Source organism: Streptomyces sp. DF42, assembly GCF_058267695.1.
In genome coordinates this window covers 1,024,573-1,252,295 of the sequence record NZ_CM177859.1, presented here as the reverse complement: position 1 = coordinate 1,252,295, position 227,723 = coordinate 1,024,573, and the positions used below count along the sequence as shown (strand labels likewise).

199 protein-coding genes, 9 pseudogenes and 1 riboswitch (2 of these 209 only partly in view) are annotated in these 227,723 nt (G+C 71.0%); of the genes and pseudogenes, 115 read left to right on the top strand and 93 right to left on the bottom strand.

Going from position 1 to position 227,723, the window contains the following annotated elements:
- The 5 genes from ACYUED_RS05770 to ACYUED_RS05750 all read left to right on the top strand — a co-directional run.
- Positions 1-1,783 carry the 3' portion of a bifunctional acetate--CoA ligase family protein/GNAT family N-acetyltransferase gene (locus tag ACYUED_RS05770; RefSeq protein WP_491291237.1) on the top strand. 911 nt of this gene lie to the left of the window's left edge, so the window shows 1,783 of its 2,694 coding nt (coding positions 912-2,694); the start codon falls outside the window, past its left edge; the stop codon is at positions 1,781-1,783.
- 12 nt (positions 1,784-1,795) lie between these two features.
- Entirely contained in the window at positions 1,796-2,527 is a 732-nt protein-coding gene (locus tag ACYUED_RS05765; RefSeq protein ID WP_491291236.1) for a CBS domain-containing protein, read from the top strand.
- Between the two features lie 16 nt (positions 2,528-2,543).
- A complete protein-coding gene (locus ACYUED_RS05760; RefSeq protein WP_491291235.1) occupies positions 2,544-3,053 on the top strand; it encodes a flavodoxin domain-containing protein in 510 nt (169 codons plus the stop codon).
- 38 nt (positions 3,054-3,091) lie between these two features.
- The gene (locus tag ACYUED_RS05755) at positions 3,092-3,295 is read left to right on the top strand and encodes a hypothetical protein (protein ID WP_491291234.1); all 204 of its coding nucleotides are present in this window, start codon (positions 3,092-3,094) and stop codon (positions 3,293-3,295) included.
- A 366-nt stretch (positions 3,296-3,661) separates the two neighbouring features.
- Positions 3,662-3,784 carry a hypothetical protein gene (locus ACYUED_RS05750; protein WP_491291233.1) on the top strand — a complete coding sequence of 41 codons (123 nt, stop codon included), beginning with the start codon at positions 3,662-3,664 and terminating at the stop codon, positions 3,782-3,784.
- 59 nt (positions 3,785-3,843) lie between these two features.
- Here the strand turns inward: ACYUED_RS05750 and hypE are convergent, their stop codons facing one another.
- From hypE to ACYUED_RS05690, 12 genes are all read right to left on the bottom strand, one after another.
- Complete coding sequence (gene hypE, locus ACYUED_RS05745; protein WP_491291232.1) at positions 3,844-4,878, bottom strand: hydrogenase expression/formation protein HypE; 1,035 nt, start codon at positions 4,876-4,878, stop codon at positions 3,844-3,846.
- Positions 4,875-5,978, bottom strand: coding sequence for a hydrogenase formation protein HypD (gene hypD, locus ACYUED_RS05740; protein ID WP_491291231.1), 1,104 nt, complete (start codon positions 5,976-5,978; stop codon positions 4,875-4,877). Before hypD ends, hypE begins: the two co-directional genes overlap by 4 nt.
- A 16-nt stretch (positions 5,979-5,994) precedes the next feature.
- Entirely contained in the window at positions 5,995-6,615 is a 621-nt protein-coding gene (locus ACYUED_RS05735; protein ID WP_491291230.1) for a CBS domain-containing protein, read from the bottom strand.
- Positions 6,608-7,969: a Ni/Fe hydrogenase subunit alpha gene (locus ACYUED_RS05730; RefSeq protein WP_491291229.1), complete on the bottom strand. Its 1,362-nt coding sequence runs from the start codon at positions 7,967-7,969 to the stop codon at positions 6,608-6,610. The genes ACYUED_RS05735 and ACYUED_RS05730 overlap by 8 nt, the downstream gene beginning before the upstream one ends.
- Positions 7,966-8,736, bottom strand: coding sequence for an NADH-quinone oxidoreductase subunit B family protein (locus ACYUED_RS05725; protein WP_491291228.1), 771 nt, complete (start codon positions 8,734-8,736; stop codon positions 7,966-7,968). The genes ACYUED_RS05730 and ACYUED_RS05725 overlap by 4 nt, the downstream gene beginning before the upstream one ends.
- A gap of 1 nt (position 8,737) precedes the next feature.
- Positions 8,738-9,544, bottom strand: a complete 807-nt coding sequence (locus ACYUED_RS05720; protein ID WP_491291227.1) for an FAD/NAD(P)-binding protein — start codon at positions 9,542-9,544, stop codon at positions 8,738-8,740.
- On the bottom strand, positions 9,541-10,005 hold the full coding sequence (locus tag ACYUED_RS05715; RefSeq protein ID WP_491291226.1) for a Crp/Fnr family transcriptional regulator: 465 nt from the start codon (positions 10,003-10,005) through the stop codon (positions 9,541-9,543). The genes ACYUED_RS05720 and ACYUED_RS05715 overlap by 4 nt, the downstream gene beginning before the upstream one ends.
- Positions 10,005-11,135 carry a 4Fe-4S dicluster domain-containing protein gene (locus ACYUED_RS05710; protein WP_491291225.1) on the bottom strand — a complete coding sequence of 377 codons (1,131 nt, stop codon included), beginning with the start codon at positions 11,133-11,135 and terminating at the stop codon, positions 10,005-10,007. Before ACYUED_RS05710 ends, ACYUED_RS05715 begins: the two co-directional genes overlap by 1 nt.
- A 221-nt stretch (positions 11,136-11,356) precedes the next feature.
- On the bottom strand, positions 11,357-11,614 hold the full coding sequence (locus tag ACYUED_RS05705; protein WP_491291224.1) for a HypC/HybG/HupF family hydrogenase formation chaperone: 258 nt from the start codon (positions 11,612-11,614) through the stop codon (positions 11,357-11,359).
- 6 nt (positions 11,615-11,620) lie between these two features.
- Positions 11,621-13,909 carry a carbamoyltransferase HypF gene (gene hypF / locus ACYUED_RS05700; protein WP_491291223.1) on the bottom strand — a complete coding sequence of 763 codons (2,289 nt, stop codon included), beginning with the start codon at positions 13,907-13,909 and terminating at the stop codon, positions 11,621-11,623.
- A complete protein-coding gene (locus tag ACYUED_RS05695) occupies positions 13,906-14,412 on the bottom strand; it encodes a hydrogenase maturation protease (RefSeq protein WP_491291222.1) in 507 nt (168 codons plus the stop codon). Before ACYUED_RS05695 ends, hypF begins: the two co-directional genes overlap by 4 nt.
- Positions 14,413-14,488: 76 nt before the next feature.
- Positions 14,489-15,319: a universal stress protein gene (locus ACYUED_RS05690; protein WP_491291221.1), complete on the bottom strand. Its 831-nt coding sequence runs from the start codon at positions 15,317-15,319 to the stop codon at positions 14,489-14,491.
- Between the two features lie 167 nt (positions 15,320-15,486).
- On the opposite strand from ACYUED_RS05690, the gene ACYUED_RS05685 reads away from it, so the two are divergent.
- The 4 genes from ACYUED_RS05685 to ACYUED_RS05670 all read left to right on the top strand — a co-directional run bounded on the left by ACYUED_RS05685 (position 15,487) and on the right by ACYUED_RS05670 (position 23,811).
- Positions 15,487-16,389, top strand: a complete 903-nt coding sequence (locus ACYUED_RS05685) for a universal stress protein (RefSeq protein WP_491291220.1) — start codon at positions 15,487-15,489, stop codon at positions 16,387-16,389.
- Positions 16,390-16,398: 9 nt separating this feature from the next.
- Entirely contained in the window at positions 16,399-19,101 is a 2,703-nt protein-coding gene (gene ppdK, locus ACYUED_RS05680) for a pyruvate, phosphate dikinase (protein WP_491291219.1), read from the top strand.
- 241 nt (positions 19,102-19,342) lie between these two features.
- The gene (locus ACYUED_RS05675; protein ID WP_491291218.1) at positions 19,343-20,506 is read left to right on the top strand and encodes an exonuclease SbcCD subunit D; all 1,164 of its coding nucleotides are present in this window, start codon (positions 19,343-19,345) and stop codon (positions 20,504-20,506) included.
- Positions 20,503-23,811, top strand: coding sequence for an AAA family ATPase (locus ACYUED_RS05670; RefSeq protein ID WP_491291217.1), 3,309 nt, complete (start codon positions 20,503-20,505; stop codon positions 23,809-23,811). Before ACYUED_RS05675 ends, ACYUED_RS05670 begins: the two co-directional genes overlap by 4 nt.
- Position 23,812: 1 nt before the next feature.
- Here ACYUED_RS05670 and ACYUED_RS05665 read toward each other — a convergent pair whose 3' ends face one another.
- A complete protein-coding gene (locus ACYUED_RS05665; RefSeq protein WP_266530816.1) occupies positions 23,813-24,259 on the bottom strand; it encodes an Lrp/AsnC family transcriptional regulator in 447 nt (148 codons plus the stop codon).
- A gap of 94 nt (positions 24,260-24,353) precedes the next feature.
- On the opposite strand from ACYUED_RS05665, the gene ACYUED_RS05660 reads away from it, so the two are divergent.
- On the top strand, positions 24,354-24,830 hold the full coding sequence (locus ACYUED_RS05660) for a rhodanese-like domain-containing protein (protein ID WP_491291216.1): 477 nt from the start codon (positions 24,354-24,356) through the stop codon (positions 24,828-24,830).
- A 161-nt stretch (positions 24,831-24,991) separates the two neighbouring features.
- A pseudogene (locus tag ACYUED_RS05655) lies at positions 24,992-25,498 on the top strand (immunity 21 family protein); the annotation flags it as partial.
- A gap of 276 nt (positions 25,499-25,774) precedes the next feature.
- On the opposite strand, the gene ACYUED_RS05650 reads toward ACYUED_RS05655, so the two are convergent.
- Together ACYUED_RS05650 and ACYUED_RS05645 are read right to left on the bottom strand one after the other, a co-directional pair.
- A complete protein-coding gene (locus tag ACYUED_RS05650) occupies positions 25,775-27,466 on the bottom strand; it encodes a DUF885 domain-containing protein (protein ID WP_491291215.1) in 1,692 nt (563 codons plus the stop codon).
- A gap of 33 nt (positions 27,467-27,499) precedes the next feature.
- Complete coding sequence (locus tag ACYUED_RS05645; protein ID WP_491291214.1) at positions 27,500-27,991, bottom strand: Lrp/AsnC family transcriptional regulator; 492 nt, start codon at positions 27,989-27,991, stop codon at positions 27,500-27,502.
- A 59-nt stretch (positions 27,992-28,050) separates the two neighbouring features.
- Between ACYUED_RS05645 and ACYUED_RS05640 the strand changes: the two genes are divergently transcribed.
- Positions 28,051-29,241 (top strand): trans-sulfuration enzyme family protein, encoded by a 1,191-nt coding sequence (locus tag ACYUED_RS05640; protein WP_491291213.1) that lies wholly within the window; start codon positions 28,051-28,053, stop codon positions 29,239-29,241.
- Between the two features lie 3 nt (positions 29,242-29,244).
- Here the strand turns inward: ACYUED_RS05640 and ACYUED_RS05635 are convergent, their stop codons facing one another.
- The 3 genes from ACYUED_RS05635 to pdxR form a co-directional block, all read right to left on the bottom strand.
- Entirely contained in the window at positions 29,245-30,552 is a 1,308-nt protein-coding gene (locus ACYUED_RS05635; protein ID WP_491291212.1) for a GNAT family N-acetyltransferase, read from the bottom strand.
- 194 nt (positions 30,553-30,746) lie between these two features.
- The gene (locus ACYUED_RS05630; RefSeq protein WP_491291211.1) at positions 30,747-32,330 is read right to left on the bottom strand and encodes an alkaline phosphatase D family protein; all 1,584 of its coding nucleotides are present in this window, start codon (positions 32,328-32,330) and stop codon (positions 30,747-30,749) included.
- A 186-nt stretch (positions 32,331-32,516) separates the two neighbouring features.
- Positions 32,517-33,989 carry a MocR-like pyridoxine biosynthesis transcription factor PdxR gene (gene pdxR / locus ACYUED_RS05625; protein WP_491291210.1) on the bottom strand — a complete coding sequence of 491 codons (1,473 nt, stop codon included), beginning with the start codon at positions 33,987-33,989 and terminating at the stop codon, positions 32,517-32,519.
- On the opposite strand from pdxR, the pseudogene ACYUED_RS05620 reads away from it, so the two are divergent.
- Positions 33,980-34,825 (top strand): annotated as a pseudogene (locus tag ACYUED_RS05620) (DMT family transporter); the annotation flags it as partial. The gene pdxR and the pseudogene ACYUED_RS05620 overlap by 10 nt on opposite strands.
- A 93-nt stretch (positions 34,826-34,918) precedes the next feature.
- Here ACYUED_RS05620 and ACYUED_RS05615 read toward each other — a convergent pair.
- Positions 34,919-35,749 carry an alpha/beta fold hydrolase gene (locus ACYUED_RS05615; protein WP_491291209.1) on the bottom strand — a complete coding sequence of 277 codons (831 nt, stop codon included), beginning with the start codon at positions 35,747-35,749 and terminating at the stop codon, positions 34,919-34,921.
- 111 nt (positions 35,750-35,860) lie between these two features.
- Positions 35,861-36,514 (bottom strand): NADPH-dependent F420 reductase, encoded by a 654-nt coding sequence (locus ACYUED_RS05610; protein WP_491291208.1) that lies wholly within the window; start codon positions 36,512-36,514, stop codon positions 35,861-35,863.
- Between the two features lie 120 nt (positions 36,515-36,634).
- On the opposite strand from ACYUED_RS05610, the gene ACYUED_RS05605 reads away from it, so the two are divergent.
- Positions 36,635-37,519: an RNA polymerase sigma-70 factor gene (locus tag ACYUED_RS05605; protein ID WP_491291207.1), complete on the top strand. Its 885-nt coding sequence runs from the start codon at positions 36,635-36,637 to the stop codon at positions 37,517-37,519.
- Positions 37,520-37,709: 190 nt separating this feature from the next.
- Positions 37,710-38,471 (top strand): GntR family transcriptional regulator, encoded by a 762-nt coding sequence (locus tag ACYUED_RS05600; RefSeq protein WP_491291206.1) that lies wholly within the window; start codon positions 37,710-37,712, stop codon positions 38,469-38,471.
- A gap of 70 nt (positions 38,472-38,541) precedes the next feature.
- Here the strand turns inward: ACYUED_RS05600 and ACYUED_RS05595 are convergent, their stop codons facing one another.
- The 3 genes from ACYUED_RS05595 to ACYUED_RS05585 all read right to left on the bottom strand — a co-directional run bounded on the left by ACYUED_RS05595 (position 38,542) and on the right by ACYUED_RS05585 (position 41,677).
- Complete coding sequence (locus ACYUED_RS05595) at positions 38,542-39,699, bottom strand: ROK family protein (protein WP_491291205.1); 1,158 nt, start codon at positions 39,697-39,699, stop codon at positions 38,542-38,544.
- Positions 39,700-39,842: 143 nt separating this feature from the next.
- A complete protein-coding gene (locus ACYUED_RS05590; RefSeq protein WP_491291204.1) occupies positions 39,843-40,505 on the bottom strand; it encodes a response regulator transcription factor in 663 nt (220 codons plus the stop codon).
- Positions 40,506-40,519: 14 nt separating this feature from the next.
- Positions 40,520-41,677 (bottom strand): sensor histidine kinase, encoded by a 1,158-nt coding sequence (locus tag ACYUED_RS05585; protein WP_491291203.1) that lies wholly within the window; start codon positions 41,675-41,677, stop codon positions 40,520-40,522.
- A gap of 108 nt (positions 41,678-41,785) precedes the next feature.
- Here ACYUED_RS05585 and ACYUED_RS05580 point away from each other — a divergent pair, with 108 nt between their 5' ends.
- Genes ACYUED_RS05580 through ACYUED_RS05570 form a run of 3 tightly spaced genes read left to right on the top strand, consistent with a single transcriptional unit; the run spans position 41,786 to position 43,889 of the window.
- On the top strand, positions 41,786-42,706 hold the full coding sequence (locus ACYUED_RS05580; RefSeq protein WP_491291202.1) for an ABC transporter ATP-binding protein: 921 nt from the start codon (positions 41,786-41,788) through the stop codon (positions 42,704-42,706).
- A gap of 2 nt (positions 42,707-42,708) precedes the next feature.
- Positions 42,709-43,437, top strand: coding sequence for an ABC-2 transporter permease (locus ACYUED_RS05575; RefSeq protein ID WP_491291201.1), 729 nt, complete (start codon positions 42,709-42,711; stop codon positions 43,435-43,437).
- A gap of 41 nt (positions 43,438-43,478) precedes the next feature.
- The gene (locus ACYUED_RS05570) at positions 43,479-43,889 is read left to right on the top strand and encodes a hypothetical protein (protein ID WP_491291200.1); all 411 of its coding nucleotides are present in this window, start codon (positions 43,479-43,481) and stop codon (positions 43,887-43,889) included.
- Here the strand turns inward: ACYUED_RS05570 and mug are convergent.
- The 9 genes from mug to ACYUED_RS05525 all read right to left on the bottom strand — a co-directional run bounded on the left by mug (position 43,867) and on the right by ACYUED_RS05525 (position 53,772).
- A complete protein-coding gene (gene mug, locus ACYUED_RS05565; protein ID WP_491294146.1) occupies positions 43,867-44,418 on the bottom strand; it encodes a G/U mismatch-specific DNA glycosylase in 552 nt (183 codons plus the stop codon). The genes ACYUED_RS05570 and mug overlap by 23 nt on opposite strands.
- Positions 44,415-45,857, bottom strand: coding sequence for an adenylosuccinate lyase (gene purB, locus ACYUED_RS05560; protein WP_491291199.1), 1,443 nt, complete (start codon positions 45,855-45,857; stop codon positions 44,415-44,417). The genes mug and purB overlap by 4 nt, the downstream gene beginning before the upstream one ends.
- Before the next feature lie 308 nt (positions 45,858-46,165).
- Positions 46,166-46,948: an SGNH/GDSL hydrolase family protein gene (locus ACYUED_RS05555; protein ID WP_491291198.1), complete on the bottom strand. Its 783-nt coding sequence runs from the start codon at positions 46,946-46,948 to the stop codon at positions 46,166-46,168.
- Positions 46,949-47,015: 67 nt separating this feature from the next.
- Complete coding sequence (locus ACYUED_RS05550) at positions 47,016-48,029, bottom strand: hemolysin family protein (protein WP_491291197.1); 1,014 nt, start codon at positions 48,027-48,029, stop codon at positions 47,016-47,018.
- Positions 48,026-49,381, bottom strand: a complete 1,356-nt coding sequence (locus ACYUED_RS05545; protein ID WP_491291196.1) for a hemolysin family protein — start codon at positions 49,379-49,381, stop codon at positions 48,026-48,028. The genes ACYUED_RS05550 and ACYUED_RS05545 overlap by 4 nt, the downstream gene beginning before the upstream one ends.
- A 156-nt stretch (positions 49,382-49,537) precedes the next feature.
- Complete coding sequence (locus ACYUED_RS05540) at positions 49,538-49,963, bottom strand: GNAT family N-acetyltransferase (RefSeq protein ID WP_491291195.1); 426 nt, start codon at positions 49,961-49,963, stop codon at positions 49,538-49,540.
- A gap of 56 nt (positions 49,964-50,019) precedes the next feature.
- Entirely contained in the window at positions 50,020-50,199 is a 180-nt protein-coding gene (locus ACYUED_RS05535; protein ID WP_491291194.1) for a hypothetical protein, read from the bottom strand.
- A gap of 129 nt (positions 50,200-50,328) precedes the next feature.
- Positions 50,329-52,896, bottom strand: a complete 2,568-nt coding sequence (locus ACYUED_RS05530; RefSeq protein ID WP_491291193.1) for an ABC transporter permease — start codon at positions 52,894-52,896, stop codon at positions 50,329-50,331.
- Between the two features lie 3 nt (positions 52,897-52,899).
- The gene (locus tag ACYUED_RS05525) at positions 52,900-53,772 is read right to left on the bottom strand and encodes an ABC transporter ATP-binding protein (RefSeq protein ID WP_491291192.1); all 873 of its coding nucleotides are present in this window, start codon (positions 53,770-53,772) and stop codon (positions 52,900-52,902) included.
- A gap of 198 nt (positions 53,773-53,970) precedes the next feature.
- On the opposite strand from ACYUED_RS05525, the gene ACYUED_RS05520 reads away from it, so the two are divergent.
- Entirely contained in the window at positions 53,971-54,213 is a 243-nt protein-coding gene (locus ACYUED_RS05520) for a toxin-antitoxin system HicB family antitoxin (RefSeq protein ID WP_266795275.1), read from the top strand.
- A 4-nt stretch (positions 54,214-54,217) separates the two neighbouring features.
- Positions 54,218-54,592 carry a fic family toxin-antitoxin system, toxin component gene (locus ACYUED_RS05515; protein WP_491291191.1) on the top strand — a complete coding sequence of 125 codons (375 nt, stop codon included), beginning with the start codon at positions 54,218-54,220 and terminating at the stop codon, positions 54,590-54,592.
- Between the two features lie 17 nt (positions 54,593-54,609).
- On the opposite strand, the gene ACYUED_RS05510 is transcribed toward ACYUED_RS05515, so the two are convergent.
- The gene (locus ACYUED_RS05510; RefSeq protein WP_491291190.1) at positions 54,610-55,329 is read right to left on the bottom strand and encodes a class I SAM-dependent methyltransferase; all 720 of its coding nucleotides are present in this window, start codon (positions 55,327-55,329) and stop codon (positions 54,610-54,612) included.
- A gap of 916 nt (positions 55,330-56,245) precedes the next feature.
- Here ACYUED_RS05510 and ACYUED_RS05505 point away from each other — a divergent pair.
- From ACYUED_RS05505 to ACYUED_RS05470, 8 genes are all read left to right on the top strand, one after another.
- Complete coding sequence (locus tag ACYUED_RS05505; RefSeq protein ID WP_491291189.1) at positions 56,246-57,397, top strand: PQQ-dependent sugar dehydrogenase; 1,152 nt, start codon at positions 56,246-56,248, stop codon at positions 57,395-57,397.
- A gap of 41 nt (positions 57,398-57,438) precedes the next feature.
- Complete coding sequence (gene pqqA / locus ACYUED_RS05500) at positions 57,439-57,579, top strand: pyrroloquinoline quinone precursor peptide PqqA (protein WP_266527557.1); 141 nt, start codon at positions 57,439-57,441, stop codon at positions 57,577-57,579.
- Between the two features lie 8 nt (positions 57,580-57,587).
- Positions 57,588-58,487: a pyrroloquinoline quinone biosynthesis protein PqqB gene (gene pqqB, locus ACYUED_RS05495; protein WP_491291188.1), complete on the top strand. Its 900-nt coding sequence runs from the start codon at positions 57,588-57,590 to the stop codon at positions 58,485-58,487.
- A gap of 104 nt (positions 58,488-58,591) precedes the next feature.
- On the top strand, positions 58,592-59,254 hold the full coding sequence (pqqC, locus tag ACYUED_RS05490) for a pyrroloquinoline-quinone synthase PqqC (RefSeq protein ID WP_491294145.1): 663 nt from the start codon (positions 58,592-58,594) through the stop codon (positions 59,252-59,254).
- Positions 59,251-59,520 (top strand): pyrroloquinoline quinone biosynthesis peptide chaperone PqqD, encoded by a 270-nt coding sequence (gene pqqD, locus ACYUED_RS05485; protein ID WP_491291187.1) that lies wholly within the window; start codon positions 59,251-59,253, stop codon positions 59,518-59,520. Before pqqC ends, pqqD begins: the two co-directional genes overlap by 4 nt.
- The gene (pqqE, locus tag ACYUED_RS05480) at positions 59,517-60,617 is read left to right on the top strand and encodes a pyrroloquinoline quinone biosynthesis protein PqqE (RefSeq protein WP_491291186.1); all 1,101 of its coding nucleotides are present in this window, start codon (positions 59,517-59,519) and stop codon (positions 60,615-60,617) included. Before pqqD ends, pqqE begins: the two co-directional genes overlap by 4 nt.
- A 320-nt stretch (positions 60,618-60,937) precedes the next feature.
- Positions 60,938-61,525, top strand: coding sequence for an IS607 family transposase (locus tag ACYUED_RS05475; protein ID WP_491284886.1), 588 nt, complete (start codon positions 60,938-60,940; stop codon positions 61,523-61,525).
- Positions 61,518-63,170 (top strand): nuclease/transposase family protein, encoded by a 1,653-nt coding sequence (locus ACYUED_RS05470; protein ID WP_491291185.1) that lies wholly within the window; start codon positions 61,518-61,520, stop codon positions 63,168-63,170. Before ACYUED_RS05475 ends, ACYUED_RS05470 begins: the two co-directional genes overlap by 8 nt.
- 41 nt (positions 63,171-63,211) lie before the next feature.
- Here ACYUED_RS05470 and bioD read toward each other — a convergent pair whose 3' ends face one another.
- Genes bioD through bioB form a run of 3 tightly spaced genes read right to left on the bottom strand, consistent with a single transcriptional unit; the run spans position 63,212 to position 66,394 of the window.
- On the bottom strand, positions 63,212-63,928 hold the full coding sequence (gene bioD, locus ACYUED_RS05465; RefSeq protein ID WP_491294144.1) for a dethiobiotin synthase: 717 nt from the start codon (positions 63,926-63,928) through the stop codon (positions 63,212-63,214).
- A 2-nt stretch (positions 63,929-63,930) separates the two neighbouring features.
- Positions 63,931-65,211, bottom strand: a complete 1,281-nt coding sequence (locus ACYUED_RS05460) for an adenosylmethionine--8-amino-7-oxononanoate transaminase (RefSeq protein ID WP_491291184.1) — start codon at positions 65,209-65,211, stop codon at positions 63,931-63,933.
- Positions 65,204-66,394 carry a biotin synthase BioB gene (gene bioB, locus ACYUED_RS05455; RefSeq protein ID WP_491291183.1) on the bottom strand — a complete coding sequence of 397 codons (1,191 nt, stop codon included), beginning with the start codon at positions 66,392-66,394 and terminating at the stop codon, positions 65,204-65,206. The genes ACYUED_RS05460 and bioB overlap by 8 nt, the downstream gene beginning before the upstream one ends.
- Before the next feature lie 147 nt (positions 66,395-66,541).
- On the opposite strand from bioB, the gene ACYUED_RS05450 reads away from it, so the two are divergent.
- On the top strand, positions 66,542-67,669 hold the full coding sequence (locus tag ACYUED_RS05450; protein WP_491291182.1) for an 8-amino-7-oxononanoate synthase: 1,128 nt from the start codon (positions 66,542-66,544) through the stop codon (positions 67,667-67,669).
- A 61-nt stretch (positions 67,670-67,730) separates the two neighbouring features.
- On the opposite strand, the gene ACYUED_RS05445 is transcribed toward ACYUED_RS05450, so the two are convergent.
- Both ACYUED_RS05445 and ACYUED_RS05440 read right to left on the bottom strand, forming a co-directional pair.
- A complete protein-coding gene (locus ACYUED_RS05445; RefSeq protein WP_491291181.1) occupies positions 67,731-67,958 on the bottom strand; it encodes a DUF397 domain-containing protein in 228 nt (75 codons plus the stop codon).
- Between the two features lie 9 nt (positions 67,959-67,967).
- Positions 67,968-68,828, bottom strand: a complete 861-nt coding sequence (locus tag ACYUED_RS05440; protein WP_491291180.1) for a helix-turn-helix domain-containing protein — start codon at positions 68,826-68,828, stop codon at positions 67,968-67,970.
- 213 nt (positions 68,829-69,041) lie between these two features.
- Here ACYUED_RS05440 and ACYUED_RS05435 point away from each other — a divergent pair, with 213 nt between their 5' ends.
- Positions 69,042-69,500: an ATP-binding protein gene (locus tag ACYUED_RS05435; RefSeq protein WP_491291179.1), complete on the top strand. Its 459-nt coding sequence runs from the start codon at positions 69,042-69,044 to the stop codon at positions 69,498-69,500.
- 222 nt (positions 69,501-69,722) lie between these two features.
- Here ACYUED_RS05435 and ACYUED_RS05430 read toward each other — a convergent pair whose 3' ends face one another.
- From ACYUED_RS05430 to ACYUED_RS05420, 3 genes are all read right to left on the bottom strand, one after another.
- Entirely contained in the window at positions 69,723-70,196 is a 474-nt protein-coding gene (locus ACYUED_RS05430; protein ID WP_266527525.1) for a C40 family peptidase, read from the bottom strand.
- A 3-nt stretch (positions 70,197-70,199) separates the two neighbouring features.
- Positions 70,200-70,341, bottom strand: a riboswitch (cyclic di-AMP (ydaO/yuaA leader).
- 415 nt (positions 70,342-70,756) lie between these two features.
- Positions 70,757-71,065 carry a hypothetical protein gene (locus tag ACYUED_RS05425; RefSeq protein WP_491291178.1) on the bottom strand — a complete coding sequence of 103 codons (309 nt, stop codon included), beginning with the start codon at positions 71,063-71,065 and terminating at the stop codon, positions 70,757-70,759.
- 7 nt (positions 71,066-71,072) lie between these two features.
- Positions 71,073-71,708 carry an ATP-dependent Clp protease proteolytic subunit gene (locus ACYUED_RS05420; RefSeq protein WP_491291177.1) on the bottom strand — a complete coding sequence of 212 codons (636 nt, stop codon included), beginning with the start codon at positions 71,706-71,708 and terminating at the stop codon, positions 71,073-71,075.
- A 63-nt stretch (positions 71,709-71,771) separates the two neighbouring features.
- Here ACYUED_RS05420 and ACYUED_RS05415 point away from each other — a divergent pair, with 63 nt between their 5' ends.
- Positions 71,772-72,059, top strand: coding sequence for a type II toxin-antitoxin system Phd/YefM family antitoxin (locus ACYUED_RS05415; protein WP_491291176.1), 288 nt, complete (start codon positions 71,772-71,774; stop codon positions 72,057-72,059).
- Between the two features lie 108 nt (positions 72,060-72,167).
- Here ACYUED_RS05415 and ACYUED_RS05410 read toward each other — a convergent pair whose 3' ends face one another.
- Complete coding sequence (locus tag ACYUED_RS05410) at positions 72,168-73,181, bottom strand: ABC transporter permease (protein ID WP_491291175.1); 1,014 nt, start codon at positions 73,179-73,181, stop codon at positions 72,168-72,170.
- A gap of 123 nt (positions 73,182-73,304) precedes the next feature.
- Between ACYUED_RS05410 and ACYUED_RS05405 the strand changes: the two genes are divergently transcribed.
- The 8 genes from ACYUED_RS05405 (at position 73,305) to ACYUED_RS05370 (ending at position 80,463) form a co-directional block, all read left to right on the top strand.
- The gene (locus ACYUED_RS05405) at positions 73,305-73,955 is read left to right on the top strand and encodes a TetR/AcrR family transcriptional regulator (protein ID WP_491291174.1); all 651 of its coding nucleotides are present in this window, start codon (positions 73,305-73,307) and stop codon (positions 73,953-73,955) included.
- Between the two features lie 88 nt (positions 73,956-74,043).
- Positions 74,044-74,346, top strand: a complete 303-nt coding sequence (locus ACYUED_RS05400) for an urease subunit gamma (protein WP_470812912.1) — start codon at positions 74,044-74,046, stop codon at positions 74,344-74,346.
- A gap of 9 nt (positions 74,347-74,355) precedes the next feature.
- Complete coding sequence (locus ACYUED_RS05395) at positions 74,356-74,667, top strand: urease subunit beta (protein ID WP_491291173.1); 312 nt, start codon at positions 74,356-74,358, stop codon at positions 74,665-74,667.
- Positions 74,660-76,381, top strand: a complete 1,722-nt coding sequence (locus ACYUED_RS05390) for an urease subunit alpha (protein WP_491291172.1) — start codon at positions 74,660-74,662, stop codon at positions 76,379-76,381. The genes ACYUED_RS05395 and ACYUED_RS05390 overlap by 8 nt, the downstream gene beginning before the upstream one ends.
- Positions 76,382-76,442: 61 nt before the next feature.
- Positions 76,443-77,117, top strand: a complete 675-nt coding sequence (locus ACYUED_RS05385; RefSeq protein ID WP_491291171.1) for an urease accessory protein UreF — start codon at positions 76,443-76,445, stop codon at positions 77,115-77,117.
- A gap of 173 nt (positions 77,118-77,290) precedes the next feature.
- A complete protein-coding gene (gene ureG, locus ACYUED_RS05380) occupies positions 77,291-77,974 on the top strand; it encodes an urease accessory protein UreG (RefSeq protein WP_491291170.1) in 684 nt (227 codons plus the stop codon).
- Positions 77,962-78,729 carry an urease accessory protein UreD gene (locus tag ACYUED_RS05375; RefSeq protein WP_491294142.1) on the top strand — a complete coding sequence of 256 codons (768 nt, stop codon included), beginning with the start codon at positions 77,962-77,964 and terminating at the stop codon, positions 78,727-78,729. Before ureG ends, ACYUED_RS05375 begins: the two co-directional genes overlap by 13 nt.
- A gap of 138 nt (positions 78,730-78,867) precedes the next feature.
- Complete coding sequence (locus tag ACYUED_RS05370; protein WP_491291169.1) at positions 78,868-80,463, top strand: alpha/beta hydrolase; 1,596 nt, start codon at positions 78,868-78,870, stop codon at positions 80,461-80,463.
- A gap of 70 nt (positions 80,464-80,533) precedes the next feature.
- On the opposite strand, the gene ACYUED_RS05365 is transcribed toward ACYUED_RS05370, so the two are convergent.
- From ACYUED_RS05365 to ACYUED_RS05340, 6 genes are all read right to left on the bottom strand, one after another.
- Positions 80,534-81,259, bottom strand: coding sequence for a lysophospholipid acyltransferase family protein (locus tag ACYUED_RS05365; RefSeq protein WP_491291168.1), 726 nt, complete (start codon positions 81,257-81,259; stop codon positions 80,534-80,536).
- 283 nt (positions 81,260-81,542) lie between these two features.
- Positions 81,543-82,772 (bottom strand): PP2C family protein-serine/threonine phosphatase, encoded by a 1,230-nt coding sequence (locus ACYUED_RS05360; RefSeq protein ID WP_491291167.1) that lies wholly within the window; start codon positions 82,770-82,772, stop codon positions 81,543-81,545.
- Between the two features lie 70 nt (positions 82,773-82,842).
- A complete protein-coding gene (locus ACYUED_RS05355; RefSeq protein ID WP_491291166.1) occupies positions 82,843-85,305 on the bottom strand; it encodes a SpoIIE family protein phosphatase in 2,463 nt (820 codons plus the stop codon).
- A gap of 126 nt (positions 85,306-85,431) precedes the next feature.
- Positions 85,432-86,652 (bottom strand): ornithine--oxo-acid transaminase, encoded by a 1,221-nt coding sequence (gene rocD / locus ACYUED_RS05350; protein ID WP_491291165.1) that lies wholly within the window; start codon positions 86,650-86,652, stop codon positions 85,432-85,434.
- Positions 86,649-87,461, bottom strand: a complete 813-nt coding sequence (ddaH, locus tag ACYUED_RS05345; RefSeq protein WP_491291164.1) for a dimethylargininase — start codon at positions 87,459-87,461, stop codon at positions 86,649-86,651. Before ddaH ends, rocD begins: the two co-directional genes overlap by 4 nt.
- A 154-nt stretch (positions 87,462-87,615) precedes the next feature.
- The gene (locus ACYUED_RS05340; RefSeq protein ID WP_266527478.1) at positions 87,616-88,101 is read right to left on the bottom strand and encodes an Lrp/AsnC family transcriptional regulator; all 486 of its coding nucleotides are present in this window, start codon (positions 88,099-88,101) and stop codon (positions 87,616-87,618) included.
- Between the two features lie 77 nt (positions 88,102-88,178).
- Between ACYUED_RS05340 and ACYUED_RS05335 the strand changes: the two genes are divergently transcribed.
- From ACYUED_RS05335 to ACYUED_RS05320, 4 genes are read left to right on the top strand one after another with little or no spacing between them, the layout of a single operon-like run.
- The gene (locus ACYUED_RS05335; protein ID WP_491291163.1) at positions 88,179-88,931 is read left to right on the top strand and encodes a LytR/AlgR family response regulator transcription factor; all 753 of its coding nucleotides are present in this window, start codon (positions 88,179-88,181) and stop codon (positions 88,929-88,931) included.
- A gap of 2 nt (positions 88,932-88,933) precedes the next feature.
- Positions 88,934-89,329: a hypothetical protein gene (locus ACYUED_RS05330; RefSeq protein ID WP_491291162.1), complete on the top strand. Its 396-nt coding sequence runs from the start codon at positions 88,934-88,936 to the stop codon at positions 89,327-89,329.
- 10 nt (positions 89,330-89,339) lie between these two features.
- Positions 89,340-91,052, top strand: a complete 1,713-nt coding sequence (locus ACYUED_RS05325; protein ID WP_491291161.1) for a sodium/solute symporter — start codon at positions 89,340-89,342, stop codon at positions 91,050-91,052.
- Positions 91,049-92,263 carry a sensor histidine kinase gene (locus ACYUED_RS05320; RefSeq protein ID WP_491291160.1) on the top strand — a complete coding sequence of 405 codons (1,215 nt, stop codon included), beginning with the start codon at positions 91,049-91,051 and terminating at the stop codon, positions 92,261-92,263. The genes ACYUED_RS05325 and ACYUED_RS05320 overlap by 4 nt, the downstream gene beginning before the upstream one ends.
- A 3-nt stretch (positions 92,264-92,266) precedes the next feature.
- Here the strand turns inward: ACYUED_RS05320 and ACYUED_RS05315 are convergent, their stop codons facing one another.
- The 7 genes from ACYUED_RS05315 to ACYUED_RS05285 all read right to left on the bottom strand — a co-directional run bounded on the left by ACYUED_RS05315 (position 92,267) and on the right by ACYUED_RS05285 (position 100,121).
- A complete protein-coding gene (locus ACYUED_RS05315) occupies positions 92,267-92,437 on the bottom strand; it encodes a hypothetical protein (RefSeq protein WP_491291159.1) in 171 nt (56 codons plus the stop codon).
- A 13-nt stretch (positions 92,438-92,450) separates the two neighbouring features.
- Entirely contained in the window at positions 92,451-94,301 is a 1,851-nt protein-coding gene (locus ACYUED_RS05310) for a serine/threonine-protein kinase (RefSeq protein ID WP_491291158.1), read from the bottom strand.
- Positions 94,302-94,329: 28 nt separating this feature from the next.
- Positions 94,330-95,625: a DUF6777 domain-containing protein gene (locus tag ACYUED_RS05305; protein ID WP_491291157.1), complete on the bottom strand. Its 1,296-nt coding sequence runs from the start codon at positions 95,623-95,625 to the stop codon at positions 94,330-94,332.
- A gap of 181 nt (positions 95,626-95,806) precedes the next feature.
- Complete coding sequence (locus tag ACYUED_RS05300; protein ID WP_491291156.1) at positions 95,807-96,757, bottom strand: cytochrome c oxidase assembly protein; 951 nt, start codon at positions 96,755-96,757, stop codon at positions 95,807-95,809.
- A 165-nt stretch (positions 96,758-96,922) separates the two neighbouring features.
- Entirely contained in the window at positions 96,923-97,948 is a 1,026-nt protein-coding gene (locus ACYUED_RS05295) for a 6-phosphofructokinase (protein WP_491291155.1), read from the bottom strand.
- Between the two features lie 188 nt (positions 97,949-98,136).
- Entirely contained in the window at positions 98,137-98,865 is a 729-nt protein-coding gene (locus ACYUED_RS05290) for a type 1 glutamine amidotransferase (protein WP_266795231.1), read from the bottom strand.
- Between the two features lie 17 nt (positions 98,866-98,882).
- Complete coding sequence (locus ACYUED_RS05285) at positions 98,883-100,121, bottom strand: MurT ligase domain-containing protein (protein WP_266527445.1); 1,239 nt, start codon at positions 100,119-100,121, stop codon at positions 98,883-98,885.
- A 114-nt stretch (positions 100,122-100,235) separates the two neighbouring features.
- Between ACYUED_RS05285 and def the strand changes: the two genes are divergently transcribed.
- Complete coding sequence (gene def, locus ACYUED_RS05280) at positions 100,236-100,775, top strand: peptide deformylase (protein WP_491291154.1); 540 nt, start codon at positions 100,236-100,238, stop codon at positions 100,773-100,775.
- Between the two features lie 45 nt (positions 100,776-100,820).
- On the opposite strand, the gene ACYUED_RS05275 is transcribed toward def, so the two are convergent.
- The gene (locus ACYUED_RS05275; RefSeq protein WP_491291153.1) at positions 100,821-101,465 is read right to left on the bottom strand and encodes a TetR/AcrR family transcriptional regulator; all 645 of its coding nucleotides are present in this window, start codon (positions 101,463-101,465) and stop codon (positions 100,821-100,823) included.
- Between the two features lie 172 nt (positions 101,466-101,637).
- Here ACYUED_RS05275 and ACYUED_RS05270 point away from each other — a divergent pair, with 172 nt between their 5' ends.
- Positions 101,638-102,864, top strand: a complete 1,227-nt coding sequence (locus ACYUED_RS05270; RefSeq protein WP_491291152.1) for an acyl-CoA dehydrogenase family protein — start codon at positions 101,638-101,640, stop codon at positions 102,862-102,864.
- Between the two features lie 65 nt (positions 102,865-102,929).
- Here the strand turns inward: ACYUED_RS05270 and ACYUED_RS05265 are convergent, their stop codons facing one another.
- The 3 genes and pseudogenes from ACYUED_RS05265 to ACYUED_RS05255 form a co-directional block, all read right to left on the bottom strand.
- Complete coding sequence (locus ACYUED_RS05265; RefSeq protein WP_491291151.1) at positions 102,930-103,451, bottom strand: cupin domain-containing protein; 522 nt, start codon at positions 103,449-103,451, stop codon at positions 102,930-102,932.
- Positions 103,452-103,458: 7 nt separating this feature from the next.
- Positions 103,459-104,673: a cytochrome P450 gene (locus ACYUED_RS05260; protein WP_491291150.1), complete on the bottom strand. Its 1,215-nt coding sequence runs from the start codon at positions 104,671-104,673 to the stop codon at positions 103,459-103,461.
- Positions 104,674-104,680: 7 nt separating this feature from the next.
- Positions 104,681-104,890: pseudogene (locus ACYUED_RS05255) on the bottom strand (3-oxoacyl-[acyl-carrier-protein] synthase III C-terminal domain-containing protein); the annotation flags it as partial.
- A 338-nt stretch (positions 104,891-105,228) separates the two neighbouring features.
- On the opposite strand from ACYUED_RS05255, the gene ACYUED_RS05250 reads away from it, so the two are divergent.
- Positions 105,229-105,891: a transcriptional regulator gene (locus ACYUED_RS05250; RefSeq protein ID WP_491291149.1), complete on the top strand. Its 663-nt coding sequence runs from the start codon at positions 105,229-105,231 to the stop codon at positions 105,889-105,891.
- Between the two features lie 15 nt (positions 105,892-105,906).
- Here the strand turns inward: ACYUED_RS05250 and ACYUED_RS05245 are convergent, their stop codons facing one another.
- The 5 genes from ACYUED_RS05245 to ACYUED_RS05225 all read right to left on the bottom strand — a co-directional run bounded on the left by ACYUED_RS05245 (position 105,907) and on the right by ACYUED_RS05225 (position 110,624).
- Positions 105,907-106,143, bottom strand: a complete 237-nt coding sequence (locus tag ACYUED_RS05245; protein WP_266527430.1) for a DUF6213 family protein — start codon at positions 106,141-106,143, stop codon at positions 105,907-105,909.
- Between the two features lie 25 nt (positions 106,144-106,168).
- The gene (locus tag ACYUED_RS05240) at positions 106,169-107,563 is read right to left on the bottom strand and encodes an NADP-dependent succinic semialdehyde dehydrogenase (RefSeq protein ID WP_491291148.1); all 1,395 of its coding nucleotides are present in this window, start codon (positions 107,561-107,563) and stop codon (positions 106,169-106,171) included.
- 77 nt (positions 107,564-107,640) lie between these two features.
- Positions 107,641-108,108: an NUDIX hydrolase gene (locus tag ACYUED_RS05235; RefSeq protein ID WP_491291147.1), complete on the bottom strand. Its 468-nt coding sequence runs from the start codon at positions 108,106-108,108 to the stop codon at positions 107,641-107,643.
- Entirely contained in the window at positions 108,105-109,643 is a 1,539-nt protein-coding gene (locus ACYUED_RS05230) for an ATP-dependent DNA ligase (RefSeq protein ID WP_491291146.1), read from the bottom strand. The genes ACYUED_RS05235 and ACYUED_RS05230 overlap by 4 nt, the downstream gene beginning before the upstream one ends.
- Positions 109,644-109,694: 51 nt before the next feature.
- Positions 109,695-110,624 (bottom strand): NAD(P)/FAD-dependent oxidoreductase, encoded by a 930-nt coding sequence (locus ACYUED_RS05225; RefSeq protein WP_491291145.1) that lies wholly within the window; start codon positions 110,622-110,624, stop codon positions 109,695-109,697.
- 63 nt (positions 110,625-110,687) lie between these two features.
- Here ACYUED_RS05225 and ACYUED_RS05220 point away from each other — a divergent pair, with 63 nt between their 5' ends.
- Positions 110,688-111,260 (top strand): helix-turn-helix domain-containing protein, encoded by a 573-nt coding sequence (locus tag ACYUED_RS05220; RefSeq protein ID WP_491291144.1) that lies wholly within the window; start codon positions 110,688-110,690, stop codon positions 111,258-111,260.
- A gap of 69 nt (positions 111,261-111,329) precedes the next feature.
- On the opposite strand, the gene ACYUED_RS05215 is transcribed toward ACYUED_RS05220, so the two are convergent.
- The gene (locus ACYUED_RS05215) at positions 111,330-111,674 is read right to left on the bottom strand and encodes a helix-turn-helix transcriptional regulator (RefSeq protein ID WP_491291143.1); all 345 of its coding nucleotides are present in this window, start codon (positions 111,672-111,674) and stop codon (positions 111,330-111,332) included.
- Between the two features lie 130 nt (positions 111,675-111,804).
- Between ACYUED_RS05215 and ACYUED_RS05210 the strand changes: the two genes are divergently transcribed.
- The 6 genes from ACYUED_RS05210 (at position 111,805) to ACYUED_RS05185 (ending at position 117,261) form a co-directional block, all read left to right on the top strand.
- The gene (locus tag ACYUED_RS05210) at positions 111,805-112,545 is read left to right on the top strand and encodes an STAS domain-containing protein (RefSeq protein WP_491291142.1); all 741 of its coding nucleotides are present in this window, start codon (positions 111,805-111,807) and stop codon (positions 112,543-112,545) included.
- A gap of 116 nt (positions 112,546-112,661) precedes the next feature.
- Positions 112,662-113,642 (top strand): NADPH:quinone oxidoreductase family protein, encoded by a 981-nt coding sequence (locus ACYUED_RS05205; RefSeq protein WP_491291141.1) that lies wholly within the window; start codon positions 112,662-112,664, stop codon positions 113,640-113,642.
- Positions 113,642-114,823: an acyl-CoA dehydrogenase family protein gene (locus tag ACYUED_RS05200; RefSeq protein WP_491291140.1), complete on the top strand. Its 1,182-nt coding sequence runs from the start codon at positions 113,642-113,644 to the stop codon at positions 114,821-114,823. Before ACYUED_RS05205 ends, ACYUED_RS05200 begins: the two co-directional genes overlap by 1 nt.
- Positions 114,820-115,911: an acyl-CoA dehydrogenase family protein gene (locus ACYUED_RS05195; RefSeq protein ID WP_491291139.1), complete on the top strand. Its 1,092-nt coding sequence runs from the start codon at positions 114,820-114,822 to the stop codon at positions 115,909-115,911. The genes ACYUED_RS05200 and ACYUED_RS05195 overlap by 4 nt, the downstream gene beginning before the upstream one ends.
- 181 nt (positions 115,912-116,092) lie before the next feature.
- Complete coding sequence (locus ACYUED_RS05190) at positions 116,093-116,956, top strand: phosphatidylinositol-specific phospholipase C/glycerophosphodiester phosphodiesterase family protein (protein ID WP_491291138.1); 864 nt, start codon at positions 116,093-116,095, stop codon at positions 116,954-116,956.
- A gap of 110 nt (positions 116,957-117,066) precedes the next feature.
- Positions 117,067-117,261, top strand: coding sequence for a hypothetical protein (locus ACYUED_RS05185; RefSeq protein WP_491291137.1), 195 nt, complete (start codon positions 117,067-117,069; stop codon positions 117,259-117,261).
- Between the two features lie 12 nt (positions 117,262-117,273).
- Here the strand turns inward: ACYUED_RS05185 and ACYUED_RS05180 are convergent, their stop codons facing one another.
- Together ACYUED_RS05180 and ACYUED_RS05175 are read right to left on the bottom strand one after the other, a co-directional pair.
- Positions 117,274-118,434 carry a phosphodiester glycosidase family protein gene (locus tag ACYUED_RS05180; protein ID WP_491291136.1) on the bottom strand — a complete coding sequence of 387 codons (1,161 nt, stop codon included), beginning with the start codon at positions 118,432-118,434 and terminating at the stop codon, positions 117,274-117,276.
- 192 nt (positions 118,435-118,626) lie between these two features.
- Positions 118,627-118,722, bottom strand: a pseudogene (locus ACYUED_RS05175) (DUF779 domain-containing protein); the annotation flags it as partial.
- A gap of 71 nt (positions 118,723-118,793) precedes the next feature.
- On the opposite strand from ACYUED_RS05175, the gene ACYUED_RS05170 reads away from it, so the two are divergent.
- Both ACYUED_RS05170 and ACYUED_RS05165 read left to right on the top strand, forming a co-directional pair.
- Positions 118,794-119,102, top strand: a complete 309-nt coding sequence (locus tag ACYUED_RS05170) for a hypothetical protein (RefSeq protein WP_491294860.1) — start codon at positions 118,794-118,796, stop codon at positions 119,100-119,102.
- A 5-nt stretch (positions 119,103-119,107) separates the two neighbouring features.
- Entirely contained in the window at positions 119,108-120,109 is a 1,002-nt protein-coding gene (locus ACYUED_RS05165) for a sugar kinase (RefSeq protein WP_491294141.1), read from the top strand.
- A 3-nt stretch (positions 120,110-120,112) separates the two neighbouring features.
- Here ACYUED_RS05165 and ACYUED_RS05160 read toward each other — a convergent pair whose 3' ends face one another.
- Complete coding sequence (locus tag ACYUED_RS05160) at positions 120,113-121,378, bottom strand: YhgE/Pip domain-containing protein (protein ID WP_491291135.1); 1,266 nt, start codon at positions 121,376-121,378, stop codon at positions 120,113-120,115.
- 282 nt (positions 121,379-121,660) lie between these two features.
- On the opposite strand from ACYUED_RS05160, the gene ACYUED_RS05155 reads away from it, so the two are divergent.
- From ACYUED_RS05155 to ACYUED_RS05130, 6 genes and pseudogenes are all read left to right on the top strand, one after another.
- Complete coding sequence (locus ACYUED_RS05155) at positions 121,661-123,736, top strand: xanthine dehydrogenase family protein molybdopterin-binding subunit (RefSeq protein ID WP_491294140.1); 2,076 nt, start codon at positions 121,661-121,663, stop codon at positions 123,734-123,736.
- Between the two features lie 68 nt (positions 123,737-123,804).
- On the top strand, positions 123,805-124,266 hold the full coding sequence (locus ACYUED_RS05150) for a (2Fe-2S)-binding protein (protein ID WP_491291134.1): 462 nt from the start codon (positions 123,805-123,807) through the stop codon (positions 124,264-124,266).
- An 82-nt stretch (positions 124,267-124,348) separates the two neighbouring features.
- Positions 124,349-127,723 carry a pyruvate carboxylase gene (locus ACYUED_RS05145; RefSeq protein WP_491291133.1) on the top strand — a complete coding sequence of 1,125 codons (3,375 nt, stop codon included), beginning with the start codon at positions 124,349-124,351 and terminating at the stop codon, positions 127,721-127,723.
- Between the two features lie 194 nt (positions 127,724-127,917).
- The gene (locus ACYUED_RS05140; protein WP_491291132.1) at positions 127,918-128,403 is read left to right on the top strand and encodes a hypothetical protein; all 486 of its coding nucleotides are present in this window, start codon (positions 127,918-127,920) and stop codon (positions 128,401-128,403) included.
- A 97-nt stretch (positions 128,404-128,500) separates the two neighbouring features.
- Positions 128,501-128,686 (top strand): annotated as a pseudogene (locus ACYUED_RS05135) (ISAzo13 family transposase); the annotation flags it as partial.
- A pseudogene (locus ACYUED_RS05130) lies at positions 128,683-128,958 on the top strand (VOC family protein); the annotation flags it as partial. The pseudogenes ACYUED_RS05135 and ACYUED_RS05130, both read left to right, overlap by 4 nt.
- Positions 128,959-128,978: 20 nt before the next feature.
- Here ACYUED_RS05130 and ACYUED_RS05125 read toward each other — a convergent pair.
- The 4 genes from ACYUED_RS05125 to ACYUED_RS05110 all read right to left on the bottom strand — a co-directional run bounded on the left by ACYUED_RS05125 (position 128,979) and on the right by ACYUED_RS05110 (position 133,488).
- Positions 128,979-129,950 carry an ABC transporter substrate-binding protein gene (locus tag ACYUED_RS05125; protein ID WP_491291131.1) on the bottom strand — a complete coding sequence of 324 codons (972 nt, stop codon included), beginning with the start codon at positions 129,948-129,950 and terminating at the stop codon, positions 128,979-128,981.
- A 62-nt stretch (positions 129,951-130,012) separates the two neighbouring features.
- Positions 130,013-130,816 (bottom strand): formylglycine-generating enzyme family protein, encoded by an 804-nt coding sequence (locus ACYUED_RS05120; protein WP_491294139.1) that lies wholly within the window; start codon positions 130,814-130,816, stop codon positions 130,013-130,015.
- Positions 130,817-130,899: 83 nt separating this feature from the next.
- A complete protein-coding gene (locus ACYUED_RS05115; protein WP_491291130.1) occupies positions 130,900-132,501 on the bottom strand; it encodes a sulfatase-like hydrolase/transferase in 1,602 nt (533 codons plus the stop codon).
- A gap of 60 nt (positions 132,502-132,561) precedes the next feature.
- Complete coding sequence (locus ACYUED_RS05110; protein WP_491291129.1) at positions 132,562-133,488, bottom strand: LysR family transcriptional regulator; 927 nt, start codon at positions 133,486-133,488, stop codon at positions 132,562-132,564.
- 169 nt (positions 133,489-133,657) lie between these two features.
- Between ACYUED_RS05110 and ACYUED_RS05105 the strand changes: the two genes are divergently transcribed.
- From ACYUED_RS05105 to ACYUED_RS05085, 5 genes are all read left to right on the top strand, one after another.
- Positions 133,658-134,743, top strand: coding sequence for an S-(hydroxymethyl)mycothiol dehydrogenase (locus tag ACYUED_RS05105; RefSeq protein WP_491291128.1), 1,086 nt, complete (start codon positions 133,658-133,660; stop codon positions 134,741-134,743).
- On the top strand, positions 134,743-135,375 hold the full coding sequence (locus ACYUED_RS05100) for an MBL fold metallo-hydrolase (protein ID WP_491291127.1): 633 nt from the start codon (positions 134,743-134,745) through the stop codon (positions 135,373-135,375). The genes ACYUED_RS05105 and ACYUED_RS05100 overlap by 1 nt, the downstream gene beginning before the upstream one ends.
- Positions 135,376-135,570: 195 nt before the next feature.
- Entirely contained in the window at positions 135,571-135,933 is a 363-nt protein-coding gene (locus ACYUED_RS05095; RefSeq protein ID WP_491291126.1) for a bifunctional 3-phenylpropionate/cinnamic acid dioxygenase ferredoxin subunit, read from the top strand.
- Positions 135,930-137,090 carry an NAD(P)/FAD-dependent oxidoreductase gene (locus ACYUED_RS05090; RefSeq protein ID WP_491291125.1) on the top strand — a complete coding sequence of 387 codons (1,161 nt, stop codon included), beginning with the start codon at positions 135,930-135,932 and terminating at the stop codon, positions 137,088-137,090. The genes ACYUED_RS05095 and ACYUED_RS05090 overlap by 4 nt, the downstream gene beginning before the upstream one ends.
- Positions 137,091-137,220: 130 nt before the next feature.
- Positions 137,221-138,351: an aromatic ring-hydroxylating oxygenase subunit alpha gene (locus ACYUED_RS05085; RefSeq protein ID WP_491291124.1), complete on the top strand. Its 1,131-nt coding sequence runs from the start codon at positions 137,221-137,223 to the stop codon at positions 138,349-138,351.
- A gap of 1 nt (position 138,352) precedes the next feature.
- Here the strand turns inward: ACYUED_RS05085 and ACYUED_RS05080 are convergent, their stop codons facing one another.
- A complete protein-coding gene (locus ACYUED_RS05080; RefSeq protein ID WP_491294138.1) occupies positions 138,353-139,099 on the bottom strand; it encodes an IclR family transcriptional regulator in 747 nt (248 codons plus the stop codon).
- A gap of 85 nt (positions 139,100-139,184) precedes the next feature.
- Positions 139,185-140,042: an AraC family transcriptional regulator gene (locus tag ACYUED_RS05075; protein ID WP_491291123.1), complete on the bottom strand. Its 858-nt coding sequence runs from the start codon at positions 140,040-140,042 to the stop codon at positions 139,185-139,187.
- A gap of 70 nt (positions 140,043-140,112) precedes the next feature.
- Here ACYUED_RS05075 and ACYUED_RS05070 point away from each other — a divergent pair, with 70 nt between their 5' ends.
- The 4 genes from ACYUED_RS05070 (at position 140,113) to ACYUED_RS05055 (ending at position 144,063) form a co-directional block, all read left to right on the top strand.
- Positions 140,113-140,931 (top strand): phytanoyl-CoA dioxygenase family protein, encoded by an 819-nt coding sequence (locus ACYUED_RS05070; RefSeq protein WP_491291122.1) that lies wholly within the window; start codon positions 140,113-140,115, stop codon positions 140,929-140,931.
- A complete protein-coding gene (locus ACYUED_RS05065; RefSeq protein WP_491291121.1) occupies positions 140,928-141,212 on the top strand; it encodes a hypothetical protein in 285 nt (94 codons plus the stop codon). Before ACYUED_RS05070 ends, ACYUED_RS05065 begins: the two co-directional genes overlap by 4 nt.
- Positions 141,213-141,552: 340 nt before the next feature.
- Positions 141,553-143,223, top strand: coding sequence for a choline dehydrogenase (gene betA / locus ACYUED_RS05060; RefSeq protein WP_491291120.1), 1,671 nt, complete (start codon positions 141,553-141,555; stop codon positions 143,221-143,223).
- Between the two features lie 3 nt (positions 143,224-143,226).
- Entirely contained in the window at positions 143,227-144,063 is an 837-nt protein-coding gene (locus ACYUED_RS05055) for a methylenetetrahydrofolate reductase (protein WP_491291119.1), read from the top strand.
- Positions 144,064-144,151: 88 nt separating this feature from the next.
- Here ACYUED_RS05055 and purU read toward each other — a convergent pair whose 3' ends face one another.
- Positions 144,152-145,033: a formyltetrahydrofolate deformylase gene (purU, locus tag ACYUED_RS05050; protein ID WP_266527312.1), complete on the bottom strand. Its 882-nt coding sequence runs from the start codon at positions 145,031-145,033 to the stop codon at positions 144,152-144,154.
- Between the two features lie 218 nt (positions 145,034-145,251).
- On the opposite strand from purU, the gene ACYUED_RS05045 reads away from it, so the two are divergent.
- From ACYUED_RS05045 to ACYUED_RS04980, 14 genes are all read left to right on the top strand, one after another.
- Positions 145,252-146,721 carry an aldehyde dehydrogenase family protein gene (locus tag ACYUED_RS05045; RefSeq protein WP_491291118.1) on the top strand — a complete coding sequence of 490 codons (1,470 nt, stop codon included), beginning with the start codon at positions 145,252-145,254 and terminating at the stop codon, positions 146,719-146,721.
- 20 nt (positions 146,722-146,741) lie between these two features.
- The gene (locus tag ACYUED_RS05040; RefSeq protein ID WP_491291117.1) at positions 146,742-147,827 is read left to right on the top strand and encodes a quaternary amine ABC transporter ATP-binding protein; all 1,086 of its coding nucleotides are present in this window, start codon (positions 146,742-146,744) and stop codon (positions 147,825-147,827) included.
- Positions 147,827-149,827: an ABC transporter permease gene (locus ACYUED_RS05035; protein WP_491291116.1), complete on the top strand. Its 2,001-nt coding sequence runs from the start codon at positions 147,827-147,829 to the stop codon at positions 149,825-149,827. The genes ACYUED_RS05040 and ACYUED_RS05035 overlap by 1 nt, the downstream gene beginning before the upstream one ends.
- A 13-nt stretch (positions 149,828-149,840) precedes the next feature.
- Entirely contained in the window at positions 149,841-150,803 is a 963-nt protein-coding gene (locus tag ACYUED_RS05030; RefSeq protein WP_491291115.1) for an ABC transporter substrate-binding protein, read from the top strand.
- A gap of 228 nt (positions 150,804-151,031) precedes the next feature.
- Positions 151,032-153,470, top strand: a complete 2,439-nt coding sequence (locus ACYUED_RS05025; RefSeq protein WP_491291114.1) for a GcvT family protein — start codon at positions 151,032-151,034, stop codon at positions 153,468-153,470.
- Between the two features lie 54 nt (positions 153,471-153,524).
- Positions 153,525-154,817: a serine hydroxymethyltransferase gene (glyA, locus tag ACYUED_RS05020; protein WP_491291113.1), complete on the top strand. Its 1,293-nt coding sequence runs from the start codon at positions 153,525-153,527 to the stop codon at positions 154,815-154,817.
- Positions 154,814-156,046, top strand: a complete 1,233-nt coding sequence (locus ACYUED_RS05015; protein WP_491291112.1) for a sarcosine oxidase subunit beta family protein — start codon at positions 154,814-154,816, stop codon at positions 156,044-156,046. Before glyA ends, ACYUED_RS05015 begins: the two co-directional genes overlap by 4 nt.
- A gap of 12 nt (positions 156,047-156,058) precedes the next feature.
- Positions 156,059-159,298 carry a sarcosine oxidase subunit delta family protein gene (locus ACYUED_RS05010; RefSeq protein ID WP_491291111.1) on the top strand — a complete coding sequence of 1,080 codons (3,240 nt, stop codon included), beginning with the start codon at positions 156,059-156,061 and terminating at the stop codon, positions 159,296-159,298.
- Positions 159,291-159,893 (top strand): sarcosine oxidase subunit gamma, encoded by a 603-nt coding sequence (locus ACYUED_RS05005; RefSeq protein WP_491291110.1) that lies wholly within the window; start codon positions 159,291-159,293, stop codon positions 159,891-159,893. Before ACYUED_RS05010 ends, ACYUED_RS05005 begins: the two co-directional genes overlap by 8 nt.
- A 171-nt stretch (positions 159,894-160,064) precedes the next feature.
- The gene (locus ACYUED_RS05000; protein WP_266527274.1) at positions 160,065-160,253 is read left to right on the top strand and encodes a hypothetical protein; all 189 of its coding nucleotides are present in this window, start codon (positions 160,065-160,067) and stop codon (positions 160,251-160,253) included.
- Between the two features lie 22 nt (positions 160,254-160,275).
- Positions 160,276-161,013 (top strand): hypothetical protein, encoded by a 738-nt coding sequence (locus tag ACYUED_RS04995; RefSeq protein ID WP_491291109.1) that lies wholly within the window; start codon positions 160,276-160,278, stop codon positions 161,011-161,013.
- A complete protein-coding gene (locus ACYUED_RS04990; protein WP_491291108.1) occupies positions 161,010-161,957 on the top strand; it encodes a DUF6895 family protein in 948 nt (315 codons plus the stop codon). Before ACYUED_RS04995 ends, ACYUED_RS04990 begins: the two co-directional genes overlap by 4 nt.
- Positions 161,954-162,874: a DUF6895 family protein gene (locus tag ACYUED_RS04985; RefSeq protein ID WP_491291107.1), complete on the top strand. Its 921-nt coding sequence runs from the start codon at positions 161,954-161,956 to the stop codon at positions 162,872-162,874. The genes ACYUED_RS04990 and ACYUED_RS04985 overlap by 4 nt, the downstream gene beginning before the upstream one ends.
- On the top strand, positions 162,871-163,986 hold the full coding sequence (locus ACYUED_RS04980; protein WP_491291106.1) for a serine hydrolase domain-containing protein: 1,116 nt from the start codon (positions 162,871-162,873) through the stop codon (positions 163,984-163,986). Before ACYUED_RS04985 ends, ACYUED_RS04980 begins: the two co-directional genes overlap by 4 nt.
- A gap of 106 nt (positions 163,987-164,092) precedes the next feature.
- On the opposite strand, the gene ACYUED_RS04975 is transcribed toward ACYUED_RS04980, so the two are convergent.
- Both ACYUED_RS04975 and ACYUED_RS04970 read right to left on the bottom strand, forming a co-directional pair.
- Positions 164,093-165,475 carry an alpha-lytic protease prodomain-containing protein gene (locus ACYUED_RS04975; RefSeq protein ID WP_491291105.1) on the bottom strand — a complete coding sequence of 461 codons (1,383 nt, stop codon included), beginning with the start codon at positions 165,473-165,475 and terminating at the stop codon, positions 164,093-164,095.
- A 178-nt stretch (positions 165,476-165,653) separates the two neighbouring features.
- Positions 165,654-166,886: a PP2C family protein-serine/threonine phosphatase gene (locus ACYUED_RS04970; protein ID WP_491291104.1), complete on the bottom strand. Its 1,233-nt coding sequence runs from the start codon at positions 166,884-166,886 to the stop codon at positions 165,654-165,656.
- A 160-nt stretch (positions 166,887-167,046) separates the two neighbouring features.
- On the opposite strand from ACYUED_RS04970, the gene ACYUED_RS04965 reads away from it, so the two are divergent.
- Positions 167,047-167,670, top strand: a complete 624-nt coding sequence (locus ACYUED_RS04965) for a DUF6629 family protein (protein ID WP_491291103.1) — start codon at positions 167,047-167,049, stop codon at positions 167,668-167,670.
- Positions 167,671-167,989: 319 nt separating this feature from the next.
- On the opposite strand, the gene ACYUED_RS04960 is transcribed toward ACYUED_RS04965, so the two are convergent.
- Complete coding sequence (locus ACYUED_RS04960) at positions 167,990-168,244, bottom strand: EF-hand domain-containing protein (RefSeq protein WP_491291102.1); 255 nt, start codon at positions 168,242-168,244, stop codon at positions 167,990-167,992.
- Positions 168,245-168,337: 93 nt separating this feature from the next.
- Positions 168,338-170,404: a SpoIIE family protein phosphatase gene (locus ACYUED_RS04955; RefSeq protein WP_491291101.1), complete on the bottom strand. Its 2,067-nt coding sequence runs from the start codon at positions 170,402-170,404 to the stop codon at positions 168,338-168,340.
- Between the two features lie 210 nt (positions 170,405-170,614).
- On the opposite strand from ACYUED_RS04955, the gene ACYUED_RS04950 reads away from it, so the two are divergent.
- The 3 genes from ACYUED_RS04950 to ACYUED_RS04940 all read left to right on the top strand — a co-directional run bounded on the left by ACYUED_RS04950 (position 170,615) and on the right by ACYUED_RS04940 (position 175,182).
- Positions 170,615-173,077 (top strand): SpoIIE family protein phosphatase, encoded by a 2,463-nt coding sequence (locus tag ACYUED_RS04950; RefSeq protein WP_491291100.1) that lies wholly within the window; start codon positions 170,615-170,617, stop codon positions 173,075-173,077.
- A gap of 31 nt (positions 173,078-173,108) precedes the next feature.
- Positions 173,109-173,546, top strand: coding sequence for a VOC family protein (locus tag ACYUED_RS04945; RefSeq protein ID WP_491291099.1), 438 nt, complete (start codon positions 173,109-173,111; stop codon positions 173,544-173,546).
- A gap of 91 nt (positions 173,547-173,637) precedes the next feature.
- A complete protein-coding gene (locus ACYUED_RS04940) occupies positions 173,638-175,182 on the top strand; it encodes a serine/threonine-protein kinase (protein WP_491291098.1) in 1,545 nt (514 codons plus the stop codon).
- Between the two features lie 55 nt (positions 175,183-175,237).
- Here the strand turns inward: ACYUED_RS04940 and ACYUED_RS04935 are convergent, their stop codons facing one another.
- Positions 175,238-175,759: a CGNR zinc finger domain-containing protein gene (locus ACYUED_RS04935; RefSeq protein ID WP_491291097.1), complete on the bottom strand. Its 522-nt coding sequence runs from the start codon at positions 175,757-175,759 to the stop codon at positions 175,238-175,240.
- A 26-nt stretch (positions 175,760-175,785) separates the two neighbouring features.
- Here ACYUED_RS04935 and ACYUED_RS04930 point away from each other — a divergent pair, with 26 nt between their 5' ends.
- Positions 175,786-176,283, top strand: a complete 498-nt coding sequence (locus tag ACYUED_RS04930) for a GNAT family N-acetyltransferase (RefSeq protein ID WP_491291096.1) — start codon at positions 175,786-175,788, stop codon at positions 176,281-176,283.
- 384 nt (positions 176,284-176,667) lie between these two features.
- The gene (locus ACYUED_RS04925) at positions 176,668-177,960 is read left to right on the top strand and encodes a hypothetical protein (protein WP_491291095.1); all 1,293 of its coding nucleotides are present in this window, start codon (positions 176,668-176,670) and stop codon (positions 177,958-177,960) included.
- Positions 177,961-178,142: 182 nt separating this feature from the next.
- Here the strand turns inward: ACYUED_RS04925 and ACYUED_RS04920 are convergent, their stop codons facing one another.
- The 3 genes from ACYUED_RS04920 to ACYUED_RS04910 all read right to left on the bottom strand — a co-directional run bounded on the left by ACYUED_RS04920 (position 178,143) and on the right by ACYUED_RS04910 (position 183,004).
- Positions 178,143-179,207, bottom strand: coding sequence for a phosphotransferase family protein (locus ACYUED_RS04920; protein ID WP_491291094.1), 1,065 nt, complete (start codon positions 179,205-179,207; stop codon positions 178,143-178,145).
- Positions 179,208-179,306: 99 nt separating this feature from the next.
- Positions 179,307-181,589, bottom strand: a complete 2,283-nt coding sequence (gene yicI, locus ACYUED_RS04915) for an alpha-xylosidase (protein ID WP_491291093.1) — start codon at positions 181,587-181,589, stop codon at positions 179,307-179,309.
- A complete protein-coding gene (locus ACYUED_RS04910) occupies positions 181,586-183,004 on the bottom strand; it encodes a GH1 family beta-glucosidase (protein WP_491291092.1) in 1,419 nt (472 codons plus the stop codon). The genes yicI and ACYUED_RS04910 overlap by 4 nt, the downstream gene beginning before the upstream one ends.
- Before the next feature lie 861 nt (positions 183,005-183,865).
- Here ACYUED_RS04910 and ACYUED_RS04905 point away from each other — a divergent pair.
- Positions 183,866-186,013, top strand: a complete 2,148-nt coding sequence (locus ACYUED_RS04905) for a beta-galactosidase (protein ID WP_491291091.1) — start codon at positions 183,866-183,868, stop codon at positions 186,011-186,013.
- A 635-nt stretch (positions 186,014-186,648) separates the two neighbouring features.
- On the opposite strand, the pseudogene ACYUED_RS04900 reads toward ACYUED_RS04905, so the two are convergent.
- Positions 186,649-186,974 (bottom strand): annotated as a pseudogene (locus ACYUED_RS04900) (sugar hydrolase); the annotation flags it as partial.
- A 321-nt stretch (positions 186,975-187,295) separates the two neighbouring features.
- Here ACYUED_RS04900 and ACYUED_RS04895 point away from each other — a divergent pair.
- The 5 genes and pseudogenes from ACYUED_RS04895 to ACYUED_RS04875 all read left to right on the top strand — a co-directional run bounded on the left by ACYUED_RS04895 (position 187,296) and on the right by ACYUED_RS04875 (position 192,549).
- The gene (locus ACYUED_RS04895; RefSeq protein ID WP_491291090.1) at positions 187,296-188,975 is read left to right on the top strand and encodes an extracellular solute-binding protein; all 1,680 of its coding nucleotides are present in this window, start codon (positions 187,296-187,298) and stop codon (positions 188,973-188,975) included.
- Positions 188,975-190,024 (top strand): ABC transporter permease, encoded by a 1,050-nt coding sequence (locus ACYUED_RS04890; RefSeq protein ID WP_491291089.1) that lies wholly within the window; start codon positions 188,975-188,977, stop codon positions 190,022-190,024. Before ACYUED_RS04895 ends, ACYUED_RS04890 begins: the two co-directional genes overlap by 1 nt.
- A complete protein-coding gene (locus tag ACYUED_RS04885) occupies positions 190,021-190,947 on the top strand; it encodes a carbohydrate ABC transporter permease (protein ID WP_491287752.1) in 927 nt (308 codons plus the stop codon). The genes ACYUED_RS04890 and ACYUED_RS04885 overlap by 4 nt, the downstream gene beginning before the upstream one ends.
- 227 nt (positions 190,948-191,174) lie before the next feature.
- A pseudogene (locus tag ACYUED_RS04880) lies at positions 191,175-191,490 on the top strand (1,4-beta-glucanase); the annotation flags it as partial.
- A gap of 342 nt (positions 191,491-191,832) precedes the next feature.
- Positions 191,833-192,549 (top strand): GH12 family glycosyl hydrolase domain-containing protein, encoded by a 717-nt coding sequence (locus tag ACYUED_RS04875; RefSeq protein WP_491291088.1) that lies wholly within the window; start codon positions 191,833-191,835, stop codon positions 192,547-192,549.
- Positions 192,550-192,646: 97 nt separating this feature from the next.
- Here the strand turns inward: ACYUED_RS04875 and ACYUED_RS04870 are convergent, their stop codons facing one another.
- The 6 genes and pseudogenes from ACYUED_RS04870 to ACYUED_RS04845 form a co-directional block, all read right to left on the bottom strand.
- The gene (locus ACYUED_RS04870) at positions 192,647-193,609 is read right to left on the bottom strand and encodes an expansin EXLX1 family cellulose-binding protein (protein WP_491291087.1); all 963 of its coding nucleotides are present in this window, start codon (positions 193,607-193,609) and stop codon (positions 192,647-192,649) included.
- Between the two features lie 194 nt (positions 193,610-193,803).
- Positions 193,804-194,862: pseudogene (locus ACYUED_RS04865) on the bottom strand (glycoside hydrolase family 10 protein); the annotation flags it as partial.
- Positions 194,863-194,915: 53 nt separating this feature from the next.
- Entirely contained in the window at positions 194,916-196,538 is a 1,623-nt protein-coding gene (locus tag ACYUED_RS04860; RefSeq protein WP_491291086.1) for a glycoside hydrolase family 43 protein, read from the bottom strand.
- An 877-nt stretch (positions 196,539-197,415) separates the two neighbouring features.
- Positions 197,416-199,869 carry a SpoIIE family protein phosphatase gene (locus ACYUED_RS04855; protein WP_491291085.1) on the bottom strand — a complete coding sequence of 818 codons (2,454 nt, stop codon included), beginning with the start codon at positions 199,867-199,869 and terminating at the stop codon, positions 197,416-197,418.
- A 392-nt stretch (positions 199,870-200,261) separates the two neighbouring features.
- A complete protein-coding gene (locus ACYUED_RS04850; RefSeq protein WP_491294137.1) occupies positions 200,262-201,815 on the bottom strand; it encodes an RICIN domain-containing protein in 1,554 nt (517 codons plus the stop codon).
- A gap of 123 nt (positions 201,816-201,938) precedes the next feature.
- Positions 201,939-204,170 (bottom strand): alpha-L-fucosidase, encoded by a 2,232-nt coding sequence (locus ACYUED_RS04845; RefSeq protein ID WP_491291084.1) that lies wholly within the window; start codon positions 204,168-204,170, stop codon positions 201,939-201,941.
- 424 nt (positions 204,171-204,594) lie between these two features.
- Here ACYUED_RS04845 and ACYUED_RS04840 point away from each other — a divergent pair, with 424 nt between their 5' ends.
- The 12 genes from ACYUED_RS04840 to ACYUED_RS04785 all read left to right on the top strand — a co-directional run bounded on the left by ACYUED_RS04840 (position 204,595) and on the right by ACYUED_RS04785 (position 216,341).
- Positions 204,595-205,659 carry a sugar ABC transporter substrate-binding protein gene (locus tag ACYUED_RS04840; protein WP_491291083.1) on the top strand — a complete coding sequence of 355 codons (1,065 nt, stop codon included), beginning with the start codon at positions 204,595-204,597 and terminating at the stop codon, positions 205,657-205,659.
- A 45-nt stretch (positions 205,660-205,704) separates the two neighbouring features.
- Entirely contained in the window at positions 205,705-207,267 is a 1,563-nt protein-coding gene (locus tag ACYUED_RS04835) for a sugar ABC transporter ATP-binding protein (RefSeq protein ID WP_491291082.1), read from the top strand.
- Positions 207,260-208,303 carry an ABC transporter permease gene (locus tag ACYUED_RS04830; RefSeq protein ID WP_491291081.1) on the top strand — a complete coding sequence of 348 codons (1,044 nt, stop codon included), beginning with the start codon at positions 207,260-207,262 and terminating at the stop codon, positions 208,301-208,303. The genes ACYUED_RS04835 and ACYUED_RS04830 overlap by 8 nt, the downstream gene beginning before the upstream one ends.
- Positions 208,304-208,400: 97 nt before the next feature.
- Positions 208,401-209,723: an L-fuconate dehydratase gene (locus ACYUED_RS04825; protein WP_491291080.1), complete on the top strand. Its 1,323-nt coding sequence runs from the start codon at positions 208,401-208,403 to the stop codon at positions 209,721-209,723.
- Positions 209,716-210,618: an amidohydrolase family protein gene (locus ACYUED_RS04820; RefSeq protein WP_491291079.1), complete on the top strand. Its 903-nt coding sequence runs from the start codon at positions 209,716-209,718 to the stop codon at positions 210,616-210,618. The genes ACYUED_RS04825 and ACYUED_RS04820 overlap by 8 nt, the downstream gene beginning before the upstream one ends.
- Complete coding sequence (locus tag ACYUED_RS04815) at positions 210,609-211,046, top strand: RbsD/FucU domain-containing protein (RefSeq protein WP_266527155.1); 438 nt, start codon at positions 210,609-210,611, stop codon at positions 211,044-211,046. Before ACYUED_RS04820 ends, ACYUED_RS04815 begins: the two co-directional genes overlap by 10 nt.
- Entirely contained in the window at positions 211,043-212,146 is a 1,104-nt protein-coding gene (locus tag ACYUED_RS04810; protein ID WP_491291078.1) for a zinc-dependent alcohol dehydrogenase, read from the top strand. Before ACYUED_RS04815 ends, ACYUED_RS04810 begins: the two co-directional genes overlap by 4 nt.
- Positions 212,143-212,904 carry an SDR family oxidoreductase gene (locus tag ACYUED_RS04805; protein ID WP_491291077.1) on the top strand — a complete coding sequence of 254 codons (762 nt, stop codon included), beginning with the start codon at positions 212,143-212,145 and terminating at the stop codon, positions 212,902-212,904. The genes ACYUED_RS04810 and ACYUED_RS04805 overlap by 4 nt, the downstream gene beginning before the upstream one ends.
- The gene (locus ACYUED_RS04800) at positions 212,901-213,533 is read left to right on the top strand and encodes a bifunctional 4-hydroxy-2-oxoglutarate aldolase/2-dehydro-3-deoxy-phosphogluconate aldolase (protein ID WP_491291076.1); all 633 of its coding nucleotides are present in this window, start codon (positions 212,901-212,903) and stop codon (positions 213,531-213,533) included. Before ACYUED_RS04805 ends, ACYUED_RS04800 begins: the two co-directional genes overlap by 4 nt.
- The gene (locus ACYUED_RS04795) at positions 213,530-214,567 is read left to right on the top strand and encodes a PfkB family carbohydrate kinase (RefSeq protein ID WP_491291075.1); all 1,038 of its coding nucleotides are present in this window, start codon (positions 213,530-213,532) and stop codon (positions 214,565-214,567) included. The genes ACYUED_RS04800 and ACYUED_RS04795 overlap by 4 nt, the downstream gene beginning before the upstream one ends.
- A gap of 47 nt (positions 214,568-214,614) precedes the next feature.
- Positions 214,615-215,628, top strand: coding sequence for an aldo/keto reductase (locus tag ACYUED_RS04790; RefSeq protein WP_491291074.1), 1,014 nt, complete (start codon positions 214,615-214,617; stop codon positions 215,626-215,628).
- Positions 215,619-216,341 (top strand): FadR/GntR family transcriptional regulator, encoded by a 723-nt coding sequence (locus ACYUED_RS04785; RefSeq protein WP_491291073.1) that lies wholly within the window; start codon positions 215,619-215,621, stop codon positions 216,339-216,341. Before ACYUED_RS04790 ends, ACYUED_RS04785 begins: the two co-directional genes overlap by 10 nt.
- A gap of 45 nt (positions 216,342-216,386) precedes the next feature.
- Here the strand turns inward: ACYUED_RS04785 and ACYUED_RS04780 are convergent, their stop codons facing one another.
- Positions 216,387-216,527 (bottom strand): hypothetical protein, encoded by a 141-nt coding sequence (locus tag ACYUED_RS04780; protein ID WP_491291072.1) that lies wholly within the window; start codon positions 216,525-216,527, stop codon positions 216,387-216,389.
- A gap of 588 nt (positions 216,528-217,115) precedes the next feature.
- Between ACYUED_RS04780 and trpC the strand changes: the two genes are divergently transcribed.
- Both trpC and ACYUED_RS04770 read left to right on the top strand, forming a co-directional pair.
- Entirely contained in the window at positions 217,116-217,901 is a 786-nt protein-coding gene (trpC, locus tag ACYUED_RS04775; RefSeq protein WP_491294135.1) for an indole-3-glycerol phosphate synthase TrpC, read from the top strand.
- 137 nt (positions 217,902-218,038) lie between these two features.
- A complete protein-coding gene (locus ACYUED_RS04770; protein ID WP_491291071.1) occupies positions 218,039-218,602 on the top strand; it encodes an MBL fold metallo-hydrolase in 564 nt (187 codons plus the stop codon).
- Between the two features lie 160 nt (positions 218,603-218,762).
- Here ACYUED_RS04770 and ACYUED_RS04765 read toward each other — a convergent pair whose 3' ends face one another.
- Positions 218,763-220,700 (bottom strand): alpha-L-fucosidase, encoded by a 1,938-nt coding sequence (locus ACYUED_RS04765; protein WP_491291070.1) that lies wholly within the window; start codon positions 220,698-220,700, stop codon positions 218,763-218,765.
- Between the two features lie 496 nt (positions 220,701-221,196).
- Here ACYUED_RS04765 and ACYUED_RS04760 point away from each other — a divergent pair, with 496 nt between their 5' ends.
- The 5 genes from ACYUED_RS04760 to ACYUED_RS04740 all read left to right on the top strand — a co-directional run bounded on the left by ACYUED_RS04760 (position 221,197) and on the right by ACYUED_RS04740 (position 226,447).
- A complete protein-coding gene (locus tag ACYUED_RS04760; RefSeq protein ID WP_491294134.1) occupies positions 221,197-221,463 on the top strand; it encodes a non-reducing end alpha-L-arabinofuranosidase family hydrolase in 267 nt (88 codons plus the stop codon).
- An 805-nt stretch (positions 221,464-222,268) separates the two neighbouring features.
- Positions 222,269-223,567 carry a dicarboxylate/amino acid:cation symporter gene (locus tag ACYUED_RS04755; protein ID WP_491291069.1) on the top strand — a complete coding sequence of 433 codons (1,299 nt, stop codon included), beginning with the start codon at positions 222,269-222,271 and terminating at the stop codon, positions 223,565-223,567.
- On the top strand, positions 223,564-224,277 hold the full coding sequence (gene cuyB, locus ACYUED_RS04750) for a cysteate racemase (RefSeq protein ID WP_491291068.1): 714 nt from the start codon (positions 223,564-223,566) through the stop codon (positions 224,275-224,277). The genes ACYUED_RS04755 and cuyB overlap by 4 nt, the downstream gene beginning before the upstream one ends.
- A 73-nt stretch (positions 224,278-224,350) precedes the next feature.
- A complete protein-coding gene (locus tag ACYUED_RS04745) occupies positions 224,351-225,037 on the top strand; it encodes a GntR family transcriptional regulator (protein ID WP_491291067.1) in 687 nt (228 codons plus the stop codon).
- A gap of 585 nt (positions 225,038-225,622) precedes the next feature.
- The gene (locus ACYUED_RS04740; RefSeq protein WP_491291066.1) at positions 225,623-226,447 is read left to right on the top strand and encodes a maleylpyruvate isomerase family mycothiol-dependent enzyme; all 825 of its coding nucleotides are present in this window, start codon (positions 225,623-225,625) and stop codon (positions 226,445-226,447) included.
- A gap of 440 nt (positions 226,448-226,887) precedes the next feature.
- Here ACYUED_RS04740 and ACYUED_RS04735 read toward each other — a convergent pair whose 3' ends face one another.
- Positions 226,888-227,723: the 3' portion of an AMP-binding protein gene (locus tag ACYUED_RS04735; RefSeq protein WP_491294132.1), read on the bottom strand. 2,245 nt of this gene lie beyond the right edge of the window; 836 of the gene's 3,081 nt are visible here — the last part of the coding sequence; the start codon falls outside the window, past its right edge — the gene reads right to left on this strand; it ends in the stop codon at positions 226,888-226,890.

Below are 227,723 nucleotides of genomic sequence, written 5' to 3'. Positions count from 1 at the left end.
CACGTACGGCATGCGGCTGGTCGGGCCGAACTGCCTGGGCGTGTCCAACACCGATCCGGCCCTGCGTCTGGACGCCACCTTCGCCGCCGGCCACCCCCGCCCCGGCACGGCCGGTGTCGCGGTGCAGTCCGGCGGGGTCGGCATCGCCCTGCTGGACGGGCTGTCGCGGCTGGGTATCGGCGTGTCCACGTTCGCGTCGCTGGGTGACAAGTACGACGTCAGCGGCAACGACATGCTCCAGTGGTGGGAGAGCGACCGTCGCACCGACCTCGCCCTGCTGCACCTTGAGTCGTTCGGCAACCCGCGCGCGTTCTCCCGCACCGCCCGCCGCGTGGCGCGCCGCATGCCGGTGCTCACCGTCGACGCCGGCCGCACCGACGCGGGCCGGCGCGCCGCCGCCTCGCACACCGCCGCGGCCGCGACCCGAACCATGACCCGCACTGCCCTTTTCACCCAGGCGGGCATCACCGCCACCCACTCCGTGGGCGAACTCCTCGAGGCCGCCGCGCTGCTGCACTCCCAGCCCCTGCCGACCGGGTCCCGCATCGTCATCGTCACCAACGCCGGCGGCGCCGGCGTCCTGGCCGCCGACGCATGTGCCGAAGCAGGACTCGCCCTCCCTGCGCCCACTCCGGAACTGATCGACGACCTGCTCGCTCTGCTGCCGGACGGCGCCGCCGTCGGCAACCCCGTCGATGCCACGGCGGCCGTGACGGAGGACCAGCTCGGCGAGTGCGTCGACCGGATCATGTGCCAGGGAGGCGCTGACGCCGTCCTGGTCGCCCTCGTCCCCACCGCGGTCGCCGCCGCCACCGGTGACGACCTCGTCCGGGCCGTGACCCGGGTGTCCGGACCCCGGCCGAAGCCGGTCGTCGCCGTACGGCTGGAACAGGCGACGCCCGTGGAGCTGCTGCCCATGACCGACGGAGGCACGGTCCCCTCGTACGCCGAACCCCAGGCTGCGGCAAGGGCGTTGGCCCACGCCGTGCACCGCGAGGCCTGGCTGGCCCGTCCCGCCGGCACGGTCCCCGACCTCGCCGGCACGGACCCCGCCCGGGCCCACCGCGTCGTCGACTCCTTCCTCGGGGCTCATCCCGACGGAGGCTGGCTCGAGCCACGCGCCTGCGCCGAACTCCTCGACAGCTACGGCATCCCCCAGCTGCCATGGGCCTGGGCCGACACCGAGGACGACGCCGTCCTGGCCGCCGAGCGGCTGCGCGGCGCCGACGGTCGCGTGGTGATGAAGGGGCACTGGCCGGGGCTGCTGCACAAGACCACCGAGCACGCCGTCCACCTCGACCTGCGGGGTGAATCCCAGGTGCGCGCCGCATTCCGGGACCTGGAGACCCGCTTCGCCGGCCTGCTGACGGGCGTGGTGCTGCAGCCGCTCGCCGACCGGGGCACCGAGCTGTTCGCCGGCGTGGTGCAGGACCAGGTCTTCGGACCGCTCGTGCTGTTCGGTCTCGGCGGCACCGCCACCGAGGTGCTCGCCGACCACGCCGCCCGCCTCGCCCCGCTCACCGATCACGACGTGCACGACCTGATCACGACCCCGCGCTGTGCGCCCCTGCTGTTCGGGGCGCAGGGCAACGGGCCCGTCGATCTGCCGGGCCTCGAGCAACTGCTGCTGCGGCTCTCCCGCCTGGCGGGCGACCTGCCGCAACTCGCCGAGGCCGACTTCAACCCCGTACTCGCGACACCGGGCCGGGTGGCCGTGCTGGACGCACGGGTGCGCCTGGTGCCGCGCAGGTCCCAGGATCCGTATCTTCGCCGACTGCGCTGAGGAGGGAACGTCATGAAGCACAACAAGGTCGGTTCCGTGATGGCCACGGAGGTCGTCCGTGCCGAGTACGGCACCGCGTTCAAGGAGGTGGCGCGTCGGCTCGGCGAGCACCACATCAGCGGACTGCCGGTGGTCGACGAGGACGACAAGGTCATCGGTGTCATCTCCGAGACAGACCTGATGATCCGTCAGGCGGACGTGTCCGATCCCTACGAGCCGAAGAAGCGCTTCCGGCCGGCCGGCCTGATGCCGAGCGCCAGGAAGCAGGCCGCGAAGTCGAGGGCGCGCACCGCCGGACAGCTGATGACCGAACCGCCCGTCACGGTGCACGCCGACGACACGATCATCGAGGCCGCCCGGACCATGGCCCAGCACCGCATCGAGCGGCTGCCCGTCCTTGACGAGGCGGACCGGCTCGTCGGCATCGTCACCCGCCGTGATCTGCTGCAGGTCTTCCTGCGGCCCGACGCGGACATCCGCACCGAGGTCATCGAGGAGGTCCTGGTGCGGGCGCTGTGGCTGCCGCCGCGCGGCATCGACGTCGCGGTGACCGAAGGTGTGGTCACGCTCACCGGCCTCATGGAACGCAAGAGCGAGAAGGAGATCGCCCTCTCCATGACCCGGCAGATCGACGGAGTCGTCGCCGTGGTCGACGAGCTCACCTTCCGGCTGGACGACGCCAGGATCCAGCCCCAGGAGCAGGCCCTGCACGGCGTGGCCGACGACTGGCTGCGCAGGATGTGAGAGGAGGCGGAACGTCATGCCCGGGACTGTGCTGGTCGCCTACGGGACGACGAACGGATCCACCGCGCAGATCGCCGAGGCCGTGGCCGAGGTGATGTCCAAGGAAGGGCTCACCGCCGAGGCACTCCCGGCCTCGTCCGTCGACGACGTGACGCACTACGACGCGGTCGTGGTCGGCGGCGGGCTGTACGCGGGACGCTGGCACAAGGATGCCCGCCGGTTCGTGCGCCGCAACCGCCGCCAACTCGCCGTACGCCCGCTGTGGTTCTTCAGCAGCGGACCGCTGGACCCCTCGGCGTCCGAGAGGGACATCCCGCCCGTGACCGGCGTGCGCCGCGCCATGACCCGGCTCGACGCACGGGGACATGTCACCTTCGGCGGCTGCCTGCAGGAGGGCGCCAAGGGACGCATCGCCCGGATGATCGTGCGCAACGGAAAGGGCGGCGACTTCCGCGACTTCCCCGCGATCGAGGCGTGGGCGGCGCGGGTGGCCGGCGAACTGATCGAGGAGCGGGAGAAGAGCTGACCACATCCATGGCTCAACCTCCCGGAGGGAAGAGCATCATGAACATCCGTCAGATCCCCACGGTCACGGCCGAGGCGTTGCTGTACCTCATCGCCGCGATCCTGGTGTTCTTCCGTATCGGGCCGACCGCCTCGGTGGTGGGCCTGCCGCTGGTCCTTATGGTGATCCCGGCCGTCGTCGCCCTGGTCCTGTCGGCTCGGCGCCTGGGCCGCAGTCACCCTCCACCCGCCGTCAAGGCGTAGATCGCCGGGGAGAAGGAGCACGCGAGGAGAAGGAGCAGGCAGGAGCGAGGCCGACCGGTCCGCAACGGCCGCAATGGATGATCCCGGCGCAAGGGATGACTCCGGCGTGATGTACGCGCCGGGGTCATCGTGGCGTCGGCCGGTGTCAGCGGTTCACGGTCAGCGGCACGGTGTCGACGGTCACGGGACGGCCGTCCGCCGGTGACACGACGTACGCAGTAAGCAGGCCCGGCCCTGTGCGGGCGGCCTTGTAGGGGGAGGTCACGTCGAAGGTGCCGCGGGTACGCGTGCCCGACGTCGCCCCGACAGACGTCGGCGGCGGTGCGCCCGGTCGTGCTCGGTGACCTTCGGCGGGAACCCTCGAACGTGTCGGCGCTGCCCCAGACCCGCACCGGGGTGCCGACGGCATCGCTGATCAGCGGCGACTCGACCAGGCTCGACCAGGACGGCCGGCGACGGATCCTCGAACTCGGCCGGAAGGCCGGCTGACCCGGGCCGGGCAGCCGCCCGAACCGACCCGCCCGGCCTTCAGCTCTTCGGCGGACCCTTCAGCAGATACGGGGGAGTTGCTCACCCAGCGGCATCTCCACGATGCGTCGGGCGCCCACCAGAGTCCGCAGGGTGACCCGCCCCCGCGGCCCCTGCGACAGCACTTCACCGATCCGCACCGCCTGCGCTCCCTCGGGCAGCGACCGCAGGGCGGCCAGCGTCCCCTCGGCCGCGCCGGCGTCGACGAACGCGACCAGACAGCCCTCGTTGGCGACGACCAGCGGGTCCAGGCCGAGCAGATCACAGGCTGAGGCCACCGCCTCGGGCACGGGGACGGCGCTCTCCTCGATCTCCACGGCGACGGACGAGTCACGGGCGATCTCGTTGAGGGCGGCGGCCAGCCCGCCCCGGGTCGGGTCACGCAGCACATGGACGGCCGCACCCAGCGGCGCCAGGGTGCGCACCAGCCGGTGCAGCGGCCGCGTGTCCGAGGCGATGTCGCTCTCGAATCCAAGGCCCTCACGGGTGCTCAGCACGGTCGTGCCGTGCAGTCCGATCGGCGCGGAGAGCAGCACCGCGTCCCCGGGGCGGGCCAGCGCGGCGGACGGATGCAGCGGGCCGTGCCGCTGCCCGACACCGGTGGTGTTGATGAAGAGCCTGTCGGCGGCGCCACGCCCCACGACCTTGGTGTCACCGGTGACCAGGGGCACGCCGACATCCTGCGCCGCCTTGCCCAACGAGTCCAGGACGGAGCGGAGTTCGGCCAGCGGCAGGCCCTCCTCGATGATGAGGGAGACGGAGAGCGCGAGCGGCCGGGCGCCACGCATGGCGAGGTCGTTGACCGTGCCGTGGACGGCGAGGGAACCGATGTCCCCGCCGGGGAAGAAGAGCGGACTGACCACGAAGCTGTCGGTACTGACCACCAGCTCCCGGTACCCCGGCAGCAGCGCCGCGTCCTCCAGCGGGCCCGCCGCGCCACCGAGGGCGGGCAGGATCAGCCGGTCGAGCAGCTCCGCGGTCAGGCGCCCGCCGGCGCCGTGGCCCAGCAGGACGACGTCGTCCTCGTGGTGGGGGGTGGGGCATTGGATGCTCATGCCGTGCTCCTCGTGGCGGTGCGTCCGGCCGCGTGGAAGGCGGCGCAGGTGCCCTCGGACGACACCATCGGCGCGCCCAGGGGGTGACGGGGTGTGCAACGGGTGCCGTACGCGGCGCAGTCGGTGGGCACCTTGGCTCCGGTGAGGATGGCGCCCGCGATGCACTCCGCGTCCTCGACGGGACACAACCCGTCCACGTCGAATCGGCGGGACGCGTCGAACTCGCGGTACTCCTCGGCCAGTTCGAGTCCGCTGTCGGGCAGCGTGCCGATGCCGCGCCAGGCCCGGTCGGTGACCCTGAAGACCTTGCGGACGGCGTCCTGGGCGTCGGTGTTGCCCGAGCGGCGCACGGCCCGTACGTACTGGTTCTCCACCTCGGACCGGCCCTCCTCCAGCTGCCGTACCGCCATCAGGATGCCCTCCAGCAGGTCCAGCGGTTCGAAGCCGGTGACCACGAGGGGGACCTCGTAGCGGGCGGCGATCGGCTCGTACTCGGTCCAGCCCATCACCGCGCACACGTGCCCGGCCGCCAGGAACGCCTGCACCTCGCAGTCGGGGTCGTCGAGCAGGGCCGTCATGGCGGGCGGTACGAGGACGTGGCTGACCAGCATCGAGAAGTTCGACAGGCCGAGGCGGGCCGCGTGCAGCACGGCCGTCGCGTTGGCCGGTGCGGTCGTCTCGAAGCCGACGGCGAGGAAGACCACCTCCCGGTCGGGGTGGTCGGCGGCCAGGCGTACCGCGTCCATCGGGGCGTAGACCACGCGTACGTCCGCGCCCCGAGCCCGCAGCGACAGCAGGTCGGCGTCGGTGCCGGGCACGCGCAGCATGTCGCCGAAGCTCGTGAGGATCACGCCGGGCCGGGCGGCGATGGCCATGGTCCGGTCCAGGGTCTCCAGCGGGGTCACGCAGACCGGGCAGCCGGGGCCGTGGATCATCCGCATCCCGGCGGGCAGCAGCTCGTCGATGCCCTGGCGGACCAGGGTGTGGGTCTGGCCGCCGCACACCTCCATGATCCGCCAGGGCCGCGTGGCGGTCCGCCGCAGCTCGTCCAGCAGCCGCCGGGCGAGGACGGGATCGCGGTACTCGTCCAGGTACTTCATCGGGCGTCCGGGTACGTCATCGGTGCGTGAGGTCGAGCCGGACGTCCACGACGCCCTCCACCGCCCGCACCGCCCGCGCCACCACGGGCACGAGCATCCGGTCGGGCAGCGAACCGCCCAGGGTGACCACGCCCTCGGTCACACCCACCGTCAGGGGATTCATGACCGGGAGCTGCCCCAGGACGCTGTGCCGGATGTCCTGGGCGATCTCCTCGTCGTCACGGAGGAAGACCTTGAGCAGGTCGCTGCGGCTGACCACGCCCTGCAGCAGACCCACGCCGTCCACGACGGGCAGTCGCTTGACGTGCCGGCGGGCCATGATGCGGGCGGCCTCGGCCAGCGAGGCGTCGGCGTGCACGGTCACGGCCGGGGCGCTCATCAGCTCGCCCGCGGTCACCGCGTCGGCCTTCCGCCGAGCGGCCGGATCGCCCTCCTCGGTGTCCCGGAACTCCTCCTTGGCCAGCAGGTCCGCCTCGGAGACCACTCCCACGACCCGGCCCTCGCCCGCCAGGACCGGCAGGGCGCTGACCTTCCACTGATCGAGCAGCTCGACGATCTCCTTGAAGGGCGCCTCGCTGCCGACGGCGACGACGGTGTGCGTCATCACGTGGCTCACGCTGTACGGAGTTTCAGGCATAGCAGCCTCCCGGGGTGTCTGACGAGGTACGGACGACCGTCAGGTCGAGGAAGTGGGTGGAGCACGAGATGCACGGGTCGTGGTTGCGGATCGCCCGCTCGCACAGGGCCGTCAACTCGGCGTCGTCCGGCTCGTGTTCGCCGATCGCACGCTGGGCCAGCCGCCGCAGGTCGTCCTCGATCGCGCCCTGGTTCTGTGCCGTCGGCGGCACCAGCAGGGCACTGGTCACGAGGCCGTCGGCGTCGAGCTCGTAGCGGTGGTAGAGCAGCCCACGGGGCGCCTCGGTGGCGCCGTGGCCGACCCCCGCGACCGGCGGTACCTCGGTGTACGGGCGCGCGGGCGGCTCGTAGCCGTCGATGATCCGCAGCGCCTCCGCGACGGCGTACACCGTCTCCACCGCCCGCACCAGGATCGACCGGAACGGATTGCGGCACACGGCACCCTCCCGCGGATCGCCCAGTCCCGCCTCCACGGCCGCCTGCAGCGCGACCGGCGACAGCCGTGCGCCGCCGATGGCGAAGCGGGCGAGGGAGCCGGTGAGGTGCGGCCGCCCGTCGAGCCGGGAGTGCAGCGCGGTGGAGTGCTCCACATGGGTCTCGGCGACGTGCTCGGTGAACTCCCGCACCGGGAAGGAGGCGGTGCTGCCGTCCGCGCGCAGCACCGTCGGGGTGCCGCTCTCGATGGCGTACGTGTCCGGGGCGGCCAGCGCCAGCAGGTCGGCCTCGACGCGGGCATCGGGGAACTCGAAGCCGGCCACCCAGCGCACGGTCTCCCACGCGTCGTCCAGGCCCTGCTTCAACTGCTCGGCGAGCGGCCGCAGTTCGGCCCGCGTCGGCGCTCGGTGAAAGCCGCCCAGCCGTACGTTCACGGGGTGCACGGCACGCCCGCCCAGAACCTCCATCAGGGCGTTGCCGGCCTTCTTCAGCCTGAGCCCCCGCTCGACCTCGGCATGGTGGGTGCGGGCCAGCTCGATCGCGCTCGCGCGGCCCAGGAAGTCCGGGGCGTGCAACAGGTAGATGTGCAGGACCTGGCTCTCGATCCACTCCCCGCAGTACAGCAGCCGACGCAGGTCCCGGATCACCGGGTCGACCGTCACCCCGCACGCGTCCTCGATCGCCGCGCACGCGCTCATCTGGTACGCCACCGGGCAGATCCCGCACACCCGCGCCGTGATGTCCGGCGGTTCGGTGTGCGCGCGCCCGCGCAGGAACGCCTCGAAGAAGCGCGGCGGTTCGTAGATCTCCAGCCGTGCGTCGGTGACCGTGCCGTCGTGGACGTGCAGACGCAGCGCGCCCTCGCCCTCGACCCGGGACAGCGAGCCGACGTGCAGGACACGGGATCCGCGGTGCGTCACTGGTCCAACTCCTTGTCGAAGGCGGCGGCGTTGAAGGTGTGCAGGAACCGGCCGACGGCGTCCTCGTCCATGCCGTCGCGGCGCAGCAGCGGGATCAGCGCGGGCAGGTTCACCGACCCGGACGGGCCGAAGCAGCCGAAGCAGCCCCGCTGGTACGCCGGACACAGCGCCCCGCACCCGGCGTGCGTGACCGGGCCGAGGCAGGGGGTGCCGTGGGCGACCGTCACGCAGACCGTGCCGCGCCGCTTGCACTCGAAGCACACGCTGTGGTTCGGCACGTCCGGCTTGCGGCCGGCGAGAAACGCGGAGATCACCTCGATGAGCTGCCGGCGGTCGATGGGGCAGCCGCGCAGCTCGAAGTCGACGTCCACATGAGCCGATACGGGGGTGGAGGTGGCGAGCGTGGAGATGTACTCGGGGTGTGCGTAGACCGTGCGCCGGAACTCGTCGACGTCCGCGTAGTTCCTGAGGGCCTGGATGCCGCCGGCCGTGGCGCACGCACCGATGGTCACCAGGTGACGCGAGGCGGCGCGGATGGCCCGGATCCGCTCGGCGTCCTGGGCCGTGGTGACCGAGCCCTCGACCAGGGACAGGTCGTACGGGCCGGGTGCCACCGCGCTGGACGCCTCCAGGAAGTGCGAGATGTCCACCTCGCCCGCCAGCGCCAGGAGTTCGTCCTCGCAGTCCAGCAGGGTCAGCTGACAGCCGTCGCAGGAGGCCAGCTTGAACACCGCGAGCGTGGGGGTGGTCTTCGTGGGGGCGGCCATCTCACAACTCCCTTACGGACAGCAGTGGTTCGGCGCGTTCCCAGTCCACGACCGGGCCCGCCCGACACACCAGCAGCGGGCCGAGCTGGCAGTGCCCGCAGTGCCCGGTCGCGCAGCGCATGTTGCGTTCCAGGGAGACCCGGATGCGGTCGCGCGGTACGCCGCGGTGCGCGAGTTCGCGGGCGGTGGCCCGGATCATCGGCTCGGGGCCGCAGACGAACGCCCAGGTGTGCTCGGGATCGAAGTGCGCCCGCCCCAGCAGCTGGGTGACCACGCCGACGTCCCCGCGCCAGTCCGGATCGGGCTGCTCCACCGTCACTCCGGTGTATGCCGTGGCCCAGCTCTCCATCTCCCTGCGGGCGATGAGGTCGGCCGGGGTGCGTGCCCCGATCAGGACGTTGACGTGCCCGTACGCGGCAGGCCCGGCCAGCGCGCCCAGGATCAGCGGACGCAGCGGGGCGAGACCGATACCGCCCGCCACGACCACCACGTCCCGGCCGCGCGCCCGCTCCAGTTCCCAACTCGTGCCGTAGGGCCCGCGAATGCCGAGGACGTCACCGATCCGGGCCGTGCACAGTCCGTCGGAGACCGCGCCCACCGAGCGGATCGTGTGGGCGAGACCCCCCGTGGCCTGTACGGAGCTCACGGAGACCGGGATCTCGCCGCGGCCGAAGGAGTGCACCATCGCGAACTGTCCCGGCAGGAAGTCGGGGAGTGCGGGGCCGACCGGTTCGAACCGAAGCGTGATCGTGTCCGCGGTCTCCGCTCGACGGGCGACCACGCGATGGGGGACCGGCACGGCCGTCATCGCTCGTCCTTCGTCTCGTGGATCCCGTACAGGTCGACCAGCCGGGCGCGGGCCGCGTTGAGCCGGTGGGCCAGCACCCGGCCCACCCAGTGTTCGACGGAACGCACGAACTCGGGGTCGTCGAGGCACATCAGACGCACGGCGACGGCGTCGAACTCGTAGGCCTGCAAGGGGGTCACGGCCACCGCGCCGAGCTGCCAGACGTACGGCTCGTACAGCCAGGACCAGCCGACGAGGTCGCCGACGCCGAGCGTCTCGATGATCGGCGAGCGGCGGCCGGGCACATGCATGTCGAGGGCGGCCGTGCCGTTGCGGATGATCCAGAACCGGTCGGCGTGTCCGCCCTCCTCGAAGAGCCGGCGGCCCTGTGGGAAGCCGGCTTCGCGGCCGACGCGCAGCAGCCGCTCGCGGTGCTCGGTGGGCAGGGCGTGGTTCATGCGCAGGGCCATCGAGGGGGGCATCAGTCCGACTCCGTTTCGCGTTCGGCCTCCAGTGCGGCCACTTCCTCCGTGATGTCGATGCCGGCCGGGCACCAGGCGATGCAGCGCCCGCAGCCGACACACCCGGTCGTGTCGAACTGGTCGTGCCAGGTGGAGAGCTTGTGGGTGAGCCACTGCCGGTAGCGGCTGCGGGGCGAGCGGCGCACGGGGCCGCCGTGCAGATAGGAGAAGTCAAGGTCGAAGCAGGAGTCCCAGCGCTGCCAGCGCTCGGTGTGGTCACCGGTCAGGTCGGTGACCTCCTCCGTGGTCGTGCAGAAGCAGGTCGGGCAGACCATGGTGCAGTTTCCGCAGGTCAGACAGCGCTCGGCGACGTCGTTCCAGCGCTCGGCGTCCATGCTCGCGCCCATCAGGGAGCGCAGGTCGACCGGGGGAAGCGAGCGGCCCATCCGGTCGCGGGCCGCGTCGACCGAGGCGCGTGCGGTGGTCTCCGTGGCCGTGTCGGCACTCCGGTGCGGGACCCGGTCCAGCAGCCGGGCGCCCTCCTCGCTGCCCACGCGGACCAGGAACCGGTGGCCGTCCTCGTCCACCACCTCGGTCAGTGCGAGGTCGTAGCCGGGGTCGGCCGCGGGCCCGCCGCCGGTGGAGACACAGAAGCAGGTCGCGCCGGGTTCGGTGCACTCGGCGGCGATCAGCAGCGCACCGCGACGCCGCTTCCCGTAGCCGCCGTCCTCGTACCGTCCGCCGGTCAGCACACGGTCCTGGATGGCGATGGCCCGCAGGTCGCAGGGGCGCACGCCGAGGAAGGCGTAGGCCGGGGCCTCGGGCTCGTGCGCGGTGAACGTCAGCTCACCCTCCGCGGTCCTGTCGGCACTCCACAGCCGCTCCCGCGGCGGGTGCAGGAAGTTCTTCCAGGACTGCGGGCCCGCGCTGTGCGCGAAGGCGGCACCGTCCGCGCGGGGCACCAGCCGGTATCGCCCGGCATCGAGGTCGACACCCCAGCCGTACGGCAGCTCGTCCGCCGACGCCAGCTCGGACAGCACGATCGCACCGTCGCGGGCGGTGGGCCCGACGACGGTCCGTCCGTCCGCCACGAGCACCGTGACCAGGGCACTGAGCCCGTCCCGATCGAGCACGGCCGGGGTTGCGGTCATGTCGCTCCTCCTCGTCGCCGGCTCCACCCCCACCCTCCGACCGACGGCCCGGCCGAAGACAGGGGCCAACCGGCCCAGCCGGCAAGCCGACCGGACCTCGAACGCCCTTGAGGGGGGCGGGGCTGTGTCGATATGCGGCTCCGCCGCGTGGGCGCGACCAGCCACATGCGTCCCGCGTTGTGAGGACGGCCTGCCGTTTCGGACCGGCACCCGGCGGAGCGTCATGGCAAGGGCTCGCCCAACTCGCCCTCGACGGCTCCCGCCATCGCCCGCAGAACCGAAAGAGTCCGCCGCGCCTCCACCTCGTCGACCGAGGTGATCGCAAACCCGACATGCACGATGACGTACGACCCCACGTCGGCCTCGGGCGTACAGCTGAGGCACACCTCGCGCCGCACCCCGCCGAAATCGACCGTCGCCATGCGCAGCCCCGCGTCGTCGTGGACCTCCACCACCCGCCCCGGGATGCCCAGGCACATACGCGTTCACCTCTCCTCGGCCAGCCGTGCGGCGGCGACCGCCGCCTGGCCGTAGCTGATGCCGCCGTCCCCGACCGGGACCTGACCGCCGACCAGCACCCGCAGTCCCTGCGCGTGCAGCCGGCGCTTGACCTCCGTCAGCAGCCGGCGGTTGACGAAGCAGCCGCCGCCGAGACAGACCGTGCGTGGCGCACCCTCGGCGACGGCCCGCGCGACGAGGTCCGCGGTGACGATCCCGAGCGTCAGGTGGAAGGCCGCCGCCAGCGGGGCCACCGGTTCCCCGTCCAGCCGCCGCCGCAGCAGATCGGCCAGCGTCGGCGCGGGGTCGTACACCCACAGGCCCTGGGCCCGGACCACCCGATGGGCGAGGGCGGCGGCGTGCTCGGCGCCCGCCGCCGCTTCGAGCAGGACGGCCGCCTCGCCCTCGTAACTCACCCGGTCGCAGAGCCCCAGCAGCGCGGCGACCGCGTCGAAGAGCCGCCCGGCGCTGGACGCGCGCGGGCAGTTCACGCCCTTGGCGACCATCGTGCGCACGGCGGTGACCTCGGCCGGGCCGAGCCGGTCCGTGAAGGACCGGGTGAGCCACGGATACGGGCGCGGTGAGCCCAGCGTCTCGGCGCCGAACAGATGGCCCAGGGCCGTGCGGGAAGGATGGCGTACCGCCGCGTCGCCGCCGGGCAGGGGCGCGGTCGCGAACCTGCCCACGCGACGGTAGCCGCTCAGGTCGGCGACGAGGATCTCGCCGCCCCACAAAGTGCCGTCGTCGCCCAGCCCCAGACCGTCGTAGGCGACACCGAGGAAGGGCCCGTGCACCCCGTGTTCGGCCGCGCAGGCGGCCACGTGCGCGTGATGGTGCTGCACCGGAATCCGGCGCAGAGGCTGTGCCTGGGCCCACTGCGTGGACAGGTAGCCGGGGTGCAGGTCGTGGGCCAGGACCGCCGGCTCGATCCCGGTGAGCCGCCTGAGGTGCTCGTACGACGCCAGGAACGCGTCGTGGGCCGCGAGATCGGCCAGGTCGCCGGTGTGCGGGCCGACGTGGGCGCGGCCGTCGGCGGCCAGCGTGAACGTGTGCTTGAGCTGGGCGCCGGCCCCGGCGACCGGCTCGCGCACGGGAAGCGGCAAGGGGGCGGGGGCGAGCCCGCGGGCCCGGCGGACCGTGATCCGGGTCCGTCCGGTGAACTGCACGACCGCGTCGTCGTAGCGGGACCGGATCGGCCGGTCGTGGGTGAGGAAGCCGTCCGCGACACCGTCCAGGGTGCGCCGGGCCTCGGTGTCGTCGACGGCGATCGGCTCGTCGCTGAGGTTGCCGCTGGTGACCACCAGGGGGCGGGCCAGCTCGTCGAGAAGGAGGTGGTGCAGGCCGGTGGTCGGCAGGAACAGGCCGACGCGCGCCAGACCGGGGTGCACCTCGCCGGCGAGCGGGGCCGTGCCGTGCCACCGGCGGCGGGCGAGCAGCACCACCGGGCGCTCCACAGACGTCAGCGCCTGCCACTCAGTGGCGCCGATCCGCGCCAGCCGGGCGGCCGTGTCGATGTCGCGGACCATGACGGCGAACGGCTTCGACGGACGGTGCTTGCGCCGCCGCAGCTCCGACACGGCCGCAGGATCGCCCGCGTCGCACACGAGTTGGTAGCCGCCGAGGCCCTTCAACGCGATGATCCCGCCGGCCTCGACCGCCTTGACCGCCGCCCGCAGCGCCTCCTCGCCGCGCAGCTTCTCCCAGGCCAGCCGGGGGCCGCAGGCCGGGCAGGCGACCGGTTCGGCGTGGAAGCGCCGGTCGGCCGGGTCGGCATACTCCGCCGCGCATTGCGCACACAGCGGGAAGCGGCGCATGGTCGTGCGGATCCGGTCGTAGGGCAGGTCATCGATGATCGTGGCGCGGGGCCCGCAGTCCGTGCAGTTGATGAACGGGTAGCGGTGGCGGCGGTCGCGGGGGTCGTGCAGCTCGGCCAGACAGGCGTCGCAGATCGCCGCGTCGGGCGGGATCTCGCGCGGCGCCGTGTCCGCGTCGGCGGGCGAGCTGTGCCGTACCCGGAAACCCTGGCCGTGGGCCGGCTGGGGCAGGCCGCCGGTGAGCCGTACGCGGCGCACCCGGGCGAGGGCCGGCGCGTCGGTGCGCAGGCGGGCGGCGAACTCGTCGATCGCGTGGGGCGGCCCGGCGACCTCGCCCTCCACGTGCCCGTTGACATTGGCCACCCAGCCGTCGAGGCCGAGCGCGGACGCGGTGCGGTACACGAACGGGCGGAAGCCGACGCCCTGGACGATCCCCTCCACGTGGAAGCGCCGCACGGTCATGCCGGACTCCTCGCCCCGGTCTCCCGGTGCCGGGCGATCTCGAACTCGACGGCCCTGACGAGCGGTTCCACGGCCGCCTCGACGGCGAGGGAGAGACCGGTACCGAGCGCGCTCTCGGCACCCTCCACGGCGTACACGACGAGATGATCGGGCAACACGCCCAGGACCCGGGCGAGTTCGACGGCCTCGCCGAGGCCGAGGCCATGCGAGCTGGTCGTCGGGGACTGCGCCAGGAGTCCGGCATCGAGTTCGAGACGGTGCACCCGGCCGGGTGTCCCCGGGTGCGCATGGGCGGCGTCCACGACCACCGCGAGGACGGCGCCCTCCCACAGCCCGATCAGCCGCCCGGGATCGCCGTCGCAGGTGGCCAGCACGGTGCCCGGCGGCAGGGGCCGCCGGGCGGCGCGCTCCTGCAGCCGGGTCAGCACGGCCCAGCCGACGCCGTCGTCGCGCCGGAACTCGTTGCCGACGCCTATGACGGCGATGCGTGTACGCGTCCTCATGGTCCTCACGGTGCCCCGACCCCTTCCGGCCCCACAGGGGCCGAAGGACCCCACCGCCGGGGCCGACCCTCCCGGGCTACGCGGGAACGACGGCGACCGGGCACCGGCAGTGCTCCAGCAGCTGCCCGAGCGTGGCATCCGGGGCCGGACGCCGACCGACCACCACCAGTTCGGCGCCTTCCGAGGCGTGGACGAGGGCCTCCACCGGCGTGAACAGCACGACGTCCTCCAGGACGTCGACGTCCGGGTACTTCGTGCGCCACGGGCGCAGCACGTCGGACAGCAGCTGCACCTCGTGGTCCTCCCAGGTGGCGCGGTCCTCCTCCAGGACCGGGAGGAGCGAATCGGCGGCCTGCGCGGGCAGCTTCCAGGCGTGGACGGCATGCAGCCGCGCGCCGCGCAGCCGGGCCGCCTCGAAGGCGAGGTCGAGCGCCCCGCTCACCGGGTCCCGGACGTCGACACCGACGGTCACGCCGGCGGAGGGACCCGGGGGGCCTTCATCGGCCGGCGTGCCGGGCACCAGGACCACCGGACCGGCGGATTCCGCGGCCAGGGCCGCCGCGGTCGAGCCCACGGTGATCCCGGCGTGACAGCCCTCGCCGCGCAGGCCGAGCACGATCAGCTCCGCGTCCGCGCCGGCGGCACGCAGGACCGGGGCCGGCATTCCGGTGAGTCGGGTGCCCCGGGCTCGCAGCGCCGGGTGCCGGTCGGTGAGCTCGGCCACCACGTGCTCGGCCACGGCCTCGGGACGATACGGCCACTGCTCCACCGGATCCAGGGAGGCAGGCGGCACCACGTGCACCACCCGCAGGGGCAGCCCTCGCAGCAGCGCCTCACGGGTGGCCCAGTCGGCCGCGGCACGGCTGCGTGCAGACCGGTCGACGCCGGCGATGATCACTCGTTGCATGGTGCGCCGCCTTCCGGGCCGCGGGCTTCTTCCCATCCTGGCCCCGCACCCCGTGCCTGCGCAGGGGCCGAACGGACCCGATCGGAGACCCGGCGGCCCATACCTGCCGGTAGGTCACCGGACGAAGCTGGCAGCGAGGAGCTGACCGAGCGCTGGAGGTGCGCATCATGCTTCCGCCCGTCATCGCCGGAGTCGACGGATCCGCCGAGAGCCTGGCCGCGGCCGAGTGGGCCGCCCGCGAGGCCATACGCCGAGATCGGCCGCTGCGGCTCGTGCATGCCTGGAACTGGCATCCCCGCCAGGAGACCCGCGAGATCGCCACGGCCGCTCAGCGGCACCTGGCACGGCGCTCCCTGCGGCAGGCGGGTGACCGGATCCGCCGTACCTGCCCCGGCGTCAAGCTCGATGACGACCAGGTCGAAGGTCCCGCGACCGCCGCCCTGCTGCACGCGGCCGAGCAGGCCGACCTGCTGGTGCTGGGCTCACGCGGCCTCAGCGGGTTCACCGGGTTCCTCGTCGGTTCGGTCGCGCTGGGCGTCGTGGCGCGGGCGAGCCGGCCGGTCGTCCTGGTCCGGGCCGGAGAGGAGGCCTCCGACGAGCATCTACCGGACGGCGACGGCCACGCGTCCACCCGCACCGGACACCGGGACGTGGTCCTGGGCATCGACCTCGCCGATCCCTGCGAGGACGTGATCGAGTTCGCCTTCGAGGAGGCCCGGCTGCGGGGCGCGCGCCTGAGGGTCGTGCACGCCTGGCAGCAGCCCTCTCCGGTCGGACTCGGCTCCGGAGACATCGGCCTGGTGAACGGTCCGGACCGGGCCGAGGAGTGGCTCGGCTTCCTGACCGCCGTCCTGCAGGTGTGGCGCGACAAGTACCCCGGCGTCGAGGTCCTCGAGAACGTGACCGAGGGCCGCCCGCAGTCCGTGCTGGTGCGGGCCGCATCCGGAGCGAGCCTGCTCGTCGTCGGCCGCCGCACCACCGAACGGCCCACCGGCCCGCGCACCGGCCCTGTCGCCCACGCGGCCATCCACCACGTCGGCTGCCCCGTGGCCGTCGTACCGCATGCCTGAGAGGCCCCCATGAGCAAGCCGACGAGGTACGTGTACGAGTTCGCCGCGGGCGGCCGTGACATGGCCGCCCTGCTCGGCGGCAAGGGCGCCGGACTCGCCGAGATGACGAGGATCGGGCTGCCCGTCCCGCCCGGCTTCACCCTCACGACCGACGCCTGCAAGGTCTACCTGGAGACGGGTGGGGAGCCGCCCGAACTCGGCGTCGAGGTGGCTCAGGCCCTGGCCGGCCTGGAACAGGCCATGGGCCGGACCCTCGGCGCACCCGACGACCCCCTGCTGGTGTCCGTGCGCTCGGGCGCCCGTTTCTCCATGCCCGGCATGATGGAGACCATCCTCGACATCGGGCTCAACGACCGTTCCGTCACCGGGCTCGCGAAGGCCTCCGGACAGGAGCGGTTCCCCTGGGACTCCTACCGCAGGCTCATCCAGATGTTCGGCCACACCGTGATGGGCGTGGACAGCGACCTGTTCGAGCAGGCCATCGCCGCGCACAAGGCCCGGCACGCGATCGCCGACGACCGCTTGCTCGACGCCGGTGAACTCGCCCGGATCACCGAGGAGTTCAAGGCCATCATCCGCAAGGAGACGGGCGAGGACTTCCCGCAGGACCCGGCCGACCAGCTCTCCCGCGCCATCCGCGCGGTCTTCGACTCCTGGAACACCGAGCGCGCCCGCGTCTACCGCCACCGCGAGCACATCCCGGAGGACCTCGGCACCGCCGTCAACGTTCAGGCCATGGTCTTCGGCAACCTCGGCTCCACTGTGGCATCTCAAAGCAGTGGCACCGGCGTCGCCTTCACCCGCGACCCCGCCACCGGCGAACGCGGCATGTACGGCGACTACCTGCCCGACGCGCAGGGCGAGGACGTCGTCGCCGGCGTGCGCGACGCCCTGCCACTGAGCGCGCTCAGGACCCTCGACCCGCGCGCGTACGTCGAACTCGGCGACCACCTGCGCACCCTGGAGAACCACTACCGCGACCTGTGCGACGTCGAGTTCACCGTCGAACGCGCCAAGCTGTGGATCCTGCAGACCCGCGTCGGCAAGCGCACCGCCGAGGCAGCCTTCCGTATCGCCCACGACCTGCGCGAGGAACAGATCATCTCCGCCGACGAGGCTCTGGTCCGCGTGGACGGCGCTGAACTCACCCGGCTGATGTTCCCCCGCTTCGACGTCAAGACCACTGACCGGCCTCTCGCCCACGGCGTGCCCGCCTCACCGGGCGCAGCCGTGGGAGCCGTCGTCTTCGACTCGGCCGAGGCGGTACGCCGTTCCGCGGCCGGCGAGAAGGTCGTCCTGGTACGCCGGGAGACCACCCCCGACGACCTGCCCGGCATGATCGCCGCGCAGGCCGTCCTGACCAGCCGGGGCGGCAAGACCAGCCACGCAGCGGTCGTCGCGCGCGGCATGGGCAAGGTGTGCGTGTGCGGCGCCGAGGCACTCGCCGTCGACACCGCCGAGCGCCGGTTCGCCACATCGTCGGGCGTCGTCGTACGCGAGGGCGACACCGTCTCCGTCGACGGCACCGCGGGCACCGTCCACCTCGGCGAACTCCCGCTCACCGCGTCCGACGTCGGCCGCGCCCTGGAGACCGGCACCGCGGCAGGCCCGCTCACCGAAGCGGTGCTCGGCGCACTGGCCCACGCCGACTCCGTACGCCGCCTGGAGGTGCGGGCCAACGCCGACACCCCCGAAGACGCCGCCCGCGCGCGCCGCCTGGGCGCGCAGGGCGTCGGCCTGTGCCGCACCGAGCACATGTTCCTCGGCGAGCGCAGGGCGCTGGTCGAGGCGATGATCCTGGCCCGTGACGACACCGCACGCGAACGGGCCCTGGCTGCCCTGCTGCCGCTGCAGCGCGAGGACTTCACCGGAATCCTCGGGGCGATGGACGGCCTGCCGGTGACGATCCGGCTGCTGGACCCGCCGCTGCACGAGTTCCTGCCCGACCGCACGGAACTCGCCGTCCGCCTCGCCCGGGCCACCGATCCGGACCCGCGCGACCGTGAACTCCTCGCCGCCGTCGAGCGCATGCACGAGCAGAACCCGATGCTCGGTCTGCGCGGAGTGCGCCTGGGCCTGGCCGTGCCCGGCCTGATGGCGATGCAGGTCAGGGCCGTCGCCGAAGCGGTCACCGCCCGCCTGCGGGCCGGCGGCGGCCCGCGGGCCGAGATCATGATCCCGCTGGTGGACACCGTCGAGGAACTGCGCCTGGCCCGGGCCGAGACGGAACGTGTACTCGCCGTCGTCGCGTCCGAGACCGGCACCGAACTGGACTGCCCCATCGGCACGATGATCGAACTGCCGCGCGCCGCACTCACCGCCGCACGCATCGCCGGGTCCGCCGACTTCTTCTCCTTCGGCACCAATGACCTCACCCAGACGACCTGGGGCCTGTCCCGCGACGACGCGGAGGCCTCCTTCTTCCCGCTGTACCTGGAGAAGGGCGTCTTCGAGGTCTCGCCGTTCGACTCGATCGACCAGGAGGGCGTCGGACGCCTCGTGGAGCTGGCCGTCGAGGCCGGCCGCTCGGTCAACCCGCGTCTGGAGACGGGTGTGTGCGGCGAGCACGGCGGTGATCCCGACTCCATCCACTTCTTCCACCGAGCCGGTCTGGACTACGTCTCCTGCTCGCCGTTCCGCATTCCTGCGGCCCGGCTGGAGGCGGGGCGGGCGGCGCTCATGAACACCACCGGGACCAGCGACAGCAGGTGACACGCCCAGAACGGGGAGAACAGGGCCGGTGAAGCCTCCCGGTGGCTTGGTCACGCAACCGTCCTGATCACTGCGGACGTCCACGGTCATCCGACGCCGGGTGCGGGTGGCAGACTGAGGTCCGTGACGGATCAGGTGCCGGCAGGCGCTAGCGTGGTCGGTGCCGACGGCGAGGACCGTGCTGGTTCGGTGCTGGGTCGCGGGGCGGAGTAGGGGGAAGCATGCAGGTCGGAGCGGCGCGGTGAGAATTCTGCACACCTCCGACTGGCATCTCGGCCGGGCGTTCCACCGGGTGAACATGCTCGGGGCCCAGGCCGAATTCATCGGCCACCTCGTCACGACCGTGCGCGAGCGCGGTGTGGACGCGGTGGTCGTGTCGGGGGATGTGTACGACCGTGCGGTGCCGCCCCTCGCCGCGGTCGAGCTGTACGACGACGTGCTGCACCGCCTCGCCGACCTGGGCGTGCCGACGGTGATGATCTCCGGGAACCACGACTCGGCGCGCCGACTGGGGGTAGGGGCCGGCCTCATCGGACGCGCGGGCATCCATCTGCGGACCGAACCCTCGGCGTGCGGGACACCGGTGGTGCTGTCGGACCCGCACGGGGACGTGGCCTTCTACGGCCTTCCCTATCTCGAACCTGCCCTGGTGAAGGACGAGTTCGGCGTGGAGAGGGCCGGACACGAGGCGGTGCTCGCCGCCGCCATGCACCGTGTCCGCGCCGACCTCGCCACGCGCGCGCGTGGCACCCGGTCCGTCGTCCTCGCGCACGCCTTCGTCACCGGCGGCGAAGCCAGCGACAGCGAGCGGGACATCACCGTCGGCGGGGTCGCCGCCGTGCCCGCGGGAGTCTTCGACGGGGTCGACTACGCGGCCCTCGGCCACCTGCACGGCTGCCAGACGATCACCGAGCGCGTGCACTACTCCGGCTCCCCGCTGCCGTACTCCTTCTCGGAGGCCGGCCACCGCAAGAGCATGTGGCTCGTCGACCTCGGGGCCGACGGCTTTGTCGCCGCGGAGCGCGTCGACTGCCCGGTGCCCCGCGCCCTGGCCCGGATCCGGGGCACCCTTGAGGACCTGCTGGCCGATCCGCAGCTCGCCCGCCACGAGGAGGCGTGGGTGGAGGCCACCCTCACCGACGCGGTCCGCCCGGCCGATCCGATGGCCCGGCTCATCGAGCGCTTCCCGCACACCCTCAGCCTCGTCTTCGACCCCGCGCGGGCGCCGGACGACCCCGACGTGTCGTACGCCAGGCGGCTCGCGGGCCGTAGCGACCAGGAGATCGCCGAGGACTTCGTCGCCCATGTGCGCGGCGCCGGACCCGACGCACGCGAACAGGGCGTGCTGCGGGACGCGTTCGACGCGGTGCGCGCGGACGAGGTCCTGCGGGAGGTGGCCCGATGAGGCTGCATCGGCTGGACATCACCGCGTTCGGGCCGTTCGGCGGATCCCAGAGCGTCGACTTCGGCGAACTGTCGGCGGCCGGGCTCTTCCTGCTGCACGGACCGACGGGAGCGGGCAAGACGTCCGTCCTCGACGCCGTGTGCTACGCCCTCTACGGCACGGTCCCGGGCGCACGCCAGAGCGGCCAGGGCCTGGCCCTGCGCAGCGACCACGCGGCATCAGGCACGCGCACCGGAGTGACCCTCGAACTGACCGTCGCGGGACGCCGGTTGGAGGTCACCCGGCAGCCGCCCTGGGAGCGCCCCAAGAAGCGCGGCTCGGGCACCACGCTGGAGAAGGCCCAGAGCTGGCTGCGCGAGTACGACCCGGCCGTCGGCGCCTGGAAGGATCTCAGCCGCTCGCACCAGGAGATCGGCGAGGAGATCACCCAGCTCCTCGGCATGAGCCGCGAGCAGTTCTGCCAGGTCGTCCTGCTGCCCCAGGGCGATTTCGCGCGCTTCCTGCGTGCCGACGCCGAGGCGCGCGGCAAACTGCTCGGCCGCCTCTTCGACACCCACCGCTTCGCCGAGGTCGAGAAGCGCCTCGCCGAGCGCCGGCGTGCCGCCGAGGCCCAGGTGCGCGAGGGGGACGCCGCGCTGCTCGCCGACGCGCACCGCATGCAGCAGGCGGCGGACGGCGCCCTCGAGTTGCCGGAGCTCCAGCCGGGGGAGCCGGGGCTGGCCGAGGCGGTGATCACCGCCGCCGCGGTCGCCCGCAGCACCGCTCGCGAACAGCTCACCGTCGCCCACTGCCGTCTCATGGCGGCAGAGTCCGCGCAGGCGGCTGCCGAGCGCAGCCTGGAAGACGTCCGTGAACTGGCAAGGCTGCAAAGGCGGTTCGGCGAGGCCCGGGAGCGTGCCGAGCGGCTGGAGGAGCGGTCGGCCGCGTACCGGCAGGCGCAGGAACGCATGGAGCGGGCCCGCAAGGCCGAGGCGGTGGCGCCCGCCCTGGAGCTGCGCGACTTCGCCGAGACGGAACACCGGCGCGCGGCCCGGGCGGAGACACGCGCGCGTGCGCTGCTGCGATCGGCCCTCGGCGCGGAACACGCCGTGCGCCGAGCGGAGAGCCCGGACGTGGGTGCGGCCGGGTTCGCGGGGGCCCGAGATGGTGGCCGCGAGGCGGGTGCGGCCGGGCTCGCTGGGCCAGGGGATGTCGGCTGCGACGCGGGCGCGGCCGGATCCGCCGGTGCGGGGGACGGCGACGTGGCCGCCGAGGCGTCCGGGTTCGCGCCGCCGAGAGGCGCTGTCGCCGAAACCGGTGCGAGCGGACCCACGGCGTCGCGGGACGCGCGCGATGACGCCGGCACGCGCGAGGAATCGCACACGCGCGTCGAGTTGCACGGCTGTCTCGCCGATGCCGGTGCCGCAGGACTCGCCTCCGCCGCGCGCCGCACCGCAGAGGAACTCGGCGGGCTGGAGTCCGCCCGCCGTGCCGAGCAGCGGCTGGCCGGACTGGTCCGGGAGCGCACCGACCTGGACCGGCAGGAGCGCGCCGACGAGGGCGTGCTGCAGGAGGCCGAGGCCTGGCTCGACGGCTGGGAGACGACCCGCTCCGCACTGCAGGCCCGTATCGAGACCGCGCAGGAGGCCGCGACGAGGGCCGAACAGCTCGGCGTGCAGCGCGAGCCCGCGCAGCGCAGGCTCGGCGCGGCCCGGCAGCGTGACCAGTTCGCCCGCGACACCGACCAGGCCCAGGCACGCGTCCTCGCATCCCGCGAACGCGCCACCGAGGCCCGCGCCCACTGGCTCGACCTCAAGGAACAGCGGCTGAACGGCATCGCGGCCGAGCTGGCCGCAGGGCTCACCGACGGCGAGCCCTGCGCCGTCTGCGGCGCCACAGAACACCCCGTTCCCGCGCGCAAGATCGCCGGACACGTCGACCGGGAGGCGGAGGAGCGCGCCCTCGCCGCCTTCCAGCGCGCCGACGAACAGCGCACCGAGGACGAGCGGCGCCTCGCCGTCGTACGAGAGGCGCTGGCCGCCGCCACGGCCGAGGCGGGTGACGCGCCGACAGACCGACTCGCCGAAGAGGTCGAGGAGTTGGAGCGGCTCTACGCGCGGGAACGCGGTGCCGCCTCGGAACTGCACCCGGCGAGCGAGCAGCTGCGGCAGGCGGAGCACGAGCACGAGCGACGGACAGCGGTGCGGCAGCAGGCGGCGGTCAGAGCCGCCTCGCGGGTGGGCCACCGCGAGCGGCTCGACCGCGAACGGGCGGGCCTGGAAGAGGAGTTGGTGCGGGCGCGCGGTACGGCGGACAGCGTCGCCGCCCGGGCCGCGCAGCTGGAGAAGCGGGTCGCGCTGCTCACCGACGGCGCCGACACCGCGCGGGCCGCCGAGGACACGGCGCAGCGGCTCAAGGACGCCGACGCCCGGCTCGCCGACGCCGCCTACCGGGCCGGTTTCGACACCCCGCTGGCCGCGGCCGCGGCACTCCTCGACGCCGCCGCCCACCGCGAGCTGCAACACCGCCTGGACGCCTGGCAGTCCGAGGAGGCCGCCGTGCGCGCCGTCCTCGCCGAGGCGGACACCGCGGACGCCGCCCGGCAGCCGCGCGCCGACCTCGCGTCGGCGGAACGGGCCGCGGCCGGTGCGGCCCAACGGCTGCGCGACGCGGCCTCCGCACGGGACGCGGCGGCCCGCCGCTGCACCGAACTCGACCGGCTCTCCGCCCGCTCGGCCGCGGGAATACGACGCCTGGCTCCGCTGCGCGAGGAGTACGACCGGGTGGCGCGCATGGCCTCCCTCACCGCGGGCACCTCCGCGGACAACGAGCGGAAGATGCGCCTGGAGTCGTATGTGCTGGCGGCCCGCCTGGAGCAGGTGGCCGCCGCGGCAACCGTGCGGCTCCAGCGCATGTCGTCCGGCCGTTACACCCTCGTCCACTCCGACGACCGGGCCGGACGCGGCCGCAGTGGTCTCGGGCTGCACGTCGTCGACGCCTGGACCGGACGCGAGCGGGACACGGCGACGCTGTCGGGCGGTGAGACGTTCTTCGCCTCGCTCGCGCTGGCCCTCGGCCTCGCGGACGTCGTCACCGACGAGGCCGGTGGAGTCCGCCTGGACACGCTCTTCATCGACGAGGGCTTCGGCAGCCTCGACGACCAGACCCTCGACGAGGTCCTGGACGTGCTCGACTCCCTGCGTGAGCGGGACCGCAGCGTCGGCATCGTCAGCCATGTGGCGGACCTGAGACGCCGGATCCACGCGCAACTGGAGGTTGTGAAGGGCAGATCCGGTTCCGTGCTGCGCCGGCGCGGCGCCGGCTGAGTCAGTGGCCGAGGGGGCGCCGGGGCAGCGGCGAGGAGTAGACGACGCTCGTGGTCACCGAGCCGAGCGCGCCGATCCTGCCCGACACCTCTTCCAGGTGGCGCATCGACCGGGCGGCGACCTTGATGACGAAGCAGTCGTCGCCCGTGACGTGGTGCGCCTCCAGGATCTCGGGCGTGACGGCGACCAGGTCGCGGAAGGGCTTGTAGTTCCCGTTCGGATAGCGCAGCCGCACGAACGCCAGGATCGGCAGTCCCAGCCGCTCGGGGTCCACGACGGCCGCGTACCCCTGGATGACGCCCGCCTCCTCCAGGCGGCGCACCCGTTCGGTGACCGCGCTCGGCGACATGGAGACGGCGCGGGCCAGCTCGGCGAAGCTGGCCCGGCCCTCACGCTGGAGGACGTCGAGGATGCGCCAGTCGGTGGCGTCCGGGGAAAACACGGTCATCCTGGATGGATAGCAGGGGAAGCCCCGGCCGATCAAGGGGTGCCCCGGGGATCCTCGCTTCAGATGGCCGAACGGCAGGCATAGATTCGTTGTCATGACCACTGACGTCGTGAACCCCGTCCTCCGGGTGGCTCCTGCCACACCTGCCGAGGCCGCCGTCCACTTCCGCGCGAGCCTCGTCTTCCACGCCGACGTGTCGGACGTCGCCGCCGCGCTCGCGGCCGACGGCGACCCCGGGTTCGTCGTCCTGGACTCCCGCTCCACCGAGTCCTGGGACCAGGGCCACGTCCCCGGCGCGATCCACCTGCCGACCGCGCTCATCCCCGGGCAGGCCGAACAGCTCCTCGACAAGTCCGTCCCGGTGGTCACGTACTGCTGGGGCCCCGGCTGCAACGGCGCGACCCGCGCGGCGCTCGCCCTCGCCGAACTCGGCTACCGCGTCAAGGAGATGCTCGGCGGCTTCGAGTACTGGGTGCGCGAGGGCTTCGCGTACGAGACCTGGGAGGGCCGCGAGCGCCGCGCCGCCGACCCGCTCACGGCACCGAAGGACACGGAGGACTGCGGCTGCTGAACGCCCGACGACCACCTCGGTCCCGCCCCGCGCCCGGCGCGCGCGGCGCATCGCGGACGCCCGCCACCGATCGCACTCGGCGGCCCGGTAGGCTCCAACTACGCGGCAGTCGACGGCACTTCTGGAATGGTGGGCTCCTTGTGCGTGTACCGTTCTGCGCCATGGTGCGATACGCGGAACCCGGTGTGGCGGAGTGGGTCGAGTCGGATGGCGGGCCGCTGATCGCGGTGCCGGAGACGGTTCTGCCGTTCTGGGCGGGCGCCGACGGCGAGGAGAACGCCTCCGACTACGACCGCGCCTGCGAGGTCGACGGGTACGTCGGACTGCTCCCGGTCGGCGACTCGGCCGCGCTGGTCCTGGGCGACGAACCCGCCTCCACCGCCTTCCTGCCGGAACACGGCACCTTCGTACGGTGGTGGGCGGCCGGCTCCGAGGACGAACTCCTGGCCGGTGTCCCGGCGGCCCTCGCCACGGCGGACTGGGAGCACGAGATGAGCTGGGAAGTGCCCGGCACGGTCGTGCTGTTCGACTCGGCCTGGCCCGGCAGCGAAACGGACCGCACCGACTGCCTCCGGGTCGAGCTGGAAGCGGGAAGGTACGCGGTACGCGCGGCCAACGTCCAGCCGGGGCCGGAGACTTGGCTGGGCCTCGTACAGCTGCGACGCATCGAGCAGGGACAGGCGAGTGCGGGTGAGCGGCCCCGCATGGGCACCCCGAAAGGCCACCCGATCCAGGCACCCCGGATGGGCGGCAACGCGTAGTGCGCCCAGCGACCCGGACCATCGCATGCGCCGGGTCGGAGCGTTGCCCTTCCTGGTCGTTCATGACCCGGCCCGCCTCATCGCGTGGCTCGCACGGACGAGGCGGACCGGGGCACGGCCAGGAGATCGGCTCGGAGGGCGGCTTCCGCCGCTGACCCGATCCAAGCCAAGCCTGGCCTGGCCTCAGAGCCGGGACAGCTCGTCCACCAGGTCGTCCAGGCCGAGCGAGCCCTGCGAGAGCGCCGCCATGTGCCAGGCCTTGAGGTCGAACGCGTCACCGTGCCGCTCGCGCGCCTTCTCCCGGCCCAGCAGCCAGGCCCGCTCACCGAGCTTGTAGCCGATCGCCTGGCCCGGGATGGTGAGGTAGCGGGTCAGCTCGCTCTCCACGAAATCCGCCGGACGACTGCTGTGCGCACCGAAGAACTCCAGGGCCAGCTCCGGAGTCCAGCGCTCGCCGGGGTGGAAGGGGGAGTCCGCCGGGATCTCCAGCTCCAGGTGCATGCCGATGTCGACGATGACGCGGGCGGCCCGCATCATCTGCGCGTCGAGGTAGCCGAGCCGCTGCTCCGCGTCCGTGAGGTAGCCGAGCTCGTCCATCAGCCGCTCCGCGTACAGGGCCCAGCCCTCGGCGTTGGCGCTGACCCCGCCGATGGTGGCCTGGTAGCGGGAGAGGTTACCGGCGACGTGCGCCCACTGCGCGAGCTGGAGGTGATGGCCGGGGACACCCTCGTGGTACCAGGTCGAGACGAGGTCGTAGACCGGGAAACGGGTCTGTCCCATGGTCGGCAGCCAGGTGCGGCCCGGGCGCGAGAAGTCCTCCGACGGGGGTGTGTAGTAGGGCGCCGCCGCACCACCGGGCGGGGCGATGCACGACTCCACCTTCCGTACCCGCTCGGCGAGTTCGAAGTGCGTGCCGTCCAGCTCGTCGATCGCCTGGTCCATCAGACCCTGCAGCCAGTCGCGGACCTCGTCGACGCCCTCGATGTGCTTGCCGTGCTCGTCGAGATGGGCGAGCGCCGTCCACGGGGTCTCGGCGCCGGGCAGGATCTTCTCGGCCTCCTGCTGCATCTCGCCGAGCAGACGGTGGAACTCGGACCAGCCGTACGCGTACGCCTCGTCCAGGTCGAAGTCCGTGCCGTTGAAGTAGCGCGCCCAGCGGGCGTACCGCTCGCGGCCCACCGTGTTCGACGCTCCCTCGATCGCCGGCGTGTACACCTCGCGCATCCAGTCGCGCAGCTCCACGACGGCCGCGGTCGCCGAGCGGGCCGCCTCGTCCAGCTCCGTGTGCAGCGCCTCGGGGCCCGCCGAGGCGAAGTCCTCGAACCAGCCCCGGCCCTTGCCGTCCGTGTCCGACCACTCGGTGAGCTGTTCGACGAACGTGGCCGTCGGGCGCGGAGCCGCGTGCAGCTTGCGCTCCAGGCCGAGGGCGAGGGACTCGCGGTAGCCCGCCAGCGCTGCGGGCACGGCACGCAGCCGCTCGGCGATCGCCGCCCAGTCCTCCTCGGACTGGTTCGGCGTCACGGTGAAGACCTCGCGTACCGAGTGGGCGGGCGTGGCCATGTTGCCGACGGCGCGCAACCCCTCTTCTGCCTCGTGCACGGCCAGTTCGGCGGTGAGCCGCTCGCGCAGCAGCCGGCCGCACCGGCGCTCGATGTCACTGTCCGCGCCGGGCCGCCGCTCGGCCTCGTCGAGCCGCGCCAGCGTCCGCCGCGCCAGCTCCGCGAGCGCCTCCTGGCCCGCGGGCGACAGATCGGGCAACCTGCTCGAACTCTCCTTCACACCGAGGTACGTACCGGTCACCGGGTCGAGGGCGATGAGGTCGTCGACATACGCGTCGGCGACCTCGCGGGGCAGCGGGTTCGTGGTCTGTGACATGCGGTCCATCCTCATACGAGGGGCCGCCGCACGTCACCCGTATTGAGCCGAGGGCGTAGGCGGCAGGAGCGGTCCGCAGTCCCACTGCTGGAAGATCAACCGGGTCTCGACGCGGGCCACTTCACGCTGCGAGGTGAACTCGTCCAGGACCAGCCGCTGCAGGTCCGCCATGTCCGCGACCGCGACATGGACGAGATAGTCGTCCGGCCCGGTCAGATGGAAGACGGTACGGGACTCCGGCAGCACCCGGATGCGCTCCACGAACGGCCCCACCAACTCCCGTCGATGCGGCCTGACCTGCACGGACAGCAGCGCCTCCAGACCCCGACCGAGCTTGGCCGGATCAAGCCGCAGCTGATGCCCGAGGATCACGCCGGAGCGGCGCAGCCGGGTCACGCGGTCCAGGCACGTCGAGGGCGCCACGCCGATCTGCGCGGCGAGGTCGCGGTAGGTGGTCCGGGCGTCGTTCTGCAGCAGCCGCAGCAGATGAAGATCCACCGGATCCAGTACGACAGATTCGGCCATTGGTCGAACGTAGCACGGTGTTCGAATCCCGTAACCCGGTGGTTGTTCATTCTCCGTCCATGGACTCCACGAGAGCACTGGCCACCGAAGCCGTCCATGCCGGCCGCGACGACCTCGCCCGGCAGGGACTGCACGCCCCGCCGATCGACCTGTCGACCACCTATCCCTCGTACGACAGCCGCGGCGAGGCGGCGCGCATCGACGCCTTCGCCATCACCGGCGCCGAGCCCGAGGGACCGCCCGTCTACGGGCGCCTCGGCAACCCGACGGTCGCCCGTTTCGAGACCGCGCTGGCCCGTCTGGAGGGCACCGAGTCGGCGGTGGCGTTCGCCAGCGGCATGGCCGCCCTGACCGCCGTCCTGCTGGTACGGGCGTCGATGGGCCTGCGCCACGTCGTCGCCGTACGGCCGCTGTACGGCTGCAGTGACCACCTGCTGACCGCCGGACTGCTCGGCTCCGAGGTGACCTGGACCGACCCCGCCGGGATCGCGGACGCCCTGCGCCCCGACACCGGACTGGTGATGGTCGAGTCCCCGGCCAACCCGACCCTGGCCGAGGTCGACCTGCGGGCCGTCGCCCACGCCTGCGGCTCCGTCCCGCTGCTCGCGGACAACACCTTCGCCACGCCGGTACTGCAGCGCCCCGCCGAACACGGTGCGCGGCTGGTGCTGCACAGCGCCACCAAGTACCTCGGCGGACACGGGGACGTGATGGCGGGCGTGGTGGCCTGTGACGAGGAGTTCGCCGGGCGGCTGCGGCAGGTCCGGTTCGCCACGGGCGGCGTACTGCACCCGCTCGCCGGCTATCTGCTGCTGCGCGGCCTCGCGACGCTTCCGGTGCGGGTCCGGGCCGCCTCCGCGAACGCCGCCGAACTCGCCCGCCGCCTCGCCGGCGACCCGCGGATCACCCGCGTCCACTACCCGCGCATCGGTGGCGCGATGATCGCGTTCGAGGTGGCCGGCGACCCGCACGAGGTCATCGCGGGCGTCCGCCTGGTCACCCCCGCCGTGAGCCTCGGCAGCGTCGACACCCTCATCCAGCACCCGGCCTCCATCAGCCACCGCATCGTGGGCGCGGAGGACCGCCGGGGTGCCGGGGTGAGCGACCGGCTGCTGCGGCTGTCGGTGGGCCTGGAGGACGTCGAGGACCTGTGGGCGGACTTGGACGGCGCCATGGGGCGCGTCCGCGCCCCTTCGGGGGCGCGGGGCACCGCGCGGCCGGCCACGGCGCAGCCGCTCGGTGCCCCATAGCCTTCAGGGCGCTTCGGCGTTGGTGACCCTTACGGCGCCCTCTCCAAGCGGAGTGCCCAGCCGGGCCGTGATGACCAGGGTGCCCTCCTCGATCTGGTAGTCGAGGGGGAGCCCCAGGCCACGCATCGTCGTGACCATGCCGGTGTTGGACGCCTGCGTCACGGCGTACACGCTCTCGCAGCCCGCCTCTGCCGCCATCGCCACCAGCCGCTCCAGCAGTTCGGCGCCGATGCCGCGCCGCTGCCACTTGTCCTCGATCAGCAGCGCGACCTCCGTCTCGTCCCCGTCCCACAGCAGATGGCCCAGGCCCACGACGCGGCCCGACGCGGTCTGCACCGCGAGGGTGCGGCCGAACCGTGGGCTGAGCAGGTGGTTCAGGTAACGGTCCGCGTCACCGACCGGCCCGTGGTACCGCATGCCGAGCGTCCGCGCCGAGCACCGCTCGTGCATCGCCTTCGCGGCCTCCAGGTCGCGTACGTCGGCCCGCCGCACCGTGATCTCGTTGCCCTCGGGCAGCGTCAGCACGTCCTGGCCGGCCGGCACACGCGGCCCGAGCCGGGCGTCGAGCTCCACCAGCGCCCGCGCCCGGGCGAACTCGGTCGGGGTGAACGGCAGATACGGCCGCTCCACGGTGATCTGTCCGCCTTCCGGCGCGCGCAGCCGCATCACCGTGTCCTCCAGCGCCCCTTCCACGGGCACCTGCTCCGCGCCCCGGCCGCCGCCCACCGGCGCGGCGGGCAGCTGGCGGATGGTGCACCGGCCGAGCAACTGCCGCAGTGCGAGCGGCAGTTCCGCCGCGTCCAGGGCGGTGCGGGTGGCCAGGCCCAGGACCCGGGTCGGCGCGTCCACCAGGTCGTGGGCGTCGGCCCGCTCGATCCAGGTGTCGGCGCCCCCGGCCAGCGACACCACCCGGGCGAGGTCGGAGCCCATGAGTTCACCGGGAGCCCGCAACAGGAACTCGTCCACCGTGCCCTCGGCCAGCGGATGCGTCTGCAGGCTCAGGATGTCGACCCGGCGGCCGGCGAGCGCCGTGCACAGCGCGGCCAGCGACCCCGGCTCGTCCTGCACCGTCGTCCGCATCCGCCACAGCGTGCTCTCGCCGTGCGCGGCCTCCGGCGTGGCCGGCGACCCGTCGGACGGCCCGGTCTGCTGCTTTCGCGACAGCGACCGGGCGTCGGTATCGCTCGTCGGCGGTGCGTGACCGTGGCGGCGTGTCCACCACGTCTGGAGCCCCTCCATGGCGGACCGGGCGACCGCCCGCACGGGACGGTCCTGCTTCGCACGCGTCACATCAGATATGTCTCGACTCATACAACCACTGTGAAGGAACGGTGTTGCGTGATCACGAACGCTTTGTGACCGACGGGTAAAGCGTGGTTATGCGCCTTTTGGAGGCCTTCTTGCGCTTGTGGTGCGGTAGCCGGCCCGATCGCGCTCCCGGGCACGCGAAGGCCGCGCACCGGGGGATGACGCCGGTACGCGGCCTACGGGAAAGAATACGGGAGTTACTGGCCGACGCGGCCCGGCTGCAGCGTCTGAGTGAACAGGACGGTGCCGTCGTACTCGCGCAGACGCACCGTCAGCTCGCCGCTGTCCCCGTCGATGTCGACCTCGCCGAAGAACTGGTAGCCCTCGGCGGGGGAGACGTTCGCGGTCGTCGGTGCCTTCACGTACACCCGGTCCGGGCCGAACGTGCCGTCGAGCGCGTTGGCCGGGAAGGCGCCCGCGTTGAGCGGACCGGACACGAACTCCCAGAACGGCTCGAAGTCCTTGAACGCGGCCCGCGACGGGTCGTAGTGCTGCGCCGACGTGTGGTGCACGTCGGCCGTCAGCCACACGGTGCCGGTGATCCGCCGGTGCTTGATGAACCGCAGCAGCTCGGCGATCTGCAGCTCACGGCCGAGCGGCGCGCCCGGGTCGCCCTGTGCGACGGCCTCGAAGTTCGGCTTGCCCTCGTTCGCGTCGGGCACGACCAGGCCGAGCGGCATGTCGTTGGCGATCACCTTCCACACCGCACGCGACGTGGAGAGCTCCCGCTTGAGCCACTCCAGCTGCTCGCGGCCGAGGATGCCCACAGGGTCCGTGGTCCGGTTGTCCGGCGAGTTCGCGTTGCGGTAGGTGCGCATGTCGAGCACGAACACGTCGAGCAGGGGGCCGTGGTTGACGACGCGGTAGATCCGGCCGTCCGGGCGCCTGCTGAGGGAGGAGATCGGGAAGTACTCGGAGAAGGCCTGCCGGGAGCGCAACGCCAGGTCGTCGAGCTTCGTGCCGGCCGGGTAGGGCGTGCCGGAGCCGATGACCTCGCCCGGGTACCAGTTGTTGCGGACCTCGTGGTCGTCCCACTGGATGACGTTCGGCACCTGGGCGTTGAACCGGCGCAGCGCCTGGTCCAGCAGGTTGTAGCGGAAGTTGCCCCGGTAGTCGTCGAGGGTGACGGCGACGTGGGACTTCTCCTCGGTGGTGACGCTCCGGTAGACGCTGCCGTCGGGCAGCGTGGCGGCGGCGGCGATGGGCCCGTCGGCGTAGATGTTGTCGCCGCTGCACAGGAAGAAGTCCGGGTCCACCTTCGCCATGGCGTCGAAGACGCGGTAGCCGCCGATCGACTCGTTGATGCCCCAGCCCTGTCCCGCGAGGTCCCCGGACCACACGAACCTCACGTCATGTCGCCGCCTGGCGGGCGCCGTGCGGAACGTGCCGGTCACCGGTTCGCCGGTGCGGCGCGGGTCGTCGGGGTCGGCGAGCAGGACGCGGTAGTGGATCTGCTCGCCCGACGGGAGCCCGCGCAGCCGGGTCGTACCGGTGAAGTCCGAATCCGCGCCGAGCAGAGGACCGTGCCATCTGCGCGGGTTGCGGAACGACTCGGTCGCGGACGTCTCGACGACCATCCGGGCCGGACGGTCGGAGCGCACCCACACCAGACCGGAGTCGCAGGTCACGTCTCCCGCCTGCACGCCCCAGCCCGCCTTGGGGCGCCCGGACAGGGCGAACGCCGGTGCCGCGCCGAGGGCGGTGGGCAGAGTCAGGGCCGCCGACGCGGCCAGGGAACCGCGCAACACGCTACGGCGGCCCGGGAACGGACGGTGGGACATGGATGCGCCTCCAGGGACGGGATCCGGCCAGTGTGCGATGCCAGACCTACTGGTGCGCCGCAGCGCACACGGAAACCACAGGTGAACAACTGACCGCAGGGGCACGGAGACCGGTGTGCGAGCGGTGCGAGGGCGATGCCGAAGGGCATGAGCCACTCGGCGTTCTCCGCGCAGGTCACCCAGCCGTCATATAGGCGTCGCCTCGGCCATCAGCCGTACGCCCGCGCGGATCCGCGCGGGTGAGAGATGCGCGTATCCGAGCACCAGCCGCACGCCCCGCTCCCCGTCGTGCCCGCCACGCGCGTGCGTGTAGTCCGTCAGCGGGCGTACGGCGACGCCCGCCGCCGCCACGCGCGCGCGGAAGTCCTCCTGCGGGCCGTACCGGTGCGGGAGTTCGGCGATGACGTGCAGCCCCGCCGCGATCCCGGACACCTCCGCGCCCGGGAAGTGCTCCTCCAGCGCCGCCACGAGAGTGTCGCGCCGTTCGCGGTACGCGCGCTGGCAGCGGCGCAGCTGACGGTCGTAGTCGCCGCGCTCCACGAAACGGGCGAAAAGGGCCTGGTCGAGGGTGGGATGGCCGAGGTCCATGGTCCGTTTGCGCTCCACGACCTCGTCGGCCAGCGCCTGGGGCACGAGCAGCCAGCCCAGCCGCAGACCCGGGGCGAGAGACTTGCTGACCGAGCCCGTGTAGGCCACGTGCTCCGGGTCGAGCCCCTGCAGTGCGCCCACCGGGGCGCGGTCGTAGCGGAAGTCGCCGTCGTAGTCGTCCTCCAGGACGAGCCCGTCCACGGACCGTGCCCAGTCGAGCAGGTCGGTGCGGCGGCGCGCGGAGTACCCGATCCCGGTGGGGAACTGGTGGGAGGGCGTCGTCACGACGGCCCTCACGCCCGAGTCCCGCAGCGGCCCGACGGCGATCCCCTCGTCGTCCAGGGGCACGGGTACGGTCGTGACGCCGGCCGAGGCGTAGAGCGCGTCGTGCTGAGGGCTCCCGGGATCCTCCACGCCGACGGTGCGCAACCCGCGCGCGTGGAGCGCGAATCCGAGCAGTGTCGTCGCCTGCGCCACACCGGAGACGACCACGATCCGTTCCGGGTCCGCGACGACACCCCGGCGGCGGGCCAGCAGCTCCGCCAGCACGGTACGCAGCTGCGGCAGTCCGCGCGGGTCGGGATAGCCGAGGTCCTGGTGCGGCAGTTCCGCCAGGACCGCACGCTGCGCAGCGGCCCAGGCGGCGCGCGGGAACAGCGAGAGGTCCGGCGTGCCGGGCACGAAGTCGGCGCGCGCACCGGGGGAGCGCGGGGCGAGATCACGCGCGCGCGGGGGCGCGGCCCGCACGGCACCCCCCACCCAGGTGCCGGCACCTCGCCCGCTGCGCAGATAGCCCTCCGCCGTCAACTGCTCGTACGCCTCGGTGACCAGCCCCCGCGACACCCCCAGATCGGCGGCGAGATCACGGCTCGACGGCAGTCGGGTGCCCGGCGCCAGCCTCCCCGTCCGTACCGCCTCACGCAGCGCGGCCTGCAGCGAACGTCCACGCGTGCGTGCCGGCGCGGAGGCCGCGGGCAGGAGCAGCTCCCAGGCGGGTGATCCGCCGCGACCGGGATCCGTGCCTCGTGCCGGATCGGCGCTCCCGTCCCGATTGGTCTGCGATGGCGTCATGGAAATGGACCTTAAACCGGGCCGCCGTGCTCCCTAGCGTCGCTGCCATGAACGCCACCACCCCGCATGGAGCCCTTCTCGCCGCGCTCGCCTGTGTCCTCGTCGGCGGTTCCTTCACTGCGAACAGCGTCCTGGGCCACTACCCGTACGCGGGCGGTCAGTTCCTGCGCTACGGCCTCGCCTGTCTGCTCCTCCTCCCGTCGGCCGGCGCGGGAGCGACGGCACGGCTGCGGAGGCTCGCGCCCCGTCAGTGGCTCCGCCTCGCACTCCTCGCCGCCGTCGGCATGGTCGGCTTCAACCTGGCCGTGATCGCGGCCGAGCGTTCCGCCGAGCCGGCGGTGCCCGGCGTCCTCGTCGGATGCGCACCCGTGGTCGTGGCCGTCGTGGTCCCGGCGATCGAGGGCCGAACGCCCCGGCGCACGGTCCTGTACGGGGCGTTGCTGGTCGCCTTCGGGGCCTTCACGGTCCAGGGGTGGGGACGCACCGACGGCACCGGGATCGCCTTTTCCGCCTGCGCGCTGGCCGGCGAGGTCGGCTTCGCCGTACTCGCCGTTCCCGTTCTGCGCCCCCTGGGGCCCCGGCTGCTGTCGGCCACGGTGTGCGGTGTCGCGGCCGTCGAGTCCGCGGCGGCCGGGCTGCTCATGGACGGCACGGCGTGGCTGCGGCGCCCCGACACCACCGAGGCCGCCGCGCTGCTGTGGCAGGCGGCGGTCGTCACGGTCGTCGGCTTCGTGTGCTGGTACATGGCGATGCAGCGGATCGGCGCGGAGCGCGCCACGCTGTTCTCCGGCCTCATCCCGGTCGCCGCCGCCTGCACGGCGCCACTCGTCGGAACGGGCTCCTACGGGGCCGCCCAGGCCGTCGGCAGCGCGCTGGTCGGCGCCGGTGTCGCCCTCGGATCCGGCGCGTTGGCCCGCGGGCGGGCCCCGTCAGCGGCTGCCGTCGAGGATGACGCGGGCGACCAGCGCCGGGTCGTCGTTCATCGGGCAGTGCCCGCAGCCGGGCAGCCGCACCAGCCGGGCCCGGGGGATGAGCCGCTTGGCGCGCACCCCCTGACGGCGCACGAGCAGCATGTCCCGGGTGCCCCAGGCCACCGTGACCGGGATGCCGGGGAGGTCGTCGGTGAACCGGACGGTGCTGCCGGCCGTGAGAGTCGCGTCGAACCCCGTCGCCCGGGCCAGGGCCAGCGTCTCGGCGACCACGGCCTCGGGTGAACGGCGGCCCGGCCGGGCGTAGATGGTGCTCGTGAGCAGTGTCCGGCCGGCCGCCGAGCGTGACATCTGCCGCACCAGGGGCAGCGGCAGCCGGCGGGAGATCTGCCGCATCGTGAGCAGCACCCCGAAGGCGTAGCGCCGCTCGGCCTCCGACCAGAACCCGGCCGGGGACAGGGCGGTCACCGACCGCGCGAGCTTCTCGCGGCCGAGCTCCAGGGCGAGCAGACCGCCCAGCGAATTACCCGCCACATGCGGACGCTCAAGCTCCATGGCCTCGCAGAACGCGCTGAACACGGCCGTCGTCGTGGGCAGGTCGTAGGCGAGGCCGTCCGGCAGGGCCGGGGAGGCGCCGAATCCGGGCAGGTCCACGGCGATCACGTCGCGCTCGGTCGCGAGGATGTCCACCACCGGGTCCCAGGCCTGCCGGTGATGACCGATGCCGTGCAGCAGGAGCAGCGGTTCGCCGCCGCCCACGCGCGCGTAGGACACGGTCACGGGCTGTGGGCCACGGGGAGAGGGAACCTTGAAGGAGACGGTGGCGGACATGGGGGTGCTCCTCGTCTGGGGCTCGCCGGCGGACGCCGTGTAGACAGCTTGTCAGCAATTGCTACCGACGGGTAGCCCCCGGGCGGGGGCCACCTCGCAGCCGCACCGCCCTCAATGCCCCCTGCGCACCTCGATGTTGAACTCCGCGTGCCCGAGATTCCGGAAGAGGTCCAGCCACAACGGCAGCAGCATCTCCACGCTCCGCGCCGACCGGATGCCACCCAGGTCGAGCACCCGGTGCGGCTGCCACCCGAACTCCCCGAGCAGAGCACTGACCTGCTCCTTGGCGCTCGCGTCCGCACCGCACACGAAGATCTGGTGCTCGCCCGGCACCAGCGAGGGATCCACCATCACCTTGGAGTTGACGGTGTTGAGGGTCTTCACCACGCGTGCGTTCGGGAACGCGCGCTGGATCTGCTCGCCCACGCTGTCCGACTCGACGGGCGACAGCCTCAGCTCCCCGTCCTCGAACGCCATCGGGTTGGAGACGTCGATGACGACCTTCCCGTCGAGGTTCTCCGCCCCCGCCGCCTCCAGCGCCGTGAGCGCCACCCGGCCGCCGACGGCGACCACGACCACCTCGGCGGACGAGGCCGCCTCCGCGAACGTGCCGGCCTGTGCTCCCGTGCCGGCGCCGCGCGCCCACTCCAGGGCCGTGGGGTTGTCCTTCGAGCGGGACCCCAGAGTCACCTCGTGGCCCAGCTCCGCAAGCTTTCCGCCGAGCGTACGGCCGACCTCGCCCGTGCCCAGAACCGCGTACCGCATGGCCACCTCCGCAACTTTGGCCGCCGACCCCCGGCGGCCCGCGGGCCATTCTGCTCCGGGACACCCGGGACACATCGATTTCTCCTGGACATGTCCGGGCGCGTCGCATGGGATGGTGCCGTGACCACCGACACCGAAACCGACGTCTTCGAAGACCACCGCCCCGTCCTGATGGGCGTCGCCTACCGCATGCTCGGGCGGGTGGCCGACGCGGAGGACGTCGTCCAGGAGGCGTGGCTGCGCTGGTCCGGCGCCGACCGCGCCCAGGTGCGGGAACCGCGCGGCTATCTGGTGCGCATCACCACCCGCCTCGCCATCGACCGGCTGCGCCAGGTCAAGGCGCGCAACGAGGCGTACGTCGGGCCCTGGCTGCCCGAGCCGTACGTGACCGACTTCGGGGACACCGTCCCGGACACCGCCGAGCGCGCCGTGCTCGCCGACTCCGTCTCCCTGGCCGTCCTCGTCGTCCTGGAGTCGCTGTCGCCGCTGGAGCGGGCCGTGTTCGTGCTCAGGGAGGCCTTCGGCTACCCGTACGCGGACATCGCCGCCATGCTGGAGCGCGGTGAGGCGGCGGTGCGCCAGCTGGCCGGGCGGGCCCGCAAGCACGTCGAGGAGCGCCGGCCGCGCTACGAGGTCGACCCCGGCCGGCGTCGTGAGTTGACCGAGCGGTTCCTCGCCGCCGCCGGGGAGGGCGATCTGGAAGGCCTCATGGCGCTGCTCGCGCCCGATGTGCGCCTGGTGGGCGACAGCGGAGGCAAGTCCCGGGCACCGCTGCGGGTCCTGGAGAGCGCCGACAACGTGGGCCGCTTCCTCGTCGGGGTCGCCCAGAAGGGTGTGCCGGACCTGTCCTTCCGCTTCATGGAGATCAACGGCGGCCTCGCGGTCGTCGTCCTCTCCGGAGGCAAGCCCGACAGCGTCTTCCAGGTGGACGTCTTCGAGGGGCGCATCCAGGCGGTCTACATCATGCGCAACCCGGACAAGCTGCTGTCGCTGGCCGAGATCTAGGCGGCGAGGCCGGCCCCGTACGAACGCCGTGTGAACGCTGTGCGGCAGGTGCCCCGCGCCGTGCGTACGGGATCGAGGATTGGTCTTGACCAAGGGTTTGGGCCGCCCTATGGTCGCAGATAAGTGCAACAACCTTTAATAAACAAGGGCGCTAAAACGCCGCCGGACCACGGCGATTGCGGAGGACAGGGTGGGGACCACGCAGCTGGAATCGGTGCCGGAACCGAAGTACTGGCATCTCAAGACCGTGCTCAGTGAGGCATTGGACTCCGAGTTCTCCGTGGGCGAGATCCTGCCCAACGAGCGCGACCTGGCCGCCCGCTTCGGCGTCGCCCGCGCCACGCTCCGCCAGGCACTGGAACAGCTCGAACTGGAAGGCAGGCTGCAGCGCCGCCGCGGTGTCGGCACGACCGTCGCCCCGCCGCGTGTGGGCGTCGCCGTCGGCACGGAGCAGCACGGCTGGCCGGGAGCGGCCGGGGACGTGTGGCAGGCCGTCGACTGCACGGCGGCGGCCCCGCCCGCGGCAGTCGCCGCCGCGCTGGAGGCGGGCCCGGAGGAGACCGTGTACACGGTGCGCCGCTCCCGTGTGTCCCACGGCCAGCCCGTCGCCGCGGAGCTCCTCTACATCCCGGCGTCGTCGGTGCCCGACCTCTCCGCCATAGACGCGCCGTCCGGTCCGGCACGCGCGCGTGCGGTGCTGCGCGAGCTGCAGCGGCTGGAGCTGGAGGGTCAGGACAGCTCCGTGGAACTCGGCTCCGCACGCGCGGACGACGCCAAGGAACTGGACCGGCTGCCGGGGGCGCCCGTGCTCGTCGTCACCACCCGCTTCCTCGCCGACGGCCGCACCGCGGCCCTGTCCGTCGCCACCTACAGGGCGGACACCTGCCGCCTGACCTTCGGCGACTCGGGAGGCGTGGAGATCCACCAGGGACCCGAGCGCCAGGCGTCCTGACGCGCGTACACGTCACTCGTGCTGTGCCCCGGAGCCGCTCCGGGGCACAGCACGTTTGCGTGCCCCGGTCTCAGCGCCGCGCCGTCATCGTGCCCTCGACCGCGAACAGCTGCTCCTCCACGTGGTCCAGGGCCAGCCGGAGCGCGCCGGTCGCCACCGCGGCCTCGCCGAGGAGCGACAGGGTGACCTTCGGCGGGCGCAGACAGTAGCGTGCCAACTCGCGGCGCAGGGGCTCCAGTACGCCGTCCAGGCCGGCCGCCCAGCCGCCGATGACGACGAGTTCCGGGTCGAGGGCCAGGACCAGGGCGGCCACGTCGTGGACGAGCCGCTGGATGAAGCGGTCGACGGCCGCGCGGGCCCGCTGGTCTCCCTCCCGGGCCTGCGCGAAGACCTCGGCGACGGCCTGTTCGTCGAGCGGGTGCAGCGGCTCGTCGGTGGTGGACAGCAGCGTCTCGGGGGTCACCTCGCGGCCCAGCAGATGCAGCGCGCCGATCTCGCCGGCCGCCCCGCCGTACCCACGGTGCAACTGCCCGCCGATCAGCGAACCGGCCCCCGGGCTCAGCCCGGCCAGCACCATCACGACGTCGTCGGACTCGGTGGCCGCGCCCTTCCAGTGCTCCGCGACGGCCGCGGCGTTGGCGTCGTTCTCGACGAGCACCGGGCACTTGAAGGACCGGCTGAGCCGTTCGCCCAGACGCAGCCCCGTCCACTCGGGCAGCGCGGCGCACAGCCGCACGGTGCCGTCCGCCTCGACGATCCCGGGCGTGGCGACTCCCACCGCACGCAGCGAGCCGCGTGCGACCCCGGCCCGGCGCAGCAGTTCGGCCACCGCCGTGCGCAGCCGCTCCAGGCGCTCGTCGGCGAGAGCCGTCTCGTCGACGTCCTTGGCGACCGAGCCGAGCACCCGTCCGTCGAGGTCGGCGAGGAGCGCGGCAACGCGGTGGGGCCCGATGTCCAGGCCCAGCAGATGTCCGGCCTCGGCCCGGAACCGGAAGCGCCGCGCGGGCCGCCCCTGCCGCCGTACGACGCTCTCGTCGGCGGCCTTCTCGACGACGTAACCCACCTCGATGAGGCCCTCGACGACACCTTCCACGGTCGGCCGGGACAGCCCGGTCACCCGGGTGATCTCCGTCAGTGTCGCCGCGTCCGTGGCACGCAGCGCGTGCAGCACCACCGCGGAGTTGATCCTTCGCAGCAGCGAGGGGTCCCCGCCGGTCAGCTGCCCCAACGTCCCGTCCTCCCAGCTCGTGCGCGTGTTGGCCGGATCGTACCGGGTCGCTCCGCTGGGTAGTGCCGCTTGGCAGTGCCGCGCTGTGCCGTCTTTCGTCCGCGGCGCCGTCGTGGCCCGTCGCGCAGTTCCCCGCGCCCCCATCAGCCCGGGGCCACGAAGCCGGACTCGTACGCGGCGATCACGGCCTGGGTGCGATCACGCGCGCCGAGCTTCGCCAGTACGGCGCTGACGTGCGACTTCACCGTCTCCGTGCCGACGACCAGCCGGGCGGCGATCTCCGCGTTCGACAGCCCGCGGGCCATAAGGCGCAACACCTCGGCCTCCCGCTCGGTCAGCCGGGCCCGCTCCATCGCGTCCCGGGCCGCCCGGTTGCCGTCGCCCTCGCCGTACTCGGCGGCCAGCTGCCGCACGGAGGCCGGGAACAGCAGCGACTCGCCCTCGGCGACCAGCCGCACCGCGTGCACGATCTCGGCCGGGCGGGCGCGCTTCAGCAGGAACCCGTCGGCGCCGGCCCGCAGCGCCTCGTACACGTACTCGTCGTTCTCGAACGTCGTCACCACGAGGATCTTCGGCGGCTCGTCGACCGTCCGCAGCACCGCACGCGTGGCCTCGATGCCGTCCAGCAGCGGCATCCGTACGTCCATGGCGACCACGTCGGGCCGCAGCCGGCGGACGAGCGGGATCACCGCCGCCCCGTCGGCGGCCTCCCCGACGACCTCGATGTCGGGCTGCGCCTCCAGAACGGCCCGCAGACCGGCGCGTACGAGGGGCTCGTCGTCGACGAGGAGAACGGTGACCGGCATCCGGCCAGCGTAGATCAGCTCAACGGCAGCTCCACATGTACCTGCCAGTCGCCCTCGTCCGGCCCGGTTCGCGCGCGGCCGCCCAGCAGGGCCGCGCGCTCGCGTATGCCGCGCAGCCCGCTGCCCCGGCCGGGCCCCGGTATGTCGGCGGTCAGCGGATTGCGGACCTCCAGGGTGAGGGCGGCGTCCGTGACCTTGACACGGACGCGGACGGGGACGGCTCCCGCGTGCCGCAGCACATTGGTCAGCGCTTCCTGGAGGATGCGGTAGCCCTCACGGGAGACCGGTCCGGGGATCGACTCCAGGGGACCGGACACGTCCGAGTCGACCTTCGCGCCCGACGCGCGCGCGGACTCCAGGAGACGGTCCGCCTCCACCAGCGTCGGACGGCTGCTCACCGGCCGCTCCGACTCCCGCAGCACGCCGAGGACCCGCTCCAGGTCCTCCAGCGCGGCCCGCCCGGTGTCCTCGATGGCGGCCAGGGCCCGGTCGGTGAAGGCCGGGTCGCCCGCCGCGCGGGCCGCACCCGCCTGCACCACGGCCACCGTCAGCGCGTGACCGATCGAGTCGTGCAGTTCACGGGCGATCCGGTTGCGCTCCAGAAGCTGCTCCGTGCGCTCCTCCAAGGCTGCGAGGCGTTCGGCGGCGGACGGGCCGAGGAGGCGGCGCGCGACGGCGGTGACCAGCTCACCCAGGCCGACGACGACCCCGTACAGCGCGACGAGCGGAACCGGCACCAACAGCCAGTACGCCCAGTGCGGTCGAGCCTCGCGCAGGAGCGGGACGGCAGCGCCCGGGGTGTGTCCGAGCGAGATCCGGGCCAGCTCGTAGGCCAGATCGGGCAGCCATACACAGCTCGCCGTGGCCACCGCGCCCAGGGTCATGCGCAGCTCGAGCCACAGCACGGTGCGCAGCCGGTCCCGCCAAGTCGCCGCCGGGCGCACGGAGATGCCCGAGTCCTGCTCACTCGGTGTCAGCAGCAGCCGCGCCTGCACCCCTTCGCCCAACCGCACCGCCGGGACGAACCCGACCGGCACGAGCACGGCCGCGGGCACCCACCAGGTCGCCATGTCGATGAAGAGCCACACGCTGACGATGAGCATCGGCACCCACAGGTGCAGCAGCCGCGTGTATGTCGTCCCCCGGAGCAACGGGCGCAGAAGGCGGGCCATTTCGTCATCGTGCCAGCCGCCACTGACAACCGGCTTCCCCCGCGTGGGGGAGAGGATCTCCACCCGTGGGGGAGGAGATCACCGCACCCGGGCGGCGACGCTGCTGCCATGACCAGAATCGACGTCGACAACCTCACCAAGGAGTACGGCACCCGGCGGGCCGTGGACCACCTCACCTTCACCGTCCACCCCGGCAAGGTCACCGGCTTCCTCGGCCCCAACGGCGCCGGAAAGTCCACCACCATGCGCCTCGTGCTCGGCCTCGACCGGCCGACCTCCGGCACCGCCAAGGTCGGCGGCCGCGCCTACGCCACGCTCCGCGAACCGCTGCGCCACGTCGGCGCCCTGCTCGACGCGGACGCCGCGCACGGCTCCCGTACCGGCCGGGACCAACTGCGCGTACTGGCCGCGAGCAACCGCATCCCGCGGCGCCGGGTGGACGACGTGCTGGCGCAGGCCGGGCTGTCGTCGGTGGCGCGCCGACGAGTGAAGACGTACTCCCTCGGCATGCGCCAGCGCCTCGGGATCGCCGCCGCACTGCTGGGCGACCCCGAGGTGGTCATGCTCGACGAACCCTCCAACGGCCTCGACCCCGAAGGCATCGTCTGGATCCGCGCGTTGCTGCGCCGGCTCGCGGGCGAGGGGCGCACCGTGCTGGTCTCCAGCCACCTCATGAACGAGACCGCGTCCTTCGCCGACCATCTGGTGGTCCTGGGACGTGGACGTCTGCTGGCCGACACCCCGATGCGGGAGTTCATCGACGCGCGCGTGCAGCCACGCGTGCGGATCCGGACGACCGACGCCACCGCTCTCAAGAGCGTCCTGGCACGGCACGGACACGACGCGGTGGAGCACGTGGACGGGCACTGGATCGTGGACCACGCACGCGTGGACGACATCGGGCGCCTCGTCTCCGCCGCCGGCGTGCCCGTCCTCGAACTCGCCGCGGAGGAAGGCACGTTGGAGCAGGCCTATCTGGACCTCACCGGCGCAGAGACCGAGTTCACCGCACAGCCCCAGGAGGCCTGACCATGGAATTCACGCCCGTACTCCACGCGGAGTGGCTCAAGATCCGTACCCTGCGGTCGCTCGTCGGCGGCCTCGCCGCAGTGCTGCTCGCCACCACCCTGTTCTCCACCCTCGCCGGCGCTGGCGCCGACAGCGACGGAGCGGACTTCGACCCGCTGTTCTCCGTCTTCTTCGGCGTCAACTTCGGGCAGATCGCGGCGATCGCGTTCGGAACGGCCGCGGTGTCGTCCGAGTTCCGGGGCGGCGCGCTGCGCGTCAGCCTGGCCGCGGTGCCGCGGCGCGGGCGGTGGTTCGCGGCCAAGGCGGTGGCGATCGCCGTACCCGTGCTGGTGGTCGGGCTGGTCACCGGTGCTGTGAGTCTGGCCGTCGGCAGTGCCGTCCTCGGGGTGAAGGCCGACGGGCTGAGCCGGAGCGAGGAACTGCGTGCAGTCGTCGGCTGCGGGATCTATCTGACGCTGATGGCGCTGCTCGCGGCGGGACTTACGGCTGTCCTGCGCAGTGGCGTCGCCACTCTGAGCATCCTCATCCCGTTCCTGCTCATCGTCTCCTTCGTCATCGGCGACATGTCCGGTTCCGCCGCGGACGTCCTGCCGGACCGGGCGGGCCAGGTGGCACTCCACGAGACCTGGACCGGCATGCTCGGACCGTGGACAGGGCTTGCGGTGACGGGGCTGTGGGCGGGGGGCACGCTGCTGGCCGGGGCGTGGAGCGTGCGGCGCCGGGATGCCTGACACCTCACCAATTGTCAGTGCCGGCCGGTTTACTGGACCACATGAACATCGCACGGCACATCGCCCGCATCGAAGAGCTGTGCTTCCGCCCCTTTCCGGCGGAGCAGGGGTACCACATCGCGGAGTTAGAGAGCAGTCATGGCCTCAGAGGCGGCGACAGCGCGGAGCGAGCGGTGACGGTGGACCAGTACGAGAAGGTCCGGGACGCCATCTACGAGGAACTGGCGCCGCGCTGGGGTGAAACCGCTGCCTGGAACCTGCAGACGGTCCTGCTGCGCACCGAGCGCGAGGAGATACCGGAGCCGTGGGCCGCTCTCAGCGCACGCGCGCGCGCGGCCTACGGCTGGGAGGTGGTGGGGACCGGTCGCTGGGCCGCCGTGGCCGTCGCCGACCGGGACGAGGCGGACGAAGTCCAGCTCGTCGCCGTGGTCACCGAGACAGACCCGCCCTGACCCGCAACCGCGCGAACTCCTCCGCCATCGTCTCAGCCGTCCAATGCGCGTTCAGCCCGCTCGGATTCGGCAGCACCCACACCTGCGTCTCCCCGATCGTCCGCTCCTGCGGCCCCACCTGAGCCTTGCGGTCGTCGAAGGCCGCCCGGTAGGCGGTCACCCCCGCCACGGCCAGCCAGCGCGGCCGCAGTCGTGCCACCTTCAGCGCCAGCTGCCGCCCGCCCTCGCGGTACTCCTGCGCACTCAGCTCGTCGGCCCGTGCGCTCGCCCTCGCCACCACGTTCGTGATCCCGAGCCCGTAAGACAGCAACGCGCCCTGTTCCGACGGCTTCAACAGCCTGGGCGTGAAGCCGGACAGGTGCAGCACGGGCCAGAAGCGGTTGCCCGGCCGGGCGAAGTGGTGGCCCGTCGCCGCCGTCATCAACCCCGGGTTGATGCCGCAGAACAGCACACCGAGACCGTCCGCGACCACGTCCGGTACGAGGCGGTCGCGGGCGGCCTCCAGTTCGGCCTGGGTGAAGCGGGTCAGAGGATCGCCCCCGGGGTGTACCCCGCGGCCTCCGGGTGCTGCTTCACGATCTCCTCGATGCGGCCGACGACCGCGGCGACCTGGTCGGCCGCGGCACCGGTGAAGGACAGCTTGTCGGCCATCAAAGCGTCGAGCTGGGCACGGTCGAGAGGGATGCGCTCGTCGGCGGCGAGCTTGTCGAGGAGTTCGTTGCGCTCGGCGCCCTGCTCGCGCATCGCGAGCGCGGAGGCGACGGCGTTCTCCTTGATGGCCTCGTGCGCGAGTTCACGCCCGACGCCCGCGCGCACCGCGCCCATCAGCACCTTGGTCGTGGCGAGGAAGGGAAGGTAGCGGTCCAGTTCACGCGCGACCACCGCCGGGAAGGCGCCGAACTCGTCGAGCACCGTCAGGAACGTCTCCAGCAGACCGTCCAGAGCGAAGAACGCGTCCGGGAGAGCCACTCGGCGTACCACCGAGCAGGACACGTCGCCCTCGTTCCACTGGTCGCCGGCCAGCTCGCCGGTCATCGACGCGTAGCCGCGCAGGATGACCATCAGGCCGTTGACGCGCTCACACGACCGCGTGTTCATCTTGTGCGGCATCGCGGAGGAGCCGACCTGGCCCGGCTTGAAGCCCTCGGTCACCAGCTCGTGCCCGGCCATCAGCCGGATCGTCTTGGCGAGCGAGGACGGGGCGGCTGCCAGCTGCACCAGCGCGGTCACGACCTCGTAGTCCAGCGAGCGCGGGTAGACCTGGCCGACCGAGGTGAAGGCCTGCGAGAAGCCCAGGTGCCGGGCGATCCGGTTCTCCAGGTCGGCGAGCTTGCCCGCGTCCCCGCCCAGCAGGTCCAGCATGTCCTGCGCCGTGCCGACCGGGCCCTTGATGCCGCGCAGCGGGTAGCGCCCGAGCAGCTCCTCGACCCGGCCGTATGCCACGAGCAACTCGTCGGCGGCGGTCGCGAAGCGCTTGCCCAGCGTCGTCGCCTGCGCGGCCACGTTGTGGGAGCGGCCGGCCATGACCAGCTCGCCGTACTCGCCCGCGAGCTTGCCAAGGCGTGCCAGGACGGCCACCGTGCGGTCGCGCACCAGCTCCAGCGAGAGCCGGATCTGCAGCTGCTCGACGTTCTCGGTGAGGTCGCGGGAGGTCATGCCCTTGTGCACGTGCTCGTGCCCGGCGAGATCGTTGAACTCCTCGATCCGCGCCTTCACGTCGTGCCGAGTGACCTTCTCGCGCTCGGCGACGGAGGCCAGGTCGACGGTGTCGAGGACACGCTCGTAGTCGGCGATCGCCGCGTCCGGCACCTCGATCCCGAGGTCCTTCTGGGCCCGCAGCACGGCGAGCCAGAGCTGCCGCTCCAGCTTCACCTTCTGCTCGGGCGACCAGAGCGTGGCGAGCTCGGCGGAGGCGTAGCGTCCGGCGAGGACGTTCGGGATGCGGGGCTTGGCGGGCGCAGAAGTCACGTGTACGGATTCTACTGGCGATTCGTGCAGGCCAGCGCCACAGGCGTCTTTGGCGGAACCTACGAGTCCTGCGTCACGCCAGAGGTTCGGTGGCCGGATGGTTCCAGCCCCTGTCCGTCCCGTCCCTGGGGCTGCTGCCCCGGACCCCCGCCTCGGCCCTGAACGGGCCTTGTCCTCAAACGCCGGACGGGCTGGAAACAGCCCCTCCGGCGTTCGAGGAGCGGGGGTCAGGGGGGCGGAGCCCCAGGGACGGACGGGTAGGGGCGGCGGGGGCGAAACGCCTCGAAGGGCCCCCGGTCGGCAATCTCCTACGCCGTCGGCTCCTCGTACGGGAGCAACTCGGGACGCTTCGGCGGCAGGCCGTCGCCGGAGGAGCGGCCCGTCAGCCGGCGGCCGATCCACGGCAGCAGGTGCTGCCGGGCGAAGCGGACGTCCGCAACCCGTCGCGCGGCCCAGCCCGGAGGCGTGGTCGCCGCCATGGGCGTGTGCCACTCGGCGTCCTCGGGGTCGTAACCGAGCGTCTGCCAGACCGCCTCGGCGACCCTGCGGTGCCCCTCGGCCGTCAGGTGCAGCCGGTCGACGTCCCACATGCGCGGGTCGGAGAGCGAGGCAGCCCCGTACAGGTCGACGACCACCGCGCCGTGCTGTGCGGCGAGCTCGTCGATGGTGGCGAACACCTCCTCCATGCGCGGCCGGAAGCGCTGCTGGACCGGTCCCTCGCGGCCCGGGCTGCGCATCAGCACCAGCTGTGTGCAGGACGGGGCCAGGCGCTCGACGGCCTCGGTGAGCAGATCCCGTACCCGTCCCATGTCGCACTTGGGACGCAGGGTGTCGTTGAGCCCGCCGACCAGCGTGATCACGTCGGGGCGCATGGCCGCCGCCACGTCGACCTGCTCGTCGACGATCTGTCTGATCAGCTTGCCGCGCACCGCGAGGTTCGCGTACCGGAAGCCGGGGGAGACGGCGGCCATCCGCCCGGCGAGGAGATCGGCCCAGCCCCGGTAGGAGCCGTCGGGAAGCAGGTCCGACATGCCCTCGGTGAAGGAGTCGCCGACCGCGACCAGGCTGGTGTGTGTGGGGTTCGTCTGCATGGCGGAAAAGATGGTAACCCGGTTCCATACCCATCGGTCGGTCGGCCCGGTCGTCTCGTCCGAGGGCTCACGCCCGCTGCCCGAACAGCTCCTGCAGCACGTCCTCCATGGTCACCAGTCCGGACAGCCGGCCGTCGTCGCCGAGCACGGCCGCCAGGTGGGTACGGCTGCCCCGCATCGCGGTGAGCACGTCGTCCAGCGGTGTGTTCTCCCGGACGCGTGCGATGGCCCGCATGTCCCGCACCCGGAACGGCACGTCCCTCGGAGAGGCGTCCAGCGCGTCCTTGACGTGCAGGTAGCCGACGATGCGGCGGCCCTCGTCCACCACCGGGAAACGGGAGAAGCCCGACTCGGCCGAAAGCCGCTCCAGCTCCTCCGGCGTCACGCCCACGCGCGCGTGGACGACGCTCTCCTGCGGGAGCGCCACGTCGCGCACCGGGCGCCGGCCCAGTTCCAGCGCGTCGTTCAGCCGCTCCCGCGCGCGGTCGTCGATCAGGCCCGCCTCGCCCGAGTCCCGCACGATCCGGGCGAGCTCGGCGTCCGAGAAGGTGGCCGCGACCTCGTCCTTGGTCTCCACCCGCAGCAGCTTCAGCAGGGTGTTCGCGAAGGCGTTGACCGTGAAGATCACCGGTCGCAGCGCCCGGGCCAGGGTGACCAGCGGCGGACCGAGCAGCAGCGCGCTGCGCACCGGCTCCGCCAGGGCGATGTTCTTCGGCACCATCTCGCCGAGCAGCATGTGCAGATACGTCGCCAGGGCCAGCGCGATCACGAAGGACACCGCGTGCCCGGCACCGGTCGGCACGCCCACGGCGTGGAACACCGGCTCCAGCAGATGAGCGATCGCCGGTTCCGCGACGACACCCAGCACCAGCGTGCACAGCGTGATGCCGAGCTGCGCGGCCGCCAACAGCGCGGACACGTGCTGCAGACCCCACAGCACGCTCTTCGCCCGCCGGTCGCCCTCCTCCGCATACGGTTCGATCTGCGAACGCCTGACGGAGATCAGCGCGAACTCGGCGCCGACGAAGAAGGCGTTGACGACGAGGGTCGCAAAGCCGATCAGCAGTTGCACGGCGGTCATCGGGCGTCCCCCTGCTCGTCCATCGTGTGGTCCCGGGCGTCCGCGCCGTCCAGTGGTGCGTGCATCAGCACCCGCGCGGCCCGGCGCCCCGCGGCGTCCACGACATCGAGCCGCCAGTCGGCGACCTCCACGCGGTCACCCACGGCCGGGATACGGCCCAGCTCCGCCGCGACGAGACCGGCCAGCGTCTCGTACGGTCCCTCGGGCGCCCTCAGCCCCACGCGCGCGAGCTGGTCCATCCGCGCCGAACCGTCGGCCGAGTACAGCGAGCGGCCCTCGTCGTCACTGCCCGCGGGAGCCAGATCGGGCGTCTCGTGCGGATCGTGCTCGTCCCGCACCTCGCCGACGACCTCCTCGACGATGTCCTCCAGCGTGGCCACGCCCGCCGTGCCGCCGTACTCGTCGATGACGACGGCCATGGTGCGCTTGCCGGAGAGCCGGTCGAGCAGCCGGTCGACGGTGAGGGACTCCGGGACGAGAAGCGGCTCGCGCATCACGTCGGAGACACGGGTGCGGGTGCGGCGTTCGACCGGTATCGCCAGGACGTCCTTGATGTGCGCGGTGCCCACGACCGAGTCGAGGTTGCCGCGGTAGACCGGGAACCGGGACAGCCCGGTCGCCCGGGTCGCGTTCGCCACGTCCTCGCAGGTCGCCTGCACCTCCAGGGCGATGACCTGGACGCGGGGCGTCATCACGTTCTCCGCGGTCAGGTCGGCGAGGTTCAGCGTCCGTACGAACAGCTCGGCGGTGTCCGCCTCCAGGGCGCCCTCCCTGGCGGAGTGCCGGGCCAGCGCCGCCAGCTCCTTGGGGCCGCGCGCGGAGGCCAACTCCTCGGTGGGCTCCAGGCCGAAGCGTCGCACCACACGGTTCGCGGTGTTGTTGAGGTGGCTGATGAAGGGGCGGAAGGCCGCGCTGAACAGGCGCTGCGCGTTGCCCACCCGCTTGGCGACGGCCAGCGGCGAGGAGATCGCCCAGTTCTTGGGCACCAGCTCGCCGACGACCATCAGGAACACGGTCGACAGGGCCGTACCGAGCACCAGGGCGAGGGAACTCGCCACTGAGTGCGAGATGCCGAGCGCCTCAAGGGGACCCGCGATCAACTTCGCGATCGACGGCTCGGAGAGCATGCCGACGACCAGGTTGGTGACAGTGATGCCGAGCTGGGCGCCGGAGAGCTGGAACGTCAGACTCCGCACGGCCTTCAGGGCGCCCGAAGCGCCCCGCTCGCCGCGCTCCGCCGCCCGCTCCAGCGCGCCCCGCTCGACCGTGGTCAGCGAGAACTCGGCCGCGACGAAAGCGCCACAGGCCAGCGACAGCAGGATCGCCACCAGCAGGAGGAGCACTTCGGTCATCGGGTCACCTCCGTCCCATCGTCGGACAGGGGCGGATGGATCGCGCGACGTCGGGTACTGCGTGCACTACTGGGAGGCTCGCCCATGGGCGGACGCTCACACCTTTCATTGGAGGACCGTAACCGTCCCCCAATAGTAAAGGAACGGCAAAGGTGGTCAGTGGGTGAGGTGCTTCACCCAGCGCCGCCATTGGTCCTCGGGCGCGTACCCGGCCGCCCGCCAGGCATGCTGCCCGGTCTCGTTGCGCGCCAGCACCATCGCGTCCCCGCGTCGCCCACCGAGCCGTACGAACCGCTCCTCGGCCGCGGCCAGCAGCGCCGAACCGATCCCCTGCCGCCGACGCTCCGGGTCCACAGCGAGGCGGTACAGATGGCAGCGCCACCCGTCGAAGCCGGCGATCACCGTCCCGACCAGCTCCCCGTCGCGCTCGGCCAGGATCAGGGCCTCGGGGTCGCGCGCGACCAGCCGCTCCACGCCCGCCCGGTCGTCACTGATGCTCGTCCCCTCGGCGGCCGTCTTCCAGAAGGCGAGGACGGTGTCGAGGTCGGTGGACTCCGCGGCCCGTATGCGCAGATCAGTCATGGGGCGATCCCATCACGCACGCCCCTGCCGGACCTCGAATTCCAGCATCCGGACGGTCAGCGGCCGCCGAGTTCCGCGACGACCGGAGCGAAGGCCTCCATGTACGGCTCCAGGACCGTCAGATACGAGAAGCCGTACCGCTCCCGCTGGGCCGGCACCTGGGCGACGATCCGGTCCACTGTGCCGACCAGCAGGATCGGCAGCTCCAGCGCCTGCTCCACGGTGGCTCCCGGCACCCGCTCCACGAGCGGCCGGACGCTGCCGCACGGTCGTCGGCGACGGCCACCAGGCCGGCACCGAAGCGGAACGGATGCGGCACGAACTCTCCTCACCGGCAAGCGACTTGAGAACGTGCCCCGATTCCCTCACTCGTGCGCGATGGCCGCCAGCACATTCATGCGGGATGCACGCAACGCCGGCAGCAGCGCCGCCACGATGCCCACCACCGCCGAACCGACCACCACCGCGGCGATCGTGGTCCACGGGATCGCGAGCGCCTTCATGCCCTGCAGCGCCAGCACCTGCTGGATGCACACGCCCCAGATCAGGCCCAGTGCGAGGCCCAGCACCGCGCCGAACACCGCGATCACCACCGACTCCAGCCGGATCATCCGGCGCAACTGCCGCCGGGCGAGCCCGATGGCCCGCAGCAGCCCGATCTCCCGAGTGCGCTCCACGACCGACAGGGCGAGGGTGTTGACGACACCGAGCACCGCGATGATGATCGCCAGCCCGAGCAGCGCATACACGAGATAGAGCAGTACGGCGATCTGGTCGTGCACCAGCTTCTTGTAGTCGGCCTGGTCGCGGACCTGGACCTGGGGGTACGGGTCGAGCGTCTTCTCCAGGCGGGAGCGCAACTGGTCGGCGCTGGTGCCGGGGGCGGCGTTGACGTAGAGCGCGGAGTCCTGGCCGCCGGGGACGTACTTCTCGATCGTCGAGAGGCCGACGAAGAGTCCGCCCTGCATGCCGAACCCGTTGGCGCCGCCCTGGTCGGTGAGGGCGGCGACCTTGAGGGTGGTCTTCCGTCCGGCGGGGAACTCGACCGGGATCGTGCTGCCGATCCGGACGTGGTGGTCCTTCGCGAACTCGACGTCCATGGCGATGTTGCCGTCCGCGAGCGCCGCCGCCGTGTTTCCGGCCGCGTACGTCACGTGTGCGACGTCGTCGACCCCGTCGCCGTAGCCCGCGGCGGTCGTCTTGACGCGCTTGCCGTCCGGCAGCCGTACGGCAAGCGGGGTGAACCGCTGCCGCACCACGTCCCCCACGCCCTGCGTGTCGCGCACCTTGTCGGTGACCTCCCGGGAGAACGGCACGAAGTTGCTGTTCTGGACGATGAAGTCGGCGCCGAGGGTCTTGTCGATCTGCTGGTCGAAGGATTTGGACATGGAGGCGCTGGCCACCGACATGCCGCCGACCAGGGCCAGGCCCACCATGAGGGCGGCCGCGGTGGCACCCGTGCGGCGCGGGTTGCGCAGCGCGTTGCGCTGGCTCATGCGGCCGACCGGGCCGAACAGGGCGGGGAAGGCTCCGCCGAGGACCCGGATGACGGGGCGGACGAGAATCGGGCCCGCGATCACGGTCGCGATCAGCGTCAGGACGACGCCGAGCCCCAGCAGGGAGGCCGCGGAGGCCGTCTTCGACGCGGTGGCACAGCCGACGAGCGCTGCCGCGCCGAGCACTCCGACCACCGCGCCCACGATCGCCCGCGTCCGCAACGGCCGCCCCACACCGGCGATCTCGGCGTCCGCGAGCGCGGCCATGGGCGAGACGCCCGCCGCGCGCCGGGCCGGAAGGTACGCCGCGACGAAGGTGACGCCGACCCCGACGACGTACGCCGCCACCGGGGTGCCCCAACCGACCACCATCTCCGCCGTCTTGAGGTTCATGCCGAACGTGCCCATGAGTTTGATCAGCCCGGCCGCGAGCCCGATGCCCGCGGCAAGACCCAGCGTCGAACCGACCAGGCCGAGCAGAAGCGCCTCGGTGAGCACGGACCGCCGCACCTGGCGCCGGTCCGCGCCGAGCGCCCTGAGCAGTCCGAGTTCACGGGTGCGCTGGGCGATCAGCATGGAGAACGTGTTGACGATCAGGAAGACGCCGACCAGGACGGCGATCCCGGCGAAGCCGAGCATCACGTACTTGATGACGTCGAGGAATCCGCCGAGGTCCTGCGCCGCCGACTTGGCCTGCTCGTCGGCGGTCCTGATGTCGTAGCCGCGGGTGCCGACCGCGGCGGTGACCCGGCTCTTGAGCGTCGCGTCGCTCACGCCCTTGGCCGCGTCGACCGAGATGCCGGTGGCCTTGCCCGCCGAGCCGAGCAGTTGTGTCGGGGCCGTCTTCGGGTCGAGGAAGACCAGGGCCGCACCCGGGTTGGTCGTGGTGAAGGTGGCGATGCCGACGATCTCGACCTTGAAGCTGCCCGGCTGGGCCAGCACGGTCAGGGTGTCGCCGATCCGCACGTGCTTCTTGTCGGCGGTGTCGGCGTCCAGGAGCGCCTCGCCACGGCCGTGCGGGGCGTGCCCCGAGGTCAGCCTCACCGGGCTGCGTGCGGTCAGGTACCAGTCGGAGGCGATGGTGGGCGCGCCGGTGGTCGGCCCGACCGACTTGTTCCTGCTGTCGACGACGGTGATGTTCTGGACGCTCACGTCCGGGTGCGCCGACGCGACCCCGGCGACCTTCGCCACCCGGGCGGCGAGCGAGGCGGGCACGGTGTCGACCGCCCCCGTCGGCACCTGCGACTTGAGGTCCTCCTTCGGCTCCACCGTCACATCGGCGGAGGTGGAGGCGAACAGCCGGTCGAAGGTCCGGGTGACCGTGTCGGAGAAGATCAGGCTGCCCGCGACGAACGCCACGGACAGAACGATCGCCAGCGCGGAGAGCAGCAGCCGCCCCTTGTGGGCGAGGAAGCTGCGGAGCGTTGCCTTCAGCACGGTTCAGTCCTTGTCGAAGGTGTCGAGGGTGCCGAAGGTGTCGAGGGGCACGTCGGCACCGGTCACGCCGTCGGAGGGTGCGCCGTCGCCCTCGAACTTGCTGCGGATCACGTCGAACCGCTTCATCCGCTCCAGCACCTCCTCCGCCGACGGCTGCTCCATCTCGTCGACGATGCGCCCGTCCCCGAGGAAGAGCACCAGGTCGGAGTGGGCGGCGGCGCCGGGGTCGTGGGTGACCATCACCACGGTCTGACCCAACTGGTCGACTGCGTCCCGCAGGAAGCCGAGGACCTCGAGGCCGGCCCGGGAGTCGAGGTTGCCGGTCGGCTCGTCGGCGAAGATCAGCTCGGGTCGGGAGGCAAGCGCCCGCGCACAGGCCACGCGTTGCTGCTGACCGCCGGACAGCTGGGCGGGCCGGTGCTTCAGCCGGTCGCGCAGCCCCAGCGTGTCGATGACCTGGTCCAGCCACTTCTCGTCGGGTTTCTTGCCCGCGATGTCCATGGGCAGGGTGATGTTCTCGGCCGCGTTCAGCGTCGGGATGAGGTTGAACGACTGGAACATGAAGCCGATCCGGTCGCGGCGAAGACGCGTCAGCTCGCGGTCCTTCAGCCCGGTGATCTCGGTGTCGCCGAGCCACACCTGGCCGGCCGACACCGTGTCGAGGCCCGCCAGGCAGTGCATCAGCGTGGACTTCCCGGAACCCGAGGGCCCCATGACCGCGGTGAAGCGGCCGCGCGCGATGTCGACGTCCACCGAGTCGAGGGCCAGCACGGTTGTCTCGCCCGAGCCGTACGCCTTGGTCAGACCGCGGGCGCGGGCCGCGATCCCGTCGGCCGACGCATGGCCCCGGGTGTGCTCCGCAGCAGGTGTGGACAAGGTGCCTCCTCGCTGACGTGGACGTACGGACTCCTTCGTCCCGGCCGAGCGTAATGTGATCCGGCGCACAGTCGAAATCCTCCGTGAGTGCGGGCGGGTCTCCACCCCAGGTCGTGCCCCTGATGCCGGTGTAAGGGGCATCCTCCACCCGTGGGTGGGCTCTTGTCGGTGCTAGCGTCTTGGTGCTAGCTTCTGGGTATGGCGAAGACCCAGTTGAACGTACGAGTGGACGAAGGCACCGCCCGCGCCGCCCGCGAGCGTGCGCTGGCCCGCGGCGTGAGCGTCAATCGCTACATAGAAGAGCTGGTCAGACAGGACACCGGCGAGGTGGGCCACACGTTCGTCGAGGCCGCCGCCGACTTCATGAAGCAGTACGAGGCCGTCTTCGCGGAGGAACTCGACACGGACCGCGAGGCCGGGCGCGGCGAAGGTCGTCACTGATCCCTTGAGTCATCTCAGAATCGACCTCGCCTGGCTCCTCATGCTCGCCGAACAGAACACGCCCGGGGACCCCCAGGTCACCGACTGGGGTGCCCTGGTCGCCGCGGTCGCGCGCCACGAGGCGGAGATATTCGACGTCCCCGTCTACGACAGCCCGCACGCGCGTGCCGCCTCGCTGCTCCAGCTCCTCCTCCATGTCCCGGCACTGGAGCGCTCGAACGCGCTGTTCGCCTCCGCCGTCGCGTACGCCTACCTGGTCGCCAGCGGCCTCAAGGTCACCACCTCGCCCGTGCAGGTCCGCGAACTGGCCCGCCTGGTCAAGGGCGGCGAGGCCTCGGTGTACGACATCGCGGCCGAGTTGCGGCAGTGGACGGTGTGATCGGACGGCCGTGATCACTACTTCGCGGCCGGGCCCCCGGCATCGCCATCGGCATCCCTGACCTCAGGCCGCCACGCCGTGCCGAGCACGCAGTACGAGGTGGGCAGCTTCGGCCCCGTCTCCGGCATCAGTACCCGCCGGTAGGGGCCGAGTTCGAATCCGGCGTCCCGCAGCGCGGCGATCGGGTCGCGGGCCAGATGGCAGCCGCCGTTGAGCGGCGGCCACAGCGTGCGGTCCAGGGCGCGCTGGGTGAAGGTCATCGCCGGCCCGCCGCCCCGGCCGTGCTCGAAGAACCGTACGACTCCACCGGGCCGCAGCACACGCCGTAGCTCGGCCAGCGCCCGCGGCACGTCCCGCACGCTGCACAGCACCAGCGAGACCACCGCCGCGTCGAAGGCCTCGCTCTTGACGGGCAGTGCCTCCGCGGCTGCCGGTACGACGTCCACGGGTACCTGGGAGCGCAGCGCGGCCTCGACGGCCAACTGCCGCAGCCGGCGCTCCGGTTCGAGCGCGACGACCTCCGAGACCGTGCCCGGATAGTGCGCGAAGTTCAGGCCGTTGCCCGCGCCGATCTCGATGACCCGCCCGGACAGCCCGGACAGGAGCCGGTCGCGGACGGCGCCCATGCCCATCCGGGTCTCGGCGCTCACGCTGACCCGGGCGTAGAACCGGGCGAACAGCGGGTGGTGCACGGGATCCCGCGCCACTTTGGTGGCACCGGGTGACCACAGCGGCATGAGGACCTCCCTGACAGGATGTTCCTTGACGCGATTGTCCCCCGTACGGGCCCCTCACACCCCCGCTGTGGGGACCGGTTGCGCCTGTCCGGCGACGCGGCGGACCTCCGGGTGGCGCGGCGAAGCGCCCGTCAGCAGATGCGAGGTGTCGGAGCGTCCGCGCAGATGTATGCGCCCGGTGAGTGGAGGCGCACCGGCGGCGACGCCGGTCCGGCGCGGAGTCCGCGCTGTGTGGCGCCGGCAGCACGAAGTCGTCCGGCGCTCCGCCGTAGGAGGCCCTCAGAGCACGCTCGGAGCCCGGCGGCAGCCATGGCAGCATCGGCCGTGGACGTTCTCGGCCGGACAGGTCACGGTCACCTTGAGCTCGCGCGGCTGCTCCATGTCCGACCACGGTCGGTTCTCGACGGGGCGACCAGATACAACTCCACCGCGCCCACCGGCGCCGGCCCGGTCGGCACGGCGAGGTGGAGGGGGGCGATACCGGCCTTCGGCACGACGGACGGTCTCCGCGTGGGAGCGGCGGCGGCCGGTGATGCGGCGACGTCGGCGACGTCGGCGAGGCCACCGGCCAGAGGAACACGGCGAGTTGGACGAACGGACGTATCGCGTTCCTTCCGTGGCCGGGACACGCGGCCCCGTGGAAGGCGCCCCCGCCCGGCCTGCTCGTCGTCAAGTCCCTTGCAATGTAGGCCACTTGCTCGAAAAAGCCGCGCGATGATGCGGCGCAGACCGGCCACCCCGCATCCATCCGCGTCCGCGCCCTCACTTCCATGGCTCATCCGAACGGCAGATCGGGCGCCCATCGTCATGATTTCAATGCAGAGCATGGAGGCATCCGGGAAATACCCTGCTTTTCGCGGCTATGTGGACATGCCGCACCACGACGGCTCACTCAAGGCACGACGAAGGGTGTCGCATGACAGATCCAGGCCGCTCGGTGCGGCGTCCCGCCCGGTTCGTGCTCGCCGCGCTCGCCGCTTCGGCCGCACTGCTCGTGGCCGGCCTGTCGCAGCCTGCGCCCGCGGTCGCGGCGGCGCCCACCTCGGCCGAGATCGCCGTCATGGACACCGCTGACGCCCCCGACGGCGGCGTACCGGCGGACGTCACCACCTTCTCCACGGGATGGCAGACGCCCTGGGACATCACGTTCATGCCGGACGGACGCTCGGCACTGGTGACCCAGCGACTCGACGCCAAGGTCTTCCGCCTCGACCGCGACGGCACCAAGAAGAGGGTCGGCGAGGTGCCGTACACCGTCCCCGAGCCCTATGACGACGGCCCCGGCGGTCTGCTGGGTGTCGCTCCGTCACCGACCTGGAACGGCAGGACGGACAAGCAGGTGTTCTTCGTGCACACCACGAGGACCGAGACCCGCATCGTCCGGATGGACTACGACGGCAAGTCGCTCAGCGACTACAAGACACTGATCACGGGTATCAAGCGGATCGGGAACCACAACGGCGGCCAGATCGTGTTCGGCCCCGACGGATACCTCTACGTCTCGACCGGCGAGGCCTATCAGCCGAAGCTCGCGCAGGACAAGAAGTCGCTCAACGGAAAAATCCTCCGGATCACCAGGACCGGCGCCGCGGCCCCCGGCAACCCGTTCGGCACCCGTGTCTACAGCTACGGTCACCGCAATCCGGAGGGCCTGGCCTTCGACAGCAACGGCCACCTGTGGGAGGCGGAGATCGGCGATCAGACGTGGGACGAGGTCAACCTCATCAAGCCGGGCGGCAACTACGGCTGGCCCACGTGTGAGGGCTACTGCGCACGCAACGGCCTGACCGACCCGAGCGTCGTCTTCGCCCCCGGGTCGGGAGGAGTGCCCGCGCAGATCGCCGTCGTGCACAACGTCCTCTACGTCTCCTGCCTCCGCGGCAAGCGGCTGTGGCGCATCCCGGTCGACGGCAACAGCGAGCGCGTCGGCAAGCCGGTCGACTTCTACGCCGGCCGGTTCGGCCGCCTCCGCGGCATCGCCAAGGTGCCCGGCTCGGACGAACTGTGGCTCGGCACCAGCGACGCCGGATACGGCAAGGACAAGATCCTCCGCGTGTCCATCAGATGACCCCCGCCCGCCAATCCCCCCACTGAAAGGACGTGCCACGCATGAACGAAGCCACACAGCAGCTCAAGCCGGTCGAGCAGATCCCGTCGAAGGAGACCGACCGGGCCACCTGGCAGACGCCCGACTACGAGGTCGTCGACACCGCGCTCGAAGTCACCGCCTACTCCCTCAGCTCCCGGTAGCCGGCGCCATGCTGCTGCTGGTACTCGGCACCGCCGCCGGCGGCGGCATCCCGCAGTGGAACTGCGCGTGCCCCGGATGTTCCGGGGTGCGCGCACATCCGCGCCGGCGCCGCCGCCACGCCTCCCTCGCCGTACGGACCGACGACGGCCGCTGGTACATCGTCAACGCGACACCCGACATCGGCGACCAGATCGAAGGCCGGCCCGAACTCCACCCGGGACCCGGCCCCCGGCAGACACCGGTCGCCGGACTGGTCCTCACCGACGCCGAACTCGACCACACCCTCGGCATCGCACGGCTCCGGGAGGCCGACAGCCTCCAGGTCATCGCCACCGCCCCGGTCCGGCAGGCGCTCCTGGAGCGACTGCGCCTCGACGACGTGCTGGCGCCGTACACCTCCGTGACCTGGCGACCGCTGCCGCGGCGCGGCGCGGCGCCGCTGGAGCGCGGTACGCCGGGCCTGCAGATCAGCGGCATCCCGGTGTCGGGCAAGCGCCCGCGGTACGCCGCCGACGCCCCGGACGACGAGGCGTGGGTCGTGGCGCTGCGCCTGTACGACCCCGCCTCCGGCACGACCGCGCTCTACGCTCCCGCCCTGGCCGCCTGGCCGGACCACTTCCAGCAGGCCGCCGCCGAGGCCGACTGCGTCATCGTGGACGGCACATTCTGGGACGACGACGAACCCCGCCGCACGGGCATCTCCGAGCGCACCGCCACCGGCATGGGCCACCTGCCCATCGAAGGACCGGACGGAACGGCCGAGCGGCTTGCCCGTCTCTCCGCCCGGTGCCTCTACACGCACCTCAACAACACCAATCCCCTCGTCGACCCGGCGGCGCCCGAGCACAAGCGGCTCGAACGGCTGGGCATCGAGGTGGCGTCCGACGGGATGGAGATCGAGCTTTGAACACGGCAGCCGTGCATCGCGCATACGGCACCGGTACCGGCCCCGCCGGTACGGCACCCGCCCCGCCCGCGGACCCCTGGAGCCCCGCGGAGTTCGAGGCACGACTGCGCGCGGTGGGGGAGGAGCGCTACCACGACTCCCACCCCTTCAACCTCCGTATGCACAGCGGCGATCTGAGCCGGGACGAACTCCGCCGCTGGATCGCCAACCGCTTCCACTACCAGCGCCACATCCCCGTCAAGGACGCCCTGATCACCGCCAAGCTGGACACCCCCGCGCTGCGCCGCATGTGGCTGCGCCGCATCCAGGACCACGACGGGCAGCAGGAGGGCGAGGGCGGCATCGAGCGGTGGCTGCGGCTGGGCGAGGCGGCCGGCCTGGACCGGGAGACGCTGCTGCGCGCCGACATCGTGCTGCCGGGCGTACGGCTCGCGGTCGACGGATACGTCAACTTCTGCCGGCTGCGTCCGGTCCTGGAAGCCGTCGCCGCGTCGCTGACCGAACTGTCGGCCCCGGACCTGATGCGCACCCGCATCGAGGCCTTCGAACGCCACTACCCGTGGATCAAACCCCATGGCCTCACCTACTTCCGCACCCGCGTCTCCCAGGGCCGGCGCGACAGCGGCGAGGCACTCGGCCTCGTGCTCGGCTGGGCCCGTACCCGGGACGACCAGGAGCGTGCCGTGGCCGCACTGCGCCACAAGTGCGACGTGCTGTGGTCGCTGCTCGACGCCGTGGACCAGGCGGGTCGCAGGGAGCACGTGTGAGGGCGGCGACGACCGACTGGCGACCCGTGCCGGCGCCCGGCGTCGTCCTGCGGCACGACCATGCCCGCGACACCGACCTGCTGCTCCTTCCCGAGCGTGTCGTCGTCCTGAAGGGCAGCGCCGGTACGGTCGTCGCCCTGTGCGACGGCGCCCGCAGCGTGCGCGACATCGTCGACGAACTGGCCGAACGCTTCCCCGGCTCCTCCGTGGCGACCGACATCCCTGACTTCCTCGGACGGCTGCACGAGGAGGGCTGGCTGCGATGACCACCGACCCCGCCCGCCCCTGGGCCCTGCTGGCCGAACTCACCCATGCCTGCCCGCTCCACTGCGGCTACTGCTCCAACCCGCTGGAACTCACGCGCCGTTCACGCGAGCTGACCACGGCACAGTGGACGGACCTGATGCGCCAGGCGGGCGGGTTGGGCGCGGTCCACACCCATCTCTCGGGCGGCGAGCCGCTGTTGCGCCGCGATCTGGAGCAGATCGTCACCGCGGCCGAGACCGCCGGGATCTACACACAGCTGGTCACCAGCGGCGTGGGCCTGGACCGGGCCCGGCTGTCCGCGCTCGTCTCCGCCGGGCTGCGCAGCGTCCAGTTGTCCGTCCAGCACGCCGACCCGCACGCCTCCGACCGGATCGCGGGACGCCGGTCCTTCGCCGAGAAGGAAGAAGCCGCCGCGCTCGTAGGGGCCGCCGGTCTCCCGCTGGGCCTCAACGTCGTCCTGCACCGCGAGAACCTCGACGCGGTCGACGCCCTCATCGAGCTGGGACTGTCCTGGGGCGTGGACCGCATCGAACTCGCCAACACGCAGTTCTACGGCTGGGGTCTGCTCAACCGCACCGCGCTCCTGCCCACCCGCGACCAGTTGGCCCGGGCACGCGACGCCGTCGACCGGTGGCGGGAGCGCCTCACGCCGGACGGCCCCGACCTGGTCTGGGTCGTCCCCGACTACTTCGACGGTGTGGCCAAGCCGTGCATGGGCGGGTGGGGCGCGGTCTCGCTCACGGTCACCCCGGACGGCACCGTCCTGCCCTGCCCGGCCGCGGCCTCGTTGCCGGGCCTCGATCCGCCGAACATCCGCGACCACCCCCTGGCCTGGATCTGGGACCACTCCCCGGCGTTCAGCCGCTACCGCGGCACGGACTGGATGGCCGAACCCTGCCGCGGCTGCTCCCGCCGCGACGAGGACTTCGGCGGCTGCCGCTGCCAGGCGTACGCGCTCACGGGCGACGCCACCCGCACCGACCCCGCCTGCCGACTGTCCCCCGACCACGGACTGGTCCGGGCACTGGCCGACGACACCGCGGACGAACGACCGGCGATCAGACGGCGGACGCCGGGCCCGCTCGGCGTCGGCTGAACCGGCCCGCCCTGCCCCGAGCGTGACCGGCCCGGCACGTCGGTACACGTGGTCATCGAGAGCTCGGCAACATCCCCGACGGCGGCGGACTCAAGGTGCCGGGCCGGCAGGCAGGCAGCAGAACCGCTCGAACGCCGGCTAGAGCTGCCTGAGCACCGCCGTCGACGACCACTCCCGCCCGGCCTGCAGAGAGATCCACGCAGACGGGAAGAAGGGGATCGCCACTGCCTTCTGGACCCGCCCCCAGGGGTTGCCAACTGCTGGCAGCGGAGGGTTGTTGAGTGTGCGTAACCATGAGGGAGTGGTGGCGTTATCAGCATATGAACCTGACGGAGTGGGCGCGGGCGCAGGGGGTGAACCCGCATACGGCGTATCGCTGGTTTCGTGAGGGCGCCTTGCCGGTGCCCGCGCGCCGGGTGGGGCCGCGCACGATCCTGGTGAACATCGAAGCGAACGCCTCACCCTCGGTGACCGGTGGTGTAGGTCTGTATGCCCGCGTTTCCTCGCACGATCGGAAGCCGGACCTGGAGCGGCAGACCGCTCGCCTGTCGGCATGGGCGGCGGAGGCGGGACAGAAGGTTGTGCGGATCGAGTCCGAGATCGCCTCGGGTGTGAACGGCTGCCGCGCGAAGGTGAAGCGGCTGCTGGCCGATCCGGCGGTGACCACGGTCGTGGTCGAGCACAAGGACCGCCTCGGGCGGATGAACGTGGAGCTGATCGAGGCCGCCCTGTCCGCGACTGGCCGCCGACTGGTCGTCCTCGATGACGGCGAAGTCGAAGACGACGAAGACGACCTGGTCCGGGACATGGTGGAGGTACTGACGTCGTTCTGCGCCCGCCTGTACGGCCGTCGGTCGGCGAAGAACCGGGCGAGGAAGGCTCTCGAAGCGGCGGCCGGCGATGAGTGAGCCGAAGAAGAAGAAGCAGCAGCTCCGCACCATCGACGCACCGTTCGTCGCGCCCGGGCCGTCCGGGGTGGCGATACGCGACCGCCTCAAGCACCTCACCGACGTGGACGACAAGGTGTTGCGGCTGGTCGGTGAACACCTCGGACGCCTCGCCTCGCTGGACCTCAAGAACCGCTGCGCCGACGGCCTGGACCACGACAGCGACACGTGGGCCGCCCGCAAGCAGGGCCTGACGGCCGACTCCTCGTCCCGGTGGGCCGGTTCGATCACGAAGGCCACTCACGATCAGTGGGCGCTGTCCCGCCGCTGTCAGCTCGCCCACATCCAAGGGCTTGAGGCCGGTGTGCGGACGCTGATGCACCGACTGGCGCAGCCGATCGGGGAGAAAAGCACCAAGCGGGCACCCGGCGGATACCGCAGTCGGGGCGAGTGGTGCCACAAGTCCCGCCGTCTGGCGACCCTGGAACACCGCCTCGATGTCGCCCGCGTGGAGCGTGAGGCCGGTGTCGTGCACGTCGTGCGCGGCGGCCGGCGCCTGCTGGGCAACCGCAACAACCTTCAGGATGCGCAGCTCAGCGAGGCCCAGTGGCGCCGGCGCTGGGAAGCCGAACGCTGGTTCCTCGCTGCTGACGGCGAGTCCGGCAAGCGGTACGGGAACGAGACGATCCGCGTCACCCCCGATGGCGAGGTCTCCATCAAGCTGCCCGCACCACTGGCCCATCTGGCCAACGGCAAGTTCGGCCGGTACGTCCTCTCCTGCAGGGTCCAGTTCCAGCACCGGGGCGCGCAGTGGCGCGACCGCGTCGAAGCCAACCGTGCTGTCGCCTACCGTATCCACCTCGATGTGGAGCGCGGGCGCTGGTACATCACCGCCTCGTGGACGAAGCCCGTGGTGAAGACGGTCCCGTTGGAGACAGCCCGCGCCCAGGGCATGGTCGGCGTCGATACGAACGCTGACCACTTCGCCGCCTATCGGCTCGACCGCAACGGCAACCCGGTCGGCGACCCGAAGCGGTTCTTCTACGACCTGTCCGGCACCGCCGACCACCGCGACGCGCAGATCCGGCACGCCATCAGCCGGCTGCTGCACTGGGCCAACCGGTGCGGCGTCAAGGCGATCGGTATCGAGAACCTGGACTTCACCGCCGAGAAGACCCGCGAGAAGCACGGCAGACGTAAGCGCTTCCGGCAGCTCATCTCCGGCATCCCCACCGGCAAGCTCAAGGCCCGGTTCGTGTCCATGGCGTCCGAACACGGCCTGTCGATCGTTGCCGTGGACCCGGCGTACACGTCGATGTGGGGCGGTCAGCACTGGAAGAAGCCCCTCACCTCGAAGAAACGAAAGCTGTCCCGTCACGATGCCGCCGGCATCGCGATCGGCAGGCGCGCCCTCGGGCACCCGATCCGGCGACGGACGGCACCGCCCCCGCAGCACCAGAGCGATGCTGTGGGGCATCGGACCGCCCAGGCCGGACCAGGCGCACGAGGGCATGAGGGAACCCGCCCACCCGTCACGGAGCGTGCACACGATGCACGCAGCCGGACGGGGACACAGCGAACGCGGGAGACCAGCGCATCCAACACCGTTCGGGATGCGCGCAGTTCCAGGAGCTGGCAGAAAATGTCACTCCTGGACACTGTTTAGGAACGGTTCTTCACGTCATGCGGGGGCGCCTCGCCCATGCCCTAAGGCGCCTCCCGCAGGCGGAAGGCCTCCGCGTCCCACATCCCGTCCAGACGCGGCGCCAACCAACTCGGCGCCGCCGCACGGAAGTCGGCGGGCGCCAGCGCTCCCGCTCCGGCGGGCAGCGCGCCGAGCAGCGGGGCGCCGGACACCTCCGGCAGGTCCGCGACGTTGCAACGCGAGGCCAGATCGGGGGAGTCGGGCCAGGCGCCGATCACGATTCCGGCCAAGTCGAGCCGACGCAAGCGCAGTTCGCGTGCCGTCAGCTCCGTCGTGTTGAGCGTGCCCAGTCCCGCCGACGCCACGACCAGCACCGGCGCCCGCAGCAGCTCCGCCGCGTCCGCCAGGGTCCCGCCGGCCGGATCGAACCGGACGAGCAGCCCGCCCGCCCCCTCCACCAGCACCAGATCGTGCTCGGTGGCCAGCTTGGCGGCGGCCTCGGCGACGTCCTGCGGATGCACCGGAGTCATCCCGGCCCTGCGTGCGGCCGTCCCCGGCGCCAACGGCTCGGGATAGCGGGCGATCTCGGTCGCCGTGACGGCACCCGCGAGCCGCGCGACCTCGGCGGCGTCCCCGGGCTCGTCCGGCCGTACGCCCGTCTGGGCGGCCTTGAGCACGGCCACCGACCGTCCGGCGGCGAGCGCTGCGGCGGCGACCGCGGCGGTCGTGACCGTCTTGCCGACCTCCGTGCCCGTGCCGGTGATCACCAGGATCGACATGCTCATCCCTCCCGCGCCGCCGCGCACACCGCGCGCGCGATCCGTGCCACGTCCGCGTCACCGGTGACGTACGGCGGCATCGTGTAGACCAGGTCGCGGAACGGCCTCAGCCACACGCCCTCGCGCACGGCCGCCTCCGTGGCGGCCTTCATGTCGACGTCATGGTCCAGCTGTACGACCCCGATGGCGCCGAGGACGCGCACGTCCCGCACGCCGGGGATCGCGTGCGCGGGCGCCAGCCCGGCCAGCAGGCCCGCCTCTATCCGCTTGACCTCCCCGAGCCAGTCCTGGCCGAGCAGCAACTCGATCGAGGCACAGGCGACGGACGCCGCAAGGGGGTTGCCCATGAAGGTCGGGCCATGGGCGAGGACCGGGACCTCGCCGCGCGAGATGCCGTCGGCCACGCGGGCCGTGCACAGCGTTGCCGCCATCGTCATGTATCCGCCGGTCAGGGCCTTGCCCACGCACATGACGTCAGGCGTCACGGCCGCGTGCCCGGCCGCGAACAGGGCGCCCGTACGGCCGAACCCGGTCGCGATCTCGTCGAACACGAGCAGCACGTCGTGCGCGTCGCACGCCTCGCGCAGCACCCGCAGATACGCGGGGGAGTGGAACCGCATCCCGCCCGCGCCCTGCACCACCGGCTCGACGATCACGGCGGCCAGTTCGTCGGCGTGCCGCTCGATCGCCGAGCGCAACTGCTCGGCGTACGACTCCTCGTACTCGACCGGGGGCGGGTCCACGAACACCTGGCGCGGCAGTACGCCGGTCCACAGCTCGTGCATCCCGCCCTCGGGGTCGCACACCGACATGGGCTGCCAGGTGTCGCCGTGGTAGCCGCCCCGCCAGGTCAGGAGGCGTTGCTTCGCACCCCGGCCCAGCGAACGCCAGTACTGCAGGCACATCTTGACGGCGACCTCGACCGACACCGAACCGGAGTCGGCGAGGAAGACATGCTCCAGGCCGTCGGGTGACATGTCGACAAGGAGCTTCGCCAGGCGTACGGCGGGCTCGTGGGTGAGTCCGCCGAACATCACATGGCTCATCCGGCCGAGCTGCTCACGCGCGGCCTCGTTCAGTACGGGGTGGTTGTAGCCGTGGATCGCCGACCACCAGGACGACATCCCGTCCACCAGCTCGCCCGAGCCGTCCGCCATCGTCAGCCGGACCCCGCTCGCCGCCGCGACGACGAGCGGTTCGACTCGGCCGGGCATGGGGCCGTACGGGTGCCAGACGTGCCGTCGGTCCAGCTCGAGCAGCTCGGAGACGGGCAGGTCAGGCATTGGGCGCGAGGTCCGTTCCGGCACCGCGGCGGCGGACGGCGACCAGGTCGGTACGGGGCTCGGCCGAGGCCGCCGTACCGCAGACGCCACCGCTCTCCTCCCCGTGGGAACCGCACCCTGCAGCTTCGTGGGAACCGCAGCCCGCGCTCTCGTGCGAGCCGCAGCCGCCCCGCGCGCTCGCCCGGTGTTCCGGCAGGGTCACCTGGTCGGTGCCCTCCACCTCGAACCCGGCGTCCGCGATCATGTCCAGGTCGGCCTTGCCGGTCTGGCCCTCGGTGGTCAGGTAGTCGCCGAGGAAGATCGAGTTGGCCAGGTTCAGAGCGAGCGGCTGCATAGTGCGCAGATGCACCTCGCGGCCGCCGGCGATGCGCACCTCGATGTCCGGGCAGACGAACCGCACCATCGCCAGAATCCTCAGGCAGCGCTGCGGGCTGAGGTTCCACTCCTTGGCCAGCGGTGTGCCCTCGACCGGGATCAGGAAGTTGACCGGAACCGAGTCGGGGTCCAGCTCGCGCAGCGAGAAGACCACGTCCACCAGGTCCTCGTCGCTCTCGCCCATACCGGCGATCAGACCGGAGCACGCAGACAGACCGGCCGCGTGCGCCTTCTGCACCGTGTCCACCCGATCGGCGTACGTGTGCGTGGTCGTGATGTCCCCGTACGTCGACTCGGACGTGTTCAGGTTGTGGTTGTAGGCGTCCGCGCCCGCCTCGCGCAGCCGCTCGGCCTGGCCGTCGGAGAGCAGACCGAGGCAGGCGCACACCTCGACGCCCTCGTTCTGTTCCTTGATCGCCTTGATGGTGCCCGCCACCCGGTCCACGTCACGGTCGGTCGGGCCACGCCCGGACGCCACCAGACAGACCCGCTTGGCGCCGCCGGCCAGGCCGGCCGCGGCCGCCTCGGAGGCCTGGTCGGGCTTGAGCCAGGTGTACTTCAGGATGCCGGTGTCGGCGCCGAGCCGCTGGGAGCAGTACGAGCAGTCCTCGGGACACAGGCCCGACTTCAGGTTGACGAGGTAGTTGAGTTTCACCCGTCGGCCGAACCAGTGCCGGCGTACCTTTCCGGCCGCGGCCACCACATCGAGCACGTCGTCGTCGGAAGTGGCGAGGACGGCAAGAGCCTCCTCGCGGGTCGGCAGCTCGCGCCGAAGCCCCTTGTCCACCAGCGTGTTCAGCAGGTCCATGAGAGCCGATCCTGTCTTACGGAAGCGCTCCCGGCCAAGGAGAGATTGAACAACAGAGGCACTTCGACGTGTGTGTATTGCCACACCATGGGGTGCGACCCGTCCGGCTAGTGTCTGTCCACTGCCTACAAAAGTCCCGGAGGAGCCATGGCGTTCGGCTGGATCGACGAACAGGCGGAGCTGCGCCGTCGCGCCGGACTCGTACGGACCCTGCGGCCGCGCCCGGCCGACTCCCCGCTGCTGGACCTCGCGAGCAACGACTACCTGGGGCTGGCCCACCATCCCGCCGTCGCCGAGGGCGCCGCGGTGGCCGCGCGGACCTGGGGCGGCGGCTCGACCGGGTCCCGGCTCGTGACGGGTACGACGGAACTCCACGTCGAGCTGGAGCGCGAGCTGGCCGAATTCTGCGGTTTCGAGGCGGCCCTGGTCTTCTCCTCGGGTTACGCGGCCAACCTCGCCGCTGTCACCGCCCTGGCCCCGCACGGCTCACTGATCGTCTCCGACGCGGGCAACCACGCCTCACTGATCGACGGCTGCCGGCTGGCCCGGGGCGCCACCCAGGTCGTGCCCCACTCCGACCCGGACGCCGTGCGCAAGGCGCTCTGGACGCACGAGGGCACGGCGGTCGTCGTCTCGGACACGGTCTTCTCGGTGGACGGGGACGCCGCACCGCTGACCGCCTTCGCCGAGGCGTGCCGGGAGCGCGGCGCGGGACTGCTGGTCGACGACGCGCACGGGCTCGGCGTCCTCGGCGACGGCGGCCGGGGCGCCCCGCACGCGGCCGGCCTCGCGGGCGCCGACGACGTCGTCGTGACGGCCACGCTGTCCAAGTCGTTCGGCAGCCAGGGCGGAGTCGTCCTCGGCCCCGCCCGGGTCATCGACCACCTCGTCAACGCGGCCCGGACGTTCATCTTCGACACGGGCCTGGCTCCGGCGGCCGCCGGAGCGGCCCTGGCGGCCCTCCGACTCCTGCGCCGCGAGCCGGAGCGGGCGGCGCGGGCGCGCACGGTGGCGGCCGAGCTGCACGCACGCCTGACCGCCGCGGGTCACGAGGCGGTACGCCCGGACGCCGCGGTCGTCTCCGTGCGCGCGCCGTCCCCGGACGAGGCCCTGCAATGGGCGGCCGACTGCCGTGCGGCAGGCCTTGCCGTGGGCTGCTTCCGTCCTCCTTCCGTGCCCGACGGCATCTCACGGCTCAGGTTGACCGCTCGCGCGGACCTCTCCGAGGCACAGATCGAACGCGCTGTAGGTGTGATCGGCGAGACGCGACCATGAGTCGGCGTGACACGGCCGTGTGCCGCACGATGCGGAACTGATCAGGCCTGATCGGAACTGATCAGGCCTTGAAGGTGGCCGTGAACTCCGTCCAGCTCCCGGGGGAGATGAGCAGGGCGGGCCCGGCCGGGTCCTTGGAGTCGCGCACGGCGAGCAGCCCGGCCCAGGGGCCGGAGTGCGGCAGTGCCGTCTCCACGCAGTTGTTCGCACCCGTGCTGTAACTGCTGCGCAGCCACCGCACGCCATGCAGATCGGTACTGGAAGGTACGTTCCGAGGCAGTGCAGACATGGTGCCTCCTTACGCGCCGTCACTTATTGCGGCGATGTGATCCAACGAGTCCTCGGGCGAAAGGGCGTGGGACTGAAGGGCGGTGAAGGCCTCGGTATAGGCCCGGAGGTCTTCTTTCCGCTCGAGGTAGAGGCTACTCGTCAAGTGGTCGAGAACAACCACGTCCAGATCAGAAGTGCTCGAAAATGAGAAGATTACGAAAGGCCCGGTGACGCCGACATGGGCACCGGCAGCGAACGGCAGTACCTGAAGCCGCACTTGAGGCAGGCGCGCCGCCTCGATGAGCTGTCGCAGCTGTCTCGCCATGACGTCGGGGCCGCCGATCTCCCGGCGCAGCACAGCCTCGTCCAGCACCGCGCTCAGCTCCAGCGGCCGGTCCGCACGCAGCACGTCCTGCCTGGCCAGGCGCACCTCGACCAGGGCGTCCAGCCGCTCGTCGTCCAGTCCGCCCACCGCCGCCCGGGTCACCTCACGTGCGTACTCGGGCGTCTGCAACAGGCCGGGTACGACGGACGTCTCCAGCGTGCTCATTGCGCTCGCCTGGGACTCCAGGCTGATGAAATCGCGGTAGGTCGGGGGCAGCACCCCGCGATAGGCGTGCCACCAGTGGTGCCGGCCGCCTCCCTCGTCGGAACCCGCCAACGCCATCAGCAACTCACGGAGTTGGGCGTCCGACACGGTGTAGGCGTCCAGGAGTAACCGCACATCGGCCGGTTTCACCCCGCTGGCACCCGTCTCGATCCGGCTCACCTTCGACTGGTGCCAGCCCACGAGCCGAGCCGCCTCGCCGCTTGTGAGCCCCGCACTCGTGCGTAACGCACGCAGTTCGGCACCCAGCTTCCGGCGGCGCACCGCGGGACCGTGCTGCATGCGTTACTCCTTACTCCTACCGGGCCACCCGAATACGGTCTCCCGTCGCAGAGTTCACCGCTTTGAGCGACAGATATATGCATATCTTGGTGGATCGCCACCCGTGACCGTTGCGGTAATGGCACTCTGGCGACGAAGCACCAGTCCGGGACCGTACTCGAACCATCCGCTCCGTGTCGGACTCCGGTCCCGTGGGAAAGGGACGACCGCGCCATGGCAGACCATCTGGAAGCATCCGTCACTCTGCCGAGCGATCCCGCCTCGGTCGCCGCGGCCCGCGGCTACGTGGTCGACACCCTGGCGGAATGGGGATTGCCGGCGGGCACGGAAACCTCCGAGACCATCCGCCTCATCGTCTCCGAACTCGCTACCAACGCGGTGCAGCACACTCTCGGGCTGTCACCCACCTTCACGGTGGACGTCGAGCTCCACCATGACGAACAGCTGCGCATCGGCGTCACCGACAGTCATCCCCGCCTCCCGAAACGGCTGCCCGCCGCCGTCCAGCAGGACAACGGCCGGGGCATGGTGATCGTCCGCTGGCTGGCGGCCGAGTGCGGTGGCAGGCTCCGGGTGCGTCCCACCCGGGAGGGCGGCAAGACGGTGTCCATCGAATTTCCGTGGACCGTCCCGGCCGAGCCGGTGCCGGCCGCGGGACAGCAGGAGCCTTAGCACCGAGGCGCACGGCGCGGCCGCGAGGGGTGAAAGGCGGGAGCGGGAGCGGGAGCGTGGCGACGGGGCGTGGTGCCCCGGCCCGGTCCAGAGCGCCGTCAGGGCGCGGTGAGGGCTCAGGGCGGCAGGACGGCGGGGTTTCCGCCCCGGCAGTGTGCCGAGCCCGTGGAAGGCCCCGCGGGGGCGACGGCCTGTCAGGTCGGCGTCGCCCCCGCGGGAGAGTCAGCTGATCCGGCCGTACCAGACGCTGTTGGTCCAGATCTTCTGCAGTTTCACGACGTCCCCGGTCTTCGGGGCGTGCCAGATCTTCCCCTTCCCTGCGTAGATGCCCACGTGGTAGACGCTGGAGCCCGAGTGGAAGAACACGAGGTCTCCGGCCTTGCGGCTCTTCGAGGAGATGTGGTGGGACTTGTTGTACTGCTGGGCAGCCGTCCGGGGGAGCTTCTTGCCCGCCTTCTTGAACGAGTACAGCGTGAGCCCTGAGCAGTCGAACCTGCGCGGCCCCGAGGCACCCCACTTGTACGGGGAACCCTTCTTGGAGGCCGCGATCTGAAGTGCCTTCGTCGCGGGCGTGGCGGCCGCGGCGTCGGAGGCGACACCCGGGACCACGATGGAGCCGCCCACGGCGGCGATAGTGAGCGCCGAGGCCGTGCCGGCCCGGGCCATCAGCGACGGGACACGATTGAGCGCAGACATGCGCAACCCTTCGTCAGCCGCCTGTGAAGGATGACCTGTCGGATTCGGGCTGGCGAAGTTGCCCGGCCGCTGACGCGGCTTCACCCCAAGGGCTGCTCGACCCGGCGTCTCCCTACGGAGACGGCCGTTCCGGCGACCCGTCTTGCCTGGGTCCTCCACTCCTGCCGATCCACTCCTGTCGACCGGTCATCCGTGCGGCGGCAGGACTCGGCGTCCGCCCGGATCGCCCCGCCGCTGTGGCGGGGTCTTGTCGTCAGACAGGGATCTTCACCTACAGAAGTCAGAAAAACCCAATGGAACCGTGACTTTGTGTTGTTACTCACCACTCACCCGTTCGGGTGGACACCCCTGCGTTCGAACGGGCGTTGAGGCCCTCGACGAGCCCCGGACCAGCGGCGGAAGGCATCATTCCGGCCTAGGGCCACGCACGTTGTGCAACTCCGACGGCCCCGAAAAGGGAGCCAAGCATCCTCCAAAAGGCGGTACGCCTTTTGGTCCGTTTGAACGCCGGTCCGGACACCTCGCGCCGCGGCGAGGTGTCCGGACCGGTCGAACCCGCGTCAACTGGGGGAGTGCGGCGGCAGGGTGACCCTGGCCGTGCGCCGCTCGCCGTCCAGCACCCTGAGGGCGCGCCCCAGGGTCGGGGCGTGCAACTCGTTCTCGCCCCGACGGTGCATCAGCGCCAGCGCGTCGCGCAGCGCCGCCGCCTGGCTCACCAGAGCCTGCGCGGCACGCAGTCCGCGATACGTGTCCCCGTCATGCGCCGGGTTGATACGGCCGAGCAGGTCGACCACGTCGAGGTAACGGTCGATCAGCTCTCCCTCGGCGCGCGTGAGGGCGGGCAGCGGAGGAAGTTCGGGCGGGAGCACCGGCCTCTCACCGACCGGCGGGCGGGACGGGGGCGGCCCGGCGGCTGGGGATGATCTGGTCCACCAGCCCGTACTCCACCGCTCCTTGGGCATCCAGGATCTTGTCCCGCTCGATGTCCGCGTTCACCTGCTGCGCGCTGCGTCCCGTGTGCCGAACGAGCATCTCCTCGAGGCGGGAGCGCATCCGCGTCAACTCCTCGGCCTGGATGGCCAGATCGCTGGCCTGCCCCTCGACGGGCTCGGCCAGCGACGGCTGATGGATCACCACGCGGGCGCCCGGCAGCACGAACCGCTTGCCCGGCGTGCCGGCGGCCAGCAGCACCGCGGCGGAGGAACCCGCCTGCCCCAGGCAGGTCGTCGCCACGTCGCAGGTGACGTACTGGATCGTGTCGTAGAGCGCCGTCATGGCGCTGAACGAGCCGCCGGGCGAGTTGATGTACAGCGCGATGTCCCGGTCGGGGTCCTTGTGCTCCAGATACATGAGCTGCGCCATCACGTCGTTCGCCGAGGTGTCGTCGACCTGCGTCCCGAGGAAGACGATCCGTTCCTCCAGCAGCTTCGAGTACGGATCCAGCGACTTGTGCCCGTAGCTCGTGCGCTCGGTGATCTCGGGCAGGACATAGCGGGCGGTCGGTCGGGTCATGGGTGCCCCTCCTTCGGCGTCTGTAAAAAATGTACAGGACGTACGTGACGTTATGATGGGGGCATGGCCTACGAGATTCCGGTGACGCAAGCCAGGGCTGAGCTCGCCGACCTGATCAACCGGGTGGTGTACGGCGGTGAGCGCGTCGTCGTGACACGGCACGGCAAGCCCCTCGTCGCCCTTGTCTCCGCCGCTGACCTCGCACGACTCGAGGAACTCCAGGAGATCCAGGAGCCGGCCGAGGACCAGGTGATCAGCTCGGTCTCCACCGTCCGCGAGGCGACGTCAGCTCCCCGCGAACAGCAGCGCTTCGGCATCGCGGCGCACCATCGGGGGCCGGGCCCCTCGTAGGAGATGGATCCCTCGTGCAAGCGGCGGATCCCTCGTCAGAGACGAAAGGACCGTGCACCCCCGTCCGCTACAGCGGGGGTGCACGGTCGGCCGGATGTGCCCGGGCGGTCAGCCGACGGGGGCGAGTTCCCGCTCGGCGGCGGGCTCGCTCGTCCTGGCGCGCGCCCTGAGCGCATGGCCGAGCAGTACGGCGCCCAGGCCCAGCGCGGCCCACCAGGTGAGCGTCAGGGCGGGGCCGGTCGCCGCCGCGCCGTCGAAGAACGACACCGAGCGGAGCAGGGTCGTGCTCGCGCCCGGCGGCAGCCACTGGCCGATCGCGCCGACCGGCTCCGGCAGCATCTGGGGGGCGGAGGCCGCGCCGGAGAAGGGGTTGCCGAACAGCATCACGACGCCCGAGGCGATCCCGAGGCCGGCCCTGCCGAGGAGGGCGGCGAGCCCGGCGACGGCGCCGCTCACGGCCAGGGTCGACAGGCCAAGCACGGCGGCCTCCGCCCACCGGTCGCCGGTGAGCACCCCGAGCCAGCTGTGCGCGATGCAGGCCGCGGCCACGCCGACCAGGCCGGCGGAAACGACCAGCGCGGCCACGGCGCGGACGCCGCGCAGCCCGAGCATGGTCACCACCACGCCCGCCGCGATCCCGGCCAGGGCGAGCGGCAGCACGCTGGAGTTCAGCGCCGCACCGCGGGGGTCGTTCGCCGGGGCGGCCACGACGTCGACCGTACGGATCTGTGTGCCGGCGGCGGAGGCCTGCTGTCCCACCGCCTGCTGCAGCAACTGCGCGACCATCGGGCTCGCGGCCGACGCGGTCAGCAGTTCGGGCCCCTGGGGCGTCACAGCAACCGCGCCGTATACGGTCCGGTCCTCGACTGCGTGCCGGGCCGCGGTCTCGTCGGCGTAGTGGTGGATCTCGAACGCGCCCTCCTTCTGCTCCAGTTGCCTCTCCAGCTGGGCCGTCGCGGCCGGGGGACCGGCCACGCCGAGCGGCAGGTCCCGGGGCGCGGTGCGGGCGGCGGGCCAGGCGAAGGCCCACAGCGCCAGTGCGGCCAGCACCGGGACGAGGACGACGACCGCGATCAGACGTCGGCGGTGCGCCTTCGTGGGCGTAGCGGAGTCGGTGGACATGGGGTTCCCTTTCCGGGATCGAGAGCGAGATTAAAGAGAAGGATTGTTCGTTTTCCTGCGTCTCCACCGTCCCGCCGTCCGTACGCCTTGTCAAGAAGGAATGTTCGTTTTAATTTGGGGACCATGGCCCGCGTATCCCAGGAACACCTCGACGCCCGCCGCCGGCAGATCCTCGACGGTGCCGCCCGCTGCTTCGCCCGCAACGGATTCCATGCCACATCCATGCAGGACGTGTTGAAGGAGGTCGATCTGTCCGCCGGGGCCGTGTACCGCTACTTCAGCGGCAAGGAGGAGCTCATCGCGGCGATCGTCGGGGAGGTGCTCGGCCAGGTCCACGAGGGCTTCGAGGAGGCGGCCCGCAGCAGCCCGCCCCCGCCCCCGGACCTCCTGGTCGCCTCGGTCCTCGGCCGCGTCCTGTCCACCAAGGAGTCGGTGACCGTGGACGGGCGGCCCGCCTTCCCTCGTCTGGTCGTCCAGGTGTGGACGGAGACACTCCGCAACGACGAGCTGGCGGCCCTTCTGCGCGAGGGCTACGGCGGTGTGCAGGAGGCCTGGGCGCGGATCGTGCAGGCGTACCAGGACGCGGGGACGATGCGGCCGGACGTGGCTCCGGAGCACGTGGCCCGCACGATGATGGCGTCAGCGATGGGCTTCCTCGCACAGCAGGCCCTCTTCGGGCCGATGCCGGCCGACGTCCTGCGGGACGGTCTGCGGGCGTTGATGAGCGTGCGGGATCACAGCTCGGTTAACGTGCTTGAAACCCGGTCCAACTAGCCTCTCGATCCACGCCACCAGGGACTTTGCCCCGGGGCTGAGGCAACCGGACCCCGCACGGTCCGGAGCGAGGACTGTGAGGTGGGACGTGCAACTGACACCGCACGAACAGGAGAGGCTGCTCATCCACGTGGCGGCCGATGTGGCCGAGAGGCGCCGGGCCCGCGGACTCAGGCTCAACCACCCCGAAGCGGTCGCGCTGATCACCTCACACATCCTCGAAGGCGCCCGTGACGGCCGTACGGTCGCCGAGCTCATGTCCTCCGGGCGCAAACTGCTCACCCGCGACGACGTCATGGACGGCATCCCGGAGATGATCCACGACGTGCAGGTCGAGGCGACCTTCCCCGACGGCACCAAGCTCGTCACCGTCCACGACCCGATCGTCTGAGGTGCCTCGATGATTCCCGGTGAGATCCTGTTCGCGGACGAGCCCGTCGTGTACAACGAGGGCCGCGAGGTCGTCCGGCTGACCGTCCTCAACGCCGCCGACCGGCCCGTCCAGGTCGGCTCCCACTACCACTTCGCCGAGGCCAACCCCGGTCTGGACTTCGACCGGGCCGCCGCGCGCGGCAGGCGGCTCAACGTCGCCGCCGGTACGGCCGTGCGCTTCGAGCCCGGCATCCCCGTAGACGTCGAACTCGTTCCGCTCGCCGGCGCCCGCGTGGTGCCCGGGCTGCGCGGCGAGACCGGAGGTGCCCTCGATGCCTGAGATCTCGCGCGCCGCGTACGCCGACCTGTTCGGCCCGACCACCGGCGACCGCATCCGGCTCGCCGACACCGATCTGCTGATCGAGATCGAGGAGGATCGTTCCGGCGGTCCCGGACTCGCCGGTGACGAGGCCGTGTTCGGCGGCGGCAAGGTCATCCGGGAATCCATGGGCCAGTCGCGTGCCACGCGCGCCGACGGCACCCCCGACACGGTGATCACGGGTGCCGTGGTCATCGACCACTGGGGGATCGTCAAGGCCGACATCGGCATCCGTGACGGCCGGATCACCGGCATCGGCAAGGCCGGCAACCCCGACACCATGGACGGCGTCCACCCGGACCTCGTCATCGGGCCCGAGACCGAGGTCATCGCGGGCAACGGGCGGATCCTGACCGCCGGCGGGGTCGACGCGCACGTCCACTTCATCTGCCCGCAGATCGCCGACGAGGCGCTGTCCGCCGGCATCACGACGCTGGTGGGCGGTGGCACGGGGCCGGCCGAGGGGTCGAAGGCGACGACGGTGACGCCCGGTCCGTGGCATCTCGCGCGGATGCTGGAGGCGATGGAGCAGTACCCGCTCAACATCGGCTTCCTCGGAAAGGGCAACACCGTCTCGCACGAGGCGATGCTGTCGCAGATCCGCGGCGGGGCGCTCGGCCTGAAACTGCACGAGGACTGGGGCTCGACGCCCGCCGTCATCGACGCCTCGCTGACCGTCGCCGACCGGACCGGCGTACAGGTCGCCATCCACACGGACACGCTGAACGAGGCCGGTTTCGTGGGCGACACGCTCGCCGCGATCGCGGGGCGCGGCATCCACGCGTACCACACCGAGGGCGCCGGCGGCGGGCACGCGCCGGACATCATGACCGTCGTCTCCGAGCCGCATGTGCTGCCCAGCTCGACCAACCCGACGCGGCCGTTCACGGTCAACACGGCCGAGGAACACCTCGACATGCTGATGGTGTGCCACCACCTCAACGCGGCGGTGCCGGAGGACCTGGCCTTCGCCGAGTCGCGGATCCGGCCGTCCACCATCGGGGCGGAGGACATACTGCACGACCTGGGTGCGATCTCCATCATCTCGTCCGACGCCCAGGCCATGGGGCGCGTGGGCGAGGTCGTCATGCGGACCTGGCAGACGGCGCATGTGATGAAGCGGCGGCGGGGTGCGCTGCCGGGCGACGGGCGTGCCGACAACCATCGGGTACGGCGCTACGTCGCCAAGTACACGATCAATCCGGCCCTCGCGCAGGGTCTTGCGCGCGAGATCGGATCGGTGGAGACCGGCAAGCTCGCCGACCTGGTGCTGTGGGAACCGGCGTTCTTCGGCGTCAAGCCGCACCTCGTCATCAAGGGCGGGCAGATCGCGTACGCGCAGATGGGCGACGCCAACGCGTCGATCCCGACACCGCAGCCGATTCTGCCGCGGCCTATGTACGGGGCGATCGGGCGGGCGCCGGCCGCGAACTCCTTCAACTTCGTGGCACCGCTCGCCATCGAGGACGGGCTGCCGGAGCGGCTCTCGCTCGGCAAGCGGTTCGTCGCGATCGAGTCGACGCGCGGCGTCACCAAGGCCGACATGCGCGAGAACGACGCGCGGCCGCGGGTGCAGGTCGATCCCGACAGCTTCGCCGTGCACATCGACGGGGAGCTGGTCGAGGCGGCGCCCGCCGTCGAACTGCCCATGGCCCAGCGCTACTTCCTGTTCTGATGACTCCTCTGAAACCTCTGACTCCTCCGACTCCTCCGACTCTTCCGGCGGAGTGGTCCTGATGTCGCGGGCAGCACTTCTCGTACTGGCCGACGGGCGCTTTCCCGCCGGAGGGCACGCGCACTCCGGCGGGGCCGAGGCGGCTGTCAAGGCCGGGCGGATCACCGGGGGAGCGAGCCTGGAGAGCTTCTGCCGGGGGCGGTTGCACACGGCGGGTCTGGTCGCGGCCTCGCTGGCCGCCGCTGCCGCCCTCGGCGCGGATCCCGTGGAGCTCGACGCGGCCGCGGATGCCCGCACGCCGTCGCCCGCGCTGCGGCTCGCCGCGCGCAAGCTCGGGCGGCAGTTGATGCGGGCCGCTCGGGCGACCTGGCCCGCGGACGAACTCGACGCCGTGGCAAGGGAGTTCCCCAAGGGGGCCCATCAGCCGGTGGTGTTGGGGCTTGCGGCTCGGGCGGCGGGGCTGGGGGCCGAGGACGCGGCCTACTGTGCGGCGTACGAGAGTGTGAGCGGGCCGGCGAGCGCGACGGTGCGGTTGCTGAGTCTTGATCCGTTCGACGCCACGCGGGTGCTCGCGCGGCTGGCGCCCGAGATGGATCGCGTCGCGGATCGGGCGGTGGAGGCGGCGGGGGACGTCGTCGACGCGGGGGTCGAGGCACTGCCTGCGGCCTCGGCGCCGTTGCTGGAGATCGCCGCCGAGCTGCATGCCGCCTGGGGCGTCCGGTTGTTCGCCTCGTAGGTTTCCGCCCCTTCCCGTCCCGACCCCGGGGCTCCGCCTCCGGACCCCCGTTTCGGCCTGAACGGCCTCGTCCTCAAACGCCGGACGGGCTGAAAGGGCCGGACCCGCGCTGAGAGTGCACCGAAGCAAGACAGACGAGAGTGCACCGAAGAAAGAACCAGAGGAGCCGCTCCATGCATCTCGACCACTCTCACACCCACGACGGCCCCGCCGCCCTCAGCGCCGACGCCCGTCGCCCCGACGGCTCGCGGCGCGCGCTGCGGATCGGGCTCGGTGGGCCCGTCGGGTCCGGCAAGACCGCCACCGTCGCCGCGCTGTGCCGGGCCCTGCGGGAAGAGCTGTCCCTCGCTGTCGTCACCAACGACATCTACACCCGCGAGGACGCCGAATTCCTGCTGCGCGAAGCCGTGCTGCCGCCCGAGCGGATCACCGCCGTGGAGACGGGAGCCTGTCCGCACACCGCGATCCGGGACGACATCTCCGCCAACCTCGAAGCGGTCGAGGACCTGGAGGACGAGGTCGGCCCGCTGGATCTGATCCTGGTCGAGTCCGGCGGGGACAACCTCACGGCGACCTTCTCCAAGGGGCTCGTCGACGCGCAGATCTTCGTGATCGACGTCGCGGGCGGTGACGACATTCCGCGGAAGGGCGGGCCGGGGGTGACCACGGCCGACCTGCTGGTCGTCAACAAGACCGACCTGGCGCCGTACGTCGGCTCCGACCTCGGGCGGATGGCGGCCGACGCCAAGGCGCAGCGAGCCGAACTACCCGTCGTCCTCCAGTCGTTGCGGACCGAGGCCGGTGTACGGGACGTGGCCGACTGGGTGCGGCAGCGGCTCGCCGCCTGGGCGGCGTGATCGTGAGCGGGGTGCGGGCCACCGCTCGGATCGTCGCCCGGGACGACGGCAGGGGCGGTACGGCCCTGCCCGCGCTGGAGGGGGACGGGCCGCTCGCGCTGCGGCGGACGCGGGGGAGTGGCGCCGAGGCACGGGTCATGCTCGTCGGGGCGATGAGCGGGCCCCTGGGCGGGGACCGGTTCGCGGTGGAGGCGAGGGTGGAGCGCGGGGCGCGGTTGCGTGTCGGGTCGGCCGCCGCCACCATCGCGCTTCCCGGACAGGCGAAGGGCGAGGCACACTACGACGTGCGGCTCGACGTCGCCGACGGGGCGGAACTGGAGTGGCTGCCCGAGCAGTTGATCTCCGCCAAGGGGAGCGATCTGTACGTCACGACGCGAGCCGAGCTCGGATCCGGCGCGCGGCTCGTGCTGCGCGAGGAACAGGTGCTCGGGCGGGTCGGCGAGGAACCCGGGCGGCTCACCAGTCGTCTTACCGTGCGGGTCGAGGGGCGGACCCTGCTCGACCAGGAACTGGCCTGCGGACCCGGAGCGCCGGGCGGCTGGGACGGTCCCGCCGTGCTGGGCGGGCATCGGGCCGTGGGGCAACTCGTCGTCGTACGGCCGGAGTTCGGGGCGGAGCCGGTGGCGGCCCGGGTGCTGGGCGAGGGGGCCGCGGTCGTGCCGCTCGCCGGACCCGCCGTGCTCGTGAGCGCCGTGGCCACCGACGCCCTGCGGCTGCGACGGGTGCTGGACGAGGCGCTCGCCGCTCTCGGATGAATCTCCGCTGAGCGGGAGGTCATCTCCGTTTATCGGATTGGTAAAGAAGGTCAACGCCCCCTGTCCTCGGAGACTTCCCAGCCGAAAGGATCCTCCTACCAATCGCAAGGACGAAGGGGGAGGTCCCACTTGAGGGATATGAGACGGAACAGGCGGGTTGCGGCGCTCGGTTCGGCCGGAGCGCTCGTCACGGCCGCACTCATAGCCGGCGCCGTCGCGGCGCCGAGTGCCAGCGCGAGCTCCGGCTCGCGGCACGGACAGGACCGCGAGGCCCGCGGAGAGGCCATCGCCGCCCAGCGGGCCGCCGCGGTCGGCATCGACTGGCAGGACTGCCCCGCCGACTGGGGATTCGCCAAGCCGATCCAGTGCGGCTGGGTCAGCGTCCCGCTCGACTACGCCAAGCCGTACGGCAAGCAGATCAAGCTCGCCGTCGACCGCATCGGCAACACCGGGACGCCGGCGGAGCGTCAGGGGGCCCTCGTCTACAACCCCGGCGGCCCCGGCGCCTCCGGCATGCGCTTCCCGACCCGGGTCACCAACAAGAACCCGATCTGGGCCAACACGGCCAAGGCGTACGACTTCGTGGGCTTCGACCCGCGCGGCGTCGGCCACTCCGCGCCCATCTCCTGCATTGACCCGCAGGAGTTCGTGAAGGCGCCCAAGGCCGACCCGGTGCCGGACTCCGAGGCCGACAAGCTGGCCCAGCGCAAGCTGGCCCGCGAGTACGCCGACGGGTGCGCCGAGCGCAGCGGCAAGGCGATGCTCGCGCAGATGACCACGCCCAACACCGTGCGCGACCTGGACGTGATCCGTGCCGCGCTCGGCGAGAAGAAGCTCAACTACCTGGGTGTCTCCTACGGCACCTACATCGGCGCCGTCTACGGCACCATGTTCCCGGGCCATGTGCGCCGCATGATCGTGGACAGCGTGGTCAACCCCTCGCGGGAGAAGATCTGGTACCAGGCCAACCTGGACCAGGACGTCGCCTTCGAGGGCCGCTGGAAGGACTGGGAGGACTGGGTCGCCGCCAACGACGCCGCCTTCCACCTCGGCACCACGCGGGACGCGGTCCAGGCGAAGTGGCTCGAACTGCGTGCCACCGCCAAGAAGGACCCCATCGGCGGGGTCGTCGGCCCGGCCGAGCTGATCAGCTTCTTCCAGAGCGCCCCGTACTACGACTCCTCGTGGGTTCCGGTCGCGACGGTCTTCAGCAAGTACTTCGCCGGCGACACCAAGGCGCTGGTCGACGCGGCCGCCCCGGACCTGTCGGACACCGCGGGCAACATCACCGCGGAGAACGGCAACGCCGTCTACACGGCCGTCGAGTGCACCGACGTCAAGTGGCCCACCAGCTGGAAGAAGTGGGACCGCGACAACACCGAGCTGAACAAGAAGTACCCGTTCATGACCTGGGCCAACGCCTGGCTGAACCTGCCGTGCGCCACCTGGCCGGTCAAGCAGCAGAGCCCCGTGGACGTCAAGACGCACAAGGGTCTGCCGCAGGTCCTGATCGTGCAGTCCACGCGTGACGCCGCCACCCCGTACGACGGCGCCGTCGAACTGCACAAGCGCTTCAAGGGCTCCCGCCTGATCACCGAGCAGGGCGCGGGCTCGCACGGTGTGACCGGTCTCGTCAACCCGTGCATCAACCCGCGGGTCGACGCCTACCTGCTCACCGGCAAGCTGGACACCAAGGACGTGACGTGCACCCCGCACGCAACGCCCAAGCCGTAACCGGCAGTTGAACGCAAGTGAGGGGCGGCCGGAACACTCCGGCCGCCCCTCACTCGTTGTTCCACTCGGCCTATCGCAGCGGCATCCGCGGGAACCGGCGCTCCTTCGCGTGCTCCTGCTCGGCCTGCTGCGCCTTGGCGACGGCGGCGTACTCGTCGACGTACTCCTGCTCGGACAGCTTCAGAATCGCGTACATGATCTCGTCGGTGATGGCCCGCAGGATCGCCTTCTCGTTCTCCATGCCGGCGTAGCGGGAGAAGTCGAGGGGCTTGCCGAAGCGGATGACGACGGGGTGGATGTTCGGGATGACCTTGCCGGGGGGCTGCGCCTCGAAGGTGCCGATCATCGCGCAGGGAATCACCGGGACCTGCGCCTTCAGTGCCATCACCGCGACGCCGACCTTGCCCTTGTAGAGGCGGCCGTCGTGCGAGCGGGTGCCCTCCGGGTAGATGCCGAGCAGCTCGTCCTTGCGCAGCACGCCGAGGCCCTCGCGGATCGCGGCCTGCCCCGCTTCCTTGCCGGTGCGGTCCACCGGGATCTGCCCGGCGCTGCGGAAGAAGGTCGCGGTGAGGCGGCCCTTGATGCCGGGCCCCGTGAAGTACTCCTTCTTCGCGAGGAAGGTGATGCGGCGCTTGAGGATCGCCGGCATCAGGAAGTGGTCCGAGAACGACAGATGGTTGCCGGCGACGATGGCCGGACCCGTTGCCGGTACGTGTTCGAGGCCTTCGATACGAGGCCGGAAGACCAGTCTCAGCAGGGGTCCCAACAACACGTATTTGAGCACGTAGTAGAACAAAGAGGTCGCTCCTCACTCCGGCGGATCGCCTGTGCCGCCGCGTTCCAGCAGGTCAACCGGCGTGTCGTGGGGTTGCCAGTGTAGGTGCAGGCGCAGTTCACCGGAACACGGCGGGAGGCCGCGTCGCGTGCGGGGGGACGACTGCGGCACCAGCCTCCAGTTACCGGCCGGTAGACAGCAACCGGATGACGCATCATGGCGCGATCACGCTCAACTGCTGGCGGGCGCCCGGCCCTTGCGCATGCGCCGTCCTCTCTGCGCGGCCCTGCTCGGTTCCGCTCGGTCACAGCTGCACGATGACCAGGGCGGTGTCGTCGGTGGCGCCCCCCGGCGGCAGCAGCTCCAGGAGCACGGCGTCCGCGAGGGCCTCGGGGCCCGCCGCGCGGTGGCGGCGGAGGGCGTCGGCAAGGCGGGTCAGGCCGGTGTCGATGTCCTCGTGTCTGCGTTCGATCAGGCCGTCGGTGTACAGGACGAGCACGGCACCCGCCGCGTATTCCGTGCGGGCCTGGGGCCCGGGGGCCGCGCCGGCGACGGCGTCGAGCGGCGGGTCGGTGGCCCGGTCGAGGAACTCGACACGACCGTCGGCATGGACGAGCACGGGCGGGGGATGCCCGGCGCTGCTGTAGGTGATGGTCCGTTCGTCGAAGTCGATGAACGTCGTCACGACGGTGGCCAATTCGGCGCCGTCGACCACGTGCGCGTACCGCCCCAGCACATGCAGCGCCTGGGCCGGGCCCTCGGCGACGCGGGAGGCGGCACTCAGGGCGCTGCGCAGCTGGCCCATGGCGCACGCGGCCGCGAGGCCGTGCCCGACCACGTCGCCCACCGCCACGCTGATCCGGTCGCCGCCCACCAGGTCGACGAGGTCGTACCAGTCCCCGCACACGTTGAGCGCGCCGACGGCGGGCCGGTAGCGCACGGCCGCGTGGTGGTGGCCGGCCTGCCGGCGGGCGGGCAGCATCGCCTCCTGCAGGGCGAGGGCCACCTCGCGCTCGCGGGCATGGGCCTGCCGCAGCCGCTCGTTGAGTTCCTGCAGTTCGCGCGCGCGGGTGTACAGCTCTGCCTCCAGCACCCGGCCACGGCTGCCGACGCGGCCGCCCCGCGCCCTGATCAGCTCCGTGACCTCCTCGACGCGGTGCACCAGCAGCACCACCTTCCCGTCCGGGCCGAGCACCGGCGCGTTGACCGGGCTCCAGTAGCGCTCGTCCCACTCCCCGGGCCGCTCGGGGCTCTCCACGTCGTAGCGCTGCAGGGCCATGGCGTCGCGCTCGCCGGTCTCCAGCACCCGCTGCAGCGAGGCCGCCAGATTGCGCATACCGGATGCCGCCGGGTCGTGCGGGTTGTCCGGGAAGACGTCGAACAGCCGGCGGCCGACCACCTGCTCGCGGGTACGTCCGGACAACCGCAGGAACTCCTCGTTGGCCTCCGCGTACACCAGCTCGGGCGTCAGCAGCGCCACCATCCCCGGCAGGCACTGGAACACCCTCGCGTAGTCGATCGCCGCATCGTTCATGGCCACCGCCTCGCCACCGGGCTCCACGCTCTTCTCCGACCTCATGTGATGTTCGGGCGGGTTCCCTGGATCAGGCCGGAGCATCCTCCAGGGACTGCTCGGCCCAGATGACCTTTCCCTCGGGTACGAAACGGGTGCCCCAGCGCTGGGTGAACTGGGAGACCAGCAGCAGTCCGCGGCCGCCCTCGTCCGTGGTGCGCGGATGGCGCAGATGGGGTGCGGTGGCGCCGCCGTCGGAGACCTCGCAGATCAGCGCCCGTTCCTTGATCAGACGCAGCCGGATGGGACCCTCGGCGTACCGGATGGCGTTGGTGACCAGCTCGCTGACCACGAGTTCCGTGGTGAAGACCAGATCGTCCAGATCCCATTCGGCCAGCTGCCGGGCGGCTTCCTTGCGGGCCTCGGCAACGACCGCCGGATCCGCGGGCAGATCCCAGTCCGCGACCTGGTCCGCGCCCAGCAGCCTGGTGTGGGCCATCAGCAGGGCCACGTCGTCGTACGGGCGGGCCGGCACCAGCGCGTCGACCACGGCCCGGCAGCGCAGGTCGAGCGAGGGCTCGACGCGCTCCAGGGCCCGGCGCAGCCGTTCGCGGTCCTGGTCCACGGACCAGTCGTGGTCCTCGCGGGCCAGCAGCCCGTCGGTGTGCAGGGCGAGCGTGCTGCCCGCCGCGAGGGCCAGCTCCACCGCCTCGAAGGGCGGGCCGCCGGCGCCGAGCGGCGGCCCCTGCGGGAGGTCCACGAAGCTGACACTGCCGTCGGGCATGACCACGGCGGGCGCGGGATGGCCCGCGGCAGCCATCGTGCACTGCCCGTCGACGGGGTCGTAGATGACGTACACACAGCCCGAACCGGCGACCTGGATGCCCGCGTCCTCCGGCGCGTCCGGCTCGAAGCCCTCCTCGCGGGCCGTCCGCGCCACCAGGTCGTCGAGGTGCGCGAGCACCTCCTCCGGCGGCAGATCGAGCGCCGCCAGGGTGCGGACGGCGGTGCGGAGGCGGCCCATGGCCGCGGCGGCGGCGATGCCGTGGCCCGGAACCTCGCCCACGACCAGGGCGACGCGCGCGCCGGACAGCGGAATGAGGTCGTACCAGTCGCCGCCGAGGCCGGTCAGCTCGTCGGCCGGCCGGTAGCAGGCGGCGACCTCCACCGCGTTCTGCTCGGGCAGCCGGCGGGGCAGCAGGCTGCGCTGCAGCACCAGCGCGGCGTTGCGCTCGCGGGTGTAGCGGCGGGCGTTGTCCACGCAGACCGCCGCCCGTGACACGAGGTCCTCGGCCAGGCACAGGTCGTCCTCGTCGAACGGCTCCTGACGCCTGCGCCGGAAGAAGGTGGTGACGCCCAGCGTGACGCCCCGCGCCAGGATCGGCACGATCATCACGCTGTGCAGCCCCAGCTCCAGGAAGGTCGCCTCCCGGCCACCGAACCTGTTCGCGGCCCACGCCTTGGCGAGCGGATCGAGCCGCTCCTCGCGCCAGGAGCTGCCCGTGGCCAGACAGCGGATCGGGGGCGATCCGGGAAGATACGCGGCCGCCTCGCCGACCTGGACGGCGGCCTCCGGGACCCCCGGGTTCACCGACTGGTGCCCCGCGCGGCGCAACGGAACCGGGACCGTGGCGCTCAGCGGCCCGGGCGCGAGCTCCGCGCCCCGCAGCACGGACTCCAGCAGGTCCACGGAGACGAAGTCGGCGCAGTCCGGCACGGCGACGTCGGCCAGCTCCTGCGCCGTCCGCACGATGTCGAGGGTGCGGCCGATGCGTTCGCCGGCCCGGTCGAGCAGGGCCAGCCGCTGCCGGGCGCGGTGGCGCTCGGTGATGTCGACGACCGTGTAGTACACGCCCATCGGGTGGCCGTGGTCGTCCTCCAGGCGGGTGAACGACAGCATGTGCGCCGTCTCCCGGTGCGGCGCCGAGCGCACCTGGCCCACCTGCTCGTACCCGAACACCGGCTCGCCGGTCTCCAGCACCTGCCGCATCTGCGCGTCGACGGCCTCGGCGTCCAGGCCGGGCTGGATCTCCGCCATCCGCCGCCCGAGCCGCTCACTGGCGGGGCCGCCGCCGAACTGCTCCAGGGCCGCGTTCGACCACACACAGCGCAGATTCGCGTCCACGATCGCTATGCCGACGGGCGATCCCGTGACCATCTGCTCCAGCACCGAGCGGCTCATGTCCCAGCCCGGCGCCCCGGCCATGTCGCTCAGCAGCACCAGCCAGCGTTGGGCACCTCCCGGCTCCGGCGCCGAGGTGACCCGCACCATGACCTTGACCTGCTGCCCGCCCTTGCGGCGCGCGGTCAGCAGCCCCGCCCAGCCGCCGTCCCTGCGGCACCGTTCGGCCAGCTCGGGCAGTCGCGCGGCGTCCTCGTCGTGCAGCAGCCCGGTGACCCTGGTTCCCACCACCTCGGCGGCCGCATACCTCAGCAGCCGCTGGGCGTCCTGCGTCCAGCTGATCACCATGCCCCGTGCGTCGAGCAACAAGGGCACGGCATCGGCCACGTCGAACCGCTGCCGGGCGACGTCCTGCTCCTCGTGAGTGCCCACGGCCGACCTCTCTGTCGCTGAGAGTGGTCTACCACCACTTGACCCAGTCTTCACCCTTCGGGCACCGGCTGGGGGATCGGTGGGGAGTGGGGGCCGGGTCCGGCCGCCTCCCACTCCCCACCGGGGTCACGAACCCAGGACCCGCTCCAGCGCTCCCAGCGCCGACCGGAGCTCCTCAACGGTGATCGTCAGCGGTGGCGCCAGCCGGATCGTGGAGCCGTGGGTGTCCTTGACGAGGACACCCTCCCGAAGGAGCCGCTCGCCGATCTCGCGCCCGGTGCCGATGGACGGGTCGATGTCCACACCCGCCCACAGGCCGCGCGCGCGGAAGCCGGTGACGCCCTTGCCGACCAGGTCGGACAGGCCGCCGCGCAGGACCACGCCCAGTTCGGTCGCCCGGCGCTGGTACTCGCCCGTCTCCAGCAGTTCCACGACGGCCGTGCCGACCGCGGCCGCCAGGGGGTTGCCGCCGAACGTCGAGCCGTGCTCGCCCGGGCGCAGCACGCCGAGCACGTCCCGGCGGGCGACCACCGCGGAGACCGGCACGATGCCGCCGCCGAGCGCCTTGCCCAGCAGCAGCACGTCGGGGACGACCGACTCGTGCTCGACAGCGAGGGTGCGGCCCGTGCGGCCGAGCCCGGACTGGATCTCGTCCGCGATGAACAGGCAGCCCTCGCGGCGGGTCAGTTCCCGCACGCCGGCCAGATAGCCGTCGTCGGGGATGACGACACCCGCCTCGCCCTGAATGGGCTCGATGAGCACGGCGGCCGTCGTCTCGTCGACCGCCGCCTCCAGCGCCGCCAGGTCGTTGTACGGCACGATCCGGAAGCCCGGGGTGAAGGGGCCGAAGCCCGCCCGTGCCGTCTCGTCCGTCGAGAAGCTGACGATCGTCGTCGTACGGCCGTGGAAGTTCTCCGCCGCGACCACGATCGTCGCCCGGTCGGCGGGGACGCCCTTGACCTCGTACGCCCACTTGCGGGCCACCTTGATGGCGCTCTCCACCGCCTCGGCGCCCGTGTTCATGGGCAGCACCATGTCCAGGCCGGTCAGCTCGGCCAGCCGCTCGGCGAATTCGGCGAGCTTGTCGTTGTGGAAGGCGCGCGAGGTGAGGGTCAGGCGGTCCAGCTGGCGGTGGGCCGCCTCGATCAGGGCCGGGTGGCGGTGACCGAAGTTCAGGGCCGAGTAGCCCGCCAGCATGTCGAGGTAGCGGCGGCCCTCGACGTCCTCGACCCAGGTGCCCTCGGCACGGGCGACCACCACGGGCAGCGGGTGGTAGTTGTGCGCCAGGACCGGTTCCTCGGCGCGGATCAGGTCGGCGGACGTACGCGTGGTGACGGGAGCGGTCATGAACGGATCTCCTGAGTGCAGCACTTGATGCCCCCGCCCGCCTTGCGGAACTCGGACAGGTCGACGAGGACGGGGACGTAGCCGCGGTCGGTGAGGGCGGAGGTGAGCGCCTCGGCCTGGGGCGCGATGAAGACGTGGCGGCCGTCGGAGACGGAGTTGAGGCCGAAGGCCATCGCGTCCTCGGCGGTGGCGAGCACGGCGTTCGGGTAGAGCCGCGCGAGCACCTCCCGGCTGCCCGGCGAGAACGCCTCCGGGTAGTAGGACACGTTGTCGTCGTCGAGGACGAACAGCGCCGTGTCCAGGTGGTAGAAGCGCGGGTCCACCAGCGTCAGGCTGATCACCGGGTGGCCGAAGAACTCCTGCACCTCGCGGTGCGCCTCGCGGGTCGTACGGAAGCCCGTGCCGGCCAGGACGTAGCGGCCCGTCCAGACCAGGTCGCCCTCACCCTCGCAGACGGACTCGGGCCGGTGGACGTCGAAGCCCGCGCTCTTGAACCACGTGTCGTAGAACGTGGACTCCGGGCGCCGTTCGGGCGCGTGGAAGAGCGAGCCGAAGACGCGGCCGCCCACGACGACCGCCGAGTTCGCGGCGAAGACCATGTCCGGGAGACCGGGGGCGGGCTCCACGATGTCCACGCTGTGGCCGTGGGCCCGGTAGGCGCCGATCAGCGCCTGCCACTGCTGATGAGCCAGATCCACGTCGACCTGGGCGTCGGGTTGCATCCAGGGGTTGATCGCGTACTGCACGGCGAAATGTCTGGGTTCGCAGACGAGGAAGCGCCGCCGACGCGGCACACGGGAGTCGGACACAGAGGGGTTCCTCCGCTTCCTGGGGTGTCGACTGAGGGTTGACACCAAGGTAGGAAGTGACCCTGACGCGCGACAAGCAACAAGAATTGCGTGTCCGCGCAGGAATGCTGCGTCTTCGGCCGTTCGAGCGCAGCTGTGCTGCGCATGCGGACGTTTATTCGGGAGCGGGCTGGGTGGCGCCCGCCTCCGGGCTTTCCGGGAGCAGATGGGACAACACCATCACGCTGATCGTTTTCCGGATGAAGGGTTCGACCCGGATCCGCTCCAGCACCTCCTCGAAGTGGTCCACGTCCCGCGCCCGCACGTGCAGCAGCGCGTCCGCGCCGCCGGTCACCGTCATCGCCGCCGTGATCTCCGGATGGTTGCGGACCACCTCCGCGAGCCGCCGCGGCGGGGCCGCGCCCTCGCAGTACACCTCGACGTACGCCTCCGTGCGCCAGCCGAGCGCCGACGGCTCCACCGTGGCCGTGAACCCGGTGATCACGCCTGTCTCGCGCAGCCGGTCCACGCGCCGCTTCACGGCCGTGGAGGACAGTCCGACGGCCGCACCGATCTCGGCGAAGCTCGTCCTGGCGTTGACCATGAGCGCGTTGATGATCTTCCGGTCGGTCTGGTCGAACGGCGCGGGCCTGCTGTTCATGTCGGCACTGTATCCAGCAGGAACGTCCACGCCCGGCACATGTCCTGGCGTACCGATTCCACCTACACTCCGGGTTCATGCTGCGCGCCCTCGCCGTCGACGACGAACGCCCCTCACTGGAGGAACTGCTCTATCTCCTGAACGCCGATCCCCGCATCGCCGGCGCGGAGGGCGCCGGCGACGCCACCGAGGCGCTGCGCCGCATCAACCGGGCGCTGGAGTCCGGTCCGGGCGGGCCGGAGGCGATCGACGTCGTCTTCCTCGACATCCACATGCCCGGCCTCGACGGCCTCGACCTCGCCCGGCTGCTGACCGGGTTCGCGAAGCCGCCGCTGGTCGTGTTCGTCACCGCCCACGAGGACTTCGCCGTGCAGGCCTTCGACCTCAAGGCCGTCGACTACGTGCTCAAGCCGGTCCGCAAGGAACGCCTCGCGGAGGCGATCCGCCGGGCCGCCGAACTCACCGGCACCGCCGCCCCCCGCATCCCCGTGCACGAACCCGACCCCGACCACATACCCGTCGAACTCGGCGGTGTGACCCGCTTCGTCGCCGTCGGCGACATCACCCACGTCGAGGCCCGGGGCGACTACGCCCGCCTGCACACCGACCGGGGCAGCCACCTCGTACGGATCCCGCTGTCCACCCTGGAGGAGCGCTGGCGCTCCCGCGGCTTCGTCCGCATCCACCGCCGCCACCTCGTCGCCCTGCGCCACATCGGCGAACTCCGCCTGGACGCGGGCACGGTGAGCGTCCTGGTCGGCGACGAGGAACTCCAGGTCAGCCGCCGCCACACGCGCGAACTGCGGGACCTGCTGATGAGGAGGCCCTGACCGTGCCCAGCCAGGACCCCGCCGAGCGGCGCGTCGTCGTCACCGGCCCGCCCCGCCATACCCTTCCGCGCGCCGGGCTTCGCTCGCGCGGGCGGTACCCCGCCTCCGGCTACTACCGCCCGCGCACCGAGATCGACGAGCAGACCACCCTCGGCCACACCTATGTCCGCTCCCTGATGCGCAGCCAACTCCGCGCCGCGCTCGCCGTGTTCGCCTTCCTCGGCCTGCTGATCGGCCCGCTGCCACTGGTGTTCGCCGCCATGCCGGACGCCCGCCGCCTGCAATGGCTGGTCCTCGGCTTCTGCCTCTACGCCCCGCTGGTCCTGCTCGCCCTGTGGTACGTACGGCGCGCCGAGCGCAACGAACGGGACTTCGTGCGCCTCGTCGAGGACCGATGAACGAGGACCGATGAATTCCAGCTACGCCGTCCCCGCCGTCGCCCTCGTCGTCGTGGCGACCGTCCTCGTCGGCGCGTTCGGCCTGCGCATCTCCCGCACCACCTCCGACTTCTACGTGGCCTCCCGCACCGTCGGGCCCCGCCTCAACGCGGCCGCCATCAGCGGCGAATACCTCTCCGCCGCCTCCTTCCTGGGCATCGCCGGCCTGGTCCTGGTCCAGGGCCCCGACATGCTCTGGTACCCCGTCGGCTACACGGCCGGCTATCTGGTCCTCCTCCTGTTCGTCGCCGCCCCGCTGCGCCGCTCCGGCGCCTACACCCTGCCCGACTTCGCCGAGGCCCGGCTCGCCTCGTATGCGGTGCGACGGCTGGCCGGGGCGTTCGTCGTCGGTGTCGGCTGGCTGTATCTGCTGCCCCAACTCCAGGGCGCCGGGCTGACGTTGACGGTGCTGACCGGTGCGCCGCAGTCACTCGGCGGGCTGATCGTGGCCGTCGTCGTGGTCGCGACCGTCGCCGCGGGCGGCATGCGCAGCATCACCTTCGTGCAGGCCTTCCAGTACTGGCTCAAGCTCACCGCGCTGCTCGTCCCCGCGCTCTTCCTGGTCCTCGCATGGCAGGGCGACGGGGCACCGAGGCACGCCTTCGAGGAGCCGGCGACCTTCCGCGAGCAGCGCGTCGTACGCGTCGACGACGGCCTCGACCTCACCCTCGACCGCCCGCTCACCGTGACGGCGAGCGGCACGATCGACGGCCGTTCCCATGACGAGCAGCGGATCCGCCTCCCCGCCGGCGCCCACCGCATCGAGGCCGGCACCCGGCTGACCTTCGCCGAGGGCGCGCCCGTCCCGAGGGCTGACCGGGGCACCAACGGCGGCATGTCGACCTCCCTGGAGACGGGCCGCGAGGAACGCCCGCTGTACGCCACCTACGGGCTGATCCTCGCCACCTTCCTCGGCACCATGGGCCTGCCGCACGTCGTCGTCCGCTTCTACACCAGCCCGCACGGCGTCGCCGCCCGCCGCACCACGGTCGCCGTGCTCGGCCTGATCGGCGCCTTCTACCTCCTGCCGCCCCTCTACGGCGCCCTCGGCCGCCTCTACACCCCCGAACTCACCCTCACCGGTGACGCGGACGCCGCCGTCCTGCTGCTGCCCGACCGCATGATCGGCGGCCTCGGCGGCGACCTGCTCGGCGCGCTGGTCGCGGGCGGCGCCTTCGCCGCGTTCCTGTCCACGGCGTCCGGGCTGACCCTGGCCGTGGCCGGAGTGCTCACCCAGGACGTCCTCCCGACGCGCGGTGTACGGCACTTCAGGCTCGGGACGGTGCTCTCGATGGCCGTACCGCTCGCCGCCAGTGCCATCGTGGGCGGGCTGCCGGTCGCCGACGCGGTCGGGCTGGCCTTCGCCGTGTCCGCCTCGTCCTTCTGCCCGCTGCTCGTCCTCGGCATCTGGTGGCGCCGGCTGACCCCGCCGGGCGCGGCCGCCGGGATGCTGATCGGCGGCGGCTCCGCGTTCGTGGCCGTTGCCGTGACCATGGCGGGCCTCCCGGGCACCGGCACGCTGCACGCGCTGCTCGCCTGGCCCGCTCTCTGGTCGGTGCCGCTGGGCTTCCTCACCATGGTGCTGGTGTCCCTGGCCACCCCGGGGCGGGTGCCGAGCGGGACGGAGGCGATTCTGGCGCGGTTCCATCTGCCGGAGGCGCTGGGGGCGGAGGCGAAGGCATGAGCGGATTCCTCGCCGGTCTGTGCGTGGCCGTCCTCCCCCTGCTGGCCGCCGGGTTCTGGCTCGGCAGACGCACGGCCCGCCCGGAGAGCCTCGGGGGTCTCGGCACCCCCGTCGAGCACGCCACCTTCGAGACCCTGCACACCGCCTCCCTCGCCGCGCCGCCGCTGCGGGCCGGCCTGACGGAGGAGACCGCCCGCAAGTCGGCCCGCAGACTGCGCACCCTCCTCGGCACCGACGCGCTGTGCCTGACGGACCGGAAGGAGGTCCTGGTCTGGGACGGCGTGGGCGGCCACCACCGCTCCGAGATCATGGAACGCCTCGCCGGGCCGCTGGAGACCGGCCGCGGCGAGGCCTTCCGGCTCACCTGCGACACCCCGGACTGCCCGGTGCGCTGGGCGGTCGTCGCCCCGCTCACCGTCGACGACCGCGTGCACGGGGCCCTCGTCGCCTGCGCCCCGCGTGAGTCCGCAGTCCTCGTCCGCGCCGCCGGGGAGGTCGCCCGCTGGGTGAGCGTCCAACTCGAACTGGCCGACCTCGACCAGTCCCGCACCCGCCTGATCGAGGCCGAGATCAAGGCACTTCGGGCCCAGATATCCCCGCACTTCATCTTCAACTCGCTTGCCGTGATCGCCTCGTTCGTGCGTACCGACCCCGAGCGGGCCCGCGAACTCCTTCTGGAATTCGCCGACTTCACCCGCTACTCGTTCCGCAGGCGCGGCGACTTCACCACCCTCGCGGACGAACTCCACGCCATCGACCACTACTTGGCGCTCGTGCGGGCACGCTTCGGTGACCGCCTCTCCGTCACCCTGCAGATAGCCCCCGAGGTGCTGCCGGTCGCCCTGCCCTTCCTGTGCCTGCAGCCGCTCGTCGAGAACGCCGTCAAACACGGCCTGGAGGGCAAGGCGGCACCCGTCGGCAAGAGCCACATCAGCATCACCGCACAGGACGCCGGAGCCGAGGCCCTGGTCGTCATCGAGGACGACGGCGCAGGAATGGATCCTGGCCTGCTGCGCCGCATCCTCGCCGGCGAGATCAGCCCCTCGGGCGGCATCGGGCTGTCCAACGTCGACGACCGGCTGCGCCAGGTCTACGGCGACGACTACGGGCTCGTCATCGAGACCGCCGTCGGCGCGGGCATGAAGATCACCGCCCGGCTGCCGAAGTACCAGCCGGGCGTGCACTCGGCCGGGCGCCTGACCGGGGAATGAGCGTCACGTACTGCGGGTCGCCACCATCCCGAGAGTGAGCAGGCCCAGCACGACCCAGCCGAACCACAGCCAGCCGTTGGAGCCGAGCGCCACCGTGTAGGCGGTCACGACGACGAGACCGCCGACGGTGACGGCCCCCATCACCTTCGTAGAACTGTCCGCAGAACCGGGCATCGCAACACCCTCCTCAGGATTCGTTCCCCTCCATGGTGCCCCCGTTCTGCTTCCGGACGGTGCAGACGACGAAATGCGTGCCCGACTTCCACGGTCCCTCGCTGGTCCAGGAGCCCGCCGTGTAGAGCGACGGGTCGAAGCCGTAGTCGCTCGGCGGCACGTCCTTCGCGCACGACGCGTCCGACTCCGTACGGGCTCGGGTGAGCGTGACGCCCATGCCCAGCCGGGTGAAACCGAGGACCTGCTCGTCGTGCGGACCACCGCAGGACACCAGGCGGGCGTCCCGGTCGGAACGGATCCGGAGGCAGTCGCGCCGCTGCATGTTCGCCGTGTCGGCGAAGGGCGTGCCGACCTTCCGCCGGTCGCCGAGCGGCCCGTACACCGGCCCGTGCGCGCCAAGCACCAGGCAGGCGGTGCGCCGTCCCGCGGTGTCGAAGCCGGCCTGTGTCGGCACGACGGCCACGCTGCGGACATCGGCCAGCCGTTCCCGGATCTCCTGGGTCCGCTGCTCGCACCGGGCCGGCCCCAGCCTGCGCGCCTCATCCGCCGACGCCGCCGTCACAAACGCCATCACCTGCCCGTCGGGAGCCCTGTCCGTGCAGGTCGGATCCGGGGCGAGCCGGGGCGTGCCCTGGAAACGCGCCGAGCCCGGCCAGTCCGCGAGCACGCACTCCCCGTCCTTGAGCGGCCGGGCGAGCCCGACGGCCGTGCCGTACGGAGACGACTCGGTCCGGTCGCCGCCGCTCGTCTGGTGCGCCGTGGCGTACCAGACGCCGCCCAGGGCCAGCACCAGGCCGAGACAGGCGGCGAGGACGGCCCGCAGGACCCGCGGCAGCTCGCTGCGGCGGTGGGCGGGCGCGGACGACACGACGACGGGCCCGAAGCCGTCCGGCCCGGGTCCGGGCGCAGGAGGGGAAGGGACCGTCCCGTATGACATCGCGGCCCAGGGCGGCTGCGAACCGAGGTCGGTCCGGGTATGGGCGTACGCCTCGGCCTGCGACGCGACGATCCGCGACAGCGCCGCCTCCGCCTCCGTCGCGGACGGCCGCCGCCCCGGATCCTTCACCAGCAGCGCCTGCAGTACGGGGCCCAGCGCGCCGGCCCGCATGGCCGGACGCGGCTCCTCCATGACCACCGCGGTGACCTCCGCGAGATGCGACTCGCGCTCGAAGGGGCCCCGGCCCTCAACGCCGTGGTAGAGCGTGCAGCCCAGCGAGAACAGATCGGCGGCGGGGGTCGGCGACGCGCCCGTGGCGCGCTCCGGCGCCAGATAGCCCGACGTCCCCACCAGCACGGACGCCAGCGTGTACCGGGTCTCCCCGGTGTCCGGCTGCACGGAAATGCCGTAGTCGGTGAGCAGGATGCGGCCGTACGGCGCCCCGGTGCGGTCCGGCGCGAGCAGGATGTTCGCCGGTTTCACATCTCGGTGCATGACGCCGCGCTCGTGCCCGGCGGTCAGCGCGTCCAGTACGGCGAGCCCGATGCGGGCGCACTCGGCGGGCGCGAGCGGTCCGCGCGTCTCGACCAGCTCCTTGAGGTCGACGGCGCCCGCCACGTACTCCATGACGATCCACGGCAGCCCCTCGTGCTCCAGCACGTCGTGCACCGTCACCACGTGCGGATGGCCGCGCAGCCCCGCCGCGTGCCGGGCCTCCGCGCGGGCGCGGGCGACCCGGGCCTCCCGCTCGTCGCCGGTGGGCTCCGGGTCCCGGAACACGATCTCCTTGAGCGCGACCTCGCAGGCGAGTCTCTGGTCGTGGGCGAGCCACACATGGCCCATGCCGCCGCTGCCGAGCCGATTCAGCAGCAGATAACGGCCGGCGATGACCCGGCCCACTCCCGACGTCGGTGATCCTGAATGCATCCGGTGACTCCCGGGTTCTGCGCGGGCGCTACGTAATGACGATCGAGGCGGGCCCCGAAGGCGCGGCCTCACCCGTGGCGGGGGCGCTGCTCGCAGGCGGCTCGCCGGTGGCCGGAGCGCTCACGGTCTCGGGCGGCCGGGCGCTCGCGGTGACGGGGTCGCTGGGTGGCGGTGGGCTGCTGGTGACCGGATCGCCGGCCGGGGACGAGCCGGCCGTCGTCGGTGGCGAACCGGGCGGCTCACGGGACGGGGGCGCCTTGGAGCCGGGCGGCGCGCTCGACTTCGGCGGGGCGGGCGACGGCCCCGCCCCGCTGCTCGACGGGGCGGACGGCGAGGACGGCGAGGACGGCGAGGACGGGGAGGACGGCGACGACGGCGGTGCGGTGGACGGCGGCCCGGAGGTCGAGGGCGGCGCCGGGGGAGTGGTCGACCCGCCGGACGTTTCCACGGACGTCTCCGCGGACGTGCCTCCCTTCGCCCCGCCGGCCACGCTCAGCGTCACGTACTCCCCGAACCCGAGCTCGGTCCCGGTCGGCGGGTCCGACGCCGTCACCCGTGCGTCGCCGGGCGGCGGGACCTTCCCCTCGTACCCGACCGCCAGGCCCTTGTCGGCCAGCCGTCGGCTCGCATCCCCGAACGTGGTCCCGGCGAGGTCGGGCACCGCACGCTGCTTGCGTGTGTCGAAGGTCTTGTCGTGCCCGCCCGTCGTGCCGACCGGCCGGTCGACGCCCCGGCCGGGATCGTCGACGTCGACCAGGGCGAGCCGCTCCATACCCCGCGGCGCGGGCCGCACGGCCACCACGGAGGAGGGCTGGTATCCCCGCCATTTCTTGTTGCCGTCCTCGAACCTGACCGAAATCCTGTTCGTGTCATCCGTGAAGGGGCGGAGCGGATTTCCGCACGAGCACTTCACAGCCGGAAGCCCCTGTTCATCGACGAGAACGGCGATTCCCGCCTGGAGCAAGGAGTTGTAGGGGACGGCCTTTCCTTTTTTGTAGTCGTGGTTCTGTACGAGAGTGTCGTGACGCAGGAGAACAGGAGTGAGCCGGTCCAGATATTCCGGGATCCCGGCCGTGGTGATGTCCAGCGCGGTTGCCCAGGCCTGTGCCTTCTGCCGGTTCACGGGGTCCGTGAGGAAGGCCCTGAGCTGCTTGACGTCGCAGATGGTCGGCTTTTTCGTGCCCCCGTACAGGCCTGGTGTGTCCCCTTGCTGCAGACTCCCGTGCACGGCCTGCGACCTGACCACGGCGTCATGGCCGAGACCGCCGCCCTCGTCGAAGAAAGGCGCGAGAGAAGGCACTCCCGCGGCCACCGCCTTCACCATGAGCAGTGGCGCACTTCGGTCACAGCCGCTGAGCGCCAGAACGAAAACGAGCAGGACGGCGATCTTACCGATCGCCGATTTCCCGGTTCCTTGCATAAATGCGCGAAGTGTCATTACCGCTCCCCCGTGCGGTTCCCCCGATGCACTTCATGCTACTGAATGCTTCCGAATGGCGAAGCCTTCAACGGCCGCGTGCGTTCAATGAGGCCAAATAGGCGTTGTATGCCTCAAGTTCCTTGTCGCCGTCACGGTCGGCGGCGCGGTCCGAGCGCCTGGCCTGCCGCTGCTCGGATCCGTACCACTGGAACAGCAGCGCGAGGAGCACCAGGACGGAGGGCACCTCGCTGAACGCCCATGCGATGCCGCCGGCCGCGGTCTGGTCGGAGAGCGCGTCGATGCCGAGCGAGGCGGGCGGGTTCCTGAACGTCTCCACCATCGGCGTCGACGCCATCATCAGCGCGATGCCGAAGAACGCGTGGAACGGCATGCCCGCGAACAGCTCCAGCATCCGCATCAGATAACCCGGCCGCTGCGGCCCGGGATCGACCCCGATGATCGGCCAGAAGAACACGACACCCACGGCGAGGAAGTGCACCATCATCGCGATGTGCCCCGTCCTGGAGCCCATCAGGATGTCGAAGAGCGGCGTGAAGTACAGCGCGTACAGGCTCGCGATGAACAGCGGGATGGTGAACGCCGGATGCGTGATGATCCGCATGTACCGGCTGTGCAGCAGCATCAGCAGCAGCTCACGCGGCCCCTTGCGGCCCTTCCCGGCGGTCGGCAGCGCACGCAGCGCGAGGGTGACCGGCGCGCCGAGCAGGATCAGGATCGGCGACAGCATGCTGATGATCATGTGCTGCACCATGTGCACACTGAACATGACCATGCCGTAGTCGTTGAGCTTCGTGCACATCACGAGCCCGATGGTCAGCACACCGAGGACGAACGAGACGGTCCGCGCCGGTGACCACTTGTCACCGCGCCGCCGCAGCCGTACGACGCCGTACGCGTACAGCGCGAGCCCCACCAGGCAGGCCACGAGGAAGAACGGGTCCGCCGACCACTGAAGACCCCGCCCCAGCGTGAACGGCGGCAGATCCATGGTCATGCCGTGCCCGCTGTGATCCATCCAACGGCTCCTGATTCGTGGGGGTTGTGCGCTGTCTGTCCGGACCCAGACTAGAACCGCCCCCGGCCGCAGCTGCGACCGGGGGCGGACTCTTCCATTCCGTACAAGATCAGTGACGTACGAAGCGACGTACGAAGTGATGCACGTGACGCACCGAGTGACGTGCTAGAGGACGCACTCCGCCTCGTCGTAACGCTCCACGGGCACCGTCTTGAGCGTCTCGACCGCCTCCGCCAGGGACACCATCTCGATGTCCGTGCCGCGCAGTGCGGTCATCTTCCCGAACTCGCCCCGGTGCACGGCCTCCACGGCGTGCCAGCCGAAACGGGTGGCGAGCACCCGGTCGTACGCGGTCGGCGTACCGCCCCGCTGCACATGCCCCAGGATGACCGGCCGCGCTTCCTTCCCCAGCCGCTCCTCCAGCTCGATGGAGAGCTGGTTGGCGATCCCGGCGAAGCGCTCGTGACCGTAGATGTCCTTGCCGCCCTCGTCGAACGACATGGTCCCCGCCTTCGGCTTGGCCCCCTCGGCCGCGACGACGATGGCGAACCGCTTGCCCGCCTCGAACCGCTCGCCGACCTTCCGGGCCAGCTCCTCGATGTCGAAGGGCCGTTCCGGTACGACGATGGCGTGCGCGCCGGCCGCCATGCCGGAGTGCAAGGCGATCCAGCCGGTGTGGCGGCCCATGACCTCCACGACCATGACGCGCTGGTGGGACTCGGCGGTGGTCTTCAGCCGGTCCAGGGCCTCGGTCGCGACGCCGACGGCCGTGTCGAAGCCGAACGTGACGTCGGTGACGGCGATGTCGTTGTCGATGGTCTTCGGGACACCGACGATCGGCAGGCCGGCGTCGTACATCAGCCGGGCCGCCTTCAGGGTGCCCTCACCACCGATGGGGATGATCGCGTCGAGACCGAGCTCCTCGACATGTCCCCTGGCCCGCTCCACGCCGTCCCGCAGATGGGAGGGCTGGACCCGGGAGGAGCCGAGGATGGTGCCGCCGCGGGCCAGGATGCCGCCCACCGCGTCGAGGTCGAGCTTGAGGTAGTCGCACTCCAGGAGGCCCTTCCAGCCGTCACGGAAGCCGATGACCTCGTCACCGTGGTCGGCCACGGCACGGTGCACGACGGACCGGATGACGGCGTTCAGGCCGGGACAGTCGCCGCCGGACGTGAGGACACCAATGCGCATAGCCCGAACAAACCTTCTCAGCTATTGAACGTGGCACGGGACCGGACCGCGCTGTCCGGCTCGAACCCCGCCACCCTAGCGGCAGGAGGGGGCGGGGCCGCACCGTACGTCCGCCTGCTGGACGACCCCGCTCACCTGTGCGCAGGCGACGTCAGACGGGCTGGTTCCCGCACACCGCGGGCCCGGCCTCAGGCAGGCTGCTGAGCAGCCGCGATGCGCTCGTTGCGCAGCGCCTCGTACCAGCGGTCGTCGGTCGGCGGCAGTGCGTTCACATCGAGTGCCAGCTTCAGCAGGAGGTCCGCGATCAGCGGGTTGCGGGCCAGCACCGGGCCGTGCATGTACGTACCGAAGACCGTGTCGTTGTAAGCGCCCTCCGTGCCGTCGCCCGTGCCGTTGCCGTTGCCGAGGCGGACATTGGCGAAGGGGCGGGCCGTCGGACCGAGGTGGGTGACACCCTGGTGGTTCTCGAAGCCGGTCAGCGGGGGCAGGCCGAGCTGCGGGTTGATGTCGGCGAGCACGTCACCGACGCACCGCTCGCCCTCGCCGCGCACCGAGACCACGTCCAGCAGACCGAGGCCGGGCTCGCGCTGGCCGAGGTCGTTGATGAACTCGTGGCCGAGGATCTGGTAGCCGGCGCACACCGAGAAGAGGATCGCGCCGTTCTCGGCGGCCCGGTGCAGACCGCCGTCCCGGCGCAGTCGCTCGGCTGCGAGCCGCTGCGGACGGTCCTCGCCGCCACCGATGAGGTAGATGTCACCGGAGGTCGGGATCGGCTGGTCGCTGCGCACGTCCAGGCGGGCCACGTCCAGGCCGCGCTGGCGGGCCCGGCGCTCCACGACCAGGACGTTGCCCTGGTCGCCGTACGTGCTGAGCAGGTCGGGGTAGATCCAGACGACCCGCAGGCTGTTGTCGCTCACTTGTGTCCTCCGAGTGGTCAGTTGCCGACGCGGCGGCGCAGGTCCTGGAACGCGGTGTAGTTGGCGATGACCTCGATCCGGCCCGGCGGGCACATCTGAACCGCCTGGTCGAGGTCGTCGCAGACCTGGAAGTGCTGGTTCGCGACCTCCAGACGCACCGCGAGGTCCAGCTTCCGGTCGCCGATCACACAGATCGGGTGGCCGGCCAGGCGCGTGTAGTCGACGTCCCACAGCCAGGAGGTGTCGGTGCCGTCCGCGCCGCGCGCGTTCACCGAAAGGATCACCGGGGTGGGCGGAGGATCGATCAGGCTGAACGTTTCGAGCCAGCCCGCCGGGTTCTTGGCGAGCAGGAGCCTGAGGTCGCGCTGCTGGAACTGCACCACGTCGTAGCGTCCGGCGACGGCCTGCACCTGGTACATGCGTTCCAGGGCGACCTGCGGCGGTACGCCGAAGACGGCGGCGACGGCGGCCGAGCTGGCGGCGTTCGCCTTGTTGGCGCGGCCGGGCAGCTGGAGATGGATGGGCCAGGCGGACCCGTGGGGGTCGAGGACGTGGTCGCCGCGCAGTGCCCAGCTCGGCGTGGGCCGCCGGAATCCGCACTCACCGCAGAACCAGTCGTCGCCGGGCCGCTGCATCACGCCACCGCAGGACGGGCAGGACCAGGCGTCGTCCTTCCACATCTGCCCGGCGGCGACCCAGATCACATTGGGGGAGGAGGACGCGGCCCACACCACCAGCGGGTCGTCGGCGTTGGCGACGATGACGGCCTTCGACCCCGCGAGCCCCTCGCGCCAGGCCTCCGCGAGCATGCGGGTCTCGGCGGCGCGGTCGAGCTGGTCGCGGGAGAGGTTCAGCAGCGCGATGCACTTCGGGTCGGTGTCCCGGGCGACGCCGGCGAGGTACTTCTCGTCGACCTCGATCACGCCGAACCGGGCGTCCGAGCTGCCGGCGAGCGCCGAGGTGATGCCGGCGGGCATGTTGGCGCCGAGCGCGTTCGAGACGACCGGGCCCGCGGCGCGCAGCGCCTCGGCGATCAGCCGGGTCGTGGTGGTCTTGCCGTTGGTCGCCGAGACCAGGGTGACGTCCAGGTTCTGGGCGAGCCGCGCGAGGAGGTCGGGGTCGAGCTTGAGCGCCACCCGGCCGCCGATCACCGAACCGCTGCCGCGCCCGGCGGCGCGTGACGCCGCCGCGACCGCCTTGCCCGCGGTCACGGCCAGCTTGGCCCGCGGCGTGAGCGGGTCCGAGTTGCCTGCCATCAGTTCTCGATCCTCCTTGCGTACGCGCCGCGCCTGGAGCCTTACGGCAACGTGGTGTGGACCTCAGCCTATCGAGATCCATTCACCGTCCCGAACCGCCGTACCCTTGCGGCCATGCGAAACGGCTCCATTCCGGGCACCCGCGGGCGTGTCCGGCCCCTCACCCTGCTCGGGGACCCGCTCCTGCACGCCCCGTGCGAGGACGTCACCGACTTCGGTCCCGAACTGGCCGCACTGGTGGAGGACTTGTTCGCCACGATGTACGCGGCGCAGGGCGTCGGTCTGGCGGCCAACCAGGTCGGTGAATCCTTGCGGGTGTTCGTCTACGACTGCCCGGACGACGACGAGGTCCGCCACCTGGGACATGTGGTGAATCCGCGGCTGGTCGAGGCCGACGGAGTGGTGATCCGGGGCCCGGAGGGCTGCCTGTCCCTGCCGGGCCTGGAGGCGGGCACGGAGCGCCACGACCACGCGGTGGTGGAGGGCTTCACCGTCACCGGGGAGCCGGTGACGGTCCACGGCACGGGATTCTTTGCCAGATGCTTGCAGCACGAGTGCGATCACGTGGAGGGCACGGTCTACGCCGACCGACTGACGGGCCGCCGGCACCGGCGCCTGATGCGACAGGTGAAGCGAGCCTCCTGGCGCCGGTGAGGTGGACGACGTCGACTCCACCGGCCTCCAGCCGCAACGCAGCCGTCAGAACCCCGGACCGCCGATCTTGTCCCCGGCCGCGGCCAGCCGTCCCCACAGGAGATCGGCCAGGCTCCGCACCAACTCGGCCCGGGAGCAAGGACGTTCCCCCAGCCACCAGTCGCCCGCCGCGTGCATCATGCCGACTATCCCGTGTCCCCACACCCGGGCCAGCCGCTGGCCCTCGGGCCCCAGATCCAGCCGGTCCTCGATGACCTGTGCCAACTCCTCGCCCATGCGCCGGAGCAGCGGAATCGCGTGCTTGCCGACGTCGAAGCCCTGGTCGCCCGCCGGGCTGCCCTCCGCGGGATGCATCAGGAAGCGGTACACCTGGGGACGGGTTTCGATCGCCGCGAGGTAGGTGTCGAGCGTGGCCTCGACCCGTTCCCGCCGGTCCGCGGGGGCGTCGAGGGCCGCCCGCAGGGAGTTCAGCAGGGCGTCGGTGTGCCGCTTGGCCAACGCGGCGTAGAGTCCGCTCTTGTCGCCGAAGTGCCGGTACAGGATCGGCTTGGTGATCCCTGCCTCAGCCGCGATGGCGTTCATCGAGGCCTGAGGGCCGTCGCGCAGCACCACCCTGTCGGCTGCCTCCAGCAGTTCGCGCCGACGTCGGTCGGCGGACCGCTGCTGCTCGGTCCGCTGTGTGGTGTCCATGAGCTCTCCCCGCCCGTGCCAATTCGGTGACGCCTGCGCAAAATAACACTGAACATGCCCTCTGCATCGAACGGGCTGCCGAGCCGGCATCGGGAGTTGACTTTTCCTACCCGTGGGTAACAGACTCGGGTTACCGCTAGTAACAATAGAGGGCACCGCCGCTGGAGGGGACATGGCCGAGTTCACCATGGAGCTCAACGACGAACAGAGGGAGGTCCGGGACTGGCTGCACGGCTTCGCCGCCGACGTCATCCGCCCCGCGGCCGCCGAATGGGACGAGCGTGAGGAGACTCCCTGGCCGGTCATCCAGGAGGCCGCGAAGGTAGGCATCTACTCCCTCGACTTCTACGCCCAGCAGTACTTCGACCCCACCGGTCTGGGCATCCCGACGGCGATGGAGGAACTGTTCTGGGGCGACGCGGGCATCGCCCTGTCGATCGTAGGCACCGGCCTCGCCGCCGTGGGCGTTCTCGCCAACGGAACCGAGGAACAGATCGGCACCTGGATCCCGCAGATGTACGGCGACGCCAACGATGTCAAGGTCGCGGCCTTCTGCTCCTCCGAGCCCGACGCCGGCTCCGACGTGGCTTCCATGCGCACGCGCGCCGTGTACGACGAGGCCAAGGACGAGTGGGTGCTCAACGGCACGAAGACCTGGGCGACCAACGGCGGCATCGCCAACGTCCACGTCGTCGTCGCGGTCGTCGACCCGGAACTCGGCTCCAAGGGCCACGCCTCCTTCATCGTCCCGCCGAACACGCCGGGCCTGTCCCAGGGCCAGAAGTTCAAGAAGCACGGCATCCGCGCCTCGCACACCGCCGAGGTCGTCCTGGAGGACGCGCGCGTCCCCGGCTCCTGCCTCCTCGGCGGCAAGGAGAAGCTGGACGAGCGTCTGGCGCGGGCCCGCGAGCGGGCCAAGGCGGGCGGTGAGCGCGTGAAGAACGCGGCCATGGCGACGTTCGAGGCGAGCCGCCCCGCGGTGGGCGCCATGGCGGTCGGCACCGCTCGGGCCGCGTACGAGGTCGCCCTCGACTACGCCACGACCCGTGAGCAGTTCGGACGCCCGATCATCGACAACCAGGGCGTCGCCTTCCAGCTCGCGGACATGCGGACGTCCATCGACGCGGCTCGTCTGCTGGTCTGGCGCGCCTCGTGGATGGCGGTCAACGGCAAGCAGTTCACGGCCGCCGAGGGCTCCATGTCGAAGCTGTTCGCCAGCGAGACCGCGAAGAAGGTCACGGCCCAGGCCGTCCAGATCCTCGGCGGCAACGGCTACACCCGGGAGTACCCGGTGGAGCGGATGCACCGCGACGCCGCGATCTATACGATCTTCGAGGGTACGAGTGAGATCCAGCGGCTGGTGATTGCCAGGACCCTCTCGGGGATGTCCATACGATAGTGCGCGGGCTGCGGGTGCGTGGGGGCTTGTCGCGCAGTTCCCCGCGCCCCTGAAAGGCGTATCCGTCACCGGTGTTTCAGAGGCGTGAGTTGTTCGATGTCATAGCGCCTTCGCAGCTCCTCGATCGCCGCGTGGTCCGGTGGGCCCGCGCCGGCCAGGATCTCCAGCAGTTCCTCGAAGTAGCGCTCGTGATCCGGGGGCGGGGATGCCTGGAAGAACATCTTCGCCGGGGTGTCCGTCGGATTGGCGAACGCGTGCGGGCACCCCGGCGGTACGACGATGACCGTGCCCGGTGTCGCACGGACCACCCGGTTGCCCGAACTCGACTGCCAGCGCTGCCAGTTGTCGGGTGTGCGCACCCGCGGCTCGAAGGCGAGGACGTCCAGCTCGCCTTCGAGGACGTAGAACAACTCCTCGCTGCGGGTGTGCACATGAGCGCCCACGTCGAAGCCGGGCGGGACCTCCACCTCGAAGGTCGAGGCGGTGCGCGAGTGGGTGCCGGTGACCTTGAAGGTCACGCGCTGCGCCGGGGTCTGGACGACCCTGCCGTGGCCCGGCGGGACCAGTAGGCCCTCCGTCGCGGTCACCGGCCGCTCACCACGTGACCGGCAGGGCTTCGGGACCGCGGATCAACGCCCCCTTCTTGAACGGCACCTGGTCCGGAGGTACGGCCAGCTTCAGGCCCGGCACCCGGTCCAGCAGCGCGTCGACGAGCAGCTCGGACTCCAGCCGGGCCAGCATGCCGCCCGGGCAGTAGTGGGGGCCGAAGCCGAACGACACATGGGGGTTCGGGGCGCGCAGGAAGTCGATCGTCTCCGGGTCGGGGAAGACCTCCGGGTCGCGGTTCGCGGCCAGGTACGACACGTAGACCGGGTCGCCCGCGCGGATCAGTACGCCTCTGATCTCCACGTCCTCCCTCGCGATGCGCGACAGACCGACCGCGTTGCGGTGCGGGATGTAGCGCAGGAGTTCGTCGATGGCCCTGGGACGGATCTCCGGTTCGTCGCGCAGCCGTTCGGCCAGCTCCGGGCGGGTCAGCAGGAGATAGAACATCTGGCCGCTGTTGTTGGTGACCGCCTCGCCACCGATCTGGACGAGTACGGCGAGGCCGACGGCCTCCTCCAGGGTGATCCCGGCGCGGCCGACGGCAGCCCCGAGCAGGGACGTCACGTCCTCGTCCGAACTGCCCTCCCGGTGCCCGATGAGATCCGCGAAGTAGGCGCCCATCTCGTGCTTGGCCTTCTCGCTGACCTTCGCGCCGTGCGAGGAGGACAGGATCAGCTGCGTCCAGGTGTGCATGGCGTGCCGGTCGGCGGCCGGGACACCCATCAGCTCGCAGACCACCGCGATCGGGAAGGGGCTGAGGACCGCCGCGGTGAGGTCGGCGGGCGGGCCGTCCTGGAGGAGCTCGTCGACCAGTTCGTCCAGCATGCGCCGTGATCGCTCGCGGACCCGCTCCACGCCCTTCGCCGTGAAGGCCGCGGCCACCGAGCGGCGCAGCCGGGTGTGGTCCGGCGGATCGAGGAAGCCGATGGCGCCGCGCTGCGGGATGAAGTGCGGGGCGAGCCGGGTGACCGGCTGGTCCATGACCGCCTCGCGGCTGAAGCGGGGGTCGTTGGTCACCGTGCGCACGTCGTCGTGGCGCGTGACCAGCCAGGCCCAGCCCTCGCCGTTGGGCAGCCGGATGCGGGTGACGGGGCCCTCGCGCATCAGCTCGGTGAGTACCGGGTCGAAGTCGACGCCCGTCAGGTCGAGGGCCGGCCAGTCCCGGATCGGCGGGAGTGTCTCGGTGAGGGTTTCTTCGGTCATGCCGTACTCACTCCGTCTCTTCGGCCGGGCGGCGCCAGCGCCCCAGGGCCATCTCCGCGGTGATGCCGGGGCCGAACCCGGCCAGCAGCCCGCGCGCCCGGTGCCGGGCGCCGCCGTCCTCGAACAGCCGGCGCAGCGCGTCGAGGACGACGGCGCTGGCGATGTTGCCGTACTCGGTGAGCGTGGCCCGGCTGAACCGGAAGGCGTGCGGATCGACCGTGCCGGGTACGTACGCCCGTGTTCTCGATCAGCCGGAGGGCCAGGGGCAGTTGTGGATGGTCGGCGTGGCGGGAGCGCGCGAGTTCCAGCGTCTCCTCCATCGTGATCACGTGCTCTGGGACGGACACCGAGGGTCTGCACAAAGTCGCCATGAACCGCGCCTGCTTTCGCTGTCCGGAAGGCCTTCGGCCCCGGGCGGAAAGTGGTTCACCTCTGCGGGTGGTTCGTCCACGATCACCCGAGCGGGCGACGATCTCGCGTCGGACTACTCCGAACCGGTGACACCGTGCCAGGGTCGAAACCAGGAGCCCCACATCCGAACCCATGGAGGACGCGATGACGCGTACGGCCACGGAACTGCTGGAGACGACCACCGCGATGCTCGCCCCGGTCCCGCAGGCCAACGCTCTCGTGCCGCTGATCGCCCGCGGCGAGGCCTCCCGCGACACACTCGCGACGCTCGCCCTGGAACAGGGCTGGGTGATCCCGGCGGACCGCCGCGCGTTCCTGCATCTGGCACAGCGCGCGACCGAGGAGCCGGAGGCGGCCGCGTTCTTCGAGATGCTCGCCGAGGGCGAGGCGCTGGCGGGGGAGCGGCTGGAACCCTTCGCGGCGGCATGCGGCATCGACGAGGCACGGACGCGCGCATACGAGCCACTGCCGGGCTGCCAGACCTACCCGTCCTACGTCGCCTGGCTCGCCCTCAACGCCTCCCCGACGGACACGGTCCTGGCGATCACCGCCAACTTCTCGGCCTGGGGTGGCTACTGCGCGACCATCGCGGAGGCCCTGCGCACGCACTACGGCTTCAAGGGCGACGACTGCGCCTTCTTCGACTTCTTCGCGCAGCCGTCCCCGGAGCTGGACCGGAAGGCGACGGCCGCGGTCCGGGCAGGCCTGGACGGGGGATTCCTGAGTGAGGAACGCGCACACGCCTACGGCCGTTTGCTGCAGAGTTACGAGGCCGTGTTCTGGGCGACACTGCTCCAGCCGGCCTGAAGTGGCGCGGGGCCCCTACGGCGCACTCCCGCTGCTGTGAGCGATGCACGCCACGTCGATCCGGTCGGCCAGCTTCGCCAGCTCAATGGTCAACGCCGCCACCGTGTCCTCGTCGAGCCCGCTCTCCCCGGCCTCGACAAGGTGCAGCCACCGTCCCCCCACCGTCCGCAACAACTTGCTCACATCGGCCGCGGCGACCTGCAAGGTACCGCGGTCGTCGACGATCAGAGGCAGAGTCACTTCGCGGTTCACAACCGGGATGTTAGCCGCGCGGCGTTCACGCACCGTGCCAAACCGTCGTGATGTTGCAGAACTCCCGGATTCCGTGCCCGGACAGCTCACGCCCGTACCCGGACCGCTTGACCCCGCCGAACGGGAACGCCGGATGGGAGGCGGTCATGCCGTTGAAGAACACGCCGCCCGCCTCCAGATCCCGTACGAACCGGTCGACCTCCGCCTCGTCCCGCGTCCACACGTTCGAACTCAGCCCGAACGGCGAGTCGTTGGCGATGAGCACGGCCTCGTCGAGACCCGATGCGCGATACAGGGTGGCGACGGGCCCGAAGGCCTCCTCGCGGTGGATCCGCATCTCCCGCGTGATCCCGGCGATGACGGTCGGCGGGTAGTACCAGCCGGGCAGCTCGGGCCGGCGGAGCCGATGGCCGCCGCACAGCACCTGCGCCCCGCTGCGCCTGGCGTCGTCGACGAGCTCCTCCAGATCGGCCCGGCCCTGCTCGCTCGACAGCGGCCCGACCTCCGTGTCCTCCTCCATCGGGTCGCCGACCTTCAGCGCCTTCATGCCCTCGACGAAACGCTCCGTGAACCGGTCGTAGACGTCCGTGTGCACGATGAACCGCTTGGCGGCGATGCACGACTGGCCGTTGTTCTGCACGCGCGCGGTGACCGCGATCTGCGCGGCGCGGTCCACGTCGGCGGACGGCATGACGACGTACGGGTCGCTGCCGCCCAGCTCCAGCACCGTCTTCTTGACCATCTCCCCGGACGTGGACGCGACCGCGCGGCCCGCGGGTTCGCTGCCGGTGAGGGTGGCAGCCTTCACGCGGTCGTCGCGCAGGAGGTCGTCGACCGCGCCCGAGCCGACGAGCAGGGTCTGGAAGCAGCCTTCCGGATAGCCGGCCCGATGGAAGAGGTCCTCCAGGAAGAGGGCCGTCTGCGGCACGTTGGAGGCGTGCTTGAGCAGGCCCACGTTGCCCGCCATCAGCGCGGGCGCGGCGAACCGGATCACCTGCCACAGCGGGAAGTTCCACGGCATCACCGCGAGCACGGGACCGAGCGGCCGGTAGCGGACCAGGACGCGGGAGCCGCCCGAGTCCTTGACGTCGGCGTCCGCGGGCTCCTCGTCGGCCAGCAGTTCCTCGGCGTGGTCGGCGTACCAGCGCATCGCCTTGGCGCACTTGGCGGCCTCGGCGCGCGCCTGCTTGATGGGCTTGCCCATCTCGGTGGTCATGACACGGGCGATGTCCTGCTGGATATCGTCGAGCAGGCCGGCGGCCCTGTGCAGCAGGCGGGCGCGTTCGCTGAAGGGTGTCGTCCGGTAGGTGCGGAACGTCGCCTCCGCGAGCTGGAGCCGGCGCTCCAGCTCCTCCTCGCCCATGGCCTCGTACGTCTTGAGCGTCTCGCCGTTCGCCGGGTTCACCGTCGCGATGGGCATGGCTGACCTCCTGGGGGCGCTGCTCGTGTTATGACCTTCCCGCGCGCCGCGGGTGACCGCAACGCGTGTGCGTCCGCTCAGGGCGAGTGCTCCACCAGCCGGTCGAGAAACGCGGCCTGCGCCGTGACGATCACCTCGCGGGCGCGGTCGAGCCCGAACCACCGCACGCGGTCCAGCTCGGGGAACTCCTGGGTCCGCCCGGACCTCGGAGGCCACTCCATCCGGAACGTGCCGGGCTCGATCGTCGCCGGATCGAGTTCGGCCTCGACCGCCCAGGCCGTGACGGTCTTGCCGCCCGTCTGCCGGACCTCGCCCAGCGGCACCGCCTCGCCGGCGGGCGGCGGCAGCCCCAGCTCCTCCTGGAACTCGCGCCGCGCGGCGTCCCAGGCCGTCTCCTCCCCGGGCACGTACTCGCCCTTCGGGACGGTCCACGCCCCGGCGTCCCGCTTGGCGAAGAACGGGCCGCCCATATGGCCCAGCAACACCTCCAGGCCGCCGCCGGTGTGCCGGAACAACAGCAGGCCCGCGCTCTGCTTCCCGCTCACGGGTGTACCTCCGGGTGCGCGGCCAGCAGCGTCTCGACCGTGTCGGCGTCCTCGGGGCGCTTGTCCTCGCGGTAGCGGACCACGCGGGCGAAGCGGAGGGTGACGCCGGCCGGGTAGCGGGTGGACCTCTGCAGGCCGTCGTAGGCGATCTCGACGACGAGCTCCGGGCGTACGGTCACCACGTGGGCGTTGCTGCCTGTGGCCAGCTCCTGCAATCGTTCGGTCTGCCAGGTGAGCATCGCGTCGGTCATGCCCTTGAAGGTCTTGCCGAGCATGGCGAAGGAGCCGTCGGCGTTGCGGGCGCCGAGGTGGAGGTTGGAGAGCCTGCCGGTGCGGCGGCCGTGGCCCCACTCGGCGGCCAGTACCACCAGGTCGAGCGTGTGCACGGGCTTGACCTTCAGCCAGGACGCGCCGCGCCGGCCCGCGCTGTAGGCGGCGTCCAGCCCCTTGACGACCACGCCCTCGTGACCGCGCTTCAGGGTGTCGGCGAGGAAGTCCTCGGCCGGGCCCACGTCCTGGGGCCCGGACACCAGGGTGCGCCGCACCCGCATCGGTTCGGGCACCAGCCGGGCGAGCTCCGCGTGGCGCTCGGCGAACGGCAGGTCGAGCAGGTCGTGGCCGTCGACCGAGAGGGCGTCGAAGAAGACCGGCGAGACCGGCACCGTCTCGGCTGCCGTCGCCACGTCCACGCGCGAGCCGACCCGCCCGGCCGTCGCCTGGAAGGACCGGGGCCGCCCGTCCTCGCCGAAGGAGATCACCTCACCGTCCAGGATGAACCGCCGGCTCCTCAACTCCAGTGCAGCAGTGTTGAGTTCGGGCAGACGATCGGTGATGTCGTCGAGGGTGCGGGTGTAGATCCGTACGGAATCGCCGTCCCGGTGGACCTGCACGCGGATGCCGTCCAGCTTCTCCTCGACCGCGCAGGCGCCGAGCTTGTCGACCGCCTCGGCCACCGAGGAGGCGCTGTGCGCCAGCATCGGCAGGACCGGGCGGCCGACGGTCAGCCGGAAGCCTTCGAGCGACGCCGGACCGTCGGCGAGCAGGGCCTGTGCCACCGTCTGGAGGGAGCCCGCGAGCATCACGGCCCGGCGCACGTCCCCGGGCGGCGCCCCAGTCGCCTGTGCCAGCCCTTCGACGGCCACGGCCTCCAGGGCGCCCTGTCGTACCTCGCCGGTGATCAGCCCGTGCAGGAACCGCTGCTCGTCCTGTGTGGCCGCGCCCATCAACTCCCCGACCAGCCGGGCCCGCTCGGCCTGCGAGCCGGCGCCCGCGACCTTGCCCAGGTCGGTGAGCACGGCGTCGGCCCCGCGCACGGTCAGGGTCGGTTCGGCGGCGGGGGCGACCGGACGGCTCAGCACCTTCCAGCCGACGCCGAGCCGTCCCTGGGGCAGTCGTCCCGCCAGATACGGGATCACGATCGGCACGTCGTCCGCCTCGGCGTCCCGGAACAGCTCGGCGAGCAGAGCGATCTTCCGGGACCGCGCCGAGGTGGCGGCGACCTCCTGGGACACGTGGGCCAGCCGGGCGAGCAGCATGCAGCCATGGTGCAACGGAGGCGGCGGCTCCACACCCGGACGGCGAAGGTTCTACGGACGTACGGCCGCGTCGAGGTCGGCCATCAGCAGCTCCCCGTTGATCGCGGCGCCCGCGCGGTAGCCGCGGCTCGCCGCGTTCACGACCTGCTCGGCGAAGCCGGAGGCGTTGCCCGCGGCCCACAGCCCCGGCACGGTCGTCAGGCCTCGCTCGTCGATCACCGGGTACGCGCCGAAGGGCGTCTCGCGCAGCTCGGCGCCCAGCCGCAGGAACAGGTCGTTGCGCGGGACCGCACGCGGCGCGACGAACAGGACGGACCGCTCGTGCATGGCGCCGCCCGCGAGCCGCACTCCGGTGAGCCGGTCCTCTTCGACGACGAGACCGGCCACCTCGCCGGGCACCACCTCGACCCCGGCAGCGGCCAGCCGGCGCAGGTCGTCGTCCGACAGCTCGTCCTCGGCGACCGTGTGCAGGAAGAACGTCACGTCCTTCGACCACTGGGACACCATCAGGGCCTGATGCACGCTCATCGCCGTCGTGGCCAGCACGCCGAAGGGCCGGTCGCGCACCTCCCAGCCGTGGCAGTACGGGCAGTGCAGCGCATCCCGGCCGAAGCGCTCGGCGAGGCCGGGCACCTGAGGCAGCTCGTCCTTGAGACCGGTGGCCACGACGAGTGCCCGGGCGCGGACGGTACGGCCGCTGTCGAGGACCACCGCGAACCCGTCGCCCTTCGAGGCGTCCACCGCCCGGTCCCGCACCAGCTCCACGCCGTACCGGGCGATCTCCTCACGGCCGACCGCCAGGAACTCGGCGGGCGGCATGCCGTCCCGGGAGAGATAGCCCTGCATGTGGGCGGCCGGCGCGTTGCGCGGTTCGCCCGCGTCGACGACCAGGGTGCGGCGCCGGGCCCGGCCCAGGACGAGGGCCGCGGACAGTCCCGCCGCGCCGCCTCCGATCACGATCACTTCGTATGTCTCGGTCATGCCCACAACGTGCTCCGCGAGTGCGGGATTGACAAACATCTTTGCTGATTCTGCAATACGAGGATGAGTACCGAAGACGTTCTCGCGGATGTGGGCCCCCGGCTGCGACGGATCCGGAAGGAGCGGGAGGTGACCCTGGCGGAACTGTCCGCAGCGACCGGCATCTCCGTGAGTACCCTGTCGCGCCTGGAGTCCGGCCTGCGCAAGCCCAGCCTCGAACTGCTGCTGCCGATCGCCCAGGCCCACCGGGTGCAGCTCGACGAACTGGTCGGCGCCCCGCCGGTCGGCGATCCGCGCGTCCGTCTCCAGCCGCTTGTCCGGCACGGACGCACCTTCTGGCCGCTCACTCGGCAGACCGGGGGGCTCCAGGCGTTCAAGGTGCTCGTACCGCAGCGGGACGAGGAGCCCGAGTCGCGCACCCATGAGGGCTACGAGTGGCTGTACGTCCTGTCGGGGCGGCTGCGGGTGGTGCTGGGCGAGCACGACGTGGTGATGAGCGCCGGGGAGGCGGCGGAGTTCGACACGCGGGTGCCGCACTGGTTCGGGTCGACGGGAGAGGCGCCCGCGGAGTTCCTGAGCCTGTTCGGGCCGCAGGGGGAGCGGATGCATGTACGGGCGCGGCCCAAGGGGGCGTAGCGGTCCGCGCCGCCGGCCACCGCGCCCCGGCCGTCCGGTCCGGCGATCGCCCGTCGCGCCCGCGGGGGGTCAGGCCGGGGCGTGCGGCCTGTTCTCGGGAGAGCTGGAACGGTCGGCCTCGGCCTGGGCGAGCAGGGACAGCAGCGATGTCACGGTGAGCCCGGCCTCGGCAGGATGGCGCAGGACCTTGCCGGGCTCGATGCGGTAGGTGTTGGTGCGTCCCTCCCGGACGTGCGAGAGGTAACCGTCCTGCTCAAGGTCGGAAATGATCTTCTGCACCGCGCGTTCGGTCAGCCTGCAGTGGGCGGCGATGTCGCGGATCCGGGCGCTCTGGTTGTCGGCGATCGCCGCAAGCACTCGTGCGTGATTGGTCAGAAACGTCCATCCGGTGTGTGGCTCGGGCACTCCATCCATGCCCCAACTCTAGCGAGCAACCATTCACGCATTCAAAAACCAGAACTCTGTTTCATGTATTAGTTGACGTATGTGGGGTGAGAAGGGGAATCTGAAGGCGGAGGCAAGCGAGCACATGAGGGGAAGGGTCATGCCGGAACGTGTGCGCTCGGCGCAGCCCCGGAGCCTGGCCACGATCGCGGCGGCGGCCGTCGGCGGCCGAATGAGCGTCACGGTGCGCGGCGAGCTCGACATCGATGCCCAGCGGCTCCAGCCCGAGCTCCGCGACATCCTGGGCCGTTCGGCCACAGGGGTCGACCTGGATCTGAGTGCCGTCCGATTCTGCGACTGCGGCGGCCTCAACATCCTGCTCGACCTGCGGCGCCACGCCCTCGCCCAGAGCAAGACGGTCGCCGTCCAGGCCTGCAGCCCGGTGGTCCAGCGGCTGCTCGACCTCACCGGCGCCGGGGAGTTGTTCACGCACTCCGGACCGGGCGGTCCCGATGCCGCGCCCCCCGCGGTCCTCGACGGCCGGAGCCAGGGGAGGGGCGTCGACCAGGAACTGCGCACCGAGGTCGCCCAGCTGCGCCGAGCCATGCAGACCCGTCCGGCCATAGACGTGGCCCGCGGCATCCTGATGGCCTCCTTCGGTCTGAGTGCCGAAGGGGCCTGGACCGTGCTCGTCACGGCCTCCCAGAACACCAACACCAAGCTGCACCGGCTCGCCCAGGAGCTGACGGACACCGTCCATGGAACCCCGCTCCCGGAAGAGGTGCGGGAGCAGGTGGCGGCGGCCGTCGCCAAGGTGCGGGCGGTTCCGTCGACGCCGCTCGACGACGTGCCCGTGCAGGACGTCACGCCGGAGCCGGACGGTGCCTCGCCCCGCGCGTAGGGCTGTGGCGGGGTGCGGGATGTGACGTTCCCGGCAGGCCTGTTCCCTCGGGGGCAAGCGACCGCTTAGTATGCGATGGACCCCGGTCAGACGACGCAGTCCCGTGGAGGCACCGCATGCAGGCATGGCAAGTGCACGAGAACGGCGAGCCGAGCGAGGTGATGCGGCTCGAGGAGGTGGAGCGGCCCACGCCCGGTGACGGCCAGGTGCTGCTGAAGGTGCGTGCCGCGAACATCAACTTCCCGGACGTGCTGATGTGCCGGGGCCACTACCAGGTGCGCCCGCCGCTGCCGTTCACACCGGGCGTGGAGATCTGCGGCGAGACCGAGGACGGCCGCAGGGTGATCGCCAACCCCGCGCTGCCGTACGGCGGTTTCGCCGAGTACGCCGTCGCGGACGCCGCCGCTCTGCTGCCCGCGCCCGACTCGCTGGACGACGCGGAGAGCGCCGCCCTGCACATCGGCTACCAGACGGGCTGGTTCGGTCTGCACCGGCGAGCCCATCTGGAAGCCGGCGAGACGCTGCTCGTCCACGCTGCCGCAGGAGGGGTCGGCAGCGCGGCCGTACAGCTCGGCAAGGCCGCCGGGGCGCGGGTCATCGGCGTCGTCGGCGGCGCGGACAAGGCCGCCGTCGCCCGGGAGCTGGGCTGCGACGTGGTGGTCGACCGGCGCAGCGAGGACGTCGTCGCCGCGGTCAAGGAGGCCACGGGCGGCCGGGGCGCCGACGTGATCTACGACCCGGTCGGCGGCGAGGCCTACACCCAGTCCACCAAGGTCGTCGCCTTCGAGGGCCGGATCGTGGTCGTCGGCTTCGCGAGCGGCACCATCCCCAGCCCGGGGCTGAACCACGCCCTGGTGAAGAACTACTCCATCCTCGGCCTGCACTGGGGCCTGTACGGAACCAAGATCCCGAAGCTGATCCAGCACTGCCACGAGCAGCTCACCGAGCTTGCCGCCCGGGGTGCCATCAAGCCGCTGGTCAGCGAGCGCGTACCGCTGGCGGAGGCGGCGGCCGCCGTGCAGCGGGTCGGCGACGGGGTGACGACGGGCCGGGTCGCCGTGCTGCCGTCCCTGTCGCTTCGGAACGGAGCCGCCTGATGACCGACGCAGCCGAACTGAGGCGCCGCACAGCCGAGTTGCTGTCGGCGTACCCGCCCGCCACCACCGACCGCCTGGACTTCCTCAAGGCCCGCTTCGACGCGGGTCTGGCGTGGGTGCACTATCCCGAGGGCCTCGGCGGGCTGGGCGCCCCGCGCTCCCTCCAGGCCGTGGTGGACGCCGGGCTGGAGGCGGCCGACGCCCCCGACAACGACGCGCGCCGCAACGGCATCGGACTCGGCATGGCCGCCCCGACCATCCTCAAGTACGGCACGCAGGAGCAGAAGCAGCGCTTTCTACGGCCGCTGTGGATCGGCGAGGAGGTCTGGTGCCAGCTGTTCAGCGAACCCGGTGCCGGCTCCGACCTCGCCGCACTCGGGACCCGGGCCGTCAGTGAGGGCGACGACTGGATCGTCAACGGGCAGAAGGTGTGGACGTCCGGCGCGCACAACTCCCGCTGGGCCATCCTCATCGCCCGCACCGACCCGGACGTGCCCAAGCACGCAGGCATCACCTACTTCATCTGCGACATGACCGACCCCGGCGTCGAGGTCCGTCCGCTGCGCCAGATCACCGGTGAGGCCGAGTTCAACGAGGTCTTCCTCACCGACGTCCGCATCCCCGACGCCCACCGCCTCGGCGAGGTCGGCGACGGCTGGCGGGTCGCCCAGACCACGCTCAACAACGAACGCGTCGCCATCGGTGGCATGCGGCTGCCCCGCGAGGGCGGCATGATCGGCCCGATCGCCAGGACCTGGCGCGAGCGGCCGGACCTGCGCACCGCCGACCTGCATCAGCGACTGCTGAAGCTCTGGGTCGACGCCGAGGTCGCCCGGCTCACCGGCGAACGCCTGCGCCAGCAGCTCACCGTCGGCCAGCCCGGCCCCGAGGGTGCCGGCATGAAGCTCGCGTTCGCCCGCCTCAACCAGGAGATCAGCGGCCTGGAGGTCGAACTCCTGGGCGAGGAAGGCCTGTTGTACGACGACTGGACCATGCGTCGCCCCGAACTGGTGGACTTCACCGGCCGCGAGGCCGGCTACCGCTACCTCCGTTCGAAGGGCAACAGCATCGAGGGCGGGACCAGCGAGGTCCTGCTGAACATCGTCGCCGAGCGCGTCCTGGGCCTGCCCGCCGAGCCGCGCACCGACAAGGACGTCGCATGGAAGGACCTGACCCGATGACCACGCGGCGCACACAGCCCGACCTGCTGTACTCGGAGGAGCAAGAGGCGCTGCGGGACGCCGTACGGGACCTGCTCGGCGACCACTGCGACGCGCCCGGCGTCATCGCACGCACCGAGTCCGACACCCCGCACGACCTGGCGGCCTGGAAGGCCCTCGCGGACGGCATGGGCCTGGCGGGCCTGCTGGTGCCCGAGGCCAAGGGCGGCCAGGGCGCCACGCACCGTGAAGCCGCCGTGGTCCTGGAGGAGTTGGGGCGCGCGGTCGCTCCCCTGCCGTATCTCACCAGTTCCGTCGTCGCCACCGAGGCCCTGCTGGCGTGCGAGGCCGACGACCTGCTGGCTGAGCTGGCGTCGGCACGGAGGATCGGCGCCCTCGCCGTCGCGCTGAACGTCGCTCCGGGCGGCGCCCACAAGGTCGTACGCGTCGAAGACGGCACCCTGCACGGGGAGTTGACCGGTATCGCGGACGCGGCGGTCGCCGATGTCCTGCTGGTGCCGGCCGAGGACGGCGGTCTGTACGCGGTCGACGCGGACGCCGCGACCGTCACCCCGCAGACCTCCTTCGACCTCACCAGGCCGCTGGCGACCGTCACCCTCCACGGGGCGCGCGCCCGCCGGATCGGAGATGCCGAACCGGCCGTACGACGCGCTCTTCGGGCCGGCGCCGGACTGCTGGCTTCCGAGCAACTCGGCCTCGCCGAGTGGGCGTTGACCGAGACGGTCCGCTATCTGAAGGAGCGCAAGCAGTTCAACCGGCCCGTCGGTGGCTTCCAGGCGCTCAAGCACCGGCTCGCCCAGCTGTGGCTGGAGGTGGTCAACCTCCGCGCGGCCGCCCGCAACGCGGCCGACGCCCTGGCGGCCGGCGAGGACGCCGATGTGGCGGTGGCGGTGGCCCAGGCGTACGCGGCGTCCGTCGCCGTCCACGCCGCCGAGGAGGCGCTGCAGTTGCACGCCGGCATCGGCATGACCTGGGAGCACCCCATCCATCTCTGCCTGAAGCGGGCCAAGGCCGACTCGATCGCGTACGGCACGGCCGGCGCCCACCGCGCCGCCGTGGCCGAACTGGTCGGCCTGCAAGCCCCCTGACATCACCCGGTGTTCACCCGATGAAGCCCGCCCCACCTGGGGCGGGCCTTTTCGTGCGGCTACGCGGAAGGAGTGAACGAGCGGCGGCAGTCCGGCCAACTCCTGGCATGTACAGGTTCATTGGAGGCCAATCCGTCTCATACTCCCTGTGGTTCCGACCCGCCCCACAGGGAGGCAGCACATGGCCCTCATCACCCGCCGCAGAGCCCTCACCGCCCTCGGCGCCGCCGCCGCGGTCGTGCTCGCCCCACCCGCGGGCAGCGCGTTCGCCGAGGGAACCAAGCACAACCGCCGCCCGTTGTGGCGCGCCCACGCCCACAACGACTACGACCATCCGCGCCCCCTCTTCGACGCCCTCGACCACCGCTTCGGCAGCGTCGAGGCCGACATCTTCCTCGTCGGCGACCAGCTGCTCATCGCCCACGACGCCTCCCAGCTAGACCCGGCACGCACCCTGGAGTCCCTCTACCTCGACCCGCTGGCCGCCATCGTCAAGGCCAACCGCGGTTCCGTGTACCGGGGTTACCGGCGGCCGCTCCAGCTGCTCATCGACATCAAGACCGAGGGCTCGTCGACGTACCTCGAACTCGACCGCCACCTCCAGCGCTACAAGCACCTCTTCACGACCTACGTCCACGGCCGCACCCACCCGGGCGCCATCACCAACGTGATCTCCGGCGACCGCGCCGCCCGTACGCCGATGGAGGCCCAGACCGTACGGCGGGCCTTCTACGACGGCCGGCTCACCGACCTCGGCACCGCGGCGCCTGCCTCCTTCGTCCCGCTGATCAGCGACAACTGGCAGCTCAACTTCACCTGGCTCGGTGAGGGCGCCTTCCCCGACGCCGAGCGGCAGAAGCTGCGCGGCATCATGCGCCAGGCGCACGCGCGCGGGCAGAGGGTGCGCTTCTGGAACACCCCTGACCTGGTCGGCCCCGCCCGCGACGCGTTGTGGACCGAGCTGCACACCGCCGGCGTCGACTACTTCAACACCGACGACCTCGCCGGCCTGGAGGCGTTCCTGGACGCCCACCGGGCGGCGTAGAACCACACGTTCGGAGGACAGGTCAGCCGCCCGGACGAACCCTCCGCTACGCCACACTTGCGGCCGAACGCCGTGAACCGGACGGGACGGCGTAGCGGAGGAGACTGACGATGGCGATTTCCATCTCTGTGGTGCTGCTGCTTCTGATCCTGGCGGTGATCTTCCTGCGCAACGGCGGCCTGAAGGTCTCCCACGCGCTGGTGTGCGCGCTGCTCGGCTTCTATCTCGCCGGCACGAACATCGCCCCCACCATCCACAGCGGTGTCACGGCCACGGCGGAGATCGTGAGCGGCCTCAGGCCGTGACGCGCGCGGCCGTCACGACGACTTCGACGTGGAGAACACTCCGATGCCGTTGGGGACAGGGCGTTCCGGGCCGACGGACGGATGGTTGCGTACGGAGACCCTCGGCGCCCCCGGTGCGCGGGCGACCAGTGTCGAGGACCCGCCGCCGTCCAGGCTGAAGGCGTCGACCGAACCCAACGACCGCATGGCGGCCGCCACTTCGGCGATCGTCAGACCGGAGCGGTAGGCGGGAGCCCCGTCCAGCGCGAACAGGAACAGCCGCTTCCCGCCGTCCGCGATGCCGACGGCCGTGCGCACGGCCGACGTCGAGTTGTCCAGGCCGCCCTGCGGGTGTCCGCGCTTCAGCACCGGATAGCCACCGAGCGCGAAGCTGTACGCGGTCCGGGAGGTGGCGGCCACCAGCCGGTGCGTCACCTTCACCGGCTCGCCCTTGAAGAACCTCCGCAGCTTCCGCGCGCCCGCCTCGCGGCCGACGAGCACCGTGGTTCCCGCGGCGATGGCGCCCTTGCCCGGAGTGGTGGACTCGGAGACGACCCGGTTGCCACGGATCGTCACCTCGTAGGTGTTCGTGCTGCAGGCGGCGGCCCGGTCGGTGTCCGTGCCGCACGTGGCGCGGACCCGGGAGACGCTGCCCCAGTCGGAGGTGAAGGCGCCGATCGAATTCACCGGCAGCGCGTACTGGTTCAGCCCGCCGAGCGGCAGCCGGCCCACCGGGGTGCGGATCCAACCGGCGAGTGCCAGGCTGTCCAGCCGCGCCTTGCGGTCGACGCCCACACCGATCACGTCACGGGTGGTGGCGCCGGGTGGCAGCGCCGGGCCGAAACGCTGCCCGTCGGGCACCGGGGCCTTGAGCACGTGCCCGTTCGTGATCGCCGGCCCGTCGGTCGAGCCCGTCGCCTCGACGCCCGGGTGCTGGGTCTCGGTGATGTTGAAGAAGTCGCCGTTGATGCCCCCGACGGCGCCCTGGGCGTCGGCCAGCTTGGAGACGGGGGCCCGCGCGGCCACGGCTCCCGCATACAGCAGGCCCAGGTGTACGTGGGTGTTGCGCAGGTCGACGGTGAGCACATGGGCACGGGTCGGCCCCTTGGCGCCCTGGATGTCGTACTGCTTGTAGGTGACTCCCGGCGCGACGGCGGTGGCGCTCGGCACGCCGCTGGCCGGTGCCGCCCCCACCAGGGCCGCACCGGCCAGCGCGCCGAATGCCGTGAGAAACGCCAGTGCCGATCTTGCTGACGTCCGAACCGCTCTGTCGGATCTGACTGCTGCGAAACGCTTCTGACGATGCGTCACAGTTCCCCCTGAGGGATCGTCAACTGTCTCAGGTCTCAGGGGAAGTGCAGCAGATGCAGGGGGCTCGTGGGGCGGCTATGGGCCGACGACGCGAGAACGGGTGAGAAAACGCACCCCCTCGGGTGCTTCCAGCGAGAAACCGCTGCCCCGGCCCGGCACGACGTCCACGATCGGTGAGCGGATCCATGCGTCCCGGCCCGAGGGGAACCCTGCGTCCGGACCGGCCGGAGCCCGGGGAGGGCATGCGCCGGACCGGCACCGGGACGGTGCTCGTCGACGTCCTCGCGGGTTGGTTGCCCCCCGCCCCTGACGAGCCCGCCGCACCGGCGAAGGAACCGGCTGGACCGTCTGTCCGTCCGGGCGCGGCGGCGCCGGTCGCCGACCGGCCGGGCACCGACGCGGCGCTGGAAGTGCCGAGCCGGGTCGTCGGGCGGCTGCGGCATCGTCGTGGCCGTCCGCGTAGTTCCCCGCGCCCCTTCGGGGCGCTCTCGGAGCGCGGACTGCCCGCGTCGGCGGCCGCCTGCCACCCGTCACCGGAGGTGGCGGTATGAGCGGCATGAACAGCATGTGGCACCCCGGCGAGGGGCCCGTGGTGTGCGTCGGCGAGACCATGGCCGCGCTCGCGCCCACCCCACCCGACTCCCTCGACAGCGCCGGGGAACTGCGGCTGTCCGTTGCCGGGGCGGAATCCAACGTGGCTGTGTATCTGGCGGATCTGGGCCGTTCCGTCTCCTGGCTCTCGGCAGTCGGCGACGACGCTTTCGGGCGGAGGGTGCGCGCGGCCGTGGGCGCCGCGGGCGTCGACGTCACCGGCGTACGGACCGATCCCGAGCGGCCCACGGGCCTGCTGGTGAAGGACCCGGGCCGCGACCGCACCCGTGTCCACTACTACCGGAGCGGTTCGGCGGCCTCGGCCCTCGGACCCGACGTCCTGGACGACGCCAGGGTGCGGTCCGCCGCCCTCGTGCACCTCACCGGAGTGACCCCCGCGCTCTCCCCCTCCTGCCGGAACCTGGTGGAACGCGCGCTCGGCACACCGCGTGGCGAACGCCCGTACGCGATCAGCTTCGACGTCAACCACCGCCCCGCGCTGTGGCCGGACGGCACGGCCGCCACGGTGCTGCGCGAGCTGGCCGACCGCGCCGACATCGCCTTCGTGGGCCTCGACGAGGCGCGGGACCTGTGGGGCGCAGACCTCGAACCGGCCCACGTACGGCGGCTGTTGGGGCGTCCGCGCATCCTGGAGGTGAAGGACGGCGCTCGGGCCGCGCACGCCTTCGCCGACGGTGGCGGTGGCGGTGGCGTGTGTACCGTGCCGGCCCTGCGTACGGACGTCGTGGAGCCCGTCGGCGCGGGCGACGCCTTCGCCGCCGGTTTCCTCGCGGGGCTGCTGGGCGGCCACGACATGCGGCGCGCCCTGCGCCTCGGCCACCTCACGGCCTCGTCCGCGCTCAAGGTGACCGGGGACCACGGCCCGTTGCCGGACGCCGCCACGATCGCGCGGCTCCTGGACCTCACCGACGAGGACTGGTCGGCACCCGCCCGTACCGACCGCTGAACCTCAAGCAGGCTGCGGGGTCAGGCGTTTGTGGCCCTTGCGGTCGTAGTAGCGCGTCATCACGAAGCCGAAGATCAGGCCCGCGGCCGCACCGATCGCGATCATGATCCAGGAGTGGGTCAGGCCGGCGTCCCCGCGGGCGTCGAAGTAGAGGATGGCGCGGACGCCGTCGCTGAGCTGGCGCATCGGCTCGAAATTGGACAGGAAGCGGTAGAAGCCGGGGACCGCCTGGAGTGGCACGGTGGCGCCCGAGGACGGCAGGCCCAGGACGATGAACACGAACATGGAGACCAGTTGGCCGACCCCGCCGAACGCCGCGTTGATGGCCTGCACGCCCAGGCCGACGGCGAGGGCCGCGCAGTACGAGTAGATCCACAGCAGCGGGATGTGGGTGGCGTCCATGCCCAGGACGGCGATGGTGGCGAGCATGACCAGGGACACGCTGACGACGGTGATGCCCGCGGTCATGGCCATCTTCAGCAGCAGGGTCTGCGTGCGGTTGATCGGCACGGTGGGGCGGCGGGTGTGCCAGGGGCCGATCTCGGTGTCGCTGTAACCGAGGGCGGTGTCGACGCCGTTGCTGATGACGTTCCCGCCCATGAAGCCGGCCAGCACGAGCAGCAGCGTGTAGTAGAACGCGCTCAGGCCGAGGCCGCTGTGGCCGCCGATCGGATGGCCGACCTGGGTGACGACGTTGACCGGGTCGGCGAGCAGCAGCCTGGTCGTGGCGTTCGCCCGGGGCCCCGCGGCCGCGGTGAGCTGCTTGCCGATGGTCGCCGAGGCCTGGTGCGCCGCCGCCGTGGTGATCTTACTGGTGAGGGAGGAACCCAGGCTGCCCTTGCCGGGGTTGGTGAGCACCGTCAGCGTCGGCCGTGCGGTGGCGTCGGCGGTGGTGAGCGCGGTGATGGACGCGGTGAAGTCGGGCGGGATGACCAGGGCGCCGTAGACCCTTCCGGAGTCGAGCTGGTCCTGGGCCTGCGCGCGGCTGAGGGTGCGCCAGTCGGCCTGGTCACCGGCCGTGTCGGAGGTGATGGCCGCGGCGAGCTGGGTGCCCGCGTTCTCCCGCTGCCCGGCCGGCGGCTTGCCGGTGTCGCCGTTGACCAGGGCGATCGGCAGATGGTGCAGGCTGCCCTGCGGGTTGACGATGCCGCCCATGTAGAGCAGGGCCAGCAACAGGGCGAGCAGTCCGGTCAGGACGGTCGGCACGAGCCACAGCTTGGGGCGGCCCAGCAGTGAGACGGCACTGGCCTGGGGACTGGCGTCGGCCATGGTTCTCCGTAGGTTGGGGACGGGACGTCCGTCGCACGGCTCCTCCACGGATCCAGAGCCTACGGAGGAGAGGCGGTTCGGGAGGCGAGGCCGCGCGCGACAGGCCGCAACTGTACGGCGGCCGGTTCTCAGGCAACCCACAGGCCCACTTGCGCCTCATAGCTGTTGACGTATCAGCCGGACGACCCCTGAGGAGTGTTGGTGGACGGCACAGAGTCCGCGGCCACAGGCCCGGCCCGGGATGCGGACATTCCTCGGCACGCGGTGTCCCGCCGCAGGTTCATGGTCTACTCGCTTGCCGCGTCCACCCTCACCATCGCGGCCCCGCTCGCCTGCGACACCTCCTCGGCCGAGGGTTCGGAGCCCCGCCGCGGCCCCTCCGACGCGCTGGTGACCGGCGCCGACGACGAGATGCTCGTCCTGGAGGTCACCCCGGCCAACAAGGTCGTCGTACGGCTGCCGCGCGTCGAGGTCGGCCAGGGCATCACCACCGCCGTCGCCATGATGGTCGCCGAGGAGCTGGACGCCCGCCTCGCCGACGTCGACATCCCGCTCGCCGACGCACGGACCAAGGGCAACCAGAACACCGGTGGTTCGAACTCGGTCGGCTCGCTGTACGGCCCGGCCCGCCAACTCGCCGCCACCGCACGCGCCAGGCTCGTCACCGCCGCCGCGAAGCGCTGGCACCTGCCCGCCTGGAGCCTGCGCACCAGGGACACGATGGTGATCGCCCCGGACGGCCGCACCGCCACCTTCGGCTCCCTCAGCGCGAGCGCCGCCCACATACGCCGTACGGCCGTGTCCGCCAAGCCCAAGCCGGCGTCCCGGCACAAGGTGATCGGCCGGCCGACGAACCGTGTCGATGCCCGCGACATCGTCACCGGCAGGGCGAAGTACACCGGAGACCTGTCGGTGCCAGGGGCGAAGCCGACCGTGGTGGCACGGCCGCCGACGCTCGGCGGAAGGATCGTCTCGGTCGACGACCGGGCGGCCCGCGCCCTTCCCGGCGTGCACGCCGTCGTCAGGGTCCCGGGCGGAGTCGCCGTGGTGGCCGAGAGCTTCCACCACGCCTTCCAGGCCAGGGACGCCCTGAAGATCAAGTGGGCGCCCGGCCCGCTGGCCGCCCTGTCCGACGCCGGCATCCGCGCCCGGCTGCGGGCCGCGGTCCCGCACCTCGGTACCCCGCCGCGCGGAACGGCACAGGTCGAGGGCGAGTTCGAGTTCGCGTTCGTCAGCCACGCGCCGATGGAGGTCCTGACCGCGATCGCGGACGTGCAGGCGCACCGGGCCGAGATCTGGTTCTCCTCCCAGACACCGATGGAGGCCCGCGACGACATCGCCGCCACGGTCCAACTGCCCGCGTCCGCGGTCAAGGTCCATGTGATCCGCGGCGGAGGCTCCTTCGGGCGGCGGCTGAACCACGACGCCGCCATCGAGGCGGCCCTCATCTCGAAGGCGGCACACCGGCCGGTCAAGCTGATGTGGAGCCGGGGCGACGACACCCGGCACGGCAGGATGCGCCCCGCCGACCACCACAGGATCCGTGCCAGCCACGCGGACGGCAGAGTGGTGGCCTTCACCCATGCCACGGCCTCCGTGAACGAGTCCTACGGCAGAGTGGCCGCCGCGAGCCGGGCCGCCTTGCGGCGCCCGCTCGCCGCTCCGCTGCCCAGCGACTCCGGTCTCTACAACTTCGGCCGGGTCTCCGGCGACTCGGGCGGCGTCGAGCTCGCGATCCCGCTCGGCGCGTGGCGGTCGGTGGACTCCGGGACGGTACGGACCGCGCAGGAGATCATGGTCGACGAGGTGGCACGGAGCCTGGGCCGGGACCCGGTCGCCTTCCGCCGTACGACTCTGCGCAGCAAGGGCGTCAAGGCCGTACTCGACAAGGCCGCCGAGGCCGGCGGCTGGGGGCGGACCATGCCGGCCGGGCACGGGCAGGGCGTCGCCGTCCACGAGGAGTACGGATCCTGCGTTGCCTGTCTGGTCGAGATCGACGCCACCGACCCGAAGAAGCCCCGGGTGACCAAGGTGGTGATGGCCGCCGACGTCGGCACGGTGATCAACCCACGCGGTCTTCAGGCCCAGCTCATGGGCGCGGCGATCGACGGGATCTCCACGGTGCTGCAGGCAGGGCTGCACATCGACCGGGGTGCCGTGCGCGAGGGCAGCTTCGCCGACTTCCGGTGGGCCCGCCAGCGGCATGCCCCGCTGCACTTCGAGGCGCACATCATGCCGTCCAGGGGTGAGCCGGGCGGCGCCGGTGAACTCGGCGTGCCGGCCGCCTCCGGAGCCGTGGCCAACGCCTACGCACGGGCGACCGGCACCAGACCGCGTCGCTTCCCGCTCACGTTCTGACCCGCCCGCGTTCCGACCCGCTCCTGCTCCGACCCGCTCATGTTCTGTGACGTTCCGAGAAGGTACTGATGCCCTCCTACTCCTTCGTCCTCAACGGCGAACACGTCACCGTCGAGGCCCCGGCCGACATGCCGCTGCTGTGGGTGCTGCGCGACCTGCTGCACGTCACCGGCCCCAAGTACGGCTGCGGCGTCGGCATCTGCCGCGCCTGCACCAGCCATCTCGACGGCGCGGAGATCCAGCCCTGTGTGGTGAAGGTCGCCGACTGCGACGACCGCCAGGTCACCACCGTCGAAGGGCTGGCCGACGGCGACACCCTGCACCCGGTGCAGCAGGCCTGGCTGGAGTGCGACGTCTCGCAGTGCGGCTTCTGCCAGCCGGGCCAGATCATGGCCGCCGCCGCTCTGCTGAAGAAGACACCCCAGCCGTCCGACGAGGACATCGACGGCATCGAGAACATGTGCCGCTGCGGCACCTACCCGCGCATCCGCGAGGCAATCAGAAAGGCGGCAACCGAGATCACATCTTGAACTGAGTGGCCCGGCTCACATGGCGTGACGTGGGCGTCCCCGACACCATGGGGACGTCATCGGCAGGCTGAAGGGAGCGGCGATGTTCCGCAAGGTGCTGGTCGCCAACCGTGGTGAGATCGCGATCAGGGCGTTTCGCGCCGGCTATGAGCTGGGCGCGAGGACCGTCGCCGTCTTCCCGCACGAGGACCGCAACTCGTTGCACCGGCTCAAGGCCGACGAGGCCTACGAGATCGGCCAGCCCGGGCATCCGGTGCGGGCGTATCTCTCCGTGGAGGAGATCGTCCGTGCCGCGCGGCAGGCGGGCGCGGACGCGGTGTACCCGGGCTACGGGTTCCTGTCCGAGAACCCCGAGCTGGCGAAGGCCTGCGAGGAGGCCGGCATCACGTTCGTCGGGCCGAGCGCGCAGACCCTCGAACTGACCGGCAACAAGGCCCGCGCCGTGGCCGCCGCCCGCGCGGCCGGTGTCCCGGTGCTCGGCTCCTCGGCCCCCTCCGACGACCTCGACGAACTCGTCCGCGCCGCCGAGGAGATCGGCTTCCCCCTGTTCGTGAAGGCGGTCGCCGGTGGCGGCGGACGCGGGATGCGCCGCGTCGAGGACCCGGCCGCGCTGCGCGAGTCCATCGAGGCGGCGTCCCGCGAGGCCGCCTCGGCGTTCGGCGACTCCACCGTCTTCCTGGAGAAGGCCGTCGTCGACCCCCGCCACATCGAGGTGCAGATCCTCGCCGACGGCGAGGGCAACGTCATCCATCTCTTCGAGCGGGACTGCTCTCTCCAGCGCCGCCACCAGAAGGTCATCGAGCTGGCCCCCGCACCCAACCTCGACCCGGCCCTTCGGGACCGGATCTGCGCCGACGCCGTGCGCTTCGCCCGCGAGATCGGCTACCGCAACGCGGGCACCGTGGAGTTCCTCCTCGACCGCGACGGCAACCACGTCTTCATCGAGATGAACCCGCGCATCCAGGTCGAGCACACGGTCACCGAGGAGGTCACCGACGTCGACCTCGTCCAGGCCCAGCTGCGTATCGCGTCCGGCCAGACCCTCGCCGACCTGGGGCTGTCCCAGGACACGGTCAAGCTGCACGGCGCGGCCCTTCAGTGCCGCATCACCACCGAGGACCCGGCCAACGGCTTCCGCCCGGACACCGGCCGTATCAGCGCCTACCGCTCGCCCGGCGGCTCGGGCATCCGCCTCGACGGCGGAACCACCCATGCCGGTACGGAGATCAGCGCCCACTTCGACTCCATGCTGGTCAAACTCACCTGCCGGGGCCGGGACTTCAAGGCCGCGATCGGCCGGGCCCGGCGTGCGGTGGCCGAGTTCCGCATCCGCGGCGTGGCCACCAACATCCCCTTCCTGCAGGCGGTGTTGGACGACCCCGACTTCCAGGCCGGCCGGATCACGACGTCGTTCATCGAGCAGCGCCCGCACCTGCTGACCTCCCGCTCCTCCGCCGACCGCGGCACCAAGCTGCTCACCTACCTCGCCGACGTGACGGTGAACAAGCCGAACGGGGAGCGCCCCGAGCTGATCGAGCCCGTCAGCAAGCTGCCGGCGTTGCCCGCAGGCGAGCCGCCCGCCGGCTCGCGTCAGCGGCTCGTCGAGCTCGGCCCGGAGGGATTCGCCCGCGCCCTGCGCGAGTCGCCGACCATCGGCGTCACCGACACCACCTTCCGCGACGCCCACCAGTCCCTGCTCGCCACCCGCGTCCGCACCAAGGACCTCCTCGCGGTCGCCCCCGTGGTCGCCCGCACCCTGCCCGAGCTGCTGTCCCTGGAGTGCTGGGGCGGAGCGACGTACGACGTGGCGCTGCGCTTCCTGGCCGAGGACCCCTGGGAACGCCTGGCCGCCCTGCGCGAGGCCGTCCCCAACATCTGTCTGCAGATGCTGCTGCGCGGCCGCAACACCGTCGGCTACACCCCGTACCCGACCGAGGTGACCGACGCCTTCGTGCAGGAGGCCGCCGCCACCGGCATCGACATCTTCCGCATCTTCGACGCCCTCAACGACGTCGGCCAGATGCGGCCCGCCATCGACGCCGTACGCGAGACGGGCACGGCGATCGCCGAGGTCGCCCTCTGCTACACCTCGGACCTGTCGGACCCGAACGAGCGCCTGTACACCCTCGACTACTACCTCCGCCTGGCCGAGCAGATCGTCGAGGCGGGCGCCCACGTCCTGGCTGTCAAGGACATGGCGGGCCTGCTGCGCGCCCCGGCCGCCGCAAAGCTCGTATCGGCGCTGCGCCGCGAATTCGACCTCCCGGTCCATCTGCACACCCACGACACGGCGGGCGGCCAGCTCGGCACCTATCTCGCGGCGATCCAGGCGGGCGCGGACGCGGTGGACGGCGCGGTCGCGTCGATGGCGGGTACGACGTCCCAGCCGTCGCTCTCGGCGATCGTCGCCGCGACCGACCACTCCGAGCGGCCCACCGGCCTCGACCTCCAGGCCGTCGGCGACCTGGAGCCGTACTGGGAGAGCGTCCGCCGGGTCTACGCCCCCTTCGAGGCGGGCCTCGCCTCCCCGACGGGCCGCGTCTACCACCACGAGATCCCCGGCGGCCAGCTCTCCAACCTGCGCACCCAGGCCGTGGCGCTCGGCCTCGGCGACCGCTTCGAGGAGATCGAGGACCTCTACGCCTCCGCCGACCGGATGCTGGGCCGCCTGGTGAAGGTCACCCCGTCCTCCAAGGTGGTCGGCGACCTCGCCCTCCACCTGGTGGGTGCCGGAGTGGACCCGGCCGACTTCGAGGCCACCCCGAACCGGTACGACATCCCCGACTCCGTCATCGGCTTCCTGCGCGGCGAGCTGGGCACCCCGCCCGGCGGCTGGCCGGAGCCCTTCCGCACCAAGGCACTTGAGGGCCGCGCCGAGCCCAGGCCCGTCCAGGAGCTCAGCACGGAGGACCGTGAGGGCCTGGCGAAGGAGCCCCGCGCCACCCTCAACCGTCTTCTCTTCCCCGGCCCGACCCGCGACTACGACACCCACCGTCAGGCCTACGGCGACACCAGCGTGCTGGACAGCAAGGACTTCTTCTACGGGCTGCGCCCGGGCAAGGAGTACGCCGTCGACCTCGAACCCGGCGTCCGGCTGCTGATCGAGCTCGAGGCGGTCGGCGAGGCCGACGAGCGCGGCATGCGCACCGTGATGTCCACCCTGAACGGCCAGCTCCGCCCGATCCAGGTCCGCGACCAGGCGGCCGCCTCCGACGTCCCGGTGACCGAGAAGGCCGACCGCACCAACCCGGGCCATGTCGCCGCCCCGTTCGCCGGCGTGGTCACCCTCGCGGTCGCCGAGGGCGACGAGGTGGACGCCGGCGCGACCGTGGCCACCATCGAGGCGATGAAGATGGAGGCCGCGATCACCGCCCCCAAGGCGGGCACCGTCGGCCGGCTCGCCATCAACAAGATCCAGCAGGTGGAGGGCGGGGACCTGCTGGTCGAGATCGGCTGAGCCGTCACTCCGTGGCGGCTGCGCTCACACGGTTGACGGCGTGAGCACCCACGCCTGTGTCGGAGGGCCGGCCCCACCGGTTGGTCGGTGGGGCCGGCCCTCCGACGGTGCCGTCCGGTAGCGATCTTGACCTGGCCCTGAACGCAACGGTACGTTGCGCGTCCAGTGATCTTCGGGATAGAGGATTGGACGACATGGGGATTCGCATAAATATGCGGAGCGTTCTGATTGCCGGGATTCTGCTTGGGGCATCCATCTTCACGCCAGCCACTCAGGCTGACGCTGCAGCTGGGCAGTACCACTTGAACCTCGGTCAGAAGCTGACCGTCGGGAAGTGCATCGTGTCCACTGCTGGACAGCGCGGGGCTGTCGCAAAGCTGTGCATGGGCAATTATGCCAACGCGCTCATCTACTACAAAGGCGTTCTCGTGGATGAGTTCGGACCGAATCACGTGACGTCGGCTCAGCCCAGGGCCTACATCACGCTCGCGTCCGACCACAACGTCAAGATTTATAAGTACTCCGGTGGGCCACTTCTGTTCAACAGCAGGACCGCCGGGAGATTCCCGGCGACCCAGCTGTGGATCGACTCCTGCGCGGCTCTTCCCTACTGGAACGTCGCCCTGGTCAAGCCTGGAAGCTTCAACTGGCCCTGGAAGGGCGAACACTGCGTCGGCTAGTTGTACCCGGCCACCCCGATCTGACAGTTGTCAACCTTGCCTGGGGCCCGTATTTCAATAGGTGCTCGGCAGAGGGGTGTTGGTGGGAGTCTGAGATATGACTCCGTGTCTGTCAGGCCGCGTCGCCGCTCGTGCTCTGCGGGCCAAGCTCGATCAGATCCTGCCGCACTTCGATGAGCGTCGCCGTCGGTTGTACCTGGCCAGTGAGGCGACGGCCCTCGGCCGCGGCGGGATCGTCCGGGTCGCCGCCGCCTCCGGCACCAGCACTGCAACCATCGCGCGAGCTCCGTGGGACAGCACACCAACGACAAGGAGCTGTCCTACTACGCCCGCACCCCCTCGGGCTTCGAGTGGGAGGTCGGCTGGAACCCCGTCGTCATCGACGAGACCACCTGGCAGCCCACCACCCACCACGGCATCAGCATCTGGGGCCACACTCCCGTCGGCCGGACCATCGTCGACAAACTCGACCAGTTCCGCCTCGGCGCCCGCTCCCTCACCCGGCCGGAAGCCACTGTTCCGGCCCTCAGCGGCGCCGGCATCCCGGACGAGTGACCCTGCGCGGTCGAGCCGGACTACCCGAGCCAGGCCTTGACCTTGTCGGGGTTCGCCTCGATCCACTTCTTCGCCGCCGCCTCCGGCGTCATCCTGTCCACGGCGATGTACTTGGCCACGGTGTTCTGGTCGGCGTTGGTCCACTTGAAGTTCTTCACCAGGTCATAGGCCGGGCTGCCGGACCTGGCGAACCTCGTGCTGACGATCTTGTCGAGGTCGAACACGGGGTAGTCGCAGGCGACCTTCGCCGGGTCGGCGTCACAACCCGCCGTGTACTTGGGCAGCTTGACGTGGACCAGCGGTACCTCCGAGAAGAACCACTGCGGCTCGTAGAAGTAGCCGATCACCCACTGCTTGTTCTTCTCGGCGGTGCGGAAGGCCTGGATGAGGGCGGTCTCGCTGCCCGCGTACACCACCTTGAAGTTCAGCTTCAGGTTCGTCACCAGCGCCGCGTCGTTGGTCTGGTACGAGGCGTCGCCGTCCAGCAACTGGCCCTTGCCGCCCGACTCGGAGGTCTTGAAATGGGCCGCGTACTTGTTGAGGTTCTTCCAGTCGACGATGTCCGGGTGCGCCTTGGCCAGCCACGGCGGGATGTACCAGCCGATGATGCCCTTGTTGCCGGTCGGGCCGAGGTCGACGGCGGTCTTCTGCTGGGTGATGTACTTCTTCTCCAGGTCCGGGTGGCCCCAGTTCTCCAGGATGGCGTCGACCTCACCCGTCTCGAACCCCTGCCACCCGATCTCCGCCTTGAGGTCCTTCTTCTCGACCTTGCAGCCCAGACTGTGCTCGGCCACGTAGCCGACGACCGCCGCATCGGCCTCGTAGCCCACCCAGGGGTTGACCGCGAGGTTGAAGGTGCCGCACTTGCCCGGGCTGCTGCCCGCGCCGGCCGTGCTGTCACCGACCTTCGCGCCGCCGCAAGCAGTGAGGGTGAGGCCGAGCACTGCCATGCCCGCCGATCCGGCGCGCCGGTGTCCTGTTCTCTTTGCCATGGTCCTGCTCCTTGTACGGCGATGCCTCGCGCCGTTGTCCGAGGGATGAGGTCGACGAGTGATCAGGCCATGTCCAGAGCGCACCGGAAGCCCACGTTGCCGGTCGCCGAGCCCGGGGGAAGGCCCTGCCGTGCGGCGACCCGGTAGCGGCGGCAGTAGGAGGCGTGGCACAGATAGGAGCCGCCCTTGGTGACCCGCAGCTGTCCGTCGCGGGAGGGGGAGAACGGGTCCTCGCACCACTCCCATACGTTGCCCGTGGCGTTGTACAGGCCGAAGCCGCCCGGTTCGAAGGCGTTGACGGGGCAGGTTCCGTACCAGCCGTCGGCTGTCGGATGCCGCTCGGGAAAGGCGCCGTGCCAGACGTTCATCCGGGGGCGACCGCCCGGTTCGAGCTCGTCGCCCCAGGGGAACACCTTGCCGTGCAGGCCGCCCCGGGCGGCCCGCTCCCACTCCGCCTCGGTGGGCAGACGCTTGCCGGCCCAGGCGCAGTAGGCGCGGGCGTCGTCCCAGTCGACGTGGACGACCGGATGATCCGCCCGGTCCGCCCAGGTGGACCGCGGTCCGTCGGGATGGCGCCAGTCGGCTCCCTCGACCTGCCGCCACCAGGGCGCGCCCACCACCGCCCGGGTCGGCGGGAAGTCGTCCGGCAGCAGACCGGCGAAGACGAACGACCAGCCGATCCGCTCCGCGTCGGAGCGGTACCCGGTGTCGGCGGCGAAGCGCGCGAACTGCGCGTTCGACACCGTGCAGGCGTCCATCCGGAAGGCATCGACGTGCACCGTGCGCACCGGGCCCTCGCCGTCGGCGGGGTAGGCGAGCGCGTCCTCGCCGCCCATGAGGAACTCACCGGCGGGAACGCTCACCATGCCCTCGGCGGACGCCCGGTGCAGGGCGGTCGGCCGCGGCGAGGGCCGGTCCGCCGCCCGGCCGCCGGACGGCGCACAGCAGCTCACTGGGCCCCCATGACCCGGCGGTGCAACCCGCCGTCGTAGTCGGACGATTCGGTGGCGGCGCCGTCCAGGTCGATGCGGACCGTGTGGATGGTCCCGGTGAACTCGTTGTCGAGCACGGCGTAGTCGTCGGTCACGGGTGTGCTCAGGTCCACTCCGACGTCGAGGGTCTCGTCGAAGGAGAAGTAGTACGGGATGGTCCGCTCGACCCGTCCCGTCGCCTGTTTCGCACCGTCCACCATGAGCACGGCCGTTCCGCCCTTGCCGAGCCCTCCGCCGTCGTAGTCGAACTCGAGCCGCACCTCGTGCCGTCCCGGCGTCAGCGGCCTGCCGCCGCGCACGGTGTACAGGCTCATCCCGAAGTAGTTGTACGCGTAGGCCGGCCGCCCACCCGTGACGTACAGGGTCCAGCCGCCGAACCGGCCGCCCTGCGCGATGAGCACGCCCTCGGCCGGTGCGTCCGGCACGTCGACGTCCGCGGTGATGCTGTGCGAACGGTTCTTGATGTTGGGGGTGGTCTCCTCGGTGAACCGGCGCATGCCCCCGCGGTAGGTCACGGAGGTCCGGTCGCCGAGCAGATCGACGCGGCCGGCGACAGCGGGGTTCTCCCGCTCGGTGACCCGGTCGTCCAGGGGGAAGACCTGGTATTTCGCCGCTTCGATCAGGAACAGGTCCTGCAGCCGGCGCAGCTTCTCGGGGTGCTCGGCGGCCAGGTCGTGCGCCTGGCTCCAGTCGTGGTCGAGATCGTAGAGCTCCCAGACGTCGTCGGCGAACCTCTTGCCCCCGTCCGGCAGCATCTCCCACGGGACGCCGTGCCGGGTGACCGCCATCCAGCCCTCGTGGTAGATGCCCCGGTTGCCGCACATCTCGAAGTACTGCGTACGGCGATGCTCGGGCGCCCCTGGATCGGTGAGCGTCCGCCACATGCTCGTGCCCTCGATGGGCTGCTGCGGCACCCCGTCGACGCTGAACGGCGCCGGAACTCCCGCGCAGTCCAGGAGCGTCGGCAGGACATCGATCACGTGAGAGAACTGGTGGCGCAGCCCGCCGCGTTCGGGGACCCCTCCGGGCCAGTGCAGGATCACGCCGTCACGGGTGCCGCCGAAGTGCGAGGCGACCTGCTTGGTCCACTGGTACGGGGTGTTGAGGGCCAGGGCCCAGCCCGCCGGGGCGATCGGGTAGCTGTGCGGGCCGCCGATCTCGTCGAGGTGGTCGATCATCTCGTCCGGGTCGTCCACCACGCCGTGCCCGAGCCGGTGCTCGACGACGGTCCCCTCGATGCCGCCTTCGCCCGAGGCGCCGTTGTCACCGAGGATGTACAGGATCAGAGTGTTGTCCAGCTCGCCGAGGTCGTCGAGTGCGTCGATGAACCTGCCGACCTGCACGTCGGCGTGTTCGGTGAAGGCGGCGAAGGTCTCCATGAACCTGGCGCCCAGCCGGCGCTGGCTGTCGGTGAGCTCGTCCCAGTGCGGAACGCCTTCCGCCCACTTGGCGAGTTCTGCGTCCGGGGGTACGACGCCGAGTTCCTTCTGCCGCTGCAGGGTCAGTTCGCGCTGGTGGTCCCAGCCGTGGTCGAAGCGGCCGCCGCCGAAGCCGGTCAATAACCGAGCGTGAATCCACCTGAACCGGTTTTGAATGAAGGCGGTAGAAAGCTTCTATACCTAAAGCTTCTCCGCCTGCACAGGCGGCGGGGCGGGCGAGGATGCCAGGTCCACGAACGCCTGGGCCGCGGGCGACAGCGGGCCCGAACGCCGGACCAGCCGGCCGTGGCGCAGCAGCCGGGGACGGTTGGACAGCATCCGGGCCCCGCGGAGCGCCGCGTCCTGCGCCATGGAGGTGGGCAGCAGGGACGCGCCGACGCCGGAGAGGACCAGCGGCACGATCATTGCGCGGTGCGCGGTCTCCACCACGATCCGCGGCGCGACGCCGAGGGCGGTGCACACGTCGTCCAGGGCCGCCCGGGTCTCGGTGCCCGGCGGGGTCACGATCAGGTCCAGTGCGGCCAGTTCGCGCGAGGTGATGGTGGGGCCGGCCGGATGCGGGTGGTCCGGCGGCAGCACGACATGCATCTCCTGCGCCGGCAGGTCGATGCTGCGGAGGTCCGCCGTGGGCACGGAGGCGTCCACCAGACCGAGTTCGCACTGGCCGGCCGCGACCATGTGCGCCACGGCGGCGCCCCGCTCCGGATCGACCACGCGCACGGAGACCTTCGGATGCGCGCGATGAAAGCGCCCCAGCATGGCGGCGAGCGGATCGACCGAGAGGGTCGTCTGCGAAACGATGTCCAGCCGACCGCCGCTGAGCCCGAGGACTTCGCGGACCAGAGAGCTTGCCGTGGACAGGTCCCGCAGCACCTGCTGGGCCGGCTGAATGAGCGCCTCACCCGCCGCAGTGAGTACGACGCCGTGCGGCAGCCGGTGAAACAGACTGCCGCCGAATTCGCGCTCAAGGGTCCGGATCGCATGGGACAACGAGGGCTGTGCGACATGGAGTGCATTGGCCGCGGCTGTGAATCCGCCGTGCTCGAACACGGCGATGAAGTATTCCAGCTGACGTCGTTCCGTCGGCTCTCCGTAAATTCCGGGCAACGCTATCACCGGTCGGGCCGCTCTATCGCCGGTCAGACGGCGCATCCGACATCTTGACCGGCGGTCGGTGCTCCACGATGCTGTGTTGCGGCACATGCGATGTGTGCCGCATTGAGCAACATCTGACTCGGATCTCGCACGCAGATCCCGTATCAGCCGAGGAGTGTCCATGTCGCACCAGGTCCGTGGAGTCGTCGCGCGGGGCAAGGGCGCCCCCGTCAGCCTGGAGACGATCATCGTGCCCGATCCCGGCCCGGGTGAGGCGCTGGTGAAGGTCGAGGCCTGCGGGGTCTGTCACACCGATCTGCACTACCGGGAGGGCGGCATCAACGACGACTTCCCCTTCCTGCTGGGCCACGAGGCCGCGGGAGTGGTGGAGTCGGTGGGGGAGGGCGTCACCGACGTCGCCCCCGGGGATTTCGTGATCCTCAACTGGCGTGCGGTGTGCGGGAATTGCCGGGCCTGTCTGCGCGGTCGGCCGTGGTACTGCTTCAACACCCACAACGCCGAGCAGAAGATGACCCTGCTCGATGGCACCGAGCTGTCGCCGGCGCTGGGCATCGGCGCGTTCGCGGAGAAGACGCTGGTCGCAGCGGGTCAGTGCACGAAGGTCGACCGGGCCGCCTCGGCCGCCGCCGCCGGGCTGCTGGGCTGCGGGGTGATGGCGGGCATCGGCGCCGCGATCAACACCGGCAAGGTCGGCCGCGGTGACAGCGTGGCGGTGATCGGCTGCGGGGGCGTCGGGGACGCGGCGATCGTCGGCTCGCACCTGGCCGGCGCCGCGAAGATCATCGCGGTGGACCTGGACGACCGGAAACTGGCCACCGCCCGCAGGCTGGGCGCGACCCACACCGTCAACTCCAAGGAGGTCGACCCGGTCGAGGCGATCCGCGAGCTGACCGGCGGCTTCGGCGCGGACGTGGTGATCGAGGCGGTGGGCCGCCCGGAGACGTACCGGCAGGCCTTCTACGCCCGCGACCTGGCCGGCACGGTCGTGCTGGTCGGTGTGCCGACCCCGGAGATGAAGCTGGAGCTGCCGCTGCTGGACGTCTTCGGGCGGGGCGGATCGCTGAAGTCGTCCTGGTACGGCGACTGCCTGCCCTCCCGCGACTTCCCGATGCTCATCGACCTCTACCTGCAGGGACGCCTGGACCTGGACGCCTTCGTCACCGAGACCATCGCTCTGGACGAGGTCGAGAAGGCCTTCGAGCGGATGCACGGCGGGGATGTGCTGCGCTCGGTGGTGGTGCTGTGATGGCCGGGACCCGCATCGAACATCTCGTCACCTCGGGCACCTTCTCGCTGGACGGCGGCACCTGGGACGTCGACAACAACGTATGGGTCATCGGCGACGACCACGAGGTGATCGTCGTCGACGCCGCGCACGACGCCGAGGCCATCGCCGAGGTGGTGGGCGGCCGACGGCTCAGGGCCATCGTGTGCACCCACGCCCACAACGACCACGTCGACGCAGCACCCGAACTGGCCGCCCGCACCGGCGCGCCGATCCTGCTGCACCCCGACGACCTGCCGCTGTGGAAGCAGACCCACCCCGACCGGGATCCCGACGGGGAACTGGCCGACGGGCAGCTCCTGACGGTGGCCGGCGTCGAGCTGACCGTGCTGCACACCCCCGGTCACGCCCCGGGCGCGGTGTGCCTCTACGTGCCGGGCCTCACGGCACTCTTCAGTGGCGACACGCTCTTCGCGGGCGGTCCGGGGGCGACGGGACGGTCGTACAGCCACTTCCCGACCATCGTGGAGTCGATCAGGGAGCGGCTGCTGACGCTGCCCGGCCACACCGTCGTCCATACCGGTCACGGCGGGACGACCACCCTCGCCGCCGAGGCTCCGCACCTGCAGGAGTGGATCGACCGCGGTTTCTGACCGCCCCCGGGTGACCTTTCCGTGGCGCCCGTTCCGCCTGTTTCCGCAGGTGGTTCGGGCGCTTCGGGCTGCCCGCGGGCCGAGCGGCCGACCCGCCCGAACCGGGCCTTTTGACGCCTTGACAACGGTTCGGAGCGGCCTTCAGACTGGCGTTGCGCTTACCGCAATCCGTTTCGCTATACGCACCGAGGTGTCATGATGATTCCCGCGTGCCGACTCGCGGATCTCCCGCGAGGTGAGGCCTTCAGGCTCGACATCGATCCGCCGGTCTCGGTGTTCCATACCGATGACGGCGAAGTCTTCGCCATCGACGACACGTGCACCCACCAGGACGCCTCGCTCGCCGACGGCTGGCTGGAGGGCTGCGAGGTCGAATGCCCGCTGCACGCCTCGAAGTTCGACCTGAGGACCGGTGCGGTCGACGCCCCGCCGGCCAAGCTCCCGGTCCGGACGCACGAGGTCGCGGTCGAGGACGGCATGATCTACGTCCAGGTGTCCACGGACGCCCCCAACCTGCCGCCCTGCGTCGCCGCCCGGCTCGCCGGGGGTCCCGCGTGAGGACCGTCGCCGTGGTCGGCGCGTCGCTGGCCGGTCTGTCGGCGGCGCGCTCACTGCGCAGGCGGGGCTACGACGGGCGGCTCGTCGTCATCGGCGACGAGCTCCACCGCCCGTACGACAGGCCGCCGTTGTCCAAGGAGTTCCTGGCCGGCACGATCGGCGAGGCGGAACTCGTGCTGGAGACGGACGACGAGGACCTGCGGGCGGAGTGGTTGCTGGGCGCCCGCGCCACCGGACTGGACAGGGCCCGTCGTGCGGTCCGGCTCGCCGGTGGCGGCGAGGTCCGCGCCGACGGCATCGTCATAGCGACCGGCGCCGCCGCGCGTGTTCTGCCGGGCTCCGACGGCCTGGCCGGAGTGCACACCCTGCGCACCCTGGACGACGCCCGGGCCCTGCGGGACGAACTGGCCCGCGGCGGACGGCTGGTCGTGATCGGCGGCGGCTTCATCGGTGCCGAGGTCGCCTCCACCGCCTACGCCCTCGGACTCGACGTGACGGTGATCGAAGCGGCCCCGACGCCGCTCGCCGGACCGCTCGGCGAGACCATGGGCGCCGTCGTCTCCGGGCTCCACGCGGACCACGGCGTACGCCTGTTGTGCGGGCTCGGCGTCAAGGGGCTCAGCGGGGAGCGGGAGGTCGACGCCGTTCTTCTCGACGACGGTCGCAGCGTGCCCGCGGACATCGTCGTCGTCGGCGTGGGTGCGCGTCCGTGCGTCGAGTGGCTGGAGGGTTCGGGCATCGTGCTCGACAACGGCGTGAAGTGCGGCGCTGACGGGCGTACCAGCCTGGCCGGCGTGGTCGCGGTCGGCGACTGCGCCAACTGGTACGACCCCCGCGCGGGCGCCCACCGCCGCGTGGAGCACTGGACCGGTGCCCGGGAGCGTCCCGACGCCGCCATCGCCACGCTGCTGGCCGGCGGCGCGGTGGAACCGGGTGTGCCCCGGCCCCCGTACTTCTGGTCGGACCAGTACGGCGTGAAGATCCAGTTCGCCGGGCACGCGGCCGGCGCGGACAGCGTGACCGTGGAGGAAGGCGCCGCGGACGACCGCGACGTCCTCGCCGTCTACCGGCGAGCCGGTACCCCGGTCGCCGTGCTCGGGATGAACCAGCCCCGCCTGTTCACGCGCTGGCGCAAGCAGCTTGCCGCCATCTCTTGACACCACCCCGGCGGCATCCCATGCTGCCGTTGCACATGACACATAGCGTTGCTCAATACACAACACCGTCCGGAGTCGATCTTCCCGGCGCGTGAATGACCCCTCCATGACGTTTCCCGAGGAGTGCACCGTGACCTCGACCAGCCTGCCGGACAGCCTGATCGCCACCCTCCCCGGCTCCTCCTACACCGATCCCGGGATCTTCGCGCAGGAGCAGGAGCGCATCTTCGAGACCATGTGGTTCTGTGTCGCGCGCGCCTCCGAGCTGGCGAAGCCCGGCGCCTTCCGCACCGTCGACGTGGGCCGCGAGAGCATCATCGTCACCCGCTCACGTGACTCCTCGATCCGTGCGTACTTCAACGTCTGCCGGCATCGCGGCGCCAAGCTCTGCACCGAGGAGAGCGGCGAGGTCAAGCGGGCCTTCCAGTGCCCCTACCACGCCTGGACGTACGACCTGAACGGCAAGCTGGTCGCGGCGCCCAACCTCACCAAGATGCCCGACGTCGGCCGCACCGAGTACGGCCTGGTGAGCGTGGCCGTGCGCGAATGGCTCGGCTATGTCTGGGTCTGCCTCGCGGAGAACCCGCCCTCCTTCGAGGAGGAGGTCGTCGGCGAGGTCGTCGCCCGCCTCGGCGACGTCGAGTCGATCGAGCGCTACGGCATCGAGGACCTGTCCGTCGGCAGGCGGATCGTCTACGACGTCAGGGCGAACTGGAAGCTGATCATCGAGAACTTCATGGAGTGCTACCACTGCGCCACGATCCACCCCGAACTCACCGAGGTGCTCCCCGAGTTCGCCGACGGGTACGCGGCCCAGTACTACGTCGGGCACGGCGCCGAGTTCGGTGAGGAGGTCCAGGGCTTCACCGTCGACGGCTCCGAGGGCCTCGACCGCATCCCCGGCGTCGCCGAGGACCAGGACCGCCGCTACTACGCGATCACCGTCAGGCCGCAGGTGTTCGTCAACCTCGTCCCCGACCATGTGATCTTCCACCGGATGTACCCGGTGGCCGTGGACCGCACGATCGTCGAGTGCGACTGGCTCTATCTCCCGCACGTCGTCGAGAGCGGCAAGGACGTCAGCCGGTCCGTGGAGCTCTTCGACCGCGTCAACCGCCAGGACTTCGACGCCTGCGAGCGCACGCAGCCCGGAATGAGCTCGCGTCTGTACGCCAAGGGCGGTGTGCTGGTGCCCAGCGAGCACCACATAGGTGCCTTCCACGACTGGGTCAACGAGCGCCTGGGCACTCCCCAGGGGTGAGTCAGCCCAGGTAGCCCATCCGGTGGCTGATCTCCTCGGCACCCTTGATCAGCACCGGGGCGAGCTCACGCATCCGCTCCTCCGTGAACCGGTACGAGGGCCCGGACGCCGTGACCGCCGCGATGACCTCGCCGTCCCGGTCGAGGACGGGTGCGGCCATGGCGTGCAGGCCGATCTCCAGCTCCTCCTTGGTCCAGGCGTAGCCGGCCTCCCGCACCTCGGCGAGGTTCTTCTCCAGCTTGGCCTTCGACGTGTAGGTGTACGGCGTGACCTTCTTCAGCCCCGACTCGGTCAGCAGCGCGGCGCGCTCCTTGGCGGGCAGGTATGCCAGCAGGACCTTGCCGCTCGACGTCGCGTGCAGCGGGGTCAGCTGGCCGACCCAGTTGTGCGCGGTGACCGCGCCCGGGCCGCGCACCTGGTAGAGGTTGATCGCGTAGTGCTCCTGCAGCACCGCGATGTTGACCGTCTCGCCGAGCTCCTCGGCGAGACGCTCGCACACCGGGCGGCCCTGCTGGGTGATGTCGATACGGCCCGTGACCGCGCCGGCCAGGCGCACGATGCCGAATCCCAGCCGGTACTTGCCCCGTTCACCCGCCTGCTCCACCAGTCCGCGCGCCTCCAGGGCGCCGAGCAGGCGGAACGCAGTGGATTTGTGAACATCGATCTCGGCGGCCACCTCGCTGACACCCGCCTCCCCGCGCTGGGCGAGGATCTCGAGGACGCTGATGGCCCGGTCGACCGACTGCACTCCGCCGGCCTGCGAATTTGACGTTTCGGTGTCTGTGCTGTGGTTGCTCACAACGAAACCATACGCGCAGTACGGCACAACGTGTTTACCGTCGTGACGCTGACCAGGTCGTTTCTCCTGGTAGGGGCTGATTCATGGGTGCGGGGGACGAGAGCGCCGCGGGGGCTTCTGTCTGCCTGACGGCGCGCGGTGAGGCGCCCAGTTCCCTGCGGCAGGTCTTGTTGAAGGCCTGGAGGTCGGGGATGCCGACGGTTGCGGCGATCGCCGGGATGGCGAGCGTCGAGGCGATCAGGAGGTGCCGGGCGCGCTCGACTCGGCGGCGCCGGATGTAGCCGACGACCGTGAGCCCGGTGTCCTCGCGGAACAACCGCGTCAGATGGGTGTGCGAGACCCCGGCGGCGCGGGCGATGTCCGGGACGTTCAGCGGGTCGGCCAGGCGCTGTTCGATGTGGGCCATGGCCGTGCGCAGGGCGGGATGCCGGGACCCCTCGTGGTTCGCCGAGGCGCCGGCCAGGCCGGTCGTGCGCCACAGCACCGTCCACAGTTCCGCGGCGGCCCGTGCGGGGGACTGCGGGCCGGCCGCGACCGTCTGTCGCAGCAGAGTGGTGAGCATCGCGGCGTCCGAGCCTGCGTCCTGCATGACCGGGACGCGGTGCCGCTCGCCGTCGCCCGGCAACCGGAAGTGAGCGTACAGATGTTGGATGGGCGAGGTGTCGTAGTGGAAGTGCACTTCTGTGCCGGGCGGCACGAGGCTCACGTGCCCGGGGCGGATCGGATGCCGAAAACCGCCGAACTCCAGGGTGCCGGAGTAGCCGTAGAGATGGAGCTGCCACAGGCGCGGCAGTCGGAACACGTCGTGAGGGCCTGCGTGTCCGTGGACGCCCACGCCCGAGTTCTCCACCTGCGGAGGCAGGTCGAGCGCCAGCTCCACCGTGTGCATCATGGTGGAAAATTACCAGTGCTCGCTGATTACAGCCCACGACTTCGGAACCGTCTCTTCCTACGGTTGCCGTATGCCAACCACACAGCAACTGCTGAGCTCTGCCCAGGTGGCGCGGTTCGTGGCACACGGGTTCCTGCGCCTCGACGGCATCGTGCCCCAGCAACTCAACGAGGAGGCGCTCGGCGTCTTCGCCGAGGGACTGCCCTCCGTGCCCTACGGCACCCCTGTGCCGAAGGCGTTCCCCGAGGGATCCTTCGCCAGGCGGCTCGTCGAACTCCCCGCTGTCGCAGGTGCGTTGGAGAGCCTGGTGGGCCCGGATCCGACCGTCGACCACCACTTCGTGCACACCCGCGCACCGCGCGAGGGCAGCGCGCAGCCGCTGCACGCCGACGCCCTCATCGACCTGCGGCCCGACGCCTTCGACGTGCAGCTCATGTACTACCCGCAGGAGGTCACCGCGGACATGGGCGGCACGCTCGTCGTCCCGGGCAGCCACCTGCGCCGCATCAACGAGTCCGACACCGGCCGCTACCAGAACCTGCGCGGCCAGACCCGGCTGACGTGCCCGGCCGGCACGGTCATGCTGCTCCACCACGGCATCTGGCACGGAGGGCGGCGCAACGACAGCGACACCGTCCGCCACATGTACAAGATCCGCTTCAACCCGACCGTGCCGCAGGTGCGGCTCTGGGACACGGCGGACCTGCACGACCCAGCCGTGAGTGAGGAGTTGGCACGCACCTTCCCCTGGTACGAAGGGGCCACCGGCCGGCTGGAAATCCACAACAGGATCAAGCTCTGGCGCTCGCTGTCCGCCGACCCCGACTTCGACATCGAGTACTGGGCCACCCGAATCTCCAACCGGCCCGCGCAGAGGAGCAACGCGTGACCACTTCGAACACCGTGCGGCAGCAGGTCCTCGTCCTGTACCTGAACACATCCGCCCTCGACGCCCCGGTCGTCGGATGGGCCCGCTACGACGGCACCGGCACCACCCGCCCCACCACCGGCGACAGCGATGAGCCGCCGTACGAGACGGGCGTCGCCGCGCTGGAGGACGGCTGGCGTCTCATCCAGGCCGCCCAGCTCATCCCGCCGTACCCGGGGGCGGAACACGAGACATCGTTCCTCAAGCACGAGTTCTTCTTCGAGAAGCTCGTGGCGGTGTGAGCCGGACCTGAGCCGGTCGGTGTGCCTGCAGGTGATGGCAGCGACGCCCGTCCCCGACCGCGACGCGCACCCCGACCGGCCGGATGGAACAGTGGGCAAGGCCACGGCACACGCCGTGGCCTTGCGCGTCCACGCCACCCCGACCGGACGGCTACTGGCCACGGAGCGCCGGCCCGAGGCCACCCCGCCCCGGGCGGCCTTCCGTGCCGTGAACGACACCGCTGCAAGTAACCGCCTCGAAACGAGACCCCGTAAGTTGCGTGGCTCGCAACCTAGTGCGTATAGCGCTACGGGTACTAGCATGCGTCGCGTATCTACGGCGCGAGCGAGACGAGGCACCATGGCTCCCCTGCAATACGACTTCGTCATCGTCGGCGGCGGTTCGGCCGGCAGTGCACTGGCGAACAGGCTCTCGGCGGACCCGGCCAACCGGGTGCTGGTCCTGGAGGCAGGCCGGTCCGACTACCCGTGGGACGTCTTCATCCACATGCCCGCGGCGCTGACGTATCCCATCGGCAGCCGGTTCTACGACTGGAAGTACGAGTCCGAGCCCGAGCCCCACATGGGCGGCCGACGCGTCTACCACGCCCGTGGCAAGGTGCTGGGCGGCTCCAGCAGCATCAACGGCATGATCTTCCAGCGCGGCAACCCCATGGACTACGAGCGCTGGGCTGCCGACTCCGGCATGGAGACCTGGGACTACGCGCACTGTCTGCCCTACTTCCGGCGGATGGAGAACTGTCTCGCGGCCGACCCGGACGACGAGTTCCGCGGCCACGACGGCCCCCTCGTGCTCGAACGCGGCCCGGCCACCAACCCGCTCTTCGGCGCCTTCCTCAAGGCCACCGAGGAGGCGGGTTACGCGCCGACGGACGACGTCAACGGCTACCGCCAGGAGGGCTTCGCCAAGTTCGACCGCAACGTCCACCGCGGCCGCCGGCTGTCGGCCTCGAAGGCGTACCTCAAGCCGGCCATGAAGCGTCCCAACCTCACGGTCAGGACCCGCGCACTCGTCACCCGCGTCCTCTTCGAGGGCAAGCGCGCCGTCGGAGTCGAGTACCGGCGCGGCAGGGGCGCGCTCCAGCAGGTCCGCGCCAAGGAGGTCATCCTCTGCGGTGGCGCGATCAACTCCCCGCAGTTGCTGCAGCTCTCCGGCGTCGGCAACGCACAGGAACTCGGCGCCCTCGGCATCGACGTCGTCCACGACCTGCCGGGCGTCGGCGAGAACATGCAGGACCACCTGGAGGTCTACGTCCAGTACGCCTGCACGCAGCCGGTCTCCATGCAGCCGTACATGGCCAAGTGGCGCGCCCCCTTCATCGGACTGCAGTGGCTCTTCCGCAAGGGGCCGGCCGCCACCAACCACTTCGAGGCCGGCGGTTTCGCCCGCAGCAACGAGGACGTCGACTACCCCAACCTGATGTTCCACTTCCTGCCGATCGCGGTCCGCTACGACGGCTCCTCGCCGGCGGGCGGCCACGGCTACCAGGTGCACGTGGGGCCGATGTACTCCGACGCGATCGGCTCGGTGAAGATCAAGAGCAAGGACCCGCGCGAGCACCCGGCGCTGCGCTTCAACTACCTCTCCACCGAGCAGGACCGCCGTGAGTGGGTCGAGTCGATCCGGGTGGCCCGCAGGCTCCTCAACCAGCCCGCGATGGCCCCGTACAACGGCGGCGAGGTCTCGCCCGGCCCGAAGGTGGAGTCGGACGAGGAGATCCTCGCCTGGGTCGCCGAGGAGGGCGAGACCGCCCTGCACCCGTCCTGCACCTGCAAGATGGGCACCGACGAGATGGCTGTGGTCGACCCGGCCAGCATGCGCGTGCACGGCGTGGACGGCCTGCGCGTCGTCGACGCGTCCGTGATGCCCTACGTCACCAACGGCAACATCTACGCACCGGTGATGATGATCGCCGAGAAGGCCGCCGACCTGATCCTCGGCAAGGAGCCGCTGCCCGCCTCCAAGGCCGCGTACTACCGCCACCGTGACGCCCAGAAGCAGACCGGGTAGAGCGTGGCGACCGAAGGGCTCAGGGCGCTGCTCGACAGCGTCCGCTACGAAGTGCTCCCCTCGAAGGCGACCGAGGACAAGGTCCTCGCCCATGTCCCGCACCACGTCCAGGTCACCGTCACGGCGTCGCCGGTCAAGGGCCTGGAGCCGACCCTCGACCTCACCACCCGGCTCGCGGCGCACGGTTACCGCGTCGTCCCGCACGTGCCCGCGCGGCTGCTGCGCGACGACGCACACCTGAAGGACGTCGTCGACCGGCTCCTCGAGGTGGGCGTGGACGACGTCTTCGTCCCGGCGGGCGACGCGGACCCGCCGGCCGGGGTCTACGACGGCGCTCTGCCGGTGCTGCGCAGGCTGAGCGAGCTGGGCAGCCCGTTCAGCCGCGTCGGCATCACCGGCTATCCCGAGAGCCATCCCCTCATCCACGACGACGTCACCGTCCAGGCGATGTGGGACAAGCGCGAGCACGCCGCGTACATCGTGAGCAACCTCTGCTTCGACGCGCGCGTGCTGGCGGAGTGGCTCGCTCGTATACGACGCCGGCACGTCACCCTGCCCGTGTATCTGGGTGTCGCGGGCCCCGTGCACCGGGCGAAGCTGCTCGCGATGGCGACGAAGATCGGCGTGGGGGAGTCCGCGCGCTTCCTGACCAGGCACCCGTCCTGGTTCCTGCGGTTCGCGGCGCCCGGCGGCTACTCGCCCCACAAGCTCCTGGCCCGTGCGGAGGCGGCGCTCACGACGCCGTCGGCGGGGGTGGCCGGGCTGCACCTGTTCACGTTCAACCAGATCGCCGAGACCGAACGGTGGAGGCGGGCACTGCTGGACCGGCTGACCGGCTGACCGGCTGACCGTCTGAGCGCCTGAAGGCCGTATACGACATCGTGGGCGGGCCGGAGATCCGGACCGCCCACGATGTCGTATACGGCCTTCAGCGGAAGACCACCGTACGGTTGCCCTCCACCATCACCCGGCTCTCGCTGTGCCACTTCACCGCGTGCGCCAGGACCTGCGCCTCCACGTCCCGGCCGACCGTGACCAGTTCACCGGGGTCGAGCGAGTGGTCGACGCGGACCACGTCCTGCTCGATGATCTGGCCCTCGTCCAGGTCGGGCGTCACATAGTGCGCCGTCGCCCCGACGAGTTTGACCCCGCGGGCGTAGGCCTGGTCGTAAGGGCGGGCGCCCTTGAAGCTGGGCAGGAAGGAGTGGTGGATGTTGATGGCACGGCCCTCGAGCTGCTTGCACAGGTCGTCGGAGAGGATCTGCATGTAGCGGGCGAGCACGACCAGGTCGACGTCCAGTTCCTGCACCAGCTCCAGCAGCCGCGCCTCGGCCTCGGCCTTGGTGTCCCTGGTGACCGGGACGTGGTGGAAGGGGATGCCGTAGGTGTCCGCCAGGCTCTCGAAGTCCCGGTGGTTGGAGACGATCGCGGGGATCTCGATGTTGAGGGCGCCGGTGCGCCGGCGGAAGAGCAGGTCGTTGAGGCAGTGACCGAACTTGGACACCATGATCAGCGTCCGGGTCGGGGTCGAGGCGTCCCGCAGGCTCCAGGAGATCCGATAGGCCTCGGCGACGGGGCCGAACCGGTAACGCAGTGTTTGCAGACCGGCGTTCGGATCGGAAACCTCGAAATGGACCCTCATGAAGAAACGGTCCTGAAGGCGATCGTCGAACTGCTGGCTTTCGAGGATGTTGCCGGAGTTCCTGACGAGAAAGCCGCTCACGGCATGGACCAGTCCCGCGCTGTCGGGACAGGAGAGGGTGAGGACGTACTCGCGGCCGGGTTGCGATCGAGGGGACTTGGGGGACACGTCGGCCTCCGTCGGTGCGTATTGCACAACAAGGTGAGCGATACGCAACATGGTCCGCTCGGCGGCCGCTTGCGGTCAAGGGGGAGCCGGGTAACAGCTCGCCCAGCCAAATCGTCATACGCCAACTACTTGACGTGTGTCTGGACATTCGCCAGGGTGTTCCACCACAAGCAATTGGATGCACGATGCGCAACGAATTCTGTTGAAAGGCTTGGCTCGTGGCAGATCTGTATGTGGGCGGAGAATGGCGGGAGCCGGTGGCCGGCGGTCACCGCGAGATCCGCTGCCCCGCTGACGGCGCCCTCGTGGCGACCGTGGCGGAGGGCACGCGCCCCGATACGGAGGCGGCGATCGCCGCGGCCCGCCGAGCCTTCCACGAGGGACCCTGGCCCCGCACCCCCGAGCGTGAGCGCGGCGCCCTGCTGCTGCGCACCGCCGACATCCTCGAGCGCGACGCGAAGGAGTTCGCGCGCGCCGAGTCGCTGGACACCGGAAAGCGCCTGGTGGAGAGCGAGTACGACATCGCCGACGTCGTCTCCTGCTTCCGCTACTACGGCGGGATCGGCGGCACCGACGCCGGCCGGGTGATCGACACCGGCCGCGACGACGCTGTCAGCCGCGTCGTGTACGAGCCGATCGGCGTGTGCGGACTGATCACCCCCTGGAACTACCCGCTGCTGCAGACCAGTTGGAAGGTCGCCCCGGCTCTCCTCGCCGGCAACACCATCGTCCTCAAGCCCAGCGAGCTCACTCCCTCCACCTCGATCCTGCTGATGAAGGCACTGGAGGAGGCCGGGCTCCCGGCCGGCGCCGCCAACCTGGTCCTGGGCGCCGGGCCGGAGGTGGGCGCCCCGCTCTCCGAGGACCCGGCCGTCGACATGGTCTCCTTCACCGGAGGCCTGGAGACCGGCAAACGCATCATGGCCACCGCGGCCGCCACCGTGAAGAAGGTGGCCCTGGAACTCGGCGGCAAGAACCCCAACGTCGTCTTCGCCGACGCCGACTTCGAGACGGCCGTGGACTTCGCGCTCACGGCCGTCTTCCTGCACTCCGGGCAGGTCTGCTCGGCGGGTGCCCGGCTGATCGTCGAGGACTCGCTGCACGACCGCCTCGTCGACGAGATCGTCCGCCGTGCCCGGCAGATCCGGCTCGGCGGCCCCTTCGACCCAGAGGCCGAGACCGGAGCGCTGATCTCCGCCCAGCACCTGGCGAAGGTCGAGGCGTATGTCGCGGCCGGGCTCGCCGAGGGTGCCGTGCTGCGCTGCGGCGGGCAGCGGCCCGACGACCCCGCCCTCGCGAACGGCCACTACTACCCGCCGACCGTCCTCGACGAGTGCACCCAGGACATGCGGGTGGTGCACGAGGAGTCCTTCGGTCCCGTGCTGACCATCGAACGCTTCACCGACGAGGACGACGCCGTACGCATCGCCAACGACACCGAGTACGGACTCGCCGGTGCCGTGTGGACGCAGGACGCCGGCAAGGCCCAGCGGGTCGCCCGGCGGCTGCGGCACGGCACGGTGTGGATCAACGACTACCACCCCTATGTGCCCCAGGCGGAATGGGGTGGCTTCGGACACTCGGGCGTGGGCCGGGAACTGGGACCGTCCGGCCTGGACGAGTACCGGGAGCCCAAGCACATCTGGCAGAACATCCAACCCCGGCCGCAGCGCTGGTTCCGCGGCTGAACGCCGAAAAGAGGTCGATCGTGACCCCCACACAGACCGAGGTGGCGCAACGGCGCGGCACGCCCAAGGACGCGGAGGGGACTCCGGTCATATCCGTGCGCAGGCTGTGGAAGGTGTTCGGGCCGAAGGCCGACCGGGTGCCGGAGTCCGAGGAGCTGTGCGGGCTCTCCCGCCGCGAGCTCATGGACCGCACGGGCTGTACCGCCGCCGTGCGCGACGTCGACTTCGACGTCTCGCCCGGCGAGGTCTTCGTCGTCATGGGCCTGTCCGGCTCCGGCAAGTCCACGCTGGTGCGATGTCTGACCCGGCTGATCGAACCCACGGCGGGTGAGATCGTCTTCGAGGGCCAGGACATCCGCGGCGTGGACGACAAAACCCTGCGGGAGCTGCGCCGCCGCAAGTTCTCCATGGTCTTCCAGCACTTCGGGCTGCTGCCCCACCGCCGGGTCGTCGACAACGTGGGCTTCGGCCTGGAGATCCGCGGCATGAGCAGGGCCGAACGCACCAGGCGGGCCCTGGAGGTCGTCGAACTGGTCGGTCTCTCCGGCTACGAGAACTCCTACCCCGACCAGCTCTCCGGCGGAATGCAGCAACGCGTCGGCCTCGCAAGGGCGTTGGCCGGGGACCCGGACGTGCTCTTCTTCGACGAGCCGTTCTCCGCGCTCGACCCGCTGATCCGCCGGGACATGCAGAACGAGGTCATCCGGCTGCACCATGAGGTCGGCAAGACCATGGTGTTCATCACCCACGACCTCTCCGAGGCGCTCAAGCTGGGCGACCGCATCCTCATCATGCGCGACGGCAAGATGGTCCAGTGCGGCACCGGTGACGAGCTCGTGGGCGCGCCCGCCGACGACTACGTACGCGAGTTCGTGAAGGACGTGCCGCGGGGCGACGTGCTCACCCTGCGGTGGATCATGCGCGAGCTGGAGGACGGCGACGAGCTGGACGGCCCCGAGCTGGGCCCGGACGTCGTGGTGAAGGAGGCCACCCGGGCCGTCCTGGCGGCCGACAAGCCGGTCAAGGTCGTCGAGAACGGCAAGCTGCTCGGCATCGTCGGCGACGAGGAGATCCTCGCGGTGGTCGCCGGGGAAGGCGGCGCGTGATGACCGTCGCCATGGAGAAACCCGAGAAGACGGAGGCCGTCGAACCGGCCGCGCCCGCCAAGGGCGCCCGCAAGGTCAGCCGGCCCATGGTGATCGGCGCGATCCTCGTCGTGTGGCTGGTGCTGTTCGCCGTACTGCGCGGAAAGCAGACCCTGTCGCTGGCGGCGGCCGACCTGACCGATCTGCACCGGTGGATCAACGACTTCAACGACTCCATCGGCGCCAACCGCAACTCCAACCCGCTCTTCCTGTACTTCTTCAACGAGATCCGGCTGGTCATCGACAACCTGGTGACCTTCGTCCAGCACCTGATCTCGCAGCCCTCCGGCGCCCGCCCGGTCCCGGAGATCGGCTGGCTCGGCGTCGTCGGCATCGCCGGCTATGTCTCCTGGGCCGTGGGCAACTGGCGGGTCGCGCTGCTGGCCGTGGCCGGGTTCACCTTCTTCGGGCTGCAGGGGCTGTGGCAGCAGAGCATGGACACCCTCTCCCTCACCCTCTCCGCGGTGTTCGTGGCGCTGCTGTTCGCGATCCCGCTCGGTGTGTGGGCCGGGCTGTCGGACCGGTTCAACCGGATCGCCACGCCCTTCCTGGACTTCATGCAGACGATGCCGACCTTCGTCTACCTGGCACCGCTGACCCTGTTCTTCCTCATCGGCGGTGCCTCCGCCACCATCGCCACCGTGATCTACGCGGCCCCGCCGACGATCCGCATCACCGCGCACGCCATCCGCAACGTCTCCAAGACGACCGTCGAGGCGGCCGACTCCCTCGGCGCCACCCGCCGCCAGTCGCTGCTGAAGGTCCTGCTGCCGATGTCCAAGCGGACCGTGGTGATGGGCGTCAACCAGACCATCATGGCCGCCTTGGCCATGGTGACCATCGCGGCCCTGATCAACGCGCCCGGGCTCGGCCCGGTCGTCCTCCAGTCGCTGCAGTCGCTCGACGTCGGCACGGCCTTCAACGCGGGCCTCGCCATCGTCGTCATGGCGATCGTCCTGGACCGGGTCACCACCGCGGCCGCCGCACGTGCGGAGAACGCACGCAACGCCAAGCACGACTTCGCGAAGTGGCGGCGGCCCCTGCTGGGCGCCGGCGCCGCCGTCACGGCGGTCCTGATCTATCTGTCGCGCACCTACCTCTGGGCAGCCGACTTCCCCGGTGACGGCACCGTCGGCAGCCACATCGCGAGTGCGGCGGACAGTGCGACCAACTGGGCGCAGGACAGCCTCTCGGGACTGACCAACGCGATCCGTGACGTCATCACCAACGGCCTGCTCAATCCGTTCCAGACGCTGGTCACCGACTCCCCGTGGTGGCTCGTCGGCGCGGTGCTGGTCGCGCTGGGCGTGGTGCTCGGCGGCTGGAAGTCCGGGGTCACCACGGCCGTCTGCGTGGGCCTGCTGGTCGGCACCGGGCTGTGGTCGGACGCCATGACCACGCTGGCCTCGACGCTCGTCGCGACGGTGCTGGTGATGGTGCTCGGCATCGTCTTCGGGGTGTGGATGGGCCGCAGCATGATGGTGGACCGGCTGATCCGGCCCACCCTGGACGCCGCCCAGGTCATGCCGCCCTTCGTCTACCTCGTGCCGTTCCTCGCGCTGTTCGGCCCCACGCGCTTCACGGCCATCGTCGCCGCGATCGTCTACGGGGCCCCCGTCGCCATGAAGATCATCGCGGACGGGATCCGGGCCGTGCCCGAGACCACCGTGGAGGCGGCGACCTCCGCCGGGTGCAACACCTGGCAGATCATCACCAAGGTTCAACTGCCGATGTCACGCAGTGCCCTGACGCTTGCGACCAACCAGGGCCTGATCTACGTGCTGTCGATGGTTGTGGTGGGCGGCCTGGTAGGTGCGGGCGCCCTCGGCTACGACGTCGTGGCCGGATTTGCACGGGGGGAGCTGTACGGGAAGGGGCTTGCCGCGGGTCTGGCCATCGTCCTTCTCGGAGTCATGTTCGACCGGATCACTCAGGCCGCGGCGCGCCGCGCCACCGCTTAAGGAGCACGACACCATGGCAAGACACTGGCGAGCCGGCGCGGCCGGCCTGGCCGTCCTCGGCCTCACCCTCACCGCGTGCGGCGGGGCGAAGGTCGGAGACAGCTCCTCCGCGGGCTCGGGAAGCTCGGGCAAGTGCGGCACCTTCAACCTGGCCGTCAACCCATGGGTGGGCTACGAGGCGGACGCGGCGGTCGTCGCGTACGTCGCCCAGCACAACCTCGGCTGTACGGTCAACAAGAAGAACCTCAAGGAAGAGATCGCCTGGCAGGGCTTCGGCTCCGGCGAGGTCGACGCGGTCCTGGAGAACTGGGGACACCCCGACCTGGTGAAGAAGTACATGGACCAGCAGAAGACCGCCGTGGACGCCGGCCCGACCGGCAACAAAGGCCTCATCGGCTGGTACGTGCCGCCGTGGCTGGCCAAGGCGCACCCCGACATCCTCGACTACAAGAACCTCAACAAGTACGCGTCGAAGTTCAAGACGTCCGAGTCGGGCGGCAAGGGCCAGCTCCTCGACGGCGACCCGTCGTACGTCACCCACGACGAGGCGCTGGTGACGAACCTGAAGCTGGACTTCAAAGTGGTGTACGCGGGCAGCGAGACGGCGCTGATCCAGGCCTTCCGCACCGCCGAGAAGAACAAGCAGTGGGTGATCGGCTACTTCTACGAGCCGCAGTGGTTCCTGTCCGAGGTCCCGCTGAAGAAGGTCGGCCTGCCCGCGTACAAGACGGGCTGTGACGCCGACGCGGCGAAGGTCGCCTGCGACTACCCGGTCTACAACCTGAACAAGATCGTCAGTACGAAGTTCGCCAAGTCGGGCAGCCCCGCCTACAACCTGGTGAAGAACTTCAACTGGACGAACGACGACCAGAACGAGGTCGCCAAGTACATCGCCCAGGACAAGATGACGGACGATGCGGCGGCCAAGAAGTGGGTCGAGGCCAACAAGGACAAGGTCGACGCCTGGATCAAGTAGCCAGGGGCGAAATCCGGTCGAACATGCCCGGCGGGCGGTGCGTGCAGGTACGCACCGCCCGCCGGGCATTGCCGTGTTCCGGCCCGTGTTCCCGCCTGTTCTGCGGGCCGTTTTCCGACGTCACGGACCCCTTGACACCTCCTCCCCGCGACAGGCACATTGAGTTGCGCAACCTGAACCATGTTGCGCAGACAGCAACTCTAGGGTTTTGATTTCGGAGGTGCGGCGATGGCGGGACCCCGAGTGGTGATCATCGGAGCGGGCGTCGTGGGAGCGGCCCTCGCGGACGAGATCTCCGCGCGAGGCTGGACCGAAGTGACCGTGGTCGACCAGGGCCCGCTGCCCGCCACGGGAGGCTCCAGTTCGCACGCGCCGGGCCTGGTCTTCCAGACCAACTCCTCCAAGACGATGACCGAGCTGGCCCGCTACACCGTCGAGAAGCTCTGCTCCCTCGACGTCGACGGCAAGCCCTGCTTCCTGCAGGTCGGCGGCCTCGAAGTGGCGACCACCCCCGAGCGCCTCGCGGAACTGCGGCGCCGCCACGGCTGGATCACCGCATGGGGCATCGAAGCCCGCCTGCTGACCGCCGACGAGTGCGTCGAGCAGCACCCCCTGGTCAACCGGGACCGGGTCCTCGGCGGCCTCCTGATCCCGACCGACGGCCTCGCCAAGGCCGTCCTCGCCGTCGAGGCGCAGATCCGCCGGGCCACCGATCGCGGCGTGCGCGTCCTGCCCCGCCACGAGGTCCTCGACGTGCTGAAGGCCGACGGCGAGGTGACCGGAGTCCTCACCGACCAGGGCGAGATCCCCGCCGACATCGTCGTGTGCTGCGCCGGCATCTGGGGCCCGAAGATCGCCCGCATGGCCGGCATGAACCTCCCGCTGACCCCGCTCGCCCACCAACTCGCCTGGACCGGCCCGGTCCCGGCGCTCGCGGGGCGGACCGAGGAGGCGGTGCGCCCGATCCTGCGCCACCAGGACGCCGACCTCTACTACCGCGACCGCTTCGACGGCATAGGCATCGGCTACTACGGCCACCGTCCCATGCCCACCACCGCCGACGAGATCCTCTCCTTCGACGAGGCGGACGAGATGCCGTCCGTCCTGAAGTTCACCGAGGACGACTTCGCCCCCGCCTGGACCGAGACGCAGTCACTGCTCCCCGCGACACAGGAGGCCAAGGTCGAGGAGGGCATCAACGGCCTGTTCTCCTTCACCACCGACAACTTCCCGCTGCTCGGCGAGTCCCCGGACGTCAAGGGCTTCTGGGTCGCCGAGGCGGTCTGGGTCACGCACTCCGCGGGCGTCGGGCGGGCCATGGCCGAATGGCTGGTCGACGGCCACTGCTCGTCCTTCGACCTGCACGAGTGCGACGTCAACCGCTTCGAGCCGCACCAGCTCTCCCCGGAGTACGTCCTGGCCCGCGACTGCCAGAACTTCGTGGAGGTCTACGACATCCTCCACCCCCTCCAGCCGTCCGGGAAGCCGCGCCCGATCCGCACCAGCCCCTTCCACACCCGCCAGCAGGAGCAGGGCGCCTTCTTCCTGGAGGCGAACGGCTGGGAGCGCCCGCAGTGGTACGAGGCCAACGCCGGCCTGGTCGAGGGCCGTTCCATCCCCACCCCGAACGACTGGGCGGCGCAGTACTGGTCGCCCATCGTCGGCGCCGAGGCCCAGGTCACCCGCGAGACCGTCGCGATGTACGACATGACGGCCCTCAAGCGCCTGGAGGTGACCGGCCCGGGTGCCGCCGCCTTCCTGGAGCGGCTGGTCACCGGCAAGGTCGCCAAGTCGGTCGGCTCGGTGACGTACACCCTGCTCCTCGACCACGACGGCGGCATCCGCAGCGACATCACCGTGGCCCGCCTGGCCCGCGACCTCTTCCAGGTCGGTGCCAACGGCAACCTCGACCTCGACTGGTTCACCCGCCGTCTCCCCGCCGACGGCACGGTCCAGGTCCGCGACATCACGCCCGGCACCTGCTGCATCGGCCTGTGGGGACCGCTGGCCCGCAAGGTCCTGCAGCCCCTGACGGACGAGGACTTCTCCGGTGACGGCCTGAAGTACTTCCGCGCCAAGCGCGCCTACATCGGCTCGGTCCCCGTCACCGCGATGCGCCTGTCGTACGTGGGGGAGCTCGGCTGGGAGCTCTACACCACCGCCGACCAGGGCCAGAAGCTGTGGGACACCCTGTGGGAGGCGGCAAGGCCCCTCGGCGGCATCGTCGCCGGCCGCGGCGCCTTCAACAGCCTCCGCCTGGAGAAGGGTTACCGCTCCTTCGGCACCGACATGACGTACGAGCACGACCCCTACGAGGCCGGCGTCGGCTTCGCCGTCAAGCCCGACAAGGACGACTTCATCGGCAAGGCGGCGCTGGAGCGGCGCAAGGCGGACGTACGACGCAAGCTGACCTGCCTCACCATCGGCGATCCACGGTCGGTCGTCATGGGCAAGGAACCGGTGTACGACGGTGATCGCGCCGTCGGCTACGTCACGAGCGCGGCGTACGGCTACACGATCGGCAAGGGGATCGCCTATGCGTGGCTGCCGAGTGAACTCGCCGCTCCCGGGACCACCTTGCACCTCGGCTATTTCGACGAGCGGGTCGAGGCGGTCGTGGCCGAGGAGCCGTTGTTCGACCCGACGATGTCCCGTCTTCGTGGGTGAGGGATCGACGCTCGCAGGCGTCGTCGAGGCCGCTGAGAGGAACGCGAACGCCGTATGAACGCACTGAACACCCCGCTGGCCGAGCTGGACCCCGAGGTCCACGCGGCCCTCCGCGCCGAACTGCACCGCCAGCAGACCACCCTGGAGATGATCGCCTCCGAGAACTTCGCACCGGTCGCCGTGATGGAGGCCCAAGGCTCGGTCGCGACCAACAAGTACGCCGAGGGCTACCCCGGCCGTCGCTACTACGGCGGCTGCGAACACGTCGACGTCACCGAGCGGTTGGCGATCGAACGGGTCAAGTCCCTCTTCGGCGCGGGCTACGCCAACGTGCAGCCGCACTCCGGCGCCCAGGCCAACACCGCCGTCTTCTTCGCGCTGCTCCGGCCCGGCGACACCGTCCTCGGCCTCGACCTCGCGCACGGCGGCCACCTCACCCACGGCATGCGCCTCAACTACAGCGGCAAGATGCTCAACGTCGTGCCGTACCACGTGGACGAGGCGGACAACCTCGTCGACATGGACGAGGTCGAGCGGCTCGCCAAGGAACACCGCCCCAAGATGATCATCGCGGGCTGGTCGGCGTATCCGAGGCAGCTGGACTTCGCGGCCTTCCGGCGGATCGCCGACGAGGTGGGCGCGCTGCTGATGGTCGACATGGCGCACTTCGCGGGCCTCGTCGCGGCCGGGCTGCACCCCAACCCCGTACCGCACGCCCATGTCACCACCACGACGACGCACAAGACGCTCGGCGGTCCGCGCGGCGGAGTCATCCTCACCAACGAGGCCGACCTGGCGAAAAAGATCAACTCGGCCGTGTTCCCCGGCATGCAGGGCGGCCCGCTGGAGCACGTCATCGCCGCGAAGGCCGTCTCCTTCAAGGTCGCCGCGTCACCGGAGTTCACCGAACGCCAGGCCCGTACGCTGGCCGGCGCCCGCATCCTGGCCGAGCGCCTGACGCAACCGGACGCGGCGGCGGCCGGGGTGAGGGTCCTGACCGGCGGCACGGACGTGCACCTCGTCCTGGTAGACCTCCGTGACTCCGCACTCGACGGCCGCCAGGCCGAGGACCTGCTGCACGAGATCGGCATCACCGTCAACCGCAACGCCGTGCCCTTCGACCCGCGCCCGCCCATGGTCACCTCGGGCCTGCGCATCGGCACCCCGGCGCTCGCGACCCGCGGCTTCACCGAGGAGGACTTCGCGGTGGTCGCCGACGTGATCGCGCTCGCCCTCCAGCCGGAGCCGGACATCACCGCCCTGCGCACCCGCACGGAGGCGCTGGCGGCCAAGCACCCGCTCTACCCGCACCTGTCTGATCCGTCCACACACGGAGACATCCGATGAGCCCCCGCACCCCCGGCGCCGAGCTCCCCGAGCACCCCGACTGGCTGTGGCGCACGCCCGAGCCCAAGCGCTCGTACGACGTCGTCGTCGTGGGCGGTGGCGGCCACGGCCTGGCCACCGCCCACTACCTGGCGAAGAACCACGGCATCACCCACGTGGCCGTGCTGGAGAAGGGCTGGCTCGCGGGCGGCAACATGGCCCGCAACACCACGATCATCCGCTCCAACTACCTGTGGGACGAGAGCGCCAGCATCTACGAGCATGCCCTCAAGCTGTGGGAGGGCCTGGCCGACGAGCTCGACTACCCGATCCTCTTCTCCCAGCGCGGCGTGCTGAACCTGGCGCACAGCCTCCAGGACGTCCGCGACAGTGTGCGCCGCGTGGAGGCGAACCGCCTGAACGGCGTGGACGCCGAGTGGCTCGACGCCGAGCAGGTCCGGGAGGTGTGCCCGATCGTCAACATCTCCCCGGACGTGCGCTATCCGGTGCTCGGCGCCACCTACCAGCCGCGCGCCGGCATCGCCAAGCACGACCACGTCGCCTGGGGCCTGGCGCGCTCGGCGGACGCCGCGGGGATCGACATCATCCAGAACTGCGAGGTCACGGGCCTCGACATCGTCGGCGGCCGGGTGGTCGGCGTGCAGACGACACGCGGCCCGATCGCGGCGGGCAAGGTGGCGCTGTGCTCGGCGGGCCACACCTCCGTCCTCGCCGCCATGGCAGGCATCGAACTCCCGCTCCAGAGCCATCCGCTGCAGGCGCTGGTCTCGGAACTGCTGGAGCCGGTGCACCCGACCGTCGTGATGTCCAACGCGGTGCACGTGTACGTGAGCCAGGCACACAAGGGCGAGTTGGTCATGGGCGCGGGCATCGACTCGTACAACTCCTACACCCAGCGCGGCGCGTTCCACATCATCGAAGAGCAGATGTCGGCGGCCCTGGAGCTCTTCCCGGTCTTCGCCCGCGCCCATGTCCTGCGCACCTGGGGCGGCATCGTCGACGTCACCCCGGACGCCTCGCCGATCGTCGGCCTCACCCCGGTGGACAACCTCTACCTCAACTGCGGCTGGGGCACGGGCGGTTTCAAGGCCACCCCGGGCGTCGGCTCGGTCTACGCACACACCATCGCCCACGACGCCCCCCACCCGCTCAACGCCCCCTTCTCGCTCGACCGTTTCACCACCGGCGCGCTCGTCGACGAGCACGGCGCGGCCGCGGTGGCCCACTAGGGAGCCGAACCCATGCTGCTCATCCCCTGCCCGTGGTGCGGGCCCCGCGACGAGGCCGAGTTCCACTACGGCGGCCAGGCCCACGTGCCGTACCCGGAGAACCCCGCGGACCTGACCGACGAGGAGTGGGCCCGGTACCTCTTCTTCCGCGCCAACCCCAAGGGCCCCTTCGCGGAACGCTGGAGCCACACGGCGGGCTGCCGCCGCTGGTTCAACGCGGTACGGGACACCTCGACGAACGAACTCCTGGCGGTGTACCGGGCGGGGGAGGAGCGACCGGCCACTGCTGAGCCGGGTCCGGTCACCCCTGCCTCGCAGGCGGTCACTCCTGAGCCGGGTCCGGCACATCCAGCCCCTCTGGGGGAGTTCGAGGACGAGGCCCCTTCAGGGCCGACCGGGGGTCTGCGGGCAGAGCCCCCAGCACGCCTCGCGAGCCAACCGCACCGCCTGGCCCGTGGCGGCCGAGTCGACCGTGACGAACCCCTCACCTTCACCTTCGACGGCACCCGATACCAGGGCTTCCGCGGCGACACCCTCGCCTCCGCCCTCCTGGCCAACGGCGTCATCGCCGCAGCGACCAGCATCAAACTCGGCCGCCCCCGCGGCATCTTCTCCGCCGGCGCCGAAGAACCGAACGCCGTCGTCCAGATCGAGAAACCCTTCCCCGAGCCGATGCTCCCCGCCACGACCGTCGAGCTCTACGACGGCCTGGTCGCCACCGGACTCCCCGGCCAGGGGCGCCTCGCCACCGAACCGGACCCCGCCCGCTACGACGCCGTACACACCCACTGCGACCTGCTGATCGTCGGCGCGGGACCGGCCGGCCTCGCGGCGGCGGCCGCGGCAGCCGGCAGCGGCGCCCGCGTCATCCTCGCCGACGACCAGCCGGAGACCGGCGGCAGCCTCCTCGGCACCGGCGAACTCCGGGACTGGGCAGCCGAGATCACCGCACAGCTCGACGCCGCCCCCGACGTCCGTGTCCTGCGTCGCACCACCGTCTTCGGTTACTACGACGACAACCACCTCCTCGCCGTGGAACGCCGCACCAACCACCTCGGTGCCGCCGCCCCCGACAACGTCTCCCGCGAGCGCGTCCACCGCATCCGTGCCCGCCGCGTCGTCCTCGCCACCGGAGCGCACGAGCGCTCGCTGGCCTTCGCCGACAACGACCGCCCCGGCGTGATGCTGGCCGCCTCGGCCCGCACCTACGTCAACCGTCACGCGGTCCTGCCCGGCCGCCACGCCGTCGTGTTCACCACCAACGACAGCGCGTACGCGGCCGCATTGGACCTGCACGGGGCCGGCGTGGACGTCACGGCGGTCGTCGACACCCGCGCGGAGCCGGGGGAGTGGGCGGAGCGGGCCCGTGCGGCCGGCATCGAGGTGCTGGCGGGGCACGCCGTCACCGGCACGGAGGGCGGGGCGCGGCTGACGTCGGTGACCGTCGCCCCGTACGGAAAGACCACGGGAGAACGGGAGTTCGCCGTCGACCTGCTGCTGGTCTCCGGCGGCTGGAACCCCGTCGCGCACCTGTTCAGCCAGGCGGGCGGCAGGCTGCGCCACGACGACACCCTCGGCACCTTCGTTCCCGACACCTGCCGCCAGGCCGTCGAGGTCGCGGGCGGCGCGAGCGGTGTGTTCGAGCTGGGAGCCGTCGTCGCGCAGGGCGCGGCGGCCGGGGCCCGGGCGATCGAGGCCGAGGGCTACACCGCCGGTCCTCCCGCGCTCCCGCAGGTGCCCGCCGAGCCGCGGCCGACGCCTGCGATGCAGGTCTTCACCGTGCCCGGTGCGGAAGGCGCCCCCCGTTTCGTCGACCTCCAACGCGACGTCACCGTCGACGACCTGACCCGCGCGACGGGCGCAGGCATGCGCTCGGTCGAGCACACCAAGCGCTACACGACAGCCGGCACGGCCAACGACCAGGGCAAGACCTCCGGCGTCCTGGCCAGCGGCGTCGTGGCCGAACTGCTCGGCGTGGACATCTCCGCGCTGGGCACGACCACCTTCCGTCCCCCGTACGCTCCGGTCTCCTTCGCCGCGCTGGCCGGCCGCGACCGTGGCGCGCTGTCCGACCCGGTCCGCACAACTGCCCTGCACCACTGGCACGTTGCGCACGGCGCCCTCTTCGAGAACGTCGGCCAGTGGAAGCGCCCCTGGTACTACCCCCAGGACGGCGAGGACATGGAGACGGCCGTGCTGCGCGAATGCGCCGCCGCCCGCGAGGGCGTCGCCTTCATGGACGCCTCCACCCTCGGCAAGATCGACGTACAGGGCCCGGACGCGGCCGTCCTGCTCGACCGGCTCTACACCAACATGATGAGCAACCTGAAGGTCGGCATGATCCGCTACGGCGTGATGTGCCACCCGGACGGCATGGTCTTCGACGACGGCACGGTCATCCGCCTCGCCCAGGACCGCTTCTTGGTCACCACGACCACGGGCAACGCGGCCGCCGTACTGGACTGGATGGAGGAGTGGCTGCAGACGGAGTGGCCGGACCTGAAGGTGCACTGCACCTCCGTGACCGAACAGTGGGCCACCGTCGCCCTGGTCGGCCCCGAATCCCGCGCGGTCCTCGGCGCGCTCGCACCCCGACTCGCCGTGGAGAACGACGACTTCCCGTTCATGGCCTGGCGCGAGACGACCGTCGCGGGCATCGAGGCCAGGGTCTGCCGGATCAGCTTCTCCGGCGAACTCGCCTACGAGATCAACGTGTCACCGTGGGAGGCGCTCGCCCTCTGGGAAGCGCTGTACGAGGCCGGCGCCCCGCACGGCATCACCCCGTACGGCACCGAGACCATGCACGTCCTGCGCGCCGAGAAGGGCTACCCGATCATCGGCCAGGACACCGACGGCACGGTCACCCCGCAGGACCTCGGCATGAGCTGGGCGGTGTCGAAGAAGAAGCCCGACTTCATCGGCAAGCGCTCCTTCGCCCGCGCCGACGCCGTCCGCCCCGACCGCAAGCACCTGGTGGGCCTGCTCCCCGAGGACCCGGGCACCTTCCTCCCCGAGGGGACACAGCTGGTCGCCGAGGGCGTGCTGCCCGCGCCGCCCGTCCCGATGCTCGGCCATGTCACCTCCAGCTACCGCAGCGTCGTCCTCGGCCGCACCTTCGCGCTGGCCCTGGTCAAGGGCGGCCGGGAGCGCATCGGCGAGCGGCTCTACGCACCCGTGGGCGACCGGCTGGTTCCGGTGACGGTCGCAAGCCCCGTCCTCTACGACCCCGAGGGAGCCCGCCGCGATGGCTGACACCACGCTTTCCGCCCCGCCCCGCAGCCCCCTGGCACACGCCGCCGGCCGGCTCGCCGCCGCCACACGCGCCTCCCGGGGCGCGGTACGGCTGGCGGAACTCCCCTTCCTGGCCCAGGTGAACGTCCGCCTCGACGCCAAGGGAGGAGCGGCGGACGCGGTCGGCCTCGCGCTGGGCCTGCAACTGCCCCTCGAACCCGACACGGTCGTCCGCGCGGGGGAGCTGACGGCACTGTGGCTCGGCCCGGACGAATGGCTGGTGGTGGGCCCGCCGGACAGCCGGCGGGACCTGGAGGGCCGGATCCGGGAGGCCGCCGCGGACGAGGCCGTGTCCGTCACCGACGTCTCCGCCCAGCGCACCACGCTCCTGGTCGCAGGCCCCCGGGCCCGTGACCTGCTGGCCCACGGCTGCTCGCTCGACCTGCACCCGCGCGCCTTCGGCGCCGGACGCTGCGCCCAGACGAGCCTGGGCCGTACCCAGGTCGTGCTGGTCGCCCGGGACGAACCCCGCGGCGGATTCTGGGTGCTGGTGCGTTCGTCCTTCGCCGGTTACCTCACGGACTGGCTGCTGGACGCCGCCACCGAATACCTGTGACACCGCAGCTGCGCGCCAACACGTGCGTGGGGATGTCCAGTTGAGTGGGGGCGGCCCGGGCGCCTTGTTGAAGGGGTTACCAATGCGGCCTATGTGACCATTTGCGCGCTCTGTGGCGGTGTGGTGCTCTGGGTTACGAGGACTGGTAGGCAACCCAGAGGAGATGGTCGTATGCCTTCCACGGACAGGACGGTCGCGGAACCCACGGGGATCCAGAGCGTCGACATCGAGTCGGCCCTCGACCCCGCCGAGCCCGACGGCGTCTACCGTGACAGTCGCGAGTGCGCCGCGCTGGCGCTTCTCTCCGGAGAGACGAAGCTGCTGCTGTCGCCGCCGACCCCCCGCCCCAAGAAGGGCTGAGCGAGCCGACGGGAGCAGCTGAATGGAGCAGTCAGGCACTTCCGCCCTCCTGCAGGGCGCGGTGCAGGACCTCTCGTCCGACGTGGTCTGCGCCCTCCGCGGCGGAGACCACGTCGGGCTGCCCGGCAGCGGTTCGCCCGACGGCCCCGAGGGCGGCCTCGCCCTCGCCGCCGTGCGCGTACTGGGAGCGGACCTGCTCCTGCCGCACGTCCTGACCCGGAACCCACCCGCCCCGGAGACCCTCGAAGCGTTCCGGCGGACCGTGACGGCCTTCCCGCCCCGCGACGACGCGGCGCCCACCGTCACGTGGAGCCACTGGGCCATGAGGCGCACACTGCGCGGACTCGACCCGACCGCACCCTCCGCACTCGCGAATGGGACGGACACGAATGAGACGGACGCGGAACCCGACGCCCGCTGGCTCGACGGGGCGACCTGGCAGGTCCTGACCCACCAACTCGCCGTCCTGGCGCCGCTGGCGGTGCCGGGCGAGGACCGCGCGGTGGCCGGTGCGGTGGCCCGTGCGGCGCAACGCCGCCCGGCCGACGTCGCCCGGGGTTTCGTACGCGCGGTGCGCCGCAGGGACTGGCAGCAGGCCGCGGGCGCCGGACGCTGGCTGACCCTGCTGGACGGCGTGCCGGACACGCTCGGGCTGGAGAGCGGGCTGGACTTCGTGGAGCTGATGGGCGGCAGCGATCCGCGCGTGGCGCTGCAGGTGGAGGCGGCCCGGGCGATGCGCTGGGCCGGAGCGCTCGTATGACCGCAGCCGGCCCCCGGACGGCTCGGGACGTGGAGGCCGCCGCGCTCGCCTGGGTGACCGCACACCGCGACCACTTCGCGCTCCAGGGCGACGCCCTCACCGCCGACGGCCAGGTCGACCGCACCTGGAAACCGCTCGGCGAACTCGCCCAGACCTGCGCCGGCGTGCGTCTGCACACGGAGCCCTCGGACCCGCTGCACGCCTGCGTGTCCGACCTGTTGGCGTTCGCCTGGCAGCAGACGGACGACGGCGAGCTGTTCCTGGAGCTGCAGAGGCTGGAGCCCTTCGCCACGTACCCGCTGGAGGTGTACTCCGTCTTCGCCGGTGCCGGGCTGCGGCACGCCGGGTACGAGACGGCGGCCGCGACGGTGGCCCGCACCCGCGGCTGGCGGCTCACCGAGCAGGAACCGACCCGCCGGCTCGGCCTGCTGGGCGCCGAGCGGCGCAGCGGCATCCAACGGCCCGAGCAGGCCGCGCAGGCACTGAACCGCACCTGGCTGGGCGGACTGCCGGAACCATGGACGTTCGAGCGCTCGTCCGGATACGCGCTCACCCACGTCGTCTTCCACCTCACCGACTGGAGTCGCACCCCGCACGGCGTCCCCGCGGACCTCGCCGCCTACCTGGCCGACTGGCTCCCGCCGTGGCTCGACGGCTGCCTGGACGCGGGGATGTGGGACCTCGCCTGCGAACTGCTGATCGTGGCAGCGAGCCTGCCCCGCCCGCCCGATCCGGCGATGCTCCATGACGCCTGGACCCGGATCGCGCGGGCGCAACACGACTCGGGCGCGCTCCGGGCCGACGACCCGGATCCCCGTCAGGAACCAGGATCAGACGCCGAGCCGGAGTTCGTCCACTGCTACCACTCCACCCTGATGGCCGCCTTCGCGGCGGCTCTGACGGTCGAGTGCCTCACCGGCCGTCCCGAAGGAGTGCCCGGATGACCGACACCCGTCTCCTGCACACCGTCGGCGTCCGCGCCCTGGAGTGGCTGTGGGCCCATCGCGACGGATTCCGTCTGGAAGTCGACGTCGATCCGGAAGTGGGCTTCCTGGAGCGGTTCAAACCGGTCGGCGAACTCGCCCTGATCTGCCGGGTTCTGTTCCGCGAGGGCGTCGCCGGATCACAACAGGCCGAACTGGCACGGCGGTTGGTGGACCACACCTGGCGGCACACCCTGGACGGCGGCCGCATGCTGGCACGCGGGCAGCGCATCGAGCCGCTCTCACCCGTCCCGTTCGAGGTGTACCTCCCCTACAAGGAACTGGGGTACAGCGAGCCCGAGGTGGAGCGCGCCACCGTCTTCTGTCACGGGCTCCGCAGCTGGGCGTCCCTCGAACTCGACCCGACCCGGCGCCTGGGAATGTCCGCTTTCCAGCGCCGCTTCGGCCTCCCACCCCGCCCGCCGGAGGCGGACTTCGTCGGCGCGACCTGGCTGGCCCGCACACCCGAGCCCTGGACGGTCTCCGGGCACATCGCCTACGACGTCACCCACACGGTGTTCCACCTCACCGACTGGGGCGAGAACCCCGACGGGCTGCCGCCGGACATCGCCGACTACCTCGCCACCTGGCTGCCCGTCTGGATCGACGACTGGCTGGACCTGAAGCGCTGGGACCTGCTCGGCGAACTCCTCGTCGTGGACGCCTGTCTGCCCCGCCCCACCCTCGACGAGCGGGCCTGGGAGGCGTTCGCCGCCGCGCAGCGGCCCGACGGCGCCATGCCCGCCGTACGGGACATGCCCGAGGGCGATCCCGACGAGGTCTTCGACCTCGTGTACCACCCGACACTGGTCGCCGCCTTCGCCTCCGTACTGGCCACCTCCCGCGCCCTGACCGAGCTGGCGCACGCTCCCTCATGACCACTCGGACCCTCGCGGCCGCCCGGCCCGAGCCCTGGCCGGGAGACCCGCACGACGAGGCGGACCTCCCGGCGGGCGAGTGGCCCGGCAGCGACGAAGTGGGCGCCACCGACGCGGAGTTGCACCAGCGGCTGGCCACGGCCGTGGACGCCGTCGACGCACCCGACGTCGTCTTCGCCGTCTCCCGGCACGGCCGCCGCACCCTCCACGGCGGTGGCACCGCCCCGCCACCGCCGACGCCCCGTCACAACCTGCGCTACGAACTCGGGTCCGCGTCGAAGACGTTCACCGGACTGGCGCTGGCGCAGCTGATCCGGCGCGGTCTGCTGTCCGGCGGCGAGCCGGCCGCCGCCTGCCTGGACCCGGCCCGGCGGACCGAGGCGTCCCCGGTGACGCTCGCCCACCTCCTCACCCACACCTCCGGACTGCCCGGGCTGCCCGCCGACTTCTACGTCCGGGCCCTGCCCGCCTGGCACACCGCCCCCTACGCCCGCTACCCGGCCGGGCGCGTGGCCGAGGCGTTCCTGCGTCATCGATCCGGGCACCGCCCCGGCACCCGCTGGCGGTACTCCAACTTCGGGGTCGCCGTGCTCGGTCACGCCGTCGCGGCGGCGACCGGCACGCCGTGGGAGGACCTGCTCACGGCGTACGTGCTGCGTCCGCTCGCCCTCGGCGACACCGCGCTGCGGGCCCGTGGCCCGGACACCGACGCCGTGGGGCACCGCAAGGACGGCCGCACACCCGTGCCCGCCTTCGACGCGGGCGGCTTCCAGGCGGCGGGCGCCGTCCGGGCCACCCCGCACGACCTGCTCACCTTCCTCGAAGCCCACCTCGACCCGTCCGGTTCCCAGCTGCCGGGCGCCCTGCGGTCGGTGCGCACACCGGTGCTACGACGTGGTCCGGGGCACGTGCACGTGCACACCATGGCGTGGTTCCGGCACCCGACCGACGCCGGACCGATGTACTTCCACGGCGGGGCCACCCTGGGCCAGCAGGCCTTCCTGGGCTTCAGGCCGGACACCGGCACGGCCCTGGCCGCACTGTGCACGCGCCGCTTCCGCGCTCACGACCCGTTCGTCACCATCGCGTACGAACTCCTCGCGGACCTGTAGGAGCTCTTGGGGCCGTAGGGGAGAGGCGGACGGTGCGGGAGCCGCGCCCCCGCACCGGCCATGCCGTACGGGCCATGCCGTACCGGCCGTGCGAGCCGTACGACCGCTACATCCGCTGCCACAGGGCCGGAGTGCCCTCCGGCGACCACGTTCCCTGCGCCTGGTGGCTCTGCAGGCACTGGTAGCGCACGCCCGCGTGGGTCACCGTCGTCCCCACCTCGTAGACGCGACCGGCGAACCATGCGTCAGGCGCCGCGTCGTCCTGAGGGGCCGGCGTGCCGGCCTGGCCGGCCGCGGTCTTCAGAGTCAGGCCGAAGTCGCTCAGGATCGGGTTGACCGGCTGGAAGAAGGTCGTCCCACCCCTGGTGCAGTCACCCGATCCCCCGGAGGTGACGCCCTGGGCCTGGGCGCCGGAGACGAAGGGGCCGCCGGAGTCACCCGGCTCGGTGCACACGTTGGTCCGGGTCAGACCGCGGACGGTGCCCTCGGCGTAGTCGACGGTCGCGGACAACTGCTGGATGGTGCCGCAGTGCCATCCGGTGGTGGAACCGGACCGGCAGACCGACGCCCCGACCAGTGCCTGAACCGAGCCGGCGATCTGCGTCCGCTGCCCGCCCTGCCCCTTGATGTCGGGCGTGGTGGTCCAGTTGCTGTTGACACCCACCCAGGACATGTCCTTGCCGGGGAACGTGGACGCCTGGAACGTGCCCTGGTCGGCCTTGTCGTAGCCCGTGGTCTTCGCACCGGGAGTGCCGCAGTGGCCGGCGGAGACGAAGCCCTGCTGCTGGCCCTTGGTCACGGAGAAGCCGACGGAACAGCGGGCGCTGCCGTTGATGTAGTAGGCGTCACCGCCGACGATGTCCGTCATCAGCCGGGGCCGGATCGCCGTCACCCGCACGGCCACGCCCCGCCCTTCGACGCCCGCGGCCCTGACGAAGGCGGTGGCGGCCGACCGGCTCGTCGCCTCGACCACGACCCGGTTCGCCGGTACGTCCACGTACCAGACCGGTGTGTCGCGGCTCCGGACACGGCGGGCGGCCGCGTCCAGCTTCTCCTTGACGGTCTGCAGCGTGCTCAACGGCGTCTTGACGACCGCGGCCTTCGCACCCTGGGCCCGGATGGCGGTCACGTCCGCCGCGTCGGTGGTGGCGACGGTGAGTTCGGCGGAGGTCGCTCCGCTCACCCAGGCCCCGGCGAAGTGCCCGCCCAGCGCGTTGCGGAGGCGCCCCGCACGGGTGCCCGCCTCGGCTTCGTTGACCAACCGGGCGACCGCCTGCGACCGCGTCAGCCTCAGGTCGCGCACCATCGCACCCAGCACCTGCGCCGACGGCCTGTCGGCGCCGAGCGTGTGTGCGGCGGTGGTGGTGCGCGCGGGCCCCGGCGTGGGGGGCGGCGCGGCCTCCGCGGCGGCGGGGAGCCCGGCGAGTACGAGTGCGCCGAGTGTGGTCAGGGCTGCGCGGCGCGTACCCGCGGCATGTCTGCCGACCATGCGGTGTACCTCCTTCAGAGACGGGTGGGACTGCGGCGAATCCGTAGGCGGCCTAGCCGCAAAGACCCGCGACGATGTCAAAGGAGGAGGTCTTTCGCGCTTTGGGGGACGACGGAGGTGCCATGTGCAGTACTGACCCGCGCATGTCCGGCGAATGGGTCACAGCCCGGCGAACGGGTCACAGGCCGACGACGACCAGTGCGGTGTCGTCCGTGTTGCCCGTGGCGGGCAGGAGGTCGGCCAGCAGGGCGTCGGCCAGGGGCTCACTGGCGGTCCGGCCGTGGCGGGCCAGACAGTCGGCGAGGCGGCCCAGACTGGTGTCGATGTCCTCGTCGCGCCGCTCGATCAGGCCGTCGGTGTACAGCACCAGGGTGTCTCCCTCGGCGAAGGGGACGCGGGCCTGGGGGCGCTCGACGCGGTCGGGGCGGGCATCGATCGGCGGGTCGGTGGCCTGGTCCAGGAAGACCACGGTGCCGTCGGAGCGCAGCATGGCGGGCGGCGGGTGGCCGGCGCAGCTGTAGGTGATGGTGTGGCTGTTCCAGTCGACGAAGGTCGTCGCCACCGTGGTGGACTCGGCCCCGTCGACGGAACTGGCGTACATGTCGAGGACCTCCAGGGCCTGCGCCGGGCCCTCGGCGACGCGCGTGGCCGCACTCAGGGCGCTGCGCAGCTGGCCCATGGCGCAGGCGGCCGCAAGGCCGTGGCCGACGACGTCGCCGACGGCGACCGCCATGCGGCCGACGGGCAGGTCCACCAGGTCGTACCAGTCGCCGCACACGTTCAGGTCGCCGACGGCGGGCCGGTAGCGCACGGCCGCCGGGTGCTGTCCGGTGTGTCTCGGGGTGGGCATCATCGCCGTCTGCAGGGCGAGGGCGACCTCGCGTTCGTGGGCGTGGGCCGTGCGCAGCCGCTCGTTGACGTCCTGCAGTTCCCGGGCCCGGGTGTAGAGCTCGGCCTCCAGCACGCGCGCCCGGCTGTTGTCGGCCTGGACGCCGGTGGCGCGGAGGAGCTCGGTGACCTCCTCCACCCGGTGCAGGACCAGTGCCACGTGTCCGTCGGTGCCGAGGACGGGGGCGTTGACCGGGCTCCAGAAATGCTCCCGCCAGTGGCCGGGCCGCTCGACGTCCTGGATGTCGTAGCGGAGCACCGCCATGGTGTCGCGTTCGCCGGTGGCCACCACGCGCAGCATCGACTCCCGGGTCTCCCGCATGCCGGCCGCGGCCGGATCGTTCGGGTTCTCGGGGAAGACGTCGAAGATGTAGCGCCCCAGCAGCTGCTCACGGGGGCGCCCGGCCAGTTGTACGAAGTCGTCGTTGGCATCGACGTAGACGAGTTCGGGGGTGAGCAGGGCCACCATGCCGGGCAGGGCCTGGAAGACCGCCGCGTAGTCGATCTGTTGCGGTTCCCTCATGCCCTGCCTGCCTCGGCGCCGGCCGTCACTGTGTGGTCCCCACCATAGAAGCGAACGCGGCGGGCGGCCTGGTCTCGTGCTCTTTCCGGAGAGCGGGCCGCTCCTTGGACACATCGGTTCTCTCATGGCGTTGCGGCACGGCCGACGCCATGGTGGTGCCATGTGCTGGAGTGCTACGGCCGATCTCGTCGCGGGTGCCGGGATCGCCTGTGTCGGTGTGGCCTGCGTGGCGCGGACGCAGCGGACCGGCGATCTGCCGCTTGCCACGCTGCCGTTGCTGCTCGGGGTTCATCAGCTGGTCGAGGCCTGGGTCTGGCATGTCGGAGGCGGCACGGGACCGGCCACCGTCGCCTGGGTCGTGATCGCCTTTCCGCTGCTGGCGGTGTGGGTGCCGGTGGCTGTGGCCTGCGCGGTGCCGCGGCATGCCGGAGCCCGGTCGGTGATTCCCCTCGTTGCCGGCCTCGCGACCGCCGCCGCGCTGGCATACAGCATCGCCACCCGACCGGTGCGGGCCGAGATCCGCGGTCACACCGTCGGCTACGTCATCGGGTTGCCGCACGCCGGATCACTCGTCGTGGGCTATCTGCTGGCCACGGTCGGCGCGTTCCTGCTCTCCGGCGACCGCCTGCTGAGGAGGCTCGGTGTCCTGGCCGCGGCGGGTGCGCTGGTGTGCTGGACGCTGTGGCGGCTGGAGTTCGTCTCCACCTGGTGCGCGTTCGCGGCGGCGGGATCGGTGATGGTGTTCGGGTGGGTGGAACGTCGGCGGCCGGCGTATTCCCGGTGATCGTGGTGGCACTGCTACCGGGACCGCTGATCCTGCGCGCCGGAGGGATCTGGCTGTCCGGCCCGCCGCGACGCAGGGTGGCCCCATGAACACCGGCAAGCCCGCACAGATCCGCAGCCGCGTCACCCCGTTGCGCCGCCTGATGGGGCGCACCTATCGCCCCGACCGGACGACCTCACTCCGGCCGCGGCATCGGCACGGGGACGAATCCTCGACGGAGGAAGCCCGACGAGCGCGTGCCGGATGGGGCGCTCACCCCGTCTCGGAGCCGACCGACCGGAGCTGAACGGAACTGACCCCCGTGCCGCACCTCCTCGCCTCAGTGCCAGCCGAAACGGCGGTCCACCACCGCCGCGAACTCCTCCGGGGTCAGTACCGCGTCCCCGTTCTGGTCGGCGGCGTCGAACAGGGCGGATGAGGCGTCGGCGTCTCCCAGGGCCCAGAACGGCAGGTCCCCCGACGCGGCGAGCGTCGGGCCCTTCGTCCGCAGGGCGATGATCACCTCGTCGCGGGTCAGGGTCCCGTTGTGATCGAGGTCGAGCGCCTCGAACAGCTTGCGGGCCTTTTCGCTCATCGTGTCCCCCTGGTTCCTGTCACCGGCGGGCAGGCGGGGCTGCCCTGGTCGCGAACTCATGAACGAGAACGCCTGTCCCGCCACCCGGGTTCCCTACAGCGCCCGGGCGATCAGGAGGGCCACGTCGTCGTAGTCGTCGGGGTGGCGCAGGCCGTACAGCAGGAGGTCGCAGGTTTCCTCCAGGGGCCGGTGGGGCTCGTCGAGGAAGCTGAGCAGGACGTCCAGACGGTCGTCGATCGAGTGGTGCCGGGTCTCGACGAGACCGTCGGTGTAGAGGACCAGCAGGTCACCGGGGTCGAGACGGGCCGTGGTGGCCTCGAAGGAGATGCCGCCGACGCCGAGCGGCGCGCCGGAGGGCACGTCGAGCAGCTCGGGGGCGTGGCCCGGGCCTGCCAGGGCGGGCGGCATGTGTCCGGCGTTGGCCATGCGGCACAGCCTCGTATGCGGGTCGTAGACGGCGTAGATGCAGGTGACGATGTAGTGCTCCAGATCGCAGGTGATCTTGTCGAGGTGCTGGAGCACGGCTTCGGGGTCGAGGTCGAGTTCCGCGTAGGCGCAGGTGGCGGTGCGCAGCCGGCCCATGGTGGCGGCGGCGTCGATGCCGTTGCCCATGACGTCGCCGACGACCAGGGCCGTCCGGTCGCCGCTCAGCGGAATGACGTCGTACCAGTCGCCGCCGACCTCGCTGGTGGCCTGGGCGGGCTGGTAGCGGGAGGCGAGTTCGAGCCCCGAGTGCTGGGGCGGATGGTCGGGCAGCAGGCTGCGCTGCAGTGTCAGGGCGGTGTTGCGCACGCTCTGGAACCAGCGGGCGTTGTCGATGGCCACGGCCGCACGGCCGGCCAGCTCGGAGGCCAGGACGACATCGTCCTGGTCGAACGGGAGCGGGTTGCTGGTGCGCTTGAGATCGAGGGCGCCCAGCACCTCGCCGTGCGCGATCAGCGGCACGGCGAGGTACGAGTGGACGCCGGCCCGGGCCAGCAGCGAACCGGCCTCGGCGTCCCGGGCGATGCGCGGCAGATCGTGCCGGCTGACGTGCCGCACCAGGACCGGCCGGCCGGTGTGGACGCACAGCGTGACCAGGCGGTCCCCGTCATAGGCCGCGAGACCGCCGGGAGGGTCGGCGGCGCGCAGCGCCACGGTCGGGTGGGCCGCCTTGAGCGCGAGGGCGCGGAAGAGCTCCGGGCCGTCGTCCGGTCTGCGTGAGCGGCCGCAGGCCAGGGCGGAGTCGAGGATGTCGACGGCGACCACGTCGGCGAGCTGCGGTACGGCGATCTCCGCCAGTTCACGGGCGGTCTCCTCCACCTCCAGCGTGGTGCCGACGCGCACGGACGCGTCGGCGATGAGGGCGAGGCGGCGCCGGGCCCGGTCGGCCTCGGCGGCGGCGCGGTGCCGTTCGGTGACGTCGACGACCGAGGCGGCCGCCCCCAGGACCCGCCCGCCGGGGTCCTCCAGGCGGTAGAAGGACAGGGACCAGGCGTGCTCGTGATCGGGGTCGGCCGGAGGACGGCCCACGTGGTACTGGTCGAGCAGCGGGGTGCCGGTGGTGAGCACCTGACGCAGCGCAGACTCGATGGTGTCGACGTCGGGCAGGGGCAGGGTCTCCCTGAGACCGCGGCCCACGTGGTCCTCGGCGGGGAAGCCGTCGATACGCTCCAGCGCCGGGTTGACCAGCACATACCGCAGTTCCGGGTCCAGCAGGGCCAGGCCGATCGGAGACTGGTTGATCAGCCGCTCGCACAGGGCCAGATCGGTCTCGACGCGCTGGAGGAGGTTGTGGTCGGCCGCGATGCCCAGCGCGTAGACGTCCCCGAGATCGTCCTGGAGCCGCATGTTGCGGAACTCCATCAGCCGGCTGCTGCCGTCCTTGTGCCGGATGGGGAAGGCACCGGCCCAGCTCCGGCCCGTCTCCAGCACCTCCGTGAACAGCCTGACCACCGCCTTCAGATGCTCGGGGTGGATGAGCAGCCGGGCCGCGTACTTGCCCAGCGCCTCCCGCGCGGTGTACCCGAACAGCTCCTCCGCCTGCGGGGTCCAGAACACGATGCGCCCGTCGGCGTCGACCACCGTCGCGGCCACGCTCAGGAGGTCCAGCAGACCGGTCGGTGGAGGCGAATCGAGGCCGTGCGCCTCACCTTGGGACCGGAAGGGTTCGGCTGTCATCCGGGAACCACCTCCACCGTGCCGCGGGATCCGGCGAACCTGTCGGTGTCGCCCGGGACCTGGGTTTTGACCAGCGGCACTTCCATGCTCCCTCCGCTTCGGGCCGGGCGGAAGCGGAGCGGGCGGCGGCCGGGTGCCCGCCGGGGCCGTGCACAACCGACGGACAAGCAGGAACATGGTCCTGTACGGAACGGCACCCGGACGGCACCCATGGATCCTGTGCGAGAAGCACCCGACGGGCCGACGCCCGCAGGACCGCGCGACGCCCTCGACGCGTCCACCGACGCGGCGGCGGTCGTGTCCGCCGAGGGCGTCGTGGTCGGCTGGACGCGGGGCGCCGAGGCACTGCTCGGACACCCGGCGTCCGAGATGGTCGGCGGCCCCGCCGCACGCCTGGTGGCGATGCCGTCGGACCCCGCCCGGGTGGCCGGTGTGGCGGAGCGGTGCCGCGCCGGCATGGGCTGGAGCGGTCTGATCCCCCTACGCCACCGCGACGGCCGGGTGGCCGACGTCGACCTGCGGGTCTCCGCGTCCTTCCGGATGGGCGGGAAGGAGTGCTTCCTGATCTCGGCGCGGGAGCTGCGTCAGCAGTGGGCGATGGGCCAGTCCGTGCTCGACGGGTTCCTCACCCGCTCCCCGGTCGGCATGGCGGTGATGGACCTGGAGCTGCGCTACGTGTGGCTGAACGACACCCTCGAACGGTTCGGCGGTGTGCCCCGTGAACAGCGGCTGGGACGCAGGCTGAGCGAGCTGCTGCCGGGGCTGCAGGCGACCACCCTCGAAGCGCTGATGCGCAAGGTCCTGGACACCGGAACCCCGGTCACCGACTACGAGTACCTGGGGTGGAGCTGGGCCGACCCCCACCGCCAGCACGCCTACTCCACGTCCTTCTTCCCCTTGGTGGACGCGGGCGACTCCGTCACCGGGGTGTGCTACATGGTCCTCGACGTCACCGAGCGGTGGAACGCCCGCCGCCTCCTGACGCTCGTCAACGAGGCCGGCGCCTGCGTGGGCACGACCCTGGACGTGATGCGGACGGCGCAGGAGCTCGCCGACTTCGCCGTACCCCGTCTGGCGGACTTCGTCATCGTCGACCTTCTGGAGCCCGTCCTGAGCAGCGAAGGCCACGGCGCGTGGCTCACGGACGCCGGGCCGGCGTCCGTCAGGCCGCAGATGCGCCGCGCCGGCCTGAACTCGGTGCGGGAGGGCTGCCCGGAGGCCGTGGTCCGGGTCGGGGACAGGGTGGACTTCCTCCCGCCGTCGCACGACGTGAACCTGCTCATCTCCGGCGAGCCGATCCTCACCGCGGTCCTCGACCCGTCCGACGAACTGTGGGCGGCCGAACAGCCCGAGAGAGCGCAGAGGATCCGGGAGTTCGGACTGCACTCCCTCATCTCCGTGCCGATGCGGGCGCGCGACACCGTCCTCGGCCTCACCACGTTCATCCGGTCGCTCAACCCCGTCTCGTTCCAGTCCGACGACGTACTGCTGGCCCGGGAGCTGGTGGCGCGCGCCGCGCTGTGCGTCGACAACGCCCGCCGCTACACCCGGGAACACACGGCGGCGGTCACCCTGCAGCGCAGTCTGCTGCCGCAGGCCCTGACCGGCGGCACAGCGCTGGACGTGGCCTCCGCGTATCTGCCGGCCGACCCGACGGGCGGGGTCGGCGGCGACTGGTTCGACGTGATCCCCCTGTCCGGGGCGCGGGTCGGCCTCGTCGTCGGCGATGTGGTGGGGCACGGCATCACCGCCGCGGCGGCCATGGGCCGGCTGCGCACCGCGGTGCAGACCCTCGCCGACATGGAGCTGCCCCCCGACGAACTCCTGGCCCACCTCGACGACCTCGTGCTCCGGCTGAGCGCCGAGAAGACCGACGACGACACAGATCACCGGACCACGTCCGCCTTCCTCGGGGCGACCTGTCTGTACGCCGTCTACGATCCGGTCACCGGGCGGTGCACGATGGCCCGCGCCGGCCACCCGCCCCCCATCGTCATCGCACCCGACGGACAGGTCTCCTTCCCGGAGCCCCCGGCCGGGCCGCCGCTCGGGCTGGGCGGCATGGCCTTCGAAGCCACCGAGATCGAACTCGCCGAGGACAGCCTGCTCGGGCTGTACACCGACGGCCTCATCGAAGGGGCCGACTGCGACATGGAGTTGGGCATGTCCCGGCTCGCCGACGCGCTGGCCCGGTCCGACACGGACCTCTCCACCCTGTGCACGTCCGCGGTTCGCAGACTGGTGCCCGTGCCGCAGCCCGACGACATCGCCCTGCTCCTGGCGCGCACGCGCGCCCTGGGCGCCGACCGCGTCGTCTCCTGGGACGTACCCGTGGACCCGTCCGCCGTCGCCGACGTCCGGGCCCGGGCGACCCGGCAGGTGGAGGCCTGGGGGCTGGCGGCGCTGGCCATGACGACGGAGCTCGTGGTGAGCGAGCTGGTCACCAACGCGATCCGCTACGCCGAGCCGCCCATCCGGCTACGGCTGATCCGCGGCGCCCGCCTGACCTGCGAGGTTTCCGACGCCAGCGGTACGGCGCCCCGGCTGAGGCATGCCCGGAGCATGGACGAGGGCGGCCGCGGCCTCTTCCTGGTGGCCCAGCTGACCGACCGCTGGGGCGCTCGGCACACGACCGGCGGGAAAATCATCTGGGCCGAGCAGGAGGTACCGTGACGGCGGTATCGGCCGCGACAGGGGAGGGCGCATGGCGACCAGGTGGACCGTGACCATCGACTGCGCGGGACCGGCGAAGCTGGCCAGGTTCTGGGCGCTGGCGTTGGGATACGCGGAGCGGCCCGCACCCGCCGGATTCGCCGGCTGGGAGGAGTGGCTCGCCCATCACGAGGTCCCGGAGGACGAGTGGGACGAGGGCGCCTACCTCAGCGACCCGGACGGAGCGGGGCCCCATCTCTCGTTCCTGCAGGTTCCGGAGCCGAAGACGGCGAAGAACCGGGTGCATCTGGACATACAGGTCGGCGGTGGCCGCGAGACACCCTGGGAGCTGCGATGGCCTCGCGTGGTGGAGGCGGTGGAGCGGTTGACCGCCGCGGGCGCGACCGTGCTCCGTCAGGAAGACCTGGACGGCAGGCCCGACCATGTGGTGATGGCGGATCCGGAGGGAAACGAGTTCTGCCTGGTCTGACAGACGGATCGCGCCATGGTTCGTCACCGAGGTCGGTTAGTGTGCATGGCTGAGTGATGCAAAAGGGGGCAGAGTCGGCGGAGGGTCAGCAGTGTCGGACGAAGGGCGGCTCGTCGCCGGGCGTTACCGGCTGGTCGAGCTCATCGGGCGCGGCGGTATGGGCACGGTCTGGCGCGCCGAGGACGAGGAACTCGCCCGGCAGGTCGCGCTCAAGAGGCTCCACACACCGCCGCACCTTTCCGACGGCGAGATCACCACGCTCTACGAGCGCATCCGCCGCGAGGCGCGCAGCGCCGCCCGCGTCGTGCACCCCAACGTGGTCGTCGTCCATGACGTAGTCGACGACGACGGGCAACCGTGCATCGTCATGGAGTACGTCCCCGCGCCCACTCTCGCCGACGTCCTCAAGGGCGGCCGGACGCTGCCGCCGCCGGAGGCCGCACGCATCGGCCTCGGTGTGATCTCCGCCGTACGGGCCGCGCACTCCGTCGGCGTCCTGCACCGCGACATCAAGCCCGGCAACGTCATGCTCGGCGCCGAGGGCCGCATCGTCCTGACCGATTTCGGCATCGCCCAGACCGCCGGGACCTCCACGCTCACCCGGACCGGGGAGATGATCGGCTCCATCGACTTCATGGCCCCGGAACGGATCCGCGGCCAAAAACCCGGTCCGGCCTCGGACCTGTGGTCGCTGGGCACGATGCTGTACCAGGCGGTGGAGGGACGCCTGCCGTACCGCCGCGACACCGCCATGGAGACCGCGTACGCCATCGCCGTCGACCCGCTGGAGCCGATGCGGCAGGCCGGTGGTCTGGAACCTCTCATCGACGCCCTGCTCTCGAAGGACCCCGAGGACCGGCCCACGGCCGAGCAGACGGAACGGGCGCTGCGAGCCACCTGGTCCGACGGCACGCCCACCACGCGGACGTCCGCCGTCGCCGACGCAGGGTGGCCCGTCGCACAGGACGGACACTCGCCCACCGGCACCTCCGGAACGGGGCCTGTCCCACCCGTGCCGCCGGAAGGGAGCGCGCGACGCCGCCGTGCCGGCCGCAGGCGCCGTGTCCTCGTGCCGGTCGTCGCCGTCCTGGTAGCGGCCGCCACCGCCGCCGCCGGGCTCTACATGTACGCGCACCGGGGCGGCCACGACGCGGCCGGCGACACGCCCACTCGGTCAGCCTCTCCCGTCCCCGACGGCTACCACCTGGTCCGCGACGGAGGACTCGACGTCGCCTTCCCCGTGCCGGACGGCTGGAAGCAGAAGAAGGAGTCGAGCGACGACGAGGTCACCTACACCGATCCGACCGGCCTGGCCGGCCTCACCGTCGGGATGGTGGACCCGGCGGGCTCGCAACCGGTGGAGCACTTCAAGGACATCGAAGCGAACACCAAGGTCAACTACGACACGTACCGCAGGCTGAGAATGCAGGAGACCACCTTCAACGGGAAGCCGGCCGCGGTGTGGGAGTTCACCTTCCACGGCCGGGCCCGTCTCTTCCGCGCCATCGACCTCGGCTACGGCACCGCCGGCGGCCGCGAGTACGACATCTATCTGTCGGCCCCCGACGCCGACTGGGGCACCTACCGTCCGGTCTTCGACACCGTCAGGGACGGGTTCACCGAACAACGCCGGTGAACTGCGCCGCGGGCCGTGAGCGCACGAGACCGGTGCCCGGCCAACGCCGGCGGGCTCACACGGTCGTACGGGCCCGGTGGCGGCGTACCGCGTCGCGGTTGGCGCAGCGCTGGGAGCAGTAGCGCTGCCGTCCGGTGCGGGAGGTGTCCGCGAAGATCGTGGTGCACTCGGTGACGGCGCAGCGCCTGAGACGGTGCATCCCGCGTCCCGCCAGGTGCAGTGCGGTGCCCACGGAGATCACGGAGATCAGCACGGTGGCGAGGGGTTGTCGCTCGTCGCGGTAGTGCAGATGCCAGCCGCTCGCGGCGTGGTTGGTCATCCGCGGATACGCGGAGGCCGTCGCCAGCATCGCGTTGAGCAGGTCGGCCCGCTCGTGGTCATCGGTGGCGTCGACGATCTTCTCCCACGCGTCCAGCGCCTCCGCGGTGCGCGCCAGGTCCTCGGGCGCTGCCGGGTCCTCCAGCACCAGTCCGGCGGCGCGGCAGCGGTCCGCGAGTTCCCCGGCGTCGGCGGGGCGGCGGTTGGCCAGGTCGGCGGCGAGATTCACCGCATCCTCGCCGTAAGGGTTGAGGTGCACAGGACCATTACATCAGTCTGGACGGCATGCGACAACGCACCGGACACCTTTTCGCCGTACGCCAGGCGGTGGAGTACGACCTCGTGGAGCTCCTGCGTCTGCGGGCCCTGCTGTTCGAGGACCTGGGCGGTGACTTCTTCGCTCCCGCGTCGGCCGACGACGGCTGGCTGGACGCCCTGGCCGTCGTGCTGAAGGAGCAACTCACCGCGGACACCGTGCGCATCCTCGTGGTGGACGGCCACGGTGACGGAGGCCTGGCGGCCTGCGGCATCGGCACGATCGAGCAACGGCTGCCGGGGCCGCATCTGAGCAACGGCCGGATCGGGCAGGTGATCGGCGTGGTCACCGACCCGGCCCACCGACGGCGAGGCCACAGCCGTGCCGTCATGCGGGCCCTGCTCGACTGGTTCCGCGAACGCGACGTCGCCCGGGTGGATCTGCACGCCTCCACCGAGGGCGAACCCCTGTACCGCGACCTCGGCTTCACCGCCCACCCCGACCCCTCGCTGTACTGGCGCCCGTGACGGGAGTCGCAGCCCCGCAACGCGTCCTCGCCTGAAACAGACGCTGACCTGACCGACTGGCGTGCCCCGCCTTTGATCCCGCCGCCCTCATCGCCGGCGGTACTCACGCACCGGCCGTGCCCGCCTCGGTCGGTTGGTCTTGAGCGCGCGCATGTACCCACCCGGGCCCGACTCTCACCACCACCCGGGCCAAGTGGCGTCCCGCGCTACCCCATCCGGTGGCTTATGGGCGCGGCAGCGTTATTCACGTGTCCGATTTACTGATCATTCCACTATCCGGCTCTTTGGTGCTGACCAGCCGTCACGAAGCCCTGAGCCAAGTCGAGGAGAGTGGAAACAATGACAACATCGCCGAGATGGCGATCTGTTCTGGCGTCAGCCACCGTGGTTGCCGCACTCGCCGGAACCTCGCTGGCGTACGCGGTAACCGCTGACGCCCAGGCCCACACCACCCCGCCCGCGCCCTACCCGGGACCCCCCGTCCAAACGGCACAGCCGTCAACGGCAACGCATCCGGACAAGCCGGCTCACCCGGAGCACCCGGAGCATCCGGCCAAGCCTGCGTATCCCGAGCATCCGGCCAAGCCTGCGTATCCCGAGCATCCGGCCAAGCCTGCGTATCCCGAGCATCCGGCCAAGCCCGCGTATCCCGAGCATCCGGCCAAGCCCGCGTATCCCGAGCATCCGGTGAAGCCTGCGTATCCCGAGCATCCGGTGAAGCCTGAGTACCCGGCACATCCGGAGAAGCCTGCGTATCCCGAGCATCCGGTGAAGCCTGAGTACCCGGCACATCCGGAGAAGCCTGCGTATCCCGAGCATCCGGTGAAGCCCGCGTATCCGGAGCATCCGGTGAAGCCTGGGTACCCGGCACATCCGGAGAAGCCCGCGTACCCGGAGCATCCGGTGAAGCCGGAGATGCCTGTGTACCCGGTGAAGCCTGCGTATCCGGTGAAGCCGGAGATGCCTGTGTACCCGGTGAAGCCTGCGTATCCGGTGAAGCCGGAGATGCCTGTGTACCCGGTGAAGCCTGCGTATCCGGTGAAGCCGGAGATGCCTGTGTACCCGGTGAAGCCTGCGTATCCGGTGAAGCCGGAGATGCCTGCGTATCCGGTGAAGCCCGCCTACCCGGAGAAGCCTGCGTACCCTGAGCACCCGGCCAAGCCCGCCTACCCGGAGCACCCGGTGAAGCCCGCCTACCCGGAGAAGCCTGCGTACCCTGAGCACCCGGCCAAGCCCGCCTACCCGGAGCACCCGGTGAAGCCCGCCTACCCGGAGAAGCCTGCGTACCCTGAGCACCCGGCCAAGCCCGCGTACCCGGAGCACCCCGCCTACCCGGAGAAGCCTGCCTATCCGGAGCATCCGGAGAAGCCTGCCTATCCGGAGCATCCGGAGAAGCCTGCCTATCCGGAGCATCCGGAGAAGCCTGCCTATCCGGAGCATCCGGAGAAGCCTGCCTATCCGGAGCATCCGGAGAAGCCTGCCTATCCGGAGCATCCGGAGAAGCCTGCCTATCCGGAGCATCCGGAGAAGCCTGCCTATCCGGAGCATCCGGAGAAGCCTGCCTATCCGGAGCATCCGGAGAAGCCTGCCTATCCGGAGCACCCGGAGAAGCCTGCGTACCCGGAGCACCCGTCGAAACCCGACTCCCCGGAACACTCGTCGAAGTCGTCGTGGTAACTCCGTACCGCTGAGAGCCGGAGTACGTGCACGGTTCCCTCTGTCCGGGGGCACCCGTGGCCACGGCCGAGCGGTCTCCGGGCGGTCCCGCGGGGCCGCCCGGGTAGCGTCCAATGGGACGTGAGAAGGACGCCTGACAGGTATCTGACCTGGTCAGGCGTCCTTCTTCTGCTTCTGGAGCGTTATGGGGCCGTCGGGGCAATGGTGCGAAGGCGGGTGACGGCGTCGGTGAGCATGCGGCGGCAGAACGCGACGTGCGTGGGGCCGAAGCCGCGGGGCCCGCACTCGACGACCAGCAGAAGGCCCAGGTAGAGCTGGTAGAGGGCCAGCCGGTGTTGGAAGGCGGGGCCGAAGTCGAGGCTTCCGCCCGCCTCGGTGTAGCCGGCGACGAGGTCGCTGTCCGGGCCGGCGTCGCCGCCGAAAGCGAGCGAGACCAGTTCGGCCGCCGGGTCGCCCCAGAACGCCCGTTCGTGGTCGATGAGTCCGGTGATCCTCGCGTGGCTCCCGTCGCCGGCGGGGGCGACGAAGATGTTGCCCGGCCACAGGTCGAAGTGGACCAGCCTGGGGTCCGTGACCTCTTCGAGGGCGTCGCCGCCCTCGACGACGAGCCTGCGGATCTCGGCGGGCGGCGCGTCCAGCGGGGACTGCCAGCGCTCGGCGTCCTCCAGCAGCGCCTCGACCATCGCGGTGAACGCCGTCCGCCAGTCGGTGGCCAAGAGCCCGGACTGCGTGGCCGGGTAGCCGAACCGGCCGTCCTCGGGTGCCAGAGTGTGCAGGCGTGCGGTGATCGCGCCCAGTTCGCGGCGTGCCGCCCTCTCGGCCGGGTGGGTCAGGCGGCCGGCTGCCTTGTCCCACGTGGTGCCCTCGACGACCGAGAGGACGAGGAACTCCCGTCCCGCGTACAGCAGTTCGGCGGTCGGTATCGGTATCGGTATCGGTATGGGTATCGGTGTTGATGCCGCTGTCGATATCGGTGTTGGTGCCTCGCCGCCGGGAAGACCCGCGATCCGCCGGTACACCATGGCCTCGGTCCCGAGGATGCCTCGTTCGTACCGCAGTACGGCGGCCCCGTCCGGCGGGGCGAGTTTGACGACGGCGGGCCGCCCGTCGTCGAGCCGGACCCGGTAGACGGTGCTGAACCAGCCGTCGGACAGTTCGTTCTCCACGCGGCATCCGACGCCGGTGCCGGCGCGCAGCAGGGCGTCCAGTTGATCGGGGGCCAGGTGTCGCTTGGTCCGGCTGTGCATGGCGGCATGCCTTCGGGTGGTGGGCGTGGAGATCGGCGGTGTCGGCGGCGAACCACGCCGCGGGCGGGGCCCCCAGGGACCCCGCCCTGACTGTCTGGTTCAGGCCGGGTACGGCAGCTCGGCCTCCGAGGTGCCGGCCGGCCGGGTGTGCACCGTTGCGTTCGGGCCGCCGATCCGCAGCTGCCACGGGTGCGGGCTGTCCGTGGTCACGTGCAGGTGGTCGCCCCGGCGCCGCAGGTGGAAGCGGGCTGTCTCGCCGGGGCCGTCGGTGCGGGGGATCACCACGGTGTGCTCGGCGCCGTCGGCGAACGCGTGCACCCGTAGTTCGACGCCGTCCGCCCAGGCGGAGACCGGCTGCTGGTCGTCGGCGGCCAGCGCGATGACCGAGTCCGGGCGGGCCAGCAGCGGCAGGGTGTGGAAGTCGTGCTGCTCACGGACCCAGCGTGGACCGGTGACCTGAGCGCCTGTCAGCACATTGGTCCAGGTGCCTTCCGGCACGTAGTACTCGACCGTGCCGTCGTCGGTGAAGACCGGGGCGACGAGCAGGTCGTCACCGAGCATGTACTGCCGGTCGAGGGTCGCGGCGGCCGGGTCGTCCGGGAACTCCAGCACCATGGCACGCATCACCGGGACTCCGGTGGTGTGCGCCTGCTGTGCGGCGCGCTGGAGGTAGGGGGTGAGGCGGTGTTTGAGCAGGGTGAACTCGCGGGTGACGTCGACGGCCTCCTCGCCGTAGTCCCACGGGACGCGGTACGACTTGCTGCCGTGCAGACGGCTGTGCGAGGAGAGCAGCCCGAACTGCACCCAGCGCTTGAAGACGGCCGGAGTCGGCGTGCCCTCGAAGCCGCCGATGTCGTGGCTCCAGAAGCCGAAGCCGGACAGACCCAGGGAGAGTCCGCCGCGCAGGGACTCGGCCATGGCCTTGAAGTGGGACTCGCAGTCGCCGCCCCAGTGCACCGGGTACTGCTGACCGCCCGCAGTGGCGGAGCGGGCGAACAGCAGCGCCTCGCCCTCGCCACGCTCCTCCTTCAGCAGTTCGAAGACCGCCTGGTTGAAGAGGTGGGTGTAGTAGTTGTGCATCCGCTCCGGGTCGGAGCCGTCGTGCCAGACGACATCGGTGGGGATCCGCTCGCCGAAGTCGGTCTTGAAGCAGTCCACGCCCTGGGCGAGCAGCGTCTTCAGTTTGCCCGTGTACCAGTCGCGCGCGGCCGGGTTGGTGAAGTCCACCAGGGCCATGCCGGCCTGCCACAGGTCCCACTGCCATACGCTGCCGTCGGGGCGGCGTACGAGATGACCCTCGCGCATGCCCTCCTCGAACAGCGGGGATTTCTGCGCGATGTACGGGTTGATCCAGGCGGAGATCCTGAGGCCCCGCTCCTTGAGCCGGGCCAGCATGCCTTCGGGGTCGGGGAAGGTCTCGGAGTCCCAGTCGAAGTCGCACCACTGGTAGCCGCGCATCCAGAAGCAGTCGAAGTGGAAGACGCTCAGCGGGATGCCGCGCTCGGCCATGCCGTCGACGAAGCGGTTGACGGTGGCCTCGTCGTAGTCGGTGGTGAAGGAGGTGGTCAGCCACAGGCCGAATGCCCAGGCCGGAGGCAGGGCGGGGCGGCCGGTGAGCGCCGTGTAGCGCTGGAGGATCTGCTTCGGGGTCGGGCCATGGACGACGAAGAACTCCAGCGACTGGTCCTCGACGCTGAACTGGACCTGTCCGACCGACTCGGAGCCGACCTCGTAACTGACCTTGCCGGGGTGGTTGACGAAGACGCCGTAGCCGCGGTTGGTCAGGTGGAAGGGGATGTTCTTGTACGCCTGCTCGCTGCTGGTGCCGCCGTCCGCCTGCCAGATGTCCACCGTCTGCCCGTTCTTGACGAACGGGGTGAACCGCTCGCCCAGTCCGTACACCGACTCTCCCACGCCCAGGGAGAGTTGCCCGAGCATGAAGTGCCGGCCGGTGGCGTCGCTGACGAAGCCGGTGCCGCGCTCGCCCACGGAGGTCAGGACCCGTCCGCCGGCGGTGAACTCCAGGTTCCACGGCTGTGAGGTGTCCACCCGCAGCGACAGCTCACCCGCACTGAGTTCGACCACCGAGCCGTCCCGGCCCACCTTTCCCGCATCCGGTTGCGCGCCGGGCAGCGCGAACTCCGGCGCCTTCCGCACCGAACCGGCGTGGTGGGTGGCACGTACCCCGATCACGCCCTCGGCCGGTGACCAGCACTCGACCGTCAGTAGCGCGCTGTTGAGGATGCCGGCGCGGCGGTCGACGTGCTTCACCGGCGCGTAGAGGGTCATCCGGTGCTCGTCGGCCCGGACGTCAGCGACCTCGGTGGCGTACCGCGCGGTGACGCCCGGACGCATCAGCCAGTAGCCGTCGGTGAACTTCATGGGGTGGTTTCCTCCGTCCGCGCGCGATGCGCGGTGATCAGGCCCCGGTACCAGTGGTAGCTGTCCTTGGGCGTTCGAGTCAGCGTGTCGTAGTCGACGTGGACGAGACCGAAGCGCTGGTCGTAGCCGCGCGCCCACTCGAAGTTGTCCAGCAGCGACCAGGCGTAGTAGCCGCGTACGTCCACCCCGGCGGCGACAGCCGCGGCAACGGCCGCGAGATGGTCCGCGAGGTAGTCGATCCGCTCCGTGTCGTGGACCCGGCCGTCGGGGCCGACGGTGTCGGTCTCGGCGGAGCCGTTCTCGGTGATCCAGACCGGCGGAAGACGCGGGTAGCGGGCGTCAAGTCCGCAGAGCAGCTCTGTGAGCGCCTCCGGGACGACGGGCCACCCCATGGTGGTGTGCCGGGTCCCGTACGGGTCGAGTTCGGTGACACCGATGTCCACGGCGGTGCGCACGTCGGGGTCGGCCTCTCGGTGAGGGGCGGCGGCGACCGTCACGGGGCGGTAGAAGTTGACGCCGAGGAAGTCCAGCGGCGCGCCGATCAGTTCCAGGTCACCGGGCAACCGCCAGGCACCGGCGGCGATACCGCCCCAGGTCTCGTCCTCGTGCGCCGGATAGCGTCCGGCGAGAAGCGGCTCGGCCCAGACCTCGTTGTGGAGGACCTCGGCCCGGCGCAGGGCGGCCCGGTCCTCGGGGAGGTCGGAGGCGGCGTGGAGGCGGTCGAGGTTGAGGGTGACGCCTGTCTCGCGGGCGCCCGCGGCGCGCAGCGCACCCACCGCGAGGCCGTGGCCGACCAGCAGGTGGTGGGCGGCGGCCAGTGCGCCGCGGCCCTCCTCGGCACCGGGAGCGTGCCGCCCCTCGGCGTAGCCGACGAAGGCGGAGCAGTACGGCTCGTTGAGGGTGATCCAGCGCTCCACCCGGTCCCCGTAACGCTCGGCAGCGAGGGCCGCGTACTGCGCGAACGCCTCGGCGGTCTCCCTGACGCGCCAGCCGCCTCGGTCCTCCAGGGCCTGGGGCAGGTCCCAGTGGTAGAGCGTGACGGCGGGGGCGACACCGGCGGCCAGCAGCTCGTCGATCAGCCGGTCGTAGAAGTCCAGGCCCTTGGCGTTGACCGGTCCGGTGCCCTGGGGCAGCAGACGGGACCAGGCGATCGAGAACCGGTAGCCGTCGACGCCGAGCCCGCGCAGCAGGGCGATGTCCTCGGAGTGGCGGTGATAGTGGTCGCAGGCTGTGTCACCGGTGGCGCCGCCGAGGGTGCGGCCGGGGGTGTGGCTGAAGGTGTCCCAGATGGACGGGCCGCGGCCGTCCTGGTCGTGGGCGCCCTCGATCTGGTAGGCGGCGGTCGCGGCTCCGAAGCGGAACCCGGCGGGCAGTTCGGGGAACGGGCGCACGGTGGGCCCGGATGCGTTGGACACGGCGTTCAGAGCTCCGGCGCCAGGCAGCGCGGGCGCGGCCAGGCCAGTCGGGTGGGCGGGTTGGAGCCGCGGAGCGGACCGCGCGACAGGTTCATCGCGGGCGCCCACGGCCAGTTGTGCGGAAGGAGGCGGCGCCCGGGCGCTCGACGGGCGGCGCGGACCGCGCGTACTGCGCGCACTGGTGAATCAGCCGGCCGGCGGCGGGCAGGAAAGAAGCAGAACCCACGGGAGGGACACCTCGACGGAGCGGGAGAGACATCGGTTGGTGAAGCGCTTCGACGCTGCCACCGCCTAAGATGTGATGTCAATGCCTGGCAAGGAACAAGCTTCCTTGTCTGTGCCCCCTTGCTTCACTCAGAAATTCCTCATTAACTTGCGTAATCAAGTGAAGCGCTTCGACGATCCCGCCGAGGGGGCCGCTGCCGTGAGTCACCAGAGAGCCGTCGTTGCCGCCCGCGGGCTCCAGGGGGAGCCGCACCCCCGGAGGGCACGTGCTCGTCCGCGAGGCCATCTTCACCTCGGTCACCTGGGCCTCCCCGGTCATCTGGGCCACCCCGGTCATCTGGGACAACGGCGACGACTTCAGCCGCAGCGAATCGCATCCCTTCTGGAGAGGCCTGCACGCCGCCCAGGGAATCGACCACTTCGCCACTTCGCCACTTCGACTTGTTCGATTACGAGCCGCTGACCGCGTGAGGCGTCAGCCTTTCCTCGCCTCCCGGCAAGGCCGCACGGCGCCGCCGTGTGCCGGGCCTGTGGCGTGACCGGACTGACCGGCGATCACGGCTACGGCGGCAACGCGACAGCCACCACCTCCCCGTCCCGGCCGCCGGGACCCATCCGTCTCATCGAGGGCCTCACATGACTGATCTGCCCGCGCGCGTCCTGTTCGGCGCCGCCTACTACCACGAGTACCAGCCGTACGAGCGGCTCAAGACCGACCTCGATCTCATGGCGGAGGCGAAGTTCAGCGTCATCCGCGTCGGAGAGTCGGTCTGGTCCACCTGGGAGCCGGAGAACGGCCGGTTCGAGCTCGACTGGCTGAAACCCGTCCTCGACGGCGCACACGAGCGCGGCATCTCCGTCGTCCTCGGCACTCCCACCTACGCGGTGCCGCCGTGGCTGGCCCGGCAGTACCCGGAGATCGCCGCAGAGGACGCCACCGGGCGCCGCGCCGCGTGGGGCGCCCGGCAGGAGGTCGACATCACGCACCCGGCCTTCCGTTTCCACGCGGAGCGGGTGATCCGGGCGATCGCGGCTCGCTACGCCGCCCACCCCGCGGTCATCGGCTTCCAGGTCGACAACGAGCCCGGTCCGCGGCTGCCGCACAACCACGGTGTCTTCCAGCGGTTCGTCGACGACCTGCGGCAGCGGTACGGCGATGTGGAGACCCTCAACCGCGAGTGGGGGCTGGTCTACTGGTCGCACCGGCTGTCCACCTGGGCCGACCTGTGGACCCCGGAGGGCAACGCGCAGCCGCAGTACGACCTGGCCTGGCGGGCGTTCCAGGCGCGCCAGACCACCGAGTTCATCGCTTGGCAGGCCGGCATCGTGCGCGAGTACGCGGGGCCCGGCCAGTTCGTCACCACGTGCCTCGCCTACGGCTCTCCCGGCCTGGAGGACGACGAGCTCACCGACAGCCTGGACATCACCGCGGGCAACCCCTACTACGACATGCAGGACAGCCTCACGATGCCCGAGCCGCCGCGGGAGAAGCTGCCGCAGCAGTGGATGGCGTACGGGGCGTGGGCGCTGCACCAGAGCGCGGACCGGATCTACTCCTCCCGTCAGGAGCCGTTCCTGATCACGGAGACCAACGCCCAGGCCATCGGCGGCACTTCGGACAACCGGCCCGCCTTCGACGGGCAGTGGCGGCAGGCTGCGTGGGCGCTGGTCGCACGCGGGGCCCGCATGATCGAGTACTGGCACTGGCACACGCTGCACTTCGGTGCCGAGACGTACTGGGGCGGGATCCTCCCGCACAGCGGGCGACCGGGGCGCGCATACCGCGAACTCGCCCGGCTGGGCGCCGAGTTCGAGCGGGCCGGGGACTTGGTCGCGGGGATCACACCGGACGCGGACATCGCGATGGTGTACTCGGCGCCCAGCAGGTGGCTGATGCAGAAGTATCCGCCGCTCGCGGGCCCCGACGGCGGTCCGGACGGGGGTGCGTACGAGGGCATCTTCGAGCCGTTCTACCGGGGCGCGTTCGAGGCGGGGCGCCAGGTACGGATCCTGCACGCCCGTCAGTTGCACGACCCGCGTGGCGAACGCCCGGGGTGGGCACCTCAGGCGGCGGCCGAGCTGCACCCCGTGCTCATCGCTCCCGCACTGTACGTGGCGGACGACGGGATGCTCGACTGGCTCGGCGCGTACGCGGAGGCGGGCGGCCACCTCGTCCTGGGTCCCCGTACCGGCTATGGCGATCATGAGGCGCGGGCACGCCACGAGGTGACACCGGCGCGTCTGGTGCAGGCCGCGGGCGTCCGCTACGACGAGTTCAGCAACCTGCATGTCGAGGTGCCGCTGCGCGCCGCGCCGGACAGCCCGCTGCGGCTGTCGGGCAACGCGGTGGCCACCCGGTGGGTGGAGGGACTGGCCGTCGAGGACGCCGACGTCCTGGCCGAGTACGACCACCCGCACTTCGGGCGTTGGCCCGCCGTCACCACCCGCCGCCACGGCGCGGGCCGCGTCACGTGTGTGGGCACGGTGCCCGGCCGCGACCTGGCCCGCGCGCTCGCCGCCTGGCTCTCACCCTCCCCGCGCAGCGGCTGGCAGGGCCTGCCCGACTCGGTCACCGTCGCCACCGGCACCGCCTCCGACGGCCGGCGCGTCCATGTCGTCCACAACTGGAGCTGGCAACCGGCCACCGCCCAGGCCCCGGTGGACCTGACCGACGCCCTGGACGACGGTGGGCACGTGGTCCCGGCCGGTACGCCCGTGCAGCTCGGCGCCTGGGACGTCCGTGTCCTGGCCGCGGCACCGGGGTCCGCCGCGCAGAACCGGTGACAGCCGCCGCAGGGCCGGGGCGAGGGAGCCTGCGGCGCCGCGCGCCTGTCGTCGGCGTCCGCCTCGGGGACGTGCAGTAGGGTTTCGGCCGAGGTATGCAGCGGGATCCGGCCCGCGCCCTCCGCGTACCGCACACACGCACTCCGAGCCGAGCCGTCGTACAGACCGGCCAGGGGCGTGCAGCGGTGCAGGGGCGTGCCGCTGCACCGGTCGAGCCTGCGCTTGTCGGCGAGCTGACCGACCTGCGCGCGCCGGGTGCCGGGAGAGAACGGCAGCAGGTCACCGCGGTTCTTGGGTAGCACGACAGTTACGACAGTTCCTGAGGAGCACGACCGGACGCCGCCTCCCGGGCGACGGCCGGTGGGCCGGGTGTCGAAGTCCGTGGTGAGCGCGTGCGGGTCGTGCGGGCCGAACGCGCCGGGGCGGAAACGGATCGGGAGCAGGCTGCCGACCGTCGCGTCGACGGCCGACACGGTCAGCAGATGCTGCTTCAGGGTGCCGCGGACTCCTGCGGTGATCTTCGCGCCGTCGGCGGCGTGGTCGGGCAAGCGGTCGACGCCGGCCGGCAGAGCGGCGGTCGTCGCCTTGGTACAGCGGGTTCACGGCCGGGGACCCGACGTTCAGCACCCGCGAGGTCGCCGCGGGCGGGCGCGCATCGCCCTTCCTTCTTTGGCCGCCGCCTCGTCTACCCGTCGTACCACCCCCGTGTTCCGGGTCGCGCTCAGGCAGGCCCATCGCCTACGGGACGACGGTGGCCGGACCCATCCGGGCGACGCCGTACAGGCCCCTGTCCGGTGCGGAACGCGGCGACGTCTGGTCACTCCACGGCGAGCGCGAACTGGTGCGGGCATCCCGTCCTCCCGTCGAGGGCGAGCCGCGACAAAAGGTCGTCGATGCGCTTCGCGAAAGGCAGCTGCGGATCGCGGAAAGGCGACGGCGAGGGCGGGGTAGGGGCGGACAGGTGGGATCCCCTGAGGTGGGTCGACGGGTGTTTTCGAAGCGCTTCGATGACCGTAGGGAGCCAGGGCGAATGTGAAGAGTTCGACACCATTCCATCAAGCAGGGCACGCACAGAGCCTTCTCTCGCGCCTCGGAGGAATCTTGGAAGCGACTCTTGTGCGCCCATGGGCGTTCACTTAACCTCACAGCAACATCGAAGCGCTTCGACTATGAGTCATGTCGCAGCGGTTGGATGTCCGTTTCAGCTCAGCCAGTTCCAGTTACGACACCGCAGCCGACGGCCACCGCCGGGTGTCCTGGTGTGCCATGAAGGGTTGACGCAATGACGCCGAACGCCGCTTCCGCCTCCTCCGGTCCGAGCCGGAGAGGTTTCCTCGCCTCCACGGCTGTCGCCACCGCAGCGGTGGCGGGCGGGATGCCGCTGCTTGCCGCCTGCGGCGGATCGGACAGCGGCTCGCGTGAGGGAGCCACGTCGGGCAAGGCAGCCGACAAGCTGCTCCCGACCTACGTCGCCAGCACGGTCGCCAAGCCGGACCTGCCGTCGAAGAACGGTTCGGCGGCCGGCTACATCGGCAAGGTCGACCTCGCGGCCCTGGCCACCTCGGTCCCGAAGAAGCTCGGCACCGGAGCTCCCCTCAAGATCATGGCCCCGCTCTGGGGCACCCCGCCGAAGCCCGGAAACCCCTACTACAAGGCGCTCGACGCGGCGGCGGGCACCAGGATCACCTGGCAGAACCAGGACGGCAACACCTACGGTGAGAAGCTCGGCGCCGTCCTCGCCTCCAGCTCCATACCCGACATGGTGGTCGTGCCCAGCTGGGAACTGGTCGGCAAGATCTCGAATGCGGTCACCGCGAAGTTCATGGACCTCGGCCCCTATCTGGCGGGCGACAAGGTCAAGAAGTACCCGAACCTGGCAGCGATCCCGTCCGACTCCTGGCGCATGAGCCTGTTCGGCGGCGCGCTGCGCGGCATCCCGATGCCCGCCGCCTCCACGCCCGGCATCACGCCCTTCTACCGCAAGGACGTCTTCGACAAGAAGGGCTACACCGTTCCCAAGTCGGCCGACGAGTTCCTCAGTTGGGCCAAGGAGGCCACCAGCGCCAAGGCCAAGGTGTGGGCCTGTGGCGACATGAGGTGGAGCGCGGCGGGCTTCTTCAGTGTCCTGCCCGCCGGGACGCTGGGCTGGAACATCGGGGACGACGGCAAGCTGACGTACCGCATCGAGCACCCCGAGTACCTGGAACATCTGGAGTGGGTCCGCAAGCTGTTCGCCGCGGGCGTGGTCCATCCCGACGACAAGGCGAACACGGGCGACCCCACCCAGCGGTTCACCGCCGGACAGGTCCTGGTCTCCAACGGCGACCTGTCCGGCTGGTACGGCACGACCGCCGGACAGATACGGTCCCACCCCGACTTCGAGATGGCGGGCATGGACTACTTCGGCGCCGACGGCGGCCATCCGACGCTGTATGCCGGCCAGCCCGCCGGCATCTGGTCGATGATCCGCAAGGGCGCCCCGAAGGAGACGATCGAGAACGCGCTGGCCGCCGCGGACTTCGCGGCAGCGCCCTACGGCACCAAGGAGCGGATGTTCGTCGACTACGGCGTCGAGGGCACCCACTACACGGTCAAGGACGGCGTCCCGGTCAAGAACGACCGGGGTATCCAGGAGGTGAACAACGCCTGGGTGCTGCTGGCGGCCCCGGCTCCCTACCTGGCCCATCCGGACCTGCCTGACATCGCCCGCAAGCAGGTCGAGTGGCAGCAGCGGCAGGGTGCCTTCCTGAAGAAGACGTCCACCTACGGCATGAACATCGTCGAGCCGACCCGCTATGCCACCCTCTCCAGCCAGTTCGAGCAGCTGGAGATCGACTTCGTGCGGGGCAACAAGAAGCTGTCCGACATCCAGCAGGCCATCTCCACCTGGAAGTCCTCCGGCGGCGACAAGCTGCGCGCCTGGTACAAGCAGCTCCTCGACAAGAACGGCAGCGGCAACTGATGTCCCTCACGGCCGGGAGCAGGCCCGACGGGACGCGTCCCCCCGCGGCCGTCGAGGAACCGACAGCCGCCCTCGCCGCGGCCACCGTTAAGGCGAGCGTGCCGCGCCGGGCCAAGGCGGGGAAGGTTCCCTTCCGGGTGCGGTGGCGCCGTGACCGTGCGCTGGTCCTGATGACGTTGCCGGTCATCGTCCTGCTCGTGGTCTTCAACTATGTTCCGTTGCTGGGTAACGTCGTCGCGTTCCAGGACTACGATCCGTACGCCTCCAGCAACGGCATCACGGCGATCTTCCACAGCCCGTGGGTGGGGGTGGAGCAGTTCTCGCGGATGCTCGACGACCCGCTGTTCTGGAGTGCGGCGAAGAACACGATCGTGCTGTTCGTGCTGCAGCTGGTGCTGTTCTTCCCGATCCCCATCGCGTTGGCGCTGGTCATCAACAGTGTGATCCGGCCCCGGGTGCGGGCGGTGGCGCAGGCGGTCATGTATCTGCCGCACTTCTTCTCGTGGGTTTTGGTGGTGACCGTCTTCCAGCAGATCTTCGGCGGTGCGGGCATCATCGCGCAGACCCTGGAGGATCACGGGTGGAGCGGTTTCGACCTGATGACCAACGCGAGCCTGTTCAAGTACCTGGTCACCGCGCAGGCGGTGTGGAAGGACGCGGGCTGGGGGATCATCGTCTTCCTGGCGGCGCTGGCCGCGGTGAGCACCGACCTGTACGAGGCGGCCGCGATGGACGGGGCGGGGCGGTGGCGGCGGATGTGGCATGTGACGCTGCCCGCGCTGCGTCCGGTGATCGCGCTGCTGCTGGTGCTGCGGGTGGGTGACGCGCTGAGTGTGGGATTCGAGCAGTTCCTGCTCCAGCGGTACGCGGTGGGTGCGGGGGCCAGCGAGGTCCTGGACACCTATGTGTGGAACATGGGTATCCAGAACGGCGACTTCAGTTATGCGGCCGCGGTCGGCCTCGTCAAGGGAGTCATCGGATTGTGTCTGGTCCTGGGTGCGAACAAGGTCGCGCACCTGCTGGGTGAGCAGGGGGTGTACAAGAAGTGAGTCTCAACACGCAGCTCGTGCGCGGTCTGAGGGCGCCCGCCCGGCCGGTGTGGGAGGAGTCGCCGAACAGGGCCGGACTCACCGCCAAGAGCGTCTTCCTCGCGTTGTGCTGTCTGGGGGTGCTCGGTCCGCTGTGGATCGTGATCGTCACCAGCCTGTCCCCGAAGCCGGTGATCGACCGGGTGGGCGGCCTGGTGGTGATCCCGCAGGGCATCACCTTCGTCAACTACACCGAGTTGCTCAGTGGTGGCCAGGTCAGCCGGGCGATCATGGTGTCGGTGGGGGTGACGCTGTTCGGCACGCTGTTCTCGATGACGGTGTCGGTGCTGGCGGCGTATGGTCTGTCGCGGCCGGGGAGTGTGGGGCACCGGTTCTTCCTGGTGGCCATGATGGCGACGATGTTCTTCGGGGCCGGGCTGATTCCGACGTATCTGCTGGTGCAGTCGCTGGGCCTGACCGACACCTATCTGTCGCTGGTCCTGCCGAGTGCGGTCAGTGTCTTCAACATCCTGGTGCTGCGGGCGTTCTTCATGGGGATCTCTCCCGAGCTCACCGAGTCGGCCCGTATCGACGGCGCCGGTGACCTGCGGATCCTGCTGACCATCATCATGCCGCTGTCGCGTGCGGTGCTGGCGGTGATCTCGCTGTTCTACGCGGTCGGGTACTGGAGTGCCTGGTTCAACGCCTCGATCTACCTCACCGACCAGCAGATGATGCCGTTGCAGAACGTGCTGATCCAGCTCGTGCAGAAGAACACCGAGGCGCCGACCGGTCTCCAGCAGGCGGTCCGCACCGGCCAGCTCTCCTCGCTGGGACTGCAGATGGCCGTCATGGTCCTCGCGCTGATCCCGGTCGCGGTGGCGTCCCCCTTCGTCCAGCGGCACTTCAAGAAGGGCATGCTCACCGGAGCCATCAAGGGCTGAAGCCCTTTGGCCCGAGTCTCTCCGCAGTCTCTCCGCAGTCCCTCCGCAGTCCCTCCGCAGTCCCTCCGCAGTGCCTCGCGCCGTATGCCGTCCGCGGCTCCGCCCGGCTGGTCGCGGCCATGTCGCGGAGCCGTGAGTCGATGCAGTACCGCACCCTGATCCCAGCTCGACTTCCCCCTTCGGAAGACCGAGGTATGTCATGAGCACGTTTCACCTCAGCAGACGCTCTGTGGCACCTGGCGCACTGGGACGGCACCGTCTGTCCGGCGCAGCGCTCCGCGGACCATGGCGCGACCTGGGCCGAGGTCGCCTCCCTCCCGAAGGGTGCCGTGCTGGTCGCGGACCTCGTGGACCCGACAGGCCGCCTTCGACACGAGCGCCGGCACGCTCTGCGCGAGCACCGACAGCGGTCTGACCTTCACCGCCCGAGCCACCGGCCTGAGTTCGGGCGACGCCGGGTCCCGGCTGGTCGCGGCCCCAGGACCCTCCGGTGACCTGTGGCTCAGCGTCAAGGCGAACGGGCTCTACCGCTCCGCCGACGGGCGCGGCGTGCAGTACGGGGAGCCCGTCTGATGTCCGCCCTGAGGCGGCGCCCCCGACCCGAACCGCACGCTCTGCAACGCCGACACAGCCCCCACCCTGCCCGCCGTACTGATCGAGCCGATTCTCCAGTCGCCCCCCACCGACTGGTCCTCAAGATCGAACCGACCTGGGCGTCTGACGGAGCGACCGCGGTTCCGCAGCCGCCTCGCACCGTCCGTGTCGAAGTCAGGCCTTCTTCCGGTGACGCGCAGCCGAGCGAACTCGTCGCCGGAGAGGACCACGTCCCCAAGTCATGGGGCGTGGTAGCACCCCCACAATCCCCCCACCCGTGGAAGGGACACCATGGTAAAAAGCGCGATACGCAAGATCACGATGGCGGCGCTGGCGCCGGCGATGGCTCTCGGTGCCACCGTCGGTCTGGCCTCGGCCCCCGCCTCCGCAGCCGTCTGGAACACCTGTGACCAGTACGGCAGCACCACCCTGGACGGCTACAAGCTCTACAACAACATCTGGGGCTCCGGCGCCGGCGCCCAGTGCATCTGGGCCAACTCCGGGACCGGCTGGGGTGTCTGGGCCAACCACCCCAACACCGGTGGCATCAAGTCCTACGCCAACTCCACGAAGACGATCAACAAGTCGATCGACACCCTCAGTTGGCTCACCAGCAACTACAACGTCAGTGTCCCGTCGTCCGGCGCGTACAACACGTCGTACGACATCTGGGACACCAACCACAAGTACGAGATCATGCTCTGGGTCAACTACAACGGACCCGTGGGCCCGATCGGCACCTACCAGAACAACGTCACAGTCGGCGGCAGCAACTGGAACGTCTACAAGGGCACCAACGGATCGAACCAGGTGTTCTCGTTCCTGCGGACGTCCGACTCCACCTCCGGCACCGTGGACGTCAAGCCGATCCTCAGCTGGATCGCCCACACCAAGGGCTGGATGCCCGGCAGCGAGACCATCGGCGACGTGCAGTTCGGCTATGAGATCACCTCGTCGTCCGGCGGACTCAACTTCACCACCAACAACCTGACCGTCAGCGGCGGCTGACCCCACATCAGGGCCGAGGTTCGGTCCGCGTCCCTTCTCGGGCGCGGTCGACCTCGGCCCGCAGTGCGTTTGCGGTCGGCCCTGGGCGACGGTGTGGTCAGTGCTGGGCGAACTGGACGCGGGTGGGTTGCACGACGTTCGCGCGCACCGCTATTCCCGTGATGATCAGCCGTTCGCCGTAGATGTCGGTGAGTCTGATCGCGCCGCCGCACCCGCTGCCGTGCGCGGAGACGAAGTAGTTGTAGGCGGTGCGGGGCAGTTGTCGCCAGCCACTTGAGGTGCGGACCTCCAGCTCGGTGACCGGGTTGCGGTGGCCGATGGCCTGGATGGCACACCAGTAGGCGCTGGAGCCGGTCTGGTACCGCATGGAGATCGTGCCGGAGATGCTGGGGCTCACCAGGCTCCAGGTGATGGGGATCCGGCCGACCTTGAGGTCGGCGAGTTTGGCGAATGCCTGCTGACTGAGGTCGAGTTGCCCGGGTGCGCAGGGCAGGGGGCACTCGTTGGTGATCCGCACCGTGATGGATTTGCCGTTGGCCGCGCGGACGAGCACGTACGCGCCGCACGCCTTGGACGTCTCGTAGTCGGTGGTGTTCATGGCCGCGATCATGAGATCGGGGCTGGGGCCGAACAGGCAGGCGCCGTTTCCGTCCGCGGCCTCGTAGGCGGTGGCGACGCCCTTGTAGCTGGTGTGGGGCTGGAGCCGTCCGGCCTGCGAGGTCGTGGCGGGCTTCTGCTGGGACCGTGGGGTGTCCGTGGGTGAAGGGCGTGCTGACTTGCTGGTCGCGGCACCCTTCGGGGAGGCGGAGCCGGTCGGGGAGGGGGAACCGGTCGGGCTCGCCTTTGCGGTCGGGGTGCCTGCCTTGCCGGCGGCCGGGGCCTTCACCTGGGAGGTGGCGAGCGGTGTGGCGGCGGCAGGTGCTGCATCGGCGTTGCGATCGGGGAGCAACGCCATGACCAGGTAGGTGAGAACGCCCACGGCGATCAGCGCCGAAGTGCCGCCCAGCATGAGCTTGCGTCTTTGTCTGCGCTGCCGCGCGGCCTGCCTCGGTGTGTTCATTTCCTGTCCGTTCGCAAGATCGAGCCGATGGTCCACTGTGCAGTGACCGCCGGAAGCACAAAGGTTGCCGACGATTTCTCACAGGAACCGGCCGAGTCTCGCGGTGCCGCCGGAATGCCGGAGGAAGAGTGGGCGTGGGCCCCGCACGAGCGGCGGGGCCCACATGGTCACCGGGCGGCCGTGGACCTGGCCGAAAGAGCGGTCGCGCTCGGTGTCCCGCTCCGTGTCGCGGCCCTGCCGCCCAGCGCGGTGAGCGCCGCCTGGTAGGCGGGCTTCTTGTTGCCGTTGCGGTCGAACAGCAGGGGGTTGTCCCCGCTGCGCCAGGAGTCGCTGTCGCGGATGCCCCAGACGGTGATGCCGGTGCAGCGCGCGACGTTCATGCACGCCTTGACGGTGTTGGCGTACGCCGCCGTGGACGCCTGGGCGATGTCGAGCTCGGTGATCTGTACGTCGACGCCGAGCGCGGCGAAGTTCGACAGTGTGGTCTGGAAGCTCGACGGCGGGCCGCCGGCGCCGAAGTGGGACTGGAGGCCGACGCAGTCGATGGGCACACCGCGCGCCTTGAAGTCGCGCACCATGCGGTAGACGCCCTGGGTCTTGGCGTCCGACCAGTTCTCGATGTTGTAGTCGTTGTAGCAGAGCTTGGCCGCCGGGTCGGCCGCGCGGGCGGTGCGGAAGGCCTGCTCGATGAAGCCGTCGCCCAGCAGGTTCTGGAAGACCGAGGAGCGGTGCTGGCCGCTGCCGCCGTCGGCGAACGCCTCGTTGACCACGTCCCAGGCGTAGATCTTGCCCTTGTAGTGGTTCATCTCCGTGGTGATGTGGTTGTTCATCACACTGCGCAGGGTGTTCGCGTCCCTGATGGAGCTGACCCAGCCGGGCAGTTGGGAGTGCCACACCAGGGTGTGCCCGCGCATCCGCTGCCCGTGCGCGGCGGCGCGGTTGACGATCTGGTCACCGGGCCCGAAGTTGAAGGTGCCGCGGGACCGCTCGGTCGTGTCCCACTTCATCTCGTTCTCGGGTGTGACCGCGTTGAACTCGCGGTCCAGGATCGCGGAGTACGTGCCGTCGCCGAGCCTTCCGGCGGCCACGGCCGTCCCGAAGTACCGCCCGGACTGGGCTGCTTGGGCCCCGAGCGTGGAGGCCCGGACGGCGTCGGGTGCGGCGCTGGCGGCGCCCGGCGTCACCAGGGCGGCCACCGACAGCAGGGACAAGACCGAGGCTCGGCGACTGCCGAGCCGCTTCAGCGGGTTCATGGTTCTCCTCGTACGGTTGGGTGGTGGGGGGTGGTGTGCGATCCTCCGATCGGTCAGGGCGTGGACAGCTCGAACCGCGTGACGCGGACCGCGCCGCCGAGTGCCTGCGTGGCGTGGTTGAAGAGGGCGAATCGGTAGCCCATGAAGAACCGCCAGTCGTTGCCCATGGAGAATGCGGGCCCGAGGCGGGTGAAGTGGGTGCCGTCGGTGCTGTAGGAGAAGGTGCCGGGACGTGGCGCGCCCGGGCGGATGTCCGCGCTCGCGCGCAGCCAGATCCGGCCGCCGGAGACGGGCGCGCTCGCGACCTCGGTACCGGTGCGGGTGGTGTTCCAGTTGCCGTCCATGGTCAGCCCGTTGACCATGGACACCCGTGTCCCGGCGCCGTCGCGCTGGACACCGATCCACGCGGAGGAGTCACGCAGCAGCGCGAGCCCGGCCCGGTCGCCGTCCCGCATCGCGGAGTGGTCGAGCTGGACCGTGGCGGTGGAGGCGGGTCCCTGGATCCGGTGCGTGAGGGTGTTGCGGGCCCAGTACAGGTCATCGGTGACGGTCGCGGTCCGCAGCGTCAGGCCGTTGTCCACCGACCACTTGGTGTTGTCCGGGTTGTGGTTCCACTCCCACGCCGGCTTCAGGGTCGTGCCGTCGAAGGTGTCGACGCCGGTCATGGGCGTGACCTGACGGGGTGGAGCGGGCACGGCAGGGCTGGGATACGAGGTGCCCCATGCGCCGTTGACGAGCTGCACGACGGGCCAGCCGTCCGGGGTCCAGGTCACGGGGGCCAGGGCAGGCATCCGGCCGCCGGGGTACGCGTCCACGAAGGCCAGGTAGTACCAGGCACCGCTCTGTGTCTGCACCAGCCCGCCCTGGTGCGGGACGCCACCGCCGGGGATCGGCCCGCGCAGGTCGAGGAGAACCTGTCGCATCGTGTACGGACCGAAGGGGCCGCTCGACGACTTCAGGATGTACTGCCCGTTCGCGGGGCGGGTCACGAAGATGTAGTACTGCCCGTTGATCTTGTAGAAGCGGGAGCCCTCAAGGGTGCCGACACTGGACGGTGCGGTGAACACCTGCTGCGTGCGGACCTGGCTGCGGCCGTCGGGCGAGAGCTGGGCCACGCTGATGGTGGTGTTCCCGTATGCCACGTACAGGGTGTCGTCACTGTCGACGAGCAGTCCCGCGTCGTAGTAGGGAGTGCCGATCGTCGTGAGCCGGCTCCACGGCCCCTCGGCGGCGGTCGCGGTGTAGACGTACGTCCGGGCGAAGTCGATCTGGCCGAGCCAGTAGAACGTCCCGTTGCTCGGACGGTAGGCCAGCGACGACGCCCAGATCCCTCTCACATAGCCACGGGCACCGTTCAGGTCGTACTTGGCGCCGAAGTCGAGGACGGGCACCGAGTGACCGGCGATCTCCCAGTTCACCAGGTCGTACGAGCGCAGGACGGGTGCGCCCGGTGAGTAGTGCATGGTCGAGGCCGAGGCGTAGTAGGTGCCGCCGACGCGGATGACGTCGATGTCCGCGAAGTCCTGCCAGATCACCGGGTTCGTGTACTGCGCGGCGGCTGCGCGGGCCGGCTCCTGGTTCATGGGGGCGGCGGCGGTGGGGGAGGCTCCGGCCGACGGCAGGAACATGCCGGTGACCAGGGCGGTGGTGGCGGTCAGCGCCCGGCGACGAGGCATGGATTGATCTGCGCATGACATATCCATGGCGTGGTTCTCCCTTTGTGCGGCCCCTGGTTCGTGCGGTGTGAAGCGGCCGATGGATTCCATCGACGTTCGTGATATCGAACGCGGATCGGCTTTGCGAGCATCCAGGATGCTATGAGGTTGGCCGGACTCGTCAATACCTCTCGCATGATTCGCCTGGCTCATCGAAACATTCGGAACGTTCGACGACCTGGTTGTCACGAGTTGACTGTCCGAAAATCGCAGCTCGGCGGCGTGGTGATTGCATCCCCGGGCGCATCGGGGAGCCCCTAAGACGCTCGGTGTTGACATGTTCGGACGCCGCTCTAGTATCCGTGGGGATCCAGGCTTTCCGAATAGCCATCGAAGTTTCGAACGCTCCGACCCCCTTCCCGAAGAGGAGCCCGGTGCCCACACGATCAGTCGGACGCCTGTTCCGCCCCGGTGCGCGGTGGCAGCCCGCCGGCCGCCACCACCTCGCGCCTGCGCGCCAACGCGTCCGGCCGCTGCCTGGACGTGGACAACGCCTCCACCGCGGCCTCTGGGTCCGGGACTGGTTCGTGCCGAGCGCGGCGGCCGGGTCGGTCTCGCGAACGGCGATGCGCAGGGCGACCGAACGACGCTTGATCGCCATCATCGAGAGCAGTCCGCCGGACTTCAGGGGGGCGAGGGCCATGGCGAGTACGCCCGGCACATCGTCCACGTACGGGAGAGGGCTGTGGCACAGGACCACGTCAGGCAACCGGTGACGACAGCTCGACGATCGGCCCGAACGGGTTTCACTCACCAGGGAGTTCGGCGTAGACGGACAGCGGTCTTGACGTGATCCTTCGTGCCGACCGGAGCGCGGGTTTCCCGGCGGGCTCGGATCTCATCGCTGCACGGGCTCGGTGAAGGTTTGGGCGCACCAGATTGTTTTGCCGTCGGTGGTGTGTCGGGTGCCCCAGCCCTGGGTGAGCTGGGCTACGAGGAGCAGGCCCCGGCCGCCCTCGTCGAAGGCACGCGCTCGGCGCAGGTGCGGTGAGGTGTTGCTGGCGTCGGAGACCTCGCAGATCAGGGACGTGTCGCGAATCAGCCGCAGCCTGATCGGGGGCTCGCCGTATCTGATGGCGTTGGTGACCAGCTCGCTGACCACCAGTTCGGTGACGAACGACTCCTCCTCCAGGCCCCAGGCCTCCAGCTGGTCGAGGGCGAACTTCCTGGCGCGCGGCACCTGCGCGGGGTCGGGTTCGACGTCCCAGTAGGCGACGTGCTGGGGATCCAGCGCGTGAGTGCGAGCGAGCAGCAGGGCGGCGTCGTCGGTGCGGCGTACGGGAAGCATGGCGTCCAGCACCGTGTCGCAGAGGTCCTCCAGTGAGGTGGCCGAATGGTTCAGGACCCGCAGCAGTTCGGCGATCCCCTGGTCGACGTCCCGCTCGCGGCTTTCCACCAGTCCGTCGGTGTAGAGGGCGAGCAGGCTGCCCTCGGGCAGCTCGATTTCGGTGGCTTCGAAGGGCAGCCCGCCGATGCCGAGCGGTGGTCCCGGCTGTGCGGGTGCCGCCGTCCTGGTGCCGTCCGGGGAGATGATGAGCGGCAGCGGATGACCTGCGCTCGCCATGCTGAAGCGGCGGGAGACCGGGTCGTAGACGGTGTACAGGCAGGTGGCCCCGAACTCGCCGGTCGGCTGGAAGTGGCCGGCGGGCTGGAGGTCGCTGGCGAGGTGGATGACCAGGTCGTCCAGGTGGGTCAGCAACTCGTCCGGCGGCAGGTCCACGTCGGCGAGCGTGCGGACCGCCGTGCGCAGTCGGCCCATGCTGGCCGAGGCGTGCAGGCCGTGACCGACCACATCGCCGACGACCAGGGCGACCCGGGCACCGGAGAGCGGAATGACGTCGAACCAGTCACCACCCACTTCCGCGTCGGTCGCGGCGGGCAGGTAACGGGACGCCACCTCAAGCGCCTCCTGGCTCGGCAGCTGCTGCAGCAGCAGACTGCGTTGCAGGGTCAGCGCGGTCGTGCGCTCGCGCGAGTACCGGCGGGCGTTGTCGATGGCGACGGCTGCCTTGGCGGTCAGCTCTTCGGCGAGGATCAGGTCGTCGGCGGTGAAGGCCTCGGGCCGGTCGAGGCGGGAGAAGGTGACCACGCCGAGCAGCGCGCCGCGCGCCCGGAGCGGCACGGTGATCCGGCCGGTCAGCCCGTCCGCGGCGATGGACCCGTCGATCAACGGGTTGCCCGGTGGCCAGTGGGCCGGGTCGGAGGCGAGGCCGGGCCCGAAGGCCCATTCGCCGCCCTCGCCGGGTTCGGCCGCGAGCTGGACCGTGGACCTGCCGGTGGACATGCAGCGGGCGGCGACGGAACCGGCAGCGTGGCTGACCGGCGTCGTGGGCCCGGGAGCCCGCTCGGTGTCCTCCTTCGCGCTGTGCTGGGCGGCACGGCTGAGCACGATGGTCGTGCCGGAGGTGAACTCGGACACGGAGGGCGGCTCCTCCCCGCGCAGTACCTCGTCGAAGAGATCCACGGTGACGAGGTCGGTGAACGCCGGCACCGGCGACGTGGCCAGTTCCTGGGCGGTGCCGATCACGTCGAGTGTCCGGCCGATGCCGCCGCTGGCCTCGTTGAGCATGAGCAGGCGCTGCCGGGCCCAGTACTCGGCGCTCATGTCGAATCCCCAGTTGGCGACCCCTCGGACCCTGCCCTCGGCGTCCCGGACGGGCCAGATGCTGGTGGCCCAGGCGTTGGCGTAGTTACTGCCGAGCGGGCGGAAGACGGTGATGAGACGCGCGGGCTTGCCCGTCCTCGCCACTTCGGCGAGCTGGTCGGTGTAGGGCTTGTCGTCTCTTTCGGGAAACAGCGAGCGGTCGAATTCGGGAAGCACCTCGCGGTACTTCTTACCGAGCACTTGCTCCTCGGTGTGCGCGATCACCCGGCCCGAGGAGGCGTTGATCCACAGGAAGTGCAGCTCAGGGTCGTAGACGCCCAGAGCGAAGGGGCACTGTTCGAAGGCCAGGTCGGCGATCACCGGGCGGCTTTCCCAGCGCTGGACGGTCACCGCATGGCCCAGCGCCCGGCCGTCGGCGTCGAAGAGCGGGTGGGCCGACACCAGAGCGTCCAGCGTGGAACCGTCCCGGTGGAGCAGGGGGATGAGCCTCGGATGGTCGGGGCCGCTGCCGTCGCTGTCAGGGAAGCCGGGTGGCGGGGGAGCGGCCATCAGGTCGTTCACGGGGCGCCCGACGGCGTCCTCCGCCGTCCAGCCCAGCAGCCGCTGCCCGCTCTCGCTCCAGCCGCTCACCACGCCGTCCGGGCCCACCACAAGCGCGGCAGCGCGGGCATCCTGGTTGCCGGCCATGTTCACGCGCCTCGCCTCCGTCCGGACAGCTGTGCCCGCCAGGGCTGGTTTCCAGCCACCAGCTCCCAGCCTAGGTCCGCTTCTGCTCGACGGCGCCCCGGCCGATGGGTCCCCGACCGCCGCGGTGCGGGGCTGAGCGGGGCCGGCGCCTGGCGCTCCGCTCGACCACAGCCGCGGCACGTCCGCCGAAGTGGATCTGGCCGTACGCCGACGCCGCAGGACTGAACAGGGGACGACGGGCCGGCGTGCCCGGCACCGTACTCGCACGGGACCCGGCACCGCACCCGGACGGGAAAAGAAGCAGCGGCCCGACCCCGAAGGGCCGGGCCGCACCGCTCAGGAGCGGGATGTCCCGTGGCCGGATCTGTGGTGCTTGGGGGCGGTCGGCGCCGTCACCAGCCTGTCGGCAGACCGGTGAGGAACGGGGTGAGCCGGTCGGCGATGATCCGGTCGTCGTGGGCCGAGTAGTGCCAGTCGCAGCCGAGGAAGTCCAGGCCCGAGTCGTCGAGGGCCCAGTAGCGGACCCGGCTGTCGCCGGCGTCGTTGCGCGCCTTGACGACCTGCTGGACGTGGCCGGCGTACTGGCCGGCGCCCACCGCCACGATGGTCGTGTCGGCCCCGTAGCGCGTGCGCAGCTTCTGGATGAAGTCGCCGTAGGCGTTGCGGTAGCCGGCCGCGAGGCTGTCCGGTGTCCACGGCTCACCGGGGTTGATGGCGGTCGAGAAGTCGTTGGTGCCGAGGTTGATCACCACGACCTGGGGGCGCCAGGTGCCCGGGTTCTGCCAGACGTCGCCGGACACGTTCAGCAGGGCACGGTCGTAGAAGGTCCGGTACGTGACGTCCGGCGAGCCTCCGTTGTAGTTGCGCACCATGCCGAGGCCCGAGTAGCCGTTGATCTGGTAGTCGGCGTTCAGTCGCCGGGCGGTGAGGGCGCCGTAGCTCACGTCGGAGTTGGTGGTCCGCCTGACCTGGTCCCCGGGGCAGGTGCGGGAGGTGGAGAGGTTGCCGTAGCCCACCGTGAGGGAGTCGCCGATGAACTCGATCTGGCGGCTGCGGGCGGCCGGTTTGCTCAGTACGGCACCGCCGGGGGCGGCGACGAAGCCTCCGAAGGTGCTGGTGTCACCCGGGGTGTCGTTGCGCTTGACGAGCCGGACCGTGTGGGTGCTGTTCGACAGGCCGTTGATCCAGTGGGTGGTGTTGCCGGGCGTGACGAGCGTGGCGACGGTGGCTCCGTCGATCTGGACGTCGTAGTCGGCGGCCGAGTCGTTGAGCACGATGCCCACGCCGGTGCCGCTGACCCGGCCCTCGAAGTACACGCCGGGCCAGCTGTACTGCACGGTGCTTCCGGCGTCCTTGACCCGCCCTGCGGTGTGCACCTGTGCGAGCACACCTGCCGAGCGGACCAGTTGCCATTGCTGGTTGGCTCCGCCCCAGTCGGTGAACTGCACGACCTTGGCGCCGTCCGCGGTGGAGGCGTTGTCGACGTCGAGGGCCTTGCCGCTGTTGCGGTTGACCAGCCGGACGTAGCCGTCCGAGGAGTCGGCCAGCCGGAACTGCTGGTTGGTGCCGCCCGTGTCGCCCCACTGCACGACGTCCGCGCGGTCGGCGGTGGAGTAGTTGAGCACGTCCAGCACCTTGCCGGAGTGCTGCGCCCTGAGCCGGTAGTAGCCGCCGCCGGAGTCGACGAACTGGAATTGCTGGTTGGTGCCGCCGGTGCGGGGCCACTGCGTGACACTCGCCCCGTCGGCGGTGCTCGCGCCCGCCACGTCGAGCGCCTTGCCGCTGCCCCGGTTGACCAGCACGTACGAGGCGTTCGTATCCACGGTGGCCGCCTGCGCCGTCCCGGCGGTACCCAAGGCGGTCAGGAGCGCAGCCAAGAGGGCGGTCACCGCGGTGAGCACCCCCACACGCCTCCCACGTCCTCGCCGCGACCCCCTTAATGTCATATACATGCCATCTCGTTGCATTCGTGACCCTTTCGCTGAGTGTGGCCGCCCCTGCCCCGGGACAGGCATCCCGAGGCTGGGCTGAGTCGCGTCTGTGGTCGAACCGTTGGCCGGACCCGCCGGCTACAGCGCGGTGAAGGTCCACAGCAGGTTGCTGCTGCTGTCGTAGGTCCACTGCTTGGCGATGGAACCCGAGCCGACGTTGCCGCCGCCGTCGAGGGCCAGGCCGGTGGTGCGGTTGGTGATCGAGTAGCGTCCGGCACCCCGGTGGGTGATCGCCCACTGCTGGTTGTTGCCGCCGTCCCAGGCCGCCTCCCGGGCGGCGGAACCGTTGGAGGTGGCGCCCCCGCCGTCGGCGACCATGCTGTTGGTGCGGTTGACCAGCCGGTAGTAGCCGTTGCCGACGTCCACCGCCTGCCACTGGAGGTTGTTGCTGCCGTTCCAGGTCCACTGCTTCAGGTTGGAGCCGGAGGCGACGTTGCCGCCGCTGTCCAGGGCGAGTCCGTTGGTGACGTTGGCGATCCGGAAGTACGTCGCCGGGTTGAACTGGACCCTCAGCGAGGCGATCGCGTCGTTGTTGCCGGTGACTCTGAGGTCGGGGTTGTCGGCCGTGAAGGTCCACGAGGTGCCGGTGAAGTTGTCGCCGGAGTAGCCGATCACCCGGTAGCCGGAGGACACCCGGAGCGAGGACAGGCTGAGCGCGCCCAGGCCGGCCTGCTGCAACTGGCTGGAGGTGTGGTCGCCGACGTCGAACGTGGCGGCGGCTCCGGAGTAGTTGACGTCCGCGAAGCCGACGGCTCCGGCAGCCGGCCGCAGGCTGGGGATCCCGCCGGAGAAGGTGAGCTTCAGGACGTAGGCGTTGGCGCTGTACGGCGCCGACGACGGCAGGGAAACCGTCAGTCCGGAGCCGCTCTGGACGGGCGTCGGCAGGTTGATGTAGTTGCCCGCGGTGGAGTCGAGCAGTTTCGCCGAGGTCAGCGACGAGAGGTCGATCTGGCCCGAGGCGAGGGTCTTGATCGTCACCGAGCTGCCGGGCCAGCCGAGGACGGTGGCGTACAGGACGTTGCCCGCCTTGTCGCGGGTGAAGCGGATGTCCTGCGGCGTGCCGGCCGTCGGATTGGTGAAGGAGCCGCCGCCCATCTTCGTCGGACCTTCGCCGTACACGGTCCAGGCGCGGGTCGCGTAGATCGACTCGCCGAAGCGCTTCAGGTAGTCGCCGATGCCGAGCAGGATGTCCTTCTGCGCCTGGGGGATGGTGCCGTCGGCCATGGGCGCGATGTTCAGCAGTACGTTGCCGTTCTTGCTGACCCTGTCGATGAACGAGTGCAGCATCTGCTGGGTGCTGTAGTAGCCGATGCCCTGGGTGTAGCACCAGCTGGAGCTGGAGATGCTGTCGTCGGTCAGCCAGTACGGGGCGGTGAGGTCGCCCGGACCACCGCGCTCGTAGTCGAAGACCTCGCCCTTGCCGTTCATGCCGTCCTTGTAGGTGGCGACGACTTCACGGCCCCAGCTGTCCGCCTGGTTGTAGTAGTACGCCAGGAAGTTCAGCCGCTGCTTCTCGTCGACGGCGTCCAGCTTGAAGTCCTGCCACAGGATGTCGGGCTGGGCGCGGTCGATGACCTCCTTGAGCTTGTCGAACCAGCGCTGGTTCTCCGCCGTCGAGCCCAGCTGCCCGTAGAGGCTCTTGAGGCTGGGGTCCGTCTGCGCGGGGACGTGCTCGTAGAAGCCGTTGAAGTGGTACGCGTGGTGCATGGCCACCAGCAGCTTCAGGCCCTTGGCGCGGATGGCCGTGGAGAAGAGCTGCAGCAGGTCGAGACCGGGGCCCTTGTCCACCGAGTTCCACTCGTTGACCTGGCTGTCCCACATGGAGAAACCGTCGTGGTGCTCGGCGACCGGGCCGGCGAACCTGGCCCCGGCGTCGACGAACAGCTGCACCCACTCGTCGGGGTCGAACTTCCCGCCGGCCGACTTCAGCTTCGGGGCGAACTTCACGGTGTTGCCCGCCAGGTCCTGCGCTCCGTTGATGAAGTTGTGGTACGGCCATGCCGACGGCTGGCCGTAGGTCGCGATGTGGTGCTGGTTGGCGTTGCTGCCCGCGTCGTACATGTTGCGCGGGTACCACTCGTTGTCGTAGGCGGGGACGCTGAAGACGCCCCAGTGGAAGTAGATCCCGAACTTCGCGTCCTGGAACCACTCCGGAGCAGGCCGGTGCTGGTCGACCGAGTCCCAGTCGGGCGTGTACGTGCTGGATGCCGCCTCGGCGGTGCCGGCGCCGAACGTACCTCCGGCAATGGCCGCCGTGACCACGGAGGTTGCGGAGGCAAGGAACAGCCGTCTGTTGATGGAGCTCGACATGGACACATCCCTGATGCGGAAGGGGACAGGGGGGAAGGCAGGGCCACAGATGAAGGTCTGCCATGGCGCCATGGGATGTCAACCAGCGTGCAGGGATGAAACTGGCCGCGGTGGCGGGTGATTTGCCGCTTTCGCTCTGGCCTAGGGCGTATTGCGATCAGGTAAACATGGCATGTCCTGCAACGCCTCGTGATCGGTGCGAACCATCGAGCGGCAAGGATTAATGGGATGGATGTTCCTCCTGGGGGTGTCACTCCTCCTCGCGGCAGCTTGCGAACTGGTCTCTTTCGCCGTGATTTCATGCAGAGGAGTGGACAGGTCGCCGGAAGCGCTCTATAAACATCCCATCTCTGCTGCGCGGCGATGTTCAGATGTCGTCGAAGCGAAACATCTCCCGCTACGGGACCGGCGCGAGGAAGCACCGATGAGACTCAGAACCGCCCTTTGTTCCGCCGTCTCCACCCTGTCCGCACTGGCGCTGCTCAGTGCGTGCAGCAGCGGCTCCACCACGTCGGCGTCGGCCGACGGCAAGCCGCTGGTCGGCGTCGACTACCCGCGCTCCGACACCGACTTCTGGAACTCCTACATCAAGTACACGCCGGAGTACAGCAAGAAGCTCGGCCTCTCGCTCAAGACCACCAACTCGCAGAACGACGTCGCCAAACTCACCGCCAACGCGCAGACGTTCATCAGCCAGGGCGTCAAGGGCCTCGCGATGGCCCCGCAGGACACCGCCGCCATCGCGCCGACCCTGGCGCAGCTGGAGGCGAAGAAGATCCCGGTCGTCACCGTGGACACGCGCCCCGACAGCGGCAAGGTGTTCATGGTCGTGCGCGCAGACAACCGCGCCTACGGCGAGAAGGCGTGCCAGTACCTCGGCACCAAGCTCGGCGGCAAGGGCAAGGTCGTGATGCTGGAGGGCGGTCTCGACTCCATCAACGGCCGTGACCGCACGGAGGCGTTCAACGCCTGCATGAAGAAGAGCTACCCCGGCATCAAGGTGTTCGGCGAGGCCACCAACTGGGACGGTGCCGTCGCCGCGCAGAAGCTGCAGACGGACCTGACCGCCAACCCGGACATCAAGGGCATCTACATGGAGTCCAGCTTCGGGCTGTCCGGCACTCTCCAGGTCCTCAAGCAGAAGGGCCTGTTGGTCGACCCGAAGGACAAGAAGCACGTCTTCGTCGTCTCCAACGACGGCATCCCCGAAGAGCTGAAGTCCATCGCCGCCGGGAAGATCGACGCCACGGTCTCCCAGCCGGCCGACCTCTATGCCAAGTACGCCCTGTACTACCTGAAGGCCGCGATCGACGGAAAGACGTTCAAGCCCGGCAAGACCGACCACGACAGCACCATCATCCAGGTCCGTGCCGGTCTGCTGGAGGACCAGCTCTCCGCACCCTTGGTCACCGCCGACGGCGGCACCTACGGCGGCATCACCAGCGTCAAGAGCGACGACAAGTCGCTGTGGGGCAACAACCTCGGCTGATCCCCGATCAGGAATGCAACGGCTCACGAGAACAAGGCGGTTGAGATGAGCGACGGGGAGCCAGCAGTCACCCCCGCGCCCGCCCCGGCGAACGGCGGACGGATCCCGGCGGACCCGCCCGTCGTCGAGGCGACGGGCATAGTCAAACGATTCGGTCCGACCGTGGCCCTGAGCGGCGCCCGGATCACCATCAGGCCCGGCGAGACCCACGCTCTCGTCGGCCGCAACGGAGCCGGCAAGTCGACCCTGGTGTCGGTCCTCACCGGCCTTCAGGCCCCCGACGAGGGAACGGTCACCTTCGGCGGCGAGCCGGCCCCCCGGCCCGCCGACCGGGACGCCTGGCGGCAACGCGTGGCCTGCGTCTACCAGAAGTCCACGATCATCCCTACGCTGACCGTCGCCGAGAACCTCTTCCTGCACCGGCACGACCGCGGACGCAGCCGGCTCATCAGCTGGCAGGCCACCCGCCGCCGCGCCCAGGAGCTGCTGGCGACCTGGTCGGTGGACGTCGACCCGCACACCTCTGCGGGCGAACTGAGCGTCGAGCAGAAGCAGTTCGTGGAGATCGCCCGCGCGCTGTCCTTCGGGGCGCGGTTCATCATCCTCGACGAGCCGACCGCCCAACTCGACGGAGCGGCGATCAACCGGCTCTTCGACCGCATCCGCGACCTGCAACGCCAGGGCGTGACGTTCCTGTTCATCAGTCACCATCTCCAGGAGGTCTACGAGATCTGCGACATGGTGACGGTCTTCCGCGACGCCCGGCACATCATCACGGCGCCGGTCGCGGAACTCGCCCGCGCCGATCTGGTCGCGGCGATGACCGGAGAGGCGGCGGCCGACCGGCAAGCGGAACGGGCGAGCTCCCTCACCCCTGGCGCCACGGCCGCACTGAACGTCCGTGCTCTGCGAGGCGACGCATACGACGACGTCAGCCTCCAGGTCGGCGCCGGTGAGATCGTCGGCCTCGCGGGCGCCGCCGGCAGCGGGCGCACCGAGGTCGCCGAGACCGTCGTAGGGCTGCGGTCGGCCGCTGCGGGCGAGGTGGAGATCGCCGGGAACCGGCCCCGGCCGGGCAGCGTGCCCGCGGCGCTCGCGGCCGGCGCCGGATTCGTCCCCCAGGACCGGCACCACCAGGGCTTCGTTCCCGACATGTCCATCGCGGACAACGCCACACTGTCTGTGCCCAAGCGCCTCGGCTCGAACGGCTTCCTGAGCCGCAGCCGCCGGGACCGGCTCGCCGAGGGCATGATCGAGAACCTGGCGATCAAGACCCCCGGTCCCGACCTGCCGGTCTCCGCCCTGTCCGGAGGCAACCAGCAGAAGGTCGTCATGGCCCGCGCCCTGGCGAACGACCCGCGTCTGCTGGTGCTGATCAACCCGACCGCGGGCGTCGACGTGCGGTCCAAGGAGTTCCTCCTCGGCAAGGTCGAGGAGACCGCGCAGACCGGCACCGGAGTGCTCATCGCCTCCGACGAACTCGACGACCTGCGCATGTGCGACCGGGTCCTGGTGATGTTCCAGGGCCGTGTGACCTCAGAGATCGCCCGCGGCTGGCACGACCACGACCTCGTGGCCGCGATGGAAGGAGTGGCCCTCAATGCCTGAAACCGTCCTTGCGGACACCGCCGCCCCCACGGAAGAAGAACCGGAGGCGAAGCGGATCACGCTGCTCGGCGGCCGGATACCCCTGGCGCGCCTGCGCGACCTCGCGCTCGTCCCGGCGATCGTGGTCATCGCGATCGTCGGCCAGATCGTCAACCCGGTCTTCCTGCAGGCCGACAACCTCATCAACGTCCTGCAGACCATGTCCGAGATGGCTCTGCTGGTCCTCGCCCAGGCGATGATCCTGATCGTCAAGAAGATGGACCTGTCCCTCGAGTCCACCATGGGCCTCGCGCCCGGTGTGGCGGCCTGGCTGGTGGTGCCGGCCGGCGCGGGACACGGTCTCGGGCTGCTGCCCGGCGCCTGGGCGATTCCCGTCACGCTCGCCGTGGGCGCCCTCGTCGGCGTCATCAACTCGCTGCTGATCATCCGCTTCGGCCTCAACGGCTTCATCGTCACCCTCGGCATGCTGATCGTGCTGCGCGGCGTCCTCACGGGCATCTCCGGCGGCCAGACCTTCTTCCAGCTGCCGGCGTCGATGCTCTACCTGGGCACCGCCGAATGGTTCGGGATGCCCGCCTCCATCTGGATCTGCCTGATGCTGTTCGCCGTCGCCATCGTGGTGCTCGGCTGGACCAGCTTCGGCCGCTCGCTGTACGCGATCGGCGGCAACGTCGACGCCGCGAAGGCGGCCGGTATCCGTACCGACCGGGTGCTGTGGATCGTCATCGTCACCGGCAGCCTGCTCGCCGCCCTCGCCGGACTGATGCTCTCCGGACGCCTGGCCTCCGTCGCCTCGGCCCAGGGCAACGGCTATATCTTCACCGTCTTCGCCGCCGCCGTCATCGGAGGCATCAGCCTCAACGGCGGCAAGGGCACCATGTTCGGAGCCTTCAGCGGCATCCTCCTGCTCTTCATGATCCAGAACGTGCTCACCCTCGCGGGCGTCCCCGCGCAGTGGATCGGCGCACTCAACGGCCTGATCATCCTGGTCGCGCTGACCATCTCTCGCATCACGGGCGGCAAGGTCCAGGAGTGAACCGGGCGGCCGTCCAGGCCGCCCGACACCCTCTTCCGCCGCCCCGTATCTCGTCGCAAGGGCTCGTATGGTCCCTGCCCTCACAGGAGTTGCCGCCATGTCTTCTTCACCGGCCTCTGCCCGCATCACCGCCCTCGACGTGCTGGACGTGCGCTTCCCGACGTCCGAGCACCTGGACGGGTCGGACGCGATGAACCCCGAGCCCGACTACTCCGCCGCCTACGTCGTCCTGCGCACCGACGCCGGCGACGGCCTGGAGGGCCACGCCCTGGCCTTCACCACCGGCCGCGGCAACGATGTCCAGGCCGCCGCCATCGCGGCTCTCGCCCCGCATGTGGTGGGCCTGTCGGTCGAAGAGGTCTGCGGCGACCTCGGTGCGTTCTCGCGCACCCTCGTGCACGATCCCCAACTGCGCTGGCTCGGCCCGGAGAAGGGCGCCATCCACATGGCCACCGGCGCGGTCGTCAACGCCGCCTGGGACCTGGCCGCCAAGCGGGCCGGCAAGCCGGTGTGGCAGTTCCTCGGCGAGATGTCGCCCGAGGAGCTGGTCGCCCAGGTCGACTTCCGCTGGCTGTCCGACGCGATCACCCCCGAAGAGGCGCTGGAGATCCTGCGCCGCGCCGAACCGGGCCGCCAGGAGCGCGTCGCCCGTCTGCTGGAGCGCGGCTACCCCGCCTACACCACCACCCCCGGCTGGCTCGGCTACTCCGACGAGAAGCTGGCCCGCCTGTCCCGCGAGGCCGTCGCCGACGGCTTCACCCAGATCAAGCTGAAGGTCGGCGCGGACCTGGAGGACGACGTACGCCGTATGCGCACGGCCCGCGAAACGGTCGGCGACTCCATCCGCATCGCCGTGGACGCCAACCAGAGATGGGACATCCAGCCGGCGATCGACTGGATGCACGCCCTGGCGCCCTACGAGCCGTACTGGATCGAGGAACCCACCTCGCCCGACGACATCCTCGGCCACGCCGCCATCCGCAAGGCCGTCAGCCCCATCAAGGTCGCCACCGGCGAGCACATCGCCAACCGGGTCGTCTTCAAGCAACTCCTCCAGGCCGGCGCGGTGGACATCGTGCAGATCGACTCCGCACGGGTCGGCGGCGTCAACGAGAACATCGCCATCCTGCTGCTGGCCGCCAAGTTCGGCGTCCCCGTCTGCCCGCACGCCGGCGGCGTCGGCCTGTGCGAGATGGTCCAGCACCTGTCGATGTTCGACTACGTCGCCGTCTCCGGCACGCTCGAGGACCGCGTCATCGAGTACGTCGACCATCTGCACGAGCACTTCGTCGACCCGGTGCGCATCGCCGACGGCCACTACCTGGCGCCGGCACTTCCGGGACTGAGCGCGCAGATGCACGTCGCGTCCCTCAAGGAGTACACCTACCCCGACGGCCCCGTCTGGACCGCCCGTGCCTGATGCTCCGGCCCTCGTCGACGCCCACCACCACGTGTGGGACCTGGACCAGCGGCCGCAGCCCTGGCTGGACGAACCCGGACACGAGCCGATCCGCCGCAGCTTCAGCTCGCACGCCCTGCGATCGGCCGCGACCCGGCCGATCGCCGGACGGCGGCTGACGAGCACGGTGGTCGTCCAGTGCGTCACGTCCGTGCCCGAGACCCGCGACCTGCTCGCCCTGTCCGACAGCGACCCGCTGATCGGCGCCGTCGTCGGCTGGGTGGACCTGACGTCCCCGGCGGTCGGCGACGTACTCGACGACCTGCGGGCGGGACACGGCGGCCGGCACCTGCGGGCCGTACGCCACATCGTGCAGGGCGAGTCGGACCCGCACTGGCTCGGGCGACCGGACGTAGAGCGCGGGTTGCGAGCTGTCGCGGAGCGCGGGCTGGGATACGACGTGCTGGTCCGCAGCCACCAGCTCCCGCAGGCGATCCGCCTCGCGGAACGGCTCCCGGAGCTGCCGATCGTCCTGGACCACGCGGGCAAGCCGCCTCTCGCACGGGGAGAACTGACCGACTGGGCACAGCAGTTGCGGACACTGGCCGGCCATCCCCAGGCTCGCTGCAAGGTGTCGGGCCTGGTCACGGAGGCCGATCACGAGAAGTGGACGACCGAGGACATCCGCCCGGCCTGGGACGTCCTGCTCTCCGCCTTCGGCCCCGACCGGTTGATGTTCGGCTCCGACTGGCCGGTCTGCGTCCTCGCCGGCGGGTGGAACCGCTGGGCCGCCACCGTCGAGGAACTCCTGGACGGCTGCTCCGACCCGGAGATCCACGCGGTGCTCGCCGGCAACGCCACCGCCTTCTACCACCTGACGCCTGCCCCGACGAAGGAGGGGACCTCGTGCTCCTGACAGAACTGCTGCACCCCGGGATCCTCGAATCCCTGGCCGGAGCGGGCCACGGCGCCCGCGTCCTGCTCGCCGACGGCCACTACCCCGCGAGTACCGCCACCGGCGAACGCGCCAGGACCGTCCACCTCAACCTGGCCCCCGGCCTGCTCGACGTCACCACAGTGCTCGACGTCCTGCTGCGCGCCCTGCCTGTCGAGGCCGCCCACGTGATGGTGCCGCCCGAGGGCGAACCGGAGCCGCCGGCCATCGCCGAGTACCGCTCGAAGCTGGCACCCGTCCCGGTCGACACGCTCGGCCGCTTCGAGTTCTACGACGCAGCCCGATCACCCGACCTGGCACTGGCGATCGTCACCGCCGACACCCGTACCTACGCCAATCTGCTGCTGACGATCGGCGTCCGCGCCGAAGGGACCCTGACGACTCGATGACTCTCGCCGTCCGTTACGTTTCCGCCCGCACCCTGGACACGGCCCCCGTCGAGTCCTCCGCTCCCGGTGCGGGTGAGGTGGAGTTGGCGCCCGCCTATGTGGGTATCTGCGGCACCGATCTGCATATCTTCCACGGCGACATGGATGCCCGGGTGTCCGCTCCGGCCGTCCTGGGGCATGAGATGTCCGGTCGCGTCACCCGTGTCGGTCCGGGTGTGGAGGGGTGGGTGCCCGGTGATGCGGTCACGGTGATGCCGTTGCGCTGGGACGGCAGTTGCCCCGCGTGCCTGGCCGGGCATCAGCACGTCTGTCAGAACCTGGACTTCATCGGGATCGATTCGCCGGGTGCGATGCAGCAGCGTTGGATTGTGCCTGCCTCGGTGCTGGTCAGGTTGCCGGAGTCGCTTGCCCTGGACCGGGCCGCGCTGGTGGAGCCGACGGCGGTCGCGGTGCATGACGTGGGCCGGGCCGAGGTGGCCGGTGGTGAGAGGGTCGTGGTGGTCGGTGGCGGGCCGGTCGGCATCCTGATCGCGTTGGTGGCGCGGGGGGCGGGGGCCGAGGTGCGGGTGGTGGAGCTGAGCGCGCACCGTCGTGTGCTGGCCGAGGAGTTGGGGCTGGTGGCGTGGAATCCGGCTGATGATGATGTGCCGGCGCTGGTGGGTGAGTGGACCGCCGGTGCGGGCGCGGACGTCGCCTTCGAGGTGTCGGGTGCGGCGGGCGGCGTGGAGACCGCGGTCGACGTGCTGGGTGTGCGTGGCCGGCTGTGCCTGGTGGCGATCCATCCGCGTCCTCGTGAGGTGAATCTGCACCGCTTCTTCTGGCGTGAACTCACGTTGGTCGGGGCCCGGTTGTATGACCGCTCCGACTTCGAGAGGGCGGTGGCCCTGGTGGCGGACGGCACGATTGCGGTCGAGCGGCTGATCAGCAAGGTTGTGCCGCTGACGCAGGCGCCGGCCGCGTTCGAGGCGCTGGAGGGCGGTGGTGACGTGATGAAGATCCTCGTGGACTGCACCACCGACACCGACACCGACACCGACACCGACAGCCACGACGACACCGACACCGACAGCCACGACGACGCTCAGGGAGCCGCCGTATGACCGCCTTCGACCTCACCGGGAGGCTTGCTGTGGTCACGGGGGCGCGGCGGGGGATCGGCCGGGCGATGGCCCGTGCGCTGGCCCAGGCTGGTGCGGATGTCATCGGGGTCAGCGCGTCGCTGGAGGAGTCCGGCAGTGCGGTGGAGAAGGACGTTCTTGCCGCGGGCCGCGCGTTCGAGGCGATCCGGACCGACTTCGCCGATCCGGAGGCGGTGCGTGCGTTGGGCGCGGATCTGGCCGGGCGGGAGCGGCCGGTGGACATCCTGGTCAACAACGCGGGCACGATCCGCCGTGCTCCGGCCGCCGAACACACGGACGCGGAATGGGAGTTGGTGCTCCAGGTCAACCTCAACGCGCAGTTCGCGTTGACCCGGGCGGTGGGCGGGGCGATGGTGGCCCGCGGTCAGGGGAAGGTCATTTTCACGGCGTCGCTGCTCAGTTTCCAGGGCGGTATCACCGTGCCCGGCTATACCGCCTCCAAGCATGGCATCGCCGGTCTGGCCAAGGCGCTGGCCAACGAGTGGGCCTCGCACGGGGTGAACGTGAACGCCATCGCCCCGGGCTATATCGCCACCGACAACACCCAGGCTCTCCAGGACGACCCGGTCCGTAGCAAGGCGATCCTGGAGCGGATCCCGGCGGGACGGTGGGGCGACGCGGACGACCTGGCGGGTGCCACGGTGTTCCTCGCCTCGGACGCGGCCGCGTATGTGCACGGTGTGGTCCTGCCCGTCGACGGCGGATGGCTGGGCCGATGACGGACACCGGCCTGGTCTCGGTGCCGGCCGGGGCTCGTGTCCTGCCGGTGCTGACCGTGCCCGAACCTGCCACGGCCGCGCCGCTGGCCGACGCGCTCTGTGCGGGCGGCGCCCGGTGCGCCGAGGTCACCTTCCGCACCCCGGGCGCCGAACGGGTCCTCAAGACGATGGCCGCGCACGGTGGGCTGGCCGTGGGTGCGGGCACGGTGCTGACCGCCGAGCAGGCGGAGCGGGCCGTTGCGGCCGGGGCGCGTTTCGTCGTCTCGCCCGGCTACGACGAGGAGGTCGTGGCCACGTGCCGTCAGCTGGGGGTGGCGGTGGTGCCCGGTATCGCCACCGCCACCGAGCTGATGCGCGCCCTGAAGGCGGGCCTCACCACCGTCAAGCTCTTTCCCGCCGAGGCGCTGGGCGGTCTGCGTGCGCTGCGTGCGCTCGCGGCACCGTTCCCCTCGGTGCGCTTCGTGCCGACCGGCGGGATCGACATTGACGGCCTGGCCGGCTACCTGGCCGACCCGGCGGTGCTCGCCGTCGGCGGCAGCTGGATGGCCGCCGCCGCGCTCCTGGAGCGGGGCGACTACGACGAGATCCGCCGGCTGACGGCCCAGGCTGTGGAGGGGAGCACGCCGTGACCGATGTGGTGGCCTTGGGCGAGGTGATGCTGCGTTTCGACCCGGGGGAGGGGCGTATCCGCACCGCCCGCACCTTCCAGGTGTGGGAGGGCGGCGGCGAGTACAACGTGGTCCGCGGGCTGCGCCGCTGCTTCGGGCTGCGCACCGCCGTCGTGACCGCGCTGGCCGACAACGCGGTGGGCCGGCTGGTGGAGGACCTGATCCTGCAGGGCGGCGTCGACACCTCGCTGATCCGCTGGGTGCCCGAGGACGGCATCGGCCGCACCGCCCGCAACGGCCTCAACTTCGTCGAGCGCGGCTACGGCATCCGCGGCGCACTGGGTGTCAGCGACCGCGCGCACACCGCCGTCTCCCAGCTGCGCAAGGGGGACGTCGACTGGGACCACGTGTTCTCGGCCGGGGTGCGCTGGTTCCACACGGGCGGTATCTTCGCCGGTCTGTCCGACACCACCGTCGATGTCGCCGACGAGGCCATGGCAGCCGCCCGCCGCCACGATGTCACGGTCTCCTACGACCCCAACTACCGTCCCAGCCTGTGGGCCGGCCGGGGCGGCCCCGACGCTGCCCGCGAGGCCGACCTGCGCCTGGCCCGGCATGCCGACGTCGTCGTGGGCGCCCTGAGCCTGGCCGGAACGTACCCGGGACAGGCGCGCGTCGGGGCCGACGAGGTGGCGGACGCGCTCGCCGAGGTGGCCGGCCTGCTGCCCGGGGCGAAGGTGCTGGCGACGACCCTGCGCGAGGTGCCCTCGGCCGGGGTCAACGACTGGTCCTCGGCCGCCTGGTCCGCCGAAACGGGCTACGTCACCGGCCCCCGGATGCCCGCCCTGCACGTCCTGGACCGTATCGGCTCCGGCGACGGCTTCGCCGCCGGCCTCATCCACGGCCTGCTCGGCGGCACCGGCCTGGAACGGGCCCTGGCCTACGGCACCGCCCACGGTGCGCTCACCATGACCACCCCCGGCGATGTCTCCATGGCCACGCTCGCCGAGGTCGAGGCGCTCGTCGCGGGCGGCTCGGCCCACGTCACACGCTGACCGGCGCTCCAGGCCGGCGCCCCTCACCCGTATCCCAGGAGCACGTCTTGCAGCAGCGGAAGATCCAGCACACGTCCGTGTCCCTCACCGAACTCGGCTTCGGGGCGTCCGTGATCGGCAACCTGTACCGCGTCACCCCGGCCGCGGACGCGTCGGCCGCGATCGAGGCGGCATGGGAAGCGGGCATCCGCTACTTCGACACCGCACCGCACTACGGCCTCGGCCTCTCCGAGCGCCGCCTGGGCGCCGCGCTGCGAGGCCGCCCGCGGGACGAGTACGTCATCTCCTCCAAGGTGGGCAGGCTGCTGGTGCCCAACGAGCAGCCGCACGGCATCGACAGCGAGGGCTTCGTCGTACGCGACGACCTGCGCCGGCAGTGGGACTTCAGCCGCGACGGCGTGCTCCGCTCCATCGAGGACACACTGGAACGCACCGGCCTGGACCGCCTCGACATCGTCTACCTGCACGACCCCGACGAGCACTGGCGGCAGGCCGCGCAGGAGGCCATGCCCGCCCTGGCGGACCTGCGCGACCAGGGCGTGATCGGCGCGATCGGCGCCGGCATGAACCAGTCGGCCATGCTCGCCCGCTTCCTGCGCGAGACCGCCGCCGACGTCGTGATGCTCGCCGGCCGCTACACCCTCCTGGACCAGTCGGCGCTGGACGACGTCCTGCCCGCCGCCGAGGAACTCGGCAAGAGCGTCGTCGCGGTCGGCGTCTTCAACTCCGGACTGCTCTCCCTCGACCGGCCCGCCGAGGGCATGAAGTACGACTACCAGGACGCCCCGCCACAGCTCATCGCACGGGCACTGGCCATCGCGAAGGTCTGCGCGGCACACGGCACCACCCTGCCCGCCGCCGCCATCGCCTTCCCCCACACCCACCCCAGTATCATCAACGTCACCCTCGGCATGCGGACTCCGGAACAGGTCGGACGAAACGTGGAACTCCATCGCCGGCACATCCCGGACGGTCTCTGGGACGATCTCCGCGCCCAGGGGCTGATCAGGTCGGACGTGCTCACGGGGCACGGTGGGGGGAGGGATGAACGGTGTCTCTGACGGACAAGGCCATCGAGCAGATCCGAGAGCTGATCCGGACCGGTGCCCTGCCTCCGGGTTCGAAGCTCCCGCCGGAGCCGGACCTGGCCGCGCAGCTGGGGCTGTCCCGCAACCTCGCCCGGGAAGCGGTCAAGGCGTTGGCCGTCGCGCGGGTCCTGGAGGTCCGGCGGGGCGACGGCACTTATGTGACCAGCCTCCAGCCGAGCCTGCTGCTGGAGGGGCTCGGCGGTGCGGTGGAACTGCTGCAGGGTGACTCGGTCGCCCTGCAGGACCTCATGGAGGTACGGCGGCTCCTCGAACCGGTCGCCACGGCCCTCGCCGCCACCCGGATCTCCGACGCCCAGCTGGCCGAGGTGAAGCGGCACCTGGACGCCATGCGCGAGGCCCGGGACGAGGTCGGGGAGCTCAACGCCCACGACGCCGCCTTCCACCGCGCTGTCGTCGCGGCCACGGGCAACGAGACCCTCCTCACCCTTCTCGAAGGGATCTCCGGCCGCACCCTGCGCGCCCGCATCTGGCGCGGTCTGGTCGACGACAAGGCCGCGGGTCGCACCCTCGCCGAGCATGAGGCGATCTTCAACGCGCTGTCCACCCGTGACGCCGGCCTCAGCCAGGCCGCCGCACTGCTGCACGTGAGCAACACCGAGCGGTGGCTGAGGGAACACCTGCGCTCCGGCGAACCCCTCCCCATCGGAACGACAGAGCCGAGGTGACGGAGGCCGTCGACCAGGTGCACCCGCCCACGATCGGCGGTCGCGTCAGCGCACCCTGCGTACCTCCCGCAGCCGCATGGTGGCTGCGGAGCCAACCGCTTCGAACCGAATGTCGGCAGTCCCGGCACCACGGTTCGCGTCCAGCGGGAGTACCTGGGAGATCTCCTCGCCCTCGGGCTGCGACAAGGACGTAAGCGTGGCCGGCACGGCCGTCGACCAGCACGCGGGTCGATCCGCCACTGGGGTCCGAGAGGGGGTCACCCGCGGGCCGGTGGCGGTGCCGTCCGGGTCTGTCAGGCGGGAGGACCGCCATCCCAGGTGGCCGTACCCCTCGGGTCCGTCGGCGCGGGCACCGGCGACCAGGTGCGGGAGGGGGGACGCGCAGGGACATCCCGAACGACGGACGTGACCTGCGTCTCGAACTGCCCGCTCCCGGGGCGGCCCTGGTCGCCTGACCCCGCCCGGCGCACCTGCCTGAGCGGGGCCACGGCCGTCAAGCAGGCGTACGAGCCAGCCACGGCGGGTGCCGCCCTCGACGGTGCCCGCCGCATGCAGAGCGCAGAGCGCCTGCATGCAGATGATCGCCCAAGATCACGACACACTTCACGGACCATCCGCGAGAAGTTCAACTTCCGCGCCCCGTGGCCGGCCGGTACGCACGCCATGATCGATCCGAATACCCTTCTTCGAGCACCACTTGGACGTGGGTGATGCACGGCCTCACTCAGGCGGGGGGACGTCCGCAGTTGCAGACGATTCGACAGGGAGATGACGATGAGCGTGCTTGATGGGATCCTCGAGGGAGTTCGCGAGGACTTGGAAGAGCGTAAGCGTGCGACGCCGTTGACGGAGCTGCGCTCACGGGTCGCGGACGCGGCACCCGCGCTTGACCCGCTGCCCGGCTTCCGCGCGCCCGGGGTGTCCATCATCGCCGAGGTGAAGCGAAAGAGCCCCAGCAAGGGTGCGCTGGCGGACATTCCCGACCCTGCGTCCCTCGCGGCCCAGTACGCGGCCGGCGGTGCCGCTGCGATCAGCGTGCTCACCGAGAGCAGGCGTTTCGGCGGCTCGCTCGCCGATCTGGACGCCGTGCGCGCCCGGGTCGATGTGCCCGTCCTGCGCAAGGATTTCATCGTCGACCCCTATCAGCTGTGGGAAGCTCGCGCGCACGGCGCCGATCTTGCGCTTCTCATGGTCGTGTCGCTGGACGACGGTCAGCTCGCCGACTTGATGGGGCTGTGCAAGGAGTTGGGTCTCACGCCGCTCGTGGAGGCCCACACGGCCGGCGAAGTGGGGCGCGCCGTCGCCGCGAGAGCTGGGCTCCTCGGCATCAACGCGCGGGACCTGACGACGCTGGATGTGGATCGCCGTGTGTTCGCCGACCTGGTGACGGCCATCCCGGAAGGCACGGTCAGGGTCGCGGAATCGGGAGTGACAGGCCCGAAGGACGTAGCGGAGTACCGCGGTTGGGGAGCCGACGTGGTGCTGGTCGGCGAGGCACTGGTCCGCTCGGGAGACCCGCGCACCGCCGTGCGTGAGTTCATCGAGGCGGCCGGCGCGTAGCGGGGCGTGTGGCTCGGTCAGCGGCACCCTTGGACATGCCGGCCGGGCCACCGGACTGATCCGGTTCCAGTTCCGGCTGCGCTGGAGGCCGGGTCGTCCTCAGCCGTTCGCACACACCCGTAGCCGAGGAGACCCTCATGACCGCTGCTTTCCACGTCCTGACCACCGGGTACGCCGACGAGCGGGTGGCCGGTACCGTCACCCTGCTCGTCGACGGTGAGACGGTCGCGATCTCCGATCCCGGCATGGTCGCGGACCGCCGGCTCATCCTGGACCCGCTCGCGCAGCAGGGACTGAACCCCGAAGACGTCACCGACGTGATCTTCAGTCACCACCACCCGGACCACACGCTGAACGCGGCCCTGTTCCCCGAGGCCCGTTTCCACGACCACATGGCGATCTACCAGAATGACATCTGGGAGGACCGCGATGCCGACGGATACCAGCTGTCGCCGTCGATCACGCTCATGACGACCCCGGGCCACACCGCCGAGGACGTCAGCACCCTGGTCACGGCCACCGAGGGCCTGGTGGTCCTGACCCATCTGTGGTGGACCTCCGAGGGACCCGCCGACGACCCCTTCGCGCCCGACCGCGAGCAACTGCGGGCGGCGAGGGAGAAGGTCCTGGCCCTCGGCCCGGCGCTGATCGTGCCGGGACACGGGGCACCGTTCGTACCGTCGGCGTCGACGCCCCTCTAGCCTGCCTCATACCCTCGTCGCCCAGCCACGGACCATCGGCCGCACCGCGGTACGAGCCCTCGCCGAGGCCGAATTGCCGCCGTTCCAAGGCCACTTGATGACGGCGGCAAGTCGGCGTCCGAGCCGTCGCTGACGTCCCGAGCCCTTCCGCTCTACCGGCTCACCGGACGGTACCGGCATCCGCGCTCAGGGGCCGGTCGTAGACCTCCAGGCTGCGGATCGAGGCCCAGGCACCGCTGGGAAGCCCGGTGACGGTCACCCGCACATAGCGTGCCTGCGCGCGGAACACGGAGACCTGCACCTGGCTGGTGCCGGTGGTGGCGGTCTGGTCGGCCAGCGTGGCCCAGGTGCTGTTGTCGGTGGAACCCTCGATCCGGTAGCGGTAGTTGGTGGCGGCCGACTCCCAGGCGATACGGGTGCCGGTGATCGACCGTGGTGAACCGAGGTCCACCTTCAGCCACTGTCCGGTGTTGCCGTTGTCGGCGCACCAGCGGGTGGCGGTGGAGCCGTCGACGGCCTTGGCCGCGGTGTTGCCGTGGGAGGTCTCCTCGCTGCTGGCCGTCGCCGTCCTGCCGGCGGCGATGTCGGCCGGCTGCACGGAGCGGTCCAGCGTGACGCCGACGACGCTGTCCTCGGGGATGCGCGTGCGGTTGATGCCGGTGACCGTCACTCCGCCGTCCGCGCCGACGGTGTACGGGAGATCGGCACCCGTGGCGACGTCGAAGACGCGGGTGACCTTCGCGTCTCCGGTGGACGGGGTGGTGAAGGCGGTGCCGCTGTAGCCGGGCAGCAGGTGGACGTAGAAGGTGTTGCCCTTGTACGTGTAGCCGTACTGGCCGTCCACCGGTTGCCACGGTCCGCCGCGCGTGCCGTAGACGGCCTGGCCGCAGGTGGACAGGAAGGAGCCGACCTTGCGCGCTGCTGCTGCCTGCTCGGCGGGGACCGTGCCGGTGCGGTCGGGGCCGACGTTGAGGAGGACGGTCATGTTGCGGACCCAGGCGTTGACCAGGATGTTCATGATGTCGCCGAAACTCATCACGGGTGCGCCGGCCGTGTAGCCCCAGGCGCCGCCGATGGTGAAGCACTTCTCCGCCAGCTTGCCGGTGCGGATCGCACCGCTCGGCACGGAACCGCCCTCCTCGCTGGTGTAGTCGCCGATCCAGCCGGAGCGCAGCGTGGTGACGATGTCGGGCTGGTGCTTGCGTACCAGGCCGGTCAGCCCGAGCGGCCTGCCGGTGGCGGCGTCGGTCTCGCCGTAGGCGGAGTCCACGGGCCATTCGTTGGAGGTGTCGCGGAACTTGCCGGGCTCCCAGAAGAACGCGGCGTCCGCGTCGGTACCCTGCTGGCCCAGCCAGCCGCCGTCCCACCACAGGTCGTCGATCTTGCCGTACTGGGTGACCAGTTCCTTGACCTGCTGGTACACCTCGTTCTTCATGATCCGCGCGTTCTCCTTGTGCGCCGGATCGGTGACGTAACCCCACTTGTTCGGGAGGCAGTTGGTGCCGCGGACGTCGTAGTAGCCGGGGTAGCGCCAGCTCAGCGGCGAGTAGTACAGGCCCACTCTCAGCCCGGCGGCGCGCACGGCGGAGACGTACTGGCTGATGAAGTCGCGCTGCAGGGGCGCCTGTCCGGCATGCCAGGCGTTCGGGTGCGTGGACGGCCACAGGGCGAAGCCCTCGTGATGACGGGCCGTGAGGACCGTGTACTTGGCGCCCATGTCCTTGGCCAACTGGGCCCAGTCGGCAGGGTTGTACGCGGAGGCGGTGAACTGCTCGCTGGTGGCGTCAGTGAGGTACTTCCGGTAGTTCGCCGGGGTGACGGCGGCGTTCTCCATGTACCACTCGCCCTTGGCCGGGCCGGAGTAGACGCCCCAGTGGATGAACATGCCGAGTTTTGCGTCCTGCAGCCACTGGATCTTCTCGTCGGACTGCTGCTCGACGCCCAGGTCCACCTGAGGGATCCGCAGCGGGAGAAGGGGCAGCGGCTGCGGGGAGGAGGCGGCGTGGGCGGGGGTTGCCAGCGTCGGTGAGACGGCTGTGGCAACTGTCATGGCGGCCATGCCGGTCAGCACTGTGCGGCGGCCGATCGGTTCGGACAAGGATCTCTCCTGACTGTTCACAGAACAGCACGGTCGGTGGTGCGGCGTGGGGGGAAGCAGGCGCCGTGAGGCACGCCCGCTGTGAACCGCATGTCGCCGCGCCATGCAAGAACATGGGATGTATTAGCGGGTATGGAAGATGAGGCTGTCCATAGCTGGGAACGTAAATCCCTAAATCCGCAGGGAGTTGAGAGACACGAAGGGGTCAATTCACGGATCGTCGGATCGCTCATCATAGGATGTATTTACCCTGGGTAACCCTTGGTGAGGGCATGCCGCATGCTTAGCGTTCCCGCGACGAAACCGAACAGGTTTCAACAATCAGAAGCCGGGCCCTTGGGGGCCGAGTGCCGTTGCTCAGACGTTTGTTCACCGACGTTGTGCTGCTGTGACTGACCTTCGGCCGCTCGGTGTTGGCGTCCGCTGGTGAGGCAGGTGCACAAGGAGAACGGCGGCGACTGCGACCACAGCCGCTCCACGGTCGTCGTCTCCGACCCTGCCCGGCGGGCTCTTTCGGCCGTCGTCCGACGCCGACACGTGGGACGGGCCCTTCGCCGGCCGCAGCAACGTCACCTTGCCGCGCGGCGCCTGGACCGAGGACATCGGCCACGGCGAGATGGTCCGCGCCGGCAATGACCAGACCCTCCCCATCCGCCCCTGCCGTATGCAGTACGTCTACCAGCGTTGGACCCCAACGTCGACGGTGACTGCGACTCGCTGCCTGGCGGATGGGTCTGCTCACCGGACCAACTCCACCTGCTGACCGACTGAACCTTCGCCGAGGATCCCCGTCACCGGCGCCGGGAAGCGCCGATTGATTTTTGTGATCGAACCGGGGTGCCGATCAACGCCGTGCCGGGAAAAGTAGGTCTCGCCAGCCCGGACCACCCGGCGTCGACCACGCTGGGTGGCCCGGTGAGCGGGCACCAGGCGCCCGACGGCGGCACGCTTCCCCCCTGTGCCGGCCGTCGGGCCCGTGGCCTCCGGCCACTCACCCCCCCTGTGCCGCCGGAGGCCCTCACCCACTTCATGGATCTTGCCGTCCATTCCTCCCGTCGCGACCGGCACCGCCCCCGACGGCCGACGCGTCCATGTCGTCCACAACTGGAGCCCGCAAACCGGCCACCGCCCAGGACGGGTGACAACCACGTGCGCCCTGGACGACCCGTGCGGGCGGGCACAGCGCAAGGGCCGTACCCGATGTGGATCGATTCGGTGTAGTGCCCCGCCGCGGCTGCGCCGTGTGTACGCCGTAGCAGCCGGCGGCCGGAACCTTCTGCCCCCGCCGAGTACGTGCTCGCCCAGCCCGGCGGATGCCATCTCCGCTTCTCCGCCCCTCGTCGTAGCCGCCGGCTTCTTCCGGCGTGCCGGGTGCGGAACCCCGAACCCACGGAACGCCCGGAACCCCTTGACAGGTGTCTGTCCTGAGGCTCAATCTACTGGCCAATACGCAGAGCGCAATATATTGGATACCTCAGGAGGTAGCCATGGCCGCACCACACGCCCCAGTCACCCGCTCCGGCACCCGCACCACGCCCCGCCGAGGACTTCTGCGGCGATGTCTTCGGATGCCGATCGGTGTTCAGTCGATCATCGCCGTCGGCCTCGGAGCCCTGATCGGTTCCCTCGCGCCGAGCGCCGGTGAGCAGATGAAGATCTTCGGCGACGTCTTCCTCAACCTCGTCCAGGTCGTCGTCCTGCCGCTGGTGTTCCCGCTCATCGTGCTGGGCATCGCCCGCATGGAGTCGGTCAAGAAGGTCGGCCGGATCGCGGGCAAGGCCATCCTCTACTTCGAACTCGTCACCACGGTCATCCTCCTGATCGCGGTGGGCCTGGCCAAGTTCACCGGCATCGGCAAGGGCGCACCCGTCCATGGGGCTGACGCCAAGGACCTGAGCGGTCTGGGCCAGGGCATCGACTTCCACGCGCTGGTCCTGAACGCCGTACCCAAGAACATCTTCGCCGCGTTCGGCGAGGGCAACCTGCTCGGCGCGATCGTCTTCGCGCTGTTGGTGGGCGTGGCCATGGCCGCGGTCGGGGAGAAGTCCGCCCCCTTCGCCTCCGTACTGGAGTCCGTCGCCGCAGTGATGTTCAAGGTCGTCGGCTACGTCATCCGCGTCGCGCCCTTGGGCGTTCTCGGATTCATCTCCTACGACGTCGCCCACTACGGCTTCGCCAACCTGCGCAGCCTGGCCGGCTTCATCGCCGTCGTCTACGCGGGCCTGGTCATCGTGATCGGCGTGCTCTTCCCCCTCATCGCAGCGATCTTCCGCATCCGCTACGTCGAACTGCTGAAGTCCGTCGCCAATCTGGCGGGGATCGCCTTCGTCACCCGTAGTTCCGAATCCGTTCTGGCCCCCCTCATGGTCAAGCTGGAAGCCTTCGGGCTCAGCCGGTCCACGACCTCGTTCGTCGTCCCCCTCGGCTACTCCTTCAACACCGACGGCTCCGTCCTCTACCAGGCCACGGCCCTGGTCTTCCTGGCCAACGCCTACGGCGCGGACACGTCGCTGCCCGCCCTGCTCCTCATGGTCGGCGTGCTCGTCATCCTCTCCAAGGGCATGGCCGGCGTCGCCTCCGCCTCCGTCGTCGTCCTCATCGCCGCCGGCAACAGCATCGGACTGCCCGCCGAGGGCATCGCCCTGCTCCTCGGCGTGGACTTCATCGTCGACATGGCCCGCACCGGCGTGAACGTCATCGGCAACTCGCTCGCCGCCGCTGTCGTCGACAGCTCCGAGAAGCGCCGCGAGGCCAAACACGGCGGCGAGAGCGCCCACGAAGCCGACGAGGCGGCCGCACCCGGCGACGGCACCACCAGCACCGAGCCGCCGCTCGAACGCACACTCCAGAAGGACACCGCGCAGTGACCAGCCCGACCGGCTCCACGGAGATCATCGGCATCCTGGGCGGCATGGGACCGGCGGCCACCGCCGACTTCTACGCCAAGCTGGTGTCGATGACTCCGGGCCACAGCGACCAGGACCACCTCAGAACGGTCATCTGGTCCGATCCCACCATCCCCGACCGCAGCGAGGCCCTCATCGGCAACGGCGCGGACCCCACCCCCTGGCTGCTCAACGGCAGCCGCGTCCTGCGCGAGGCCGGCGCCACCGTCATCGCCATCCCCTGCAACACCGCGCACGCCTTCGTGCCTCGCATCGCCGACCACGTCGGCCTGCCGATCGTCCACATGATCGGCGAGGTCGCCCGCCATCTCACCACTCTGCGGCCGACCGTCCGCACCGCGGGGCTGCTGGCCACCACCGGCACCGTCCACGCGGGCCTCTACCAGGAATGGCTGGACCGCTACGGCATCCGCCTCGCCCTGCCCGACCCCACCAGCCGGCAAAGCGAGGTCATGGCCGCCATCCGCGCCGTCAAGGCCGGCGACCACGGCGCGGCGACCGCACCCCTGGCCGAGGCCGCACTGCAGCTGACCGGACAGGGCGCGCAGGCGATCATCGCGGGCTGCACCGAGATCCCCCTCGGCCTGCCCCAGGACGCCGTCGATGTCCCCCTCATCGACCCGGCGGTCATCCTGGCCCAGGCCCTCGTCCGCCGGACCCGTGCCGCATGAGAAGGAGGGCAGGCGAGCCGAAGTGAGAGCGAGGCGGCCGGACCGGGATGGCGAGCGATGTATCGTACGCAATATGTCACTCGACAGTCCTGTCTCCCGCCGCCTCCTCAGTGACGAGGTCTTCGACCGCCTGCGCGACTCCATCGTGCGTGGCGAACTCGTACCGGGGGAGAAGGTGAAGGACAGTGAGCTCGCCGAGCGTCTCGGGCTCAGCCGCACCCCGGTGCGCGAGGCGCTCGCCCGGCTCGCCGACATCGGCCTGGTCGAGGCAAAGCCGGGTGTCTACACCCGCATCACCACCCTCAACCGCCGCGATGTCGGAAAGACCCTCGCCGTCCTGCGCTCCCTCGACCAACTCGCCATAGAGACCGCCGTACCGGTGATGACCGAGCAGGACCTGCAGCGCATGCGCGACGCCAACCGCGCCTTCGAACAGGCCGTCGCCACCAACGACACCACGGCCGCCCTCGCCGCCGACGACCACTTCCACGCCGTTCCGATCATGGCGGCGGACAACCCCGTACTCAGCCGGATCGTCGAACAGCTCCACCCCCAGATCCACCGCATCCTCTACCGCAAGTTCTCCACCCTGCTCGGCGGCCGCAACACCATCGAGCACCACGACCAGCTCGTCGACGTCTGCGCCACCGGAAACGCCCGCGCCGCAGCCGAACTCTCCGGACAGCACTGGTCCGAACTCGGCGGACACATCAACCAGCTCTTCGACACCAACCAGTTCGCGGACGAGCCGACCGCCTGAGGGCTTTCCCCTGACCGGCAGTTACAGCACAGCCCGGTGTGTGATTGGACCGTGACTGGTCCGGACGGAGCACCGGATCGGCCCTCCTTGGTTTCGCAGGGGCGTCGGCTGACGTCGACAGGTGTCTTCGTCGGAAAGGGTGCCTGATGGGCAACGCCCACGTCAGGCACCCGACTTGTTGTCACCAGAAGCACCCGAGCTACTTGGGGGAGTGGCTCACCAGCAGGTTGTTCGTCTGCTGGTGGTACACGTGAATCGCTGGTCCGGGCATGATCCGGATCGTGGACCGAGACCAGATCCGACCCACAGCGTTTGCGCGGCAGACGCAATGCTCCCTGATCTGTCCGTATGAGTACCCGGTCAGGCAGGCGCGGGGTGTGGTGGACCTGTCCCGGGCTCGCCGCGTGGTGGTGCGGCTCCGGACCGTTCGGCGTTGCAGCGGGACGGTGAGCGCGTTCTCCCGATGATCTCGGTTCTCGAAGGCCCCACGTGGGGGCGTCCAGGACCCTTGCCCCGGACCGGCGGGTCTGGTTTTGTACCGCGCTACAAGTGCGTGATCACGGAGACACGAGGAGAACGAGCGGCGTGGAGCGGGGAACGCGGACGGGCACCAGGGACTCCCTGCCGGAAGGGCTCGGCCAGGCGATACGGGAGACCGCCGGTGCCGTCGCCGCACTCCTGGACGGCGCGACGGACATGACCGTTCCTGTACCGGGATTGGAGTGGACCGTCGGCGAGACGGCCGCCCACCTGGTACTGGCCAACGGCCTGATGGCCGATCTCGCGTCCGGCCGAGAACGCCTCTACGGGGACGGCACGCCGCAGAGCCTCGCGGCGGCCAATGCGCAGAGTCTCATCGCGTTTCCCGAGCGCGGGGCGAAACCGCTGGCCGCGATGATCGTGGAGCAGGCCGACGTGTTCCTGGACGCGGTGGACAGAGCGGTGGCGGACGGGACCGCGGGCCGGACGCTCCTGACCCCGCTCGGTCCTATGGACCAGGACGTTCTCGCCTCGTACCTGCTGACCCACATGCTGGGCCACGGTTACGATCTCGCCCGCGGGCTGCGTCGGCCGCACATGATCGACGAGATGCGGGTCGGGTTGTGCCTGCCGTTCCTGAAGACGGCGATGCCGCGCATCGCCGCCGCCTCCGCGCTGACGGCCCGTTACACCCTGCGCATCCGGGGTGGCGCGGCATTCGGCGTCACCTTCACCGACGGCACGGTCGAGGTGCTTCCTGACCCGCCGGAGCGTTCGGACTGCACCATCCTCACCGCGCCGGTCGCTTTCCTTCTCATCGCGCTGGGACGTCTGGGCCCGTGGCAGGCCATGGCACGCGGAGATGTGCTCGCCTGGGGCCGTAAACCCTGGCTCGCCCCCCGCTTCCCCACCCTGTTCAACGCACCCTGACCATTGCCTTCCCCGATGAGCCCGGCTCGACCGCAGGAGAGCCTGCGGCAGAAGTCCGCGCCCAAGGACACCGACCGCACGGCCAGGTGACCGACTTCAGGCTCCAGAAGAAGCCGGCTTCTTCGGCGAGTACGACACCAGCAGGTTCTTCGTCTGCTGGTGGTACAGCGTCGATGTGGCTCTGAGGAGCGTTGACGCGCGACGCAAAGGGAGGCGGCCGGGATCTGACCCGGGTGTGGTCCGGATCATGCCCTCGGCTTTGGTCAGGACGCGCCCATGCGCCACCCGGAGCGCGAAGCCGTCCGGGACCTCTCGGGCCACCGCGTCCGGCTCACGCAGGTGCTGGAGTTCGATCCGGAACGGTACTGACCTCAGGCCGCGCGGTGAGGCGTCGTACGAGGGACCGGGGTCCCTGCACGACGCCTCACCTGCTCAGGACATCAGCCCTTGACGGGGCCGCCGTTGATGGCGAAGCGCTGGCCGTAGCGGGTGTAGGGGTAGTAGTCGTACGTCGCGTGGTGCTGGACGCACCGGTTGTCCCAGAAGACGAGTGTGCCCGGGGTCCAGCGGACGCGGCAGTGCAGGACCGGCCTGCGGGCGATGATGTCGAAGAGCATGTCGAGCAGGGCCCGGCTCTCGTCCGCGGAGAGCTGCGGGATGCGGCTGGTGTAGGCCTTGTTGACGTACAGCAGTTTGCGGTCGGTCTCGGGGTGCCGGGCGATGAGCGGGTGTTCGCTCTTGGGGAAGACGTAGTCCGCGGGTGGTGTGTATCCCGCCAGGGCCTGCGCGCCGTCGTGTATCGCGGTCAGCGGGTCCAGCAGGGCGCGCATGGCCGGTGAGAGCATGTCGTAGGCGAGGTGCATGTTGGCGAAGAGGGTGTCGCCGCGGTCACCGCTGCGGTAGAACAGTCCCGCGCCGGGGAGTTCGACGAACCGGGTGTCGTCGAGTGCGGGTTCGTCCCGTGCCGCGTCGGTCACGGTCTGCCCGTCAAGGAGCGGTGTCGTGGGGGTCTCCCCGCCCGATCCGGGTGAAGCCGGTTCGAGGGCGGGGGCGCGTGCCGGGCGTCGTGACGGGGCGAACCTCGGCCGACGCGGCACCAGGTAGCAGCGGGTGGTCATGGTCCCGCCGATCAGCAGCTCGCCGGTGCACCCGGCCGGCACCGGGTCGCCCTGGGCGTCCACCACACGCAGATCGGCGCCGGCCACCGGGCGCCCGATGGCGGGCCGTTCGGGCCATTGCCCCGGATCTCCCTCCAGGCACAGGGCGCTGACCACAT

What these genes read in the sequence shown, in the direction of transcription:
- ACYUED_RS05755 (WP_491291234.1), top strand. Translation starts at nt 3,092, where the DNA reads ATGAACATCCGTCAGATCCCCACGGTCACGGCCGAGGCGTTGCTGTAC.
- hypF (WP_491291223.1), bottom strand. Translation starts at nt 13,909, where the DNA reads ATGACCGTGCGGCGCTTCCACGTGGAGGGGATCGTCCAGGGCGTCGGC.
- yicI (WP_491291093.1), bottom strand. Translation starts at nt 181,589, where the DNA reads ATGAAGTTCACCGACGGCTACTGGCTGATGCGTCCGGGCGTCACCGCG.
- ACYUED_RS05415 (WP_491291176.1), top strand. Translation starts at nt 71,772, where the DNA reads ATGGCCTACGAGATTCCGGTGACGCAAGCCAGGGCTGAGCTCGCCGAC.
- ACYUED_RS05430 (WP_266527525.1), bottom strand. Translation starts at nt 70,196, where the DNA reads ATGTCTGCGCTCAATCGTGTCCCGTCGCTGATGGCCCGGGCCGGCACG.
- betA (WP_491291120.1), top strand. Translation starts at nt 141,553, where the DNA reads ATGGCTCCCCTGCAATACGACTTCGTCATCGTCGGCGGCGGTTCGGCC.
- ACYUED_RS05125 (WP_491291131.1), bottom strand. Translation starts at nt 129,950, where the DNA reads ATGGCAAAGAGAACAGGACACCGGCGCGCCGGATCGGCGGGCATGGCA.
- ACYUED_RS05470 (WP_491291185.1), top strand. Translation starts at nt 61,518, where the DNA reads ATGAGTGAGCCGAAGAAGAAGAAGCAGCAGCTCCGCACCATCGACGCA.
- ACYUED_RS05540 (WP_491291195.1), bottom strand. Translation starts at nt 49,963, where the DNA reads ATGACTGATCTGCGCATACGGGCCGCGGAGTCCACCGACCTCGACACC.
- pqqE (WP_491291186.1), top strand. Translation starts at nt 59,517, where the DNA reads ATGACCACCGACCCCGCCCGCCCCTGGGCCCTGCTGGCCGAACTCACC.
- ACYUED_RS05510 (WP_491291190.1), bottom strand. Translation starts at nt 55,329, where the DNA reads ATGCCGCTGTGGTCACCCGGTGCCACCAAAGTGGCGCGGGATCCCGTG.
- ACYUED_RS05715 (WP_491291226.1), bottom strand. Translation starts at nt 10,005, where the DNA reads ATGCCCCCCTCGATGGCCCTGCGCATGAACCACGCCCTGCCCACCGAG.
- ACYUED_RS05440 (WP_491291180.1), bottom strand. Translation starts at nt 68,828, where the DNA reads ATGCAGCACGGTCCCGCGGTGCGCCGCCGGAAGCTGGGTGCCGAACTG.
- ACYUED_RS05160 (WP_491291135.1), bottom strand. Translation starts at nt 121,378, where the DNA reads ATGGCCGACGCCAGTCCCCAGGCCAGTGCCGTCTCACTGCTGGGCCGC.
- ACYUED_RS04990 (WP_491291108.1), top strand. Translation starts at nt 161,010, where the DNA reads ATGACCGCAGCCGGCCCCCGGACGGCTCGGGACGTGGAGGCCGCCGCG.
- pdxR (WP_491291210.1), bottom strand. Translation starts at nt 33,989, where the DNA reads ATGACGCCATCGCAGACCAATCGGGACGGGAGCGCCGATCCGGCACGA.
- pqqB (WP_491291188.1), top strand. Translation starts at nt 57,588, where the DNA reads ATGCTGCTGCTGGTACTCGGCACCGCCGCCGGCGGCGGCATCCCGCAG.
- ACYUED_RS05545 (WP_491291196.1), bottom strand. Translation starts at nt 49,381, where the DNA reads ATGACCGAAGTGCTCCTCCTGCTGGTGGCGATCCTGCTGTCGCTGGCC.
- ACYUED_RS04975 (WP_491291105.1), bottom strand. Translation starts at nt 165,475, where the DNA reads ATGGTCGGCAGACATGCCGCGGGTACGCGCCGCGCAGCCCTGACCACA.
- ACYUED_RS05075 (WP_491291123.1), bottom strand. Translation starts at nt 140,042, where the DNA reads ATGATGCACACGGTGGAGCTGGCGCTCGACCTGCCTCCGCAGGTGGAG.
- ACYUED_RS05615 (WP_491291209.1), bottom strand. Translation starts at nt 35,749, where the DNA reads ATGTCCGCCACCGTCTCCTTCAAGGTTCCCTCTCCCCGTGGCCCACAG.
- ACYUED_RS05310 (WP_491291158.1), bottom strand. Translation starts at nt 94,301, where the DNA reads ATGCATTCAGGATCACCGACGTCGGGAGTGGGCCGGGTCATCGCCGGC.
- ACYUED_RS04825 (WP_491291080.1), top strand. Translation starts at nt 208,401, where the DNA reads ATGTCTTCTTCACCGGCCTCTGCCCGCATCACCGCCCTCGACGTGCTG.
- ACYUED_RS05165 (WP_491294141.1), top strand. Translation starts at nt 119,108, where the DNA reads ATGAACAGCATGTGGCACCCCGGCGAGGGGCCCGTGGTGTGCGTCGGC.
- ACYUED_RS05670 (WP_491291217.1), top strand. Translation starts at nt 20,503, where the DNA reads ATGAGGCTGCATCGGCTGGACATCACCGCGTTCGGGCCGTTCGGCGGA.
- ACYUED_RS05305 (WP_491291157.1), bottom strand. Translation starts at nt 95,625, where the DNA reads ATGGTGAAGGCGGTGGCCGCGGGAGTGCCTTCTCTCGCGCCTTTCTTC.
- ACYUED_RS05575 (WP_491291201.1), top strand. Translation starts at nt 42,709, where the DNA reads ATGGAATTCACGCCCGTACTCCACGCGGAGTGGCTCAAGATCCGTACC.
- ACYUED_RS04850 (WP_491294137.1), bottom strand. Translation starts at nt 201,815, where the DNA reads ATGACATTAAGGGGGTCGCGGCGAGGACGTGGGAGGCGTGTGGGGGTG.
- ACYUED_RS04920 (WP_491291094.1), bottom strand. Translation starts at nt 179,207, where the DNA reads ATGCACAGCCGGACCAAGCGACACCTGGCCCCCGATCAACTGGACGCC.
- ACYUED_RS04980 (WP_491291106.1), top strand. Translation starts at nt 162,871, where the DNA reads ATGACCACTCGGACCCTCGCGGCCGCCCGGCCCGAGCCCTGGCCGGGA.
- ACYUED_RS05585 (WP_491291203.1), bottom strand. Translation starts at nt 41,677, where the DNA reads ATGGCCCGCCTTCTGCGCCCGTTGCTCCGGGGGACGACATACACGCGG.
- ACYUED_RS05145 (WP_491291133.1), top strand. Translation starts at nt 124,349, where the DNA reads ATGTTCCGCAAGGTGCTGGTCGCCAACCGTGGTGAGATCGCGATCAGG.
- ACYUED_RS05760 (WP_491291235.1), top strand. Translation starts at nt 2,544, where the DNA reads ATGCCCGGGACTGTGCTGGTCGCCTACGGGACGACGAACGGATCCACC.
- ACYUED_RS05150 (WP_491291134.1), top strand. Translation starts at nt 123,805, where the DNA reads ATGCCCTCCTACTCCTTCGTCCTCAACGGCGAACACGTCACCGTCGAG.
- ACYUED_RS05010 (WP_491291111.1), top strand. Translation starts at nt 156,059, where the DNA reads ATGCTGCTCATCCCCTGCCCGTGGTGCGGGCCCCGCGACGAGGCCGAG.
- ACYUED_RS05720 (WP_491291227.1), bottom strand. Translation starts at nt 9,544, where the DNA reads ATGACGGCCGTGCCGGTCCCCCATCGCGTGGTCGCCCGTCGAGCGGAG.
- ACYUED_RS04965 (WP_491291103.1), top strand. Translation starts at nt 167,047, where the DNA reads ATGTGCTGGAGTGCTACGGCCGATCTCGTCGCGGGTGCCGGGATCGCC.
- ACYUED_RS04995 (WP_491291109.1), top strand. Translation starts at nt 160,276, where the DNA reads ATGGAGCAGTCAGGCACTTCCGCCCTCCTGCAGGGCGCGGTGCAGGAC.
- ACYUED_RS04985 (WP_491291107.1), top strand. Translation starts at nt 161,954, where the DNA reads ATGACCGACACCCGTCTCCTGCACACCGTCGGCGTCCGCGCCCTGGAG.
- ACYUED_RS05390 (WP_491291172.1), top strand. Translation starts at nt 74,660, where the DNA reads ATGCCTGAGATCTCGCGCGCCGCGTACGCCGACCTGTTCGGCCCGACC.
- ppdK (WP_491291219.1), top strand. Translation starts at nt 16,399, where the DNA reads ATGAGCAAGCCGACGAGGTACGTGTACGAGTTCGCCGCGGGCGGCCGT.
- ACYUED_RS05460 (WP_491291184.1), bottom strand. Translation starts at nt 65,211, where the DNA reads ATGCCTGACCTGCCCGTCTCCGAGCTGCTCGAGCTGGACCGACGGCAC.
- ACYUED_RS05435 (WP_491291179.1), top strand. Translation starts at nt 69,042, where the DNA reads ATGGCAGACCATCTGGAAGCATCCGTCACTCTGCCGAGCGATCCCGCC.
- hypE (WP_491291232.1), bottom strand. Translation starts at nt 4,878, where the DNA reads ATGAGCATCCAATGCCCCACCCCCCACCACGAGGACGACGTCGTCCTG.
- ACYUED_RS05360 (WP_491291167.1), bottom strand. Translation starts at nt 82,772, where the DNA reads ATGAACGATGCGGCGATCGACTACGCGAGGGTGTTCCAGTGCCTGCCG.
- ACYUED_RS04960 (WP_491291102.1), bottom strand. Translation starts at nt 168,244, where the DNA reads ATGAGCGAAAAGGCCCGCAAGCTGTTCGAGGCGCTCGACCTCGATCAC.
- ACYUED_RS05710 (WP_491291225.1), bottom strand. Translation starts at nt 11,135, where the DNA reads ATGACCGCAACCCCGGCCGTGCTCGATCGGGACGGGCTCAGTGCCCTG.
- ACYUED_RS04905 (WP_491291091.1), top strand. Translation starts at nt 183,866, where the DNA reads ATGACTGATCTGCCCGCGCGCGTCCTGTTCGGCGCCGCCTACTACCAC.
- ACYUED_RS04805 (WP_491291077.1), top strand. Translation starts at nt 212,143, where the DNA reads ATGACCGCCTTCGACCTCACCGGGAGGCTTGCTGTGGTCACGGGGGCG.
- ACYUED_RS05410 (WP_491291175.1), bottom strand. Translation starts at nt 73,181, where the DNA reads ATGTCCACCGACTCCGCTACGCCCACGAAGGCGCACCGCCGACGTCTG.
- ACYUED_RS05220 (WP_491291144.1), top strand. Translation starts at nt 110,688, where the DNA reads ATGAGTACCGAAGACGTTCTCGCGGATGTGGGCCCCCGGCTGCGACGG.
- ACYUED_RS04860 (WP_491291086.1), bottom strand. Translation starts at nt 196,538, where the DNA reads ATGCCTCGTCGCCGGGCGCTGACCGCCACCACCGCCCTGGTCACCGGC.
- ACYUED_RS05140 (WP_491291132.1), top strand. Translation starts at nt 127,918, where the DNA reads ATGGGGATTCGCATAAATATGCGGAGCGTTCTGATTGCCGGGATTCTG.
- ACYUED_RS05735 (WP_491291230.1), bottom strand. Translation starts at nt 6,615, where the DNA reads ATGCCTGAAACTCCGTACAGCGTGAGCCACGTGATGACGCACACCGTC.
- ACYUED_RS04845 (WP_491291084.1), bottom strand. Translation starts at nt 204,170, where the DNA reads ATGTCGAGCTCCATCAACAGACGGCTGTTCCTTGCCTCCGCAACCTCC.
- ACYUED_RS04870 (WP_491291087.1), bottom strand. Translation starts at nt 193,609, where the DNA reads ATGAACACACCGAGGCAGGCCGCGCGGCAGCGCAGACAAAGACGCAAG.
- ACYUED_RS05260 (WP_491291150.1), bottom strand. Translation starts at nt 104,673, where the DNA reads ATGACCGAAGAAACCCTCACCGAGACACTCCCGCCGATCCGGGACTGG.
- ACYUED_RS05665 (WP_266530816.1), bottom strand. Translation starts at nt 24,259, where the DNA reads ATGACCGTGTTTTCCCCGGACGCCACCGACTGGCGCATCCTCGACGTC.
- ACYUED_RS05190 (WP_491291138.1), top strand. Translation starts at nt 116,093, where the DNA reads ATGGCCCTCATCACCCGCCGCAGAGCCCTCACCGCCCTCGGCGCCGCC.
- glyA (WP_491291113.1), top strand. Translation starts at nt 153,525, where the DNA reads ATGAACGCACTGAACACCCCGCTGGCCGAGCTGGACCCCGAGGTCCAC.
- ACYUED_RS05550 (WP_491291197.1), bottom strand. Translation starts at nt 48,029, where the DNA reads ATGACCGCCGTGCAACTGCTGATCGGCTTTGCGACCCTCGTCGTCAAC.
- ACYUED_RS05095 (WP_491291126.1), top strand. Translation starts at nt 135,571, where the DNA reads ATGATGATTCCCGCGTGCCGACTCGCGGATCTCCCGCGAGGTGAGGCC.
- ACYUED_RS05200 (WP_491291140.1), top strand. Translation starts at nt 113,642, where the DNA reads ATGACCGACGCAGCCGAACTGAGGCGCCGCACAGCCGAGTTGCTGTCG.
- ACYUED_RS04855 (WP_491291085.1), bottom strand. Translation starts at nt 199,869, where the DNA reads ATGGCCGGCAACCAGGATGCCCGCGCTGCCGCGCTTGTGGTGGGCCCG.
- ACYUED_RS05385 (WP_491291171.1), top strand. Translation starts at nt 76,443, where the DNA reads ATGTCGCGGGCAGCACTTCTCGTACTGGCCGACGGGCGCTTTCCCGCC.
- ACYUED_RS05445 (WP_491291181.1), bottom strand. Translation starts at nt 67,958, where the DNA reads ATGTCTGCACTGCCTCGGAACGTACCTTCCAGTACCGATCTGCATGGC.
- ACYUED_RS05645 (WP_491291214.1), bottom strand. Translation starts at nt 27,991, where the DNA reads ATGGCCGAATCTGTCGTACTGGATCCGGTGGATCTTCATCTGCTGCGG.
- ACYUED_RS05690 (WP_491291221.1), bottom strand. Translation starts at nt 15,319, where the DNA reads ATGCAACGAGTGATCATCGCCGGCGTCGACCGGTCTGCACGCAGCCGT.
- bioB (WP_491291183.1), bottom strand. Translation starts at nt 66,394, where the DNA reads ATGGACCTGCTGAACACGCTGGTGGACAAGGGGCTTCGGCGCGAGCTG.
- ACYUED_RS05695 (WP_491291222.1), bottom strand. Translation starts at nt 14,412, where the DNA reads ATGAGGACGCGTACACGCATCGCCGTCATAGGCGTCGGCAACGAGTTC.
- ACYUED_RS05660 (WP_491291216.1), top strand. Translation starts at nt 24,354, where the DNA reads ATGACCACTGACGTCGTGAACCCCGTCCTCCGGGTGGCTCCTGCCACA.
- ACYUED_RS05195 (WP_491291139.1), top strand. Translation starts at nt 114,820, where the DNA reads ATGACCACGCGGCGCACACAGCCCGACCTGCTGTACTCGGAGGAGCAA.
- ACYUED_RS04755 (WP_491291069.1), top strand. Translation starts at nt 222,269, where the DNA reads ATGCCGATCGGTGTTCAGTCGATCATCGCCGTCGGCCTCGGAGCCCTG.
- ACYUED_RS05450 (WP_491291182.1), top strand. Translation starts at nt 66,542, where the DNA reads ATGGCGTTCGGCTGGATCGACGAACAGGCGGAGCTGCGCCGTCGCGCC.
- hypD (WP_491291231.1), bottom strand. Translation starts at nt 5,978, where the DNA reads ATGAAGTACCTGGACGAGTACCGCGATCCCGTCCTCGCCCGGCGGCTG.
- ACYUED_RS05630 (WP_491291211.1), bottom strand. Translation starts at nt 32,330, where the DNA reads ATGTCCCACCGTCCGTTCCCGGGCCGCCGTAGCGTGTTGCGCGGTTCC.
- ACYUED_RS05250 (WP_491291149.1), top strand. Translation starts at nt 105,229, where the DNA reads ATGACGCGTACGGCCACGGAACTGCTGGAGACGACCACCGCGATGCTC.
- ACYUED_RS05580 (WP_491291202.1), top strand. Translation starts at nt 41,786, where the DNA reads ATGACCAGAATCGACGTCGACAACCTCACCAAGGAGTACGGCACCCGG.
- ACYUED_RS05340 (WP_266527478.1), bottom strand. Translation starts at nt 88,101, where the DNA reads ATGAACAGCAGGCCCGCGCCGTTCGACCAGACCGACCGGAAGATCATC.
- ACYUED_RS05215 (WP_491291143.1), bottom strand. Translation starts at nt 111,674, where the DNA reads ATGGATGGAGTGCCCGAGCCACACACCGGATGGACGTTTCTGACCAAT.
- ACYUED_RS05185 (WP_491291137.1), top strand. Translation starts at nt 117,067, where the DNA reads ATGGCGATTTCCATCTCTGTGGTGCTGCTGCTTCTGATCCTGGCGGTG.
- ACYUED_RS05555 (WP_491291198.1), bottom strand. Translation starts at nt 46,948, where the DNA reads ATGCAGACGAACCCCACACACACCAGCCTGGTCGCGGTCGGCGACTCC.
- ACYUED_RS05015 (WP_491291112.1), top strand. Translation starts at nt 154,814, where the DNA reads ATGAGCCCCCGCACCCCCGGCGCCGAGCTCCCCGAGCACCCCGACTGG.
- ACYUED_RS05395 (WP_491291173.1), top strand. Translation starts at nt 74,356, where the DNA reads ATGATTCCCGGTGAGATCCTGTTCGCGGACGAGCCCGTCGTGTACAAC.
- ACYUED_RS04945 (WP_491291099.1), top strand. Translation starts at nt 173,109, where the DNA reads ATGGCGACCAGGTGGACCGTGACCATCGACTGCGCGGGACCGGCGAAG.
- ACYUED_RS04895 (WP_491291090.1), top strand. Translation starts at nt 187,296, where the DNA reads ATGACGCCGAACGCCGCTTCCGCCTCCTCCGGTCCGAGCCGGAGAGGT.
- ACYUED_RS05100 (WP_491291127.1), top strand. Translation starts at nt 134,743, where the DNA reads ATGGCCGGGACCCGCATCGAACATCTCGTCACCTCGGGCACCTTCTCG.
- ACYUED_RS04800 (WP_491291076.1), top strand. Translation starts at nt 212,901, where the DNA reads ATGACGGACACCGGCCTGGTCTCGGTGCCGGCCGGGGCTCGTGTCCTG.
- ACYUED_RS05475 (WP_491284886.1), top strand. Translation starts at nt 60,938, where the DNA reads ATGAACCTGACGGAGTGGGCGCGGGCGCAGGGGGTGAACCCGCATACG.
- ACYUED_RS05590 (WP_491291204.1), bottom strand. Translation starts at nt 40,505, where the DNA reads ATGCCGGTCACCGTTCTCCTCGTCGACGACGAGCCCCTCGTACGCGCC.
- ACYUED_RS05725 (WP_491291228.1), bottom strand. Translation starts at nt 8,736, where the DNA reads ATGGCCGCCCCCACGAAGACCACCCCCACGCTCGCGGTGTTCAAGCTG.
- pqqA (WP_266527557.1), top strand. Translation starts at nt 57,439, where the DNA reads ATGAACGAAGCCACACAGCAGCTCAAGCCGGTCGAGCAGATCCCGTCG.
- ACYUED_RS05120 (WP_491294139.1), bottom strand. Translation starts at nt 130,816, where the DNA reads ATGGTGAGCGTTCCCGCCGGTGAGTTCCTCATGGGCGGCGAGGACGCG.
- ACYUED_RS04955 (WP_491291101.1), bottom strand. Translation starts at nt 170,404, where the DNA reads ATGACAGCCGAACCCTTCCGGTCCCAAGGTGAGGCGCACGGCCTCGAT.
- ACYUED_RS05635 (WP_491291212.1), bottom strand. Translation starts at nt 30,552, where the DNA reads ATGAGTCGAGACATATCTGATGTGACGCGTGCGAAGCAGGACCGTCCC.
- def (WP_491291154.1), top strand. Translation starts at nt 100,236, where the DNA reads ATGCGAAACGGCTCCATTCCGGGCACCCGCGGGCGTGTCCGGCCCCTC.
- ACYUED_RS05070 (WP_491291122.1), top strand. Translation starts at nt 140,113, where the DNA reads ATGCCAACCACACAGCAACTGCTGAGCTCTGCCCAGGTGGCGCGGTTC.
- ACYUED_RS05505 (WP_491291189.1), top strand. Translation starts at nt 56,246, where the DNA reads ATGACAGATCCAGGCCGCTCGGTGCGGCGTCCCGCCCGGTTCGTGCTC.
- ACYUED_RS05420 (WP_491291177.1), bottom strand. Translation starts at nt 71,708, where the DNA reads ATGACCCGACCGACCGCCCGCTATGTCCTGCCCGAGATCACCGAGCGC.
- bioD (WP_491294144.1), bottom strand. Translation starts at nt 63,928, where the DNA reads ATGTCGATCCTGGTGATCACCGGCACGGGCACGGAGGTCGGCAAGACG.
- ACYUED_RS05335 (WP_491291163.1), top strand. Translation starts at nt 88,179, where the DNA reads ATGCTGCGCGCCCTCGCCGTCGACGACGAACGCCCCTCACTGGAGGAA.
- ACYUED_RS04770 (WP_491291071.1), top strand. Translation starts at nt 218,039, where the DNA reads ATGACCGCTGCTTTCCACGTCCTGACCACCGGGTACGCCGACGAGCGG.
- ACYUED_RS04890 (WP_491291089.1), top strand. Translation starts at nt 188,975, where the DNA reads ATGTCCCTCACGGCCGGGAGCAGGCCCGACGGGACGCGTCCCCCCGCG.
- ACYUED_RS05170 (WP_491294860.1), top strand. Translation starts at nt 118,794, where the DNA reads ATGCGCCGGACCGGCACCGGGACGGTGCTCGTCGACGTCCTCGCGGGT.
- ACYUED_RS05570 (WP_491291200.1), top strand. Translation starts at nt 43,479, where the DNA reads ATGAACATCGCACGGCACATCGCCCGCATCGAAGAGCTGTGCTTCCGC.
- ACYUED_RS04970 (WP_491291104.1), bottom strand. Translation starts at nt 166,886, where the DNA reads ATGAGGGAACCGCAACAGATCGACTACGCGGCGGTCTTCCAGGCCCTG.
- ACYUED_RS05275 (WP_491291153.1), bottom strand. Translation starts at nt 101,465, where the DNA reads ATGGACACCACACAGCGGACCGAGCAGCAGCGGTCCGCCGACCGACGT.
- ACYUED_RS04840 (WP_491291083.1), top strand. Translation starts at nt 204,595, where the DNA reads ATGAGACTCAGAACCGCCCTTTGTTCCGCCGTCTCCACCCTGTCCGCA.
- ACYUED_RS05000 (WP_266527274.1), top strand. Translation starts at nt 160,065, where the DNA reads ATGCCTTCCACGGACAGGACGGTCGCGGAACCCACGGGGATCCAGAGC.
- ACYUED_RS05405 (WP_491291174.1), top strand. Translation starts at nt 73,305, where the DNA reads ATGGCCCGCGTATCCCAGGAACACCTCGACGCCCGCCGCCGGCAGATC.
- ACYUED_RS04875 (WP_491291088.1), top strand. Translation starts at nt 191,833, where the DNA reads ATGGTAAAAAGCGCGATACGCAAGATCACGATGGCGGCGCTGGCGCCG.
- ACYUED_RS05105 (WP_491291128.1), top strand. Translation starts at nt 133,658, where the DNA reads ATGTCGCACCAGGTCCGTGGAGTCGTCGCGCGGGGCAAGGGCGCCCCC.
- ACYUED_RS05610 (WP_491291208.1), bottom strand. Translation starts at nt 36,514, where the DNA reads ATGCGGTACGCGGTTCTGGGCACGGGCGAGGTCGGCCGTACGCTCGGC.
- ACYUED_RS05520 (WP_266795275.1), top strand. Translation starts at nt 53,971, where the DNA reads ATGGCGAAGACCCAGTTGAACGTACGAGTGGACGAAGGCACCGCCCGC.
- ACYUED_RS05640 (WP_491291213.1), top strand. Translation starts at nt 28,051, where the DNA reads ATGGACTCCACGAGAGCACTGGCCACCGAAGCCGTCCATGCCGGCCGC.
- ureG (WP_491291170.1), top strand. Translation starts at nt 77,291, where the DNA reads ATGCATCTCGACCACTCTCACACCCACGACGGCCCCGCCGCCCTCAGC.
- ACYUED_RS05225 (WP_491291145.1), bottom strand. Translation starts at nt 110,624, where the DNA reads ATGACCGAGACATACGAAGTGATCGTGATCGGAGGCGGCGCGGCGGGA.
- ACYUED_RS04950 (WP_491291100.1), top strand. Translation starts at nt 170,615, where the DNA reads ATGGATCCTGTGCGAGAAGCACCCGACGGGCCGACGCCCGCAGGACCG.
- ACYUED_RS04810 (WP_491291078.1), top strand. Translation starts at nt 211,043, where the DNA reads ATGACTCTCGCCGTCCGTTACGTTTCCGCCCGCACCCTGGACACGGCC.
- ACYUED_RS05025 (WP_491291114.1), top strand. Translation starts at nt 151,032, where the DNA reads ATGGCGGGACCCCGAGTGGTGATCATCGGAGCGGGCGTCGTGGGAGCG.
- ACYUED_RS05320 (WP_491291160.1), top strand. Translation starts at nt 91,049, where the DNA reads ATGAGCGGATTCCTCGCCGGTCTGTGCGTGGCCGTCCTCCCCCTGCTG.
- ACYUED_RS05295 (WP_491291155.1), bottom strand. Translation starts at nt 97,948, where the DNA reads ATGCGCATTGGTGTCCTCACGTCCGGCGGCGACTGTCCCGGCCTGAAC.
- ACYUED_RS05035 (WP_491291116.1), top strand. Translation starts at nt 147,827, where the DNA reads ATGACCGTCGCCATGGAGAAACCCGAGAAGACGGAGGCCGTCGAACCG.
- ACYUED_RS05240 (WP_491291148.1), bottom strand. Translation starts at nt 107,563, where the DNA reads ATGCCCATCGCGACGGTGAACCCGGCGAACGGCGAGACGCTCAAGACG.
- ACYUED_RS05325 (WP_491291161.1), top strand. Translation starts at nt 89,340, where the DNA reads ATGAATTCCAGCTACGCCGTCCCCGCCGTCGCCCTCGTCGTCGTGGCG.
- ACYUED_RS05030 (WP_491291115.1), top strand. Translation starts at nt 149,841, where the DNA reads ATGGCAAGACACTGGCGAGCCGGCGCGGCCGGCCTGGCCGTCCTCGGC.
- ACYUED_RS04745 (WP_491291067.1), top strand. Translation starts at nt 224,351, where the DNA reads ATGTCACTCGACAGTCCTGTCTCCCGCCGCCTCCTCAGTGACGAGGTC.
- ACYUED_RS04835 (WP_491291082.1), top strand. Translation starts at nt 205,705, where the DNA reads ATGAGCGACGGGGAGCCAGCAGTCACCCCCGCGCCCGCCCCGGCGAAC.
- rocD (WP_491291165.1), bottom strand. Translation starts at nt 86,652, where the DNA reads ATGACCGCTCCCGTCACCACGCGTACGTCCGCCGACCTGATCCGCGCC.
- ACYUED_RS05705 (WP_491291224.1), bottom strand. Translation starts at nt 11,614, where the DNA reads ATGTGCCTGGGCATCCCGGGGCGGGTGGTGGAGGTCCACGACGACGCG.
- ACYUED_RS05005 (WP_491291110.1), top strand. Translation starts at nt 159,291, where the DNA reads ATGGCTGACACCACGCTTTCCGCCCCGCCCCGCAGCCCCCTGGCACAC.
- ACYUED_RS05210 (WP_491291142.1), top strand. Translation starts at nt 111,805, where the DNA reads ATGCCGGAACGTGTGCGCTCGGCGCAGCCCCGGAGCCTGGCCACGATC.
- ACYUED_RS05155 (WP_491294140.1), top strand. Translation starts at nt 121,661, where the DNA reads ATGGTCTACTCGCTTGCCGCGTCCACCCTCACCATCGCGGCCCCGCTC.
- ACYUED_RS05315 (WP_491291159.1), bottom strand. Translation starts at nt 92,437, where the DNA reads ATGCCCGGTTCTGCGGACAGTTCTACGAAGGTGATGGGGGCCGTCACC.
- ACYUED_RS05685 (WP_491291220.1), top strand. Translation starts at nt 15,487, where the DNA reads ATGCTTCCGCCCGTCATCGCCGGAGTCGACGGATCCGCCGAGAGCCTG.
- ACYUED_RS05285 (WP_266527445.1), bottom strand. Translation starts at nt 100,121, where the DNA reads ATGGCAGGCAACTCGGACCCGCTCACGCCGCGGGCCAAGCTGGCCGTG.
- ACYUED_RS04930 (WP_491291096.1), top strand. Translation starts at nt 175,786, where the DNA reads ATGCGACAACGCACCGGACACCTTTTCGCCGTACGCCAGGCGGTGGAG.
- ACYUED_RS05650 (WP_491291215.1), bottom strand. Translation starts at nt 27,466, where the DNA reads ATGTCACAGACCACGAACCCGCTGCCCCGCGAGGTCGCCGACGCGTAT.
- trpC (WP_491294135.1), top strand. Translation starts at nt 217,116, where the DNA reads ATGAGCGTGCTTGATGGGATCCTCGAGGGAGTTCGCGAGGACTTGGAA.
- ACYUED_RS05205 (WP_491291141.1), top strand. Translation starts at nt 112,662, where the DNA reads ATGCAGGCATGGCAAGTGCACGAGAACGGCGAGCCGAGCGAGGTGATG.
- ACYUED_RS05300 (WP_491291156.1), bottom strand. Translation starts at nt 96,757, where the DNA reads ATGGATCACAGCGGGCACGGCATGACCATGGATCTGCCGCCGTTCACG.
- ACYUED_RS05270 (WP_491291152.1), top strand. Translation starts at nt 101,638, where the DNA reads ATGGCCGAGTTCACCATGGAGCTCAACGACGAACAGAGGGAGGTCCGG.
- ACYUED_RS05230 (WP_491291146.1), bottom strand. Translation starts at nt 109,643, where the DNA reads ATGCTGCTCGCCCGGCTGGCCCACGTGTCCCAGGAGGTCGCCGCCACC.
- ACYUED_RS04830 (WP_491291081.1), top strand. Translation starts at nt 207,260, where the DNA reads ATGCCTGAAACCGTCCTTGCGGACACCGCCGCCCCCACGGAAGAAGAA.
- ACYUED_RS05765 (WP_491291236.1), top strand. Translation starts at nt 1,796, where the DNA reads ATGAAGCACAACAAGGTCGGTTCCGTGATGGCCACGGAGGTCGTCCGT.
- ACYUED_RS05370 (WP_491291169.1), top strand. Translation starts at nt 78,868, where the DNA reads ATGAGACGGAACAGGCGGGTTGCGGCGCTCGGTTCGGCCGGAGCGCTC.